General features: G+C 69.4%; 201 protein-coding genes, 1 tRNA gene and 6 pseudogenes (1 of these 208 only partly in view). 109 read left to right on the forward strand and 99 right to left on the reverse strand.

The genetic code is table 11. The annotated features are described in order from the left end of the window. Nucleotides 1-345 precede the first annotated feature (345 nt). Both ACWDEX_RS06895 and ACWDEX_RS06900 read right to left on the reverse strand, forming a co-directional pair. Entirely contained in the window at nt 346-1,713 is a 1,368-nt protein-coding gene (locus ACWDEX_RS06895) for an MFS transporter (RefSeq protein WP_450462159.1), read from the reverse strand. After that, the gene (locus ACWDEX_RS06900) at nt 1,710-2,288 is read right to left on the reverse strand and encodes a TetR/AcrR family transcriptional regulator (RefSeq protein WP_450462160.1); all 579 of its coding nucleotides are present in this window, start codon (nt 2,286-2,288) and stop codon (nt 1,710-1,712) included. The genes ACWDEX_RS06895 and ACWDEX_RS06900 overlap by 4 nt, the downstream gene beginning before the upstream one ends. 76 nt (nt 2,289-2,364) lie before the next feature. Here ACWDEX_RS06900 and ACWDEX_RS06905 point away from each other — a divergent pair, with 76 nt between their 5' ends. Beyond that, nucleotides 2,365-2,805 carry a PPOX class F420-dependent oxidoreductase gene (locus ACWDEX_RS06905; RefSeq protein WP_450462161.1) on the forward strand — a complete coding sequence of 147 codons (441 nt, stop codon included), beginning with the start codon at nt 2,365-2,367 and terminating at the stop codon, nt 2,803-2,805. A gap of 85 nt (nt 2,806-2,890) precedes the next feature. Here ACWDEX_RS06905 and ACWDEX_RS06910 read toward each other — a convergent pair whose 3' ends face one another. The 7 genes from ACWDEX_RS06910 to ACWDEX_RS06940 all read right to left on the reverse strand — a co-directional run bounded on the left by ACWDEX_RS06910 (nt 2,891) and on the right by ACWDEX_RS06940 (nt 9,326). Next, entirely contained in the window at nt 2,891-3,073 is a 183-nt protein-coding gene (locus ACWDEX_RS06910) for a hypothetical protein (protein WP_450462163.1), read from the reverse strand. Nucleotides 3,074-3,377: 304 nt separating this feature from the next. Continuing rightward, nucleotides 3,378-3,833 (reverse strand): tellurite resistance TerB family protein, encoded by a 456-nt coding sequence (locus ACWDEX_RS06915; RefSeq protein ID WP_450462164.1) that lies wholly within the window; start codon nt 3,831-3,833, stop codon nt 3,378-3,380. Nucleotides 3,834-3,999: 166 nt separating this feature from the next. Continuing rightward, nucleotides 4,000-4,881, reverse strand: a complete 882-nt coding sequence (gnd, locus tag ACWDEX_RS06920; protein WP_450462165.1) for a phosphogluconate dehydrogenase (NAD(+)-dependent, decarboxylating) — start codon at nt 4,879-4,881, stop codon at nt 4,000-4,002. 6 nt (nt 4,882-4,887) lie between these two features. Then, a complete protein-coding gene (gene pgi / locus ACWDEX_RS06925) occupies nt 4,888-6,534 on the reverse strand; it encodes a glucose-6-phosphate isomerase (RefSeq protein WP_450462166.1) in 1,647 nt (548 codons plus the stop codon). Next, nucleotides 6,527-7,462: a glucose-6-phosphate dehydrogenase assembly protein OpcA gene (gene opcA, locus ACWDEX_RS06930; RefSeq protein ID WP_450462167.1), complete on the reverse strand. Its 936-nt coding sequence runs from the start codon at nt 7,460-7,462 to the stop codon at nt 6,527-6,529. Before opcA ends, pgi begins: the two co-directional genes overlap by 8 nt. After that, complete coding sequence (gene zwf, locus ACWDEX_RS06935; protein WP_450462168.1) at nt 7,459-9,192, reverse strand: glucose-6-phosphate dehydrogenase; 1,734 nt, start codon at nt 9,190-9,192, stop codon at nt 7,459-7,461. The genes opcA and zwf overlap by 4 nt, the downstream gene beginning before the upstream one ends. Continuing rightward, a complete protein-coding gene (locus ACWDEX_RS06940) occupies nt 9,189-9,326 on the reverse strand; it encodes a hypothetical protein (protein ID WP_450462169.1) in 138 nt (45 codons plus the stop codon). The genes zwf and ACWDEX_RS06940 overlap by 4 nt, the downstream gene beginning before the upstream one ends. Nucleotides 9,327-9,747: 421 nt before the next feature. Between ACWDEX_RS06940 and ACWDEX_RS06945 the strand changes: the two genes are divergently transcribed. From ACWDEX_RS06945 to ACWDEX_RS06965, 5 genes are all read left to right on the forward strand, one after another. After that, on the forward strand, nt 9,748-10,440 hold the full coding sequence (locus ACWDEX_RS06945; RefSeq protein ID WP_450462171.1) for a DUF4232 domain-containing protein: 693 nt from the start codon (nt 9,748-9,750) through the stop codon (nt 10,438-10,440). Between the two features lie 120 nt (nt 10,441-10,560). After that, entirely contained in the window at nt 10,561-11,898 is a 1,338-nt protein-coding gene (locus ACWDEX_RS06950; RefSeq protein WP_450462172.1) for a 6-phospho-beta-glucosidase, read from the forward strand. Nucleotides 11,899-11,918: 20 nt separating this feature from the next. Beyond that, complete coding sequence (locus ACWDEX_RS06955) at nt 11,919-14,975, forward strand: alpha-mannosidase (RefSeq protein WP_450462173.1); 3,057 nt, start codon at nt 11,919-11,921, stop codon at nt 14,973-14,975. Between the two features lie 234 nt (nt 14,976-15,209). Next, a complete protein-coding gene (locus tag ACWDEX_RS06960; protein ID WP_450462174.1) occupies nt 15,210-16,118 on the forward strand; it encodes a metallophosphoesterase family protein in 909 nt (302 codons plus the stop codon). Next, on the forward strand, nt 16,063-16,746 hold the full coding sequence (locus tag ACWDEX_RS06965; protein WP_450462175.1) for a 4'-phosphopantetheinyl transferase family protein: 684 nt from the start codon (nt 16,063-16,065) through the stop codon (nt 16,744-16,746). Before ACWDEX_RS06960 ends, ACWDEX_RS06965 begins: the two co-directional genes overlap by 56 nt. Nucleotides 16,747-16,762: 16 nt before the next feature. On the opposite strand, the gene ACWDEX_RS06970 is transcribed toward ACWDEX_RS06965, so the two are convergent. The 5 genes from ACWDEX_RS06970 to ACWDEX_RS06990 form a co-directional block, all read right to left on the reverse strand. Beyond that, the gene (locus tag ACWDEX_RS06970; RefSeq protein ID WP_450462176.1) at nt 16,763-16,984 is read right to left on the reverse strand and encodes a hypothetical protein; all 222 of its coding nucleotides are present in this window, start codon (nt 16,982-16,984) and stop codon (nt 16,763-16,765) included. A gap of 299 nt (nt 16,985-17,283) precedes the next feature. After that, complete coding sequence (locus ACWDEX_RS06975) at nt 17,284-18,723, reverse strand: NAD(P)/FAD-dependent oxidoreductase (RefSeq protein WP_450462177.1); 1,440 nt, start codon at nt 18,721-18,723, stop codon at nt 17,284-17,286. A gap of 16 nt (nt 18,724-18,739) precedes the next feature. Continuing rightward, nucleotides 18,740-19,915 (reverse strand): MAB_1171c family putative transporter, encoded by a 1,176-nt coding sequence (locus ACWDEX_RS06980; RefSeq protein WP_450462178.1) that lies wholly within the window; start codon nt 19,913-19,915, stop codon nt 18,740-18,742. Nucleotides 19,916-19,933: 18 nt separating this feature from the next. Then, nucleotides 19,934-20,464: a toxin-antitoxin system, toxin component gene (locus tag ACWDEX_RS06985; protein ID WP_450462420.1), complete on the reverse strand. Its 531-nt coding sequence runs from the start codon at nt 20,462-20,464 to the stop codon at nt 19,934-19,936. A 33-nt stretch (nt 20,465-20,497) separates the two neighbouring features. After that, nucleotides 20,498-21,148, reverse strand: a complete 651-nt coding sequence (locus tag ACWDEX_RS06990) for a helix-turn-helix domain-containing protein (RefSeq protein ID WP_450462179.1) — start codon at nt 21,146-21,148, stop codon at nt 20,498-20,500. A gap of 221 nt (nt 21,149-21,369) precedes the next feature. On the opposite strand from ACWDEX_RS06990, the gene ACWDEX_RS06995 reads away from it, so the two are divergent. Beyond that, entirely contained in the window at nt 21,370-22,038 is a 669-nt protein-coding gene (locus ACWDEX_RS06995; protein ID WP_450462180.1) for an MmyB family transcriptional regulator, read from the forward strand. 153 nt (nt 22,039-22,191) lie between these two features. Here ACWDEX_RS06995 and ACWDEX_RS07000 read toward each other — a convergent pair whose 3' ends face one another. After that, nucleotides 22,192-22,929, reverse strand: coding sequence for a FadR/GntR family transcriptional regulator (locus ACWDEX_RS07000; RefSeq protein ID WP_450462181.1), 738 nt, complete (start codon nt 22,927-22,929; stop codon nt 22,192-22,194). A gap of 134 nt (nt 22,930-23,063) precedes the next feature. Here ACWDEX_RS07000 and ACWDEX_RS07005 point away from each other — a divergent pair, with 134 nt between their 5' ends. The 4 genes from ACWDEX_RS07005 to ACWDEX_RS07020 are packed head-to-tail and all read left to right on the forward strand — an operon-like array spanning nt 23,064 to nt 27,072. Beyond that, on the forward strand, nt 23,064-24,101 hold the full coding sequence (locus ACWDEX_RS07005) for an ABC transporter ATP-binding protein (RefSeq protein WP_450462182.1): 1,038 nt from the start codon (nt 23,064-23,066) through the stop codon (nt 24,099-24,101). Nucleotides 24,102-24,140: 39 nt separating this feature from the next. Continuing rightward, the gene (locus ACWDEX_RS07010; RefSeq protein ID WP_450462183.1) at nt 24,141-25,340 is read left to right on the forward strand and encodes an ABC transporter substrate-binding protein; all 1,200 of its coding nucleotides are present in this window, start codon (nt 24,141-24,143) and stop codon (nt 25,338-25,340) included. A gap of 10 nt (nt 25,341-25,350) precedes the next feature. Next, nucleotides 25,351-26,241, forward strand: coding sequence for an ABC transporter permease (locus ACWDEX_RS07015; RefSeq protein ID WP_450462185.1), 891 nt, complete (start codon nt 25,351-25,353; stop codon nt 26,239-26,241). Nucleotides 26,242-26,256: 15 nt separating this feature from the next. Next, on the forward strand, nt 26,257-27,072 hold the full coding sequence (locus ACWDEX_RS07020) for an ABC transporter permease (protein WP_450462186.1): 816 nt from the start codon (nt 26,257-26,259) through the stop codon (nt 27,070-27,072). Nucleotides 27,073-27,179: 107 nt separating this feature from the next. On the opposite strand, the gene ACWDEX_RS07025 is transcribed toward ACWDEX_RS07020, so the two are convergent. Further along, nucleotides 27,180-28,190 (reverse strand): DMT family transporter, encoded by a 1,011-nt coding sequence (locus ACWDEX_RS07025; RefSeq protein ID WP_450462187.1) that lies wholly within the window; start codon nt 28,188-28,190, stop codon nt 27,180-27,182. After that, nucleotides 28,187-29,068, reverse strand: a complete 882-nt coding sequence (locus ACWDEX_RS07030; RefSeq protein ID WP_450462188.1) for a phosphatase PAP2 family protein — start codon at nt 29,066-29,068, stop codon at nt 28,187-28,189. The genes ACWDEX_RS07025 and ACWDEX_RS07030 overlap by 4 nt, the downstream gene beginning before the upstream one ends. A 238-nt stretch (nt 29,069-29,306) precedes the next feature. Here ACWDEX_RS07030 and ACWDEX_RS07035 point away from each other — a divergent pair, with 238 nt between their 5' ends. From ACWDEX_RS07035 to ACWDEX_RS07050, 4 genes are all read left to right on the forward strand, one after another. After that, nucleotides 29,307-29,921 (forward strand): TetR/AcrR family transcriptional regulator, encoded by a 615-nt coding sequence (locus ACWDEX_RS07035; RefSeq protein ID WP_450462189.1) that lies wholly within the window; start codon nt 29,307-29,309, stop codon nt 29,919-29,921. A 415-nt stretch (nt 29,922-30,336) separates the two neighbouring features. Next, entirely contained in the window at nt 30,337-33,030 is a 2,694-nt protein-coding gene (locus ACWDEX_RS07040) for an ATP-binding protein (protein WP_450462190.1), read from the forward strand. A gap of 146 nt (nt 33,031-33,176) precedes the next feature. Further along, nucleotides 33,177-33,935: an IclR family transcriptional regulator gene (locus ACWDEX_RS07045; RefSeq protein ID WP_450462191.1), complete on the forward strand. Its 759-nt coding sequence runs from the start codon at nt 33,177-33,179 to the stop codon at nt 33,933-33,935. Between the two features lie 116 nt (nt 33,936-34,051). Beyond that, the gene (locus tag ACWDEX_RS07050) at nt 34,052-34,384 is read left to right on the forward strand and encodes a hypothetical protein (protein WP_450462193.1); all 333 of its coding nucleotides are present in this window, start codon (nt 34,052-34,054) and stop codon (nt 34,382-34,384) included. Between the two features lie 53 nt (nt 34,385-34,437). Here ACWDEX_RS07050 and ACWDEX_RS07055 read toward each other — a convergent pair whose 3' ends face one another. Then, a complete protein-coding gene (locus tag ACWDEX_RS07055) occupies nt 34,438-35,505 on the reverse strand; it encodes an ATP-dependent DNA ligase (protein WP_450462194.1) in 1,068 nt (355 codons plus the stop codon). Between the two features lie 75 nt (nt 35,506-35,580). Between ACWDEX_RS07055 and ligD the strand changes: the two genes are divergently transcribed. Continuing rightward, nucleotides 35,581-36,663, forward strand: a complete 1,083-nt coding sequence (gene ligD / locus ACWDEX_RS07060; protein ID WP_450462195.1) for a non-homologous end-joining DNA ligase — start codon at nt 35,581-35,583, stop codon at nt 36,661-36,663. Between the two features lie 234 nt (nt 36,664-36,897). Continuing rightward, nucleotides 36,898-37,950: a multicopper oxidase domain-containing protein gene (locus ACWDEX_RS07065; protein WP_450462197.1), complete on the forward strand. Its 1,053-nt coding sequence runs from the start codon at nt 36,898-36,900 to the stop codon at nt 37,948-37,950. Nucleotides 37,951-38,053: 103 nt separating this feature from the next. Here ACWDEX_RS07065 and ACWDEX_RS07070 read toward each other — a convergent pair whose 3' ends face one another. Beyond that, nucleotides 38,054-38,854 (reverse strand): VOC family protein, encoded by an 801-nt coding sequence (locus ACWDEX_RS07070; RefSeq protein WP_450462198.1) that lies wholly within the window; start codon nt 38,852-38,854, stop codon nt 38,054-38,056. Between the two features lie 261 nt (nt 38,855-39,115). On the opposite strand from ACWDEX_RS07070, the gene ACWDEX_RS07075 reads away from it, so the two are divergent. Next, nucleotides 39,116-39,367, forward strand: a complete 252-nt coding sequence (locus ACWDEX_RS07075) for a WhiB family transcriptional regulator (RefSeq protein WP_450462421.1) — start codon at nt 39,116-39,118, stop codon at nt 39,365-39,367. A gap of 254 nt (nt 39,368-39,621) precedes the next feature. Beyond that, the gene (locus ACWDEX_RS07080; protein ID WP_450462199.1) at nt 39,622-39,837 is read left to right on the forward strand and encodes a hypothetical protein; all 216 of its coding nucleotides are present in this window, start codon (nt 39,622-39,624) and stop codon (nt 39,835-39,837) included. 78 nt (nt 39,838-39,915) lie between these two features. Here ACWDEX_RS07080 and ACWDEX_RS07085 read toward each other — a convergent pair whose 3' ends face one another. From ACWDEX_RS07085 to ACWDEX_RS07095, 3 genes are all read right to left on the reverse strand, one after another. Next, nucleotides 39,916-40,890, reverse strand: a complete 975-nt coding sequence (locus ACWDEX_RS07085) for an acyl-ACP desaturase (protein ID WP_450462200.1) — start codon at nt 40,888-40,890, stop codon at nt 39,916-39,918. 165 nt (nt 40,891-41,055) lie between these two features. Beyond that, the gene (gene ddaH / locus ACWDEX_RS07090) at nt 41,056-41,832 is read right to left on the reverse strand and encodes a dimethylargininase (RefSeq protein ID WP_450462201.1); all 777 of its coding nucleotides are present in this window, start codon (nt 41,830-41,832) and stop codon (nt 41,056-41,058) included. 131 nt (nt 41,833-41,963) lie between these two features. Next, nucleotides 41,964-43,583, reverse strand: a complete 1,620-nt coding sequence (locus ACWDEX_RS07095; protein WP_450462202.1) for an ABC-F family ATP-binding cassette domain-containing protein — start codon at nt 43,581-43,583, stop codon at nt 41,964-41,966. A gap of 426 nt (nt 43,584-44,009) precedes the next feature. Between ACWDEX_RS07095 and ACWDEX_RS07100 the strand changes: the two genes are divergently transcribed. After that, the gene (locus ACWDEX_RS07100) at nt 44,010-44,843 is read left to right on the forward strand and encodes an isocitrate lyase/PEP mutase family protein (protein WP_450462203.1); all 834 of its coding nucleotides are present in this window, start codon (nt 44,010-44,012) and stop codon (nt 44,841-44,843) included. Nucleotides 44,844-44,882: 39 nt separating this feature from the next. Here the strand turns inward: ACWDEX_RS07100 and ACWDEX_RS07105 are convergent, their stop codons facing one another. Then, nucleotides 44,883-45,299 (reverse strand): SsgA family sporulation/cell division regulator, encoded by a 417-nt coding sequence (locus ACWDEX_RS07105; protein WP_450462422.1) that lies wholly within the window; start codon nt 45,297-45,299, stop codon nt 44,883-44,885. Between the two features lie 305 nt (nt 45,300-45,604). Here ACWDEX_RS07105 and ACWDEX_RS07110 point away from each other — a divergent pair, with 305 nt between their 5' ends. The 3 genes from ACWDEX_RS07110 (at nt 45,605) to ACWDEX_RS07120 (ending at nt 47,833) form a co-directional block, all read left to right on the forward strand. Beyond that, entirely contained in the window at nt 45,605-46,684 is a 1,080-nt protein-coding gene (locus ACWDEX_RS07110) for a WD40/YVTN/BNR-like repeat-containing protein (protein ID WP_450462423.1), read from the forward strand. A gap of 63 nt (nt 46,685-46,747) precedes the next feature. Beyond that, nucleotides 46,748-47,071, forward strand: a complete 324-nt coding sequence (locus ACWDEX_RS07115; RefSeq protein ID WP_450462204.1) for a plasmid stabilization protein — start codon at nt 46,748-46,750, stop codon at nt 47,069-47,071. 36 nt (nt 47,072-47,107) lie between these two features. Then, a complete protein-coding gene (locus ACWDEX_RS07120; RefSeq protein ID WP_450462205.1) occupies nt 47,108-47,833 on the forward strand; it encodes an endonuclease V in 726 nt (241 codons plus the stop codon). Here ACWDEX_RS07120 and ACWDEX_RS07125 read toward each other — a convergent pair. The 3 genes from ACWDEX_RS07125 to ACWDEX_RS07135 all read right to left on the reverse strand — a co-directional run bounded on the left by ACWDEX_RS07125 (nt 47,814) and on the right by ACWDEX_RS07135 (nt 51,651). Further along, complete coding sequence (locus ACWDEX_RS07125; protein WP_450462206.1) at nt 47,814-48,992, reverse strand: anhydro-N-acetylmuramic acid kinase; 1,179 nt, start codon at nt 48,990-48,992, stop codon at nt 47,814-47,816. The genes ACWDEX_RS07120 and ACWDEX_RS07125 overlap by 20 nt on opposite strands. Nucleotides 48,993-49,072: 80 nt before the next feature. Further along, a complete protein-coding gene (locus ACWDEX_RS07130) occupies nt 49,073-50,632 on the reverse strand; it encodes a sodium:solute symporter (protein WP_450462207.1) in 1,560 nt (519 codons plus the stop codon). Between the two features lie 53 nt (nt 50,633-50,685). After that, complete coding sequence (locus ACWDEX_RS07135; RefSeq protein ID WP_450462208.1) at nt 50,686-51,651, reverse strand: N-acetylglucosamine kinase; 966 nt, start codon at nt 51,649-51,651, stop codon at nt 50,686-50,688. 194 nt (nt 51,652-51,845) lie between these two features. Between ACWDEX_RS07135 and ACWDEX_RS07140 the strand changes: the two genes are divergently transcribed. The 5 genes from ACWDEX_RS07140 to ACWDEX_RS07160 all read left to right on the forward strand — a co-directional run bounded on the left by ACWDEX_RS07140 (nt 51,846) and on the right by ACWDEX_RS07160 (nt 57,743). Beyond that, nucleotides 51,846-52,793: a MurR/RpiR family transcriptional regulator gene (locus ACWDEX_RS07140; protein ID WP_450462209.1), complete on the forward strand. Its 948-nt coding sequence runs from the start codon at nt 51,846-51,848 to the stop codon at nt 52,791-52,793. A 221-nt stretch (nt 52,794-53,014) separates the two neighbouring features. Next, on the forward strand, nt 53,015-54,151 hold the full coding sequence (locus ACWDEX_RS07145) for a CaiB/BaiF CoA transferase family protein (RefSeq protein ID WP_450462210.1): 1,137 nt from the start codon (nt 53,015-53,017) through the stop codon (nt 54,149-54,151). Then, entirely contained in the window at nt 54,151-54,294 is a 144-nt protein-coding gene (locus ACWDEX_RS07150; protein WP_450462212.1) for a hypothetical protein, read from the forward strand. The genes ACWDEX_RS07145 and ACWDEX_RS07150 overlap by 1 nt, the downstream gene beginning before the upstream one ends. Before the next feature lie 21 nt (nt 54,295-54,315). Then, nucleotides 54,316-55,530, forward strand: coding sequence for an acetyl-CoA C-acetyltransferase (locus ACWDEX_RS07155; RefSeq protein ID WP_450462213.1), 1,215 nt, complete (start codon nt 54,316-54,318; stop codon nt 55,528-55,530). A gap of 32 nt (nt 55,531-55,562) precedes the next feature. Next, the gene (locus ACWDEX_RS07160) at nt 55,563-57,743 is read left to right on the forward strand and encodes a 3-hydroxyacyl-CoA dehydrogenase NAD-binding domain-containing protein (protein WP_450462214.1); all 2,181 of its coding nucleotides are present in this window, start codon (nt 55,563-55,565) and stop codon (nt 57,741-57,743) included. Nucleotides 57,744-57,855: 112 nt separating this feature from the next. Here ACWDEX_RS07160 and ACWDEX_RS07165 read toward each other — a convergent pair whose 3' ends face one another. Next, nucleotides 57,856-58,563, reverse strand: coding sequence for a MerR family transcriptional regulator (locus ACWDEX_RS07165; RefSeq protein WP_450462215.1), 708 nt, complete (start codon nt 58,561-58,563; stop codon nt 57,856-57,858). A gap of 272 nt (nt 58,564-58,835) precedes the next feature. Here ACWDEX_RS07165 and ACWDEX_RS07170 point away from each other — a divergent pair, with 272 nt between their 5' ends. Both ACWDEX_RS07170 and ACWDEX_RS07175 read left to right on the forward strand, forming a co-directional pair. Further along, nucleotides 58,836-60,302, forward strand: a complete 1,467-nt coding sequence (locus tag ACWDEX_RS07170) for an amino acid permease (RefSeq protein ID WP_450462217.1) — start codon at nt 58,836-58,838, stop codon at nt 60,300-60,302. Nucleotides 60,303-60,441: 139 nt separating this feature from the next. Beyond that, entirely contained in the window at nt 60,442-61,386 is a 945-nt protein-coding gene (locus tag ACWDEX_RS07175; protein ID WP_450462218.1) for a PfkB family carbohydrate kinase, read from the forward strand. 43 nt (nt 61,387-61,429) lie between these two features. On the opposite strand, the gene ACWDEX_RS07180 is transcribed toward ACWDEX_RS07175, so the two are convergent. Together ACWDEX_RS07180 and ACWDEX_RS07185 are read right to left on the reverse strand one after the other, a co-directional pair. Then, entirely contained in the window at nt 61,430-62,920 is a 1,491-nt protein-coding gene (locus ACWDEX_RS07180) for a M1 family metallopeptidase (protein WP_450462220.1), read from the reverse strand. Between the two features lie 235 nt (nt 62,921-63,155). Beyond that, the gene (locus ACWDEX_RS07185) at nt 63,156-64,118 is read right to left on the reverse strand and encodes an FAD-dependent oxidoreductase (RefSeq protein WP_450462222.1); all 963 of its coding nucleotides are present in this window, start codon (nt 64,116-64,118) and stop codon (nt 63,156-63,158) included. Nucleotides 64,119-64,183: 65 nt separating this feature from the next. On the opposite strand from ACWDEX_RS07185, the gene ACWDEX_RS07190 reads away from it, so the two are divergent. Beyond that, a complete protein-coding gene (locus ACWDEX_RS07190) occupies nt 64,184-65,203 on the forward strand; it encodes an oxidoreductase (protein ID WP_450462223.1) in 1,020 nt (339 codons plus the stop codon). A 52-nt stretch (nt 65,204-65,255) separates the two neighbouring features. Beyond that, on the forward strand, nt 65,256-66,896 hold the full coding sequence (locus ACWDEX_RS07195; protein ID WP_450462224.1) for an ABC-F family ATP-binding cassette domain-containing protein: 1,641 nt from the start codon (nt 65,256-65,258) through the stop codon (nt 66,894-66,896). Between the two features lie 78 nt (nt 66,897-66,974). On the opposite strand, the gene ACWDEX_RS07200 is transcribed toward ACWDEX_RS07195, so the two are convergent. Beyond that, entirely contained in the window at nt 66,975-69,365 is a 2,391-nt protein-coding gene (locus tag ACWDEX_RS07200; protein WP_450462225.1) for a Tex family protein, read from the reverse strand. Between the two features lie 275 nt (nt 69,366-69,640). Then, the gene (locus ACWDEX_RS07205; RefSeq protein WP_450462226.1) at nt 69,641-70,426 is read right to left on the reverse strand and encodes an enoyl-CoA hydratase/isomerase family protein; all 786 of its coding nucleotides are present in this window, start codon (nt 70,424-70,426) and stop codon (nt 69,641-69,643) included. A gap of 246 nt (nt 70,427-70,672) precedes the next feature. Here ACWDEX_RS07205 and ACWDEX_RS07210 point away from each other — a divergent pair, with 246 nt between their 5' ends. Beyond that, entirely contained in the window at nt 70,673-71,182 is a 510-nt protein-coding gene (locus ACWDEX_RS07210) for an ATP-binding protein (RefSeq protein WP_450462424.1), read from the forward strand. Nucleotides 71,183-71,218: 36 nt separating this feature from the next. On the opposite strand, the gene idi is transcribed toward ACWDEX_RS07210, so the two are convergent. Both idi and galE read right to left on the reverse strand, forming a co-directional pair. Further along, entirely contained in the window at nt 71,219-71,812 is a 594-nt protein-coding gene (idi, locus tag ACWDEX_RS07215) for an isopentenyl-diphosphate Delta-isomerase (RefSeq protein ID WP_450462227.1), read from the reverse strand. 232 nt (nt 71,813-72,044) lie between these two features. Next, a complete protein-coding gene (galE, locus tag ACWDEX_RS07220; RefSeq protein ID WP_450462228.1) occupies nt 72,045-73,025 on the reverse strand; it encodes a UDP-glucose 4-epimerase GalE in 981 nt (326 codons plus the stop codon). 389 nt (nt 73,026-73,414) lie between these two features. On the opposite strand from galE, the gene ACWDEX_RS07225 reads away from it, so the two are divergent. The 20 genes from ACWDEX_RS07225 to ACWDEX_RS07320 all read left to right on the forward strand — a co-directional run bounded on the left by ACWDEX_RS07225 (nt 73,415) and on the right by ACWDEX_RS07320 (nt 94,560). Next, nucleotides 73,415-75,250, forward strand: a complete 1,836-nt coding sequence (locus ACWDEX_RS07225) for a DUF5941 domain-containing protein (protein ID WP_450462425.1) — start codon at nt 73,415-73,417, stop codon at nt 75,248-75,250. Beyond that, nucleotides 75,247-75,999, forward strand: a complete 753-nt coding sequence (locus tag ACWDEX_RS07230) for a phosphocholine cytidylyltransferase family protein (protein WP_450462229.1) — start codon at nt 75,247-75,249, stop codon at nt 75,997-75,999. Before ACWDEX_RS07225 ends, ACWDEX_RS07230 begins: the two co-directional genes overlap by 4 nt. Then, entirely contained in the window at nt 75,987-77,051 is a 1,065-nt protein-coding gene (locus ACWDEX_RS07235; protein ID WP_450462230.1) for an iron-containing alcohol dehydrogenase family protein, read from the forward strand. Before ACWDEX_RS07230 ends, ACWDEX_RS07235 begins: the two co-directional genes overlap by 13 nt. Next, nucleotides 77,029-77,808 carry a CDP-alcohol phosphatidyltransferase family protein gene (locus ACWDEX_RS07240; protein WP_450462231.1) on the forward strand — a complete coding sequence of 260 codons (780 nt, stop codon included), beginning with the start codon at nt 77,029-77,031 and terminating at the stop codon, nt 77,806-77,808. The genes ACWDEX_RS07235 and ACWDEX_RS07240 overlap by 23 nt, the downstream gene beginning before the upstream one ends. Before the next feature lie 44 nt (nt 77,809-77,852). Next, nucleotides 77,853-78,698, forward strand: a complete 846-nt coding sequence (locus tag ACWDEX_RS07245) for a glycosyltransferase family 2 protein (protein ID WP_450462426.1) — start codon at nt 77,853-77,855, stop codon at nt 78,696-78,698. Nucleotides 78,699-78,804: 106 nt separating this feature from the next. Continuing rightward, nucleotides 78,805-79,734: an ABC transporter permease gene (locus ACWDEX_RS07250; protein ID WP_450462232.1), complete on the forward strand. Its 930-nt coding sequence runs from the start codon at nt 78,805-78,807 to the stop codon at nt 79,732-79,734. Then, nucleotides 79,727-80,515 (forward strand): ABC transporter ATP-binding protein, encoded by a 789-nt coding sequence (locus tag ACWDEX_RS07255; protein ID WP_450462233.1) that lies wholly within the window; start codon nt 79,727-79,729, stop codon nt 80,513-80,515. Before ACWDEX_RS07250 ends, ACWDEX_RS07255 begins: the two co-directional genes overlap by 8 nt. A 359-nt stretch (nt 80,516-80,874) precedes the next feature. Beyond that, entirely contained in the window at nt 80,875-81,777 is a 903-nt protein-coding gene (hpnC, locus tag ACWDEX_RS07260) for a squalene synthase HpnC (RefSeq protein WP_450462234.1), read from the forward strand. Then, nucleotides 81,774-82,724, forward strand: a complete 951-nt coding sequence (gene hpnD, locus ACWDEX_RS07265) for a presqualene diphosphate synthase HpnD (RefSeq protein ID WP_450462235.1) — start codon at nt 81,774-81,776, stop codon at nt 82,722-82,724. Before hpnC ends, hpnD begins: the two co-directional genes overlap by 4 nt. Beyond that, entirely contained in the window at nt 82,724-82,864 is a 141-nt protein-coding gene (locus tag ACWDEX_RS07270) for a DUF6380 family protein (protein ID WP_450462236.1), read from the forward strand. Before hpnD ends, ACWDEX_RS07270 begins: the two co-directional genes overlap by 1 nt. Then, nucleotides 82,861-84,306 carry a hydroxysqualene dehydroxylase HpnE gene (hpnE, locus tag ACWDEX_RS07275; RefSeq protein ID WP_450462237.1) on the forward strand — a complete coding sequence of 482 codons (1,446 nt, stop codon included), beginning with the start codon at nt 82,861-82,863 and terminating at the stop codon, nt 84,304-84,306. The genes ACWDEX_RS07270 and hpnE overlap by 4 nt, the downstream gene beginning before the upstream one ends. Beyond that, nucleotides 84,303-85,433, forward strand: coding sequence for a polyprenyl synthetase family protein (locus ACWDEX_RS07280; RefSeq protein ID WP_450462239.1), 1,131 nt, complete (start codon nt 84,303-84,305; stop codon nt 85,431-85,433). Before hpnE ends, ACWDEX_RS07280 begins: the two co-directional genes overlap by 4 nt. Nucleotides 85,434-85,574: 141 nt before the next feature. Further along, a complete protein-coding gene (gene shc, locus ACWDEX_RS07285; protein ID WP_450462240.1) occupies nt 85,575-87,575 on the forward strand; it encodes a squalene--hopene cyclase in 2,001 nt (666 codons plus the stop codon). A gap of 3 nt (nt 87,576-87,578) precedes the next feature. Continuing rightward, nucleotides 87,579-88,220: a phosphorylase family protein gene (locus tag ACWDEX_RS07290; RefSeq protein ID WP_450462241.1), complete on the forward strand. Its 642-nt coding sequence runs from the start codon at nt 87,579-87,581 to the stop codon at nt 88,218-88,220. Nucleotides 88,221-88,225: 5 nt separating this feature from the next. Next, a complete protein-coding gene (gene hpnH / locus ACWDEX_RS07295) occupies nt 88,226-89,251 on the forward strand; it encodes an adenosyl-hopene transferase HpnH (protein WP_450462243.1) in 1,026 nt (341 codons plus the stop codon). Nucleotides 89,252-89,255: 4 nt separating this feature from the next. After that, entirely contained in the window at nt 89,256-90,413 is a 1,158-nt protein-coding gene (gene ispG / locus ACWDEX_RS07300; RefSeq protein ID WP_450462244.1) for a flavodoxin-dependent (E)-4-hydroxy-3-methylbut-2-enyl-diphosphate synthase, read from the forward strand. Between the two features lie 27 nt (nt 90,414-90,440). After that, nucleotides 90,441-92,336 carry a 1-deoxy-D-xylulose-5-phosphate synthase gene (dxs, locus tag ACWDEX_RS07305; protein ID WP_450462245.1) on the forward strand — a complete coding sequence of 632 codons (1,896 nt, stop codon included), beginning with the start codon at nt 90,441-90,443 and terminating at the stop codon, nt 92,334-92,336. Beyond that, on the forward strand, nt 92,333-93,730 hold the full coding sequence (locus ACWDEX_RS07310; protein ID WP_450462246.1) for an aspartate aminotransferase family protein: 1,398 nt from the start codon (nt 92,333-92,335) through the stop codon (nt 93,728-93,730). The genes dxs and ACWDEX_RS07310 overlap by 4 nt, the downstream gene beginning before the upstream one ends. Before the next feature lie 78 nt (nt 93,731-93,808). Beyond that, nucleotides 93,809-94,420 (forward strand): helix-turn-helix domain-containing protein, encoded by a 612-nt coding sequence (locus tag ACWDEX_RS07315; protein WP_450462247.1) that lies wholly within the window; start codon nt 93,809-93,811, stop codon nt 94,418-94,420. Next, the gene (locus ACWDEX_RS07320; protein ID WP_450462249.1) at nt 94,417-94,560 is read left to right on the forward strand and encodes a DUF6126 family protein; all 144 of its coding nucleotides are present in this window, start codon (nt 94,417-94,419) and stop codon (nt 94,558-94,560) included. Before ACWDEX_RS07315 ends, ACWDEX_RS07320 begins: the two co-directional genes overlap by 4 nt. Before the next feature lie 42 nt (nt 94,561-94,602). On the opposite strand, the gene ACWDEX_RS07325 is transcribed toward ACWDEX_RS07320, so the two are convergent. Next, a complete protein-coding gene (locus ACWDEX_RS07325) occupies nt 94,603-95,400 on the reverse strand; it encodes a tyrosine-protein phosphatase (RefSeq protein ID WP_450462250.1) in 798 nt (265 codons plus the stop codon). A 373-nt stretch (nt 95,401-95,773) separates the two neighbouring features. Here ACWDEX_RS07325 and ACWDEX_RS07330 point away from each other — a divergent pair, with 373 nt between their 5' ends. Then, the gene (locus ACWDEX_RS07330; protein WP_450462427.1) at nt 95,774-96,559 is read left to right on the forward strand and encodes an SGNH/GDSL hydrolase family protein; all 786 of its coding nucleotides are present in this window, start codon (nt 95,774-95,776) and stop codon (nt 96,557-96,559) included. A 134-nt stretch (nt 96,560-96,693) separates the two neighbouring features. Here the strand turns inward: ACWDEX_RS07330 and ACWDEX_RS07335 are convergent, their stop codons facing one another. Together ACWDEX_RS07335 and ACWDEX_RS07340 are read right to left on the reverse strand one after the other, a co-directional pair. Next, nucleotides 96,694-97,305 (reverse strand): TetR/AcrR family transcriptional regulator, encoded by a 612-nt coding sequence (locus ACWDEX_RS07335; RefSeq protein ID WP_450462251.1) that lies wholly within the window; start codon nt 97,303-97,305, stop codon nt 96,694-96,696. 266 nt (nt 97,306-97,571) lie between these two features. Beyond that, nucleotides 97,572-98,156, reverse strand: a complete 585-nt coding sequence (locus ACWDEX_RS07340) for a carboxymuconolactone decarboxylase family protein (RefSeq protein ID WP_450462252.1) — start codon at nt 98,154-98,156, stop codon at nt 97,572-97,574. A 198-nt stretch (nt 98,157-98,354) separates the two neighbouring features. Here ACWDEX_RS07340 and ACWDEX_RS07345 point away from each other — a divergent pair, with 198 nt between their 5' ends. Then, nucleotides 98,355-99,539: an MBL fold metallo-hydrolase gene (locus ACWDEX_RS07345; protein ID WP_450462253.1), complete on the forward strand. Its 1,185-nt coding sequence runs from the start codon at nt 98,355-98,357 to the stop codon at nt 99,537-99,539. Nucleotides 99,540-99,762: 223 nt separating this feature from the next. On the opposite strand, the gene ACWDEX_RS07350 is transcribed toward ACWDEX_RS07345, so the two are convergent. From ACWDEX_RS07350 to ACWDEX_RS07370, 5 genes are all read right to left on the reverse strand, one after another. Beyond that, a complete protein-coding gene (locus tag ACWDEX_RS07350; protein ID WP_450462254.1) occupies nt 99,763-100,983 on the reverse strand; it encodes a metallophosphoesterase in 1,221 nt (406 codons plus the stop codon). Between the two features lie 441 nt (nt 100,984-101,424). After that, on the reverse strand, nt 101,425-102,699 hold the full coding sequence (locus ACWDEX_RS07355; RefSeq protein WP_450462255.1) for an MFS transporter: 1,275 nt from the start codon (nt 102,697-102,699) through the stop codon (nt 101,425-101,427). 81 nt (nt 102,700-102,780) lie between these two features. Further along, nucleotides 102,781-103,311: a carboxymuconolactone decarboxylase family protein gene (locus ACWDEX_RS07360; protein ID WP_450462257.1), complete on the reverse strand. Its 531-nt coding sequence runs from the start codon at nt 103,309-103,311 to the stop codon at nt 102,781-102,783. A gap of 16 nt (nt 103,312-103,327) precedes the next feature. Next, a complete protein-coding gene (locus ACWDEX_RS07365) occupies nt 103,328-104,170 on the reverse strand; it encodes a hypothetical protein (RefSeq protein ID WP_450462258.1) in 843 nt (280 codons plus the stop codon). Between the two features lie 646 nt (nt 104,171-104,816). Further along, the gene (locus ACWDEX_RS07370) at nt 104,817-105,644 is read right to left on the reverse strand and encodes a class I SAM-dependent methyltransferase (protein ID WP_450462259.1); all 828 of its coding nucleotides are present in this window, start codon (nt 105,642-105,644) and stop codon (nt 104,817-104,819) included. Between the two features lie 72 nt (nt 105,645-105,716). Between ACWDEX_RS07370 and ACWDEX_RS07375 the strand changes: the two genes are divergently transcribed. After that, a complete protein-coding gene (locus ACWDEX_RS07375) occupies nt 105,717-106,319 on the forward strand; it encodes a TetR/AcrR family transcriptional regulator (protein ID WP_450462260.1) in 603 nt (200 codons plus the stop codon). A gap of 143 nt (nt 106,320-106,462) precedes the next feature. On the opposite strand, the gene ACWDEX_RS07380 is transcribed toward ACWDEX_RS07375, so the two are convergent. After that, nucleotides 106,463-107,119, reverse strand: coding sequence for a hypothetical protein (locus ACWDEX_RS07380; protein ID WP_450462262.1), 657 nt, complete (start codon nt 107,117-107,119; stop codon nt 106,463-106,465). A gap of 351 nt (nt 107,120-107,470) precedes the next feature. Next, a pseudogene (locus ACWDEX_RS07385) lies at nt 107,471-108,655 on the reverse strand (SMI1/KNR4 family protein); the annotation flags it as partial. A 237-nt stretch (nt 108,656-108,892) separates the two neighbouring features. On the opposite strand from ACWDEX_RS07385, the gene ACWDEX_RS07390 reads away from it, so the two are divergent. Next, on the forward strand, nt 108,893-109,342 hold the full coding sequence (locus tag ACWDEX_RS07390; protein ID WP_450462264.1) for a hypothetical protein: 450 nt from the start codon (nt 108,893-108,895) through the stop codon (nt 109,340-109,342). Between the two features lie 816 nt (nt 109,343-110,158). On the opposite strand, the gene ACWDEX_RS07395 is transcribed toward ACWDEX_RS07390, so the two are convergent. Then, on the reverse strand, nt 110,159-111,355 hold the full coding sequence (locus tag ACWDEX_RS07395) for an MFS transporter (protein WP_450462265.1): 1,197 nt from the start codon (nt 111,353-111,355) through the stop codon (nt 110,159-110,161). Between the two features lie 47 nt (nt 111,356-111,402). On the opposite strand from ACWDEX_RS07395, the gene pdxR reads away from it, so the two are divergent. The 3 genes from pdxR (at nt 111,403) to ACWDEX_RS07410 (ending at nt 113,936) form a co-directional block, all read left to right on the forward strand. Continuing rightward, on the forward strand, nt 111,403-112,809 hold the full coding sequence (pdxR, locus tag ACWDEX_RS07400; RefSeq protein WP_450462266.1) for a MocR-like pyridoxine biosynthesis transcription factor PdxR: 1,407 nt from the start codon (nt 111,403-111,405) through the stop codon (nt 112,807-112,809). Between the two features lie 158 nt (nt 112,810-112,967). Next, nucleotides 112,968-113,342, forward strand: coding sequence for a hypothetical protein (locus ACWDEX_RS07405; RefSeq protein WP_450462267.1), 375 nt, complete (start codon nt 112,968-112,970; stop codon nt 113,340-113,342). A gap of 30 nt (nt 113,343-113,372) precedes the next feature. Then, entirely contained in the window at nt 113,373-113,936 is a 564-nt protein-coding gene (locus ACWDEX_RS07410) for a GNAT family N-acetyltransferase (protein ID WP_450462268.1), read from the forward strand. 107 nt (nt 113,937-114,043) lie between these two features. Here the strand turns inward: ACWDEX_RS07410 and ACWDEX_RS07415 are convergent, their stop codons facing one another. Then, nucleotides 114,044-114,535, reverse strand: a complete 492-nt coding sequence (locus tag ACWDEX_RS07415) for a cupin domain-containing protein (protein ID WP_450462269.1) — start codon at nt 114,533-114,535, stop codon at nt 114,044-114,046. A 365-nt stretch (nt 114,536-114,900) separates the two neighbouring features. Continuing rightward, entirely contained in the window at nt 114,901-115,491 is a 591-nt protein-coding gene (locus tag ACWDEX_RS07420) for a YdeI/OmpD-associated family protein (RefSeq protein WP_450462270.1), read from the reverse strand. 529 nt (nt 115,492-116,020) lie between these two features. On the opposite strand from ACWDEX_RS07420, the gene ACWDEX_RS07425 reads away from it, so the two are divergent. From ACWDEX_RS07425 to ACWDEX_RS07455, 7 genes are all read left to right on the forward strand, one after another. Further along, nucleotides 116,021-118,060, forward strand: a complete 2,040-nt coding sequence (locus tag ACWDEX_RS07425; protein ID WP_450462272.1) for an ATP-binding protein — start codon at nt 116,021-116,023, stop codon at nt 118,058-118,060. 62 nt (nt 118,061-118,122) lie between these two features. After that, nucleotides 118,123-118,563 carry a roadblock/LC7 domain-containing protein gene (locus tag ACWDEX_RS07430; protein WP_450462273.1) on the forward strand — a complete coding sequence of 147 codons (441 nt, stop codon included), beginning with the start codon at nt 118,123-118,125 and terminating at the stop codon, nt 118,561-118,563. A gap of 162 nt (nt 118,564-118,725) precedes the next feature. Continuing rightward, nucleotides 118,726-119,754 carry an L-threonine 3-dehydrogenase gene (gene tdh / locus ACWDEX_RS07435; protein ID WP_450462428.1) on the forward strand — a complete coding sequence of 343 codons (1,029 nt, stop codon included), beginning with the start codon at nt 118,726-118,728 and terminating at the stop codon, nt 119,752-119,754. 47 nt (nt 119,755-119,801) lie between these two features. Beyond that, entirely contained in the window at nt 119,802-120,995 is a 1,194-nt protein-coding gene (locus ACWDEX_RS07440) for a glycine C-acetyltransferase (protein ID WP_450462274.1), read from the forward strand. Between the two features lie 31 nt (nt 120,996-121,026). Then, nucleotides 121,027-121,932: a LysR family transcriptional regulator gene (locus tag ACWDEX_RS07445; protein WP_450462275.1), complete on the forward strand. Its 906-nt coding sequence runs from the start codon at nt 121,027-121,029 to the stop codon at nt 121,930-121,932. 261 nt (nt 121,933-122,193) lie between these two features. Next, nucleotides 122,194-122,553: an MmcQ/YjbR family DNA-binding protein gene (locus ACWDEX_RS07450; RefSeq protein WP_450462276.1), complete on the forward strand. Its 360-nt coding sequence runs from the start codon at nt 122,194-122,196 to the stop codon at nt 122,551-122,553. A gap of 142 nt (nt 122,554-122,695) precedes the next feature. Beyond that, a tRNA-Pro gene (locus tag ACWDEX_RS07455) sits at nt 122,696-122,769 on the forward strand. A gap of 32 nt (nt 122,770-122,801) precedes the next feature. On the opposite strand, the gene ACWDEX_RS07460 is transcribed toward ACWDEX_RS07455, so the two are convergent. The 3 genes from ACWDEX_RS07460 to ACWDEX_RS07470 form a co-directional block, all read right to left on the reverse strand. Continuing rightward, nucleotides 122,802-123,890 (reverse strand): tyrosine-type recombinase/integrase, encoded by a 1,089-nt coding sequence (locus ACWDEX_RS07460; protein WP_450462429.1) that lies wholly within the window; start codon nt 123,888-123,890, stop codon nt 122,802-122,804. A gap of 3 nt (nt 123,891-123,893) precedes the next feature. Continuing rightward, nucleotides 123,894-124,202 (reverse strand): hypothetical protein, encoded by a 309-nt coding sequence (locus tag ACWDEX_RS07465; RefSeq protein ID WP_450462278.1) that lies wholly within the window; start codon nt 124,200-124,202, stop codon nt 123,894-123,896. Between the two features lie 378 nt (nt 124,203-124,580). Then, nucleotides 124,581-125,225: a hypothetical protein gene (locus ACWDEX_RS07470; protein ID WP_450462279.1), complete on the reverse strand. Its 645-nt coding sequence runs from the start codon at nt 125,223-125,225 to the stop codon at nt 124,581-124,583. Between the two features lie 697 nt (nt 125,226-125,922). Between ACWDEX_RS07470 and ACWDEX_RS07475 the strand changes: the two genes are divergently transcribed. Then, nucleotides 125,923-126,975, forward strand: a complete 1,053-nt coding sequence (locus tag ACWDEX_RS07475) for a hypothetical protein (RefSeq protein WP_450462281.1) — start codon at nt 125,923-125,925, stop codon at nt 126,973-126,975. A 60-nt stretch (nt 126,976-127,035) separates the two neighbouring features. After that, a complete protein-coding gene (locus ACWDEX_RS07480; RefSeq protein WP_450462282.1) occupies nt 127,036-127,278 on the forward strand; it encodes a hypothetical protein in 243 nt (80 codons plus the stop codon). 40 nt (nt 127,279-127,318) lie between these two features. On the opposite strand, the gene ACWDEX_RS07485 is transcribed toward ACWDEX_RS07480, so the two are convergent. From ACWDEX_RS07485 to ACWDEX_RS07495, 3 genes are all read right to left on the reverse strand, one after another. Continuing rightward, the gene (locus ACWDEX_RS07485) at nt 127,319-128,782 is read right to left on the reverse strand and encodes an oxygenase MpaB family protein (RefSeq protein WP_450462283.1); all 1,464 of its coding nucleotides are present in this window, start codon (nt 128,780-128,782) and stop codon (nt 127,319-127,321) included. Further along, nucleotides 128,779-129,465: a polyprenyl diphosphate synthase gene (uppS, locus tag ACWDEX_RS07490; RefSeq protein ID WP_450462430.1), complete on the reverse strand. Its 687-nt coding sequence runs from the start codon at nt 129,463-129,465 to the stop codon at nt 128,779-128,781. Before uppS ends, ACWDEX_RS07485 begins: the two co-directional genes overlap by 4 nt. Before the next feature lie 1,069 nt (nt 129,466-130,534). After that, nucleotides 130,535-130,846: a hypothetical protein gene (locus tag ACWDEX_RS07495; RefSeq protein ID WP_450462284.1), complete on the reverse strand. Its 312-nt coding sequence runs from the start codon at nt 130,844-130,846 to the stop codon at nt 130,535-130,537. Nucleotides 130,847-131,560: 714 nt separating this feature from the next. Between ACWDEX_RS07495 and ACWDEX_RS07500 the strand changes: the two genes are divergently transcribed. Continuing rightward, nucleotides 131,561-133,162 (forward strand): peptide-N4-asparagine amidase, encoded by a 1,602-nt coding sequence (locus ACWDEX_RS07500; RefSeq protein WP_450462285.1) that lies wholly within the window; start codon nt 131,561-131,563, stop codon nt 133,160-133,162. Nucleotides 133,163-133,537: 375 nt separating this feature from the next. After that, on the forward strand, nt 133,538-134,509 hold the full coding sequence (locus tag ACWDEX_RS07505; RefSeq protein ID WP_450462286.1) for a LuxR C-terminal-related transcriptional regulator: 972 nt from the start codon (nt 133,538-133,540) through the stop codon (nt 134,507-134,509). A gap of 192 nt (nt 134,510-134,701) precedes the next feature. Here the strand turns inward: ACWDEX_RS07505 and ACWDEX_RS07510 are convergent, their stop codons facing one another. Then, a complete protein-coding gene (locus ACWDEX_RS07510) occupies nt 134,702-135,922 on the reverse strand; it encodes a hypothetical protein (protein ID WP_450462287.1) in 1,221 nt (406 codons plus the stop codon). 384 nt (nt 135,923-136,306) lie between these two features. Between ACWDEX_RS07510 and ACWDEX_RS07515 the strand changes: the two genes are divergently transcribed. Together ACWDEX_RS07515 and ACWDEX_RS07520 are read left to right on the forward strand one after the other, a co-directional pair. Beyond that, the gene (locus ACWDEX_RS07515) at nt 136,307-136,573 is read left to right on the forward strand and encodes a hypothetical protein (RefSeq protein WP_450462288.1); all 267 of its coding nucleotides are present in this window, start codon (nt 136,307-136,309) and stop codon (nt 136,571-136,573) included. Nucleotides 136,574-136,575: 2 nt separating this feature from the next. After that, a complete protein-coding gene (locus tag ACWDEX_RS07520; RefSeq protein WP_450462289.1) occupies nt 136,576-136,914 on the forward strand; it encodes a zinc-binding dehydrogenase in 339 nt (112 codons plus the stop codon). Here the strand turns inward: ACWDEX_RS07520 and ACWDEX_RS07525 are convergent. Further along, a complete protein-coding gene (locus tag ACWDEX_RS07525) occupies nt 136,869-137,306 on the reverse strand; it encodes a glycosyl hydrolase-related protein (RefSeq protein ID WP_450462290.1) in 438 nt (145 codons plus the stop codon). The genes ACWDEX_RS07520 and ACWDEX_RS07525 overlap by 46 nt on opposite strands. Continuing rightward, nucleotides 137,306-137,509, reverse strand: a pseudogene (locus ACWDEX_RS07530) (helix-turn-helix domain-containing protein); the annotation flags it as partial. The gene ACWDEX_RS07525 and the pseudogene ACWDEX_RS07530, both read right to left, overlap by 1 nt. Nucleotides 137,510-137,630: 121 nt before the next feature. Between ACWDEX_RS07530 and ACWDEX_RS07535 the strand changes: the two are divergent. Beyond that, nucleotides 137,631-138,965, forward strand: coding sequence for a S28 family serine protease (locus tag ACWDEX_RS07535; RefSeq protein WP_450462292.1), 1,335 nt, complete (start codon nt 137,631-137,633; stop codon nt 138,963-138,965). Nucleotides 138,966-139,227: 262 nt separating this feature from the next. On the opposite strand, the gene ACWDEX_RS07540 is transcribed toward ACWDEX_RS07535, so the two are convergent. Then, a complete protein-coding gene (locus ACWDEX_RS07540; protein ID WP_450462294.1) occupies nt 139,228-139,482 on the reverse strand; it encodes a hypothetical protein in 255 nt (84 codons plus the stop codon). Between the two features lie 7 nt (nt 139,483-139,489). Between ACWDEX_RS07540 and ACWDEX_RS07545 the strand changes: the two genes are divergently transcribed. Next, a complete protein-coding gene (locus tag ACWDEX_RS07545) occupies nt 139,490-139,810 on the forward strand; it encodes a hypothetical protein (protein ID WP_450462296.1) in 321 nt (106 codons plus the stop codon). Between the two features lie 2 nt (nt 139,811-139,812). On the opposite strand, the gene ACWDEX_RS07550 is transcribed toward ACWDEX_RS07545, so the two are convergent. Genes ACWDEX_RS07550 through ACWDEX_RS07560 form a run of 3 tightly spaced genes read right to left on the reverse strand, consistent with a single transcriptional unit; the run spans nt 139,813 to nt 143,249 of the window. Next, nucleotides 139,813-140,331 (reverse strand): hypothetical protein, encoded by a 519-nt coding sequence (locus ACWDEX_RS07550; RefSeq protein ID WP_450462297.1) that lies wholly within the window; start codon nt 140,329-140,331, stop codon nt 139,813-139,815. Between the two features lie 59 nt (nt 140,332-140,390). Further along, the gene (locus tag ACWDEX_RS07555; RefSeq protein WP_450462299.1) at nt 140,391-141,503 is read right to left on the reverse strand and encodes a LuxR C-terminal-related transcriptional regulator; all 1,113 of its coding nucleotides are present in this window, start codon (nt 141,501-141,503) and stop codon (nt 140,391-140,393) included. Between the two features lie 42 nt (nt 141,504-141,545). Continuing rightward, the gene (locus ACWDEX_RS07560) at nt 141,546-143,249 is read right to left on the reverse strand and encodes an amidohydrolase (RefSeq protein ID WP_450462300.1); all 1,704 of its coding nucleotides are present in this window, start codon (nt 143,247-143,249) and stop codon (nt 141,546-141,548) included. Between the two features lie 489 nt (nt 143,250-143,738). On the opposite strand from ACWDEX_RS07560, the gene ACWDEX_RS07565 reads away from it, so the two are divergent. Together ACWDEX_RS07565 and ACWDEX_RS07570 are read left to right on the forward strand one after the other, a co-directional pair. Then, nucleotides 143,739-145,214 carry an LVIVD repeat-containing protein gene (locus ACWDEX_RS07565; RefSeq protein WP_450462301.1) on the forward strand — a complete coding sequence of 492 codons (1,476 nt, stop codon included), beginning with the start codon at nt 143,739-143,741 and terminating at the stop codon, nt 145,212-145,214. A gap of 221 nt (nt 145,215-145,435) precedes the next feature. Next, the gene (locus ACWDEX_RS07570; protein ID WP_450462303.1) at nt 145,436-145,975 is read left to right on the forward strand and encodes a DUF305 domain-containing protein; all 540 of its coding nucleotides are present in this window, start codon (nt 145,436-145,438) and stop codon (nt 145,973-145,975) included. A 314-nt stretch (nt 145,976-146,289) separates the two neighbouring features. Here ACWDEX_RS07570 and ACWDEX_RS07575 read toward each other — a convergent pair whose 3' ends face one another. The 6 genes from ACWDEX_RS07575 to ACWDEX_RS07600 all read right to left on the reverse strand — a co-directional run bounded on the left by ACWDEX_RS07575 (nt 146,290) and on the right by ACWDEX_RS07600 (nt 154,672). Further along, nucleotides 146,290-147,834: an FMN-binding glutamate synthase family protein gene (locus ACWDEX_RS07575; protein WP_450462304.1), complete on the reverse strand. Its 1,545-nt coding sequence runs from the start codon at nt 147,832-147,834 to the stop codon at nt 146,290-146,292. Between the two features lie 474 nt (nt 147,835-148,308). Beyond that, on the reverse strand, nt 148,309-150,186 hold the full coding sequence (locus ACWDEX_RS07580) for a sugar-binding protein (protein WP_450462306.1): 1,878 nt from the start codon (nt 150,184-150,186) through the stop codon (nt 148,309-148,311). A gap of 194 nt (nt 150,187-150,380) precedes the next feature. Continuing rightward, nucleotides 150,381-151,205: a carbohydrate ABC transporter permease gene (locus tag ACWDEX_RS07585; protein WP_450462308.1), complete on the reverse strand. Its 825-nt coding sequence runs from the start codon at nt 151,203-151,205 to the stop codon at nt 150,381-150,383. Further along, nucleotides 151,202-152,104, reverse strand: a complete 903-nt coding sequence (locus ACWDEX_RS07590; protein WP_450462309.1) for a carbohydrate ABC transporter permease — start codon at nt 152,102-152,104, stop codon at nt 151,202-151,204. Before ACWDEX_RS07590 ends, ACWDEX_RS07585 begins: the two co-directional genes overlap by 4 nt. Next, nucleotides 152,101-153,528: an extracellular solute-binding protein gene (locus ACWDEX_RS07595; RefSeq protein WP_450462311.1), complete on the reverse strand. Its 1,428-nt coding sequence runs from the start codon at nt 153,526-153,528 to the stop codon at nt 152,101-152,103. The genes ACWDEX_RS07590 and ACWDEX_RS07595 overlap by 4 nt, the downstream gene beginning before the upstream one ends. Nucleotides 153,529-153,586: 58 nt before the next feature. After that, nucleotides 153,587-154,672: a carbohydrate kinase family protein gene (locus ACWDEX_RS07600; RefSeq protein ID WP_450462312.1), complete on the reverse strand. Its 1,086-nt coding sequence runs from the start codon at nt 154,670-154,672 to the stop codon at nt 153,587-153,589. 118 nt (nt 154,673-154,790) lie between these two features. Here ACWDEX_RS07600 and ACWDEX_RS07605 point away from each other — a divergent pair, with 118 nt between their 5' ends. From ACWDEX_RS07605 to ACWDEX_RS07615, 3 genes are all read left to right on the forward strand, one after another. Next, nucleotides 154,791-155,549 (forward strand): DeoR/GlpR family DNA-binding transcription regulator, encoded by a 759-nt coding sequence (locus tag ACWDEX_RS07605; RefSeq protein WP_450462314.1) that lies wholly within the window; start codon nt 154,791-154,793, stop codon nt 155,547-155,549. Continuing rightward, nucleotides 155,546-156,889, forward strand: coding sequence for a 6-phospho-beta-glucosidase (locus ACWDEX_RS07610; RefSeq protein WP_450462315.1), 1,344 nt, complete (start codon nt 155,546-155,548; stop codon nt 156,887-156,889). The genes ACWDEX_RS07605 and ACWDEX_RS07610 overlap by 4 nt, the downstream gene beginning before the upstream one ends. 152 nt (nt 156,890-157,041) lie before the next feature. Continuing rightward, nucleotides 157,042-157,932: a diacylglycerol kinase gene (locus tag ACWDEX_RS07615; protein ID WP_450462316.1), complete on the forward strand. Its 891-nt coding sequence runs from the start codon at nt 157,042-157,044 to the stop codon at nt 157,930-157,932. Between the two features lie 193 nt (nt 157,933-158,125). Here the strand turns inward: ACWDEX_RS07615 and ACWDEX_RS07620 are convergent, their stop codons facing one another. Continuing rightward, the gene (locus ACWDEX_RS07620) at nt 158,126-158,755 is read right to left on the reverse strand and encodes a helix-turn-helix domain-containing protein (protein ID WP_450462317.1); all 630 of its coding nucleotides are present in this window, start codon (nt 158,753-158,755) and stop codon (nt 158,126-158,128) included. 375 nt (nt 158,756-159,130) lie between these two features. Further along, a complete protein-coding gene (locus tag ACWDEX_RS07625) occupies nt 159,131-159,679 on the reverse strand; it encodes a DUF2087 domain-containing protein (RefSeq protein WP_450462318.1) in 549 nt (182 codons plus the stop codon). Between the two features lie 506 nt (nt 159,680-160,185). Between ACWDEX_RS07625 and ACWDEX_RS07630 the strand changes: the two genes are divergently transcribed. Next, nucleotides 160,186-161,706, forward strand: a complete 1,521-nt coding sequence (locus ACWDEX_RS07630) for an amino acid permease (RefSeq protein ID WP_450462320.1) — start codon at nt 160,186-160,188, stop codon at nt 161,704-161,706. Nucleotides 161,707-161,960: 254 nt separating this feature from the next. Here ACWDEX_RS07630 and ACWDEX_RS07635 read toward each other — a convergent pair. The 3 genes and pseudogenes from ACWDEX_RS07635 to ACWDEX_RS07645 all read right to left on the reverse strand — a co-directional run. Then, nucleotides 161,961-162,116 (reverse strand): annotated as a pseudogene (locus ACWDEX_RS07635) (ArsR family transcriptional regulator); the annotation flags it as partial. A gap of 214 nt (nt 162,117-162,330) precedes the next feature. After that, on the reverse strand, nt 162,331-163,929 hold the full coding sequence (locus ACWDEX_RS07640; RefSeq protein WP_450462322.1) for an amidase: 1,599 nt from the start codon (nt 163,927-163,929) through the stop codon (nt 162,331-162,333). A gap of 157 nt (nt 163,930-164,086) precedes the next feature. Further along, complete coding sequence (locus ACWDEX_RS07645; RefSeq protein WP_450462323.1) at nt 164,087-165,730, reverse strand: alpha/beta hydrolase; 1,644 nt, start codon at nt 165,728-165,730, stop codon at nt 164,087-164,089. Nucleotides 165,731-165,883: 153 nt separating this feature from the next. Here ACWDEX_RS07645 and ACWDEX_RS07650 point away from each other — a divergent pair, with 153 nt between their 5' ends. Further along, entirely contained in the window at nt 165,884-166,369 is a 486-nt protein-coding gene (locus ACWDEX_RS07650; RefSeq protein ID WP_450462324.1) for a MarR family winged helix-turn-helix transcriptional regulator, read from the forward strand. Nucleotides 166,370-166,624: 255 nt separating this feature from the next. Here ACWDEX_RS07650 and dacB read toward each other — a convergent pair whose 3' ends face one another. Then, on the reverse strand, nt 166,625-168,211 hold the full coding sequence (dacB, locus tag ACWDEX_RS07655; RefSeq protein ID WP_450462325.1) for a D-alanyl-D-alanine carboxypeptidase/D-alanyl-D-alanine endopeptidase: 1,587 nt from the start codon (nt 168,209-168,211) through the stop codon (nt 166,625-166,627). 142 nt (nt 168,212-168,353) lie between these two features. After that, nucleotides 168,354-168,989, reverse strand: a complete 636-nt coding sequence (locus tag ACWDEX_RS07660; protein ID WP_450462326.1) for a CatB-related O-acetyltransferase — start codon at nt 168,987-168,989, stop codon at nt 168,354-168,356. 587 nt (nt 168,990-169,576) lie between these two features. Between ACWDEX_RS07660 and ACWDEX_RS07665 the strand changes: the two genes are divergently transcribed. The 16 genes from ACWDEX_RS07665 (at nt 169,577) to ACWDEX_RS07740 (ending at nt 190,890) form a co-directional block, all read left to right on the forward strand. Beyond that, nucleotides 169,577-170,317 carry an SDR family oxidoreductase gene (locus ACWDEX_RS07665; RefSeq protein ID WP_450462328.1) on the forward strand — a complete coding sequence of 247 codons (741 nt, stop codon included), beginning with the start codon at nt 169,577-169,579 and terminating at the stop codon, nt 170,315-170,317. A 405-nt stretch (nt 170,318-170,722) separates the two neighbouring features. Further along, nucleotides 170,723-171,958: a substrate-binding domain-containing protein gene (locus tag ACWDEX_RS07670; RefSeq protein ID WP_450462330.1), complete on the forward strand. Its 1,236-nt coding sequence runs from the start codon at nt 170,723-170,725 to the stop codon at nt 171,956-171,958. A 4-nt stretch (nt 171,959-171,962) separates the two neighbouring features. Continuing rightward, nucleotides 171,963-172,775, forward strand: a complete 813-nt coding sequence (locus ACWDEX_RS07675) for an ABC transporter ATP-binding protein (RefSeq protein ID WP_450462332.1) — start codon at nt 171,963-171,965, stop codon at nt 172,773-172,775. Between the two features lie 5 nt (nt 172,776-172,780). Continuing rightward, nucleotides 172,781-173,599: an ABC transporter ATP-binding protein gene (locus ACWDEX_RS07680; RefSeq protein WP_450462333.1), complete on the forward strand. Its 819-nt coding sequence runs from the start codon at nt 172,781-172,783 to the stop codon at nt 173,597-173,599. After that, nucleotides 173,599-174,486, forward strand: a complete 888-nt coding sequence (locus tag ACWDEX_RS07685; protein ID WP_450462335.1) for a branched-chain amino acid ABC transporter permease — start codon at nt 173,599-173,601, stop codon at nt 174,484-174,486. The genes ACWDEX_RS07680 and ACWDEX_RS07685 overlap by 1 nt, the downstream gene beginning before the upstream one ends. After that, nucleotides 174,483-175,607: a branched-chain amino acid ABC transporter permease gene (locus ACWDEX_RS07690; protein ID WP_450462337.1), complete on the forward strand. Its 1,125-nt coding sequence runs from the start codon at nt 174,483-174,485 to the stop codon at nt 175,605-175,607. The genes ACWDEX_RS07685 and ACWDEX_RS07690 overlap by 4 nt, the downstream gene beginning before the upstream one ends. After that, nucleotides 175,604-176,551: an alpha/beta hydrolase gene (locus tag ACWDEX_RS07695; protein WP_450462338.1), complete on the forward strand. Its 948-nt coding sequence runs from the start codon at nt 175,604-175,606 to the stop codon at nt 176,549-176,551. The genes ACWDEX_RS07690 and ACWDEX_RS07695 overlap by 4 nt, the downstream gene beginning before the upstream one ends. 316 nt (nt 176,552-176,867) lie before the next feature. Further along, on the forward strand, nt 176,868-178,055 hold the full coding sequence (locus ACWDEX_RS07700) for an ATP-grasp domain-containing protein (RefSeq protein WP_450462340.1): 1,188 nt from the start codon (nt 176,868-176,870) through the stop codon (nt 178,053-178,055). Nucleotides 178,056-178,360: 305 nt separating this feature from the next. After that, complete coding sequence (locus ACWDEX_RS07705; protein WP_450462342.1) at nt 178,361-178,777, forward strand: hypothetical protein; 417 nt, start codon at nt 178,361-178,363, stop codon at nt 178,775-178,777. A gap of 261 nt (nt 178,778-179,038) precedes the next feature. Further along, the gene (locus tag ACWDEX_RS07710) at nt 179,039-181,783 is read left to right on the forward strand and encodes an alpha/beta fold hydrolase (protein ID WP_450462343.1); all 2,745 of its coding nucleotides are present in this window, start codon (nt 179,039-179,041) and stop codon (nt 181,781-181,783) included. A gap of 40 nt (nt 181,784-181,823) precedes the next feature. Further along, nucleotides 181,824-182,810 carry an NAD-dependent epimerase/dehydratase family protein gene (locus ACWDEX_RS07715; RefSeq protein WP_450462345.1) on the forward strand — a complete coding sequence of 329 codons (987 nt, stop codon included), beginning with the start codon at nt 181,824-181,826 and terminating at the stop codon, nt 182,808-182,810. Further along, nucleotides 182,803-184,812 carry a pyridoxal phosphate-dependent aminotransferase gene (locus ACWDEX_RS07720; RefSeq protein WP_450462346.1) on the forward strand — a complete coding sequence of 670 codons (2,010 nt, stop codon included), beginning with the start codon at nt 182,803-182,805 and terminating at the stop codon, nt 184,810-184,812. The genes ACWDEX_RS07715 and ACWDEX_RS07720 overlap by 8 nt, the downstream gene beginning before the upstream one ends. Further along, nucleotides 184,805-185,263, forward strand: coding sequence for a hypothetical protein (locus tag ACWDEX_RS07725; RefSeq protein WP_450462348.1), 459 nt, complete (start codon nt 184,805-184,807; stop codon nt 185,261-185,263). Before ACWDEX_RS07720 ends, ACWDEX_RS07725 begins: the two co-directional genes overlap by 8 nt. A 53-nt stretch (nt 185,264-185,316) precedes the next feature. After that, complete coding sequence (locus ACWDEX_RS07730) at nt 185,317-187,098, forward strand: carbamoyltransferase family protein (RefSeq protein WP_450462350.1); 1,782 nt, start codon at nt 185,317-185,319, stop codon at nt 187,096-187,098. A gap of 313 nt (nt 187,099-187,411) precedes the next feature. Beyond that, entirely contained in the window at nt 187,412-188,437 is a 1,026-nt protein-coding gene (gene hppD, locus ACWDEX_RS07735) for a 4-hydroxyphenylpyruvate dioxygenase (protein WP_450462352.1), read from the forward strand. Then, nucleotides 188,434-190,890 (forward strand): aminotransferase class I/II-fold pyridoxal phosphate-dependent enzyme, encoded by a 2,457-nt coding sequence (locus ACWDEX_RS07740; RefSeq protein ID WP_450462353.1) that lies wholly within the window; start codon nt 188,434-188,436, stop codon nt 190,888-190,890. The genes hppD and ACWDEX_RS07740 overlap by 4 nt, the downstream gene beginning before the upstream one ends. A 68-nt stretch (nt 190,891-190,958) precedes the next feature. On the opposite strand, the gene ACWDEX_RS07745 is transcribed toward ACWDEX_RS07740, so the two are convergent. Next, nucleotides 190,959-192,335, reverse strand: coding sequence for a cryptochrome/photolyase family protein (locus ACWDEX_RS07745; RefSeq protein WP_450462354.1), 1,377 nt, complete (start codon nt 192,333-192,335; stop codon nt 190,959-190,961). 4 nt (nt 192,336-192,339) lie between these two features. Beyond that, nucleotides 192,340-193,977 carry an SDR family oxidoreductase gene (locus ACWDEX_RS07750; RefSeq protein ID WP_450462355.1) on the reverse strand — a complete coding sequence of 546 codons (1,638 nt, stop codon included), beginning with the start codon at nt 193,975-193,977 and terminating at the stop codon, nt 192,340-192,342. Nucleotides 193,978-194,309: 332 nt separating this feature from the next. On the opposite strand from ACWDEX_RS07750, the gene ACWDEX_RS07755 reads away from it, so the two are divergent. Further along, complete coding sequence (locus tag ACWDEX_RS07755) at nt 194,310-195,596, forward strand: ATP-grasp domain-containing protein (protein WP_450462356.1); 1,287 nt, start codon at nt 194,310-194,312, stop codon at nt 195,594-195,596. Nucleotides 195,597-195,984: 388 nt separating this feature from the next. Beyond that, entirely contained in the window at nt 195,985-196,761 is a 777-nt protein-coding gene (locus ACWDEX_RS07760; RefSeq protein WP_450462357.1) for an MBL fold metallo-hydrolase, read from the forward strand. 815 nt (nt 196,762-197,576) lie between these two features. Here the strand turns inward: ACWDEX_RS07760 and ACWDEX_RS07765 are convergent. Next, nucleotides 197,577-198,008 carry a Sec-independent protein translocase subunit TatB gene (locus ACWDEX_RS07765; protein WP_450462358.1) on the reverse strand — a complete coding sequence of 144 codons (432 nt, stop codon included), beginning with the start codon at nt 198,006-198,008 and terminating at the stop codon, nt 197,577-197,579. 99 nt (nt 198,009-198,107) lie between these two features. Between ACWDEX_RS07765 and ACWDEX_RS07770 the strand changes: the two genes are divergently transcribed. After that, nucleotides 198,108-198,683, forward strand: a complete 576-nt coding sequence (locus tag ACWDEX_RS07770; protein WP_450462360.1) for a TerD family protein — start codon at nt 198,108-198,110, stop codon at nt 198,681-198,683. Between the two features lie 196 nt (nt 198,684-198,879). On the opposite strand, the gene ACWDEX_RS07775 is transcribed toward ACWDEX_RS07770, so the two are convergent. After that, complete coding sequence (locus tag ACWDEX_RS07775) at nt 198,880-199,164, reverse strand: metal-dependent hydrolase (RefSeq protein ID WP_450462362.1); 285 nt, start codon at nt 199,162-199,164, stop codon at nt 198,880-198,882. Between the two features lie 525 nt (nt 199,165-199,689). Next, nucleotides 199,690-200,478 carry a helix-turn-helix domain-containing protein gene (locus ACWDEX_RS07780; RefSeq protein WP_450462364.1) on the reverse strand — a complete coding sequence of 263 codons (789 nt, stop codon included), beginning with the start codon at nt 200,476-200,478 and terminating at the stop codon, nt 199,690-199,692. On the opposite strand from ACWDEX_RS07780, the pseudogene ACWDEX_RS07785 reads away from it, so the two are divergent. Beyond that, nucleotides 200,396-200,847: pseudogene (locus ACWDEX_RS07785) on the forward strand (MFS transporter); the annotation flags it as partial. The gene ACWDEX_RS07780 and the pseudogene ACWDEX_RS07785 overlap by 83 nt on opposite strands. A 135-nt stretch (nt 200,848-200,982) precedes the next feature. Here the strand turns inward: ACWDEX_RS07785 and ACWDEX_RS07790 are convergent. Continuing rightward, a complete protein-coding gene (locus ACWDEX_RS07790) occupies nt 200,983-202,437 on the reverse strand; it encodes an amidase (RefSeq protein ID WP_450462365.1) in 1,455 nt (484 codons plus the stop codon). A gap of 64 nt (nt 202,438-202,501) precedes the next feature. Between ACWDEX_RS07790 and ACWDEX_RS07795 the strand changes: the two genes are divergently transcribed. Then, a complete protein-coding gene (locus ACWDEX_RS07795; RefSeq protein ID WP_450462366.1) occupies nt 202,502-203,128 on the forward strand; it encodes a TetR/AcrR family transcriptional regulator in 627 nt (208 codons plus the stop codon). Nucleotides 203,129-203,240: 112 nt separating this feature from the next. Here the strand turns inward: ACWDEX_RS07795 and ACWDEX_RS07800 are convergent, their stop codons facing one another. Both ACWDEX_RS07800 and ACWDEX_RS07805 read right to left on the reverse strand, forming a co-directional pair. After that, nucleotides 203,241-203,936, reverse strand: a complete 696-nt coding sequence (locus tag ACWDEX_RS07800; RefSeq protein ID WP_450462367.1) for a DUF1963 domain-containing protein — start codon at nt 203,934-203,936, stop codon at nt 203,241-203,243. 454 nt (nt 203,937-204,390) lie between these two features. Next, entirely contained in the window at nt 204,391-205,425 is a 1,035-nt protein-coding gene (locus tag ACWDEX_RS07805; protein WP_450462433.1) for a hypothetical protein, read from the reverse strand. An 82-nt stretch (nt 205,426-205,507) separates the two neighbouring features. Here ACWDEX_RS07805 and ACWDEX_RS07810 point away from each other — a divergent pair, with 82 nt between their 5' ends. Next, complete coding sequence (locus ACWDEX_RS07810; protein ID WP_450462368.1) at nt 205,508-206,125, forward strand: TetR/AcrR family transcriptional regulator; 618 nt, start codon at nt 205,508-205,510, stop codon at nt 206,123-206,125. A 214-nt stretch (nt 206,126-206,339) separates the two neighbouring features. On the opposite strand, the gene ACWDEX_RS07815 is transcribed toward ACWDEX_RS07810, so the two are convergent. From ACWDEX_RS07815 to ACWDEX_RS07860, 10 genes and pseudogenes are all read right to left on the reverse strand, one after another. After that, nucleotides 206,340-206,828, reverse strand: a complete 489-nt coding sequence (locus ACWDEX_RS07815) for a DUF6083 domain-containing protein (protein ID WP_450462369.1) — start codon at nt 206,826-206,828, stop codon at nt 206,340-206,342. A gap of 316 nt (nt 206,829-207,144) precedes the next feature. Further along, nucleotides 207,145-209,700, reverse strand: coding sequence for an excinuclease ABC subunit UvrA (locus ACWDEX_RS07820; RefSeq protein WP_450462370.1), 2,556 nt, complete (start codon nt 209,698-209,700; stop codon nt 207,145-207,147). Beyond that, complete coding sequence (locus tag ACWDEX_RS07825; protein WP_450462371.1) at nt 209,697-210,227, reverse strand: pyridoxamine 5'-phosphate oxidase family protein; 531 nt, start codon at nt 210,225-210,227, stop codon at nt 209,697-209,699. Before ACWDEX_RS07825 ends, ACWDEX_RS07820 begins: the two co-directional genes overlap by 4 nt. Before the next feature lie 236 nt (nt 210,228-210,463). Then, nucleotides 210,464-211,003 carry a 2'-5' RNA ligase family protein gene (locus tag ACWDEX_RS07830; RefSeq protein ID WP_450462372.1) on the reverse strand — a complete coding sequence of 180 codons (540 nt, stop codon included), beginning with the start codon at nt 211,001-211,003 and terminating at the stop codon, nt 210,464-210,466. A 161-nt stretch (nt 211,004-211,164) separates the two neighbouring features. After that, on the reverse strand, nt 211,165-211,287 hold the full coding sequence (locus ACWDEX_RS07835; RefSeq protein WP_450462373.1) for a hypothetical protein: 123 nt from the start codon (nt 211,285-211,287) through the stop codon (nt 211,165-211,167). Nucleotides 211,288-211,617: 330 nt separating this feature from the next. Beyond that, on the reverse strand, nt 211,618-212,040 hold the full coding sequence (locus ACWDEX_RS07840; RefSeq protein ID WP_450462374.1) for a hypothetical protein: 423 nt from the start codon (nt 212,038-212,040) through the stop codon (nt 211,618-211,620). An 11-nt stretch (nt 212,041-212,051) separates the two neighbouring features. After that, nucleotides 212,052-212,468, reverse strand: a complete 417-nt coding sequence (locus tag ACWDEX_RS07845; protein ID WP_450462375.1) for a hypothetical protein — start codon at nt 212,466-212,468, stop codon at nt 212,052-212,054. Nucleotides 212,469-212,607: 139 nt separating this feature from the next. Continuing rightward, nucleotides 212,608-212,813, reverse strand: a pseudogene (locus tag ACWDEX_RS07850) (antibiotic acetyltransferase); the annotation flags it as partial. Between the two features lie 129 nt (nt 212,814-212,942). Then, a pseudogene (locus ACWDEX_RS07855) lies at nt 212,943-213,091 on the reverse strand (VOC family protein); the annotation flags it as partial. A 22-nt stretch (nt 213,092-213,113) separates the two neighbouring features. Next, on the reverse strand, nt 213,114-214,583 hold the full coding sequence (locus ACWDEX_RS07860) for an MFS transporter (RefSeq protein WP_450462376.1): 1,470 nt from the start codon (nt 214,581-214,583) through the stop codon (nt 213,114-213,116). Nucleotides 214,584-214,735: 152 nt separating this feature from the next. On the opposite strand from ACWDEX_RS07860, the gene ACWDEX_RS07865 reads away from it, so the two are divergent. Beyond that, nucleotides 214,736-215,302 (forward strand): TetR/AcrR family transcriptional regulator, encoded by a 567-nt coding sequence (locus tag ACWDEX_RS07865; RefSeq protein WP_450462377.1) that lies wholly within the window; start codon nt 214,736-214,738, stop codon nt 215,300-215,302. Between the two features lie 290 nt (nt 215,303-215,592). On the opposite strand, the gene ACWDEX_RS07870 is transcribed toward ACWDEX_RS07865, so the two are convergent. Further along, complete coding sequence (locus ACWDEX_RS07870) at nt 215,593-215,751, reverse strand: hypothetical protein (protein WP_450462378.1); 159 nt, start codon at nt 215,749-215,751, stop codon at nt 215,593-215,595. 400 nt (nt 215,752-216,151) lie between these two features. Beyond that, nucleotides 216,152-218,029, reverse strand: coding sequence for an amidohydrolase (locus tag ACWDEX_RS07875; protein ID WP_450462379.1), 1,878 nt, complete (start codon nt 218,027-218,029; stop codon nt 216,152-216,154). Between the two features lie 102 nt (nt 218,030-218,131). Between ACWDEX_RS07875 and ACWDEX_RS07880 the strand changes: the two genes are divergently transcribed. Next, nucleotides 218,132-219,139, forward strand: coding sequence for a LacI family DNA-binding transcriptional regulator (locus ACWDEX_RS07880; protein ID WP_450462380.1), 1,008 nt, complete (start codon nt 218,132-218,134; stop codon nt 219,137-219,139). A gap of 311 nt (nt 219,140-219,450) precedes the next feature. On the opposite strand, the gene ACWDEX_RS07885 is transcribed toward ACWDEX_RS07880, so the two are convergent. The 7 genes from ACWDEX_RS07885 to ACWDEX_RS07915 all read right to left on the reverse strand — a co-directional run bounded on the left by ACWDEX_RS07885 (nt 219,451) and on the right by ACWDEX_RS07915 (nt 226,176). Next, nucleotides 219,451-221,178, reverse strand: a complete 1,728-nt coding sequence (locus ACWDEX_RS07885; protein WP_450462381.1) for a TlrC/CarA/OleB/SrmB family ABC-F type ribosomal protection protein — start codon at nt 221,176-221,178, stop codon at nt 219,451-219,453. Between the two features lie 376 nt (nt 221,179-221,554). Then, nucleotides 221,555-222,559, reverse strand: a complete 1,005-nt coding sequence (locus ACWDEX_RS07890; RefSeq protein ID WP_450462382.1) for a MerR family transcriptional regulator — start codon at nt 222,557-222,559, stop codon at nt 221,555-221,557. Continuing rightward, nucleotides 222,546-223,235 carry a HEAT repeat domain-containing protein gene (locus tag ACWDEX_RS07895; protein WP_450462383.1) on the reverse strand — a complete coding sequence of 230 codons (690 nt, stop codon included), beginning with the start codon at nt 223,233-223,235 and terminating at the stop codon, nt 222,546-222,548. Before ACWDEX_RS07895 ends, ACWDEX_RS07890 begins: the two co-directional genes overlap by 14 nt. 174 nt (nt 223,236-223,409) lie before the next feature. Then, complete coding sequence (locus ACWDEX_RS07900) at nt 223,410-224,438, reverse strand: SDR family NAD(P)-dependent oxidoreductase (RefSeq protein ID WP_450462384.1); 1,029 nt, start codon at nt 224,436-224,438, stop codon at nt 223,410-223,412. Nucleotides 224,439-224,552: 114 nt separating this feature from the next. Further along, a complete protein-coding gene (locus ACWDEX_RS07905; protein ID WP_450462385.1) occupies nt 224,553-225,224 on the reverse strand; it encodes a UdgX family uracil-DNA binding protein in 672 nt (223 codons plus the stop codon). A gap of 62 nt (nt 225,225-225,286) precedes the next feature. Then, nucleotides 225,287-225,688 (reverse strand): ChaB family protein, encoded by a 402-nt coding sequence (locus tag ACWDEX_RS07910; protein ID WP_450462386.1) that lies wholly within the window; start codon nt 225,686-225,688, stop codon nt 225,287-225,289. A 293-nt stretch (nt 225,689-225,981) separates the two neighbouring features. Continuing rightward, the gene (locus tag ACWDEX_RS07915; protein ID WP_450462387.1) at nt 225,982-226,176 is read right to left on the reverse strand and encodes a DUF2795 domain-containing protein; all 195 of its coding nucleotides are present in this window, start codon (nt 226,174-226,176) and stop codon (nt 225,982-225,984) included. A 310-nt stretch (nt 226,177-226,486) separates the two neighbouring features. Between ACWDEX_RS07915 and ACWDEX_RS07920 the strand changes: the two genes are divergently transcribed. The 3 genes from ACWDEX_RS07920 to ACWDEX_RS07930 all read left to right on the forward strand — a co-directional run. Then, complete coding sequence (locus tag ACWDEX_RS07920; RefSeq protein ID WP_450462388.1) at nt 226,487-226,717, forward strand: DUF6480 family protein; 231 nt, start codon at nt 226,487-226,489, stop codon at nt 226,715-226,717. Between the two features lie 135 nt (nt 226,718-226,852). Then, the gene (locus ACWDEX_RS07925; RefSeq protein ID WP_450462389.1) at nt 226,853-228,973 is read left to right on the forward strand and encodes a catalase; all 2,121 of its coding nucleotides are present in this window, start codon (nt 226,853-226,855) and stop codon (nt 228,971-228,973) included. 309 nt (nt 228,974-229,282) lie between these two features. Beyond that, nucleotides 229,283-229,560, forward strand: partial view of an MFS transporter gene (locus ACWDEX_RS07930; protein ID WP_450462390.1) — the 5' portion only. The gene runs 1,066 nt beyond the window's last position; only the first 278 of its 1,344 coding nucleotides appear in the window; the start codon lies at nt 229,283-229,285; the stop codon falls past the right edge of the window.

Here is a 229,560-nt window from a genome sequence, read left to right on the forward strand (position 1 = left end):
CCCGAGCCGCCGCACTCAACCTCCGCCGACTGATCAACCTCGGACTCACCCGCGCAGGCAGCACCTGGACGATCAGCGCGGCCACCGCATAGACCGAGGGGCCGCCCGGCCTGCAGCCGGACAGCCCCTCAACAAGATCTTCATGAGTCTTCTAGGGCGTGTTTCGAAAGTCCCGTCGTCCGCCCGAAGGGCGGGTCCCGCGGCGTCTGGTGCGTGCGATCGCAAGGCGGAGGGTCGTCCTCGTACTGGGCGTACGCGGGCGATCCCGACAACGCGGCGTGGGGGTCCCCCCTGCTCGAAGAGCTTGGGGGAGTGCCGTGCCAGGCGGGACTTTCGAAACACGCCCTAGAAGGCCGATTGGTCCGCGGCAATGGCCCGGGGGCCGGGCCGGCCGGGCATCCGCAGGGCGAGCGGCACGCCGAGCAGGCACACGCAGGCGAGTACCGCGAGCGTGGGCCCGGACGCCACGTTCGTGCATGTCATCAGCGTGCCGGCGGCGGCCACGCCCACCGTGGGGCCGACGTTCAGCGCGGTCTGCTGCAGTCCGCCTGCCACCCCGGCCGATGCGACGGGCACCTCTCGGACGACGACGGCGGTCGCCGTCACCATCACCGTTCCGAAACCGGCACCCACCAGCAGGAATCCCATTCCCGCCCACACCTGGGAGGACCCCTGCCCGAGCCGGGACAGCACGAGAACACCCAGTGCGAGGAACACCGTTGCGGTCCCGGCCGTGCCGCGCGCACCATAGCGGCGTACAAGGACGGCCGACACGGGCGCGCCCAGCACCATCGCCACGGGCGCCGGCAGGGCCTGGAGCGCGGTCCGCAACGGGTCGAGGCCCAGCACGTCCTGAAGGACATAGCTGCTGACGAACAGCGTCCCCAGCATCGCCGCCGACACGGCCACCAGCAGTCCGAGCGCTGAACCGACGGCCGACCGGCCGAGCATGTCCGCCGGCAGCAACGGGCTCGTGGTGCGCCGTTCGTGCCGGACGAACAGGCAGCCGGCCACCGCCGCCCCGAGCAGCGCCGCCACCGGTGCCGTCGGTCGGCCGGAGTCCGCGACGGAGGTGAGCGCGTACACCAGGCACACCAGGCCCGCCGCGAGCAGACCGGCGCCCGGCAGGTCCAACGGCGGGCGCCCGGCCGGGGTGTGCTCCGGGCCGCGTACGACCACCATCAGTACGCTCATCACCAGCGCCGGTGCGACGTTGAGGAAGAAAACGGCGCGCCAGCCGAACGGGGTGACCAGAGCCCCGCCCACCAGGGGGCCGGCCGCGGCCGCCAACCCGATCGCGCTGGTGCGCAACGCGATCGGCATCGCCAGCCGCTCCGGTGGATACGCGGCCCGCAGCATGCCGAGCGTCGCCGGTTGCAGCAGGGCGCCGAAGACCCCTTGGACCACCCGCAGTCCGATCACCCAGCCGATGCCGGGAGCCAATCCGATCCCGGCGGAGGCCGCGCCGAAACCCGCCATGCCCAGGGCGAACACACGTCGATGGCCGTGACGGTCGCCGAGGCGGCCGGCGAAGACCAGCAGGCTCGCCACCGCGATGAGATAGCCGGTGCTCGTCCACTGCACCTCGGTCAGAGAGGCGTGCAGATCCCGTCGCAGGGCGGGCTGTGCGACAGTGAGCACCGTGCCGTCCAGAGCGACGATGACCGCGCCGACCACACTGCTTGCGAGCGTCAGCCCGCGGTGCGAGATCACCGGAGTTCCGGTCCGAGGTGTGCGTCCAGCGCGTTCCGCAGCAGGGGAGCGAAGTCGGATGCTCCGGTGGTGAGTTGGAGGCTCCCCCAGGTCCAGAGTTGGGCGAGTCCGTGCAGGTTCGCGAGGAGAGAGCCTGCGACAAGCCGCGCGTCGGCGTCCGGCCTGGCCCGGCCTACCAGGTCCACCAGCAGGGAGAACAACGGAAGGCTCGTATCCCGCAAACCCAAGTGGTCACTAGCCAGAAGGTCATGACGGAACATCAACTCATGCATGCCGCAGTGAGTGAGCGCGAAGTCCAGATAGGCGTGGCCCAGGGCACCGAGCTGGTCCCGGGGGCTCGCGGTGCCGTCTCCGACCGCGTCGGCCGCCCGCGACGCGAGGTCGGCGAAGCCGCGGCGTGCGATGGCCGACAGCAGCTCCAGGTGGGTGGGGAAGTAGCGACGGGGGGCGCCGTGCGAGACACCCGCTCGCCGGGCGATCTCCCGCAACGTCAATGCCTGCACACCCTCAGTGGTCACCAGGTCGACGCCGACGTCCACCAGCCGGGCGCGCAGCCCTGTCTCCGGATCAGTCATAGACACTGTCTACCAGTAGTGCGTAGACAGTGTCTACTAGGGAATACGCGGCCTCGTCAGATGAGTTGACGGGTGTATGACCGAGGACGCCACGCAGAACGCACTGCTCACACTGCTTGCCGAGAGCCACGGTGGGGTGCTCGTCACCCTCAAACGCGACGGCCGACCGCAACTGTCGAACGTCAGCCATGCCTATTACCCGGATGAGCGTGTCATCCGGGTCTCGGTCACGGACGACCGCGCGAAGACCCGCAATCTGCGCCGGGACCCACGGGCGTCGTACCACGTGACCAGCGCCGACCGGTGGGCCTACACGGTCGCCGAGGGCACGGCCGACCTCTCGCCCGTCGCGCAGGACCCGTACGACGAGACGGTCGAGGAACTCATTCGGCTCTATCGCGACGTATCAGGTGAGCACCCCGACTGGGACGACTACCGCGCCGCCATGGTCCGCGACCGGCGCCTGGTGCTGCGGCTTCCGGTGGAGCGGGTGTACGGCAATCCCACAAGGCCGTGAGCAGACTGGCGGGCCAGCCGCGGTCAACAATGAGGTAGGTGATCGATCGGACGGGTTCGGAGCCAGTACGAGCGGGCCGCGATGGTCAGCGCGACGCCGTAACCGGCGAAGCCGCCCCGCAGACCAGGGCCGCCAGTGCGCCCACCGCTACGACAGCCCAGTCGAGCGTGGCGTCCCCTTGGATGCTGCCGTCCTGGAACAGCGGTATCCCGCTCAGTGCGCATGCGAGGCCGAAGGCGCCGTAGACCGCCGCCCACAGCACTGACACCCAGCTGACCCAGCGCGGCCATCCCTGCCAACACACATGCCAGAAAGTCCCCAGCGTCCGTCCATCACCAGCCATACCCCGAACGTCGCATCGACCGCCGTGATGGGGCGTCAACCGCTCGGACGATCCGCCTCCCCCTGCCGGGTGAGTGATCTCCGGCAGCCTTCAAGGCCACGCGGGCGGCCCGATGATGCGTGGGCCGCCCGCGCGCGTGCGTTCGCAGGGCGTGGGAGTGGCGTACCGTCACCGCAGCGCGGCTGCCGCCTCCAGGCGAGCTGCGCCGATTCCGTGAGTCAGGTCGCCGTCAGAGGTCGAACTCGTGCGGCGGCAGGTTGAGCGCGAAGCACGCCTCGCGGACGACCGCCTGCTCGTCCTTGTCGAAGTCCCCGTCCGCGCCCCCGATGACGATGCCGATCTGGATGACGGCACGCGCCTCGGCGGGCTTCTTCTTCGCCTTGCCGATCTCCTGCAGCACGCTGACCTTGCCGAAGTCGAAGTCGGCGGCCAGCTTGTTCAGGTTGTCCTCGAAGCGGCGGCGCAGGTCGTCCGCCGGGAAGTTCTGCAACACCTCGTTGGTGGCGATGAGCTGGGCCACGCGCTGGCGTTCGGACGGATCCACGGTGCCGTCCGCTGCCGCCACGAGCGCGCACATGGCCATGCTCGCGTCGCGGAAGGCGCCGCTCTTCAGATCGTTCTTCTTCGCCTCGAGCTGGGTCTGCATCGTCGACGCGGATTCCTTGATGCGGTCCCACAGGGCCATGAGAACTCCCTACGTTGTCGAGGCGGGCCGCCCCGTTCGGCGGTCCGTCACCTCTCTCGTTTCTACAGCAACGTAGAGACAAACTTGCGAGACGGCACAAAAGTTCCGGCCGTGCGCCATTCCGTGATCACGCTCGGCCCGCGCTCAGGGGGACCGGCGCGGGTCCCTACTCCTTGGCCGACTCGACCGCGTGGCCGCCGAACTGGTTGCGCAGGGCGGCGATCATCTTCATCTGCGGGGAGTCGTCCTGCCGGGAGGTGAACCGGGCGAACAGCGACGCCGTGATGGCCGGCAGTGGCACGGCGTGGTCGATGGCCGCCTCGACGGTCCAGCGGCCCTCGCCGGAGTCCTGCGCATAGCCGCGCAGCTTGTCCAGGTGCTCGTCCTCGTCGAGGGCGTCGACCGCCAGGTCCAGCAGCCAGGAACGGATGACCGTGCCCTCCTGCCAGGAGCGGAAGACCTCGCGGACGTTCTCCACCGAGTCGACCTTCTCCAGCAGCTCCCAGCCCTCGGCGTAGGCCTGCATCATCGCGTACTCGATGCCGTTGTGGACCATCTTGGAGAAGTGCCCGGAACCGACCTTGCCGGCGTGGACGTAGCCGTACGGGCCCTCCGGCTTGAGCGCGTCGAAGATCGGCTGGAGCCGGTCGACATGCTCCTTGTCGCCGCCGACCATGAGGGCGTAGCCGTTCTCGAGGCCCCAGACGCCGCCGGAGACTCCGGCGTCGACGAAGCCGACGCCCTTCGCGCCCAACTCCCTGGCGTGCTTCTCGTCGTCGGTCCAGCGGGAGTTGCCGCCGTCGACCACGGTGTCACCGGGGGACAGCAGGTCGGCGAGTTCGTCGATGACGGACTGCGTCGGGGCGCCGGCCGGAACCATCACCCAGACCACACGCGGCCCTTCGAGCCTTTCGACCAGTTCGGTCAGGCCGCTGACGTCGGAGACGTCGGGATTGCGGTCGTAGCCGACGACGGTGTGGCCCGCGCGGCGGATCCGCTCGCGCATGTTGCCGCCCATCTTGCCAAGACCGATGAGTCCGATCTGCATGTCTGCTCACTTCCTCCTGAGCGTGCGGTACGCGGCCACGAGGGCTGCGGTGGAGGGGTCGAGACCGGGCACGTCCGTACCGTCGGTGAGGGCGGGTTCGACGCGCTTGGCGAGGACCTTGCCGAGTTCGACGCCCCACTGGTCGAAGGAGTCGATGTTCCAGATCGCGCCCTGGACGAACACCTTGTGCTCGTAGAGGGCGATGAGCTGGCCGAGGACCGAGGGGGTCAGCTCCTCGGCGAGGATGGTGGTGGTGGGGTGGTTGCCCTTGAAGGTGCGGTGGGGTACCTGCTCCTCCGGTACGCCCTCCGCACGCACCTCCGCGCTCGTCTTGCCGAAGGCGAGTGCCTGGCCCTGCGCGAACAGGTTGGCCATCAACAGGTCGTGCTGCGCCTTGAGTTCACCGCTGAGTTCATCGACCGGGTTGGCGAAGCCGATCAGGTCGGCCGGGATCAGCCTGGTCCCCTGGTGCAGCAACTGGTAGTAGGCGTGCTGGCCGTTGGTGCCGGGCGTGCCCCACACCACCGGGCCGGTCTGCCATTCGACCGGGCTTCCCGAGCGGTCCACAGACTTCCCGTTGGACTCCATGTCCAGCTGCTGCAGATAGGCGGTGAACCTGGACAGGTAGTGCGAGTAAGGCAGCACGGCATGCGACTGAGCGTCGAAGAAGTTGCCGTACCAGACCCCCAACAGTCCGAGGATCAGCGGTGCGTTGGACTCAGCGGGCGTGGTGCGGAAGTGCTCGTCGACGAGGCGGAAGCCGTCGAGCATCTCCTGGAACCGCTCGGGGCCGATCGCGATCATCAGTGACAGGCCGATGGCGGAGTCGAACGAGTACCGTCCGCCGACCCAGTCCCAGAACTCGAACATGTTGTCGGGGTCGATGCCGAACTCGGTGACCTTCGCGGCGTTGGTCGACAGGGCGACGAAGTGCCGTGCGACCGCCTTCTCGCTGTTCAGGCCCGCAAGGAGCCAGGAGCGGGCCGAGGTCGCGTTCGTGATGGTCTCGATCGTGGTGAACGTCTTGGAGGCGACGATGAACAACGTCTCCGCCGGGTCCAGATCGCGTGTGGCCTCGTGCAGGTCGGCGCCGTCCACATTGGAGACGAAACGGACCGTGAGATCGCGGTCGGTGAAGGCGCGCAGCGCCTCGTAGGCCATCGCCGGACCCAGGTCGGAGCCACCGATACCGATGTTGACGACATTGCGGATCCGCTCGCCGGTATGGCCGGTCCACTCGCCCGAGCGGACCCGGTTCGCGAAGGCGGCCATCTTGTCGAGCACCGCGTGGACCTTGGGCACCACGTTCTCGCCGTCGACCTCGATCACGGCATCGGCCGGAGCGCGCAGCGCGGTGTGCAGGACGGCTCGGTTCTCGGTGACGTTGATCCGCTCGCCGCGGAACATGGCGTCCCTGAGCCCGAACACATCGGCGGCGGTGGCGAGTTCCTGGAGCAGGGCGAGGGTTTCGTCGGTGATCAGATGCTTGGAGTAGTCGATGAGCAGGTCCCCGACCCGCGCCGTGTAGCGCTCGGCGCGCTCGGGATCCCGGTCGAACAGCTCACGCAGGTTCGGGTGCAGCAGTGTGCCCGCGCGGTGGTCCTCCAGGGCCGTCCATTCAGGGCGGTGGGTGAGGCTGGGGCGGTCAGACATGGCTGACGTTCTCCTTGAAGTCCGCGCCGCGCAGGGCGATGGCGTACATCTCGTCCGCGTCGAGGCGGCGTAGCTCCTCGGCGATCAGTTCGGAAGTGGGGCGCACCTTCAGCGCCATGGTGCGTGAGGGCTGGCCCGGCAGGGTGAGCATGGCCAGTGGGCCCTCGGGGCGGTCGATGACGATCTCACCCTGCCCGGTGCCCAGGCGGACGGCCGTGACGACCGGCCCGGCGGTGACGACCCGCTCGACGGGTACCCGGAGACGGGCCTCCAGCCAGCGGGCCAGCAACTCGGCGCTCGGATTGTCGACCTCGCTCTCGACAGCCGCCGAGGTCACCTTCGTACGGGCCTGGTCGAGCGCCGCGGCCAGCATCGACCGCCAGGGCGTCAGCCGGGTCCACGCCAGGTCGGTGTCGCCCGGCGCGTACGACGAGGCCCGGACATCCAGCGCGGCCAACGGGGTCTCGACGGCGTACAGGTCGGTGATCCGGCGCTGGGCGAGGGCGCCCAGCGGGTCCTTGGACGGGTTGTCCGGGGCGTCCGCCGGCCACCACACGACGACGGGCGCGTCCGGCAGCAGCAGCGGCAGGACCACCGAGTCGGCGTGGTCGGACACCTCGCCGTACAGCCGCAGCACGACCGTCTCGCCGGTACCCGCGTCCGCACCCAGGCGGACCTCGGCGTCAAGGTGTGGCCGTGTGCGGTCGCGCGAGGTGCGGGAGTGTCGCTTGATGACGACCAGGGTGCGCGAGGGGTGCTCGCGCGAAGCTTCCTCGGCCGCCTTGATCGAGTCGTACGCGTTCTCCTCGTCGGTCGCGATGACCATCGTCAGGACCATACCCACGGCTGGGGTGCCGAGGTCGTGGCGCCCCTGCACCAGTGCCTTGTTGATCTTGCTTGCCGTGGTGTCGGTCAGATCGATCTTCATGGCCTGCGCCAGCTCCGTCCGTCTCGTGCGAGCATCTCGTCGGCTTCCTTGGGACCCCAGGTGCCCGAGGGATACTGCGCGGGCTTGCCGTGGGCGGTCCAGTACTCCTCGATAGGGTCGAGGATCCTCCAGGACTCCTCCACCTCCTCGGTGCGGGGGAAGAGGTTGGCGTCGCCGAGTAGTACGTCCAGGATCAGCCGCTCGTACGCCTCCGGGCTGGACTCGGTGAACGACTCGCCGTAGGCGAAGTCCATCGTGACGTCCCGGAGCTCCATCGAGGTACCCGGCACCTTCGATCCGAAGCGGACTGTCATGCCCTCGTCGGGCTGCACCCGGATGACGATCGCGTTCTCGCCGAGTTCCTCGGTGGCGGTGGTGTCGAAGGGGGAGTGCGGGGCACGCTGGAAGACCACCGCGATCTCGGTGACCCGGCGGCCCAGGCGCTTGCCCGTGCGCAGGTAGAAGGGCACGCCCGCCCAGCGGCGGTTGTCGATCCCGAGCTTGATCGCGGCGAAGGTGTCCGTGGTGGACCCGGTGTCGATGCCCTCTTCCTGGAGGTAGCCGTCCACCCGCTCGCCGCCCTGCCAGCCGACCGCGTACTGTCCGCGCACGGTATGGCTGCCGAGGTCCTCCGGAAGCCTCACCGACTTGAGGACCTTCAGCTTCTCGGTGACCAGCGCCTCGGCGTCGAAGGCGATGGGCTCCTCCATGGCGGTGAGGGCCATCAGTTGGAGCAGATGGTTCTGGATGACGTCCCGGGCGGCGCCGATGCCGTCGTAGTAGCCGGCCCGGCCGCCGATGCCGATGTCCTCGGCCATAGTGATCTGCACGTGGTCGACATACGACCGGTTCCATATCGGCTCGTACATCTGGTTGGCGAAGCGGAGCGCCAGGATGTTCTGGACGGTCTCCTTGCCGAGGTAGTGGTCGATGCGGAACACCTGGTCGGGCTCGAACACGTCGTGCACGATGGCGTTCAGCTCGTGCGCGCTGGCCAAGTCGTGGCCGAACGGCTTCTCGATGACCGCGCGCCGCCACGAACCCTCGGGCGCGTCTGCCAGCCCGTGCCTCTTGAGCTGCCGCACGACCTTCGGGAAGAACTTCGGCGGTACGGAGAGATAGAAGGCGTAGTTGCCACTGGCGCCCCGGGAGACGTCCAACTCATCGACGGTGTCCCGCAGTTGTTCGAACGCTTCGTCGTCGTCGAAGGTGCCCGGAATGAACCGCATGCCCTCGGCGAGCTGCTGCCAGACCTCCTCACGGAAGGGCGTACGGGCGTGCTCGCGCACCGCGTCGTGCACCACCTGAGCGAAGTTCTGGTCCGCCCAGTCACGCCGGGCGAAGCCGATCAGGGAGAAGCCCGGCGGAAGCAGACCACGGTTGGCCAGGTCGTAGACCGCCGGCATCAGCTTCTTGCGGGACAGATCCCCGGTGACGCCGAAGATGACCAGGCCGGAGGGACCGGCGATACGGGGCAGACGACGGTCACGCGGGTCACGCAGGGGGTTGCTCCAAGCGGAGGCGAGGACCGACCCGTCGGCCTCTCCGACCACAGGAGCAGCGATCCGCCCGGCCTCCGGAGCCTTGGCCTTTCCGGCCGCGGGCGCCTCGGTCTCCGGGGTCACGGTCTCGGCCTCCGGAACCTCTGTCACCGGGGCCTCGGCCACAGCGGCTGCCCGAGCAGCCGCCTCCACCGCCGGACTCGTTGCTTCGGGAAACTTCCTGTTCATTCCCCCTCGACCTCCTTGTTCCTCAAGGGTGCCGTCATGGCCTTCGGCAGGCCCTGCGATGCCACTTCGAACGTGGCGATGCCCTCTTCGGGCAGGCGCTTCAGGGGTTCCGCGGCTGCGGTTGTTTCGGTCACTGTGATCATCTTCTTTCTTGCAGTCGGATCAACCGCGGAGGGCGGCCAGGGATTCCCTGGCGACGGCCACGCTCTCAGAGGTGAGGCCGATTCGGCGATACCGCCCGGGTACCCCCGCCCTCGGCCCCCAGGTACTCACGCGCGGCGGCCTCCGAGGCGGTAGCGACGATGATCACGTCCGGGTTCCGGTTTCCGCCGAGGCCCACCGGTGGTTGTGCGGCCCTCGTTGCTGTCACGCGCCCACACCTGACGGCCCTGCCCATGGACGCGTGTCCGAATCCACCGAAAGGTTCCCTCGGCGCGGGTGACATTGCGAACGGGAATTCCCCTCGCGCGCCGCAACTGCGCTCCATGATCTCGCGTGTACTTTCCATGGCGGGCTCATGAAACGGGATCCGCGCTCTCAACCAGGGGGAATCACATGCGTGTTCAGAAGTCCCGCAAGACGTCGGCCGTCGCCACGCTCGCACTCGTGGCGGGGCTCTCGCTCACCGCCTGCAACAGCAACGGCGACGGTGGTGGCAAGGGCGACGGGGCGAACTCAGCTCCGTCGGCCTCGGTTTCCTCCGATGGATCCGCCACGGGCGCGGGCAGTGGTTCGGCGGATGGAGGTTCGGGAGCGACAGCCACCACGCCGGGCAATTCCGCGAGCTCCAAGGCGAGTTCGGGGTCAGGCAGCACGCCCGGAGGACCCGGTGCCGGCGCGCGCTCCGCAGCGTCCTGCAAGACCGCGAACCTGACCTTCGCCAAGGGCTCCTCCCACGCCCAGGGCGACTACAGCCACATCGTCATCAGGCTCACCAACTCCGGCTCGGCCGCCTGTTTCCTGCGCGGCTTCCCGGGACTGGACCTCGTCGGCAAGGACGGCCGAGTGAGCGCCCGGCGCTCCGCCCACACCCCGAAGACCGTCACCCTCGCCCCGGGCCGGAGCGCGAACTTCGACCTGAGGGTGCCGCAGAACAAAACCGGCGGCAGCGGTGTGACCTTCACCAGCGCGGTGATCACCCCGCCCGACGAGACGCACGCGCACACCCTGCCACTGACCGTGAACCTTCCCGTTCAAGGGGACGGCGCCGGCAGCCAGGCCGTGGTCGTCGGTCCCGTCACCCGGTAGCCGCCAGGCCCCGAGAGCCTGGCCCCGTGGCGTCCGACGCTCCCGTGGACGCGGCGACCCGCCCGCCTCCTGCTTCCCGGAGGCGGGCGTCGCGGCGATCGTGGCGGGAAGGATACAAGCGTGAAGCTGACGATTCTGGGCGGCGGCGGATTCCGGGTACCGCTCGTGTACGGAGCGCTCCTCGGGGACCGCGCCGAGGGCCGTGTCACCCGTGTCGTCCTGCACGACCTGGACTCCGGGCGACTGTCCGCCGTGAGCCGGGTCCTGGCCGAGCAGGCGGCGGGCGTGCCCGACGCACCCGAGGTGACCGCCACGACCAACCTCGACGAGGCGCTGCGCGGCGCCGACTTCGTCTTCTCCGCGATCCGCGTCGGTGGTCTGCGGGGCCGGGCCGACGACGAACTGGTGGCCCTTGCGGAAGGCGTGCTCGGTCAGGAAACGGTCGGCGCGGGCGGCATCGCGTACGGCCTGCGCACGGTCCCGGTCGCCGTCGACATCGCCCGGCGCGTGGCCCGGCTCGCCCCCGACGCCTGGGTCATCAACTTCACCAATCCGGCGGGCCTTGTCACCGAGGCCATGTCCCGTCACCTCGGCGACCGCGTCATCGGCATCTGCGACTCCCCGGTCGGACTCGGCCGCCGTGTCGCCCGTGTGCTCGGCGCGAACCCGAACGAGGCGTGGATCGACTACGCCGGCCTCAACCACCTTGGCTGGTTGCGCGGCCTGCGCGTGGGCGGACGCGACGAACTCCCGCGTCTGCTCGCCGACCCGGAACTGCTGGGCTCCTTCGAGGAGGGCAGACTCTTCGGCGTCGAATGGCTGCAGTCCCTGGGCGCGATCCCCAACGAGTACCTGCACTACTACTACTTCAACCGGGAAGCCGTACGCGCCTACCAGAACGCGGAGAAGACCCGTGGCGCCTTCCTGCGCGACCAGCAGGAACGCTTCTACGAGGAGATGAAGCGTCCGGACACCGCCGCGCTGACGACCTGGGACCGCACCCGGTCCGAGCGCGAGGCCACATACATGGCCGAGAACCGGGAGACGGCCGGGGCAGGCGAGCGCGACGTCGACGATCTCTCCGGAGGTTACGAGAAGGTGGCCCTCGCTCTGATGCGCGCCATCGCCCGCGACGAGCGCACCACCCTGATCCTCAACGTGCGCAACCGCGGCACGTTGTCCGTGCTGGACCCGGATGCGGTCATCGAAGTCCCCTGTCTGGTGGACGCAGGCGGCGCGCACCCCGTCACCGTCGACCCGCTGCCCGGCCACGCCACCGGCCTGGTGTGCGCGGTCAAGGCGGTCGAGCGCGAGGTGCTGTCCGCGGCGGACTCCGGCTCCCGCACGACGGCGGTGAAGGCGTTCGCACTCCACCCGCTCGTCGACTCCGTCAACGTCGCCCGGCGGCTCGTCGACGGCTACACCGCCGTCCACCCCGGCCTCGGATACCTCAAGTAGCCAAGTCAGGAGGCCCACTCATGCACGACGAACGCCGCCGGATCGAGGAACGCGCCGCACGCGTCCACCACCAGCGCGTCAAGCCTGCGATCTACGCGGCCTCCGTCCCCTGCACGGTCGAGGCCTGGCAGGCACCGGGCGAGCCGGTGCCGTTCGCGGAGGCCGCCGCTGCGCCGTACGAGCCCTTCGCGATGGGCACCCCGTGGGGGCCGCCCTGGGGCACGACCTGGTTCCGGGTGCGCGGACAGGTCCCCGCCGAGTGGGCTGGAAGGCGTGTCGAGGCCGTCATCGACCTCGGCTTCGTGGGCGACTGGCCGGGCAACCAGGCGGAGGCCCTCGTCCACCTCACGGACGGGACACCCCTGAAAGCGGTCAACCCGCTCAACCAGTACGTGCCGATCGCCAACCCGGCGGCCGGCGGCGAGGAGATCCACTACCTCGTCGAGGCCGCATCCAATCCCGACATCCTCGCGGACGAGTTCGCGCGCCCGACCCCGCTCGGTGACCCGCTCACGGCCGGCGACAAGCCGCTCTACACCTTCCGGCGCGCTGACATCGCGATCCTCGACGAGCAGGTCTGGCATCTCGACCTGGACCTCCAGGTGCTGCGCGAACTGATGGTGGAACTCGACGAGCACGACCCGCGCCGTCACGAGATCACGTACGCCCTCGACCGGGCGCTCGACCTGCTGGACCTGGACGACGTCTCCGGCTCGGCGGCGGACGTGCGTGATGCGCTGGGGCCGACCCTGTCCAAGCCGGCGCACGCCAGCGCCCACACGATCTCCGGCGTCGGCCACGCGCACATCGACTCCGCCTGGCTCTGGCCGATCCGCGAGACCAAGCGCAAGACGTCCCGGACCTTCTCCAACGTCACCTCGCTCGCCGACGAGTACCAGGAGTTCGTCTTCGCCTGTTCCCAGGCCCAGCAGTACGAATGGGTGCGGGACACCTACCCGCGCGTGTGGGCCCGCATCCAGGAGTCGGTGAAGAAGGGCCAGTGGGCGCCGGTCGGCGGTATGTGGGTCGAGGCCGACGGCAACCTGCCCGGCGGCGAGGCGACCGCCCGGCAGCTCATCCACGGCAAGCGGTTCTTCATCGAGAACCTCGGCATCGAGACCAAAGGCGTGTGGCTGCCGGACTCCTTCGGCTACAACGCGGCCTATCCGCAGCTCGCCAAGCTCGCCGGAAACGAGTGGTTCCTGACCCAGAAGATCTCCTGGAACCAGACCAACACGTTCCCCCACCACACCTTCTGGTGGGAGGGCATCGACGGCACCCGCATCTTCACCCACTTCCCGCCGGTCGACACCTACAACGCCCGCTTCAGCGGCGAGGAGATGTCCCGCGCGGCGCGCAACCATCGGGACAAGGGCCGCGCCACACGATCCCTGGCGCCCTTCGGCCATGGCGACGGCGGCGGCGGCCCCACCCGCGAGATCATGGAACGCGCCCGGCGCCTGAAGGACCTGGAGGGTTCCGCGAAGGTCGTCGTCGAGCACCCCGACGCGTTCTTCAAGGCGGCCCGCGAGGAGTACCCGGACGCCCCGGTGTGGGTCGGTGAGCTTTACCTGGAGCTGCACCGTGCCACCTATACGACCCAGGCCCGCACGAAGCAGGGCAACCGCCGCTCGGAACACCGGCTCCGTGAAGCCGAGCTGTGGGCGACGACGGCCGCGGTGCACGCGCCCGGCTACTCCTATCCGTACGGGAAGCTCGACCGGCTGTGGAAGACGGTCCTGCTGCACCAGTTCCACGACATCCTGCCGGGGTCGTCGATCGCCTGGGTGCACCGGGAGGCGGAGGCCGAATACGCGCGTGTGGCGCTTGAGTTGGAGGAGCTGACGGCCGAGGCGGTCGGCGCGCTGGGCGCGGGCGGGACCCGGGTCTTCAACACGAGCCCGTACGACCGTGCCGAGGTGGTCCGTACGGCCGAGGGCGCGCCGGTGTACGTAGAGGTGCCCGCGAGCGGCAGCGCGCCCCTGGCCGCCGCCGAGCCCCCGCGGCCGGTGACCGTCACCGGCCGCGTCCTCGACAACGGGCTGGTCCGGGTGGAGGTGGACGAGGACGGCACACTCGCCTCCGTACGTGACCTGCGCGCCGACGGACGCGAAGTCCTCGCCGGCAAGGGCAACCTGCTGCGCCTGCACACCGACCTCCCGAACTACTGGGACGCCTGGGACATCGACAAGCACTACAGGAACCGCTACACGGACCTGCTGGACGCGGAGTCGGTCACGGTGACCGAACAGCACCCACTGGCCGCCGCGATCCGCGTGGAGCGGAGCTTCGGCAACGGGTCGAAGATCAGCCAGACGATCACCGTCCGTGCCGGTAGTCCCCGTATCGACATCGAGACCGACATCGACTGGCACGAGGCCGAGAAGATCCTCAAGGCCGGCTTCCCGGTGGACATCCGGGCACCCCACTCCTCCGCGGAGATCCAGTTCGGCCATGTCCAGCGACCCACCCACATCAACACCAGTTGGGAGGCCGCCCGCTTCGAGGTCTCCGGCCACCGCTGGGTGCACATCGGTGAACCCGGTTACGGCGTCGCGGTCATCAACGACTCCACATACGGCCACGACGTCTCCCGGACGGTGCGCGCAGACGGAGGGACGACGACCACGATCCGCCTCAGCCTGGTCCGCGCCCCGCGGATCCCGGACCCCGGCGCGGACCAGGGCAGGCACCACTTCACGTACTCCCTGCTCCCCGGCGCGAGTATCGAGGACGCCCTCGCGGAGGGCTACGCCCTCAACCTGCCGCTGCGTGTCGGGGACGCGGCGGGCGCGCCGGAACCGGTCGTCTCCGTGGACGGCGAGGGCGTGACCGTCGAGGCGGTGAAGCTCGCCGACGACGCATCGGGTGATGTCGTGGTGCGCTTGTACGAGTCCCGCGGCGGACGCGCCACCGGCACCCTGCGCACGGGCTTCCCGCTCGCGGGCGCCCATGTCACCGATCTGCTGGAGCGACCGCTCGAGGAGACCGTCACCGACGGCAACGCGGTGGCCGTCGCGCTGCGGCCCTTCCAGATCCTGACACTCCGTCTGCAGCGCGCGGACGCAGCCCGGTAGTGGGCGGGATTCGGGGGTGGCGAAGGCATACGTTCGGCGCCGCAACGTACCAGGTAGACGGCGCCCGTAACTTACGCGCCGGCACCTCTCCTGGCTCTCGCACTGTGTACGACCTGCGGCCGTTCCACGAACGCGGTGGCCGAACCAGAGGCAGGATCCTGGCGCGGGTCGCTCTTGTTTGTCGGCGGCCCGATGTGTTCTTGTTTCCCCATCCGGTTCTCGAAAGGGGCGACAGTGGAGTCGACGGACGGCCGTGGACAGCTGCTCGCCATCAGCGACCTGCACATCGGGTATCCCGAGAACCGCGCGCTCGTCGAGCGGATGCGGCCCACCTCCGAGGAGGACTGGCTCCTGGTCGCCGGTGACGTGGCGGAGACCGTAGCGGACATCCGCTGGGCCCTCGAACTGCTCGCCGACCGCTTCCGCAGAGTGATCTGGGCGCCCGGCAACCACGAGCTGTGGACCCACCACAAGGACACCGTCACCCTGCGCGGCGTCGAGCGGTACGAGCATCTGGTCGCCCTGTGCCGGGAGCTGGGCGTGACGACCCCCGAGGACCCCTACCCGGTATGGGAGGGGCCGGGCGGCCCGGTGGCCGTCGCACCGCTCTTCCTGCTCTACGACTACTCGTTCCTGCCGCAGGGCTGCACGACCAAGAAACAGGGCCTGGAGTACGCGCACGGCACCGGCATCGTGTGCACCGACGAGTTCCTGCTGCACCCCGACCCCTACCCGAGCCGTGAGGCGTGGTGCCGGGCCCGGGTCGCCGAGACCGAGCGCAGGCTCGAGGAGATCCCCGCCGATCTCTCCACGGTGCTGGTGAACCACTACCCGCTGGACCGGCACCCCACGGACATCCTGCGCTACCCCGAGTTCGCCATGTGGTGCGGCACCCGGTCGACCGCCGACTGGCACCGCCGCTTCCGGGTCGCCTGCATGGTTTACGGCCATCTGCACATTCCGCGGACCACCCATCACGAGGGCGTCCGCTTCGAAGAAGTGTCCGTGGGCTACCCCCGCGAATGGCGCCCGCGTCCGGAACCGCCCGGAAGGCTGCGCCTCATTCTGCCGTTGGAGGTTCAAGCAGGTGATCGAGGAGCTGCTCCCGAAGTCGGTCGTGGTCGTGGAGGCGCTCGGCGATGAAGCACTCGGCGACAGCAGCCCCCTCTTCCCCGAGGAAGCGGCGGTCGTTGCCCAGGCTGTCGAGAAGCGCCGCCGAGAGTTCACCGGCGTACGCGCGTGCGCGCGGCATGCGATGGAGAAGCTCGGCGTGCCGCCCCAGCCCGTGCTGCCCGGCCGACGCGGCGCACCGCGCTGGCCGGACGGGCTGGTCGGCAGCATGACGCACTGCGATGGCTACTGCGCCGCCGCGCTGGGCCGGGCGGACGAACTGGCCTCGCTCGGCATCGACGCGGAGCCCCACGACCGGTTGCCGGACGGCGTGCTGGACGCGGTGGCCCTGCCCGCCGAACAGGCCCGGCTGCGTGATCTCGCCCGCAGTCATCCGTCCGTCCACTGGGACCGGCTGCTGTTCAGCGCCAAGGAGTCCGTCTACAAGGCGTGGTTTCCCCTGACCGGGAAATGGCTCGACTTCCTGGAGGCGGACATCGAGATCGCCCCGGGCGCCGCCGCCGACGTGCCGGGCTCCTTCCGGGCGCGGCTCCTGGTGCCGGGCCCGGTGGTCGGCGGCCGCCGCGTCGAGGCCTTCGGCGGCCGCTGGACCGTACGGCGGGGGCTGGCCGTGACAGCCGTCGTCGTGCCTCACTCCTGACGGACGCCCGACGACCTCACGGACGCCACTTGGCGAGCAGCCGGAAGAACTCCTTGCCGGTGCCCGTGAGCCCCACCTCCGCAAGAGCCCGGTCCGCCTCGGCCAAGGCGGCGGTCGGGACGACGGGTGGTCGATGCGGGTCCGGCGCACTGTCGAAGGCTGCCCGCACAGTGTGCAGGAGGCGCAGGTAGGCCTGTACGGCGGCGCGTTGACGGTCGGTGAGTACGGCGGTCGGCATCGGTCGACTCTCCCCGGGTCGGCCGCGCGACGGGGTGCCGCGCGGCGGTACGTGCATTGCGAGCCCCGTACGCGGACAGCGCCGCGCACACTGTGGCACACCTCCAGCTTGCCGGTCCCCACTGACAATCTCGTTTCCCTGCCGCCGCGTTCGCCCTCTCGGCAGAGGCCCGATTCCCCCCCTGAAACCCCATGCCTTACTGGGGCCTGAGGGGGAGTGCGAGGGCATTTGGACGCCTCGTCGGCCGGACGTGGTGAGAGGTTGCGCGCTGTCGGGGCCTGGCCACCGGGTCAACGGCGTTACCGACGGGGCAGCCCCGTATCCCCGGCCACTCCGGTGACCGCCTCCCATTCGGCCTGGGTCAGCGGGGGTTCTTCCAGGCGCGCGCGGCGAGGGCCCCGTAGGACTGCCAGAACGACCGCCGGCCTTACCAGTTCGCTCAGTGGCTTCGACAGGGTGACCACGTCGAAGAACGCCCTGGCGACGAGCGGGCGGCCCGTGGCGGCCAGCATCAGGCGGTTGACGTAGGCGCCGAGAAGACGGTTCGCGATCCCTGGGGCCTTGCCGATCGCACCGGGGTAGTGGATGTCCGTACTGGTCGCGAACTCCCAGGCCGTCGCCACCGGACGGGCCACGGCCCGCTGAGCCCGCCGGGCCAGCCCCGGCTCCGTCAGCTTGTGCTCGGCCACGAGCCGGCCCAGCGCCAGCGCGCCCTGCGCGGCGACGGACAGCCCGTGCCCGTAGACCGGGTTGTATGTGGCCACCGAGTCGCCGATCGCCACGAACCCCTCGGGCCAGTCCTTGATCTTCTCGTAGAACCGGCGGCGGTTGACCGTGCTGCGCGTGACGACCGGATCGGACAGTGGCTCAGCGTGTGCGATCAGTTCGCCCACGACCGGATGCCGGACGCTGTTGCGCGCGAACGCCTCGAACTCCTCCGCAGTGGCGGGTGGTTCACCGCCCCGGGTACCCGACAGCGTCACCAGCCATCTCCCACCCTCGATCGGCTCGACGGTGGTGGTACGTCCCGGCACCGGCACCGTCGCGTCCGACTGCACGTTGACCAGCGGGAAGTCTTCTGTACCGGGCGGCGCCCGGAAGATCCGGCTGGAGTAGGTGAGCCCGGAGTCCACTTCCTCCAGCGGGGCCTCCGGCACACCCAGTGCCTTCAGCCAGACGGAGGCCCGCGAACCGCGCCCCGCGGCGTCGACGACCAGATCGGCCGCCAGTACGCGCTCCTGTCCGTCGTCCGTCCGCACGCGCACGCCCGTCACCCGCGACGCGTCGCCCTCCAGGGACAGCAGTTCGGTTTGCTGCAGCACGGTGAGGCGCTCGCTCTTGGTGACGCGTTCGCGCACTACCCAGTCGAGCAGATCACGGCTGCACGCGATCATGAATTGCATCTCGGGCCAGCGCCGGAACCAGCCCCGCGGCTGCATGGAAACGAGACTCGTCGGCAGCGGGATACGTCGGGCGCCCGCCGCAAGCCATGCGTCGGTGACGCCCGGCACCAGCTCCTCCATGGCGCGGACACCTCCGGACCAGATCACGTGCACGTGCCGAGCCTGCGGGAGCCCCTTGCGTCCCTCGGGGCCGTGCGGCAGGGTGTCCCGCTCGACGACAGTGACGTCGGCGTACGCGCTCAATGCCGCGGCGGCCAGCATGCCGGCCATGCCGCCGCCGATGACGACGGCCCGTCGGGGGGCTGCAGTTGAGAACGTGCTAGCGGGTTCGCTCATGGAAGTCGCTTCCTGGTCAGGTCCCGGCCGGCCCACGGGCGGCCGCGACGACGGGTGACTGACGCAGGGCGATCGACATCCGCACGAGGTCGCGTGGCCTCTCGGGGGATCCGGCCGGAGCGGTGTCCGCCCCCGCCGATGTGATCACTCTGCCCTCCGGGTCGGCGGCTTTCGCCCGTACTGCCACCGCAACCATCGCCGCGTCGGCCTCCGCCTGCGCCTGAGCGGGGTCGGAGCCCGCCGTCACGGCGGCGTCGTAGGCACGAGAGCGCACTGTGGAGTCGAAGTAGGGGTAAAGGCCGAGCATGCCGTCGTGGATGTCGGACTCCCGTTGTGTCACCTGCAGTTCGGCCGACGACCACCAGGAGATCCGCACCCTGTGGTGCGGGCGGGCGGACACCTGCTGCAGCTCCCGCCACAGCGGCCCGAGGAGGCGGAAGGTCGACCAGGTGTTCCAGCTGTCTCCTACACGCCGGCAGACCAGCGGGAGGCAGAAGCCGACAGCGCTGATCTGCGCTCCGGCGGAGGCCAGCACGGGCGCCGCGTCGCTGCTCAGATAGTCCAGGTCGTGTCCGTTCCAGCGGGCGACGACGGCACTCAACTTGGTCGTCAGATAAGCCAGGTTGAACAGGTAACCGACCACGATGATCAGCAGCCCGACCCGCAGCCAGCCGTGCACCTGAAGAGCCCAACGCCCACACATGATGTTCATCGCCACGCCCGCGACAGTGAGCGCGAGCAGGTACAGCACGATCATCTCGCGTACGAACGGCGTGTGGGCGTAGTACGTGTCGAAGTCCCGCAGCCGCTCCACCGGAGCGTCTCCCAGTACGAAAAGCGCGATCACCGTGATGATCACCACGCCGTACCCGATGACGATACGCCGGCTGAGGCGGCGGGTCGCGGCCGGCGGACCGCCGCGCCAGTTGATGACGAGTACCAGACAGGACGCACTGAACGCGCTGAGCAGGCAGTACACCAGGGGCGCCGAGACATTGGTGATGCCCGTGATGTCGTTGACCTTCGCGATCGTCGGTGGCGCCGCGAAGACGAAAACCAGCCCGGCCAGCACGATCAGCGCGCACACCGACCGCAGCAGTGGGTCGCGCCACGCGCGGATCATCGCGGGTGCCTTGACGGTCAGCGCCACACCCATCACGGCGGCTGGTACGTAGTAGGTGGAACCGTCCATGATATCGGTGCTCGTTCCTCAGCCCTGGGGTCCGCGATATCCCAGGGATGCCTCTATCCGGCCCGCCAGGTCGTCCCGCTTGACCGGCCCGCGCAGCGACGAACCAGCCAGCCAGGTACGGCACTTGCTGGCCAGCAGCAACCCGAAGCTCTCCGCCTCCTTCTCGTCGCAGAGGTCGAAGTGCGTACGGGCGGCGACCTTGTGCACGGTCGCCTGCAGATCGGCGGTGTCGCTCAGCAACCGCGCCGCGACGGCGGCTCCCTCCACATGGTGGCTGTGGTGCCCGGCGTTCAGGTGCCACAGTTCATGGCCGAGAATCACCAACTGGTGATCGGGTGCGGTGCGTTCCTCGATGACGACGAGGTCCTGGTCGGCCATGTCGAGCCAGAGACCGCTTGCCGTGCCGGGGGGGAAGGCGGCCGTGCGGAACCGGACGGGGCGGCCGCGGCGTCGGCTCATGCCGTCGCACAACGCGGCGTAGAGCTCGACCGGCTCCGTCGGTGCCGGGAGCGACAGCTCCGCGACCAACTCGCCGCACAGGCGGCGCATTTCCCTTCCGATGCCCACGGTTCTCCCCCCGGGTCAGGACTCGGGCCGCTTGACGCTCTCCAGAAGCATGTCCAGCCATTCCGCGACCTTGTCACGGTGCTGGTCGGTGGGCAGCTGGGCAGCCCGCCAGGCGATGCCGCGAACGCCGTGGTCCTGCAGCAGCCGCTCCAACGGGTCGTCGGTGGCCACGGCCGCCTCCCGCTCGGCGAGTTGCTGGAGGAGTTCCTGTTCGGAATGCTGGAGGACGTTCGTGAGGGCCTCGGGGTCCTCGGCCGTGAGGAACCCGGCATGCACTCCGAAGAAGCGCTGAATGGCGTCGCAGTGCTCCATGGTGGGGCGCCGGTCGCCATTGATGAGAGCACCTGCCTGCTGGCGCGACATGCCCGCGCCGTCGGCGATCTCCTGCTGGGTGTACTTGCGTCCGTTGGGCTTGAGCCGGGTGCGGCGCAGCAGGTCGAGCCGCTGCAGGAAGCGCTCCTGAAGATCAGGCTCCCCGGCGGGCACTCCACTCAGCAGCGTCTTCACCACCGGCTCCGGGACGCCGGATTCGACCGACAGGCGCGCGACGTCGAAGATCTCCGCATGCGGTATGCCCAGCCGGTCGGCGAGGACGGTGACACGGGCCACGACGGCTGGCAGCAGACCCGTCGCCGTGGCGCCCGGAACCTCGAAGCCATCCGTCACCGACAGGTCTCCTACGTCTCTCTCACATCGTTCTCATGGTCATCCGGAACCCCCCGGAGGTTAGCCGTTCCCTCGAACTCACATCCAGGTCTCGCCACAACTGTGGCGAGATTCAGCCGTCAACGGGCGTTAAATGCCACGATAGTTGACACGACTCGACCCGGGACAGCAGGATCGGGGCGCCGCGTGAAGGCCGCAAAGGCAAGAGGGGTGACCTCCCGATGGCGTATCAGGTAGGCGGGCAGCGGTCGCAGCCAAGGCCCCTCCCCGAGAGTGCGGAAGCACGGGCGTATCTGCGGGACTACGCCATGCTCCTCGAAGCCGCCCCCTTCCCGTCGCTCGTCTTCGACCACCGCTGGGACGTCGTCCTCGCCAACACCGCGTTCGAGACTCTCTTCGGCGGTGTCGCACCGCATCCGACGGCCATGCCGGGCGACAACTTCCTGCGGTTCGTGCTGTTCCACCCGGACGCGGGCACGATCCTGGGCGAGCACGAGTCGAACTGGTGTCTGCCGATGCTGGCACACTTCGCCGCGGCGGTGGAGCGGCACGGGCACGACCACGTGCTGCAGTCCATCCGCCGGGACATCGCTCAGGACCCCATCATGGAGGCCGCCTACCAGCACGGCCTGCCGCACTGGATTCGCATGGTCGGCCCGCACGCCGTGGAGCACGACGGGGCGGTACGTCCGCTGCTGCACCCCGACCCGCGCTGGGGTGGTGACTGCCGGGTGGTGGGGGAGACGCCCAAGACCCTCCAGGACATGGGCTACTCGCGACTGACGCTGGTTCTGAGGGAGGCACCCCGCCCGGCACCCGCCCCGCGCGGGTCGCGCCGCGCCCGGCGCGCAGCGAGCCACCTCAGCGTGGTACCCCTGTCACAGGAGTGACCCCCGGCGGAGCCCCGGATCCGTCGGCGTTCAGGTCGCCGACGGCACCGGGGCTCGTTCTGCGCCGTGAAGTCCGCTCTCCTGGTGAGTGAACCGGTCGGGTGCGCGGGACCGGCCGCGGTGGCCACGCACCCGTGCGTGTACGGGCGTTGGTCACAGCGCGAGCCGCAGCGCGATGAGCCGTGCCGTCGATTCCTCGACGCACCGCTCGACCAGTTCCCTGGCCCAGTCGTGGGCCCCGTCCTGTACCGCGCGAACGACCGAACGATGACGGCCGGCCACCTCCTCGCGATAGACGTCGTCCCCGAGGACGAGGCACAACAGCGCCCCGACCTCCGTCTGCAACGCCATCTGCTCCCGGGTGAGTCGGGCGGACTGCGCGGCCGCGGCCAGCTCCACGTGGAAACGGCCGTACACCCGACTGCGCGCCGCGGCGTCCTCGGCCGTTGCGAACTCGTCCATCGTTCGCCGTAGTTGATGGAGGTCGTCCGGTTCGGTGCGTTGGGCCGCGAGCCGGGCGGCGGCACCCGAGACGGCGGCCCAGTGGTCGACCAGGTCGCGCAACTCCTCCGTGCTCCAGCCTGCCAGCCGTGCCCTGAGCCGCTCCTCGGCCGGGTCTGCGGGCAGCGAGACGAAGCTGCCGCCGCCGCGCCCCCGCCGGGTGGTGACCAGACCCTGCTGTCGCAGTGCCACGAGAGCCTCTCGCAGGGTCACGGTCGACACGCCGAGCTGCCCCGCCAGTTCGCTCTCGCGGGGCAGTTGCTCCCCGTCGGCCAGGAGCCCGAGTTCTATGGCGTCGCTGAGCCGGCGGACCACTGTCTCCACGCGCGCCCGGGTGTCCACCGGAGTGAACACGACTCTCCGGGCCCCGAGTCCCGAGTTGTGCTTCACGGCCACCACCTTGTGCGTTGACTCAATCTTTACCTTCAGACAGACCCTCAACTTCGGGCTGAGACTTGAGGTTTGAACTATGACTTCATATCTTTTCGTTCCAACGTAAGAGTGCACCAGAAAGGTTCCCGTTCATGGAGGGAAGCGCGATCAGGCTGCAGGGACTGCGGAAGGCGTTCGGTAGTACCACCGCGGTGTCCGGGGTCGACCTGGAGATAGCCGACGGGGAGTTCTTCTCGATGCTCGGTCCGTCCGGCTCCGGCAAGACGACCGTCCTGCGCATGATCGCGGGCTTCGAGAGCCCCAGCTCCGGAACCATCGAGCTGGCCGGTCAGGAGGTCACCGGTCTCGCGCCCTTCGAGCGGGACGTGCACACCGTCTTCCAGGACTACGCCCTCTTCCCGCACATGACCGTCGAGCAGAACGTCGCCTACGGCCTCAAGATCCGCAAGATACCCAAGGCCGAGCGGCTCCAGCGGGCCCGCAAGGCGCTCGCTGACGTACGCCTCGAAGGCTTCGGCAAGCGGCGCCCGAGCCAGCTCTCCGGTGGCCAGCGGCAGCGGGTGGCACTGGCCCGAGCTCTCGTCGGCCGCCCCCGTCTGCTGTTGCTCGACGAGCCGCTCGGCGCCCTCGACCTCAAGCTGCGCGAGCAGATGCAGGTCGAACTCAAGGCGCTGCAACGCGAGGTCGGCATCACCTTCGTGTTCGTCACCCACGATCAGGAAGAGGCCCTGACGATGAGTGACCGCATCGCGGTCTTCAACAAGGGCCGCATCGAACAAGTCGGCACCCCCGCCGAGATCTACGAGCGCCCCGCCACCGCGTTCGTCGCCTCCTTCGTCGGTACCTCGAACCTGCTCGAGGGCGAGGCGGCGAAGCGGGTCGTCGGCAGCTCGGGCACGTTCAGCATCAGGCCCGAAAAGATCCGGGTCCTCAAGGAATCCGCTCTCGCGGACGAGCCGGAACACGCCACCGCCACCGGCACCGTCGCCGAAGTGGTCTACCTGGGAGACGCCACCCGATTCCTCGTGGACCTCGACGAGGGCGGCCGGCTCACCGCGCTCCAGCAGAATCTGGAGACCTCCTCCGAGGACGTCGCCGCCTATCGCGGCACCCGGGTGTGCCTCCAGTGGAACCGCCGCCACACCATCCAGGTCCCTGACGCCCGCTGACCCCCCCCACGCCAGTCCCTGTCACCTATGGAGTACTTCGTGCGCCTCACTCGTCCCCTCCAGGCCGCCGCCGCCGTCGCGGTGCTGTTCGCGGCCACCGCCTGCGGCTCGTCCGACTCGGGCGGCTCGTCCTCGTCCACGGGCCTCAACCCGCCCGATCTGAAGGCGCAGTCGAAGCTGGGCAAGACCGAGGGACAGGTCAACCTCATCGCCTGGGCCGGCTATGTCGAGGACGGCTCCAACGACCCCAAGGTCGACTGGGTCAGTGACTTCGAGAAGCAGACGGGCTGTCAGGTCCGCTCCAAGGTCGCGGCCAGCTCGGACGAGATGGTCAAGCTGATGAAGACCGGCGAGTACGACGCCGTCTCCGCCTCCGGCGACGCCTCCCTGCGCCTCATCGCCTCGGGTGACGCGGCCCCGGTCAACACCGACCTCGTACCCAACTACAAGGACGTGTTCAGCGACCTGAAGCTCCAGGCCTGGAACTCCGTCAAGGGCAAGGCCTACGGCATCCCGCACGGCCGCGGCGCCAACCTGCTCATGTACAACACCCAGAAGGTCAAGCCCGCGCCGACCTCCTGGTCCGCCGTCTTCGACGACGCGGCCAAGTACAAGGGCCACGTCACCGCGTACGACTCCCCCATCTACATCGCCGACGCGGCTCTCTACCTGAAGGCCACCAAGCCCGAGCTGAAGATCAAGGACCCCTACGCGCTCGACCAGAAGCAGTTCGACGCGGCGGTCGCCCTGCTGAAGAAGCAGAACCCGAACGTCGGTGAGTACTGGGGCGATTACCTCAAGGAGGTCTCCGCCTTCAAGAGCGGTGACTCCGTGGTCGGCACCACCTGGCAGGTCATCGCCAACCTTGCCGAGAGCGAGGGGGCCAAGGTCAAGTCCCTCGTCCCCAAGGAGGGTTCGACCGGTTGGTCCGACACCTGGATGGTGTCCGCGAAGGCCAAGCACCCCAACTGCGGCTACAAGTGGCTGGACTGGGTCATCTCGCCGAAGGTGAACGCCCAGATCGGCGAGTACTTCGGCGAGGCGCCGGCCAACTCCAAGGCTTGTGCCGAGACCAGCGACAAGAACTTCTGCACCACCTTCCACGCCGGCGACACGGCCTACTGGAAGAACATCGCCTTCTGGAACACGCCCATCGAGCAGTGCATCGACGGCCGTACCGACGTCAAGTGCGTGCCGTACGCCAAGTGGGTCCAGGCCTGGACCGAGATCAAGGGCTGAGGACACGACAATGACCGCCACCCAGCCTGCCGCCGGACGGACCCCCGTCCGGCGGCTCGCCGGGCTGCTGCACCGCCGCCGGCGGCTGCGGCTGTCCCTCCTGCTGACCGCCCCCCTGCTGTGGCTGGCCGTGCTCTACCTCGGCTCGCTGGCCGTGCTGTTCCTCTCGGCGTTCTGGACGACGAACTCCTTCACCTCCGAGGTGGTGAAGGTCTGGTCGACGGACAACTTCCACGCACTGCTGACGACACCCGTCTTCCACCAGGTGATCCTGCGCAGCATCGGCGTGGCCTTCGCGGTCACCGCCCTGTGCGCCGTGATCGCCTTCCCGCTGGCCTTCTTCACCGCGCGCGTCGCCCGGCCCCGGTGGCGTCCGCTGCTGGTGGTGGCGATCCTCACCCCGCTGTGGGCGAGCTACCTGGTCAAGGTCTACGCGTGGCGGCTGATCCTGTCCCAGGGCGGGCTCGCCGACTGGATGCTGAAGCCGTTCGGGCTGAGCGGACCGGGCTTCGGTCTCCCAGCGGCGATCATCACCCTCACCTACCTCTGGCTGCCGTACATGATCCTGCCGATCCACACGGCGCTGGAGCAGCTGCCCGCCAATCTCCTCGACGCTTCCGCGGACCTGGGGGCGCGGTCCGCCCGGACCTTCCGCTCGGTCGTGCTGCCGATGGTGCTGCCGTCCGTCGCCGCCGGCTCGGTCTTCACCTTCTCGCTCAGCCTCGGCGACTACATCACCGTGCAGATCGTCGGCGGCAAGACCCAGCTGATCGGCAACCTCGTCTACTCCAACATCGAACTGAACCTGCCGATGGCCGCCGCGCTGGGGACGGTTCCGGTGGTGGTCATCGTGTTGTACCTGCTGGCGATGCGCCGCACGGGCGCGCTCAGCAGCCTCTAGAAGAGGTCCCTCGTCATGCAACTGTCCCGCTCCGCGCGCATCGCGCTGCGCATCGCCGCCGGGATCGGCTTCGCGATCATCTACGTTCCGCTCGCGCTCGTCCTGGTCAACTCCTTCAACCCGGACCGCAGCGCGAGCTGGCCGCCGCCCGGGTGGACCTTCCACTGGTGGTCGACGGCCTGGGAGAACGCCGGGGCCCGCAACGCCGTCTGGGTCTCGCTGAAGGCGGGCCTGGGCGCCACGGCGATCGCGCTGCTGCTCGGCACACTGATCGCCTTCGCGGTGGCCCGGCACCGCTTCTTCGGCCGCAACGCCGTCTCCTTCGTGGTGGTCCTGCCGATCGCGCTGCCCGGTATCGTCACCGGCATCGCGCTCAACTCGGCGTTCGGCACGGTCCTCGAACCGCTCGGCGTCGGCCTCGGCCTGTTCACCGTGATCGTCGGACATGCCACCTTCTGCATCGTCGTCGTCTTCAACAACGTGGTCGCACGGTTGCGTCGCACCTCCGGCTCCTACGAGGAGGCGGCGATGGACCTGGGCGCCCACACCTTCCGGGCCTTCGTGGACGTCACGTTCCCGCTGGTGCGCTCGGCGCTGCTCGCGGGCGGCCTGCTCGCGTTCGCGCTCTCCTTCGACGAGGTCGTGGTGACCACCTTCACCGCCGGCCCAGGCGTCGAGACCCTGCCCATCTGGATCTTCAACAACATGACCCGCCCGCAGCAGGCCCCGATCGTGAACGTGGTGGCCGCGGTGCTCGTCCTCGCGTCGGTGATCCCGATCTACATCGCCCAGCGGCTGTCCGCGGACACGGCGACGGAGAGCAGGATCTAGTGCCGCGGCACTAGCACTCCGAAGCATTTCGGCCTGCGCGTGCCGGGGGAACGCAAGGGGGCCGACGCGTGCTCGCACACGTCGGCCCCCTTGCGTTCTCGCGAGTTCTAAAGCGCGGTGACGTGCTCCGACGGCGTCGGAGGCGTCGGCTGCTGAGGCAACAGCGACGGCCCGTGCGGGGCAGGGTGGGGCGCCAGCCCGAGCACCGTCACGACCGGGTGGCCACCGCCCGCCGTCGGCCCCGGCCGGCCAGGGTCGACCGCGGCCGCAAGAACCGGGCTCGGCGCCGGCCGCGACAGGGTCACCACCCCCCACGACGCCAGGCAGGCTCCGGCCGCCGCGAAAACCAGGCCTGCCGCGCCGCCCTGGAGGCGCTCGCCCAGCAGGGACAGCCCGATCATCGCCGCGGCGACAGGGTTCGCAAGGGTCACCACCGCGAGCGGGGCGCCCAGGCCGCCGCCCCGGTATGCCGCCTGCGACAGCAGCAGGCCACCCGCCGCGAACAGTGCCACCAGGAGTGCCACCACGACGACCTGCGCGCTGAGTATCGGCCCCGAGCGGTCCGTGGCCGCCACCGTCACCGTCTGCGTGAGAGCCGAGGCGACACCGGAGGCGAAACCGGAGGCGGTCGCGTGGCGCAGCCCGGGGCGGGCGCCCGTCGAACGGGGCCGAGACCGGGGAAAGGACAGCGCGCCGATCAGGACGGCGGTCGTACCGGCCACCGCCAGCGCCTCCGGAAGGCTCAGTACGTCCTCGGGCTCGGGTCCGGACGCCGTCACCAGTAGCGCGGCCAGACCGATCAGCGTGAGTGCCGTGCCCCGCCACTCGACCACGTCGACCCGGCGTCCGGCCGCTCGTGCCCCCAGCGGCACCGCGGCCACGAGAGTGAGCGCACCCAGCGGCTGGACCAGCATCAGCGGACCGAACTCGAGGGCAGCGACGTGCAACAGCGCGGCGGAGGCGTTCAGAACGACCGACCACCACCAGGCTCCGCGCGTCAGCAGCCGCAGCACCCCGGTGCCGGAGGTCCGGGCGAGCCGCTCCTGGGCCACGGCTGCCGCCGCGTACGCGACGGCGGAGAACAGGGACAGGACAACGGCGAGGATCGTTGCGCTCATGGGCTGACCCCAGCCAGGTGGGAGTCGTCGGCCGACACGGTCCCGCCCGCCGGTGTGCCCCGGGCGGCCGACATGGGCCCGTCGGCCGCCCGGGGCACACCGGCCCTGGGCGACGGCACGGTGAGCGGCGCCTCGGAGACCGCCCCGCTCGGTGCGGGCGCCGGTACACGGACCACCGCCAGCGCGATGCCGAGCAGGACGGCCGCCGCGATCGCGTCCAACCAGTAGTGGTTCGCCGTGCCGACGATCACCACCAGGGTCAGCAGCGGATGCAGCAGCCACAGCGGGCGCCAGCGGGACCGGGTCGCCGCGATCAGACCGATCGCGACCATCAGTGCCCAGCCGAAATGCAGCGAGGGCATAGCGGCGAACTGGTTCGCCATCGAGTCGGTCTCGGGCACGGCCCCGTACACCGTCGGCCCGTACACCTGCCCGGTGTCCACCAGGTGTGCCACGTCGAGCATCCGCGGCGGGGCGAGCGGGAACGCGAGGTGCAGCACCAGCGCGGCGCCGGTGACCAGGGCGAGGGCCCGGCGGGCCCACAGATAGTGGTCGGGCCGCCGCAGGTACAGCCAGACGAGGAAGGCCGCGGTGGCCGTGAAGTGGACGGCCACGTAGTAGATGTTCGCGGCGCGGACGAGGGGGTCGCCGTGCAGCAGTGCGGACTGCACGGCACCCTCGCCCGGCAGATGAAGGAAGCGCTCCCACTGCCAGACGTGGTGCGCGTTGACGTGGGCCTCGACACTGTGGCCGTTCGCCAGCCGCCGGCCGAACTTGTAGACGAGGAAGAGCCCCGCGACCAGCAGGAGCTCGCGCAGGAGAGGCGGCCGGCGTATCGCGGCTGCCTCGCCACTCTCTGGCCCGGTGCGGGATTCCATCCCCGCCCCCTTTGCTGACGTGTGTGGGGTGGTGCGTGGTGAGCCCAGGACAAGATCCACTCGACAGACGAACGGGTCCTGTCCAAGACTCATCGAAACGGAAGTGTACCGATACGCTTCCGTACCGGTACAGTAATGTATCGATACATGAGCGTATCGATACATGCGTGTGTCGATAGACTGAGGTGTCTACCGGCCGGATCACGACGGAGCCGGCTCACGACGGAGGAGCGAAGCCATGACGTCGCAGGTAGCGGACGCGCCGGAGACGGTTGCCGCTTCGCGCCGTTCCAAGCTCACCCCTGAGCGCGAGCAGGAGTTCTTCGACGCCGTGCTCGACCAGATCCGCGAACACGGCTATGACGCCGTCACCATGGAGGGCGTCGCCGCCAGCACGCGGTGCAGCAAGTCGACGCTGTACCGGCAGTGGAAGACGAAGCCCCAGTTCGTGGCCGCCGCCCTGAGGGCCAACCGGTGCGTGCGGATCGCGGGCGTCGACACCGGTTCGCTCGCCGGGGACCTGCGCGGCGCGGCTCAGGCGGTCGCGGCGTGGTCCGGCCGTGACACCAAGCTGCTCCAGGCCCTCGGCCATGCCGTGACGCAGGACGAGGAACTCGCGCAGGCGCTGCGCGAGGCACTCGTCGAGCCCGAGGTCAGGGCGCTCCAGGCGATCCTCCGCCGCGGAGTGGAGCGCGGGGAGGTGGCCGCCGATCATCCGGCATTGGAGTACGTCCCCGTGCAACTGCTCGGCGTGCTACGAGTCCGCCCGGTGCTGGAGGGGCGGTACGCGGACGAGGAGTACCTCGCGCGCTTCGTCGAGGCGGTGCTGCTTCCGGGACTGGGAGTGGCATGAGGCCCGGGCCGCCGTCCGCGGGATGACCGGACGGCGGCCTGCTTGCGCCCGCACCGTGGGGACGGGGGCGGCGCGCATCCCCGGCCGGGTGGGGTTCCTCTCAAGCAGAGGGGCACCCCACCCGGCCGCACTACGCCAGGGTCCGGGTGCCGACGGCTCGGATGTGCTATCCGTCGACGCCAACGGAAGACGCTCGGTATGCGGCATCCGTCACGAAGGACGAAAGCCGTCGAGTGCCAAGGCGGTTGACGATCGACGGCTGCCACCGGGCCCGGCCCTCGGCACCTCGCGTCGCCCTCGGACACCTCGCGTCACCCGTCTCGGCAACAGGTGTCCCGACCTGTCTCCACTGGAACCCGAGGACGGCTAGGCTCGTTGTCTGTACGTCGTTTGGGCGACCTGGGGAGGGAGCGGGATGACGGAGGCACGGCCCGACACGGTCGCCTCGGCTTCCCTGTGGGAACGTGACGCGGAACTCACCGCCGTCACCGAGGCGATCGACGCCCTGCGCGACGACTCCTCGCCTTCGGCGGCGGGAAGCCTGCTGATGTTCACCGGAGAGGCCGGCATCGGCAAGACCGCGCTCCTCGGCGAGACACGCCGCATCGCGGAGGAACGGGGCTGCACGGTCTGGTCGGCCCGCAGCGGCGAGACGGTCACCTCCGTCCCCTTCAATGTCGTACGACAACTCCTCCAGCCCGCGCTGCTCTCCCTGATGCCGGAGGAGGCGCGCGAATACCTGGGCGACTGGTACGACATCGCCGGCCCCGCCCTCGGGATAACGGAGCCCGGCGAGCGGCAGGCCGACCCGCAGAGCGTGTGCGAGGGTCTGGTCGTGGCCGTCTCACGGCTCGCCAAGCGGGAGTGGCCGCTGGTACTGCTCATCGACGACGCGCACTGGGCCGACCAGGAGACCCTGCGCTGGTTGGCCGCGTTCGTCGAGCGACTCGCCGACCTGCGCGTCCTCGTCGTGGTCGCCCTGCGCCCCGGTGATGTCGCCGACGAGAGCGCCCATCACCTCGACACGATCGCGGCGGCAGCGCTCCGCCCGGCCGGCGCCCTCAGGGCGTTCACTCCCGAGGCGACGGCCGGACTCACCCGCGCCACGGTCGGCGCGCATGCGGACGACCCGTTCTGCCGGGAGGTGTGGGCCGTCACCGGCGGCAACCCGTACGAGACCGTCGAACTCCTCGCCAAGGTGCAGGACAGCGAGTTCGAACCGGTCGAGGCCTCGGCCGCCGAACTACGCGCCCTGAACCGCTCCGCCCGTGGCAACGGCCTCGTCGCCCGGCTCGAAAGCCTCGGTATCGAGGCCACCCGGTTCGCCTGGGCCGCGGCCATCCTGGGCACCGGCATCACCGTGGACCTGGTGGCCCGCCTCGCCACCCTGCGCCACGAGGAGGCGGTCCGCTGCGCCGAACTGCTCAGCGTGGCACGCATCCTCACCGAGCCCACCCCGGCGAACCCCCATGTGGACGCCGGCGAGCTGGAGTTCGTGCACCCGCTGATCGCCAGCGCCGTCTACCGCTCGATCCCCGACGGGCTGCGCACCGCGATGCACGGCATCGCCGCGCAGGTGGTCACCGACTGCGGGCTCGGCGCCGCGGCCGCCTCCCGCCACCTTCTGGAAGTCCACCCGGACGACGACGAGGAACTCGTCGAGCAGATGCGCGAAGCCGCCCGTGAACACCTCGCCGTCGGTGCCCCCGAAGCGGCCCGCCGCTGCCTGGAGCGGGCCCTGCTGGAGCCCCCGCTGCCCGAGGTCCACCCGCATCTGCTCTACGAACTCGGCTGCGCCACGCTGCTGACCGCGCCGGCCACCACCATCGACTATTTCCAGGCGGCCCTCGCCATGCCGGGCCTCGACGGCGACGTCCGCGTCGACGCCGTCTACCGCCTCTCCCAGGCCCTGCTGCACAACAACCAGTTGGAGGAGGCCATCCGCACGGTCGACGCGGAGGCCGCCCGCCTCGAACCCGGACCCTCTCGCCTGCGCCTGCAGGCCGTGCACCACATGTGGGAGGGCGTGCACGCGGCCGGGGAGCACAGCCTGGCCCGCTCCCGGGAGCTGGCCCAACTCGCCCGCACCTGCACCGGGCGGGACAACTCCGAGCGCGCGCTGCTCATCCTGCGCGGCTTCGACGCGATGACCCACGGTGAGAACGCCGAGGAGGTCGCGGAACTGTGTGACCGTGCCCTCGTCAACGGCCGCCTCGCACCCGGACTCGGCTGGACCGACACCGAGTGGGGCATCGAACTGCTACTGATGCTGGGTAGTTCGTACGTCTACACGGACCGGCTCGACCGGGCCGAGAGCCTGTTCACGGAAGCCCTGGGCGTCTACGACTCGGCCGGCTGGGGTGGCGGCCACCTCGCCCTCGCGCACGCCTACGTCGGACTCGGACACCGCCGACGGGGTCGGCTCCGCGAGGCGGAGATGTCCCTGCGCGAATCACTGCGCCTCGCGGAGCGCGTCGGCCGCGGCCTGCCCCTGTACTGGTCCGCGACCTGCGGACTCGTCGACACCCTGCTCGCCCGCGGGCACGTCGAGGAGGCCTGGTCGATCGCTGAGCAGTATGGCTTCGCCCCGCCGTACCCGTCCACGATCGTGCTGCCCGACATCCGATGCGTCCGAGGACGGCTGCTTCTCGCCGTCGGCCGCACCGAGGAGGGCGTCAACGAACTGGAGGCCGCCGAGAAGGCGTCCGCCGGGCACGGCCACAACACGGTGCTGGCGCCCTGGGCGGGCGCCCTCGCCTGTGCGCTGGCCGCCGACGATCCCCGCCGCGCCGCCGAACTGGCCGCGACCGCCCGTCGCCAGGCCGAACTGTTCGGTACCGACACGGCGATCGGCGAGGCCCTGCGTATCGCCGCCGCTTTGGAGACCGGTCAGCGTGCCGTCTTGCTGTACGCGCAGGCGGTGAAATACCTGGAGGCCTCTCCGTGTGCCTACGAGCACGCGGCCGCCCTCGTCGAATACGGGATCGCCACGCGGTCGGCCGGAGAGCTCAAGCGAGGACTGACGTTGGCGCAGGTTTGCGGCGCGGACGGGCTGGCTGCTCGGGCTCGGGACGCACTGGGCACGACTGCTCCTTCCGGGTCACGCTGACCGTCGCATCGCAGTCGGTCGGCCGGCCGCCCCCTTGCCGTGACCGAGGCCCGAACCGGTCCGCCCAGCGGACCGGTTCGGAGTACCGTGCCGGTGCAGGAGCGTCAGCAGGGCCGCTGTACGGTCCGGAGCCGAGAGGAACAGTCATGGCGGCCGAGGCCGAACCCGCGGGGATCAGAACCGTCCAGCGGGCGATCGACATTCTGGGACTCTTCGACGAGTGCCGCCCAGCGCTGTCCATCCGCGACATCGTCTTGGCCTCGGGCCTGCCCAAGACCACGGTGCTGCGCCTGCTGGGGACGCTCCGGCTGAACGGACTGCTCTGGGTCGACGAACACGGCCGCTACATCGCGGGACCGGCCCTGCTGCGCTGGTCCCGGCTCGCCGAACAGGCCTGGCGGCTACCGCCCGCGGCTGGGGCGATCCTGCGCGACCTGGCCGCCGAGCACAAGGAGACGGTGCACCTGTACGTGCGCCGCGACATCCACCGTGTCTGCATCGCCCAGGAGGAGGGACCGCGGACGCTGCGGCAGGTCGTCCGGGTCGGCGATGAGCTGCCGCTGTGGGCGGGCGGTGTCGCCAAGGCGCTGCTGCTCGACGCTCCGGAGGCCCTGCTGCGCCGCGTCGCGGAAGCCTCGCCGTACGGGGCCGCTCATCTGGAGACGCTGCGCGCGTGGGCCGACCAGGCGCGGGTCCAGGAGTACGCCACGAGCCATGGTGAACGCGAGGAGGGGCTGTCGGCGGTGGCCGTGCCGGTGCGAGGGCGCGGCGGAGCGGTGGTGGCGGTCCTGTCCTTCGGCGGGCCCAGCACCCGGTTCACCGACGAGCGCGTACGACGCTTCGCGGACGGGCTGACCGCGGCGGCGAGGGAACTGGCGCGTGTGGGGCTGCCGTTCGAGCGGTGAGCTGACGCGACTGGTCCGTTCAGCGGACCAATCACCCCGTTGTGCGGATCGGCTGGCTAGACTCGACGTGCCCGCAGCGCTTCAGATGCGTACCCGGGAAGGAAGGCGGCACCATCGTGGACCGGACCCTCGTCACCCGTTCCCCGCATACCTCCGCCGACTGGTGGGTCACCGCCGATCAGGCACGCCATGCGGCGCAGGGCGGACTCACGGAGGCCGCCACGGCGCCGGACCTGCTGCGCACGCTCACCGAACTCGACCGCGCCCGCCGTGAGTCGGTGGTCGCGGTCGGCGCCGCCGTGGAGGCGCTGCTCGTGGGAGGCGTCGCCTGGGAGGCGATCGCGGCGGCGCTGGGTCTCGGCTCGGCCGAGGAGGCCCGTCAGGCGCTCGCCGCCGCCCGCCGGGACGCCGGCGCGGCGATCGAACGCAGGCTGGGCCGCCGGAAATAGGGCCCCTCCCCGGCGGCGGTCCGGGGCGCCGCGCGGCAGGGGCTCCCGAGTACTCACGGAGTGCCGAGGATCTCCCCGAGGTCGTAACGCACCGGTTCCTCCAGCTGTGTGTACGTACAACTCTCGGGAGTACGGTCCGGGCGCCAGCGGCGAAAGCGTGCCGTGTGCCGGAAACGCACCCCGTTCTCCATATGGTCGTACGCCACCTCCGCCACCCGTTCGGGCCGCAGCGGCACCCAGGACAGGTCCTTCTTTCCCGACCAGCGGCTGGGAGCGCCCGGCAACCGGGCCGTCTCGTGCGCCGCCTCCTGAGACCAGGCGGCCCACGGATGCCCGGAGACGTCCTCCATCCGCAGCGGCTCCAGCTCCCGCACCAGCTCGGCGCGCCGCTTCATCGGGAACGCGGCGCACACCCCGACATGCTGGAGCGTTCCCCGGTCGTCATAGAGCCCGAGCAACAGCGAGCCGACGACCGGTCCGCTCTTGTGGAAGCGGTAGCCCGCGACCACCACGTCCGCCGTGCGCTCGTGCTTCACCTTGAACATCACGCGCTCGTCCGGACGGTAGGGAAGTGAGAGCGGTTTGGCGATCACTCCGTCCAGGCCGGCGCCCTCGTACTGCTCGAACCATTGCTCGGCCACCGTGCGGTCCGTCGTCGCCGGCGCGAGATGGACGGGCGGTGTCACCGCGGACAGCGCCCTCTCCAGCAGCGCGCGCCGCTCGCTCAACGGGGTGTCGAGCAGCGCTGTGTCGGCCAGTGCCAGCAGATCGAACGCCACGAACGAGGCCGGGGTCCTCCGCGCGAGCGTCCGTACCCGCGAGTCCGCGGGATGGATTCGCTCCGTCAGGGCGTCGAAGTCGAGGTGCCCTTCCCGTGCGATCACGATCTCGCCGTCCAGCACGCACCGCTCGGGCAAGCGCTCCCGCAGCGCCTCCACCAACTCGGGGAAGTACCTGGTCAGTGACTTGCCCGTGCGGCTGCCCAGCTCGACCTCGGGGCCGTCGCGGAAGACGATCGCCCGGAAGCCGTCCCACTTCGCCTCGTACTGCATGTCCGGAGGGATCGTGGACACGGGCTTGGCGAGCATCGGCTTCACGGGCGGCATCACCGGCAGGTCCATGCCTTTGATTCTGTGGCCATGCGGTGTGATCCGCCCGGTGTGCGAGGTGTGTTTCCTACACCTACCGTGGCACACATGGGCGATGCGGTGGAGTTGGAGGCGGCGGGCAGGACGGTGCGGTTGTCCAACCCCGACAAGGTCTTCTTTCCGGAGCGCGGCTTCACCAAGCTCGACCTCGCGCGGTACTACCTCGCCGTCGGCCCCGGCATCCTGCGCGCCCTGCGCGACCGGCCCACCACCCTGGAGCGCTACCCGGACGGCGTGACCGGCGAGTCCTTCTTCCAGAAGCGGGCGCCCAAGAACATGCCCGCCTGGATTCCCACCGCCCACATCACCTTCCCGAGCGGTCGCAGCGCCGACGAGATGTGTCCCACCGAAGTCGCCGCCGTCGTGTGGGCCGCGCAGTACGGCACGCTCACCTTCCACCCGTGGCCGGTGCGCCGCGATGACGTCGACCGCCCGGACGAACTCCGCATCGACCTCGACCCGCAGCCGGGCACCGACTACGCCGACGCGGTGCACGCCGCCCATGAACTGCGCGCTGTACTGGACGAGTTCGGCGGGCTGCGCGGCTGGCCCAAGACCTCCGGCGGCCGGGGGCTGCACGTCTTCGTGCCCATCGAACCGCGCTGGACCTTCACCCAGGTGCGCCGTGCCGCGATCGCCGTCGGGCGAGAACTGGAGCGCCGGATGTCCGCGCGTGTGACCACGGCCTGGTGGAAGGAGGAGCGGGGCCGGAAGATCTTCGTCGACTACAACCAGACCGCCCGTGACCGCACCATCGCCTCCGCCTACTCCGTCCGCCCCAAGCCGCACGCCCCCGTATCCGCGCCCCTGCGCTGGGAGGAGGTCGCAGAGGCGGTGCCCGGCGACTTCGACCTGGCGACCATGCCTCGCCGGTACGCCGAAGTGGGGGACGTCCACGCGGACATGGACGACCACGCCTTCTCACTGGAGGCACTCCTCGAACTGGCCCGGCGCGACGAGCACGACCACGGCCTGGGCGACCTGCCGTATCCCCCGGAGTACCCCAAGATGCCGGGTGAACCGAAGCGGGTTCAGCCGAGCAGGGCACGGCGGGAGGCGAAGCCGGGGAACACCCCGAAGCCTGCGACCGTCGAGCGGCCGGCTGACCCGGACGGGCCCGCGACACCCTGATCCCCGCTCGTCAATGGCCGCGGCTCTCCCACGGGCTGACGGCCGACCTCCCCTGCCTTCTCACGGCGTCACCTCACCGCAGCGGCACTTCCATGCACGACACGCCGGTAGATGTGACTGAAATACAAAGATTTTGACGTATTGAACATAAAATCATGATTGTGCCGCTATCGTCCCAGCTGTTCGTCCTAGCGGCTCGTCTCCGTGAGTTCTGTACAGGATGGGGAGTCAGGCATGGACAGACGCAGCTTCAACCGGCGGATGCTGCTGGGCGGTGCCGCCGTCGCGACATCGATGTCCCTGACCACGGATGCCGTCGGTACCGACAGGTTGGTGAGGAGAGCGCCCGCCGGTGGCAAGGTCAGGCACATCACGCTCTACGCCGAGCATCTCGGTCACGGGCAGATGGGATACGGGTTCAAGAGGGGCAAGGCCACCATTCCCGGCCCCCTCATCGAGATCAACGAGGGCGACACACTGCACATCGAGTTCGTGAACACCACGGACGTCACGGCGAGTCTTCATGTGCACGGTCTGGACTACGAGATCACCAGTGACGGCACAAGCTTGAGCCGGAGCGCCGTGAGGCCCGGCGGCAGACACACCTACGTATGGCGCACGCACACCCCGGGTCACCGCAAGGACGGCACCTGGCGCGAGGGCAGCGCGGGCTACTGGCATTACCACGACCACGCCCTCGGCACGGAGCACGGCACGGGCGGTATCCGTAAGGGTCTGTACGGGCCGGTGATCGTTCGCCGCAAGGGCGACATCCTCCCCGACAGAACGCACACGATCGTGTTCAACAACATGAAGATCAACAATCGCAAGGGGCGCAACGCGCCCAACTTCGAGGCGATCGTCGGGGAGCGCGTCGAGTTTGTGATGATCACGCATGGCGACCACTTCCACACCTTCCACCTGCACGGTCACCGCTGGGCGGAGAACCGCACGGGGCTGCTCGCCGGTCCCGACGACCACAGCCGGGTCGTCGACAACAAGGTCGTGGGGCCGGGGGACGCCTTCGGGTTCCAGGTGATCGCGGGCGAGGAGGTCGGAGCGGGCGCGTGGATGTACCACTGCCATGTGCAGAAACACGCCGACCACGGGATGGCCGGGCTGTTCCTGGTGAAGAAGCGGGACGGGTCGATGCCCCGGTACGAGTCCCATTCGCACAGGCATTACGAGTCCGACCGCTCTGACGAATCGCACAGGCATGACGACTCGGACCGGTCTGGCGAATCGCACCGCCATCGCGAGGCGGACCCCTTTGACGAGTACGCGTGACGGGTCGGCGCGATTACGCGCGGGCCTCCCGTCGGAGCCGCGCACGGCCAGCTGTTCGGGGGGCCGCCTGTGTCCTCGGCACCTGCGCCGCCATCGACGGGCCTCAGCCCTCCTGCGGCTGCCGAGGTGCGCTCCTGAGCACCGCGAACCGTGCTCCCCAGGGGTCGACGAGCCTGGCGATACGGCCCACGCCCTCGATGTCCGCCGCCGGTGTCCCCACAGTGCCACCGAGTTCCTGTGTCCTGCTCACCGTGGCGTCCGCGTCCGTGACCGCGAAGTACGGAAGCCAGTGCGCGCCGGACTGCGCCTGCGTGGGATGGTCGGCCAGCGGGACGAGACCGCCGAACACGGCGTCTTCGCCGGCCCCCTCGGGGTTTACGCAGGTGTACGTGCCGCCGGGGAAGGGCACGCCCCCGGTCTCCCAGCCGAGCACCTGGCGGTAGAAGGCGGCGGCGCGGGCGATGTCCAGTGTGTACAGCTCGACCCAGCACAACGAGCCCGGTTCACCGGCCATGCCGAGGCCCTTGGTCCGTCCCGGCTGCCAGATACCGAAGGGCACACCCGCGTGGTCGGCGAGGACAGCCATGTGACCCTCACCCATGACGTCCATGGGCTGGAGGAGGACGCTGCCGCCCGCCCGCTCGGCCGCCTTCGCGGTGGCCTCGGCGTCGGAACTCTGGAAGTAGACGGTCCAGGAAGGCGGTCCCTGCTCCGGGGTGGCCTGCATACAGCCGGCGGTGGTCCTGCCCGAGAGCTGGAAGAAGCCGTAGCCTCCGGCGTCTGGTCCCGCCGACTGGAACTGCCAGCCGAAGATGTCGCGGTAGAAGGAGATGGCGCCGTCGACGTCGGAAGTGGCGACATCCAGCCAGTCAGGGGCGCCGTCGACATAGCGGGTGGTGAGCATGACTGCCCCCTTAGAGGAGTGCCTGCTCTGCCGAGTCTTCCACCTCCCACTGGCGATCGCCGCCGGACTCGTATGACGGGCCCTAGTGCTGTGACCGGGAGCCCCGCTTCGTCGGGTTTTCGCCGTCGTGTTTTTCTCCGCGCGCCGCCGTGCGCCGCGCCGCTGTGCCGGACATCATCGTGGGGCGTGGCCGAGGCTCACGGAGCACTCGTTGATTCCGCGTTGATCGAACGTTTGTCGCCGCGCGGCATGCTCTCGGTCATGTACAGCGAAGCGATCACTGCGTCCGACATCGCCTGGCAGAAGCAGGCGCTGTGTGCGCAGACGGGGGCCGATTTCTTCTTTCCCGAGCCGGGCAGTTCGGTGCGGGAGGCGAAGCGCATCTGCGGGCTGTGCGATATGCGCTCCGCGTGTCTCGAGTACGCGCTCATCCATGACGAACGGTTCGGCGTCTGGGGAGGGCTGTCCGAGAAAGAGCGCATGCACCTGCGGCGGGTGGATGAGAACAGGTGAGAACCGAGGAGGCGTCGGGGCCGTACGGTGCCGACGGGTAACCGTTGCCCGCTGGGGCGCGGGTCAAGTCCTCGGTTGTCGCGTGCCGTTGAGGCAGGAAGGGCAGTTGAACGCGGTGGGGCGGGTACGGCCCGCGCGTGTGCGGTACGGCCGGCGGTCCGGGTCCGGGGTGTTCCTGAAGGTTCCCGGGTCACGTCGTGGGCGCTGCCGGGCCTCCGGATGCGCGGTCAGGCACGGGGGACGATGCTGGAGACATGTCCGGACGGGCACCTGTAACCGTTCATCCGCCGTCGGGCACCGGCGGCCGACGAGTGACCGCGCGCGGGGAGAGTCTGGGGTTGGCGTTCTCCGACGAGGACGTGATCGAGTTCCTCGGCCGGGCCGGTCTGCCCGACGCCGAGGACGTCCTGGACGATCCGGCGTGGGTGAAGTGGCGCGGCGCGGACGCGCATCACTACGAGGCCGCATAGGAGACACGGCGCCGACGGGGCGGGCAAGGCTGCCGTGTCCGGGGAGGCGCACGGCAGCCGAGCCCGAGCCCGCTTGTGTCACACCTTGCCTCGTGCCGCCATTCGCGCCTTGCGGGCCGCCAGCTTCTCGTCGAACTTCGCGGCCTCCGCGTCCAACCCGGCCATGAACAGACCCATGTCCTCCTGCGCCTGGCGGCCATCGGGACCGAACCCGTCGATCTCCAGGACCTTCAGGAATCGGAGCACGGGCTGGAGCACGTCGTCGTGGTGGATCCGCAGGTTGTAGACCTCGCCGACCGCCATCTGCACGGCTGCCCGCTCGAAGCCGGGGATGCCGTGGCCGGGCATACGGAAGTTCACCACGACGTCCCGGACCGCCTGCATGGTCAGGTCGGGCGCGATCTCGAAGGCGGCCTTGAGCAGGTTCCGGTAGAAGACCATGTGCAGGTTCTCGTCCGTCGAGATGCGGGCCAGCATCCGGTCACAGACCGGGTCGCCTGACTGGTGGCCGGCGTTGCGGTGCGAGATGCGGGTGGCCAGTTCCTGGAAGGCTACGTAGGCGACCGTGTGCAGCATCGAGTGCCGGTTGTCCGACTCGAAGCCCTCACTCATGTGCGCCATGCGGAACTGTTCCAGCTTGTCGGGGTCGACCGCGCGCGAGGCGAGGAGATAGTCGCGCATGACGATGCCATGGCGGGCCTCCTCGGCGGTCCACCGGTGTACCCAGGTGCCCCAGGCGCCGTCACGGCCGAACAGCGCGGCGATCTCGTGGTGGTAGCTGGGGAGGTTGTCCTCCGTCAGCAGGTTCACGACCAGTGCGGTCCGGCCGATCTCGGTGACCTTGGACTGCTCCTTGTCCCAGGCCACGCCGTCCTCGAAGAAGCCGGGGAAGTTACGACCGTCGCCCCAGGGCACGTACTCGTGCGGCATCCAGTCCTTGGCGACCTTCAGATGCCGGTTCAACTCGGTCTCGACCACTTCCTCCAGCGCGTACAGCAGCCGTGCGTCGGTCCAGACGGAGGGGCTGCCGAGGTGGGGAGAGGTGATCGTCACGGGGAACTCCATGGGGACGCTGAACATCCGGCGGGCGGCGCCGGAACTTACGGGATCGTAGGCTACGAATCCGTAGGTTACGCATCCGTAGGTTAAGTATGCTGTAAAGAGTGCTGATCAGCGTGTGTCCGTCAGGGGCTGGACGGCCCCGGTAGCCGCCTGTGGTCAGGCGTACAACTCCCGCATCCGCACCGACAGGCATGTCACGCAGCCCTCGAGCTTCTCGAACTCGCTGATGTCCACGAGGACCGGTTCGTGCCCGAGGTCGGCCAGCAGCTCCGCCGTCCTCGGGGCGCTTGCCGCCATGAGCAGCTTGCCGCCGCCCAGCAGCACGACGTGCGAGCCGGATGCCTCCGGCACCGGAAGGAAGCACGGGAACAGCGACGGCTTGTCCACCAACGGCACATGGCCGATGACCGTGCCGTCGGGCAGCGCGGTGACCGCCGACTTCAGGTGCAGCACCCTGGTGACGGGGACGGAGATGACACGGGCGCCCAGCGGCTCGAAGACCGCCCGCAACTGCTGGACCGCGGCGGCGTTGGTGCGCCCGCCGCGGCCGACGTAGATCATGTCGTCGATCTTCAGGATGTCTCCGCCGTCGAGGGTGCCCGGCTCCCAGATCCAGTTCACCGAACAGCCGAGCCGGGCCACGGCCTCCTCGACGCCGGCGATTTCACCGCGCCGCGACGCGGCGCCCGGCCGGGTGATCAGCGCGACGTTCCGGTACATCACGACCGTGTCCTCGACGAACACCGAGTCGGGGCAGTCGTCGGCCGGGCCCACCTCGAACGTCTCCCAGCCGTGCGCGCGCAGGGCTTCCCCGTACGCCTCCCACTGCTCGCGCGCGAGGTCGACGTCGACCTTCTGCCGCTCGATGTGCGTCACCAGCCCCTCGGCGAGGCGCGGACCGGGGCGGCGGATGAGGGCCTTCTTGCTGGGCACGGGCGGAAACTCCGTCTCGGCTGATGGTGTCGCCGCCATCATGCAGGGCCGGGCCACGGGGGCAAAGCCCCGGGCCCGGCCCCAGGGCCTGGACGCCAGGTGTTCGTCGGCTCGCGTCGCCGACGGGACGGTTATCCGACGGCCTCCGGCGTCGTCTCCTTCAAGTCCCCGTCGAGCAGCAGCCAGCGGGTGATGCCGATCGACTCCAGGAACGGCAGGTCGTGGCTTGCCACGATCAACGCACCTTCGTAGGACTCCAGGGCCGTGGTGAGCTGCCGCACGCTCGACATGTCGAGGTTGTTCGTCGGCTCGTCGAGCATCAGCAGTTGCGGCGCGGGTTCGGCGAGCATCAACGCGGCCAGGGCGGCTCGGAAGCGCTCACCGCCCGAGAGGGTCCCGGTCGGCTGGTCGGCCCGTGCGCCACGGAACAGGAAGCGGGCCAGGCGCGCCCGGATCCGGTTGTTGGTGGCGCCCGGAGCGAACCGGGCCACGTTCTCCGCGACCGTCAACGCGTCGTCGAGAACGTCCAGCCGCTGAGGCAGGAAGCGCAGCGGCACATGTGCTGTCACCTCGCCCGACAGCGGCTCCAGTTCGCCCGCGATCGTACGCAGCAGTGTGGTCTTGCCGGCGCCGTTGCGTCCGATCAGCGCGATCCGCTCCGGACCGTGCAGATCGAGGCCGCCCTCCACACGTGCGCCGTACATCAATTCCAGGCCCCGCAGTGTCAGGACGGCCCGCCCCGGCGGCACCGCCGTATACGGCAGGTCGACGCGGATCTCGTCGTCGTCCCGTACCGCCAAGGCCGCCTCGTCGAGCCGTTCCCTGGCCTCGGTGAGCTTCTCCTCGTGCATGATGCGGTGCTTGCCCGCGGACTCCTGCGCCGCCCGCTTGCGTGCCCCCATCACGATCTTCGGTTCGCGCTTCTGCTCGAACATCTTCTGCCCGTACCGCTTACGGCGGGCCAACTTGACCTGAGCATCGACCAGTTCACGCTTCTGCTTGCGCAGGTCGGCCTCGGCGACGCGCACCATGCGCTCCGCCGCCTCCTGCTCGATGGCCAGCGCCTCCTCATAGGCCGAGAAGGTGCCGCCGAACCAGGTGACCTCCCCGGAGCGCAGATCCGCGATCTGGTCGACGAGGTCGAGCAGTTCACGGTCGTGGCTGACCACGACCATCACTCCTGACCATGCCTCGACCGCCGAGTACAGCCGCCTACGTGCGTACAGGTCGAGGTTGTTGGTGGGCTCGTCGAGCAGCAGCACGTCGGGGCGACGCAGCAGCAGCGCGGCCAGCCGCAGCAGGACGGACTCACCGCCGGAGATCTCACCGACAGTGCGGTCCAGCCCGATGTGGTCGAGGCCGAGTTCGCCGAGCGTCGCCTCGGCGCGCTCTTCCACGTCCCAGTCGTCGCCGACAGTCGTGAAGTGTTCCTCGGCCACATCGCCCGCCTCGATGGCGTGCAGCGCGGCGCGTGTCGCCGCGATACCGAGCACCTCGTCGACCCGTAGCGCGGTGTCGAGCGTGACGTTCTGCGGCAGGTAGCCGACCTCGCCGGCGATGCGCACCACACCGTCGGCCGGGGTGAGTTCACCGGCGATCAGTTTCAACAGGGTCGACTTTCCTGATCCGTTGACACCGACGAGCCCGGTCCTGCCGGAGGCGAACGCGATCTGGAGATCGTCGAAGACGGTGGTGCCGTCGGACCAGGAGAAGGACAGGGACGTACACGTGATTGAGGGGATGTGTGACATGCGGGCCTCGCGTTTGCTTGAAGTGGTTATGGCAACGCGTGTGAGACACCGCACGGGGCGACGGTCCGCGAACAGGAGGAAAGGCCCTGTACCGGAGGACGGCTCATTTGCCGAGGTCGCACGCGACGCACACAGTCGCGGACAGCGCTGTGTGACGCGGTGTCTCAAGACCTCAGACGAGCAACGTCCTTCTCCTATCGACGGCAACAGGACCGATGCACACCGTAGGAGGGGGCGCAAAGAGTGTCAACGCATTTACGCGGGGCGCGTCCGCGACGGCCTCCCCATCGCCCGCCCTGCCGACCGGACCGGCCGCGCCTGCCACACCGTGAGCGACGAGGCTCGTTGAGGGTGGGCAGCTCAGGCGCATGTATCTGTCGGATTTCTGCCAGCCACCGTCCCGCGTCGACTGGTTGGCTTACCCCCATGACCAACGACAACCTGCTGCGTGAGCAGGCCCTCGCCTTCCACGCCCTGCACACTCCGGGCCGGCCCCTCGTCCTTGCGAACGCCTGGGACGCGGCCAGTGCGCGGCTCGTCGAGGAGGCCGGTGCGGCGGCCGTGGCCACCACGAGCGCCGGGCTCGCCTGGGAGCTGGGCGCCGCCGACGGCGACCGGCTGTCGCGGGACGACGCCCTCGCGGCCCTCGCGCGGATCGCGCACGCGGTGGCCGTGCCCGTGAGCGCGGACATCGAGACCGGATACGCGGACGATCCCGCGGGCGTCGGTGACACGATCAGAGCGGTGCTCTCGGCGGGTGCCGTGGGCGTGAACATCGAGGACGGTCTGTACGGCGACGGTGCCCCGCTCCGTCCGATCGCCCAGCAGGCCGAGCGCATCGCCGCGGCGCGTCAGGCCGCCGACGCCGCCGGGGTGCCGCTGTTCCTCAACGCCCGCATCGACACATATCTGCGGGGTGCCGGAGATTTGACGGAGACCCTGGAGCGGGCCGCCGCCTACCTCACCGCCGGGGCGGACGGGATCTTCGTGCCCGGAACCGTCGACCCGGTGACCGTGAAGGCGCTCGCCGAAGGCATCCAAGGTCCGCTGAACGTGCTTGTCGGGCCCGGCGCGCCCACCGTCGCCGAACTGGCCGCCCTCGGAGTCGCCCGGGTCAGCGCCGGCTCCGGCATCGCGCAGGCCGTCCACGGCCTGGTCCGCCGCGCCGCGAGGGAGCTGCTGGACGCGGGTACGTACGACGCGCTGGCCGGTGGGCTCGATTATGGCGACCTCAACGGGATGCTGGGCAGCCGTCGTTAAACCCCACGTTCGTCGAGCAGCCGCTTGCGTGGGGCCTGTTCAGCATGCGTCCCGCATCAGCTCCGCGAGGTCGTGGTCCAGGTCCACCTGCAGATGCTCCAGGCCGACCGGCACCAGCTCCACGGTCCGCCGCAGGAAGCTCCGGATCTCGCCCGAGCGGATGTGCACCACGGCGATGCCCTCAGCGGCGTGGAACTCCAGGACGGTGCGGTCGTAGCCATACGGCCGCACCCGGACGTCGCCGTGGCCCTCCGGGCCCTCCATGCCCGCGGTCAGGAGGTCGCGGGAGAAGGTCCAGCACACATCCACGCCCTCCAGGGTGGCCGCGGCCGGAAACTTCATACGAACGGCGAACGGGTCACGCCGGTCGTAGTGGAGCATGGCCGGAATGCTCGGCATCCGCGGCGCGGCGGCGACGAGACGGGCCTCCACGGGCTGCTCGATGACGATGGACAACGCCTTGCTCCCTTGTGACGGCTGGACGGACTCCGGACGGATGAGGACAGGCATTTGAAGAGACGACGGAATGAGCCGTTCCGTGCCAATTACTTTCGAGTGACCTGGATCACCACTCGATGTGTGGGTTCTCGGGCCTCGATCTCATGCCGGCGAGGCGTTCCCGGTGACCGGCCGCTGTGTCCCCCGCGATCTCCGAAACACCCAGGAGAACCGGAGTGGACACCGGCCGGGGCGTGCGGTTTGCCGTCCGGACATCTGGACGGCACCGGGCGAGTGGGCTAGCTTCGCGCGCCATGACGAGCATGGGGAAGACGAGACGTACGGTACGGACGGTGGCCATGGGACTGTGCGCGGCAGTGCTCGCCGCGCTGGCGGCCGCGCCCGCGCAGGCACACGGGGCGCAGAAGCCGGCGCCGCACTGGCAACTCACGGACAGCGGCACGGACGCACGCTTCCGCGGTCTGTCCGCGATCAGCCGGGACACCGCCTGGCTGGCCGGCACAAAGGGCACCGTGCTGCGCACCACGGACGGCGGCGCGCACTGGCGGAACGTCTCCCCGCCGGGCGCCGCGGACCTGGAGTTCCGTGACATCGAGGCGTTCGACTCCCGGCAGGCGATCGTCCTGGCCATCGGCGAGGGCGAAGCCTCCCGGGTCTTCCGTACCGACGACGGGGGAGCGACCTGGACCGAGGCGTTCCGCAACACCGACGCCCAGGCTTTCTACGACTGCCTCACCTTTTTCGACCGTCGCCACGGCCTTGCCATGAGCGACCCGGTCGACGGGAAGTTCCGCCTTCTGTCCACCAGCGACGGCGGCCGTTCCTGGAAAACCCTGCCCAGCGCCGGAATGCCCGCCACGCAGGACGGCGAGGCCGCGTTCGCGGCGAGTGGCCAGTGCCTGGTCGCCTCGGGGCCGCACGACGCATGGATCGCGACGGGTGGCGGCGCGCACGCGCGCGTGCTGCACTCGGTCGACCGCGGACTGACGTGGACCGCCGCCGACATGCCGCTCCCGGCGGGCGACCCGGCGCGGGGCGTGTTCGGGCTCGCCTTCCGGGACCGCACGCACGGCCTGGCGGTCGGCGGCGACTACCGCGCGGACCAGCCGTCCCCGCGGTCGGCGGCGGTGACCGGGGACGGCGGCCGCACCTGGACCCCCGCCGCCGAGCCACCGCCCGCCTACCGATCCGGCGTCACCTGGCTCCCGCACAGCCGTACGGCCGCACTCGCCGTCGGCCCGACCGGCACCGACCTCACCACGGACGGTGGCCGCACCTGGAAGACCGTCGACACGGGCTCGTACGACACCGTGGACTGCGCACCGGATCGGGGCTGCTGGGCCTCCGGTGAGAAGGGGCGGGTGGCGCGGCTCGACTCCTGACGGTGATCCCGGCGAAATCGGGTACTCGTGGATGACCCGAACCCCGAAGGGAAGTGACCGGTCATGCCACGCGGCTCCAGCTCCAAGCGGGAGCGTCAGTACGAGCACATCAAGGAGAGCGCGCTCGACCGCGGGGAGAGCAAGGGACGCGCCGAGGAGATCGCGGCGCGGACTGTGAACAAGGAGCGTGCCCGCTCTGGTGAGTCGAAGACCGCGAGCCGCACGTCCACCCAGGACATGTCGTCCGGCAAGCGCGGCGGACAGCGCTCGGGCCACGGCTCCCAGGGGCCCACCTACGACCAGCTGTACGAGGAGGCCAAGCGGCGCAACATTCATGGCCGTTCGGACATGAACAAGAGCGAGCTGAAGCGCGCTCTGGGCAAGTGACGGCAGCCCGCGGGGATGCGTACGCTCGACACCACCATGACGACCGTACACATCCCCGCGGGCTGGCCCGCGACCGAAGAAGAGGCCCGTGCTGTGCAGGACGGACTGCGCGGCCGGGTCATCCTCGACGAGGCCGGTCCGCCGCCCGGGACCGGCCGGGTGACGGGGGTCGACGTCGCCTACGACGACGAGCGCGGCGTCGTCGCGGCGGCGGCCGTGGTCCTGGACGCGGCCACGCTCGCCGTGGTCGACGAGGCCACCGCCGTCGGCGAGGTCTCCTTCCCCTACGTCCCCGGGCTGCTCGCCTTCCGTGAGATCCCCACCGTGCTGGCCGCCCTGGACGCCCTCTCCCACGACCCCGGTCTGGTCGTCTGCGACGGCTACGGCCTCGCTCATCCGCGCCGCTTCGGGCTGGCGAGCCACCTCGGCGTCCTCACCGGGCTGCCCACGATCGGCGTTGCCAAGAACCCGTTCACCTTCACCTACGAGGAGCCGGGCGCCCCGCGGGGCAGCACGGCCGCGCTTCTGGCCGGCGCGGAAGAGGTCGGCCGGGCCGTGCGCACGCAGGCGGGCATCAAGCCGGTGTTCGTCTCCGTGGGCCACCGGGTCGGCCTCGACAACGCCTGCGCCCACGCTCTCGCGCTCGCCCCGAGGTACCGCATCCCCGAGTCCACGCGCCGCGCCGACGCCCTGTGCCGACGGGCCCTCAAGGAGGCCGTCGGTCGACCGGATGCGTCGGCGGTCAGCCGGTGGGGCCGCTGATCCGCAGCTGCCGCGGCGGGACGGCGGAGGGGTCCGGAAGGCGTAGCGGCGCCCCGCCCGGGGTGATGCTGCCCAGCAGTGAGGCATGCCGGGCCCCCGTGCACGAGGGGACCGTGGCGGGCAGGCCGTGCAGGGTCAGGAACCCCAGGACCGCGAACGCGAGCGCCTCCTTCGCGAGAGAGGGCAGGCCCAGACTGTCGCTGGGCAGCAGCCGTACGCCGGCCAGCTCTTCGCCGATCATCCGCATCAGCACCGGGTTGCGGGCGCCGCCGCCGGAGACGACGAGTTCGGTGACACCGTGGGCCCGGCAGGCGTCGGCGACCGTCACCGCTGTGAGTCGGGTCAACGTGGCCAGCACGTCGTCGGGTTCGGGGACCGGTTGCGCGGCGAGCGCGTCCTTCAGATACGCGAGGTGGAACAGTTCCTTGCCGGTGGTCTTCGGGGCGGGACGGCGGTAGTACGGCTCTTCCAGCAACCGGGCCAGCAGGCCGGGATGGACCCTGCCGCGGGCGGCACCGCGGCCGTCCTCGTCGTAGTCGCGGGCGCCCCGGGTGAAGTGCCGTACGGCGGCGTCGATCAACGCGTTGGCGGGGCCGGTGTCGAAGGCGACCGGGTCGGCGCCCGGGGCCACCACGGTCACATTGGCTATGCCGCCCAGGTTGAGGGCGGCGCTCACGCCCGGTCGGGCGCGCAGCAGCAGCGTGTCGACGATGCTCACCAGGGGAGCACCCTGGCCCCCCGCGGCGACGTCGCGGCTGCGCAGGTCGGAGACGACGGGGAGCCCGGTCGCCTCGGCGATCCAGGAGGGCTGCCCGAGCTGGAGGGTGCCACGGACCGCCGCGTCCTCGACCCAGTGGTGGACGGTCTGGCCGTGCGAGACCACCAGGTCGGCGGCGCCCGAACACAGCTCCCCGACGGCTCGTACGGCGGCTTCGGCGAAGGCCCGGCCGATGCCGGTGTCCAGGCGGCAGACGGCCTCGACGGTGGTGGTGGCGGGCGGCAGGACGGCTTCGATGCACCCGCGCAGCTCCTGGGGGTAGGGGAGACTGAGCGCACCGAGCGGACGCAGTACCAGGGCGTCGCCCTCAAGGGCCAGATCGGCCGCCGCGGCCTCGATGGCGTCGTAGGACGTGCCGGACATCAGGCCGATCACGCGCATGGTGCCTCCCTGGGGCGGTTCGTGTGGGTGCGGGGCGGCTCCTGCGCGAACAGCCTGAAGAGCCGCCCCCGGGGGTGTGTTCAGCCGGCCGGGGTGCTCGGGGTCTTCGCCGCATCGGCCGCGTTCGGCCCGGACAGGGCGGCGGAGGCCGGCGGGCGGTGGAAGAGGCTCATCACGCCGCCCACGACCAGGGTGAGGACGACGCCGATGGGCACCAGCCACTGCGCCGCGATGGCGGCGGGCACGGTGGCTCCCGCGACGACCGTGTCGATCTTGACGCCACGCACGATGTACGTCATCACCGCCACGGTCACCACGAAGGCGACCAGGGAGTCGACTTCGCCCGCCCGCTTGACCAGGCGGCCGAGCAGGAAGGCGCCGAGCAGGGCTCCGTAGGTGTAGCCGGCGATGGCCAAGCCGGTGAGGTAGACGTTGCTGGTGCTGGTACTGAAGGCACAGGCGAAGACTGCCATCAGCACGGCCCACACCAGGGTCATCACCCGTGCCAACTTCAGCATGGTCTCCTCGGAGGGCGTGCGGCGGAAGAAACTGCGGATCAGGTCCGAAACGGTGGAGTTGGCCATCGAGTTGAGCGCCGAGGACAGTGAGCCCATGGCCGCTCCCAGGATGCCGGCCACCAGCAGGCCCGAGATGCCGACGGGGAGGCTGTGCAGGATGAAGTGCGGGTAGAGGTCGTCGGAGCTCTTCAGACCGAGGTCGGTGAAGGACCGGCCGTTGTTGTAGGACCACAGCAGCGCGCCGACGAGGGAGAACGCCGCGAACTGGAGGGTGATGAACACACCCGAGCCGATCATCGCCTTCTGACTGTCGCGCAGGTCGCGGGTGGACAGGATGCGCTGGACGATGAGCTGGTCCGAGCCGTGGCTGGCCATGGCGAAGACAGCGCCGCCGAGGATCGCGGTGGGCAGCGCGAAGGTGCTGGTCAGGATGTGGCTGGGGGAGAAGTCGGTGTCGAACACCTGGAAGTGCCCGCTGTGCAGCGCCTCGCTGAAGCCGTGCGCGCCGACGTGGCCGGAGAGGACCGCGATCGCCAGGACGGCGCCGCCGAGGTACAGCAGCATCTGGACGGCGTCGGTCCAGATGACGGCCTTGATACCGCCGAGGTAGGTGTAGACGACGGTGATGGCGGTGAGCGCGATGATGATGGTCCGATAGTTGGTGTTGACGCCCAGTTCGTCCAGCAGCAGCTTGATCGGGATGGCGGAGGCGAACAGGCGTACGCCCTCCGCGAGCAGTCGGGTGCCCACGAAGGTGATCGAGGCCAGGCCCTGCAGCCGAAGCCCGAAGCGGTCCCCGAGGTACTCGTAGGCGCTGACGAAGCCGCCTCGCTTGTAGAGCGGGATGAGCACGGTGGCGACGATCACGCGTCCGATCACATAGCCCAGCGCGAGTTCGACGTTGCCGAAGGCCTGGGTGCCGTAGGCGCCGCCGGGGACGCTGATCACGGTGAGGACGCTGGTCTCCGTGGCCACGACCGAGAAGCACACCGTCCACCAGGGCATCCGGCCCTCACCGACGAAGTACTCCTTGGCCGTTCTCTGCCGCCCGGACAGGCGTAGGCCGATCCAGGCGATGACGATCAGGTAGGCGATGATCACTACGAGGTCGAGGTGGCGCACGGGTTGCTCCTGTGGGAAGGGCGTCGGCGGGGGGAGGGCGGACGGGCGGCTGATCAGGCCGACCGTGTGGGGTGCCGCAGGCGGGTGACGAACGGTTCGTGCGGGCCGCCGCTCCGCAGGGCCAGCAGCCGTGCCCCGTGGAGCGGATCGCCCTGTGGCGACCGCAGTTCCAGGACCTGGTCGGACGCGGTGAGCGCGGCGGTGAGCGGATCCAGCAGTGGGGCGCCGAGGTGGGTCAGGCCACCCGTGACGGCCACCGGGACCGGGCCGTCGCCGATCCGGCGGGCGGCGGCGAACACCGCTTCGGCCAGGGCGGTGGCGGCGGCGGCCATGATGCGGACGGCGGTCGGGTCTCCGCAGGCCGCGGCGCGGGAGACCGCAGGGGCGAAGGCGGCGGCGGACCGGGCGGGGTTCCCGCCCTGCGACACGGTGGCGGGCAGTCGTTCCAAGGCGCCGTACTGTTCGACAGCGGCGGTGCGCAGCGCTGTCTCGGCGCCTCGCCCGTCGTGGGCTCGAAGCGCCGCACGCAGTCCAGCCAGGCCGATCCAGGCGCCGCTGCCCTCGTCGCCCAGCCACGGCCCCCAGCCGTCCACGAGCGCGAAGGCGCCCTGGGCGGCCGCGACGGCCACGGCGCCGGTCCCGGCTGCGAGGACCACGCCCGCGTCGCCGCCCAGGGCTCCGGCGTGTGCCGTCACCGCATCGCTGGTGACCGCGACCTCCTCGGTGGGCATCGTGCCCAGCAGCCGCTGTGCCAGCTCGACGGCGGCATCCGGTGCGGCGGCCGCACCAGCGGCTCCCACACAGACGGTCCGCAGCCGCTCGACCGCGGCTTCCTCGAGCGCCGCTCGCGCGGCGTCGCGTACCGCCGACTCCGCCGCCAGGGCCCCTTCGGGAGATGCCAGTCCGGGTGTTCCCGGTACCTCGCGTAAGGAACGGGGCTTCTGGGAGTCCTCGGTCCAGACGGCGGCACGGCACCCTGTCTTGCCAAGATCCACAGCGAGCACTGCAGTCATGAGCATGCTCTCTTCTCGGGGAGGCGGAAGCGGGACATGTGAAACGGGAGAGCGGGCGTACTGGCGTGGTGCCGAGTATCAGAACAGCACGCTCCGCATGTCAATAAGTAACCGAGCCACGTTATTCATGGTTACTTTTTGACGCTCCGGCGCGTCCGCTGCTTACACTGCACCCGTCCCGTACGGCCCTGGAGGAGTACATGGCCCACACGACGGCATCCCCCGACTCGGCAGAGCCGATCCGCGAGTCGCCCCCGGTCGACCTCCTGGCGGGCATCCGCGGCGCGCTGCGGAACCTGGCGCCGGCCGAGCAGCGCGTGGCCGAGGCGGTGCTCGACGACCCCGCTCAGGCCGCCAGGCTCTCCATCAGCGCACTGGCCGGCCGTGCCCGGACGTCGGTGACCACCGTCATGCGGTTCTGCCGGGCCGTCGGGCTGGCCAACTACCCGCAACTGCGGCTGGCACTGGCGGGCGCCGCCGCGCGCGAGGATGCCCTGCGCGGCGACCGGGCCTGGACCAGCGGCGACATCAGCGCCACCGACTCGCTCCAGCAGGTCGTCGAGAAGATCATCTACAACGAGGCGCGCTCCCTGGAGGAGACCGGCGCCAAGCTCGACGTGGAGACCCTGGAGCGAGCGGTCGACGCGGTGGCCGGCGCCCGGCGCATCGACATCTTCGGCGTGGGCGCGAGCGGATTCGTCGGTCAGGATCTGCACCAGAAGCTGCACCGGATAGGCCGGATGGCGTTCATCTGGACCGACGTCCACGCCGCGCTCACCGCCTCCGCGTTGCTCGGTCCCGGCGACGTCGCCATCGGGATCTCCCACTCCGGCACCACGGCCGACACCATCGCGCCGCTTCAGGCCGCGGCCGAGCGTGGCGCGACGACGATCGCCCTGACGAACTTCGCACGCTCGCCGATCGCCGAGAGCGCCGACCTGCTGCTGACCACCTATGCGCTCGAGGCCCCCTACCGGGTCGGGGCCACCGCCAGCCGCATCGCCCAACTGGCGCTCATCGACTGCTTGTTCGTCGGTGTGGCCCAGCGTTCCTACGACGACTCCACCGAGGCGCTCAGCGGGACCTGGGGCGTGATTCACGAGGGCGGCACCCGTCGACTGCCCCCGGGGCCACCGACCGGTCACTGACAACCGCAGGCGTCGCCCGTCGCCTCCGCGGCCGAGGCGGCCTGTACCTTCGCCGTCTCGCCGTACCAGTGATCACCAGCCGAAACCCTTCCGGTGTGATATGTGATGGTTTGAGAGCTCGCATTCAGCTAAGCGCTTGCTCGCCGGGGTATTGTCCGGACTGCAACACGTTCTTAACATCACTGATGTCACATTGGTTGTGTCACAGAGTTGGGGGCTTGATGGCAGTGGCAGGGACACCCGGGCACGGCCCACTGGCGGGTGTGCGCGTCGTCGAACTGGCGGGCATCGGGCCCGGCCCGTTCGCCGGGATGCTTCTTGCCGACCTCGGCGCCGACGTGGTCCGCGTCGACCGGCCGGACGGCCCGGGGCTCGGGATCAACCCCGAGTGCGACATCACCAACCGCAACAAGCGTTCGGTGGTCGTCGACCTGAAGGCCGAGGACGGCCCGACCCGCGTCCTGGACCTGGTCGGACGCGCCGACATCCTCATCGAGGGCTACCGCCCGGGCGTGGCCGAACGCCTGGGCATCGGCCCGGGGAACTGCCACGCCCGCAACCCGAGGCTCGTCTACGGCCGTATGACCGGCTGGGGTCAGGAGGGCCCCCTCGCCCCGCGCGCCGGACACGACATCGCGTACATCGCGCTCACCGGAACGCTGGGCATGATCGGCGACCCCGACGCGCCGCCCACCGTCCCCGCCAACCTCGTCGGCGACTACGCCGGCGGAGCGCTCTACCTGGTCGTAGGCGTCCTCGCCGCCCTCCATCACGCACGCGCGACGGGCACCGGGCAGGTCGTGGACGCGGCCATCGTCGACGGTGCCACCCATCTGGCCTCGATGATCCACGGCATGCTCGCCGCCGGGAATTGGCAGGACCGCCGCGGCGCCAACCTCCTTGACGGCGGCTGCCCCTTCTACGGCACATACGAGACGGCCGACGGCCAGTACATGGCTGTGGGCGCTCTGGAACGACAGTTCTACGAGGAGTTCGTCAAGCTGCTGGGCATCGGAGACCACGCCCCGGCCCGCGAGGACGCCGCCCGCTGGGGCGAGCTGCGGGAGGCGGTCGCGGCCCGCTTCAAGACGCGCACCCGCGACGAGTGGACCCGCGTCTTCGAGGGTTCCGACGCGTGCGTGGCGCCCGTCCTGTCGCTGCGTGAGGCACCGGCGCACCCTCACCTCGCCGCCCGTGGCACCTTCATCGACCACGACGGCATCACCCAGCCGGCGCCCGCGCCCCGCTTCTCGCTCACCCCCACCTCGGTACGCGGCGGGCCGGCACTGCCGGGCGCCGACACCGCGGACGTGGCGCGGGACTGGGATGTACCCCGACTCCTCAAGGGCGGCGACTGATGCGGTTCTCGATCCCCCTCGACCACTTCGCGGGCCCGGAACACTCCGTCGCCAGGGCCTTCACCGACGGCCGCACGCAGACCATCCACGGCGGGAGCACCGAGATCACGGAAGAGATCACCGGTCGTTCCCCGCTCGGCTGACCCTCCCCGAAAGGCTTACCAGTGAGCACCGAAGCGTACGTGTACGACGCGATCCGCACCCCGCGCGGGCGCGGCAAGGCCAACGGCGCCCTGCACGGCACCAAGCCCATCGACCTGGTGGTCGGACTCATCCGCGAGGTGCGGCGACGGTTCCCGGACCTCGACCCGGCCGCGATCGACGACATCGTTCTCGGAGTCGTGGGCCCGGTCGGCGACCAGGGCTCCGACATCGCCCGTATCGCCGCGATCGCCGCCGGACTGCCGGACACGGTCGCCGGCGTCCAGGAGAACCGCTTCTGCGCGTCCGGCCTCGAGGCCGTCAACATGGCCGCGGCGAAGGTCCGCTCGGGCTGGGAGGACCTGGTGCTCGCGGGCGGCGTCGAGTCGATGTCGCGGGTGCCGATGGCCTCGGACGGGGGTGCCTGGTTCGCCGACCCGATGACCAACATGGCCACCAACTTCGTGCCCCAGGGCATCGGCGCCGACCTCATCGCCACGATCGAGGGCTTCTCCCGGCGGGACGTGGACGAGTACGCGGCACTCTCCCAGGAGCGCGCCGCGGCCGCCTGGAAGGAGAGCCGCTTCGAGAAGTCCGTGGTGCCCGTGAAGGACCGCAGCGGGCTCGTCGTCCTCGACCACGACGAGCACATGCGGCCCGGCACGACCGCCGACTCGCTCGCCAAGCTCAAGCCGTCCTTCGCGGACATCGGCGACCTGGGCGGTTTCGACGCGGTGGCGCTGCAGAAGTACCACTGGGTCGAGCAGATCGACCACGTCCACCACGCGGGCAACTCCTCCGGCATCGTCGACGGCGCGGCGCTCGTCGCGATCGGCTCCAAGGAAGTCGGCGAGCGCTACGGGCTGCGGCCGCGGGCTCGGATCGTCTCGGCGGCGGTGTCCGGCTCCGAGCCGACGATCATGCTGACCGGACCTGCGCCCGCCACGCGCAAGGCACTCGCCAAGGCGGGCCTGACGATCGACGACATCGACCTGATCGAGATCAACGAGGCGTTCGCCGCGGTCGTGCTGCGGTTCGTGAAGGACATGGGGACCACGCTGGACAAGGTCAACGTCAACGGCGGCGCCATCGCGCTGGGCCACCCGCTGGGCGCGACCGGCGCGATGATCCTCGGCACCCTGGTGGACGAACTGGAACGGCAGGACAAGCGGTACGGGCTGGCCACGCTGTGCGTGGGCGGCGGCATGGGCATCGCCACCGTCGTCGAGCGCGTCTGACCTTCCCCAACGGATCCTACGGAGCACCCCTGATGACAATCGAGTCCACCACCATCCGCTGGGAGCAGGACGACACCGGCATCGTCACGCTCGTCCTCGACGACCCCCACCAGTCCGCGAACACCATGAACCAGGCGTTCAAGGCGTCGATCGCGGCGATCGCCGAGCGTGCCGAGGCCGAGAAGGACTCCATTCGCGGCATCATCTACACCTCCGCCAAGAAGACCTTCTTCGCGGGCGGCGACCTCAAGGACATGCTGAAAGTCGGCCCGGAGAACGCCCAGCAGGCCTTCGAGACCGGTGTAGCGATCAAGAACTCCCTGCGCCGCATCGAAACCCTCGGCAAGCCGGTCGTCGCCGCCATCAACGGCGCGGCCCTGGGCGGCGGTTACGAGATCGCCCTCGCCTCCCACCACCGCGTCGCCCTGGATGCCCCGGGCTCCAAGATCGGCCTCCCCGAGGTCACCCTCGGTCTGCTCCCGGCGGGTGGCGGTGTCACCCGCACCGTACGCCTGATGGGCATCGCCGACGCCCTGCTGAAGGTGCTCCTCCAGGGCACCCAGTACTCGCCCCGGCGCGCTCTGGAGAACGGCCTGGTCCACGAGCTGGCCGACACCCGCGAGGAGATGCTGGCCAAGGCCCGCGCCTTCATCGACGCCAACCCCGAGTCCCAGCAGCCCTGGGACAAGCCGGGCTACCGCATCCCGGGCGGCACGCCTTCCAACCCGAAGTTCGCCGCCAACCTGCCCGCCTTCCCGGCCAACCTGAAGAAGCAGTTGAACGGCGCCCCCTACCCGGCCCCGCGCAACATCCTCGCGGCGGCCGTCGAGGGCTCCCAGGTCGACTTCGAGACCGCTCTGACCATCGAGGCGCGCTACTTCACCGAGCTGGTCACCGGGCAGACCGCGAAGAACATGATCCAGGCGTTCTTCTTCGACCTCCAGGCCGTCAACTCCGGCGCCAACCGCCCGCAGGGCGTCGAGCCCCGCAAGGTCCGCAAGGCCGCGGTCCTCGGCGCCGGGATGATGGGCGCGGGCATCGCCTACACGTGCGCACGCGCGGGCATCGAGGTCGTCCTCAAGGACGTCTCTGTGGAGGCGGCGGCCAAGGGCAAGGCCTACTCCGAGAAGCTGTGCGCCAAGGCGGTCGCCAAGGGGCGTACGACGCAGGAGAAGGCGGACGCGCTCCTCGCCCGTATCACCCCCACCGCCGAGGCCGCCGACCTCGCGGGCTGCGACGCCGTCATCGAGGCCGTCTTCGAGGACCCGGCGCTCAAGCACAAGGTGTTCCAGGAGATCGAGCACGTCGTCGAGCCCGACGCGCTGCTGTGCTCCAACACCTCGACGCTGCCGATCACCGCGCTCGCCGAGGGCGTGGAGCGGCAGGCCGACTTCATCGGGCTGCATTTCTTCTCGCCCGTCGACAAGATGCCGCTCGTCGAGATCATCAAGGGTGAGCGGACCGGCGACGAGGCACTGGCGCGCGCCTTCGACCTGGTCCGGCAGATCAACAAGACACCGATCGTGGTCAACGACTCCCGCGGCTTCTTCACCTCGCGCGTCATCGGCCACTTCATCTACGAAGGTGTCGCCATGGTCGGTGAGGGCATCGAGCCCGCTTCCGTCGAGCAGGCGGCGGCGCAGGCCGGCTACCCGGCGAAGGTGCTGTCCCTGATGGACGATCTGACGCTCACCCTGCCGCGCAAGATCCGCAACGAGACGAAGCGGGCGGTCGAGGAGGCGGGCGGCACCTGGACGTCGCACCCGGCCGAGGCCGTCATCGACCGCATGGTCGACGAGTTCGACCGAACCGGCCGCAGCGGCGGCGCCGGCTTCTACGAGTACGGCGAGGACGGCAAGCGCGGCCGACTGTGGCCGGGCCTGCGTGAGCACTTCACCAAGCCGGGCCACGAGGTCCCCTTCGAGGACATGCAGGAGCGCATGCTGTTCTCCGAGGCGCTGGACACCGTCCGGCTCCTGGAGGAGGGCGTGCTGACGTCCGTCGCCGACGCCAACATCGGCTCGATCTTCGGGATCGGCTTCCCCGGCTGGACCGGCGGTGTCCTGCAGTACATCAACGGCTACGAGGGCGGCCTTCCCGGCTTCGTGGCCCGCGCCCGCGAACTCGCCGAGCGGTACGGCGAGCGGTTCACGCCGCCCGCGCTGCTGGTGGAGAAGGCGCAGAAGGGGGAGCGGTTCACCGACGCGCGCTGATGCGGGACCGCGGATTCCCGCGGGGGCTCCAGGCCCTCGCGGGAACCAAGGGCTGTCCCGCAACCCCTGTAACGCGCGCCCGCCAGGGGATGCGGGACAGCCCTTGGCCGGGTCATCCGTCCTGTGCGGGCCGTGCGAGCCACTCCTGCAGTTCCTCCTTCAAGGAGCGCTGGAAGGTGGTGAGCAGGGCCTGAACCACCAGCGGGTGCATGTGCGCGGACAGGGACCTCACGGCCGTGGGCTCGCGCTCGGCCACCGCGTCGCGGAACAGCCGAGACAACTCGTGTGCCGCGGCCCGGGAGTGCTCGATCAGGACGGTGCGGGCGGCCAGGACCGTCTCGTGGGTCAGCGGGACGTCGATCAGCTCGACGCCGAGGCGCAGCAGCCCGGGGTCCATGCGGAAGGAGTCGCCCACCTGCTCGACGACCCCGAGGGCCGCCAGTCGCTGCAGCTCGTCATCGTCGAGCGTCCGTCCCGCGCGCCGCTCCAGCTCTTCCCGCGACACCTTCTCCACGGCGTCGGGAGCCCAGGAGGCCACCACGGCCCGCTGGACCGCCAAGTCGCGCGCGGTCAGGTCCGTGGGCAGCTGCCCCAGATACCGCTCGATCGCCGCCAGTGTCATGCCCTGACGCTGCAACTCGTCGATGAGCGCCAGCCGGGCCAGGTGCTGCGGCCCGTAGTGCCCCACCCGTCGCGGGCCGATCACGGGCGGTGGAAGCAGCCCCCTGGCGCTGTAGAAGCGGATGGTGCGGACCGTGACACCGGCACGCGCGGCCAGCTCGTCGACGGTGAGCGTCGGCTCCTCGGTCTCGGTCGTCATGTGCAGCAGTATCGCTGTCCCACCATTGCTGAGAAACCTCATCCGGCTCTTCCGTGGCAACACAGCGATCAGTCGATCGGTGCATAGGGACATTTGGCGAGCATGTGGAGAACATGTGAGAAGTCCCGCTATGTGATGTGCGTTATCGCGTGGAAAGCGGTCTCCGGGAAAGGGTGACCCATTGATTTGGGCCACCTCAGGGCGGCCGAACCGGAGCACATCAGGACACCCGCGCACATCTGTGCCGGGCGCACCAGAGAGTAGATCCACGCGTGAGCAACGACGCCGTGAACACGGCAGCGGCCGCATCCCGCAACGATGCGGCCCACACGCCCGCGGACGCGGGCGACGCCGGGTACAGCAAGGACCTCAAGGCCCGCCACATCAACATGATCGCGATCGGCGGGGCGATCGGCACCGGTCTCTTCCTCGGAGCCGGCGGTCGCCTGCACAACGCGGGCCCCGCCCTGGCGCTGGCCTACCTGGTCTGCGGCGTCTTCGCCTTCTTTGTCGTCCGCGCCCTGGGCGAGCTGGTCCTGTACCGGCCCTCGTCCGGGTCCTTCGTGTCGTACGCGCGCGAGTTCCTCGGCGAGAAGGGCGCCTATGTCGCCGGCTGGATGTACTTCCTCAACTGGTCGACGACCGGCATCGCCGACATCACCGCCATCGCGCTGTACACGCACTACTGGAGCATGTTCACCTCCGTCCCGCAGTGGGTGCTCGCCCTGATCGCCCTAGCGGTGGTCCTGGCCGTGAACCTGATCTCGGTGAAGATCTTCGGCGAGATGGAGTTCTGGTTCGCGATCGTCAAGGTCGCGACCCTGGTCGGCTTCATGCTGATCGGTATCTTCCTGCTGGCCACCCAGCACCCGGTGGGCGGCCACACTCCGGGCCTGAGCGTGATCGGCGACCACGGCGGCTTCTTCTCGCACGGGATCATGCCCGTGGTCATCGTGATGCAGGGCGTGATCTTCGCCTACGCGGCCCTGGAACTGGTCGGCGTCACCGCGGGCGAGACCGCCGAGCCGGAGAAGGTCGTCCCCCGCGCGGTGAACTCGATCATGTGGCGCGTGGGCCTGTTCTATGTCGGCTCGGTGGTCCTGCTCGCGCTGCTGCTGCCCGGCTCGGTCTACTCCGCGGGCGAGAGCCCCTTCGTCACTGTCCTGTCGAAGATCGGTGTGTCGGCGGCCGGCGACGTGATGAACCTGGTCGTGCTGACCGCCGCGATGTCCTCGCTGAACTCCGGCCTCTACTCCACCGGCCGCATCCTGCGCTCCATGGCCATGGCCGGCTCGGCGCCGAAGTTCACGGCGCGGATGAACCGCAGCCAGGTCCCCTACGGCGGCATCCTGCTCACCTGTGCGGTGTGCGTGCTCGGCGTCGGCCTGAACTACCTGGTGCCGAGCCAGGCCTTCGAGATCGTGCTGAACGTGGCCTCCCTCGGCATCATCAGCACCTGGGTGATCATCATGATCTGCCACCTGGTCTTCGTCCGCCGCGCCAAGGCGGGCCTGGTCACCCGGCCGTCCTTCCGGCTGCCCGGCAGCCCGGTCACGGAGATCGCGACCATCGCCTTCCTGATGGCCGTGCTCGGCCTGATGTGGAACGACCCCGAGATCGGCCGCAAGACGCTGCTGCTCCTGCCCGTGATCGCCGCACTGCTCGTCGGAGGCTGGTTCGCGCTTCGCCGCCGCATCTCCAAGGCCGAGGACCAGGAGTTGGCCGAGATCACGAAGTAGCGGTTCACGGGCCTGGTCGCCGGTGCGGTGTCAGGCGACCGGCACGGCGCCGGAGCCGCCGGCCAGGCAGCCGATCTTGGTGACTCCGCCCACATGCCGTGTATAGGGTGCGGCGGTACGACCAGTGGGAGGGGCAGCCGTGAGCCGACCGGGGGGAACAGTGGACAGGCACCGTGACACCGACGTACTCGTTCTTGGCGGGGCCGGCGTGGACACCATCGTCTATGTTCCGGAGCTGCCGCTCCCGTACGCCGACAGCTACATGATCGAGCCCGGTATCCGGACCAGAGCCGGGCAGACCGGCGACTTCGTGGCGCTCGGCCTGACCGCCCTGGGCCTGCGTACACACCACGTCGACATGATCGGCGACGACCCCGAGGGGGACCTGGTCCGCGCGCTGCACCGCGACCGGGGAATCGCGCTCACCGCGATTCCCCAGTCCGTCGGCACGAAGCGCGCGGTCAACCTCGTCAGCCCGGACGGGCGCCGGTTGTCCCTGTACGACGTGAGTCGCTCACACTCCGAGGACCGGTTCCCCGAAGCGACGCTCCGGTCACTGGCGGCTATCGGCGGCCATGCTCATGTCGCGATCACCCACCCGTGCGCCCACGCCCTGCCTGTGCTGCGCGAGGCCGGCGTGACCCTCTCCACGGACCTGCACGACTGGGACGGAGAGAACCCGTACCACGAGCCGTTCGCCTACACGGCCGACATCGTCTTCCTGTCCACGGCCCGCCTCACCGACCCCGAGCGGACCATGCGACGCATCGCGGAGCGGGGCCGGGCGGAAGTGGTCGTCGCCACGGCCGGTGCGCAGGGGGCGTATCTGCTGGCCAACGGCGAGCTGACCCGCGTACCGGCCGTGCCGCCGCCCGCACCGGTGGTGGACTCCAACGGCGCGGGCGACGCCTTCGCCGCCGCCTTCCTCTTCGGCCGACTGAGCGGCGAGCCCGCGTGGCGGTGCGCCCTGTACGGAGCGGTGGCCGGGGCGTACGCCTGCACGGTGCCCTCCACCCGGACGGACGCGCTGGGCCGGGACGCGCTACTGGCCCGCTCCGCCGAGCTGGAATCCGCCACGCGGTGAGGCGGCCCGGGGCACCGGCCCCGGGCCGCCTGCGGTCCGGGGCTCAGCCCCCGTGGACGTCGTTCGTCGCGGCGATCTGCTCCCAGGACTTCGGCTGCGCCACGGCCGAGGTCGTCGCGATGGACGCGCCGCGCGCCGCGGGCGCCGCCGGCTTCGACGGCTGGAACAACCAGGTGTCGAAGAGCGAGGCCAGCGGCTTGCCGGACACCTTCTCCGCGTACGCCCGGAAGTCCGCGACCGAGGCGTTGCCGTACGCGTGCTCCTTCGGCCAGCCCTTCAGGATGGCGAAGAACGCGTCGTCGCCGACCTCGTTGCGCAGCGCCTGGACGGCGAGTGCGCCGCGGTCGTAGACCGCGATGTCGAACTGGTCGTCCGGGCCCGGGTCACCGGGCCTGACCGTCCAGAACGCGTCGTCGGCAGGGTGCGCGGCGTACACGTGGTCCGCCAGCTCCTGCGTCGTGCCCTGGCCCTCGTGCTCCGACCACAGCCACTGCGCGTATCGCGCGAAGCCCTCGTTGATCCAGATGTCCTTCCAGCCCTTCAGCGACACGGAGTCGCCGTACCACTGGTGCGCCAGCTCATGCACGACGACCGAGGGGTTCGCGCCGTTCGCGAACTGCTTCGGGCTGTAGTAGACGCGGGTCTGCGTCTCCAGCGCGTAGCCGGTGGTCGTGTTGGGGACGTACCCGCCGACCGAGTTGAAGGGGTACCGCCCCAGGTAGCCGGTCAGCCAGTCGACGATCTCCCCGGTGCGTTCCAGGCTCGCCCGTGCGGCCGCGTCCTTGGCGCCGAGGTCCTTGCTGTAGGCGTTGATGATCGGAACGCCGTTCGACGTCTTCCCCGTGGTGATGTCGAACTTGCCGATCGCGAGCGTGGTGAGATAGGTCGCCTGCGGCTTGTTCTGCCGCCAGGTGTAGTTGGTCCAGCCAAGCTTCGAACTCGTCGGCTGGAGCGTGCCGTTGGAGATCGCCTGGGTGCCGTCCGGCACGGTGACCGAGACGTCGTACGTCGCCTTGTCGCTGGGGTGGTCGTTGCTCGGGAACCACCACCAGGCCGACTCGGGTTCGTCCGCGGCGATCGCGCCGTCCGGGGTGCGGTGCCAGGTGGTGAAGCCGTAGGCGCTCTTCGAGGACGGTACCCCGCTGTAGCGGACCACGACGGTGACCGGTGTGCCCTTGCGCAGCGGAGTCGCCGGCGTGATCTCAAGTTCGTGCTGACCGGAGGTGGCGAAGGCGGCCTTCGCGCCGTTCACCCGCACCTCGCTCACGTCCAGCAGGAAGTCCAGGTCGAAGCGCGACAAGTCCTCTGTGGTCTTGGCCCGGATGGTCGCCGTGCCCTCCAGTTCGTCCGTCGCGGGCTGGTACTTCAGCCTGAGGTCGTAGTGGGAGACGTCGTATCCGCCGTTGCCGTAGTTGGGGTAGTAGGGGTCGCCGATACCCGGAGCTCCGGGCTGGAAGCCGGCCGCCGATGCCGGGATCGTCAGCAACAGGGAGGCGGCCGCGAGTGCTCCCGGGGCGATGAGTCTGCGGTGCACGAGAACTCCAAGTCGTAGGCGCACGAAATCTGTTCGGGGACTATTCAGACCCAGTGACCCCAGACATGTCCATGGCACCAGCAGTCCCACGAGTGTCATCTGGCCGTCATGAGTCACTCCAGTGCACTTTCCGCCCAAAACTTCCCGTGCGCACCTCCTGACCGTCATTTGTCCCCCGGTACAAGGGAGTTGGGAGGCGGTAGTGACGCCGCGACCCCGGGCATCGGCCGCCGCCTCAGGCGGCCGGGCGCGCCAGCCCGGCCGCCTCGCGCGCGCACCCCCACGCCACGGTGATACCGGCGCCGCCGTGCCCGTAGTTGTGCACCAGCGTCCCACCCCTGGGGAGCACCTCACACTCCAGTCGTACGGCATCCCGGACCGGCCGTAGCCCAACCCGGTGGCCGAGGACCCGCGCCCCTGCGATCTCCGGTCGCACCGCCGCACACCGTGCCACGATCTCCTCGGCCGTGCTTGGATCGGGCGTCAGCGACCAGGCGTCCTCCTCGGCGGTGCCGCCCAGGACCAGCCCGCCGGGCTGCGGAAAGAAGTACGTGCCCGCTTCGGACGAGTGGTCCACCGAGGTCAGCCAGGTGGTGATCCCGGGGTTCTCCACCACGACGAGCTGCCCGCGCACCGGGCGCACCAGCGGATCGGGAACCAGCTCACGGGCGCCCAGGCCGGTGCAGTTGACCACGACGGGAGCCTCGGCGGCCGGCTCCGTCAGATCCGCGACCGTACGCTCCTCGACCCGACCGCCGGCCGACAGCAGCCGGCCGCGCAGCCATCGCAGATGGGTCGACATGTCGATGAGCGGAAGTCGCGCCCACAGCCCGTTCCCGGCGTACTCGGCGTCCGTCGCCGTCCGAAGGCCCTTGACCCGCGCGGCCCACGGCCCCAGCCCGTCCAGCCGCGTCTCGCCGTGCACACCCTCGGCCATGCGTACGCCCGTCTCCTCGGGCCGCGCCGCCAACTCCTCGTACACGCCGAGCGACTCGAGGGCCCACTCGCCCACGAGGGACTCGGGTTCGATCCGGTACGGCCACCACAGTGCGCCCGCGACCGCCGAGGTGGTCCGCTCGACGGGCTCGCGCGTCCACAACCGCACCCGTCGGCCGCTCTCCGCCAGGACGATCGCCGTCGTCAGCCCGATGACACCGCCGCCCACCACGATCACATCGTCGCTTCGATCTGTGTCCACGCGGGGACGCTAGCGAATGTGGCCTGCCGCGCTCACATCACTCTCGATGTGGGAATACTCACATCATGTCTGCCGAGTACGCGACCTTCGGCCTGGCACCGGCGATCCGTGCCGGTGGCGTCCTCACCAACGGTGACTACCAGGTGCACCGGGACTACGTGGACTTCATCGTCGACGGACGCCCTCTGTTGTTCCAGCTCTCCGACCTGGACGCCGTCTCCCCGCTCGCCTCCGACATACCGCCCGCCATCTTCACCGCACAGGTACGTGGCTTTCTGCTGGAGGCCGACGCCCCGCTCGAAGGCGGCCGTTACGTCATCTACGGCTGCCCGGAGTGCGAGGATCTGGCCTGTGGCGCCGTCACCGCGGTCATCGAAAGGGACGGCGACGACTTCGTGTGGCGCGACTTCGCCTGGCAGACGGAGGCGCGGGCGGATCTGGAGCTGAACGGGTACCACGGGATCGGGCCGTTCCGCTTCCGCGGCGACGCCTACCGCAGCGCCCTCACGGCCCTGCTCGGCGGCCGTTCGGCGACGCGGCGCCGGGTACTGCTGATCGGTTCCCGTGTCGCTGTCCTCGCCAGGCTCGCCGCCGCGCTGCGCACCATCGGCATCGGGGCGGAGATCGTGCACGACGCCACCGACGTACCCGCCGAGGAACTGCGTACCTACGGCGCGGTGGCCTTCGGCAGGGCGGTCGGCGAGCGGGAACGGGCCGCCGTACGGGAGTCGTTCGAGCGCGCCGGGGTCGAGGTGGCGTACGTCGACGGCCTCGCCCCGATCGTTCCTCTCCTCGTCGCCCAGATCGAGCATGCCCTGGATCGCAGCCCGGCCGGGCGCCGCCGCCTCACTCACCTGGCCGTGGCCGGCGGCGCGGCGGAGATGGAGGTCACCTCCAGTTGCCGCGTCCAGGTCACCATCTACCGTCAGGACCGCCTGCGCCGCGTCCACGTCCACGAGGTCTTCGACGATGTCCTGGAACCAGGCCGTCACCGCATCGTCCTCGACCCCCGGGCGACGAAGGGGGAGTCCTTCGTGGTGGCCCGGACGACCGGGAGCGCACTGGTGGCGGAGGTGGCGGACTGAGCGGGTGGCGGGCCCGGACGCTGTCAGTCGGGGCACTAGGATCGGCGCTCTGATGACTGCCACCCTTGTCGCCAAGAACCTTGCCGCCGGGCACGGCGACCGTTCGCTCTTCTCCGGACTCGACCTCGTCGTCGCGCCCGGGGACGTGATCGGGCTCGTCGGTGCCAACGGCGCCGGAAAGTCCACGCTGCTGCGGTTGCTCGCCGGACTGCTCGCCCCGGAGCAGGGCGAACTACGCCTGTCCCCGCCGACCGCGGCGGTCGGGCATCTGCCACAGGAGCAGGAGCGGCGGCCGGGCGAAACGGTCCGGGAGTTCCTGGCACGTCGCACGGGCGTGGCCGAGGCCCAGCGCGCCATGGACGAGGCCACCCAGGGGCTCGTCGACGGGGCGCCGGGTGCCGATGACGCGTACGCGGTGAGCCTGGAGCGCTGGCTCGGCCTCGGTGGCGCGGACCTCGACGAGCGTGCCGAGGACATCGCCGACTCCCTCGGGCTCGGCGTCGGCCTGGACCAGCCGATGACGTCCCTGTCCGGCGGCCAGGCGGCCCGCGCCGGGCTCGCCTCGCTGCTGCTGTCCCGCTACGACGTCTTCCTGCTCGACGAGCCGACGAACGACCTGGACCTGGACGGTCTGGAGCGGCTGGAGCGCTTCGTCGGCGGCCTGCGGGCCGGGACGGTCGTCGTAAGCCACGACCGTGAGTTCCTCACTCGCACGGTCACCAAGATTCTCGAACTCGACCTCGCGCAGAACCAGATCAACCTCTACGGCGGCGGATACGAGGCCTACCTGGAGGAACGCGAGAGGGACCGGCGGCACGCCCGGGAGGAGTACGAGGAGTACGCCGACAAGAAGTCGGCCCTCCAGGAGCGGGCCCAGACCCAGCGCGCCTGGATGGACAAGGGTGTGAAGAACGCGCGGCGCAAGGCCGGCAACGACAACGACAAGCTCGGCCGCAAGTTCCGCAGCGAGGCCAGCGAGAAGCAGGCCGCCAAGGCCCGCCAGACCCAGCGCATGATCGAGCGTCTGGAGGTCGTCGACGAGCCCCGCAAGGAGTGGGAGCTGCGTATGGAGATCGCGGCGGCTCCCCGCTCGGGCGCGGTCGTCGCGACCCTCACGGACGCCGAAGTACGGCGTCGCGACTTCACGCTCGGGCCCGTGTCACTGCAGATCGACTGGGCGGACCGGGTGGCGGTGACGGGAGCCAACGGTGCGGGCAAGTCGACGCTGCTCGGCGCGCTGCTGGGCCGTGTCCCCCTGGACGCGGGGCGTGCCACCCTGGGCTCGGGCGTGCTGATCGGTGAGGTGGATCAGGCTCGCAAACTGTTCCACGGGTCGGAGTCCCTGCTGGAGGCGTTCCACGCGGCGGTCCCGGAGACGGAGCCGGTCGAGGTGCGCACGCTGCTCGCCAAGTTCGGCCTGAAGGCGGACCACGTCCTGCGCCCGGCGGCGACCCTCTCGCCGGGCGAGCGCACGCGGGCCGCCCTGGCACTGCTCCAGGGCCGGGGCGTCAACCTCCTGGTCCTGGACGAGCCGACCAACCACCTGGACCTCCCGGCCATCGAGCAGCTCGAATCCGCCCTGGACTCCTACGAGGGCACACTGCTCCTGGTGACCCACGACCGCCGGATGCTCGACGCGGTACGGGTGAACCGCCGTCTGGAGGTGGCGGACGGCAAGGTGACGGAACGCTAGTGCCGAAGCACTAGCCGGCTGTCCGACGGACACAGGCCCGGACCCTCCTGCCACAGCGAGGGTCCGGGCCCGGGTGTCTCAGCGGCGGCCGTTCTTCGGGTCGAGCAGGCCCGCGCGGCGCAGCGCGTCGGCCATCGCGCTGTTGGCCGGGGCGGGCGCCTGGCGTGAGCCGCCGCCCTGACGGCCCTGCCGCTGCTGCGGGGGACGCCCGCCACGCTGCTGGCGTCCACCGCCGCCGCCCTGCTGGCGTCCACCGCCGTTCTGCTTGTCCTGCGGTGCGGCGTCGTCGTCCAGACGCAGCGTCAGCGAGATCCGCTTGCGCGGAATATCGACGTCCAGGACCTTCACCTTCACGATGTCGCCCGGCTTCACCACGTCTCGCGGGTCCTTGACGAACGTCCTGGACATCGCGGAGACGTGGACGAGTCCGTCCTGGTGGACGCCGACGTCGACGAAGGCACCGAAGGCGGCGACGTTCGTGACGACGCCCTCCAGGATCATCCCCGCGGACAGGTCGGAGATCTTCTCGACGCCCTCCTTGAAGGTGGCGGTCTTGAAGGCCGGGCGCGGGTCACGGCCGGGCTTCTCCAGCTCCTTCAGGATGTCGGTCACGGTCGGCAGACCGAACGTCTCGTTCACGAAGTCGGACGGCTTCAGCGAGCGCAGAGCCGACGTGTTGCCGATGAGGGAGGCCACCTCCTGGCCGGAGGTCTTCACCATGCGCCGGACTACGGGGTACGCCTCCGGGTGCACGCTGGACGCGTCCAGCGGATCGGTGCCACCCCTGATCCGCAGGAAGCCCGCGCACTGCTCGTAGGCCTTGGGCCCGAGACGCGCCACCTTCTTCAGTTCTGTGCGCGAGGTGAACGGGCCGTTGGCGTCACGGTGCTTCACGATGTTCTCCGCGAGCCCGGACGAGACGCCGGAGACCCGGGCGAGCAGCGGGGCCGACGCCGTGTTGACGTCCACGCCCACGCCGTTCACACAGTCCTCGACCACCGCGTCCAGCGAGCGCGACAGCTTCACCTCGGACAGGTCGTGCTGGTACTGGCCGACACCGATGGACTTCGGGTCGATCTTCACCAGTTCGGCCAGCGGGTCCTGGAGGCGGCGGGCGATGGAGACCGCGCCACGCAACGACACGTCCATGTCCGGCAGCTCCTGCGAGGCGAACGCGGAGGCCGAGTACACCGACGCGCCCGCCTCGGACACCATCACCTTGGTGAGCTTCAACTCCGGGTGCTTGTCGATCAGTTCACCGGCGAGCTTGTCGGTCTCGCGGGACGCCGTGCCGTTGCCGATCGCGATCAGTTCGACCGCGTGCTCCTTGGCGAGGCGCGCCAGCTTGGCGATGGCCTCGTCCCACTTGTTGGCCGGGACGTGCGGGTGGATGACGTCCGTCGCGACGACCTTGCCGGTCGCGTCGACCACGGCGACCTTCACGCCGGTACGGAACCCGGGGTCCAGGCCCAGTGTCGCGCGCGTGCCGGCCGGGGCGGCGAGCAGCAGATCGCGCAGGTTCGCCGCGAAGACGGCCACCGCCTCGTCCTCGGCGGCGGTGCGCAGCCTCAGGCGAAGGTCGATGCCGAGGTGCACGAGGATACGGGTGCGCCAGGCCCAGCGGACCGTGTCCGTCAGCCACTTGTCGGCGGGCCGGCCACGGTCGGCGATCCCGAAACGGTTCGCCACGATGCCCTCGTACGACGACGAAACCGAAGACGAGTCGGCGGGCTCCTCCGGCTCCAGGACGAGGTCGAGGACCTCCTCCTTCTCACCGCGCAGCATGGCGAGGATCCGGTGCGAGGGCAGTTCGGTGAAGGGCTCGGCGAAGTCGAAGTAGTCGGCGAACTTGGCGCCCGCCTCCTCCTTGCCCTCCCGCACCTTGGCGGCCAGGCGCCCGCGCACCCACATCCGCTCGCGCAGTTCGCCGATCAGGTCTGCGTCCTCGGAGAAACGCTCGGTGAGGATCGCCCGCGCGCCGTCCAGCGCGGCCTGCGCGTCGGCCACTCCCTTGTCGGCGTCGACGAAGGCGGCGGCCGCGGCGAGCGGCTCGACCGTCGCGTCGCCGAGCAGGCCCTCGGCCAGCGGTTCGAGACCCGCCTCGCGCGCGATCTGGGCCTTCGTCCGCCGCTTCGGCTTGAACGGCAGATAGACGTCCTCCAGGCGCGCCTTGGTCTCCGCGCCGCGGATCCGCGCCTCCAGCTCCTCGGTGAGCTTGCCCTGCTCACGCACGGACTCCAGGATCGCCGTACGCCGCTCCTCCAACTCCCGCAGATAGCGCAGCCGCTCCTCGATCGTGCGCAGTTGCACATCGTCGAGCATCTCGGTCGCTTCCTTGCGGTAGCGGGCGATGAAGGGCACCGTCGAACCGCCGTCGAGCAGCTCGACCGCGGCCCGCACCTGCCGCTCCCGTACGCCGAGCTCCTCGGCGATCCTGCCTTCGATGGACCCTACGAGGGGTGTGGTCACGATCCCGTACCGCCTTCTCCACTGAGGTTGCGCGGCAATTGTGGCAGGTGGCACCGACAACGGGGATTCAGGGCGTCATTCGGCCGCGTCACTCCTCGCCGATCCCGCCCCTCGGCGAAGACGTCGACCAGGAGCGCCCCTGGTCGGCAGCCCGCCCGCCGACTCCCTGAGCCGCGTCACATCAGGAGCGGCCAGGCGCACGGCAGGAATGTCGGGGTATGGGCGCGGCTCATGCGGATCGCGATCGTGCGGAGGCCGCAGCGGCCGCCGCTCCTTTACGGGCAAACGTTGTCTGATGCGGCGCGGGTGCCTGCCGGGGCACCAGTCCATGTGAACCGAGGCTGTCTGCGCTCCAGGAACGCGGCGACGCCCTCCGTGGTGTCGCCGCTGCCGCGTGCCTGCCCGGCCCAGTACGCGTCCCGGTCCGTCCGGCCGTTCGCGAACTCCTTGGCCGCGGCCTGGGTCAGCTGGGAGCGTGAGACGAGCAGGCGCGTGAACTCCGCCACCCGCTTGTCGAGTTCGTCCTCCGGTAGCACCTCGTCGAGCAGCCCCGTGCGCAGCGCCCGCTCGGCGTCGATCAACTCGCCCGAGAACAACAGGTACTTGGCCGTCCCGGGGCCCACCAGCGAGGTCAGCCGACGGGTGGCGGACCCCGGATAGACGATTCCCAGCTTGGCCGGCGTCACTCCGAACAGCGCGTCCTGGTCCGCGAATCGCAGATCGCAGGCCACCGCCAGCTGAGCGCCTCCGCCCACGCAGTGGCCGCGGACCGCCGCCAGCGTCGGCTTCGGGAACGCGGCGAGCGCCTCCTCGGCCCGTACGGCCAGTGTCTGTGCCTTCTCGGGTGACCCTCGCAGCGTGGAGATGTCGGCGCCCGCGCAGAACGTCCCACCTTCGCCGGTGAGCACCAGCACCCGTACGCCCGGATCTGCGGCCGACATCTCGAGCAGGGGCGGCAGCGCCTCCCACATGCCGGCCGTCATGGCGTTCCGCTTGGCCGGGTGGTGGATGACGACGCTCGCCACCCCGTCGGTGACGCTGTACAGCAGCTGCGGCTCCATGGGCCGGATGGTATCCGCACGCCCCGGGACGCACAGGGCGGGGCGGGCGGTGAAGCAGTACAACCCGAAGAGTTCCGAAGGCGAAGCAACGGGGAACAGGAGTGGTCACACGACCGACCAGGTCATGCACTGGCGGTCAGATGTCGTCGATACCTGCTGACTTGTGGTCAGTGTTTCGGCGCGGACCAGCGCGTTCCCAACACTCGACGTGTGGTGACAATCGAGCGCAAGGGTGGCGACCGGACGATGGAGAACCAAGGGCGAGGGTCCGGCCCGCGCCCTGAGAGTGGCGGGAACGTATCGCACGACGGCAGAGCGCCGGGACCGCTGCCGTACGAGGGTGTCTGGCGGTTCACCGCCGCTGCCGTGGACGCCTCGGTGCCCCAGGCGCGGCACGCCGTCCGTGATCTGCTGGGCCGCCAGGGAGTGCCCGCCTCGGAGGACACCGTGCAGGCCCTGCTGCTGATCGTCTCCGAGCTGGTCACCAATGCCGTCCGGCACGCGGCGCTGCTGTCGCCGATGCTTGCCGTGGAGGTCGCCGTCGGCACCGAGTGGGTACGGGTCGCCGTGGAGGACAGCCATCCCTACCGCCCCAGTGCCCTGGAGGCCGACCACGGCAGGACTGGTGGCCGCGGACTGCTCCTGGTCCGCGAGATCACCAGAGAGGCGGGCGGGATGTGCGACGTCGAGCACACCGCGAGCGGCGGCAAGGTGATGTGGGCCGCTCTGCCGCTCAAACCCGTATGGACCGTGTGAGTCCGTCCGGCCGTGTGGGCCGGACGGACCACTGGGTCACCAGCCCGCGGACGAGCCCGTCAGCTCCCTGATCGCCGGCCTGGCGGCGTCCAGGACCGTCATGAACCACGCCGAGAACGTGTCCTTCGCATGCCGCTCCGCCAGCTCCTGCGGGGTCACGAAGACCGTCGCGGCGACCTCATCGGGGTCCTGGCGCACAGGGGACTGCACCAACCCGACGAACAGGTGGTTGAACTCCTGCTCCACCAGGCCCGAGTCCGGGTCCGGGTGGTTGTAGCGGACCGTGCCCGCCTCGGCGAGCAGCGAGGGGGAGATCCCAAGCTCCTCGTACGTCCGCCGGGCAGCCGCCGCGAACGGGGCCTCGCCCGGGTAGGGGTGGCCGCAGCAGGTGTTGGACCACACACCGGGGGAGTGGTACTTACCCAGCGCCCTCTGCTGCAGCAGCAGGCGGCCGTGCTCGTCGAAGAGGAACACGGAGAACGCCCGGTGCAACTGCCCGGGCGCCTGATGGGCGGCGAGCTTCTCCGCGGTGCCGATCGTGGTGCCGTTCTCGTCGACGAGCTCCAGCAAGATGGTTTCGGTGGTGCCGTTCGACGCACGGTTCGTCGCAGTGGCAGGTGTGATCGGCATACCCATCCTTCGCATCGGTTCTTCAGCCCCAAGTCTGCCGTACGGATCGGGCGCCCTCGGCTTCGTGCCGACCCGCATGTCCCGTCCCGGCTGCCCGGACGGGATGTACCGCTCTCGCGGAACAGAGATCGAAAGCGGCCGACTACTTGATCTTGCCCGGTGCCTTGGAGAGGGAACCCCGCTCCCGTACTTTGATCAGGTGTTCTACCGGACGGGAGGGGGTCTGCTCCGGTCAGTCGCGGCGGGCCTGCGGGTGGTGCAGCAGCCAGCCCTGCCAGGCCGACTCCACCATCTCGCGCAGCCCGTACCGCGCGCTCCAGCCCAGCTCCCGCTCGGCCAGCGCGGCCGACGCGACCGCGCGCGGCGCGTCACCGGGCCTGCGGGGCCCGACGATCGGGGGTGTGGGGTCGCCGGTCACCTCTCCGATGAGCGTGACGAGTTCACGCACCGAGACGCCTTCGCCGCGGCCGATGTTCACGGTCAGATCGCCCGTCGCGCCCGCGGCCAGCCGCCGGGCCGCCGCGCGGTGCGCGTCGGCGAGGTCGGCGACGTGGATGTAGTCGCGGACACAGGTGCCGTCCGACGTCGGATAGTCGTCGCCGAAGATCCGCGGGGCCTCGCCCCGGGACAGCCGGTCGAAGACCATCGGTACGACGTTGAAGATCCCCGTGTCGGCCAGCTCCGGCTCGGCCGTGCCCGACACGTTGAAGTAGCGCAGACACACGGTCGCCATGCCGTGCGCCCGGCCCGCCGCCCGCACCAGCCACTCGCCCGCGAGCTTCGTCTCGCCGTACGGGCTCATCGGGACACACGGCGTCTCCTCCGTGATGGGATCCACGTCGGGGTTGCCGTAGACGGCCGCGGACGAGGAGAACAGGAACCGCTTGATGCCCGCCCCCGCGACCGCGTCCAGCAGCGTGGCGAGACCGCCCACGTTCTCCTGGTAGTAGCGCGTCGGCTGGGCCACGGACTCGCCGACCTGCTTGCGCGCGGCGAGGTGCACCACCCCCGTCACCGCGTGCTCGGCGAAGACCTTCTTCAACAGCTCGCCGTCCAGCGTGGAGCCCTGGATGAGCGGAATGCCCGCCGGGAGCCGTCCCTGCACGCCGGCCGAGAGGTCGTCCAGGACGAGCACGCGCTCGCCCTCGGCAGCCATCGCCCTTGCCACATGAGCCCCGATGTATCCGGCCCCGCCAGTGATCAACCATGTCATGGTCCCTCACCCTAGGCCCGCCCGGTGAACGACAGTCGGCGCCGGTGCGCTCCCGCGCAGCCGCTTCATGCCTCGACGTGGTCTCTCTCGGCTCTACATCCGCCCGTTTTCATGAGCTATGCCCTTCATATGCCAATGATCCTTGGGTGCAATGTCCTGTATGTGCCGCTTCGGGTTCACGGTTTGTGGCGCGCCCCTTCGATCCCCGATGATGATCGCGGCGGCGGCCCTGCGGACCGCGTCGAATCAGCCCATGAACGGTCGGTGAATATCGGCCTCCAGGCATCCGATAGCCTCTGCCGACATGCTGCCCGGCCCGTTTCCCGGGTGTTCGCACCACACATAAAGACCGGCGCCCGTGTGCGTCGGGCCTCAGGGAGTGAGTTCGTCTGTCGACCGCCATCCTCACCGGCCAGCCGGTCCCCGGATCGTCGCTCGAGGGCGATCTGCGGTCGCTCGGCTTCGACGTGCGGGTCGCCACCGACGCCGGTGACACCGAGACACTCCTCGCCGCGGTGCCGGCGAACCAGCGGGTCGCGATCGTCGACGCCCGTTTCGTGGGCCACCCGCACGCGCTGCGCCTCGGTCTCACCGACCCCCGCTTCCCGGCCGCCGCGCTGCCCGGCGCCGTCACCGTCCAGCCGACCGCACGCGAGGCACTCACGCGAGCCCTTGCCCGCGAGTACTCCGCCGCGGCGCAGGGGGCGTCGTCCCCCCAGACCTCGGCCCCGGGCGAGCAGGCAGGTGCCACCAGCCTCGCCGAGCGCATCACCGCGGCTCTCGACACCGACGGCGTCCCGGTCCACCGTCCCGACCTCGGCACGCTGGTCGCCACGGTCCCCACCGACCCCCAGGCCCGTAACGAGGCCCGCCAGGCGGTTGCCGCCGTCGACGACGAGGCCGTCCGCCTGCGCAGTGCGGTCAAGGCCCGCGACGGCTTCTTCACCACGCACTTCATCAGCCCGTACTCGCGCTACATCGCCCGTTGGTGCGCCCGCCGGGGTCTCACCCCCAACCAGGTCACCACCGCCTCGCTGGTCACCGCCCTGATCGCGGCGGGCAGCGCGGCCACCGGCACCCGCGCCGGTTTCGTGGCCGCGGGCATCCTCCTGATCCTCTCCTTCGTCCTTGACTGCACCGACGGCCAACTGGCCCGCTACTCGCTGCAGTACTCCACGCTCGGCGCCTGGCTCGACGCCACCTTCGACCGCGCCAAGGAGTACGCCTACTACGCCGGTCTCGCCCTCGGCGCGGCCCGCGGCGGCGACGACGTGTGGGCGCTGGCCCTCGGCGCGATGGTCCTGCAGACCTGCCGGCACGTCGTGGACTTCTCCTTCAACGAGGCGAACCACGACGCGACCGCGAGCACCAGCCCCACCGCCGCCCTCTCGGACCGCCTCGACAGCGTCGGCTGGACGGTCTGGGTGCGCCGGATGATCATCCTGCCGATCGGTGAGCGCTGGGCGATGATCGCTGTCCTGACGGCGGCCACGACCCCGCGCATCACCTTCTACGCGCTGCTCATCGGCTGCGCGTTCGCCGCGGCGTACACCACGGCGGGACGGGCACTGCGTTCGATCGCACGCAAGGCGAGGCGCACGGACCGCGCGGCGCATGCGCTGGCGGACCTGGCGGACAGCGGGCCGTTGGCCGAACTGCTGGCGCGCACCCTGCGGGGCCCGGTCCGTGTGACGGCACCCCTCAGTGCCGCTGTCGGCGGCGTCCTCGTCGTACTCTCCGCCTGGCTCTGGGGGGCAGGCTGGCAGGTCGTCCTGTGCGCGGGCGCGTACGTCCTCGCGTCGGCCGAGGCGGTCGAACGCCCCCTCAAGGGCGCCCTCGACTGGCTGATCCCCCCGTTCTTCCGCGCCGCCGAATACGGCACTGTCCTGATCCTGGCGGCCAAAGCGGGGGTGAACGGAGCGCTTCCGGCGGCGTTCGGGCTGGTGGCGGCAGTCGCCTACCATCACTACGACACGGTGTACCGCATCCGCGGCGACGCCGGTGCGCCGCCGTCCTGGCTGGTGCGCGCGATCGGGGGACACGAAGGCCGGACGTTGCTCGTCACGGTCCTGGCCGCGCTGCTCACGGCGGCTCTGTTCAAGCTCGCGCTCACGGTCCTCGCCGTCTGCGTGGCCCTGGTGGTGCTCGTCGAGAGCATCCGCTTCTGGGTGGCCGCCCACAAGGGTGGCGCGCCCGCCGTACACGATGAAGGAGAACCTGCATGATCGGCCTCGTGCTGGCGGCCGGCGCCGGACGGCGTCTGCGCCCTTACACCGACACCCTGCCCAAGGCTCTGGTGCCGGTGGGGCCCGAGGGCGAGGAGGACAGCATCACGGTCCTCGACCTGACCCTCGGTAACTTCGCCGAGGTGGGCCTGACCGAGGCCGCGATCATCGTCGGCTACCGCAAGGAGGCCGTGTATGAGCGCAAGGAAGCCCTGGAGCAGAAGTACGGCCTGAAGCTCACGCTCATCGACAACGACAAGGCCGAGGAGTGGAACAACGCCTACTCCTTGTGGTGCGGCCGTGACGCGCTCAAGGACGGTGTGATCCTCGCCAACGGCGACACGGTGCACCCGGTCTCCGTCGAGAAGACGCTGCTGGCCGCCCGCGGCGACGGCAAGAAGATCATCCTCGCCCTCGACACGGTGAAGCAGCTCGCCGACGAGGAGATGAAGGTCGTCGTGGACCCCGCCAAGGGCGTCCAGAAGATCACCAAGCTGATGGAGCCGTCCGAGGCGACCGGCGAGTACATCGGCGTCACGCTCATCGAGGGCGACGCGGCCGCGGAGCTGGCCGACGCGCTGAAGGCCACGTTCGAGCGGGACCCGCAGCTGTACTACGAGGACGGTTACCAGGAGCTGGTCAACCGCGGCTTCAAGATCGACGTGGCGCCGATCGGTGACGTCCCGTGGGTCGAGATCGACAACCACGACGACCTCGCCAAGGGTCGGGAGATCGCGTGCCGGTACTGACGAGGCTCATCCCCTCGCCGGTCGTCGTCGACATCCGGCCGGGAGCGCTCGACGATCTGGCGACGATCCTGTCCGACCAGCGCATCGCGCCCTCCGGCCGGTTGGCCTTCGCGATCAGCGGTGGTTCCGGCCGGGTGCTGCGCGAACGTTTCGCCTCGTCGTTCCCGCAGGCGGACTGGTTCGAGGACGCCGACGGGACCATTGACGGTGCGGTGAAGCTCGCCGAGTCGATCAAGAAGGCCGGTCGCTACGACGCGGTCATCGGTCTCGGCGGCGGCAAGATCATCGACTGCGCCAAGTACGCGGCCGCGCGTGTAGGCCTGCCGCTGGTCGCCGTGGCCACCAACCTCGCCAACGACGGCCTGTGCTCACCTGTCGCGACGCTCGACAACGACGCCGGCCGAGGCTCCTACGGCGTACCGAACCCGATCGGCATCGTCATCGACCTCGATGTGATCCGCGGGGCGCCGCCCAAGTTCGTACGCGCGGGCATCGGCGACGTGATCTGCAAGATCTCCGCCGTCGCCGACTGGGAGCTGTCCCATCGTGAGACCGGCGAGCAGATCGACGGTCTCGCCGCCGCGATGGCCCGGCAGGCCGCTGAGGCGGTACTGCGCCACCCCGGTGGCGTGGGCGACGACGCGTTCTTGACGACGCTGTCCGAGTCCCTGGTGCTGTGCGGCATCTCGATGTCCGTCGCCGGTGACAGCCGTCCGGCCTCGGGCGCCTGCCACGAGATCAGCCATGCCTTCGACCTGACCTTCCCCAAGCGCAGCGCGCTCCATGGTGAGCAGTGCGGCCTCGGCGGTGTGTTCGCGACCTTCCTCCGGGGCGACTACGAGACCGCAGGACGGATGGCCGACGTGCTGCGCCGCCACAGCCTCCCGGTCCTCCCGGAGGAGATCGGCTTCACCGTGAACGAGTTCGTCGAGGTCGTGGAGTTCGCCCCGCAGACCCGACCCGGCCGCTACACGATCCTCGAACACCTCGACCTGAAGACCAACCAGATCAAGGACGCATACGCCGACTATGTCAAGGCCATCGGTAGCTGAACTACGCCCCGTCGTTCACCCGGAAGGGGTGAAGGACCGGCGCAGCGGTGAGCACTGGGCAGGACGCCTCTACATGCGGGAGATCTCGCTGCGGGTGGACCGCTACCTGGTGAACACCAGGGTCACGCCCAACCAGCTGACCTACCTGATGACCGTCTTCGGCGTACTCGCCGCCCCGGCCCTGCTGGTGCCGGGCGTGGCGGGCGCCGTGCTCGGCGTGGTGATGGTCCAGCTCTATCTGCTCCTCGACTGCGTCGACGGCGAGCTCGCCCGCTGGAAGAAGCAGTACTCACTCGCCGGGGTGTACCTCGACCGGGTCGGCGCCTACCTCACCGACGCGGCGGTCCTGGTCGGTTTCGGCCTGCGCGCCGCCGACCTGTGGGGCTCCGGGCGGATCGACTGGCTGTGGGCCTTCCTCGGCACCCTCGCCGCCCTCGGCGCCATCCTGATCAAGGCTGAGACCGATCTCGTGGGCGTCGCCCGTCACCAGGGCGGGCTGCCCCCGGTCAAGGAGGCGGCTTCCGAGCCGCGCTCGTCCGGCATGGCACTGGCCCGCAAGGCCGCCGCCGCGCTGAAGTTCCACCGGCTGATCCTCGGGATCGAGGCATCCCTGCTGATCCTGGTCCTGGCGATCGTGGACCAGGTCCGGGGCGACCTGTTCTTCTCCCGGCTCGGCGTCGCGGTACTCGCCGGCATCGCCCTGCTGCAGACACTGCTCCACCTCGTGTCCGTCCTCGCCTCCAGCAGGCTGAAGTGAGCGGCCCCACCAAGGGCGCGAAGGTCGGAGCGGTCATCATCACGATGGGCAACCGCCCTGCCGAGCTTCGCGCCCTCCTGGATTCGGTGGCCCAGCAGGACGGCGATGCCGTCGAAGTCGTCGTGGTCGGCAACGGCTCGCCCGTCCCGGACGTCCCCGACGGCGTCCGCACGGTCGAACTGCCCGAGAACCTCGGCATTCCCGGCGGCCGCAATGTCGGTATCGAGGCCTTCGGCCCCGGCGGCACCGACGTCGACATCCTCCTGTTCCTGGACGACGACGGTCTGCTCGCCCGCCCCGACACCGCCGAGCTGTGCCGTGCGGCCTTCGCCGCCGACCCGCACCTCGGCATCATCAGCTTCCGCATCGCCGACCCCGACACCGGAGAGACCCAGCGGCGCCATGTGCCGCGGCTGCGCGCCTCCGACCCGATGCGGTCCTCCCGGGTCACCACCTTCCTCGGCGGCGCCAACGCCGTCCGTACGAAGGTCTTCGCCGAGGTCGGCGGTCTGCCGGGCGAGTTCTTCTACGCCCATGAGGAGACCGACCTGGCCTGGCGGGCACTGAACGCTGGCTGGCTGATCGACTACCGGTCGGACATGGTGCTGTACCACCCCACGACCGCCCCCTCGCGGCACGCGGTCTACCACCGCATGGTCGCCCGCAACCGGGTCTGGCTGGCCCGCCGTAACCTCCCCGCCCTCCTTGTCCCGGTCTACCTGGGCGTCTGGATGCTGCTCACGCTGCTGCGCCGCCCCTCGCGGGCCGCACTGAAGGCGTGGTTCGGCGGATTCCGGGAAGGCTGGGCGACCCCGTGCGGGACCCGGCGGCCCATGAAGTGGCGTACGGTATGGCGCCTGACCCGACTGGGCCGCCCTCCCGTCATCTGACAAGCTCTTTACTCGACAGCACGCGGACGGGAGCGGGACCCAGATTCCGGCTCTCGCCCACGCCCGAGCAGGCTGTGCATCCCGAAGACGGAAAGTTTTCCAACCTGTGAGTGAGACAACGCATGACGGCGGAGTCGCGGTGAGCGCCCGCCCGTCGCCCGATGAAGGACTGACCCCGACCGAGCTGGCCGCCAAGTACGGGCTCTCGGTCAGCGGCGCCCGGCCCGGGCTCGTCGACTACGTCCGCCAGCTGTGGGGCCGACGTCACTTCATCCTCGCCTTCTCCCAGGCGAAGCTCACCGCCCAGTACAGCCAGGCCAAGCTCGGCCAGCTGTGGCAGGTCGCCACCCCGCTGCTGAACACGCTGGTGTACTACCTGATCTTCGGCGTGATCATGCATGCCGGCCGGGGCATGGCGCTCAGTACGTACATCCCGTTCCTGGTGACCGGTGTCTTCGTCTTCACCTTCACCCAGAGCTCCGTCATGGCCGGCGTCCGCGCGATCTCCGGCAACCTGGGCCTGGTGCGCGCCCTGCACTTCCCGCGAGCCTCCCTGCCCATCTCGTTCGCGCTGCAGCAGCTCCAGCAACTGCTCTTCTCGATGATCGTGCTGTTTGTCGTGGCGATGGGGTTCGGCAGCTACCCGAGCATGTCCTGGCTGCTGATCGTCCCGGTTCTGGTGCTGCAGTTCTTCTTCAACACCGGCCTGGCGATGATCGTGGCGAGGCTGGGCGCCAAGACCCCGGACCTCGCCCAGCTGATGCCGTTCCTCCTGCGCACCTGGATGTACGCGTCCGGCGTCATGTTCTCCATCAACACCATGCTCCAGGGCCGGCCCGAGTGGGTCATGCGCGCGTTGCAGGTGAACCCCGCCGCCGTCTACATGGACCTCATGCGCTTCGCGCTCATCAAGGACTACGGCGCCTCGAACCTCCCGCCGCACGTCTGGGCCCTCGCGCTGTTCTGGGCCGTCGTCGTGTTCGCCGGCGGGTTCGTGTACTTCTGGAAGGCGGAGGAGCGGTACGGCCGTGGCTGAGCAGAACACCGGGGCACGGGTCCCCACCGTCATCGCGGACGAGCTGCACATCGTCTACCGCGTCAACGGCGCCAAGACCGGCAAGGGCAGCGCCACCGCAGCCCTCAGCCGGATCCTCAAGCGAGGATCCGACGACGCGGCGCGCGGCGTGCGCAAGGTGCACGCGGTCCGGGGCGTCTCCTTCGTCGCCTACCGCGGCGAGGCCATCGGTCTGATCGGCTCCAACGGTTCCGGGAAGTCCACGCTGCTGCGCGCCATCGCCGGACTGCTGCCGGCCGAGCGGGGCAAGGTCTACACCGACGGCCAGCCCTCTCTCCTGGGCGTCAACGCGGCCCTGATGAACGACCTGACCGGCGAGCGCAACGTCATCCTGGGCGGCCTCGCCATGGGCATGTCCCGAGAGCAGATAAAGGCCCGCTATCAGGAGATCGTCGACTTCTCCGGTATCAACGAGAAGGGCGACTTCATCACGCTGCCCATGCGCACCTACTCCTCCGGCATGGCGGCGCGGCTGCGGTTCTCCATCGCGGCGGCCAAGGACCACGACGTCCTCATGATCGACGAGGCGCTGGCCACCGGTGACCGCAAGTTCCAAAAGCGCTCCGAGAACCGCATCAAGGAATTGCGCAAGCAGGCCGGCACGGTGTTTCTGGTCAGCCACAACAACAAGTCGATTCGCGACACCTGCGACCGTGTCCTGTGGCTGGAACGCGGCGAGCTGCGCATGGACGGCCCGACCGAAGAGGTCCTGAAGGAGTACGAGAAGTTCACGGGCAAGTAGCCCCGACGCCCAGGGCCCCGCCGGAACGCTCCGGCGGGGCCCTGCGTCTGCAAGGGAAACGCCAACTCCGTTTGGTCTTGGGAATCTTGACGCCAATCGGTGTGTTGTTGTGATGTGCAGGACACCCCGCGGATGCTCATTGCGTTGTACAACGTAAGCTGTAACGGTCCTGATTCGCGGCAAGTGGGGCGATAATGCCCTGCACCCTCACACCTGCCGCACTGCGCGGACGGTCGGGCGGCGTGTCCGAAATAGGGTGTATTGGGTCAGCGGTGTAGAACGGGAGATGTGACGGCAATGGCTACGGAAAGTCTCCGGCTTCGCGAGGCATGTGCCGTCTCCGCGTCGGGTGGCGAGCGGTGACCGCAGCTGGGACGGCGCGCATCGGCGACCCTGAGCGCGACACCCTCGACAAAGCCGCGGACGAGAACTTCCCCGTGGCTCCGTTCTTTCTACCCAAGGTCTGGCGTGCGGATCTGATGGCCGTCTACGGCTTCGCGCGTCTCGTCGACGACATCGGCGACGGCGACCTCGCGCCCGGTGGCGCAGACGCCCGGCTCCTCGGTGTGTCGCCGCAGGAAACGGAGGACCGCCTCGCGCTTCTGGACGCCCTCGAGACGGACCTGCACAGGGTCTTCGAGTCGACGCCGCGGCATCCTCTTGTGGCCCGCCTACAGACCACCGTCCGGCGCGCCGGCCTCACTCCGGAGCCGTTCCTCGGTCTGATCGCCGCCAATCGTCAGGACCAGCTCGTCACGCGGTACGAGACCTACGACGACCTTCTCGCCTACTGCGAACTGTCCGCCAACCCGGTCGGACGCCTGGTTCTCGCTGTCACCGGCACGTCCACTCCCGAGCGCATCCGGCGCTCCGACGCCATCTGCACGGCACTGCAGATCGTGGAACACCTTCAGGATGTCGCCGAGGACCTCGGCCGTGACCGCATCTACCTCCCCGCCGAGGACATGAAGCGCTTTCATGTCCAGGAGGCGGACCTCGCCATGGACACGGCAGGCGCATCGGTGCGCGCACTGGTCGCGTACGAAGCGCAACGCGCCCGCGATCTCCTGAATGAAGGCGCCCCCCTCGTGGGTAGCGTCCACGGCAGGTTGAGGCTGCTGCTTGCGGGTTTCGTGGCGGGAGGAAGGGCGGCGATCCAGGCGATCACCGCCGCCGAATACGACGTACTTCCCGGCCCCCCCAAGCCCGGCAGGCTCCGGTTGCTGCGCGAGGTGGGCGTGACCCTGCGAGGAGAGGGGTGATCCGGACCGTGGAGTCGGAACAGCACGTGTCCCCGCCGGTACTCGCCGCGTACAGCTACTGCGAGGCCGTGACCGGGCAGCAGGCCCGTAACTTCGCCTATGGCATCAGACTCCTGCCGACGCCCAAGCGTCGCGCGATGTCTGCTCTGTACGCGTTCTCCCGACGGGTCGACGACATCGGTGACGGCGCGCTGGCGGCCGACGTCAAGAAGGTGCGGCTGGAGGAGACCCGGGCGCTGCTGGCCCGGATCCGTGACGGCAAGGTGGCCGAGGACGACACCGACCCGGTGGCGGTCGCCCTCACCCATGCCGCCTGGCACTTCCCGATCCCGCTCGACGGCCTCGACGAACTCATCGACGGCGTCCTCATGGACGTACGCGGCGAGACCTACGAGACCTGGGACGACCTGAAGGTCTACTGCCGCTGCGTGGCCGGGGCCATCGGGCGGCTCTCGCTCGGAGTGTTCGGCACGGAACCAGGGGCGCGCGGCGCCGAGCGCGGGCCCGAGTACGCGGACACTCTCGGGCTCGCGCTGCAGCTCACCAACATCCTCCGGGACGTTCGTGAGGACGCCGAGGGCGGCCGCGTCTACCTACCCGCCGACGACCTCGCCAAGTTCGGCTGCTCGGCCGGGTTCCGCGGGCCGACCCCGCCGGAGGGCTCCGACTTCGCAGGGCTTGTGCACTTCGAAGTGCGCCGTGCTCGTGCCCTCTTCGCCGAGGGCTACCGGCTGCTACCCCTCCTCGACCGGCGCAGCGGCGCCTGTGTCGCCGCTATGGCCGGCATCTACCGACGGCTGCTGGACCGCATCGAGCGCGCGCCGGAGGCCGTGCTGCGCGGTCGTGTCTCGCTGCCCGGCCGTGAGAAGGCGTTCGTCGCGGTGCGCGGACTCTCGGGCCTCGACGCCCGGAACGTGTCACGGCGGACCGTCAGGAGGCGTGTCTGATGGATAAGCCGGCCCCAGGCGATTTCATCCGCGAAAAGCGGCAGGCAACCCTCCGGTCCGGCGCGGCGTCCCTGACGGAGACGGCTCGCCGTGCATCGTTCAATCACCACGGCGGACCGGCAGGGGAGGGAGCACGATGAGCGACGGCACACGGCCCGAGGGCCAAGCCGCGGACACTGCGGACCGCCCGGAGAAGCCCTCTGCCCGCGGGACGTCCGCCGTGGTCGTGGGCGCCGGACTCGCCGGGACCACGGCTGCGCTCGCGCTTGCCGACGCCGGGGTGCGTGTCACTCTGCTGGAAGGGCGCCCGCGCCTTGGCGGTCTCGCGTTCTCCTTCCAGCGCGGGGACCTGACCGTGGACAACGGGCAGCACGTCTATCTGCGCTGCTGCACCGCGTACCGCTGGTTCCTCGACCGGATCGACGCCGCCGCGCTCGCACCCCTGCAGGATCGTCTCGACGTGCCCGTTCTCGACGCGAACGCCACGCCCGGACGACGGCTCGGCAGACTTCGGCGTGACGCGCTGCCCGTGCCCTTGCATCTTGGGCGCAGCCTCGCCACCTACCCCCATCTCTCGCTCGCCGAACGAGCCAAGGTCGGGCGTGCCGCGCTGGCGCTGCGAGGACTCGACCTCGCGGACCCCGCGCTCGACACGCAGAACTTCGGCGGCTGGCTCGCCGCGCACGGCCAGTCGGCACGTGCCGTCGAGGCACTGTGGGACCTGGTCGGGGTCGCCACTCTCAACGCGGTGGCCGCGGACGCTTCGCTCGGGCTCGCCGCGATGGTGTTCAAGACGGGTCTGCTGTCCGACCCGGGCGCGGCGGACATCGGCTGGGCCCACGTCCCGCTGGGCGAACTGCACGACCGGCTGGCACGCAAGGCGCTCGAGTCCGCGGGCGTCCGTGTCGAGGTCCGTACACGCGTCACCTCCATCTCCCCTCAGGGGAACGGGCGTTGGAGCGTTCAGGTTCCCGGTGAGCGCATCGAGACCGACACGGTGGTCCTCGCCGTCCCGCAGCGCGAGGCCCACGACCTGCTGCCCGCCGGCGCTCTCGACGCCCCCGAGCGGCTGCTCGAGATCGGCACAGCGCCGATCCTCAACGTCCATGTCGTCTACGACCGCAAGGTGCTGGGGCGGCCGTTCTTCGCCGCGCTCGGCTCCCCGGTGCAGTGGGTCTTCGACCGCACCGAGGCCTCCGGGCTGCGCGAGGGCCAGTACCTCGCGCTGTCACAGTCGACCGCGCAGGACGAGATCGACGAGCCCGTCGCCGTACTGCGCGACCGCTATCTACCGGAACTTCGACGGCTGTTGCCCGCGACCCGCGGCGCCGAGGTGAAGGACTTCTTCGTGACCCGGGAGCGTACGGCGACGTTCGCCCCCACCCCCGGCGTCGGGCGGCTGCGGCCCGGTGCCCGCACCAAGGCACCCGGCCTATACCTGGCCGGAGCGTGGACCGCCACCGGGTGGCCCGCGACCATGGAGAGTGCGGTCCGCAGCGGCGTCAGCGCGGCGAGCGCCGCACTGGACGCCCTGGGCCGGGCCGACGCCCGCCTCCCCGACCCTTTCGAGGAGGCGGCATGAGCGTCGACCCGCACGAGAGAGGCCCCCGCACTCCCGGTATCGCAACAAGAGGAGAGACTGTGCCCACTGTGCCCCCGGCCGAGATGGCTGCCGACGCGGTGGACGTGTCCGCGCTCCTGGAGCGCGGCCGGACCCTGGCCGCACCGGTGCTGCGGGCGGCCGTCGACCGCCTGGCACCGCCCATGGACACCGTCGCCGCCTACCACTTCGGCTGGATCGATGCCGAGGGCAACCCGGCGGAAGGCCATGGCGGCAAGGCCGTGCGCCCCGCGTTGGCGCTGCTCTCCGCCCAGGTCGCGGGCAAGGCCCCCGAGGTGGGCGTGCCCGGCGCGGTCGCGGTCGAGCTGGTGCACAACTTCTCCCTGCTGCACGACGACCTGATGGACGGCGACGAACAGCGCCGCCACCGCGACACCGTGTGGAAGGTGCATGGTCCGGCCCAGGCCATCCTCGTCGGTGACGCTCTGTTCGCTCTTGCCAACGAGGTCCTGCTGGAACTCGGCACCGTCGAGGCCGGGCGTGCCGCCCGGCGCCTGGCCACCGCCACCCGCGCCCTGATCGACGGCCAGGCGCAGGACATCTCCTATGAGCACCGCGACCGCGTCACCGTCGCGGAGTGCCTGGAGATGGAGGGCAACAAGACCGGCGCCCTGCTCGCCTGCGCGTCCTCCGTAGGCGCGGTCCTCGGTGGCGCGGACGACCGTACCGCCGACGCGCTGGAGAGGTACGGTCACCACCTCGGCCTCGCCTTCCAGGCCGTCGACGACCTCCTCGGTATCTGGGGCGACCCGGAGGCCACCGGGAAGCAGACCTGGAGCGATCTGCGTCAGCGCAAGAAGTCCCTGCCGGTCGTGGCCGCGCTTGCGGCGGGCGGACCCGCCTCCGAGCGGCTCGGCGAGATCCTCGCCGAGGACGCCAAGAGCACCGACTTCGAGAACTTCTCCGAGGAGGAGTTCGCCGCGCGCGCCGCGCTCATCGAGGAGGCGGGCGGCCGCGAATGGACCGCCCAGGAGGCACGCCGCCAGCACGCGATCGCCATCGAAGCCCTGGACTCGGTCCAGATGCCCCAGGAGGTGCGCGCGCAGTTCACGGCGCTCGCCGACTTCGTCGTCGTAAGGAAGAGATGATCACTATCGGTCGAATACACCTCGCTTAGTCGCCGACCGGTGCGCCCACGCTCTCGACTCCTCCCTCACTCTCACTGACGCGCACCGGTCGACGGCGGACCCACAGCAGCACGACTTGCACGACTGCAGGAAGGGGAAGCCATGACAGCGACGACCGACGGAAGCACCGGGGCCCTGTCGCCCCGCGCTGCCTCGGCCAGCGACACCAACGAACCCCTCCCGGAGGAGCCCGGGAGGGTTGGCACTCGAGAGGCCGCCGAGCTCGCCATGCGGCGCGCGACGGACTTCCTGCTCTCACGGCAGGACGCCCAGGGCTGGTGGAAGGGCACCCTCGAGACGAACGTCACGATGGATGCCGAGGACCTGCTGCTCCGTCAGTTCCTTGGAATCAGCGACGAGAAGACCACCGAAGCCGCCGCCCTGTTCATCCGCGGCGAGCAGCGTGACGACGGCACCTGGGCCACCTTCTACGGCGGACCCGGCGAACTGTCCTCCACCATCGAGGCCTACGTGGCGCTGCGCCTGGCCGGCGATGCGCCCGACGAGCCCCACATGGCGAAGGCGTCCGCGTGGGTCCGTGAGCAGGGCGGCATCGCTGCCTCCCGGGTGTTCACCCGAATCTGGCTCGCCCTGTTCGGCTGGTGGCGGTGGGAAGACCTGCCCGAAATGCCGCCGGAGATCATCTTCTTCCCCAAGTGGATGCCGCTGAACATCTACGACTTCGGATGCTGGGCGCGGCAGACCATCGTTCCGCTCACCATCGTTTGCGCGAAGCGCCCGGTGCGCCCCGCGCCCTTCCCGCTCGAAGAGCTGCACACCGACCCGAGCGACCCCAGGCCCGCCAAGGCGCTTGCCCCTGCGACCAGTTGGGATGGCGTCTTCCAGCGGCTCGACAAGGCGCTGCACCAGTTCCGCAAGGTCGCTCCGCGCGGGCTGCGCAGGGCTGCCGTCAACTCCGCCGCCCGCTGGATCATCGAGCGGCAGGAGAACGACGGCTGTTGGGGCGGGATCCAGCCGCCCGCAGTGTATTCGATCATCGCCCTGCACCTGCTCGGCTATGACCTCCAGCATCCCGTGATGCGCGAGGGTCTCGCCTCGCTCGACCGTTTCGCCGTATGGCGGGAGGACGGCGCGCGCATGATCGAGGCGTGCCAGTCCCCGGTGTGGGACACCTGCCTCGCGACCATCGCGCTTGCCGACGCGGGTGTCCCCGCCGACCATCCGCAGCTGGTGAAGGCCGCGGACTGGATGCTCGGCGAGGAGATCGTCCGACCGGGCGACTGGTCGGTGCGACGTCCCGGACTGCCGCCGGGTGGCTGGGCGTTCGAGTTCCACAACGACAACTACCCCGATATCGACGACACCGCCGAGGTCGTCCTCGCGCTGCGCCGCGTCAAGCACCCCGATGCGGAGCGGGTCGAGAAGGCGATCGGGCGCGGGGTGCGCTGGAACTTCGGTATGCAGTCGAAGAACGGCGCATGGGGCGCCTTCGACGTCGACAACACCAGCCGGTTCCCCAACCGGCTGCCGTTCTGTGACTTCGGCGAGGTCATCGACCCGCCGTCCGCAGACGTCACCGGTCACGTCGTGGAGATGCTCGCCATCGAGGGCCACTCCCACGACCCCCGCACCCGCCGCGGCGTCAAGTGGCTGCTGGCGGAACAGGAGCCCGACGGCTCGTGGTTCGGACGCTGGGGCGTCAACTACGTCTACGGCACCGGTTCGGTGGTGCCCGCACTGATCGCCGCGGGGATCCCCGGCGCGCACCCGGCGATCCGCCGTGCCGTCGCCTGGCTGGAGAGTGTCCAGAACGACGACGGCGGCTGGGGCGAGGACCTGCGCTCGTACCAGGAGGCGGGAAAGTGGAACGGTCGGGGCGCTTCCACGGCCTCGCAGACGGCGTGGGCGCTGCTCGCGCTGCTGGCGGCGGGGGAGAGCGACTCCAAGACCGTGGAACGTGCCGTCGAGTTCCTCGCCCAGACTCAGAAGGAGGACGGATCCTGGGACGAGCCGTACTTCACCGGCACCGGCTTCCCCTGGGACTTCTCCATCAACTACCACCTCTACCGGCAGGTCTTCCCGCTCACCGCGCTCGGTCGCTACGTCCACGGCGAGCCGTTTGCCGAGGTCAAGGGGAGCTGATCGATGAGCCAGAAGCCCGCCGCGGCCCAGCTGCTGATCGCCTGCGCGCTCGGCATCGAGCAGCTCGCTCTGCGCAGTGGTGGCCGGACGGGCGCCGATGGGCCCTTCACCGTACTTCGTACGGGTATGGGCCCTCGGTCGGCCGAACGCTCGGTCAGCCGGGCGCTCGCCGAGCCGGCCCTCGCCCGGGCGGCCGTACTCGCCACGGGCTTCTGCGCGGGGCTCGCTCCCGGGATGCACCCCGGCGACCTGGTGGTCGCCGAGGAGACCCGGGACCCGCGCGGCACCACCCCCTGCGTGGGCACCGACCTGCTGGTCAAGGAGCTCGTCCGTACCCTCCCGGGGCGCACCGTCCACACCGGGCCGCTGACCGGCTCGGACCATGTCGTCCGCGGCCAGGAGCGGTCGGAACTGCTTGCGACCGGTGCGATCGCGGTCGACATGGAATCCGCGGCCACGATCCACAGCGCCGTACGCGCGAGCGCGCGCCCGGTTGCGGCCGTCCGGGTGGTCGTGGACGCTCCTGAACATGAACTCGTCCGGATCGGCACGTTGCGCGGTGGAATATCAGCCTTCCGCGTTCTTCGTGCCGTCCTTCCCGCTTTCTTCGAATGGCACCGTACTTTGCTGCTCCCTCGGAGGTGAGCCAGATGGCCATGCCGTTGCGTCAGACCGTCAAGGTCGCTACATATCTGTTTGAACAAAAGCTCAGGAAGCGGGACAAGTTCGCGCTGCTGGTAGAGCTGGAACCACTCTTTGCCTGCAACCTCAAATGCGAGGGCTGCGGGAAGATCCAGCACCCGGCAGGCGTACTCAAGCAGCGCATGCCCGTCGCCCAGGCCGTGGGAGCGGTACTCGAGTCCGGCGCCCCGATGGTGTCCATCGCGGGTGGAGAGCCGTTGATGCATCCGCAGATCGACGAGATCGTGCGGCAGTTGGTGGCCAAGAAGAAGTTCGTCTTCCTGTGTACCAACGCGCTGCTGATGCGCAAGAAGATGGACAAGTTCAAGCCCTCCCCCTACTTCGCCTGGGCGGTGCACATCGACGGCCTGCGCGATCGGCATGACGCCTCGGTGGCCAAGGAGGGCACCTTCGACGAGGCGGTGGCGGCCATAAAGGAGGCCAAGCGGCGCGGTTTCCGGGTCACCACCAACTCGACCTTCTTCAACACGGACACCCCGCAGACCGTCGTGGAGGTGCTGAACTACCTCAACGACGACCTGAAGGTCGACGAGATGATGCTTTCGCCCGCCTACGCCTACGAGAAGGCCCCCGACCAGGAGCACTTCCTCGGTGTCCAGCAGACCCGCGAGTTGTTCAAGAAGGCCTTCTCGGGCGGCAACCGCAGGCGGTGGCGGCTCAACCAGAGCCCGCTCTTCCTGGACTTCCTGGAGGGCAAGGTCGACTTCCCGTGCACCGCGTGGGCGATCCCCAGCTACTCCCTCTTCGGCTGGCAGAAGCCGTGCTACCTGATGAGCGACGGGTACGTGGCCACGTACAGGCAACTGCTCGAGGAGACCGACTGGGACCAGTACGGCCGAGGCAAGGACCCCCGCTGCGCCAACTGCATGGCGCACTGCGGCTACGAACCGACCGCCGTGCTCGCCACCATGGGCTCGTTGAAGGAGTCCCTGAGGGCCGCACGCGAGACCATGACCAGCGGAAAGCAGCAGTGAAGCGATGAACGCCGTTCCCTTGGGAGTCCCCGAGGTGCCGGCCCGGCCGATAGCGCAGCGACGCGTGTCGCGGCAGATCGATGTCGGGCCGGTGGCGGTGGGGGGCGGGGCCCCGGTGTCGGTGCAGTCGATGACGACGACGCGTACGTCGGACATCGGCGCGACGCTTCAGCAGATCGCGGAGTTGACGGCGTCCGGCTGCCAGATCGTCCGGGTGGCCTGCCCGACGCAGGACGACGCCGACGCGCTCGCGACCATCGCCAGGAAGTCGCAGATCCCGGTGATCGCGGACATCCACTTCCAGCCGAAGTACGTTTTCGCGGCGATCGAGGCGGGCTGTGCCGCCGTCCGGGTGAACCCGGGCAACATCAAGCAGTTCGACGACAAGGTGAAGGAGATCGCGAAGGCCGCCAAGGACCACGGCACTCCGATCCGGATCGGGGTGAACGCGGGCTCGCTGGACAGGCGGCTGCTGCAGAAGTACGGCAGGGCGACCCCCGAGGCGCTGGTCGAGTCGGCCCTGTGGGAGGCGTCGCTCTTCGAGGAGCACGGCTTCCGGGACATCAAGATCTCGGTCAAGCACAACGACCCCGTCGTGATGATCGAGGCCTACCGTCAGCTCGCCGCGCAGTGCGACTACCCGCTCCATCTGGGCGTCACCGAGGCGGGGCCGGCCTTCCAGGGCACCATCAAGTCGGCCGTCGCCTTCGGTGCGCTGCTCTCCCAGGGCATCGGCGACACCATCCGCGTCTCCCTGTCCGCTCCTCCGGTCGAGGAGATCAAGGTCGGCACCCAGATCCTGGAGTCCCTGGGCCTACGGCAGCGGCGCCTGGAGATCGTCTCCTGCCCGTCCTGCGGGCGCGCCCAGGTCGACGTGTACAAGCTGGCCGAGGAGGTCACGGCGGGCCTGGAGGGCATGGAGGTGCCGCTGCGGGTCGCGGTCATGGGGTGTGTGGTCAACGGTCCCGGGGAGGCGCGGGAGGCGGATCTGGGGGTCGCCTCCGGCAACGGCAAGGGCCAGATCTTCGTCAAGGGCGAGGTCATCAAGACCGTGCCCGAGTCGAAGATCGTGGAGACGCTCATCGAGGAGGCGATGAAGATCGCCGAACAGATGGAGAAAGACGGAGCCGGGTCCGGAGAACCGGCCGTCACCGTGAGCTGAGCAGCACGGACCGAGAGGGGGCCGAGCGTGACGATTCTGGAGAACATCCGGGGGCCACACGACCTGAAGGCGCTTTCGGAGGCGGACCTTGTTCAACTGGCCGAGGATATCAGGGAGTTCCTGGTCCACGCGGTCGCCAGGACCGGTGGTCACCTGGGGCCCAATCTGGGGGTGGTGGAACTCTCCATCGCACTCCACCGGGTCTTCGAGTCACCGGTCGACCGCGTTCTGTGGGACACCGGCCACCAGAGCTATGTGCACAAGCTGCTGACAGGGCGTCAGGATTTCTCCAAGCTGCGCGGCAAGGGCGGCCTGTCCGGCTATCCGTCGCGTGAGGAGTCCGAGCACGACGTCATCGAGAACAGCCACGCCTCCACGGCGCTCGGCTGGGCCGACGGGCTCGCCAAGGCTCGCCAGGTGCAGGGGGAGAAGGGCCATGTCGTCGCGGTCATCGGGGACGGCGCGCTGACCGGAGGCATGGCCTGGGAGGCGCTCAACAACATCGCCGCCGCCAAGGACCGCCCGCTGATCGTCGTCGTCAACGACAACGAACGCTCGTACGCGCCGACCATCGGCGGCCTCGCCAACCACCTCGCCACGCTGCGCACGACGGACGGCTACGAGAAGGCCCTGGCCTGGGGCAAGGACCTGCTGCAACGCACGCCCGTCGTCGGCAACACCGTCTACGAGGCCCTGCACGGCGCGAAGAAGGGCTTCAAGGACGCGTTCGCTCCGCAGGGTCTTTTCGAGGATCTCGGCCTCAAGTACGTAGGGCCGATCGACGGACACGATCTGAGGGCCGTCGAGTCGGCGCTGCGCCGGGCGAAGCGCTTTCACGGCCCGGTGCTGATCCACTGCCTCACCGAGAAGGGCCGTGGCTACGAGCCCGCGCTCGCCCACACGGAGGACCACTTCCACACCGTCGGCGTGATGGACCCGCTCACCTGCGAACCTCTTGCGCCGACGGGCGGCCCCTCATGGACCTCGGTGTTCGGCGACGAGATCGTGGAGATCGGCGAGGAACGCGAGGACGTCGTGGCGATCACGGCGGCCATGCTGCACCCCGTGGGCCTGACCAAGTTCGCCGAGCGGTTCCCCGAGCGGGTGTGGGACGTCGGGATAGCGGAACAACACGCGGCGGTGTCCGCGGCCGGTCTCGCGACCGGCGGCCTGCACCCTGTCGTCGCCGTCTACGCGACCTTCCTCAACCGTGCCTTCGACCAGCTACTGATGGATGTCGCCCTGCACCGCTGCGGGGTCACGTTCGTCCTGGACCGGGCCGGCGTCACGGGCGTCGACGGACCGTCGCACAACGGCATGTGGGACATGTCGATCCTGCAGGTCGTGCCCGGCCTGAGGATCGCCGCGCCACGTGATGCCGACCAGCTGCGGGCGCAGTTACGGGAGGCGGTGGCGGTGGACGACGCTCCGACGATGATCCGGTTCCCGAAGGAGTCGGTGGGTCCGGCGATCCCGGCGGTGGACCGGGTGGGCGGCATGGACGTGCTGCACCGGGCCGACCGGCCGGAGGTGCTCCTGGTCGCTGTCGGCGTCATGGCACCCGTCTGTCTCCAGGCCGCCGAGCTGCTGGGGGCCCGCGGCATCCGCTGCACGGTCGTCGACCCGCGCTGGGTCAAGCCGGTCGACCCCGCGTTGCCGGGCCTGGCCGCCGAGCACCGGCTCGTGGCGGTCGTCGAGGACAACATCCGGTCCGCCGGTGTCGGCTCCGCGGTCGCGCTGGCGCTCGGCGACGCCGACGTCGACGTGCCCGTACGACGGTTGGGGATCCCGGAGCAGTTCCTCGCGCACGCCAAGCGCGGCGAGGTGCTGGCCGACATCGGCCTCACACCAGTCGAGGTCGCGGGGCGCATCAGTGCCTGCCTGGCTGCCAAGGATGAGCTCTCCAAGGAGAAACACGAATGACGACCCCTTCCGGGAACCAGGAGTTCGATCTCGGCGCGCTCCTGACCGAGCGCGGGGCCGAGCGCTACGAGCTGCACGCGAAGTACCTCAACCACCAGCTCCCGCGCATGCTCCACACCATCGGCTTCGACAAGGTCTACGAGCACGCCGAGGGCGCCCACTTCTGGGATGCGGACGGGGGCGACTACCTGGACATGCTCGCCGGGTTCGGGGTGATGGGCCTGGGCCGCCACCACCCCGTGGTCCGCAAGGCGCTGCACGACGTCCTGGACGCAGGGCTCGCCGACCTTACCCGCTTCGACTGCCAGCCGCTGCCCGGCCTGCTGGCGGAGAAGCTGCTGACCCACAGCCGGCACCTGGACCGGGTGTTCTTCGGTAACAGCGGGACGGAGGCGGTCGAGACGGCACTGAAGTTCGCCCGGTACGCCACGGGCAGGCCACGGATCCTGTACTGCGCCCACGCCTTCCACGGACTGACCACCGGGTCCCTCTCCGTGAACGGCGAGGCCGGCTTCCGTGACGGCTTCGCCCCGCTGCTGCCCGATACGGCGGTACCGCTCGGCGACCTCGACGCCCTGGCCCGGGAGCTGAAGAAGGGAGACGTGGCGGCCCTCATCGTCGAGCCCATCCAGGGCAAGGGCGTCCACGAGACCCCACCCGGCTATCTGGCCGCGGCCCAGGAGCTGCTGCACAAGCACAAGGCGCTGCTGATCGCGGACGAGGTGCAGACCGGACTCGGCCGCACCGGGGACTTCTACGCCTACCAGCACGAGAGTGGCGTCGAACCGGACCTGGTGTGCGTGGCGAAGGCGCTCTCCGGCGGTTATGTACCGGTCGGTGCCACCATCGGCAAGGAGTGGATCTTCAAGAAGGTCTACTCGTCCATGGACCGGGTGCTCGTGCACTCCGCGAGCTTCGGGTCCAACGCACAGGCGATGGCGGCCGGGCTCGCCGTGCTGTCCGTCATGGAGAACGAGCAGATCGTGGCGAACGCCTGTGCCGTCGGGGAACAGCTCAAATCCCGGCTTTCGGCGCTCATCGACAAGTACGAGATGCTCAGTGACGTACGTGGCCGGGGCCTGATGATCGGCATCGAGTTCGGCCGTCCCAGCTCGCTGAAGCTGCGCAGCCGGTGGACCGTGCTGCAGGCGGCCCGAAAAGGTCTGTTCGCGCAGATGGTCGTCGTCCCGCTGCTGCAGCGGCACCGGATCCTCACCCAGGTCTCCGGGGACCAGCTGGAGGTGATCAAGCTGATCCCGCCGCTGATCATCGACGAGCAGGACGTCGACCGCTTCGTGGAGGCCTTCACCGCGGTCATGGACGATGCGCACGGCGGCGGGCTGATGTGGGACTTCGGGAAGACGTTGATCAAGCAGGCGGTGGCGAACCGCTAGCGTGCCGTAGCACCGTTCACGCTTTGCCTGTCAGGCAAGAAATTTGCCTGACAGGCAAGTCTGCGGCTCAATAGAGGTATGAGCACTTCCGAGACCGGGTCGGCCGAGGACCTGCCTGCCGTCGCCCCCCAGCTGCGAGCGCTGCGTCGACGTGCCTCCCTCACTCTGGAGGCCGCGGCCCGCGCCGCCGGGCTCTCGCCCGCGCACCTGTCCCGGCTGGAGACCGGGCAGCGCCAGCCCTCGCTGCCGATGCTGCTCGCCCTCGCTCGTATCTACGGTACGACGGTCTCCGAACTGCTCGGCGAGGCAGTCGCCGACCGGGACGCGGTCGTCCGCGCCTCCGAGATGGAGCCCACCAGAGCAGGGGGCTGGACCTACTGGCAGGCCGGCGCATCGGGCCGCGGGATGCAGGCCCTGCGCGTCCACGTCCCGCACGGCACCCAGAACGACATCGTGCGTGTCCATCCTGGCGAGGAGTGGCTGTACGTCATCAAGGGGCGGTTGCGGCTGTGCCTCGGTGACAGTACGCATATCCTCGCCCCCGGTGACAGCGCGCACTTCGACTCGCTCACCCCTCACCGGCTCGCGGCCGTCGACCAAGACGGGGCCGAGCTGCTCTTCGTCCACACCCTGCTGCAGAGCCCGAACACCGCGCTCTGTATTGGTCCCACCCCTGGAGAAACACCATGACCGAGCACCCGGAGACCCGTTCCGACCGCGAGGAGAGGTTCCCCCGCACCCTCTGGATCCGGCTCATCATCTACATCGCCGTCGGTCACCTCTTCGCCGGCTTCATCTGGATGCTGTTCGAGCTGGGCGGCCAGAAGTAGGACACGAGACGGGAGCGGCACGATCCGACCGGCGAGAGCGGCTCAGTCCAGCAGCCGCTCGCGCAGCCGCTCCCGCAGCAACGGTGTGACCCCGAGCCCCCGCTCCAGATAGGTGTCGACGCCGCCCCAGGTCTGCTCCACGGTCTCGAACGCCGCCGCGAGGTATTCGGCGCGTGCGTCGAAGAGTGGGCTGAGCAGCTCCATCACCTCGGGGGAGTACGCCTCGGCCTGTGAGCCGTTGCGGTGCACCCTGTACCGGCGGTGCTTCGCGTTCGACTCCAGATAGTCGGCGACGATCGCCTCGCGCTCGACCCCGAGGGCCAGCAACGTCACCGCGATCGACAGGCCCGCGCGGTCCTTGCCCGCTGCGCAGTGCATCAGCGCAGGCACGCTGTCCTCGGCCAGTGCGCGCAGCACCTGGGAGTGCTCGGCCGTACGCTTGGTGACGATCGTGCGATACGCGACCACCATGCGGTTTGCGGCCTTGCCGTCGGCGAGCAGTGCGCGCAGCTGCTCCAGGTCGCCGTCCCGGACCATCTTCCAGAACTCGGCACCGTCGGCCGGGTCGGTCAGCGGAAGGCTGACGTTCCGTACGCCGGGCAGCTCGACGTCCGGCCCTTCCAGCTTCTTGTCCGCCGCGTTGCGGAAGTCGAAGATCGTGTGCAGGCCGAGGGTGGAGAGGAACACCGCATCCTCGCGCGTCGCATGCGCGAGGTGACCGCTGCGGAAAAGCACTCCATGGCGCACACGCCGTCCGTCCACGGTCGGCAGACCGCCCACATCCCGGAAGTTGCGCACTCCGGCCAGCTCGGGCTCGATCGACGGGACGTGCTGCGTCACGGGGGCTCCTCCCAACCGTCCGTCGGCGCTGCTCGTCGACGGGCCGCGCCTCGACGATACGACATGGTTCATCAGGCAACCATCCACCGGCCGAACACTGTCGGTCCGGTGCGTCCTCGGTACCCGTCCCGGACAGTCGTCCTCGCCCGCCTCCAGGCGTTGCACCACGCTGAGCCGGCCGCTCGGCCGTGGCTGGGCGGTCTCGACCCGAAGGCGGCGGATTCCTCGATCGGAGCCTTATTCCGGATCGACCCCAACATGGCGAGTGGTTTTTCTCACCACCCGTCAACCCCTTCCTACGGTCGCGTAGCTCACATCCGAAGGTGAATCATGGGGCGATGTGGCAGACGATTCGAAGAGTGACAACAGATCAGTGATCGGGTCGTACGTGGCGGTGGGGGACAGCTTCACCGAGGGCGTCGGCGACCCCGGCCCGGACGGGCAGTTCGTCGGCTGGGCCGACCGGTTCGCGGTGCTCCTCGCCGACCGGCGACCCGAGGGCGACTTCGCGTACACAAACCTCGCCGTGCGAGGCAAACTGCTCGACCAGATTGTCGAGGACCAGGTCCCGAAGGCCGTCGAACTCGCCCCCGACCTGGTCTCCTTGTGTGCGGGCGGCAATGACATCATCCGGCCCGGCACCGACCCCGACGACGTCGCCGAGCGGTTCGAGCGAGCCGTCGCCGACCTCACCTCCGCAGCCGGCACCGTCATGGTGACCACCGGCTTCGACACCCGCGGCGTGCCCGTGCTCAAGCATCTGCGTGGCAAGGTCGCCACCTACAACGGGCATGTCCGGGCGATCGCCGACCGGTACGGCTGCCCGGTCCTCGACCTGTGGTCGCTGAAGACCGTCCAGGACCGGCGCGCCTGGGACGACGACCGCCTTCACCTCTCGCCCGAGGGGCACACCCGGGTCGCCCTGCGGGCGGGCCAGGTGCTCGGCATCGAGGTGCCCGCCGACCCGGATCAGCCGTGGCCGCCGCTGCCGCCGCGCGGCACGCTGGAGGTACGGCGCGACGACATCCAGTGGGCACGCGAGTACCTGGTCCCCTGGATCGGGCGCCGGTTGCGCGGTGAGTCCTCCGGTGACCGCGTCGTGGCCAAGGGCTCTCTGTCGCCGGACGACATCAGGGAGCGGATCGCACAGGCGGTCTGAGCAGCCCGGCCACATCGGCTACGGCCCCGGGTCACCGGCTCGGTCCCTCCTCGCCAGGCGGGTACGCAGGACCTGCGTACCCGCCTGGCGCGTCCCGTTTGCGCACAGTGCCGTGCCGACCGGGGGAGCGGGAGTCACCCGGGCGGCGTGGGGCCCTTTGACGTCAACGCTGCGCGTTCCACGCCGAGTTCACGCGCGAGCGCCTCGTCGGCCCACTCCTGGGCACGCGCCCGTGACACCGTGCCCCCATAGGCCGTCATCTGCACGGCGAGCCCGTCGAGCAGCGCGGTCAGCCGCAGCGCGGTGGCCGCGGGGTCGGGGCAGCGGAACTCGCCCGCGGCCACGCCTTCCGCCACGATCTCGGTGATCGCGGCCTTCCACTGCCGGTCGAGGTCGCGGGCGACGTCCCGCACCGCGGGCTCACGCAGCGCCGCCGCCCAGCCCTCGATCCACAACCGCCAGCCCTTGGCCGGTCCACTGGGCGCGTACCAGCGCACGGCGGACCGCAGCCGACGCAGCGCCGAGGTACGCCGACCGAGCAGCTTGCGCAGATGCGCGAGATCGTCCTCAGCGGCGTACGAGAACGCTTCCGCGACCAGATTCTCCTTGGTCGAGAAGTGGTACAGCACCAGCGCGTTGCTCACCCCGAGCGCCGAGGCCACGTCGGCGATACGCACCGCCGCCACGCCCCGTGCCTCGATCTGTCCGACGGCGGCCCGCAGCAGCTCCTCCCGCCTCTGGGCCACACTCAACCGCACCCTCGTCACCCGACAACCCTATGTCACCCGGTATCACCCGAACCGCTCCACGGCAGTCGGTCGGCGACCGGCACGTGCGCGGCTGCCCCGGGACTGGTCCCGTCAGCCTCCGCGCGGTGCGGCGTCCGACCGGCCGACGCCCACATCGAGCACCTGGTCCGCCCGTCGGCCTGTCATGGAGCGAAGCCCCCAGGAAGGCGGCGAGGCGACCCCTCCGATCTGCGAGGGGGCCTCGACGCTCTCCGACGGGACCTCTACCGGACGGGGGCCCGTTCCGCCGTCTGTCGCGCGGTGCCTGGTGCGTCACAGGAGTCCTTGAAGCCCTGACTCGTCAGGCCCAGCGCCGAGTTGATGCGCGAGCGCAGGTTCTCCACCGCCACCATCGTGGTCAACTCGACGAAGGCGGGCTCGCCAAGTCGACCGACGAGCCGGGCGGCGAGGTCGTCGTCCACCTCGGGCGGTGTGGCAGTCATCGCCTCGGCGTACTCCATGACGTCCCGCTCCAGTTCCGTGTACACGTCGCTGTCCCGCCAACGCGGCACTTCGACCAACTTCTCGCGAGTGATGCCCTTTTCCCGGCTCACCCAGTAGCCGAAGTCCATACACCAGGAGCAGCCGATCGACGCTGCCGTCGCCATCTCGGCCAGCGCCTTCAGGCCCGGGTCGAGCTTGTTCCACTTCGTCAGTGACCGCTCGAGCCGCAAATCGGCCCGCAGTACACGGGGATGGTGGGCGAGCGCCTTGCCCGGGTCGAGGACCTTGCCGTACGTCCGTTTCGAATACCACTCCATGACACGGAAGAAGACGGTGCGGCGTGGGGTTAGGGAGATACGGGCCATGAGGCACCTCCAGTACGTCGTTCCGGGCGCTCCGTGATGGGCGCCCGCACGGTGATGACGTACCGACGTCCCTCGAATGTGACATCGGGCCCGCACGGGGTGGCGCACGCCGGGGCACCGCGCTGTGACGTGGACAACCCGGCACTGTCATAAGGGCCGACCATAATGAGGGGCCTGACCGACTCCACTGGAGGTGCCGTGACTGGTTCCCGTTCCCTGACCTCCGGGCTGCGTGCGTTGCGGCCTGCCGCCTTCGGTGCGGACCCGAGCGGGGAGCGTCTGGCGCGCATCCGCAGATCACCGCATTTCGCGGACGGCGCCTTTGTGAACCCGGAGGGCACCCGGACCCGCCCGTCGGGCGGGTCCGCGGTGGAACTGGCGAAAGTCTTCCTCCGCAAGGAGGCCCGCGCCCACCGTGCTCCGGCCGGCACCGTCCCGGTGCACCCGACGACCTACGCCGACCTGGCCAGGCCCCCGGCAAGCGGGCTACGGCTGACATGGATGGGGCACTCCAGCGTGCTCGCCGAGATCGACGGGCATCGGGTGCTCTTCGACCCGGTCTGGGGCGAACGCTGTTCCCCGTTGGAGTTCGTCGGCCCCAAGCGGCTGCACCCGGTGCCGCTACCGCTGGCCGCGCTCGGCCCCGTCGACGTCGTCGTCATCTCGCACGACCACTACGACCATCTCGACCTGCCCACCATCAAGGCGCTGGCCGACACCGACACCGTCTTCGCTGTACCGCTCGGCGTCGGTGCCCATCTGGAGCACTGGGGAGTCCCGGTGGACCGGCTGCGCGAGCTGGACTGGCACGAGTCGACGAAGGTCGGCGGCATCACCCTGACCGCCACGCCCGCCCGCCACTTCTGCGGCCGTGGCCTGCGCAACACCCAGCACACCCTCTGGGCGTCATGGTCTGTGACAGGTGACGAGCACCGCATCTACCACAGCGGTGACACCGGCTACTTCGAAGGCTTCAAGGAAATCGGCGCCGAGCACGGTCCGTTCGACGCCACGATGATCCAGATCGGGGCCTATTCCGAGTTCTGGCCGGATATTCATATGACGCCCGAGGAGGGCATGACCGCCCACCTCGATCTCCAAGGTGGCCTGTCGCACGGGGTGATGCTGCCGATCCACTGGGGTACTTTCAATCTCGCGCCGCATCCGTGGGCGGAGCCGGGGGAGTGGACGCTGGCTGCGGCCGAGGCGGTCGGGCAGGCGGTCGCTGTTCCCGTGCCGGGCCAACCCTTCGAGGTTGCAGGGGACTTGCCCACGAGCCCGTGGTGGCGGGATGTGTCTTTGCCACTGAGCCGTGAGTGGCCTGTTCCGGAGTTCAGTGCGGAGGCAGCTCGTGCGGACCTCGACCTCGTGGGCGAGGGCTGATCGTGGATGAGCTGAAGCGCGTGACGGGCGTCCTTGCAACCATGTCGGAAGTCGAGCGGGAGCATGTCCTGCGAGTTATCGACGGGCCGCCCGCGTGGGCAGACTCAGGAACGAGCGTCGGAGTTCCGGCGGTTGCCCTCCGCCAGCCGTAGGTGCGCGAGTGTGAGAGTGACTGAATGGCGCGTGGCGCGCTGACAGAGCGGATGTGTCGGCTCGCCCAGTGCTACGGCGAGGTGGGCAGCTGCGGGGAGCGGAGCACGAGCAGGGTGATCTCGCTGGGGGCGAAGACGCGGAACGGCGGGCCCCAGAAGCCGGTGCCGCGGCTGGTGTAGAGAAGGGTGCGGGTGCCGTGGTGGCTGAGGCCGGCGAGGGCGGGCTGGTCGATGCGGACCAGGTGGTGGAAGGGCCAGATCTGGCCGCCGTGGGTGTGGCCGGAGAGTTGGAGGTCGATGCCGTCGGCTGCTGCCCGGTCGACGAACTTGGGCTGGTGTGCCAGGAGCAGGACGGGTAGGTCGGGGTCGGCGCCGTTCAAGGCCCCGGCGAGGTGGGCGCGGTGGCCTGCCAGGCCGGAGGACTCGGCGGTGACATCGTCCACGCCGGCGACCACGAGGGTGTCGCCTCCGCGTTCGAGCAGCAGATGGCGGTTGCGCAGTGGCTCCCAGCCCAGCTCGCCCATCAGGTCGACCCAGCCCTGGGCCTCGCTGTAGTACTCGTGGTTGCCGGTGACGTACACACGAGCCCGGGTGGCCCGCACCGTACCGAGTGGGACGGCCTGGGCGCGGCGGCGTTCGGCCGTGCCGTCCGCGATGTCGCCGGTGTGGCAGACCAGGTCGGCCTCCAGAGAGTTCACCGTCTCACATACCCGCGCCGACCAGCGAGTGCGATCGAGCGGGCCGTAGTGGGTGTCGGTGATGAGGACGACGCGGATGCCGTCCAACCCCGCACCCAGCCGTGGGAGTTGCACGTCGAGTCGGCGTACGCGTGGCACGCGGCGGGCTTCGGCGTACCCCCAGGCGAGTAGTCCGGCGGTGATGCCGAGGACGGCCCAAGTGACGATTCGGGCCCGGTCCTGACTCTCGCCGACGTCAGCCACGGTCAGGGCGAGCCGCAAGAGGACGCCGAGCAGAACGGACCAGGTGAACAGAACCCAACTGGTGCCCAGCAGGGTGTCACCGACGATCGCCGCCCGGTCCTGCTGGCGCCGACCGTGGCCGCGCACCATCGCGAGCGGCATACCGACAAGGCCGAGAGCAAACAGGGCGGTGCCGACCAGCGTGACGGGCAGCGGCCAGTGCTGGCCGGTGTGGAGGAGCACCCAGCAGGGCACGGCCCACAGCAGGACGGGGGCGATCAGCGGGATGTAGCGCATCAGGCGGTGCAGTCGGCTCTGCCGCGGAGCTTGCGCTTCGCTGTCGGCGGGTCGGGTGTTGCTGGTGTCGGTCACGCTTCCCCTCTCTGGCCAGGCTGCCGTCTCGCGCACTGTATCCGGTCGTCCTCGGGCTGGCCGGACGGGCGTTCATGGGTGCCACGTGATACAGCCACCGCTCAAGGCCCATAAGGGACTTCGAGAGAATTCACCTTGAGGAGCCGAAGTCAGTGACGCACTGAGGCCACCTATCCGGAGACGTGGATTCCGCGGCCCGGTGGGGCATCCTCCGGCAGGAAGCGGAGGCCCCCGGTCCCGCGGCGCCCGGTCGGTGCTCCAAGTCGCCGTCGAGCAGGGTCTCGTCCTGCCGTTGGCCATTTCGCGTGTTCGTCTCGCACAAGAAGGCCGTGGCTGCCGCCCGCGTGGAGCGGGATGGCGGCCACGGCCTTCTCGGTGTGTCTGGCCGGCAGCGCGTGCGATGCACGATGCCAGGCAAATCAGAGTGCTGTACGCGCGGCTTCACGCGGCCTTCGTCAGAGTGGACCGGCCCTTGCTGGGCGCGTGCCGGGCGGGTGTTGCGGGTCTGGTCATGACTCCTCGTCCGTCGTGGCGCGGCCACAGGCGGAGGGCACCGATCGCTCCTGCCCCGGCAAGGACCGCGAGGACGGACCAGGCAAGGGTGAAGCCGGCGTTCGTGCCGAGCCATCCTGCGACGGGGTAGGTGATCAGCCAGGCCAGATGGGACAGAGAGAACTGGGCTGCGAATGCCTCGGGGATCGCGTTCCGTGCGACGGAGGCGCGCAGGACCTTGCCGGTCGGTGTGATGATCAGTGCCATGCCGATGCCGATCACGGTCCAGATGATCGCCGTGCCGGTCCATGTGGTGAGGCCGGCCGCGATGAGCGTCACCGCGGCGGTCGTGCCGCCTACGAGGACTCCGGCGCCGGTCATCATGACGGTGCGGGCAGTGATCCGGTCGAGAAGGCGGGGCAGTACGAGGGCGGCCAGGAGGGTTCCGGTGCCGGAGGCGGCGAGCGTCCAGGCGACGTCCGACTGTGAGCCGCCGAGCTCGTCACGGACGTAGTTGACGGTGGTGACGACGACGATCGACCCTGCCGCCGCAACCACGAGATTGAGCGCCATGATGCCGCGGAGCCGCGGCGTCCTGAGGAAGGTCCTGATCCCTGCTGCCGCCTTGTCCCATGCCTTGGTGTGGGTACTGGGGCGGGCGTCGGGGATGCGCGTCGACAGGACGAGCAGGGCGGAGATGAGGAATCCGGCGGAGGTGCCCAGGAACAGCCAGTTGAAGCTGATGAACGTCAGGGCGACGGCTGCCAGCACGGGGCTGAGCAGGCTCTCCATGGTGGAGGCGACCTGGGAGGCGGACAGGGCACGCGTGTAGTCGGACTCGCCGGTGACGATGTCGGGGATGACGGCCTGGAACGTCGGGGTGAACGCCGCGGAGGCGGCCTGGAGCAGGCCGATCAGGACGTAGATGTGCCAGACCTCGGTGACCAGCGGCAGTGCCAGGACCACCGCACCGCGGACCACGTCGAGGAGGACCAGGAAGGTTCTCCTGGGGAGGCGGTCGACGTACGCGGCAGCCAGCGGGGCTATGCCCACGTACATGACCATCTTGATGGTCAGTGCGGTGCCGAGGACCATGCCGGCGCGCGAGCCGGCGAGGTTGTAGGCGAGGAGTCCGAGGGCCACTGTGGTCAGCCCGGTACCGGACAGGGCGATGACCTGGGCACTGAACAGGTGACGGTAGTCGCGGATGGCGAACAGACGCATGGCGGGTTCCTTCCGTTTCCATGCGGCGGGGCACGGCCCCGGGGTGGAGGCCGTGTCCCGCGAGTACAGGCGGGGTTGTCTTTACGCACCGGTGTCGCTCCCCGGTGTGAGGCCGGCGAGCAGGTTGAAGGCGCCGGTGAGGATGTTGAGGGCGACGACGCCGACGACGTCGGCTATCGCCCGGTCGCTGTAGCCGTGCTCACGCAGCGCGATGACCTGTTCGTCGGTGATCGAGGTCGGCTCGCGATAGCTCTGGAGGGCGAGGGTGATGATCGCCGCGATCGCGGGATCGGCCGAGGTGCCCGCGTGGGCTCGCTCGATCTCTTCCTCGTCCACTCCCATGGCGCGGGCGGCACTGACATGCGCGTCGAGACACAGCCTGCATCCCTGCAGGACCTGGACGGCGATCGAGATCCGTTCGCTGATTTTGCGGTCGAGTTTGGCTCGTCCCATGGCCCGGCTGAGCTGGAGGTAGCCGCCGAGTACGGCCGGCGAGTGCGCCATCGTGGAGACCATGTCACCGATCTGGCCATGGCGGGAGACCAGGTCGGCGAGGAGGTCGCGCGAGGCGCCGACCGCCGTGTCGGGCGTGAGTCGGGTCAGGCGGGGCATGACGTTCCTTCCGCGGTCAGTGGTGGGCGTGGTCGCTGTGGTGGTGGCTCCCGTGGTCGGGGGCGGCGTGGGATGCCGCGTCCGAGAGGGGGGTGGTCGCGGTGGTCCGCACCGTGAACTCGGCTGTCCGGACGACGTCGTTGTGCTGGAAGTCCAGGTACAGGCGGTAGGTGCCGGCCGAGGGCGCGACCGCCATGAAGGCGATCTCGGGTCCCGGTGCGGTGGTGCCGTCACCGGGTTCGCCCTCCGGGTGGACGTGGAGGTAGCCCAGGTCGCCGACCCGCAGTGCCACCAGGTGTCCGTACGCGGCCAGGTAGGGCTGCAGGTCGGTGACGGGCCGGTCGTTCCGGCTGACGGTTAGGGTCAGTTCGCTCGCCTGGCCGGGCAGGAGTTCACCGTCGAGCGTGACGGTGTACTCGCCGATCTGTGCGATCCCGGCGGCCTCGGGGAGCGGCCGCGGGTCGTACGGCCCGGCGACCGCGACGTCGATCCCCAGCGTCATGGTCCCGTCGTGGCCGACCGGGTGGATGTCGGTGAAGAACCGCCAGTCCCCCGGTTCCAGGGTCAGTTCGACGCTCCAGGTGCCCTTCTCGTCCATCACCGGGTGCACGTGCTGGAACCCGGCCGTGTCGCGCCGGACGGCGATGAAGTGCAGTTCTTTCTCGTGCTCGGCTATGAACTCGGTCACCGCCTGCCCGTCGGGGCCGATCACCCGAAAGCTGACCGGCTGCACACCGGCGGCGAGGATCGTCGAGTCGAACTCGAGGGTGTACCCGTTCTCGGAAACCGACAGCCCACCAGGCTGGGCTCCGCCGTGGCCGCCGTGGTTGTTCTGGCCGTGGCCGGAGTGATTCCTCATGACATCTCCATAGGTGTGATGCGCCGCCTGACGTTGCCCGTTCAGGACGTCGATCGTAACCATATACCCCCCGGGGGTATTCCGGGGGCATTCCGGGAGCCCCGATGTTGAAATCTCGCGAGGGGGGCTTGTCGAGGTGCGCGAGTCGCCGTCGGCGTGGTGGCGGTACTGCGCTGCCAGCGGGTCCGTAGGGCGGTGAGGTCGGCCAGGGTGCGGCGGCTGCCGATGATCGGCTGATATCGGGTGTCGGCCGGGTCCTGGGCGTAGACGGTGATCCGTTTGGCGACGTCGAACCCACCGTCCAGCAGGGCGCGTTGAAGGATGCCTTCGCCCCAGCACTCGGGTGCCCGGCGGGTGTGGAGGTAGAAGGCGGTCAGCCCGGGAGATTGGGGGGTGCGCCGCATCGAGCACGGAGTGAGCCGGAATGATCGGCCCCGGAGCCCTGGCTCAGGCGCCAGGTAGCTGTCAGGAGGCTTTCGCGTCGTCACGGGGCCCAAAGGTCAGACCGGAGCCCACCCGCCAGCTACTGGGAAAGGCTCACGAATTCACAGGCCTCTGACCAGGACCGACACCGAGTTCACGGACATGTTCCGAGTCCGTGCGGTTGACTCGAGATCCTCGCCGAGCTACGTCCATTTCGGATGAGTCAGGAGGTGCCGGTGCGTACTGCGGTCGTGGCGAGGGTGGTGTAGCGCATCGTGAAGCGACCACCTAGCGAGTCGATGGCGGCCCCGACCGCGTCAAGGATGTCGGCTGTCTGGTCGGGGGAGAGTTGGGTGAGGCCGCCGGTGGTGGGGAGCAACTCCAGCCATTGGTCGCGCGTATAGGGTCGCTCCCAGTCGAATCGCCACTGTTCGGGGTCGTTGAAGCGCTCGGTCTGCCGGATCGCGTCGGCGAACTTCGCGTACCCCGCTTGGTACATGTCCAGCGGGCGTCGAGCCGGCTGATTGCCGAACGGCGAGTCCGGCGCCACCCGCCGGTAGGCGGCGGCGAACGGTTCGGCCACCTCGGCGGGCGGCTCGTACACGTGCCCGAAGATCGCCAGACGCCCGTACGGACGCAGTGCCCGGGCTGCCTTGACCGCGCCGGCGACCGGATCCACCCAATGCCAGGACTGGGCCGCGATCACCGCGTCGAACGTCCGGCCGGCCGGCTGCCAGGCTTCGAATGTCGCCACTTCGACCTGTAGGCCGTGGTCTCGCGCGAACTTGGCCATCCGCTCATCCGGCTCGACGCCGAGCACGGTGCAGCCGGCGGCCTGGAACTGGCGGGCTGCGATGCCGGTACCGCAGCCCACGTCGAGCACCTCTGTCCCAGGGCTCCCGGCGGCGATCCGCGCCACCAGTGCGTCGGGATAGCCGGGTCGGGCCTGGTCGTAGCGTTGCGCGTCCGTACCGAACGACTCGGCCATCCGCCGGGCCTTGTGCAGCTCGGCGCGGGAAGGTTCTGAGTGCTCTCGCGATAAGGTGGGCATGCGCCCACTTTAGTGGGCACATGCCCACTGGGCAATGAATGCCAGCAGGTTGACGCACGAGAGGATCTGTGAGTGCCGACTGGGGTGCACCTTCGTGACGCGCGACAGCAGTTGTTCGACGCCGCCGAACGCGTGCTGCTGCGGGACGGGCCGGACGCGCTGACCAGCCGGGCCGTCACCGAGGAGGCGGGCTGCGCCAAAGGCGTCCTGCACCGACACTTCAGCGACTTCGACGCCTTCCTCACCGACCTCGTGCTCGACCGAGCCGCGCAGCTCGAGGCGCAGGCGAGTGCGCTGCGCGAGTCCGCCGGCACCGGCACGGTGGCCGACAACCTCACCACCGCGCTGACCACCTTGTTCGGACCGGTTCCGGTGGCGATCATCCCGCTCGTCACCTTCCGGGACGAGCTGCGCGCACGGCTGCGACAGGCCACGCTCGGAGGCGGCATCGCGATCCTCGCCCAGGCTACGACCGCGATCTCCGCCTACCTGGCCGACGAGCGCGAACTGGGCCGCATCGCGGCCGACGCTGACATCGACTCGCTGGCTCTCTCCCTGGTCGGTGGCGGACATCTCCTGTTCGCAGGCCGCGACCCCGGTCCGCCGACCAAGGCAACCGTCAACAAGCTCGTGACAACGGTGCTCGCCGACGTTGTGCAACGGCGTCCACGCTGACGGTCTTTGCGGACGAGGGTCTCTGCGTCCTGGGGCGTCGAAGGCAAGGGTGGTGCGTACTCGCCCAGAGGTGGGAGAGCCTCGGATTCCCGGGCGTCAGAACCCCAGTCGACGTCGCGGGCGCCTCCGAGCCGGTGGCCCTGTCAGGTTTGCTGCCCGTCTGTGGAACCCATGGGGTAGTGCTCCCGGATCAAACGGTTCAGGCGTTCCCGGGCACTGTCCAGTTGGGCGGCTGTATCGGCTGCCTCCCGAATCAGGCAATCCAGGTGGGGAAGGAGAATACCTTCCTGAAGGGCTTTGTTGATTTCGTCTCGACGACTCAGCATCCAAGAGGCCCGGGCGTCCACCGCGCTCTCGAACTCATCGAGCAGATCGGCGCAGTAGAGGCGCATCAGGCCAAGCAGCGTGCGACGGGCCGCCTGACGACGCTTCGCGGGGCTCCAGCGCTGAGCCAGCGGAGCCGACGGGCGCATGATCTCCTCGATATCGCGCTGCGCCGCTTCGACGTATCCGGCCTTCAAGGGGATCTTGAGGAGCGGTACACGCACTGGTGTGCCGGCGTTGTTCGGTCCAGAGATGAGACGTGTGGCGCGGCTTGTGAGGTGGTGGGTTTCGAGGTGCTCAAGGGCCTCGCTGGTGTTGCTCGCGGCCTGGCACCATTCGTGCAGGATTTCGTGCAGCTCCATCAAGGCTTCGTGCATGTTCGGCCATGCCGGTGTGCCGTTGGCGCTGCCCGAGACTTTCTGCAGCAGGCTGCCGGCTGCCTTGGCGACGGCTGTCGCCTCAGGACCTACCGGCATTCGGGACCCCCGCCTGGTGCGCTCAAGTACCGTTACATTAAGCCAACTTCAGAGCGTGAGAGGGCGAATGGCTGAAGTCGAGCTGTGCCGATCAGGCTGCGTCGTAGTGGTGCGCGCGCCAGCCGCGCCACGTCACCCACACCGGGTCGTCGAGAGCGGTCTGGGCACCTCTGCCAACCTGCGCGCGCTGTTGCGCCGTGAGACGGGCATCACTCCATCGGCGTACAAACGACGGTTCGGGCCGAGGTGAACTGACGAGCAGGAGCGTCCACCCATGCCAGCCACCTGAATGATCACGCGACCGAGTCGGCTGAGTCGAACCCACGCTCACCATGCCTCGGTGCCTCACGTCTGCCCGCCCCTTGGCGTGGACAGCAACTCGCGGCCCCGCTCCGGGGTCAGCAGCGGCCCGAGCACCGGGTCGGCCAGCCATCCCAGCGGCGCCAGGTGGTCCGGTCCCAGCGGCTGCCACAGAGGCACGGCGTTCCTCAGCGTCCGCCATGCCCCGTCTGTGTCTCCCCTCCGCGCCAGCTCCCGCGCCCGCTCGACTGCCTCCCCGAACGGTCCGGTCGCCGTGTACTGGTAGGTGCCGTTCCTCACCTGATCCAGCGTCGCGTACGCAAGAGCCACCAAGTCGTCGTCGGCCCCGCGCAGATGGAACGTCAGCGTGGAATCGTCCCGGTACGAGTGCGCCGCGTGCTCGGCGACCAGCGGTGGCAGCAGCTCGGGCGCGTACCGCTGGTCCGTCACCAGTCCGTCGAAGTACACCATGTGGGTGTGTCCGAGCAGGCGGCGTATCTGGTCGCCCAGCCCGGCGGCCCGCGGTCTGCTGTACTCCTTGGCCTCGTCGAGCGCCTTCATGGCCCGTTCCCAGCCGCCGCGCAGCGCCTCCAGTCGGGCCTCCTCCACCTGGGCGTCCAGCTTTCGCGTCGTGTCGTTGACGAACGCCGGCTCCCCGTCGCCCTGGCGCGCCCGCAGGCTGTGGAACTCCCGGTACATGTCCCGCATGAACTCGAGGAAGTTCGCGTGACGCTCGGGTGGCGCGGCCCGCCAGCTCGCCCAGGTGTAGACGGCCCACTCGCCGTCCTCGTCCACGTCCTCGGGGTCCATGAGGACGTAGGTGTTGTCGGACTCCACGTCGAGCTGCAGCCCGCGCCGCCAGATGTCCGCCTCCCGCCACTCCTCGGGCCCGGCGTCCTCGTCCAGGTCCTCCTCGAACATGTCGGCGAGTCCCGACGAGTCGTTGTGCCAGCGTGCGTCCTCGGTCCCCGCCAGCAGCCACACGAACCCGCCCGCGTGCCGCCACCCGTCGCTGACCTGGAGGAACTCCCGGTACGACGGGGGTATCCGGCGGCCGAGACGCTCCTCCATGGCTGCGATCCGCTCTTCGGACGCGGGCGGGAACCCAAGCCACCGCGCCTGCTGGGCGGTCTCATCGTCCTCGTTCCGCGTCTCGTCGTCCGGCAGGGAATCTGCCCACTCCCCGCTCCACCGGAGCAGGAAGGACCGCCAGTCGAATGCCGTGGTGTCCGTCATGCACCCGATGCTGCCACCCACCACTGACAGCGCTCCGTTACCTTGCTGCCGCCAACGGGACCTTCTCTTACGCGACCGGCACGGCAGGCTGCGCCGACCTGTTTTGTCGACGGGCGGCCACGTCGGCAGAGCCAGGAACCCGCCTCGGCGTACCGGTCGTTGCCCTCCGCCGTGCAGGGGAGGTGGAGAGCGACTGGTAGAGCCGACCTCTCACATGCCTGTCATAGGGTTGCGGACATGTCATCGCAGTCGCAGTACGGGACTCAGGCCCCGTCGGCATCGCCCGCGCCCAAAGTGTCCCGCCGTCCGGGAGTCATCCCGGTTGCCACACTGGTGACGGGCCTCCTGGTCGGCGGGGGTGCCGTGGGTGCGGCGTGGGCTCTGAGCGATGACGGCCGGGCCACCACCGCGTCCGCCCCGGCGGACGACGCACGCGACGCATGCCGCGCCCTCCGTGGATTCGACGAGTCGAAGTACGCCGCGAAGGGGCCGGAGGGCGACATCGCGATGAACCGATTCGCCGCGGCTGGTGCGCTCTCCGCGTCGGCGGCCGCCGGTGACAAGCGGTACAAACCGCTCGCCGAAGCCATCCGGCGAGCGCAGGCGCTCCATGCGCAGACCTTCGACTTCGGCAAGAAAGTGAAGCAGGAACTCACAAAGGCACGGGAAACCTGCGACGACCTCTGAAGAGGACGTCAGGCATCAGCGGCCAGGGCCGGTCTGCTGAGGCGCACCGACCGGGGCGCCGGGTCGTACATGGCGGTGCGCTCCGTACTCGACCTGCTTGTGCGGTGGCGCGCTATCGATGGGCGGCACGGCCGCTGGGACTGCGGCGGCTTCACCACCGGAGTGATTTAACGATTCCAGGCGAGTGATGACGTGTTGTCAGTAATGACCTGCCGCCGAGACCCTTGATCCACTCATAGGGATACGTGCCCGTCTGGCTGATATGTCGGAAAGACAGGGGCGTTCAGGTACCTCGGTAACCATCACCCTGGAGGGCTCAATGAAGACACGGCGAGGCTGGAGGGGGGCAGGCCGATGGGTGGCAGTCACCGCAGCAGCGGCGGCACTGGCCGGAACGGCATCGGCGACCGCGACAGCTGACCAGACACGAGGCCGCCACTGGCACTACTCCTGCAGGATGCTGGACATCCTGCCCTCCGCAGTAGGAGGGCGCTTCGTCAGCGCGGTAGGACGAGACTGCAGGGCCTTCGACGGAGCGCCCCGAGAAGGGCGCATCTTCCGCGAGTTCCTCATCGAGAGCCGCTGGCGCGCCGTGCTCTGCGACCGGCGCCCACCCATGTCCCCGCCACGGTTCTACGGCATCGCGGAACTCCGGGAGGGGGTCGTAGGCCTGGCCTGTCGCCGCGTGAAGTAACCGATTGCTACGGAGCGGCGAGCGGAGCGTCACGGCAGCAGGGGCGTAGTCCGCTCGCCGGTCTTCACGCAGACCACGGCTGACGGCGATCCACCACCCCGCACCGCGGCCCGCCGCCCTGATCAGCGGTCACGCCACGCCGGGGCCAGGGCGACGAGCATCGCGGCGGCGGTGAGCGCGAAGGCGGCCGGGTAGCCGGTGAGGGCCGCCGCCGCGCCGAAGCCGACCGCGCCCAGGCCCATCCCGCCGTCATAGGCGAGATTCCACAGCGCGCTGACCGTCCCGTACCCGGACTCCGGCACCCGGGCGTACATCAGCGTCAGCGTCGCGTTCTGTGTCACCCCGAAGCCGGTCCCGAACAGCGCGACCCCGGCCAGCACCGCCACCGGGCTGCTTGTCACCGCCGTCACCAGCAGGCCGGCGGATGACGCCACCAGGCCGGGCAGCACCAGGCGGGCCGGGCCGTGACGGTCGCCGAGCCGTCCGGCGAACCAGCGGGCCACGGTGGCCGTCGCGGGCTGGGCGAAGAGCGCGGCCGCCACCAGCCCGGACATCGACGCGGGCACGGCGACCGGCAGGAACGTCACGATGATCCCAGCGCCCAGCGCGGTCGTCGCGAATACCGCGGTGGGGCGGACCAGGCCCCCGTTGCGCAGCCCCGCGACGACCCCGGCGTCCCGGCCCGCGGCCCGTTTCCGGCCGGGCAGCCCCGGCACCACCACGACCGCGGCCAGGGCCACCACCCCGCCGGCCACGCACACCGGGGTGAACCCCACGTGCGTGGCCAGCCACACGCCCAGCGGCAGGCCCACCAGGGACGGCACGCCCGACACGATCCCGGCCAGCGCCAGCCCCTCACCGCGCCGCTCGGCCGGGATCAGAGAGGCCGTCAGAGCGCCGCCGGCAACGACGGTGAGCGCGAAGCCCAGCCCGCGCAGCACGCACACCGCAGCGATCCACGCCATGCCGTGCCCGACAGTCAGCACCAGCGCGGGCGCACCGAGCAGGACCAGCCCCGCGGCCAGTGCCACCCGGTAGCCGTACCGCGCGACCAGGCGCGGGGTGACCAGTTCGCCGCCGACTGTGGCGAGCATCAACGCGCCCGTGGTCAGGCCGGCGTCGCCGCCGCTGCGCTGGGCGTACAGCGGCACCACCGACAGGAGCAGGAAGAAGCTCGCGGAGGCGCCGATCACCGTCAGGAAGCGCAGCAGCAACTGCCGTGTCAGCAGCGGCGGACGGGCAGACGCGGCAGGATTGTCCGGGAAGCGTGCGGTGCCCTCGGCCGCGGTGGCGTACGGGCAGTTGGGTGGCTTGGTCATGCCGTCGACGCTAGAGGTCGGCCGGCCCCCCGATAAGCTCCATTTCCATGCCGCTGGAGTGGTCCGGTCTGTCGCCGGAACTGTTGCTCAACCTGGACCGGGAGAGTGCGGAAGGGCTGCGCGCGCAACTGGAACGCCAGATCAGGGACGCCATCAGGGCCGGCCGTCTCGAGGTCGGCGAGCGGTTGCCGTCCTCCCGCGAACTCGCCCGCTGGATCGGGGTGTCCCGCGGCCTGGTCCAGGACTGCTACGCCCAGTTGCAGGCCGAGGGTTACCTCGCCACCCGGGTCGGCGCGGCCACCACCGTCGCGGCCCGCGCCTGCCCGCCGCCCGCGCCGACACCCGCACCGACACCCGCGCCGCGGCTCATCGTCGATTTCCGGTCCGGTGTCCCCGACCTCGGATCCTTCCCGCTGGCCGACTGGCTGTGGGCGATGCGCGAGGCCGGCCACGCCCTGCCGAGCGGTGCACTCGACTACGGCGAGCCGTGTGGTGCGTCCGCGCTGCGCGAGGTGGTCGCCGGATACCAGCGGCGGGTGCGGGCCGCCGCCGCCGACCCCGAGCGGACCGTCATCTGCTCCGGTTACGCCCAGGGCTTGACCCTGGTTCTGCGCGCGCTGGCCGCCCACGGCGTTCGCACCCTCGCCTACGAGGACCCGGGCGCGCCCCGAGCGACCTCCCTGGCCGCCGCGCACGCCGGGATGACCGCCGTGCCGGTGCCCGTCGACGAGGACGGCATCGACGTCCGGGCGCTGGAGGCGACCCGTGCCCGGGCGGTCCTCGTCACGCCGGCGCACCAGTGGCCGACCGGAGTCGTCATGGCCGCCGAGCGGCGGCGCGCGCTGATCGCCTGGGCGCAGCGCCGTGACGCCTTCGTCATCGAGGACGACTACGACGCCGAGTTCCGCTACGACCGTGAGCCGGTCGGCTCACTGCAGGGCCTCGCCGCCGACCGCGTCGTGGCCATCGGCACCGTGAGCAAGTCCCTCGCGCCCGCACTCCGGTTGGGCTGGCTGCTGTGCCCGCCGGCCCTGGTCGAGTCCGTCGTCGCGTTCAAGGCGTCGGACGACCGCGGGTCACCCACCCTGGACCAGGTCGCGCTCGCCCGGCTGATCGCGTCCGGGCGCTACGACCGTCACCTGCGGCGCATGCGGACGGTGTACGCGGCCCGGCGCGCCACCCTGGTAGAGGCCCTCGCGGCGCATGCCCCCGGCGTACGGCTCACCGGCCTCGCCGCCGGCTTCCACGCCGTGGCCCACCTCGGCGCGGGCTGCGACGAGGAGCAGGTCGTGGCCGCGGCCCGCGCTCGGCGGATCGGCCTGTACGGGATGGCGGCCAACCGCTCGGCGCCGGACGGTACTGGCGGGGCTCGGCTCGTGTTGGGCTTCGGCAATGTGAGCGAGCGCGCTGTCGCGGAGGGCATTGCCGCTGTGGGCGACCTGCTGGACGGCTGAAGTCGACAACTCGCGCGGAATCAATTTCTGGACTTCGAAGAGGTTCTGCGGGACGTCACCGTGTTCTCGCGGACCGCCGGTGGTCAGCTTGCTGTGGCACCCTGCCGCGTGACCTTGCCGTCGGGCCTGGCCTCTTCCGTATGACGCTCCCGCGGCGAATGGGCCGCGCGCCGCTCGGCGGCCGCTTCGGCGCTGAGGTCCTGGAGCTGCTCGCCCGCCTCGATGGCCGCATGCGTCGGACTGGGTGTCCAACCACCCGCGACGTCACCGACGACTGGTCACCGATCTACGACCGCACCGACCTGAACGGTTTCTACGTGGCCATGGGCACGAGCGGCAACCAGTTCAAGAACGCCCCCCTGGCCGGGCGGTTCCTCGCCACCTTGGTGGACCGCATCGAAGCCGGCCACGACCATGACCGCGATCCGCTGCGATACGCCGGTGAACACACCGGCAATGTCATCAACCTGGCGGCGTTCTCCCGTAAACGCCACGTGGCCGAGGGCGCCGGCTCCCGGACCGTCATGGGTTGACGTCGCTGGTTCCGACCCTCCGCTCGACGAATGGGCGATCAGCTGGGCGCAGGGTCTCTGTGCGAAGATCGCGAGGTGAACGCTCTACGCTTCCGTCTCGCCGTCGGCGCCGACCTTCTTGCTGTCGTCCGTCTGCGCGACGACGCTGCCCGTTGGATGCTTGCCCAGGGCGTCACAGGTCAGTGGCGGCCTGGTGAGCTGGGCGTGGATCACTTCCGCCGGATCATGGAGGACGGGGAGGTGTGGCTCGCCGAGGCTGCCGATCGTGTGGCCGGGGCCTGGGAGTTGTGGTGGGAGGACGAGGAGGCCTGGGGGCCGCAACCGCCGACGGCGGGTTATGTGCACCGGTTGATGGTGGACCACGACAGCGTCCCGCCCGGGGCGGGGCGGCAGCTTCTGCGAGTCGCGGAGCGCCGCGTGGCCGAGGCGGGCCGACCGTTGGTGCGTCTGGACTGCCTGGCCGACAACGCACCCCTGAACGCGTACTACCTCAACGCCGGCTATCAGGTTGTCGGACGTAAGGAGGGCAAGCCGCAGCCGGGCGGTACGCCCAAGTCGTTCACGCTCCTCGAAAAGTGCGTGGTCAGCCTCTGACAGCGCGGTTTCCGGCGGCCGCACGCGGGCCTCGGCGCGGCGGCGACTTCGGACCGGTCCTGGCGCGAAGCCCGGACCGCCCGAGTCCTTGAACGTCACCTCTCTGCTCAGACCATGTACTGGTCGTGGCGGTGGAAGAGGTCGGTCCACTCCTCATCGCTGAGTTGCCGTCCGCCCGCCACGATCTCCGCCAGTTCCTCGAAGTAGGCCTCGCGCGGGGCTCCGGGGGCGAACAGCACCAGCGTCGAGGCGGGCCCCTCAGGGTTGTTGAAGGCGTGGATCCCGCCCGGCGGGACGAACAGGAAGTCTCCTGGTGTGGCGTTGACCCAGCGGTCGCCGTCGTAGAGTCCGACGGTGCCGGACAGGACGAAGAACGACTCCGACATCGTCCTGTGGAAGTGCGCGCTCGGGCCGCTGCCGGGCTCCTCTCCCATGTCCCATCGGTAGAGTCCGTACTGCCCGCCGGTGGATTGACCGGTGGCCAGGTAGTGCACCCGCGAGCGGCTGCCGATCTCCAGGTCAGGCGGGGAGTTGCCCTTCCACAAGCTGGCGCTGACCTCGCCCTTGTCCCCGTGGAAGAGTTCCTTCGGGTATGACATGCCGGTCTCCTTGTCGTTCGCTCCTACTGGCTGCCGGGCCGCGTGCGCGTGACGCCGTTCCCGCCATGGTGATGAGAGCCCGCCTTCAAGCGGGTGGTGAACCCGTCAGGGCCGCCGCGGGGAAACCGGTGACCTTGAAGGTGAGATGGCAGTTCTGTCGTGGCGTGGTCGTGGTGAAGTGAGAGACGGCTGGTCGTCCGCATCCAGGAACGTATCGCACAGGTGCTCGTCGCGCTGCCGATTGTGGGTGTGGAGGCTCTTGGTCCGGATCGAGCGCCGAGCGCTGCGGCGCGACGGGTCTCGCCGTCCGGTTGCGCGCCGCCCTCGGGCTCCTTGAACTGGTGGTGGTCGTGGGACCGAGTCGCTCAGCGGTGGATCTTCTTCTGTTCGGCGAGCATCCCCACGAACTTCTCGATCCGGGCGGCTCGGGTCTCCGGCTTCTTCGCGTCCTGGATGCGGTAGAGGATCGCGTACCGGTTGCGGCTGTCGAGCGTGGCGAAGAAGTCGCGGGCCTTGGGATCACGGTCCAGGGCTGCCTGAAGATCCTCCGGTACCGACGCGGTGCTCTGACTGTCGTACGCGGCATCCCAACGACCGTCCGCCTTGGCCTGCTCCACCTCGCGCAGGCCGGCGGCGTGCATGAGTCCCCGCTCGATGAGTTGTGTGGCCTTCTGCCGGTTCACCTTCGACCATTTGCTGCCCGGCCGCCGCGGAGTGAAGCGCTGGAGCCAGTACTGCCCGTCCAGCTTCTTCTTCTGCCCGTCGATCCAGCCGTAACGCAGCGCCGATTCCAGCGCATCGGCGTAGCCGACGCCGGCCAGACCGGAGTCCTTCTTGGCGATCTTCAGCCAGACGCCCGCGGACGAGGCGTGGTTCTCGTCCAGCCACACCGCCCACGCCTCCTGTGTGGCGAAGGCGACGACCGGATTCTCCGGATTCCCAGATCCCTGAGGCATGAGCCTCATCCAAAACCACGACACTGCCGCGGTCAACGGCGGCCGGGACCGCTCCGTCCGAGCCGTGGTGGCATGAGGTGGCGATCGACGCGGAGGCGGCCGACCCCGCGCTCGAGGCGCCGTCGACACGCCGGGGAGTCAGAAGGGCCGCTGAAGGCATGGCAGGCCGACTTCGGTGCGGCTCAAGAACGACGTCAACGGCCAGAGGCCGTAGAGCTTCTCGCGCCTCGCCTTGCGTATATGACCACCTTTGGCCAGTTCTGGTTGGTTCAGGGGTGAATGGGAGCGCATCTGTGACGGGGGTATCGGTCTGCCGTACGACGCCTCCTACCAGAGCGGGACGCTCACCAGGGGAATTGTCAACGACCCACCGCACCCGCTCGGTTGACGACTACTCTGAGTGCCTGTCAGTCGACGCAGAGTCGGATTGCTCGGCTCTCTCGACCGGCGCCGCGATGGCGCATGCCCCGGAGTCGCGCAGACCTGCGGGAGCTCCCACGCACCCGACGCACCCAGTACAAGGACACCGATGTCTCACCTTCGCGCACCGGCCGCACGCGCAGACCGCCATGAGGGCGGGCGGCACGGGCGGCGGGTCGCCCACACCCTCCCCTCGCTGCCCGAGACGCGCATAAAGCCCCGACTGCTGCGCCTGGCGATCCTGCCGCCCCTCGCGGTGGCCCTCAGTGGCTGCGCCACCGTGCTGTACACCGTCCGTTCCACCGGCGTACGCCCCGCCCCCACGCTGTGGGCCGTGCTCGCGGGCATCCTCGGGGTGACCTTGGTGGGCGTCGCGATCGCCGCTCTGGCCGCAGGCCGCGCCGCCCGGGCCGTGGCCGAACGCCTCGACGCGCTGCGCGGCGCCAGTGCCCGCGGCGAGGCCGAACTACGCACCCTCGTGGAGACGCTCCGCCACGGGGAGGCGCCGCCCGTACGCAAGCCGCGCGGCAAACCCGCCGCGGACGCCGACGACTTCGAACTGCTCGCCGCCGAGCTGTCCCGCGCCCACGACGGCGCTGTCGCCGCCGTTGTCCAGGCCGCGCAGCTCTCCAGCCAGACGGGCAACGAACAGAAGCTGGAGGTCTTCGCCAACCTCGCGCGGCGCCTTCAGTCGCTCGTACACCAGGAGATCTCGATACTCGACAAGCTGGAGCACGAGATCGAGGACCCCGAGTTGCTCGAGGGCCTCTTCCACGTCGACCACCTGGCCACCCGCATCCGGCGCCACGCCGAGAACCTCGCCGTGCTCGGCGGCGCCGCCCCGCGCCGCCGGTGGAGCGACCCCGTCCCCATGACCGAGGTGCTGCGCTCCGCGATCGCCGAAATCGAGCAGTACGCGCGGGTCGATCTGGTGCCGCCGATCGAGGGCACCCTGCGCGGGCACGCCGTCACCGACGTCATTCACCTGCTGGCCGAACTCGTCGAGAACGCCACGGTGTTCTCCGCGCCGCACACCCAGGTGCTGCTGCGCGCGAGCCTCGTCACCTCCGGGCTCGCCATCGAGGTCGAGGACCGCGGGCCCGGCCTGCCGTCCGACGAACAGAACAGGATGAACGCACTGCTCGCCGCCCCCGATCAGATCAACGACGCCGAGCTGCTGGCGGACGGCCGCATCGGACTGTTCGTGGTCTCCCAGCTCGCCCGGCGGCATGACATCCACGTCCGGCTGCAGACCAACATCTACGGCGGGATCCAGGCAGTACTCGTCGTGCCGCAGGGCCTGCTCGGGGCCGCAGCACTCGGCACGTCCGGGTCCATGACTCCGGTAGCGCCACAGGGCAGGACGGCCGAGGGAACGGGGCCGCTCGGGGCGCCGGTCGCGACGGGTGTTCAGGGGACGGAGGCCACCGACGCCCACGCCGTGACCCGGCCGTCGGAAGGCCCCTCGCCCGTACACCTTTCGCCGTCCGCGTCCGAACACCCCGATCCCAAGCCGCTCGAACCCCAGCCCACCGGTTCGTGGCAGTCGCCGCGTGAGCACATCCCGGCCGCTCGCCATCGGTCCCCGCTGCCGCTGCGCGACACCGACGGCCTACGGTCCGGCGCCATCGAGACGCCGCCCGCCGTCCACGCCGACGACGAACCGGTCACCGTGCGGAACGCGATCGGGCCGCCGCTGCCGCCGAGCGGCACCGTGCCCGACCCCTCGGGCAAGCCCCGGCTGCCCCGGCGCCGCGCCCATGAGTACATCGCACCCCAGCTCCGGGACGGCTCCGCACCGCTCCTCCGTCAGGAAACCGATCAGTACGTCGGCCATGACGCCGATCAGTACATCGGCCATGATCCTGGCCTGATGGCCGCCTTCCAGCGGGGCTTCGGCCTCGCGGAGGCGCGGCAGCAGCCGGAGCCCGGCCCCACCGGGGTGGGCACCCACACGGAACCCGCCGCCCCGGCCCCCGGCGCCCCCGTCGACGACCGGCGCCCCGGCGCGGCGCTCCCCGACGACGCACCGGCGCCCCTCCTCGGCCTCCCGCCCGGAGACTCGGCGCACAGGGTCGAAGCGCGCGCCCGGCACACGTACGACCACGACCTGACCGCCAGGCACGACGGGGGCGCGTCGGCCGGATGACCACCCCGACCCCCACCCCGCCCACTGCCGCAGACCCGCGTACCCCAAGGAGTCGATCCACCATGGCGAGCGAAGCGCCGACCGCCCATGTTTCCGAGCTGGACTGGCTGATGAGCGGGCTCGTACAGCGCGTACCGCACACCACGAGCGCGGTCCTGCTGTCCTGCGACGGGCTCGTGGAGTCCGTCCACGGACTCGACCACGACAGCGCCGACCACATGGCGGCCCTTGCCTCCGGTCTCTACTCCCTCGGCCGCAGCGCGGGCGTCCACTTCGCCGACGGCGGCGACGTACGGCAGGTCGTCGTCGAACTCGACTCGGCGCTGCTGTTCGTCACCAAGGCCGGCTCCGGCACCTGCCTCGCCGTCCTCGCCAGCCGCGAGGCCGACGCGGCGGTCCTCGGCTACGAGATGGCGATGCTCGTCAAGAGCGTGCGGCCGTATCTGGTGACCGTGCCCCGCCGACCCGCCGCCCAGAGTGTGGAAGGTGCGGGCGCTCGGTGAGCCTTGCCAGGCGTGAAGGAAAGCTGCGGCCGAGCTTAAGAAAACCTCGATGGACCGGAAGGTCCGTCGTACGGCAGATTTCTACAAGATCTCATCCCTCTCCCCGGCGCGGGCTCCTTCGGTATGCCCTCGTCCGGGGTCGTACTCCCAGGAGCCGTGGCGTTGAAGGCGCTGGTCAAGCAGAAGGCGGAGCCCGGCCTGTGGCTCACGGACGTTCCGGAGCCGCAGATCGGCCCCGGTGACGTACTGATCAAGGTCCTCAGGACCGGGATCTGCGGCACCGACCTGCACATCCGGTCCTGGGACGGCTGGGCGCAGCAGGCCATCACGACCCCCCTGGTGGTCGGGCACGAGTTCGTCGGCGAGGTCGTCGCGACCGGCAGGGACGTCACGGACGTCAAGGCGGGCGACCGGGTCAGTGGCGAGGGACACCTGGTGTGCGGGAAGTGCCGCAATTGCCTGGCCGGGCGGCGCCATCTGTGCCGGGCGACGGTCGGCCTGGGCGTCGGCCGTGACGGCGCGTTCGCCGAGTACGTGGCGCTGCCCGCCACCAACGTGTGGGTGCACCGCGTCCCCGTCGACCTCGATGTCGCCGCGATCTTCGACCCGTTCGGCAACGCCGTGCACACCGCCCTGTCCTTCCCGCTGGTGGGGGAGGACGTACTGATCACCGGCGCGGGCCCGATCGGACTGATGGCCGCCGCCGTGGCCCGGCACGCAGGCGCCCGGAACGTCGTCATCACCGACGTCAGCGAGGAACGCCTGGAACTCGCGCGCAAGATCGGGGTGAGCCTGGCGCTGAACGTGTCCGACACCACGATCGCCGACGGCCAGCGGGCGCTCGGACTGCGCGAGGGCTTCGACATCGGCCTGGAGATGTCCGGCCGCCCCGAGGCGATGCGCGACATGATCGCGAACATGACGCACGGCGGCCGGATCGCCATGCTCGGACTGCCGGCCCAGGAGTTCCCCGTCGACTGGGCCCGGATCGTCACCTCCATGCTCACGATCAAGGGCATCTACGGCCGCGAGATGTTCGAGACGTGGTACGCGATGTCGGTCCTGCTGGAGGGCGGCCTGGACCTCGCTCCCGTGATCACCGGCCGCTACGACTACCGCGACTTCGAGACGGCGTTCGAGGACGCGGCGAGCGGCCGGGGCGGCAAGGTCATCCTCGACTGGAGCGCGTGAGCGTTTTCCGACCTCCCTGACCCGCACACCTTTCTAGGAGCCCCTTCATGTTCGACTCCGTGCGCGACGACCTCCGTGCCACCCTCGACGAGATCCGCGCCGCCGGCCTGCACAAGCCCGAGCGCGTGATCGACACCCCGCAGTCCGCGACCGTGAACGTCACCGCCGGCGGCCGTCCCGGCGAGGTGCTCAACTTCTGCGCCAACAACTACCTCGGCCTCGCCGACCACCCCGAGGTGATCGCCGCCGCCCACGCGGCTCTGGACCGCTGGGGCTACGGCATGGCATCCGTGCGCTTCATCTGCGGCACACAGGAGGTGCACAAGGAACTGGAGGCCCGGCTGGCCGCGTTCCTCGGCCAGGAGGACACGATCCTGTACTCCTCCTGCTTCGACGCCAACGGCGGTGTCTTCGAGACCCTCCTCGGCCCCGAGGACGCGGTGATCTCCGATGCCCTCAACCACGCCTCGATCATCGACGGCATCCGCCTGTCCAAGGCTCGCCGCTTCCGCTACGCCAACCGTGATCTCGACGATCTGGAGCGTCAGTTGAAGGAGGCCGCAGGCGCGCGTCGCAAGCTGATCGTCACGGACGGCGTCTTCTCCATGGACGGCTACGTCGCCCCACTGAGCGAGATCTGTGACCTGGCCGACCGCTACGGCGCCATGGTCATGGTCGATGACTCGCACGCCGTCGGCTTCGTCGGCCCCGGCGGCCGTGGCACCCCCGAACTGCACGGCGTCATGGACCGCGTCGACATCATCACCGGCACCCTCGGCAAGGCGCTCGGTGGCGCGTCCGGCGGTTATGTCGCCGCCCGTGCCGAGATCGTCGCCCTGCTGCGCCAGCGCTCGCGGCCGTACCTCTTCTCGAACACCCTCGCCCCGGTGATCGCGGCGGCCTCGCTCAAGGTGATCGATCTGCTGGAGTCGGCGGGTGACCTGCGCGAGAAGCTGGCCTCGAACACCGCGCTCTTCCGTCGCCGTATGACCGACGAGGGCTTCGACATTCTGCCCGGCGACCATGCCATTGCCCCGGTCATGATCGGTGACGCGGCGAAGGCCGGACGCATGGCCGAGCTGCTGCTGGAGCGCGGCGTGTACGTGGTCGGCTTCTCCTATCCGGTGGTGCCGCAGGGCCAGGCCCGCATCCGGGTCCAGCTCTCCGCCGCGCACTCCACCGAGGAGGTGAACCGCGCGGTCGACGCGTTCGTCGCGGCCCGCGCCGAGCTGGACGCCTGACCAGCCCGGACGTATTGCGATAATCGTCCGCATGATCGAAGCGCGGCGGCTCCACATCCTGCGTGCGGTGGCCGACCACCGCACGGTGACGGCGGCTGCCGCCGCGCTCTATCTGACCCCCTCAGCCGTCTCCCAGCAGCTCACCGCGCTGGAACAGGAGACCGGCCACCGGCTCGTCGAGCGCGGCGCCAAGGGGGTACGGCTGACCCCGGCCGGTGAGATCCTGCTGGGCCACACCCATGCCGTCCTCGCTCAACTGGAGCGCGCCGAGGCCGAGCTGGCCGCGTACAGCGCGGGCTCGGCGGGCACGGTGACGCTCGCCTCGTTCGCCACCGGCATTGGCCTGGTCGTCGCGCCGGCTCTGGCCCGGCTGGCGCGCAGCGCACCCGGCATCCGGATACGTGTCCAGGACGCGGAGGGCGACGCGAGCCTGCCGATGGTCCTCGACCGGCAAGTCGACGTCGCGGTCGCCGTCGAGTACCGCGGCGCGCCCGATGCCGACGACCCCCGGCTCACGCACATCCCCTTGTACGCCGAGCCCTTCGACGCGGTCGTCCCGGTCACTCACCGGCTCGCCGACGTGGACGAGGTCCCGCTCGCCGAACTGGCCAAGGACCCGTGGATCGGCCCGTACCCCGGCAACCCGTGCCATGACGTGGTCGTCCTGGCCTGCGAACACGCCGGATTCCAGCCCCGTCTCGAACACTCTTCCGATGATTTCCGCGCCGTCGTCGCGCTCGCTTCGGCCGACGCGGGCGTGGCCCTGGTGCCCCGCTCGGCCCTGCGCGGCATGGATCTCAGCGGGGTGGTCGTCCGCCCTGTCGACGGGGTCGCTCCCACACGCCGGGTCTTCGCGGCCGTACGCCGCGGCGCGGAGGGGCATCCGCTGATCCGGCCCGTGCTGGAGGCGCTGACAAAGGCCGCGACGGCGAACTGAGAGCACCACATCAGGGGGCTCGACAGGACACTGAAGTGACTGCGCAGGACGTGGATCGCCGGGTCACAGCGGGTGACTGTCTGTGGCTTGGGGGGTGGAGGGCCGAAGCGGTTCCGGTGCCCGGGTCCCGACGTCGTGCGGTAGGCACTGGTGGGGGCGCTGCCGTGACCGCGATCGTCAGGCGGGAAGGGCCCCTCAGGGCTCCTGGCTGTCCCCCTGGCCGACCGCCGGATGTCAGTGACGTTGGCTACTGTGCCAGACATGCCGGATGCCGAAGACGTACGCCGTATCGCCCTCTCCCTGCCCGACACGACGGAGAAGGTCGCCTGGAGCATGCCCACGTTCCGGGTTGCGGGGAAGATGTTCGCCACGCTGCCCGAGGACGAGACGTCCATGGCGGTGCGCTGCCCCAAGGAGGAGCGGAACGAACTGGTCCTGGCCGAGCCCGGGAAGTTCTGGATCGCCGGCCACGAGGCACAGTTCGCCTGGATCCGGGTTCGCCTCGCCGCCCTGGAGGACGAGGGCGAACTGCGGGACGTCCTGGCCGACTCCTGGCGGCAGGCAGCCCCGCCCGGGCTCCTCGACCACCATCCCGAACTGGGCCTCCCGGCCGGAGGCTGACCTGCGCACCCGCACGGCACCCGCGGCCCCTCCGAAACGCTGCCGACGAAGGGCACACACAACCGGTGCGCGACCAAGGTCCCGAGTGCGGTATTGTTTCTGTGCACGTTCGGCCAGGGGAAACCCCAGGTCAGACAGGCATCGGGACGTGGCGCAGCTTGGTAGCGCACTTGACTGGGGGTCAAGGGGTCGCAGGTTCAAATCCTGTCGTCCCGACTGTGCGGAAACGCAGGTCGGAGGCCGTTCTCTCATCCATGGGAGGGCGGCCTTTCGTGCGTCCGGATGCGTGGTGGTCGCAGTGTGGTCGCACGCCTGAGCCGAGGCTGGTTCGCCGTGGTGTTGGTGGCGGATGGTGTGGGGGAGCGGAGCTGGTGGAGGGCTTCGCGGAGGCGGTGGATGTGGTCGCGCGGTGGTCGCAGCCATGCCGGTCGGGGCGGGCGGTCAGCGGCTCGCGCGGCCGTGGTGAGGGTGTGGTCGATGGTATCGACGGCTTGGCGGGCTGCCTGCCGGGTGAGGTGGCTGTAGAGGTTCGCGGTGGTCGACAGGGTGGAGTGCCGCAGCGTCTTGGACACCACGGTCAGCGGGACGCCCGCGGTAATGGTGATCGTGGCGGCGAGGTGGCGCAGGTCGTGGACCGTGACCCTGGGGACGCCGGCCTCCTCGGACAGCCGGCGGAGCCGGTCGAGCACCACATGCGGCCCGAGCGGGCGGCCGTCGGGTCGGCAGAAGACCAGCCCCGCGAACGGGTCGTTGGGGTCGCCGCGGGGTCGGGGTGCCGAGCGTGCTCGGCGGCGGAGTGCGGTGGCGACGCGGGGTGAGATGGCGACCCAGCCTCTGCTCGACCGGGTCTTCGGCATGGTGATGACCAGGCGGTTGTTGTCGACAGCGGAGAGAGTGCAGCGCACGTAGAGCACGCCCTGGTCGAGGTGGACGTCGTCCCAGTGCAGGCCGAGGGCTTCGCCCTTGCGCATGCCCGTGCCGATGAGGACCTCGAACAGATCGGCCATCTCCGGATCGGCCTGGTGGCAGTAAGCAAGGAAGCGGGCCGCCTCCTGCGCAGTCCATATCCGTCGCTCCGGCGACGGCGGTCGGCGCAGGACCGGGGGAGAGGCGGGATTGTGGGGGAGGTGGTGCTGGCGGACGGCGTCGCCGAGGGCGCTGGAGAGGGTGGCCAGGCACCTGTACAGGGTGGTCCGGCCGCGGCCGGCACTGAGCTGGCTGGTGACGAAGGTCGAGATATGCCGGTGGGCGAGCTGGTCGAGCTTGAGGGTGCCGAACGCGGGGACGAGGTCGTTGCGGACGTAGTCGCGGTACCGGGCCATCGTCGTCGGCTTCAGTACCTATGCTTTCGCCGCCAGCCACGCGTCCAGGTAGGCGGCGACGGTCTGGTTCGGGTCCGCGTCGAACCCGCCGGCCTCACCCTCGAGGAACCGCCGCAGTGCCTCTTCGGCCGCATCCTGACTGGCGAGACCACCCCGGCGCACCGTCGACCTGCGGCGATCCGGGGCGGGGACATCGACGGCGAAACCCCAGGTCCCGTGGGTGCTGTCGGCGAGCAGGTGAGGGCAGTGGGCACCTACCTGGTGACACTGGGTGTCTCTGCAACCACAGCGACGGTAGATGCGGCCGCGGCCGGCGCTGGTACGCATGGCGATCGCCTCCACAAGGCGGGAAAGGTCCGACACCCTGATCCTGCGACCACACGCGACCACCACGCCCGTCAGAGCGGCCGTGACCAGCGGATTTCCCTTGTCTGGGCGCCAAGGGCCCCGGAGACGCTCAGCAGATTCTTGGTCTGCTGGCGGTACAGCAGCTGCACCCATGCTGACCAGCGAAAACGGGAGTTGGAGGGGATCCTTGGCGTGGGCTGTTTCGGAAATGGCCCGGATCTTGGTGTGCTGGCGCCGGTTCGGGTCATGCTGCGGCTGCAGGGTGTTGTCCCGGCCGCTCAGGACTGACCTCTCCTGGGACCGACGACCGGGACGGTGAGGTCTCCAGGGCCCGTCGGTGTCGGTCGGGAGACCAGCTCAGAGGTCCCTCAGCCAGGGCTGCGTCGGTGAACCGTCCGGATCCAGGCCGTGCGGCCACCGTGCAAGGGCTTTCAGCGACTTGGCTTCGCCCGTGTCGGCGGCTGCCCGGAAGAGGGCCTCAGCTCGATTGTGGTTCCCCGCTTCCTCCCACAGTTCCCCAAGGAGGACCATAGCGTCTGGGTCTCCGTCGCTGGCCGCCTCGTGGGCGAGGATTTCGGCGCTTTCGCGGTCTCCAGCCTGTGCTCGCATCTGGGCCAGGCTGGCCAAGAGCATGCTGTACCCGGCGTCGGAGACTTTACGGGCGAAGGCATCAGCGCCCTCACGGTTCCCAGATCGCTCCCGCTGCAGCCCCAGGCGAGGCAGCGCGAAGACGTTTCCGGCGCCAGCCGCTCTGAAGGCGAGGGTCTCGGCCTCTTCGTGATCGCCTGCGTCTTCCCGTATCTGAGCCAGCAGGGCCAGGGCGAACGGGTCGTTGGCATCGGCGGCTTCGTGTGCGAGAAGTTCGGCTCCCTTGTGGTCCCCAGCATCATGCCGGATCTCCGCAAGGAGGTGCAGGGCTGAAGCATGCTCGGCGCCAGCCGCTCTGAAGGCGAGGGCTTCGGCTCCTTCACGGTCTCCAGCCCCTTCCTGCAGCTCCAGCAAGAGGTGTAGGGCTTCAGAGCTACCTGCGTTGGCTGTTCTGAGGGCGAGAGTCTCGGCTCCTTCGTGGTCACCAGCGTCCTCTCTCAGCTCCGCTCTCCCGCACCTGTCTTCGTGACGAACGGGTGGGATTGGCGGTTCGCATGGCGAGTTGTGAGGCGACTTCCCTCGGCTGCGGCGGCATGAAGGGGCGGCGTCCGGCGACCGCCTCACGAAGACCTGCGGCGTCGATGGGTCTGAACCGTGCGGTGGAACGGATGCGGCTGGTGGCCCTGCCCCGGCTATGTCCACCAGTCGCGCCCCGGCAAACGGTCTTCCCGCCCGAAGGACGAGGTGCTTCTCGGCTTCGAGGACTTCACCGTCCGGCTGCTGTCCTGGACGCTCTGGTGGAACATCGAACACCGTCCCGCGCCGTTGCGGGGTAGGACCCCGCGTCAGGCGTGCCGGGCGGCTGAGAGGGGCGTGTCCAACCTGCTGACGGGTCGTTGGGCACGGTATCCGGGGAAGCCTGTAGCTCGCCGGGTCCAGCAGTGGGCGAGTCGGCTCCCTGCCCGGCTCGCCGGTAGAGCAGGGCCGACACGCGGAGACGTCTGCGTGACGAGCAGCGGTGCGCCGTCCGGGCCTCGCCTTTGACGTAGGGAGAAGACGGAAAGTGAGCACGCGTAGAAGATTCTTCCGCGCCGCCACCGCAGTCGGTGCCATGGCGCTTCTCGGCAGCACTGAGGCCGCATCCGCAGACGAGAGCAAGCCGGGACCGGACTCGGCAGCCCTGGAACTCCAGGCCCGCAACGCGATCTTCGCCGTCGATACCGGCACGCAGCAGCATTACGACGCGCTCCGGGCCGAGTTGATCAAGCAGCTCAGCCCGGTCATCGTCGTTCAGAATGACGACCGGGGTGGCTTGTACACTCTCGTCCACAACGGAGAGCAGGAGTCGTTGCACCCTGTCTCTGAGATCTTCGAGCTGGCCAAATCGATCGCCCACGCTCCGCTGGGAATCTACTCGATCATCGCGCCGTACCTGAGCCGCCAGATCCCGAACCTTCCCAGCTCCGCCCGTCTCGAACAGCACGACGTGGACATGGTGGCGTTCAACGGGCCCGGAACGAAAGACTGGGTCAGCCCACTTCAGGCATTCGGCACCACCCTGACCACCGCCCGACAGCACCTCGGCAACGCGCACTTGCCGCAGGAGCTGGAAGCGTCGAGCACGCAGATCCTCGACATCACGCTCAAGTTCATCAACGAGTCCGTGCAGCGCGGTTCCTTCGACATGAAGTCGTTCGAAAACTTCACGGCCAGCTTGAACGATGCTATCGGTACCAACTTGAGGTACGCGGCCCAGGCGCAGATCGACGGCGTGGAAGACCTCATGAAGCGGTGGCGGGGCAAGGTCGGAAGGGAGGACTGGACTGGCCTGTACATCGTCGTTCTGTCGATCTGGACGACGTCCGCCCTGAACCAGAACTCGATTATCGTCAAGCAGTTCATGGACCCCGCGAAGGCGGACTCGCACCTGATCGACCTGCCGACGGCCCAACTGCCCGCCGACCCGGTCTTCGTCGCCCTCGACAACTTGGCCCGGATCGTGCAGGACAACGTCGCGGCGGAGATGGTGTTCCCCGCTGACCGGAAGCTGGCGGACGCGCTGAAGGGGCCCGAGGATTTGCTGGCGCAGGAGATCCTTCACCAGCTCGCCTGCCCCTACCAGAGCAAGACCGCGACGAAGAAGGCCATAGGCGCAGCTCCCTAGAGAGGGCCCGACCACGTCGGCCTGAACGCCGGTCACAGACAGCATGCCGACTGCTTCCTCGTGAGAAGGGTCCTCAGCCCGCATTTCCCCGACCCGCAGCCCCCGCTGCGGGCCTCTATGTCGGAGTACACCTACCGCACGATCTGGGGGTACTACCTCCAGGGCGCGACACCCACGCAGACCTGGCACAACCTCCTCGATGACCACGTCGACTGGATCCCCCTGACCACCGTCACGACGCTCTTCATCCGTTTCTCTAAAGATGACGACGCGGCCGAACTCAACGAACGGGGAGTGTCATGATGATTCATGAAACTTCCCCGCCAACCCATGCACGAACTCGTTAGGCGTCACCGAGGAGGGGGTCGTACGGGGTGTCCGTGCGGCGGCCCGCCATGAAAGAGAGGAAGTCGCCCACGAAGGCGCTCCGGCCGTAGGCGCCGTTGGTGGCGGTGAGGTCGCGGTGGAAGGCGGTGCGGAAGAGGGTTCGGTACTCGTCTGCGTCGATGCTCCCGTTGCCGTCCTTGTCGGTGGCGTCGAAGAGGACCTCGGCAACGCGGATGAGCGCGGGTCCGGCGAGGGAGGGGACGGCGGTGGCGTACTCCTCGGCGCTGACGCGGCCGTCGCCGTCCGTGTCGAGGGCGGCCTGGAGCTCGCGCCACCAGGCGGCGAAGGCGTCGTAGAGCCGGGCCTCCTCGGGTTCGTCCAGGTCGAGGCGGGTGGAGAGTTCGCGTGCCATGGCGGCGAGGTCAGGCCAGTCGAGGTGGCCGTCGCCGGTCTGGTCCAGCACTCGGCGGAAGAACTCCTCCGCCGAGCGTCGGTTCTCTTCTGTGCCCGCCGAAGGTGCCGGGTCCGGGTTGGTGTCGCCGCTCAGTGGTGTGAGGAGGCGGAGCAGGGCCGATGCCTGCTTCATGCGGGCGCGCAGGGCGGTTACGGTGCGGGCGCGGGGGTCGTCGCTGTCGGGCGAGAGTGAGAGGGCTTCGATGATGCTTTCGGCGTTGATCCAGCCCTCGGGCAGGAATCGGGCGAGCCCGGCGGCGAGGTAGGCGCCCTGCATGAGGGTTGGGGCGCCGGGCATCTCGGGCAGGCCGGCCCGGCGCCGGTAGGGCTCGGGGAGCGAGGCGACGGTGATCACGCCGAGGAGCGGACCGGCGACAGCGCGGCCGGCCGCCCACAGTGCCGGCGCGCCGTCGAGCAGCGCAGGGGCGGGCAGGTGGTCGAAGAGCCGGTAGAGGATGACGCGGGCCGCCTCGGTGTTCTCCAGCTCGTTTTCGACGACCCGGTCGAAGTATCGCCAGAAGTCGTTCAGGTCCTCGGGGAGTTCTGCGGCGTCGCCGTCGAGCGCGGCGAGGAACGCGCGGTACTCGGCGTACATCCGCTCCATCGTGTCCTGGTCGAGCGGCTGGCCGCTCAGCCGGCACATGGTGACGGCGCTCTCGAAGAGGGTGGCGACCACCCAGGCGCGGGTCGCGCGGTCCATCGCGTCGTAGGCGCGGCCACGGGAGTCGGAGCCGCTGATGCGGGCGTGCAGCCGGTTGAGTCGGGCGGCCTCCCGTTCGCGTACCGCTGGGTCGGTGCCGAACATGCGCCGCATGCTGAGGAAGGTGTTGCGCAGTCGGCGCCAGGGGTGGGCGACGAAGGTGGAGTTGTCAACGAGGGCGGCGCCGATCTGCGGGTGAGCGGCCTCCAGTACGGTGGCGCGGATCACGGCCAGGGCCCAGCGCGGGTCGTCGAAGAAGGCGCTGAACTGCGATTTCGGGCCGAACAGGGATGCCTCGTCGGCCGTTCCCGTGGTTTCGGTGGTCATGATGGGTCTCCGTTCGTCCGGGCGGCCACGCCGCCGAAGCGGCGGTCGCGGCGACGGTAGGTGTGCAGGCAGGCGAGGAAGTCGGGAGCCCGGAAGTCCGGCCAGAGCACCTCGGGGAAGACCCACTCGGCGTAGGCGACTTGCCAGAGCATGAAGTTGGAGATGCGCTGCTCGCCGGAGGTGCGGATGACCAGATCCACATCGGGGGTGTCAGGGAAAGGCAGGTGGTCCGCGAAGAGCCGCTCGGTCACCTCGTCGGCGGGCGTCCCGCTGCGGATCAGCGACCTTGCGGCCTCGACGATGTCCCGGCGCCCGCCGTGGTCGAAGGCGACGGTCAGCGTCATCCCCCGGTTGTCGGCGGTCAGCGCCGCCAAGTCGTCGAAGTCCTGGGCCAGTTCACGAGGGATGCGCGGGTCGGCGACCCCGAGGAAACGGCAGCGGATGCCGCGCGCGAGCAGCAGCGGCGCATGCTTGCGCACAATCCGGCGCACCAGACGCATCAGGAATTCGACCTCGGTGCCAGGGCGGTTCCAGTTCTCGGTGGAGAAGGCGTACAGGCTGAGCCACTCCACACCAGCGGCCCGGGCCGCCTCGATGACGTCGATGACGGCGGTCTCCGCGGCCCGGTGACCCGCCGTACGGGGAAGCGAACGCCGCTGCGCCCAACGGCCGTTGCCGTCCATCACGCATGCCACGTGCCGCGGCCCCGCACGCGCCGCCCTCTCGTCCCGCCGCTGCCCGCCGGGTCCGCCACCGCGCTGTCGCCCGACCGACCGGTCCTCCGTCACCGCGCGTGCGCGCGGGACTCCGTAGTCCGTCACGCCCGGCCCCGCCCGTCCTGAGCGGCACGACCGGCCGTACCGCGCTCGGTCACGCCCACCCTGCCTCGCCGCTCCCACCTCGCCCACGCCCCACCGGCGCGTTCCCTCCCGGGAGTCTGACAGCGCGAAAGGGCCCTGATCGGCCGAACGAGTGGCCGTCACCCTTGACTCGTACGTTCGAATCCGTCCGAGTGCTAAAGCGACGAACTCGCGCACAGGTCCTTTCAAGCAGAGCTTCTTGGGGCGCGACCTCTGCGCCCGGATGACGAACCGGCTCGCTGGCTGGCCGAGATCCTGCCGCGATCGGAGCCCGCTCCGTCCGCCATCCCGGGAATCTGCGGTTCTGCGGACCGTCAATGTGTGTTGCCAATGGAGCAGTGACGGTATCCGAGTGAGCGACTCCGCAGGCGCTCGAACGCACCACAACGCGGCCCGCGGGATACTGAGTTGGCCGAGATCCGGGTCGTCTCGAACCGTTCGAGTGGGTGTTGCCTGTTCCGCCTCTGTCCAGGACGCTCGCCCGGTACGGTCGTCGTGTCCGTCGTACGGAAGTGAAGCGGGCCATGGAACTGGCCCAAAGGGCCTTGGGGATCGACTCCTTCCGTGATGAGCACCTGCAGCAGGTGGACTGGGTGACGTGGTCCGTGTTCGTCTACGACCCCGAGGAGGCCGCGCCGGAAGACGTGGCCGACCTCACCGAAGCCCGGGTCTCCCGAACCTTCCGAACTACAAACTCGACACGCTGCTGGCGCACTTCGGCATCCCGCAACCGCCGGACCGGCACCGGGCCTTGGTCGACATCGAGGTCACCGCGAAGGTCTTCCTCCAGCTCATCAGCGCCGCCGACGAAGACCCTCGGCTCGGCGGCTCTGGGCGGAGCGGATACGGCCGGGCCGACCGCTGTCTTTGAAGTCGCGGCCGGGAACGGCACCTACGGTGTCCCGAGTTCGGGGTCAAGGCCCTGCCTCTGGTGCGCTGCTGCGTATGTCTGTGCGGTGTGCTTCGGCCAGACCTGGAGCCGGTAGTGCTCTGTGATCGGCTCGTTCTCGTCCTGCGCATCGTCGGGGTTGATGTCCCGGCCTCGGGCGTGCAGCGGGAGTCGGTACTCGCAGGGTCCTGCGTGGGCGAGGTTGGTCTCATACGGTTCTTGCGGGTCTTCGCCGGTATTGCCCATGAGGGCGCTGTAGCGGAAGTCGCCGGCGGGCGTGGCGAGGTCGGCTTCTTCGACCTCGTCCCATGGCACGGTAGAAGGAGCAGTGGTGCAGCAGTGATTCCTGGCAATGGCAGGACACCATCCGCGAGCTCAGACGCAAGGCCGCCAGGTCTCTCGCCGTGACAGGCCCTGGCGAGCCAGCCTCTTGACCCGGCGGTCCTGGACGCGCGCGTCACGGACTTGCCCCGTGGGGACCAGTTGGGGACCAGACGGTGTCCGCGCACCTGAATGGCACGCACGGCACTGCACGCTGTGCACCCTGATTTCTAGCCGTATGTGCAGACAAAAGGGATAACCCCTACTCCTGGGGGTCAAGGGGTCGCAGGTTCAAATCCTGTCGTCCCGACAGAGATGTCGGAAATTTCCGCAGGTCAGGGGCTCGCTTTGGAGAGCCCCTGATGCGTTGGTGGGAGCGGGCTGGGAGCCCTCTTCCGCTCCCCGTGCTCCCATCGCTCCCAGCCGTGATCGCCGGCGTCAATTGATGTTGACCGGCTGTCGCCCGATCTGGTCGAGGTGCCCGTGCTCCCATGGCGGCGGGCCTGCTGCTCCCGGCTTTTACTGGTCAAGGGGTCGGCTTGATACGGAGCGGTTGCCCGACCGGCCGCTCGTGCGTGCCGGACAGGCGCACCCTACGTGGCTGCCCTTGGTCGTGTGGCCAGATTTTCCGCACGAGCGCACAGATCACGCCAAGATCAAATATTCGAACCTGGCGCACTTGTTCGTCCCGCGCTTCACTCCTGACTCATGAAACGACAGATCATGTCCATGCTCGCGGGACTGTTGTTGGCCGCCGGATCGGCGCTCGGCGCGAGCCCGGCAGCCGCGGCCGAGACGGTTCCCGTGGAGTTCGGCACCGACTGGCACGACCCGCTGACCGCAGCGCCGGCCATCGAAAAGCCCGACACCCGATCCTGCGAAGTCACCATCGCCAAGGCACAGTTCCGCGATTTCACGCCGTACAGGGGAAGCTACGCCCCGCCCAAGGAGTGCGGAGACCGCTGGAGCAAGGTGGTGCTGCGCCTCGACGGAAAGGTGAAGGGCCGTCAGTACGACCGGCTCGGCTACCTCCGTATGGGCGGCGTCGAGGTGTTCCGTACGTCCACGCCCGAGCCCTCCGTCGACGGGATCACCTGGTCGGTGGAGAAGGACGTCACCCACTACAGCGACACACTGCGCCGCGAGCAGCCCGTCGATATGCTCATCGGCAATGTCGTCAACGAGACATACACCGGCGTCATCGACGTCAAGGTCACGCTGACCTTCTATGCCGCGAAGGGTAGTACGAAGGCCCCCGAGACGCCCGACAAGGTGCTCCCGCTGGAAGGTGCCACGCTGACCACGCCGCGTAACTCCGAGCGCATCGTCGCCGAGGTGTACGCCACCGGATCCGGCGGCGGCTGCGAGGAGTTCTGGTATCTGACCGTGCCGGACGCCGCGCCCTACTCGTGCCAGGCGGACAAGGGTCCGTACCGCGAGGTGCAGGTCAAGGTCGACGGCCAACTCGCGGGGATCGCGACGCCGTTCCCGAACGTGTGGACCGGCGGCTGGTCCAACCCCTTCCTGTGGTACGTCGTTCCGGCGCCGCGTGCCTTCGATGTGAAGCCGATCGAGTACGACCTGACGCCGTTCGCCGGCATCCTCAACGACGGACGCGAGCACCGCGTGGAGGTGTCGGTCGCGGGCCTGCCCGACGGGCAGAGCGGCTGGAGCACGCCCACGAACGTCCTCGTCTGGCAGGACGAGGGCAGCGAACACGTCACCGGGGCGCTCACGAAGCACGATCAGACTGATCTTTCCAACTCGACGATGATCACGCCCGGTTCACTGAATCGGCTCGACACCAAGGGTGGCCACCGGCTCACCGTCGCCGGCTATGTGAACACCTCACACGGGCGAGTCGAGACCACCGTCTCGCGCACCCTCGCCAATACCTCAGCCCACCACTGGACGGAGGACGAGAACACCGACGGGCTCACGTCACGCTGGGACGACGACGAGACGGTGACCGTGGACGGCCGCGGCCCAGCGCGGGTCGCGCACACCCATCGCCTCTACACCATGGACGGCGAGACCACGATCGGCACGGACAACCGACTGCGCACCGTCCTCACGCTCGGGGACCGCGCGGACACCTCGGTCGTACGCGCCGGCAAGCGCATCTCCTGGTCGCGGCTCGACGACACGTACACCGGCGACGCCGCCTGGACGCTGGATGTCCCGCGTGACCAGCGCCATGCCGTCGGCACGTCGAGCGAGCGCTACCGGCTGGACGGGTCGGAGGGCTGCTACGGCCGCACACTGCGGACCGAGCAGGGCACTCTGACGGAGGACCGTACGGGCTGCTGAGCCCACGCGGGGCCCGGCTGTGCGTGCCGGGCCCCGCGCTGCCCGACCACCGGGCCTACCAGCAGATCATGGCGGTGTTCGCCCAGACCGACACCCCGTTGCGGGCGCGGGCCGTGTGTGAGGCGATGGATCTGGAGAAGAATCCTGATCGAGACCGAGCGGGGGTTGTTCACCCGAGGGCACCGCCATCCCGAGGACCGCCTCGAGCGCGGCCCAGTCCACGGCTGCCGCCGCTGTCGCGTTCCGGCTTTCGGCTCGTCCGCCACATGGTCATGTGATGATAGGCTTATGCCTCCAGCAGATGGACAGTCCCCGTGGGAAAGGGGTCGGTGACGGGTGCCGTGGGGCGCTTCTGGTGGGGAGTGACATATCCACATGCACCCACTGCAGGATCTCGGTCTCTCCATGACCGCTGAGGCTGCCTACCTTGCGCTCGTGGAGCACGGTCCACTGACCCGGGTCAAGCTCGCCGGCCGGCTGGCGCGGGCCGGATCGCCTGCCGAAGGGCTGCACCACGCGGTCGATGAGCTCGCCGCTATCGGCTTGGTGTCCCGCACGGATGACAGGCTGACCGCCCAGCCCCCTCGCGCGGTGCTGGAAGCCATAGCCGAGCGGCGCGCACGAGAGGCCCGGATCGCCCACGAGAGTGCGACGTTCCTCTCGCGTTTCTGGCGCGATCACACCTCGGGATCGAGCTACATAGAGGTGGTCGACACCTCCCACAGCCCTGACAAGATCCAGCAACGGGTCCACAACGAGGCCGTGGCAGAGGTGTGCGCGCTGTCGATCGGGCCGGTGGGCGGGGGTGAGCGTGTGCGGGAGGTCGACACCGAAGCGTTGGACGCCCTGGACCGCGGGATCGCCTACCGGGTGGTGTACAGCGTCGACATCCTTCAGGAGCCCAAGGCCTTGGAGGCGGCGCACGAGTGTGTCGACCGCGGGGAGCAGGCACGGGTCTCTCCTGACCTCGGCATGAATCTCCTGCTCTGTGACGACCGTTTGGCCGTGTTGTCCGTCGTCGCGCCGAATCGCGCGGGACACCACAGCGTCGTCGTCCAGCCGTCGGGTCTCCTGGATGGGCTGATCAGTGTCTTCGAGTCATACTGGCGGACCGCCGTTCCGCTTCCTCGGGCCGGCGAGCCCACCGAGGGCTCGGCCCGTCCGACGAACGAGACGCGACAGCTCCTGGGCTACCTCAGCGCCGGGCTCACCGATGAGTCGATCGCCCGTGAGCTTGGGGTGAGTGAACGGACCGTCACCCGACGCATTGCCCGTCTGCAGGAGGCACTCGGTACCCAGACCCGGTTCCAGCTCGGTGTCCAGGCCAGCCGTCAAGGCTGGCTTTGAACCGTCCACCGTCTCCCGGGTCGGAGACCGCAGTCTTGCCCGCATACCTGGCCGCCTACTCCTTCTGCGCACTTGTGTCGGCGCCCTCGCCCACACGTGACGGGCGTGTGGGGCGGGCCGGTGCGGATCCGGCCCACCCCACACGGATCTTCGGTCGCTCGAAGGAGCGCTTCCTGCGGTCGAACTACGGGGTCAGCCGGCGTCCGGCTTGACCAGGTCGGAAAGCTTGGCCTCAAACTTTTCGGCGAACTTGAGTGACGGCAGGATGTGGCCCTGGTTCGCCGCGTCGTTGGCCACACTCGCCGCCCAACTGGAGGCGGCGAGCCTCTGGTTGGGCGTGCCGTGGTGGCCCGGGTTGTCGAAGCCGCAGTCGCCGACCTCGTAGAACGACTGCTCAGAGCTCAGAAGCCGCTTGGTGTTCAGCGCCTCACCGCGGGCGTGGGTCAGGTAGTACGTCCCGAACGCGTCGGCCATGAGCTCGGTACGGCGGGTGGCCTCAGCCCAGGTCAGATCGCTCTCGAACAGATCCTTCTCGTACTGCACGTGGTGGCCGAACTCGTGGGCCTCGATCGCCTGCGGCGCGACGTCGCCCAGACCCACAGCCGTCATGCCCTGCAGGATGCCATCACCCATGATGATTTTGTCGGGGATACCTGTCGGTGCCGACTCGCGCTTCTCGGTGTAGGCGAAGGCGTTGAAGGAGAAGATCGGGTTGGCACCGCCCTTCAGGATCGGTTCCGAGTCGATGATCTCAATGAACATGTCGGCCAGGTCGAGCTGGGACTCCGGCGTCCCGCCGTACAGCGCGGAGAGCGTGCGGGCAACCCGCTCGCGGCTGGAGAAGACATCGGCCCCGTGCAGGGGTACCAGCTGAATGTCCGCCGAGTCGATGTCCCAGAAGCGCTTGAGGTTCTTCATCTCGGCGGTGAGCTTCTGGGTGTACTGACCGTTGATGCCGAACTTGTTGGACGATGACTCCGTGCCGAAGATCAGTGCGTCGTAGGTCGGAAGGTTGAAGCCATCGAAGATGGAGAGCATGAAGATGGCGAAGGGGTCCTCAGCGCCGTTGAGGAGAGAGCGGGTCCAGGTTTTGAGCTCGGTCGACGGGCACTGGTAGTCGTCGGCATTGATCACGCTGTCGCGCAGCTCACTCCACGGCGAGTCGTCAATGCCGTACTTCGCGGCAGCTGCCTCGACACGGGACTGCCAGTCAGCGGGCAGCTTCGCCAGGATCTTCTCTGCGAGGGCCTTGGTCCGCGGGGGCATCGTGGAGGTGTCGATGATCGACTGGAGCGACTGGCTGGAGACGGTCGTGGCTCCAGTCGTGTCAGCGGCGTGCGCGGGGAGCGCCACCCCGACGGCACAGGTCGCGGCGATCGCCAGGCTGACCGCCATGGAGAGGGTCTTCTTCACAGGAACTCCTTTTCGAAGGTGCCCGCAAGGGTGAGCAGGCGCGCCCAGTGTGTAAGCCCGGTGACCTTGTGGTGAATGCTTTCTGACTGTCCGAAACTGGCATTGTCGGGAACCAGCCAACCCGCACTCGGCGATGCGCGCCGGAAGGGTTCGGGCGGGAATCTTGCCTGCGATGATGTTGTTTGCGCAGGTCAGGTGCGTGGGGTTCGGTCGGGCTCGGGTGGTGTCGTGGGGGTCGGGGGAGCGGGTCGGCTCCCCGATGGCTAGTGCCCCGGCAGGCAACGTTTGCCCGTAAAGGAGCGGCGTCCGGTGCGTCCTCGGCGTGCCGGCCGGAAGCCCTCGTACTGGATGTACTTGGGGTTTCGGCCGGTGCGGCGAGAGGGCGTGACGTTCGCCGAGGCCGCCGTGGCCACCGACTCGATCGCCACCGCCTACCACGCGGTGCGCACCATGGGTGAGGCCCGCCCCGGCCAGGTCGTCGGCATCGTGGGCCTGGGCGGGCTCGGCTTGATGGGTGTCGCAGCAGCTTCGGTATGCGGCTCCACCGTGTACGGCGTGGACGTCAACACCGCCACCTTCGACATGGCGCGCGAACAGGGCGCCCGGGACTGCTTCACCTCCATCGGCGACCTGGTCCCGCACCCGACCTGATCGTGGACTTCGCCGGGGTCGGCACTACCACCTCCGAGGCCGCCGCCGCACTTCGCCCAGGCGGCCGGATCGTCCAGGTGGGCCTCGGCCGCCAGGAGACCACGGTGCGCAACGACGACCTGATCAACCGAATGATCCAGCTGCATGGCTCGCTCGGCTCGGAGCCTGACGAGGTGCGCCAGGTGCTGGACTTCATTGCAGCGGGACGAATCCGCCCGATCCTGGAAGAGGTCCCCTTCGACACCCTCTCGGACTCGCTGGAGCGGCTGCACCACGGCGGCGTGGTCGGGCGCCTCTACACCCGCCCCGCAGCCTGCCCTGGGGTGGGGATTCCTTCGTGACGGCGCCCCGGTGAATGTCCGGCCTGGGGCGTCAGCCGGAGGATCAGGACCTGGAACGGGCGCAGCGTCAGCCGCACGTGGCGGGCGCCCGACCGCACCGCATCCGTGTTCTCGTACCCTTCCGACGCACGTCTCAGCAAGTCGGTCACCACCACCGACTCCAGCGGGAAACCGGTGGTCAGCAGTGCCTGTGCGCGTCCACCGTAGGCTTCGTAGAGGCGTAGGACGACATCTCCCGACTGGTCGTCGGCGAGCTTGACCGCCTCGATGACGACCGCCTCGTTGTCCGTGGCGACCAGTGGTGCGACCTCCGTCGAACCGGGGACGGCTCGTTCCGGCAGGTTGAAGTGGTAGTCCTCGCGCACGGCGTCGGCGGTGTCGGCTCCGACCACGAAGTCACGAACTCGCCGAACGGCGTCGGCCGCACTCCGTGCCGCCCCCGTGTGAACACCTCTCCACCCAAGAGCACCTCGATTCGCCGGAGTTGGGTGCTGAGGGCGGGCTGCGACACGCCCAGCGCCGCTGCGGCCCGGGTGACGCTGCCGTGCCCGGCGATGGCGCTGAGCGCCCGGAGGTGTCGTATTTCGAGTTGCACGGGTGAACCCTAACTTTCCATAACCGCTTGGTGTTATGACGGTTTGGGATTACTCAGGGGATACGTCGTGGGGCAAGGTCAGCCGGACTCCCCACGCTGCCCACAGATATCGGAGGCCAGAGTGCGCACACGCACCATCCCGACCCTGCTGCTGTCCGCCGCCCTCACCGCGGGCGTCCTCGCCACGACCGTGGCCCCCGCCACCGCCGCGGACAGGGCCGTCACCGCCGAGTCGTCCTTCGCGGACCAGCTGCGCGCGATACCCGGCGTGACCGTCACCGGCGTCACCGGCAAGGACGGCTACCAGCTCTACTCGCTCACCATCACGCAGCCGATCGACCACGGCAAGCCCGAACTCGGCACCTTCGAGCAGCGCTTCACCCTCTGGCACAAGTCCGTCACCAAGCCGGTCGTCTTCTACACCGGTGGCTACAGCCTCTCCAGCTCCACCCGTGAGCCCACCTCCATCCTCGACGCCAACCAGCTCAGTGTCGAGCACCGCTTCTTCGGCCCCTCCCGCCCGGCCGACGTCGACTGGTCGAAGATGACCGTCTGGCAGGAGGCGAGCGACGAGCACGCCATCGTCGAGGCGATCCGCCCGCTGTACGACAAGAGCTCCAAGTGGCTCGGCACCGGTGGCAGTAAGGGCGGCATGACGCAGACGTACCACCGCCGCTACTACCCCACGGACCTCGACGCGGTCATCGCCTACGTCGCTCCCAACGAAGCCAACAACCATGACGACAAAGGCTACGAACGGTTTTTCGAGACCGTCGGTACCAAGGAGTGCCGTGCCGCGCTGAACGCGGTCCAGCGCGCGATGCTCGAACGCCGCGACACCCTGCTGCCCAAGTTCGAAGCGACGGCGAAGGAGAAGGGCTACACCTTCACCGACACCCTCGGCACCACCGATCGTGCCTATGAGTTCGCCGTCCTGGACCAGGTCTGGAACTTCTGGCAGTCCGGCACCGCCGCCGACTGCCCGACCGTCCCGAACGCCGAGACCGTGTCCGACGACGACCTCTACACCTGGTCGCTCGGCCACGGCCTGTCCGTCTACGAAGACAGCTCACTCGGCGCCAACGGCTCCGGCCCCTACTACCGGCAGGCCGCCGCTCAACTGGGCTGGGCCGACCTTAAGTTCAAGCACCTCAAGGGCGTCCGTCATTACCCGGACATCTACCAGCCCAACTCGGTGCTGCCCGCCGACATGCGCACCACCTACAACGGCAAGGCCATCTCCGACGTCGACAAGTGGGTGCGGAGCGACTCCGAGCGCATGATGTTCGTCTACGGGCAGAACGACCCGTGGAGCGCCGAGCAGTTCGAGCCGAGCTCCCACGACTCGTACAAGTATGTTGTTTCCGGTTCCAACCACGGCGCCCGTATCTCCGCTCTGCCCGCCGACCAGCGGGATGAGGCCATCGCCACCATCAACCGCTGGGCCGGACAGTGAGAGTTCGCCCGATGGGCGGCTGACATCCGTTCTCGCGGCCCGCAGGACCGGCGGGCCGCGAGTTCGTAGCCGACGGCGCGCATCCACAGGCCCTCGGTCCGGTAGGTGCGGGCCTGGTCGAAGCCGCCGGCCCAGCCGCCGTGCACGACCACGGGGCAAGGGGCTGACCGGGTCCGGGGCCGCCGCGGAGGTCAGGCGTCGGCCGGGGGCTCACGGTTGACCTGCTGGCGGCCCTATACGGCTCTACGCGCTCCTGACCGGCCTACTTGGAGACGAGGTTGCGCCAGAAGTTCCGAAGGCTCTCGTCCCCGCCGAACAAGGAGCTGAAGATCGTCGAGTCCGCCAGCAGTAGATCGCCGGCGTGGTCACCGCCGGGAGGCATCCACAGGAACATGTTGAACTCGGTGTTGCCGGGCTCGGTGAACGGATGCGGCCGAGACAGGTCGATCGGCTGCCTGGCCGGCACATGGACGGCCTCCGGCGCGTCGGTCGTCACGTCGTAGTGCGGCAGGTGCATGTGGAAGTTGAACCTCCCGACCGAGGAACGCCCGCAGGGCCTCCATCTCACCGGGCTGCGCCTTCTGGCCAGTGACCATGTGGTCCAGCCCGAACACGAACATGACGTCCGTGTCGCCGAGCACCCGCTCGTCGAGCGGGGTGTGGAAACCAGCCTGGTCGATGCGCTGACAGACCGATACGGGATGCCCTGTGACCTCCTCGACGAAGTCCTGGAACGGCACCCAGGCCCAGAAGAACAGCTCCAGTGCCCGCATCTGGTCGAACATCTTCGACAGGGCGCTATTGATCCGCAGAGCGAGCTGATCACCGGTTCCGCACCGCGATGACGTCAGTGCGTCAGCGCGACCTTGAGCACCACGATGATCAGGCCGAGCGCCAGGTTGACCGCCCCGACGGTCACGACCATGCGGCCGGTGGCCCCCGCGTGCACGGCGGCGGCCGTGGACCAGCCGACATGACCGGCCAGCGCTACGCCCAGGGCCAGCCACGACGCCCCTCTCGGACCGATGCCCAGCAGGGGTGTGACGGCGACTGCCACGGCTGGTGGGACGGCCGCCTTGACGATGGGCCACTCGGTCGCGCACACCCGCCGGATCTCTTTGCCGTTCACCGGCACGTACATGATCCGCTCGCCGAACAGGTGGGCGAAGACGTGGGTCGCCCAGAACACCACCGCGGTGCCGAGCAGCAGGAGAACGAGTTGCAGCCGCGGAAAGGTACCGGTCGAGGCCCCGACCACCACCGAGGCGGCGAGCAGTGAGCCGTACACGGCGCCGGTGTAGTCCCGCTGGGGTGCGGTGTCCCCGTGCGGCTCAGGCGGATCCGGTACGGGAGGACGAGACTCCATGTCTACAGTGTGGTCACCCCTGCGAGACCTCGCACGGCCATAGGCCGTCCGGCGTCCGGCTACCGCCCGCGTGGAAGGGGCATCCGAGGCACGGTGATCTCGGCGTGTCTGCGAGACCGAGACCTTGCCGAGATCGCCGAGCGGTTCCCCACCCCTGGTTTCTCCCCGGAAGCGGCAGGTGGCGGGGCCTTCGGCTCCAGTCCCCAGGCGGTGGCGCGGCTCGCGGCCGCCACCCGGTTGGGGACGTCCAGCTTGGCGAGGATGTGCTCGACGTGCGTGGCGACGGTGCGTACGCTCACGAAGAGTCGTTCGGCCATCTCCCGGTTGGTGAGCCCGGTGGTGAGCTCGGCGAGGACGTCCAGTTCACGCGGAGAGAGCCCGCCCGGGGGCGCCACGCAACGGCACACGGCAAGCGTCGCGGCGCCCCGGCGGGCGAGCCGCAGTTCGAGCACTCGCTGCCCGTGGGGCACCAGGATCGTGGCGGGCAGGGTCCGCCGCACGGACGCACGCCGTACGACGTCGCCCAGCGGCACGGCGTCACCGAGCCAGGCCGGGACGCAACCGCTGAGGGGCAGAGGGGCCGCCCGCGGCGGGTCGGGCACGGCCAGCGTCCACGCGTCGGCCAAGGAGTCCGTCGGCAGGCCGACGGAGCCTGCCGGCACGAGGACGTCGACGGCCGCTGCCAGGCAGTCGTCGAGCAGAGCCAGGACATGGTCGGTGGGCCGGAGTTGCTGCCGCCGCCGCTTCATGCTGAGGTTCAGCACGCCCACATAGCGGCCGTCCGGGGAGAACAGGCACTGGGTCACGCCGTCCTCGAACCCGGACGGTTCGAGGACATCGCGGATCGTGGTGGAGGCGGACCGCAGGTCCTCCGGCACATCATGCAGCCACAGCAGCCCACCGGGGCGGCGCACCAGGGCGAACAGCGGGTCCTCGTGCAGCCCGTTGCTCAGGTGCTCCCTCGCCCGCTCCGGGTAGCTGTTCGCCAGGCTGACGTGGCGGCGGTGCGCGGGATCCCACCAGGACAGGGACGCGTGATCACAGTCGACCACCTCGGACAGCGCCGCGAGCACCGCGTGGGCGCTTCCGGCCTCGTACGTACCCCTTACCGCGGCATCGCGGACCTGCAGCGCCGCCTCCAGGACTGTTTCCATCGAAGCTGCTGCCTCCATCCGCGTAGCATCGACTGCGGCGCGGCCCCCGTCAACGCCTGTTCAGCCGGTGAGGAGGTCGTGCACGATCTCACCGCCGAGCACAGTCAGCGTCACCGGCAGATCCGGGATGTCGTGCGGATCGGCGCTCAGCAGGTCGCCGCCCAGCACGCACAGGTCGGCGACCTTGCCGGCCTCCAGCGTGCCCTTCCAGTCGTCCGCGAAATCCTGCCATGCGCCGTTGGCCGTGTAGGTGCGTACGGCCTCGGCGAGGGTGATGCGCTGATCGGGGCCGCTGACCCGGCCACTGGCCTTCGACTCGCGCAGCAGCATGGTGGCGATGCCCTGCCGCCAGTCAGGGAGCGTGACGGGCGCGTCAGAACTGCTCGCCACCGTGACTCCCGCGTCGATGGCGTCCCGGTAGGGCCACTCGTATGCGGCCCGCTCCGGGCCGACGAGTTCCTCCTCCAGGTCGGCGATCGTCCACTTGATGGTGGGGTTCATGTTGGCCCCGAACCCGTGCTCGGCCAACCGCTTCATGCTGCGGGGCGTGAGGAAGTCGCCATGGATGACGTAGTGCCGGGCGTCGGGACGAGGATGCGCGTCGGCGGCGGCCTCGAAGGCGTCGACGATGGTGTCGATGCCCCGGTCCCCGGTCACATGGACGCCGACCTGGTAACCGGCGGCGTGCGCGTGCCGCACCATCTCGCGGACCTCGGCGACGCGCTCGTCGTCGGTTTCGCCGCCCACGCACAGGGCGCCGCAGCCGCCGCCGAGATACGCCTCGTGCATCCACGCCGTCTTGTTCGGCGGGATGCCGTCGGCGAAGATCTTCACGCCTATGACGTTCAGCCGACGCGGGTCCTCGCTCGCGGACGCGTGCATCCCGTCCAGAGCGCGGGCGAACTCCGCCCCCGTGCCGGACATGCCGACCGGCAGGAGCAGCACGCTGACCCGGGCGGTGAGTTCGCCGTCGGTCAGCAGCTGCCGGTAGACGTCGAGGGTCTCCCCGGCCAGCGCACCGCCCATGATCTGCTCACCGCCAGGGCCGAGGCCCGGCTCGGTGTAACTGGTGATGCCGAGAGCGCGCAGCTTCGCCAGCGTCGAGCGGATCGCCGTGGCCCGGGCCTCACGGGTGAGCGGGGGCAGCACCCGCTGGACACACACCTGGGCACCTTCCTGCAACAGCCCGGTGGGCTCTCCGGACGCGTCCGTGACGATGACCCCGCCAGGGGGCGTCGCGGTTGCCCGGTCCACCCCCGCGCGCGTGAGCGCGGCGGAGTTCACCCAGCAGGCGTGCCCGGAGAAGTCCTGCAGAAGGACCGGGTGATGCGGGCTGACGGCGTCGAGGTCGTGGCGGGTCGGTAGCCGCGAGGGGTCGGCCACGCATTCGGCGAGATAGCCGAGGTCCCAGCCGATGCCCGTGATCCACTGACCGGGTGGGGTGTGCTCGGCGGCCTGCCGAACCGCTTCTGTGACGTCCGCGATCGACCCCACGGCGGGGTGGCCGAGGTCGAGCGCCAGCGGGGGAGAGCCGGCGCCGAAGGCACAGCCGTGCAGGTGGGAGTCGTTGATGCCGGGCAGCAGCGTGCCGCCCTTCAGATCGATGACCCGGGTGTCCGGACCCGTCAGGGCGTCGATCTCGTCGCGTCCGCCGACGGCTGTGATGGTGTCCCCGGTGACCGCGAGCGCGGAGGCAATGGTGGAGCCGGCATCCACGGTCAGCACGGAGCCGTTGACGAAGACCAGGTTGGCGAAGGCGGGCAAGGCAACTCCCGGACAGGACTCGGTTGGATGACGGGACGCCCGGGGGCGCACCCGGGGTGGGAGCGACTCTGCGATGTCACCCCGGTGCCGCGCATCGGTCATTCGACCGATGTGTCGGTATGACAGCCAGGGCTGATCCCGTGCAGGCCGACAACAGCATGAACGAGGGCTGGGCTACTGGGGCAGCGACCTGCGGGTTTGGCTCGTGAGAGTCAGCGTTGCCGGCGGCGTCGGAGTTGGGGGCGGTGCCCAGGGAGCTGTGGGAGCTTGCCCTGTTCCTGAAAGCGCATGGGGTCACGCGCGGAGTGCAAGTTCGAGCAAGGTGCGGGCGAGGGTGTGCAATTGGTACGCCAAGAGCGCCTTCGCGATGCTCATTACGTCGCGGTCGCCTCGGTGGGCTGCGTGCTCGTGAAGGCCGGTGACAGCTTCAGGGGGTGCCGTATGCCTCGCAGGACGCGATGGCCGCTGCAGCTTCGCTCAAATCCTGTCATGATCATGACTAGATATGATCATGACAAGGCTTCTATATTGCGTGGGTCCGTAACGCCCCTCGTGGCAGGAGGCCCTGCGTTGCAAGGATCGACACTCGCGCGAAGAACGCGCCGCGCACTCAAGGCGGCCGTAGTCGCGGGCGTACTCATCTTCACGTCGTTCGGGATGGTCGGCCCGTCCACCGCCCAAGACGGTGACCTCGGCGTCGACGAGATATCACACAGTGCGAACATCAAACACCTGGCGAACGTCCCGAGGCAGGGTCCGCTCGCCAATGCCACCCACAGCGACCTGGCGTTCTACGGCAACTACGCCATTCAGGGCACCTACGCCGGGTTCACGATCTACAACATCCAGAACCCCACGAAGCCGGAGACCGTCTCCCAGATGGCGTGCAACGGCGGCCAGGGCGACCCCACCGTCTCCGAGGACGGGAAACTGCTGTTCGTGTCGGTCGACACTCCGCAGTCGAATCCGTCCTGTGCGAGCACGAACTCCAATGCGGCCAACCCGAACGCCTGGGAAGGCATCCGCATCTTCGACATCAGCGACAAGCAGAACCCCAAGTACGTGAAGTCGGTGCGGACCGACTGCGGTTCCCACACGCACACGTACGTTCCCGCTGACGGCTCAGACACGGCCTACCTCTACATCTCCTCGTACGGCCCGTCCCCGGCGTTCCCGCACTGCCAGCCTCCGCACGACAAGATCTCGATCGTGAAGGTACCCCTGGACGACCCGGACTCCGCGTCCGTGGTCGCCACGCCCGTACTCTTCCCCGACGGTGGCGCAGGCGCCACCGCGGGCTGTCACGACATCACCGTCTTCCCGGAGAAGCATCTGGCTGCCGGCGCCTGCATGGGCGAGGGTGCTCTGATCGACATCTCGGATCCCACCGAGCCGTACGTGATCACCAGCGCCACCGACGCGAACTTCGCCTTCTGGCACTCGGCGACGTTCACCAACGACGGGAACCGCGTGGTGTTCACCGATGAACTCGGGGGCGGCAGCGCGCCGACCTGCAACGAGCAGATCGGGCCGCACCGCGGTGCCGACGCCATTTACGACATCAAGGGCGAGGGCGACAACCGCAAGCTGGTGTTCCGCAGCTACTTCAAGATTCCGCGCATGCAGCAGCAGACGGAGAACTGCGTGGCCCACAACGGCTCGCTGATCCCGGCCAAGCACCGCGACATGATGGTGCAGGCCTGGTACCAGGGCGGCGTGTCGGTCATCGACTTCACCGACCCCGACCACCCGAAGGAGATCGGCTACTTCGACCGCGGCCCGCTGTCCAAAGAGACCTTGCAGCTCGGCGGCTCCTGGTCGGCGTACTGGTACAACGGTCGCATCTACTCCAGTGACATCACCAAGGGCCTTGACGTGCTCCAGCTCACCGGAGCGCCGTCCAGCGCCAACCGGGTCCAGCTGGACTTCATGAACCCGCAGACCCAGTACACCTACAAGCCCTGATTCCGCCCATGGCCCCGGCGGGCGGCAGGTCCGCCGCGGCCGCACACACATGCAGCAACCCACGAGTTCAGCCCGCCGCGTGCGTTGCTCCCAGGACGCCGCGTGGCGAGGCAGAAGGGAACAGGCGCACAGTGAGGTACCGCAGAGTTGCAAGTGCGCTGCTGACAGCCGCATGCCTGCTCGGCGTCGCAACCGTGTCCGCCAGCGCGGAGGCTGGGCACATGCCCCGGGCCGCGGCGGCTGGCCCCGCCCCGGCGTCGACGAATCCGCAGGTCGAGTCGAACAACGCCGATGCGGACTTCGTCGCCATGATGATTCCGCATCACCAGCAGGCGCTCATCCTGAGCCGGCTGGCCCCGTCGAGGTCCAATGACAGAGATCTGCGTGCGCTCGCCGACCGGATCGACGTCGAGCAGGGCCTTGAGATCTACATGATGCAGTCGTGGCAAGGGTGGAACGGCCTCGAGAAGACGGATCCCCAGCAGGCCTACGAGGAGATGCTGCAGGATCCGATGATGGTCGAGAAGATGGGGATGGCCACCCCCGAGGAGCTGGACCAGTTGAGCGCGGCGACTGGCAACGCCTTCGACGTGCAGTTCCTGCGGCTGATGATCAAGCATCACAACGGTGCGATCGACATGCTGACGGAGGTGCTCACCAACGGAACAGACGAGACCATACAGACGTGGGCGACCGACATGCTGGCCACTCAGTACGCCCAGGTCCAGATGATGCAGCGGATGCTGGACGACAGGACGTAGCCGTCCTGAGCCACTCCGTGCGCCGTCGGGCGTCGCGGGCCTGCCGACCGGCCCGGACGCCCGTCAGCCGTATCCGGGTCCCGGCGCGCGACCGCCTGATCCCGAAGGCCCGGGTACGGCTCCGGCGCACACCCGCGTGCCCCTCCGCGCCGTCTTGTTCGCGTCAGCGCCCCGGAAGCCGGCAGCGCCAAGAAGCTGGTCCCTGGACCAGATCGCCGCCGGCGGGTCGATCGCCAAAGCGCCCGGAGGTGGAGAAGCCGGCGGACGCTCATCGGTCGACTGAGGCAGTGAGCGCGGTGCTCGCTGTCGGCGCGTCAGACGGCCGGCTTCTGCACGGAGGTCGGCTTGGTGGTGAGCAGTGTGGTGATCTCATCGGCGAGGTGCGGGCCGAGCTCGCCCCAGCCGTCCTTGTAGCCGTAGACGCTGGCCAGAGTGCGGGCTTCGTAATCGCCGTTCATGATCTCGATGTCGGTGGCGGTGATGAGTGCCGGGTGGGGGACACCGACGGCCGCAGAGACCTTCATCAGCTCCTTGCGCAGGGTGCGCAGGTAGACAGCGGCCCGGGTGGCCTTCGAGGTCGGATCGAGGCCGCGGGCCAGCCGCGGGTTCTGGGTGGCGATGCCGGTGGGGCACTTATCGGTGTGGCACTTCTGCGACTGGATGCAGCCGATCGACAGCATCGCCTCACGAGCCACGTTGATCATGTCGGCACCCAGAGCAAAGGCGACCGCGGCGTTCTCGGGCAGGCCGAGCTTGCCGGAGGCGATGAAGGTCAGGTCGTCGGTCAGCCCCAGCTCGGCGAAGGTGCCGTAGACCCGGGAGAAGCCCATGCGGAAGGGCAGTGACACCGAGTCACTGAAGATCAGCGGCGCCGCCCCGGTGCCGCCCTCGCCACCGTCGATGGTCACGAAGTCGACACCACGGTCACCACGCGCCATCAGCGTCGCCAGCTCCTGCCAGAAGCCCATCTCTCCCACCGCGCTCTTGATCCCGACCGGCAGACCGGTCTCGGTGGCGAGCAGTTCGACGAAGTCGAGCATCGAGTCGACGTCGCTGAACGCGGTGTGCCGCGACGGGGAGGCGCAGTCCTTGCCAAGCGGGATGCCGCGGATCTCGGCGATCTCCGGGGTCACCTTCGCACCCGGCAGCATCCCGCCCAGCCCAGGCTTGGCGCCCTGCGAGAGCTTGATCTCTATCGCCTTGACCGGAGCGCCGGCGACCACATCCTTGAGCTTGTCGAGGCTGAAGGTGCCGTCCTCGTTGCGGCAGCCGAAGTACGACGTTCCGATCTGGAGGACGAGGTCACCACCGTTGCGGTGGTACGGCGAGAGGCCGCCCTCGCCCGTGTTCTGCATCGTGCCGGCCAGCGCCGCACCCTTGTTGAGCGCCGTGATCGCCGCGCCGGAGAGCGATCCGAAGCTCATCGCCGAGATGTTCACCACACTCGCCGGCCGGAACGCCTTGGCGCGCCCGCGCGGCCCGCCCAGCACCTTGGCCGAGGGCAGTGGGGCCTGCGGATCGTGAGCGTCGGGCAGCGCGTCGGCGAACGTGCGCTGCTTCAGGTAGGCGTGCCCCTGCATGTGCTCAACATCGTTGTCGGTGCCGAACCCGAAGTAGTTGTTCTCCCCCTTCGCCGACGCGTAGATCCAGGTGCGCTGGTCACGACTGAACGGACGCTCCTCGTCGTTGGAGGTCACGATGTACTGCCGCAACTCCGGGCCGATCATCTCCAGCAGGTACCGGGCGTGCCCGATCACCGGGAAGTTCCGGAGCAATGCGTGCTTCTTCTGGACAAGGTCACGGGCGGCCACCAGCGCCAATGCTGTTGCGGTGGCCGCGGCGATGCTCCGGGCGCGCATGAACGGTCCTCTCCTCGATGCTCGACTCCATCGCTGTGCGGTGGACGTCGTCGTGTCGTGTCGGGCGTTGGGCGGCGGACACGACCAAGCGGGCGTCAGCGTCCGCCGGGGAACGCGCAATGATATTAGAGGCCCGCGAGGAGAGGCGGCGGTTTCCAGGGGCCGTCGCAACACGTGGTCGTGTTGGGCAGGCCGCGAGCATCATGCAGGCGCTCGACTGAGGTTTCCCAGCCGAGCGTTTTGCGTGGTCGGCCGTTGAGTTCGGCGGCGACGGCGTCCAGGTGCTCGCGAGTGTGGGCCGCCGTCTTCGAGGTGCCGTGACACCGGGATGGCATCAACGACCGGCCGGAACTGGATCCGTTCGCTTAGGGCCTTCCGGCCGTCGTCCCCGGGGCCGTGCGCTCGGGCAGAGCCCCAGGGGCTGAGGGGTGTCATCGGGACGCAGGGCCTCCCTGGAGTGGGCGGGGGGCGACGTCACCCACGTCGGTCACCGCCACCGGTGCGCGGGCCGACCGCCAGCGGAATCCCGGTACGGCGCGACTGTGCCACCGATGTCGGCGAGTCCTCGCTGCGCGCCGCATCCGCGGGGATGACCGGCTCGGCCGGTGTGCTGGGCCGCCCCGCAGGCGGGGTGTACCCCTCAAGCCGCGCCGTGCCCCACACATACGGATCTGCCTGGGCGCTGCCGTAAGGCGACCAAGCCAGCCGGGTCTGGCCGGTCTTGTCGTCGGTGTCGGAGTCGTAGACCATCACGTTGAGGGCGAACGCCTCCGGGTCGGCAGCCGCCGGCAGCTCGCCCAGTGGGATCTTCGCCTCCAGCGTGTAGCCGGCATACGGTTCGGTGACCGTGGTGGCGACGGCCATGCCGGGCGCGGTGTCCTTCGCGGGGCCTTGGTGGTTGTCGGCGTCGCGCTCCGCCACCGGCCCCCCGCCGTTCGCCGAGAACGGGAAGATGCCCGTCTTGAAGGTGACAGAGGTGTCGTCGGCCGTGCCACGCGGGTCGATGGCGATCTCCACCGAGTCGGTCCGCCAGTGCCGCTTGAGGTCGCCCTCGCCCAGCGCCGCGCCCGCCAGGTCGTCGGTGACCTTGACGAGTACGTACAGGTCATCGCCGTGCCGCGCGAGCTTCGCCGTCCCCGAAATGTCGTCCGGGCCGACCTGCTGGCCCTGCCAGTACACCAGGGGCAGTTCGGGGCCCGGGTACTCGCCCTCCCGCTCCACTCCGTCCAGTACGGGAGCGGTGGCCACCTCGGGGATGACGGTGGACGGGGCGGCCGGGTAGCGGGGCTGCGCGTTGTTGGCCAGCCAGGGCAGGCCGACGCGCTCCGCCCAGGCGGCGAACTCCGCGAATATCGGCCGCAGTCCGGACTGCGGCCGCACTTCGGACTTCACGGCCTCGCCGTGTTCGGCCAGCACCGTGAACCAGTCGGAACCCAGCTTCTCGGGGTCCGTCGGCACCTGGGACGGATTGGAGGCCCACCCCTGGGTGGCGTACGTGCGGGAGGCGTCCGCCTCGACCTGGGCCCAGCTCACCCCGTGCTCGCTCGACCGGGTGCCGGAGAAGACGCCGAAGACCGGAAGTCCGGTATTGGGATCGGTGCGGCGCTGCTTGGGCGCGTCCGGGCCGAGGAGGCTGCGGAAACCGTAGTTCTGGGTCAGCAGCAGCCGGGGTCGCCAGGGGCGGAAGTGCTCGCGGGTGATCTGTGTGGGGAACGCGCGGGGGTCACCGGCCATAAAGAACGCCTCGATGGCCAGCCGTGCGGCGAGTTGGTGCCCGCCGTGCTGGTTGAACGGGCGCGGGTCCATGGTGACCACCGTGTCAGGGGTGGTGGCGCGGATCAGACGGACGACGCGCTCCAGGGTGTCACGCTCGTCCCAGATCCCGGCGGTCAGCGGCGCCGAGAGGGTGTACCAGAAATCGGCCTTGTCCAGGTAGTAGATGTTGTCGATCCCGGCGTACGCGGTGGCCTTTCGCTCCTCGCCCTCCCGGATCAGCCCGAGCCCCGGCCCCTCGTCGAGACCGACCGCGTTCCCGCCGCCCTCGCCGCGAGTGATGGTCAGGACGCCGGTGCTGACCCCGTACTGCTCCCGCCACTGCCCGAACGTGGAGAGGTTGCCGGCCTCGTCGTCGGGGTGGGCGCCGACGAACAACACGTCGCTGTGGGCCGGGTCGTGACGCCCTCGTCCGCTGCGCTGCGGCTGCGGAGTGCTCCAGCCGTCGGCCCAGGCCGCGGGCGCGGACACGCCCAGCGCCGCACCGACGAGGCCCGAGGCCAGAGCGATGGCGACGGTGCGCCGACTCGGTCCCGCGGCGCCGACTGTACTGCCTTGCTCCTGAGTTGAATTCGCCACCGTGCGCCTCCATTTGTTCGTGACTTCTTGACGGACGACACTTGCGGGCGGCACTGCGTCGCCCTCGTTACTTCTTCACCGCGCCGGATCATCCCTCGATGAAGCGGTGCTGGAGCGGCACCGCGTCCAGCACTCGCAGTGTTGGACGCGGTGGGTGTATCGGCGCGAGGCACGCCGTCGGTGTGCGGCGGGATCTACTCCTTCACCGCGCCCGTCAATATGCCTTCGATGAAGCGGCGTTGCAGTGCCACGTACACGACCACCACCGGCAGCGCGATCAGCACCGACGCCGCCGCCAGCAGTGACGTCTCTGCCGTGTGCTGGCCCTGGAAGAAGGCCAGGCCCAGCGGGACCGTGCGCAGGGACTCGTTGCTGATCATCACCAGGGCCATGAGGAACTCGTTCCACGTCCACATGAAGGTGATGACGATCATGGTCGTGATGGCGGGCCGGCCCATCGGCACCAGGATCCGCCACAGCGTGGTCCAGGTGGAGGCGCCGTCCATCCGCGCCGCCTCGATGACGGAGCGGGCGCTGCCGCGGAAGTAGGCGCGCAGCCAGAAGACGCCGAAGGCCAGCGACTGGGCGATCTGCGGCAGGATCAGCGCCCAGTACGTGTCCGTCAGCTCCACGTACCGCAGGTCGAAGTAGAGCGGGACGACCAGCGCCTCCTGGGGCAGTGTCAGGCCGATGACGAACAGGTAGAACAGCACCGTCGAGCCGGGGAAGCGCATCACTCCGAAGGCGTAGCCGGCCAGGATCGCCAGCACCGCCGTCACCACCACCACGACCGAGGCCACCAGCAGTGAATTACCCATATATGTAGCGAAATGTCCGCGTGTCCAGGCGTCCGCGAAGTTGCCCCAGTGCAGCCCGCCCTCAGGCAGCGAGAAGCCGGTACCCAGCGCGCCCTGGCGACCGAAGGCGGTGGAGAGGATGCCGATCACCGGCGTCAGCGAGATGATCGCGAAGAGCGTCAGGATCGCGTACGTGGCGCCACGTTCGGTGCGCGAGATCATGACCGCCGCCCTTCGACGAGCCGGGAGACCGTGACGGTCAGCGCGAAGATCAGGACGGTGAGGGCCACGCCGACGGCGGCCGCCGAGCCGATCTGGTTGGTCTCGAAGGCCCGGTGGTAGACCTCGTACGCCGGCACCGACGTGGAGTTGCCCGGCCCGCCGCTGGTGGTGATGTAGATCAGGTCGAAGTTGCGGAGGCCCGCCACGATGGTGAGGGTGAGCGCCACCGCTGTCTCCGCCCGCAGGCCGGGCAGCGTGATGCTGAAGAACTCACGTATCGCGCCCGCGCCGTCGATCCGCGCCGCCTCGTACAGCTCGCGCGGGATGCGCTGCGCGCCGGCGAGGAAGAGCACCATGCACAGGCCGGTCTCCACCCAGGTGCCGACGGCGCCGACCGCGGGCAGCGCCCAGTTGTAGTCGCCCAGCCAGGCCCGGGTCAGGGAGCCGAGACCGACGGCCTTCAGGGTGTGGTTGAGCAGGCCGTCGGGGGCGAGGATGGAGCGCCAGGCGACACATACCACGACCATGGCGAGGACCTGCGGCAGGAACAGCACGGTGCGGAAGAAGGCCATGCCCTTCACCCGGATCCGCGACATCACGGCCGCCAGCAGCAGGCCGATGGCCACCGGCAGGGCGGCGTAGAACAGCAGCAGGACGAGCGCGTGGACGAACGGCGCGCGCAGGCTCGGATCCGTGAAGAGGTCCGTGTAGTTGCCGAACCCGGCCCAGGTGGCCCGTGTCAGCCCGTCCCAGTGCAGCAGCGACAGCCACACCGACTGGCCGAAGGGGTACAGCAGGAACGCACCGTACAGGGCGAGTGCCGGCAGCACGTAAAGGTAGCCGATGGCGCGCGGTTCGCCGGGGGCGCGGCGGCGGTAGCGGTCTCGGAGGGCGGTCACTTCGACCCCGCCGAACTGTCGCGCTGCTTCTTCATGAAGCCGCCGTAGTCCTTCTGCAGGGACGCCGCGAACTTGTCGGGGTCGCTGTTGCCGGCGATGAGGTCCTGCAGCGCCTTGGACGTGGTGTCGTAGAAGCTCGGCGTGGCGTAGTCGAGGTACGGCACCAGGCCGTCGCCCGCGGTCAGCCGCCGCCAGCCGGCGATCATCTGCCCCTCACTGCTCTCCGGGTCGATCCTGGCCGCGGCCCGCCCGGGCAGTGCAGGCAGCACGCCGTGCTCGCTCATGACGTCGGACGCGTGCGTGTTCGTGATGAAGTCGAGGTAGGCGGCGGCGACTTCGGGGTGACGGGACCGCGATGTGATCGACCAGGCGAGCCCCTGGCCGCCGGTGGTCATCGGGGTGGCGTCGGCCTGGGCGGGCGGCGGCGGGATGAGGCCCAGCTTGCCGTCCATCGGCTTCTTCAGGTCGGCCTGCAGCCAGGTGCCGGTGATCAGATACGCGCCGTCGCCGCCAGTGAACTTCTTGGCGGCGTCGTCGTAACCGAGCCCGTTGGCGCTCTTGGGTAGGTAGCCCTTCTTGACCCAGTCGGACAGGGTGGCCGCCGCTTCCTTGGTGTAGGCGTTGTCGAAGCCCTGGCCGCGGCCGAGGACCGTGTCACGTGCCTGCGCCCCGCCGAGCTGGTCCTGGAGCACGCCGAAGGTGTGGATCGCGGGGTACTTGTCGAGGTTGCCGAACTGGATCGGCAGCTCGCCCTTCTGCTTCAGCGTGCCAAGGCTCGCGGTGAAGTCCGCCCAGGTCCTCGGCGGCTTCACGCCGGCTTTCGCCAGGACCTCCTTGTTGTAGTAGATGCCGACGAACTCACCGGTCTGGGATATCCCGTAGAGCCGGCCGGTGCCGAAGCGGTGGCCGTCGGTCGAGACCCGGTTGAGGTTGAGCAGCGTGGTGGGGTAGCGGGTGTTCCAGTCGTAGATGCCCGCGTACGTGTCCAGCGGGGCGAGCAGCCCGGCCTGGACGAAGGACACCATGTCCGGGTAGCCCTGGTTCGCCTGGACCACGTCCGGCGGGTTGTTGCCGGATATCGCGAGCTTCAGGGTGGTCTTGAGGTCGGAGAAGCTCCGCGAGACCCGCTTGATGCGGACGTTCGGGTACTTCTTCTCGAACTCCTTGTTGAGCTGCTCGATCTCGCCGTTCGTGCCGCCGCGGGTCTCCTGGTCCCACACGGTGAGCGTGACGTTGCCGGCGCGCGCCGGATCCGGTACGGCCGTGCTCCCGACCCCGGCTGCCCCGCCGGCCTGCGACCCGTCGGTGCCCGGCACGCACCCGGTGGCCAGCAGGGCAAGACCGGCGACGAGGGTGACCGGCAGCATGTTCCGCCTGGCACGTCGTGTGCCGGTACGCGGCACCCTCGCGCGAACTCCTCGCATTCCCACTCCTCGTCTCAACGGGATCTCACTGGACGTCTCCGGGGACGCCTCATCGCGCTCAGTCGCCCCGGAAGCCGATGGTCGGCACCGCGCGCAGCCGCGGCCCTGGGACCTGTCCCGCGGGGACGAACTCGTCCAGGAAGGCGTAGCGCCGGGCCAGTTCGTCGGAGCCGTGCAGTCGGCGCACCGTCTGCCACCAGGCGGCAACCTCCGGCCAGCCCGGCGCGGCCAGCGAGCCGCCGAAGTGCTCCACGGACAGGGCGGCGGTCAGGTTGGCGAACGCGAGCCGGTCGGCCAGCGGCCATCCGGCGAGCGTCCCCGTCATGAAGCCCGCGACGAAGACGTCGCCCGCGCCCGTCGGGTCCATGGCCTGCACCGGCACCCCGGGCACCTCCGCCGTCTCGCCGGTGACCGAGTCGATGGCGACCGCGCCCTCGGGGCCCATGGTCACGACCGCGATCGGTACCAGCTCGGCCAGCGCGCGCACCGCCTCCTGCGGGGAGTCGGTACGCGTGTAGTTCTGGGCCTCGGTGGCGTTGGGCAGGAAGACGTGGCAGTGACCGAGATCACGCAGTGCCGCCGGGTCCCAGCGTCCGCTGTCGTCCCAGCCCACATCGGCGAAGATCTTGCTGCCCTGCCGTTCCGCCTCGCGCAGCCAGTCGTCCTGCCGACCCGGCTCGAGTGTGGCCACGCAGGCCCGTGTGCGCGGCGGGCCGCAGAGGCACGGCGGGGGAGCGGGGTGCTCGTGCGTCACCATCGTGCGCTCGCCCTCGTACGCCATCGATACCGTCACCGGCGAGTGCCAGCCGGCCACCCGGCGCGAGTGACTGAGGTCGACCCCCTCGCTGCCGGAGAGGCTGTCCCAGCAGTAATCGCCGTACAGGTCGGTGCCGAAGGCGGACGCGAGCGTGGTGCGCAGCCCGAGGCGGGCCAGGGCCGTGGCCATGTTCGCGATGCCGCCGGGGCTCAGCCCCATACCGCGGGCCCAGTTCTCGGTGCCGCGTACGGGGGCGTGGTCCAGGCCCGTGAAGATGATGTCCAGGAACACGGTCCCGGTCAGGTACACGTCGTACTCGGGGTCGCCGGGGAGGCGTACGTCTGCCAGCGGGTCGAAGGACTTCGCGACCGTCGAAGGAGTGCTCACCGGCGCGCCCTTCCTGATCGGAGCTGCATGTTGACCGACACCTTGCACCGAGAGTCGTGTACATGCAAGAGGTTGATCAGACTCGTGCACAGTCGCTCAACTGCAGTACATTGCAAGCATGTTGCGAGAGGCGCGGCACCGCAGGCTGCTGACCATCCTGGGCGAGGAAGGCGTGCTCCCGGTCCGGGAGATCGCCAAGAAGCTCGGTGTGAGCGAGGCCACGGCCCGCCGTGACCTGACCGAGCTCGACGACGCCGGCCGACTCACCCGCGTCTACGGCGGGGCGGTGGCCGCGCGCACGGACGACGAGCGGCCCTTCGCCGAAGTGGCCGTGGACGACCTGCCGGCCAAGACCGCGATAGCCGCACGGGCGGCCGAGCTGGTCAAGGACGGCGACACACTCCTGCTGGACATCGGCACCACCACGCACCAGCTCGCCAAGTTGCTGCGCGGCCGCCCCGTCACCGTCGTCACCAGCAACCTCGCGGTGTACGAGGAGCTGCGCGACGACCCCGAGGTGCGGCTGATCCTGCTCGGCGGGGAGGTGCGCCGTAACTATCTCTCCCTGGTGGGCTTCCTCACCGAGTCCAATCTGCGTGAGCTGTATGTCGGCCGGCTCTTCCTCGGCGCGAGCGGCGTGTCGCCCAGCGGTGGCGTGTTGGACGACACGCACGTGGAGGTGCCTGTGAAGCGCGCCATGATCGCCGCCGCACGGCAGGTCGTGCTGCTCGCGAGCGTCGGCAAGTTCCCCGGCGAGACCGGTCTCGCCCTTGTCTGCGGGCCGCCGGACATCGACATCCTGATCACCAACGACACATCGGACCCAGTCACGCTCGCGGCATTCCGCGAGGCCGGGACGGAGGTAATCACCGTATGAGGCTGACTCTGCTGGGCGGCGGCGGGTTCCGGGTACCGCTCGTGTACCGCGCGCTGCTGACGGACGACGGCGACGCGGCGGGCCGGTGCACCGAGCTGGTGCTGTACGACACCGACCGGCGGCGCCTCGACGCGATCGCGGCGGTGCTGGCCGGGCAGGCCGCACAGCTCACCGGGCCGGGGACGGGCCGCCCGCCCGGCCCGGCCCTACGCACCACGACGGACCTCGACGACGCCCTACGCGGCGCGGACTTCGTCTTCTCCGCGATCCGCGTCGGAGGCCTGCAGGGCCGCAGTCGCGACGAGCGCGCCGCCCTGGGCGAGGGCGTCCTCGGCCAGGAGACCGTCGGCGCGGGCGGCGTGCTCTACGGCCTGCGCACCGTGCCGGAGGCGGTGCGGATCGCCGAGCGGGTCGCGGCCGTCGCGCCCCACGCCTGGGTCATCAACTTCACCAACCCTGCGGGCATGGTCACCGAGGCCATGCAGCGCGTCCTCGGCGACCGCGTCATCGGCATCTGCGACTCGCCGGTCGGGCTGTGCCGGCGCGCCGCCCGCGCGGTGGGCGCCGACCCCGACCGCGCGGGCTACGACTACGTCGGGCTCAACCACCTCGGCTGGCTGCGCCGGGTCACCGTCGACGGTCACGACCGGCTGCCCGAACTGCTCGCCGACGCCGCCGCGCTGGAGTCCTTCGAGGAGGGCAGGCTCTTCGGCGCCAACTGGCTGCGGACGTTGGGCGCGCTGCCCAACGAGTACCTGCACTACTACTACTTCAACCGCGAGGCGGTCGCCGCACTGCGTCAGGCGCCGGCCACCCGTGGGGAGTTCCTGCGCGACCAGCAGGATGTTTTCTACGCTCAGGCGGCCGCCGAGCCCGCCGGTGCGCTGGAGGCGTGGGAGCGTACGCGCCAGGAGCGCGAGGCGACGTACATGGCCGAGAGCCGGGAGAGCACGGGCGGCTGGCAGCGCGACGCCTGCGACCTCGAGGGGGGCGGCTACGACCGCGTCGCGCTGGCCCTGATGCGGGCCATCGCCCGCAACGAGCGCACGACGCTCATCCTCAACGTCCGCAACCGCACCGCAGTCCCGGGCCTGGACCCGGAGGCGGTCGTGGAGGTGCCCTGCCTGGTGGACGCCGCCGGTGCCACCCCACTCGCCACCGGCGCCGTGGCGCCCGACCAGCTCGGGCTCATGCTGAGCGTCAAGGCGGTGGAGCGGGCCGTGATCGAGGCGGCGGCGAGCGGTGAACGGGCTCCCGCGCTGCGGGCTCTGGCGCTGCATCCGCTGGTCGACTCGGTGTCCACAGCCGATCGCATCCTGCAGACCGCATACCCGGCGTAGCACGTTGGAAGCCACTCGGCGGGCGACATGCGAGGTCATCGAGCCACCGAATCCGGGTGGCCGCCGTGTGGCGACCACGGGCCCGCGGGGGCGGGCCAACGGTTATGACGGCGTGACCCAGACATGACCAAGCTGCTCGTAGAGTCGCTCTCGTGACCAACAAGATCACCCTCTTGCTCAACCCCGCCGCAGGCCAGGGCCGCGGCTCCAAGGCGGCCCAGCTGGCGGCTTCCGCATTGCGGGAAGCCGGATTCGCCGTCCGCAAAGTCGTCGGGGAGAACGCCGAGGAGGCGCTCGCACTTGCGCGTACCACCGTGGACGAGGGCACCGGCGCTCTGATCGCTGTCGGTGGCGACGGCACGGCCAACCTTGCCATCCAGGCCGTTGCGGGTACCCGCACCCCACTCGGCCTGGTCGCCGTCGGCACCGGTAACGACTTCGCCCGCGCCCTCGGCCAGCCCATAGGCGACGCGGGCGCCGCGGGCCGCCTCATCGCCACGGCTCTCAAGGCCGGCCGGGTGCGCGACATCGACCTCGGAAAAGTCGGAGGCCACTGGTTCGGCACGGTCCTCGCCTCCGGCTTCGACTCCCGTGTCAATGACCGGGGCAACCGCATGCGATGGCCGACCGGCCGCTTCAAGTACGACCTCGCGATGGTGGCCGAACTTGCCACCTTCCGGCCCTTCCCCTACCGGATCGTTCTCGACGACGGCGTCGTCCACGAGGTCGAAGCGACCCTCGTGGCCATCGGAAACGGGTCGTCGTACGGCGGCGGCATGCGCATCTGCCCTGGTGCCGACCTCACCGACGGCCTGTTCGATGTCACTGTGGTCGGCGATCTCAGACGTACCACGCTGGTGCGGGTGTTCCCGCGCGTGTATCGCGGAACCCATGTCGGGCATCCCAAGGTCACCGTTCACCGCTCGGCAACGGTGGAGATCGCCGCAGAAGGCATCCGGGGGTACGCCGACGGGGAACCGCTGCGGCCGCTTCCACTGACCGCCCGCTGTGTGCCGGGGGCCCTTCGCGTCATCGGTCCGTGAACTGTTTGTTCCACGCGACCTCGCAGTCGGGACCAACGAGGAGGCCCGGTTCTCGTATTGCTACGACCAGACGGACATCTGACGCCCTGTCAGGGCTTACGCCGCCGAGGTTCTTCCCATCACCGACGAACTCCTCGCCCGGCTCTCCCCGCTCCGGTACGACCACGGGTGTGAGACCGGTGAGCTCGCATGTTCAGGTGTCGCGCATTCGCGGCCGAACCCAGGTGGGCCGCATCATCGCCGACGGCGAGGGCGGCCGCATGGTCACACTCGGCTTCTGGCCGACGGCTGCTCGGGTCAGTCCAGCAGTCCACAGTCCAAGTTCGGAGGCGGAGCGGATGGCCATCCACACCTCGGTGAAGGCCCCGGTGCTGGTGAGGTCGCGGCCGGTGAGCGTACTGAAGCGGCGCAGCCGGTAGGCGAGCGTGTTGGGGTGGATGTGCAGGGCCGCGGCGGCGGCGTCGGTGCGCCGGTCGCGTTCCATGCAGGTGCGCACCGACAGCAGGAGTTGCGCATCGTGGGTGTCGTCGTAGCGGAGTGCTTCGCCCACCTTCTTCGCCTCGGGGCCGGTGACCCTGCCGTCTTCCGCGCGGAACACCACTCGGGCCGTCGCACCGTCGGCCTTCAGTTCCGGGAAACGTTCGTTCAGCAGGTCGTACGCCTGCTGCGCCTCCGTACCAGGCATCGAGAAGTCGTTGGGGGGCGCGGCGGGAGCCCTCCCGGCGAGCACCCCCGTCCCCAGGAGCAGTACCACCCACAGCAACACGACCAGCCAGCGCCTCCGGAAGGAGAACCGGCCCAGCCTGGAAAGGAATGAGGCCACAGCAGGGGATCCAAGTCAGGTCGAGGCTCGTCGGAAGGTTGACGAGCACGCCGTCAGTACGGCACCGACGCTGTCAGCCCTCCCTGACCACACCCGGAGAGATTCTGGGAGCTTCCTGAGAACTCCGACCGCCGCCGTGCGGCCGAATCGCAATCAAGCGGACATGTGGCCCGAACGTCGTACCGTGATTCACAGGGAGCTCTGCGATGGTGGAACGAATTCAGTGGTGAGTGCAGCTCGCGGATTGGTCGAGGCTGTCACCGCACTTCATGGAAAATCCGGGCTACCGCCTGATGGCGCCAGCCCGGATCACACCAAGATTTTCATCAGTGGTCTTCTGGAATCCGCCCCGGATGCGGGGCCTTCCGCCGGTCTTCAGTCGGCACTGCTCACCAGGGCGGCGATCCGGTAGCGTCCGGACTCACGGGCCAGGAGTCCGTCGTCGATGAGGGTGCGCCGCAGTGAGACGGCGTCCAGTGTGCCGCCCTCGCACCACGGTTGCAGGCGGTCGGTCACCGTCCGCTCGTCGTACTCGTCGCCGGCTGCGAAGGTGCTCTCGGCGATGTGCCCGAGTATCGCGCGGCGGGCGTCGTGGTCCTGCTCTGGCAGGTTCACCAGGACGCCGCTGCGGATGTGGCCGCGCAGCCGCGGGTCGGGCTGGTCGTTCGCCGTCTCTTCCGCCACTCGTCGGGCGGCGGTATTTGCGGCGGCGGCGAGGGCGTCGTCGTCCAGCGCCACCGAGCCGCGCCCCTGGACGAGCAGTCCGGCGCGGACGAGCCGTCCGATGGCCGGGGCGGCGTCCCGTGCGCCGAGCCCCGAGACGGTGAGGACCTCGGAGGAGGTCGACGCGCCCAGGGCAACCGCCGAGAACACCCGGCGCAGTACCGGATCGGCGAGCTGGATGGCGAGCTGTTCGGGTGTCATGAGGGGGAGCGCATCCTTTCCAAAGCCTGCCGGCCCGTGCGCCCGGCACGGGCCGATTCCCATCCGGGGTGCAGCGGCCCTTCCGCCTGACCTTGATCTTGAACAGGTCGTGTTCGCCCGCCTGGGCGATTCAGGGACGCGCGCTGTTCGTCCGTGAGCGCGGCGAACTTGCCGTGTGTGACGACCTGGTAGGTCGTACCGCTCATAACTGTACTTCTCCAGGCGTTGGTTCGGTCATCGGCACTCATTTCAGGGGCGCGTGCGAGGGAATTGATCGTGCATCGGTCGATGACAGGACAGCAGATCAGCCCGGCAGTCGAGTACGCGGTCCGTGCCACCCTCCAGGCGGGTGCGCGCGTCCGTCCTGCGCACCCTTGAACGCCTCGAACGTTGGCCCGGTCGAGCCGGTGTGTCGCGGCCGTAGAGGTTTGAGATCAGGCCATTGACAGCCGGTATGGCGTACGCCACTTTGTTCGCCGTCGTCCCTCGTCGATGAGGAGTCGCGGATGGCTGCGCACGAAGAAGTCCAGCCAGAGGTAGAGCTGGACGCGGATGCTGCCCGTCTCGCGGAGATGGGCTACAAGCAGGAACTTCATCGCGGTATGACCGCGTTCTCGAATTTTGCCGTGTCGTTCTCGATCATTTCGATCCTGGCGGGCTGCATCACGTCGTACGGGATCGCGCTGAAGTCGGGTGGTCCGTCGACCATCGTGCTCGGCTGGGCGGTGGTCGGTGTCTTCGTGACGTGTGTGGCGCTGGCCATGGCCGAGGTGTGTTCGCGCTACCCCACCGCGGGTGGTCTCTACTTCTGGGCCGGTGAGCTTGCCAGGAAGAACAAGCGTGCCTGGGCCTGGTTCGTGGGCTGGTTCAACTTCATGGGCGAGATCGGCGTGACTGCCGCGATCGATTTCGGGTGCGCCACGACCTGGATGGCGTTCATGAACCTTGTCTGGGGAACCGAAGTCACTGTCGGTCGTACTTACCTGCTGTTCCTCGCGATCATTCTTGTGCACGCGCTTCTCAACACGTTCGGCGTGAAGCTCGTCGCGTTCCTGTCGAACGTCTCTGCCTGGTGGCACGTGGCGGGTGTCCTGGTCATCGTTGCCGTGCTGTGGGCGCTGCCCGAGCACCACCAGTCCGCCGGGTGGACGCTGACGGGCTGGCACAACGCCACCGGCTGGACCTCCGGCCTCTACGTCTTCCTCATGGGTCTGCTGATGGCGCAGTACACCTACACCGGGTACGACGCGTCGGCCCATGTGGCGGAGGAGACCAGGGGAGCGGCCCGCAGCGCGCCGCGCGGGATTGTGATGAGCGTGGTGATCTCGGTCATCGGCGGTTTCATCCTGCTCTTCTCCATCACCGCATCGATTCAGGACAGGAGTTCCGCGGGGCTGGACAAGCTGGCTGCTTCGAGTACCGGGCTGCCGCCGGCGCAGGTCTTCCTGGACTCGCTGAACAGTCCGGGCACCGCGAAGTTCCTGCTGTTCATTGTGTGTGCCGCGCAGTTCTTCTGCGGTATGGCGTCGGTGACCGCCAACTCCCGGATGAGCTATGCGTTCTCGCGCGACAACGCCCTTCCAGGGTCGAGGATCTGGGCGAAGGTCAACCCGCGTACCGGGACGCCCACGAACTCGATCTGGCTCTGCGTGACGCTCTCGGCGATCCTGACGCTGCCCGCGCTGTTCAACACCACGGCATACCTGGCGGTGACCTCGATCGCGGTGATCGGCCTTTACATCGCCTATGTCACGCCGGTATTGCTGCGTCGTCTGCGCGGCGACGAGTTCGTTCCGGGGCCGTGGCACCTGGGCAAGTGGAGCAGCCTGGTCGGCTGGGTCGCGGTCGTGTGGGTGGTAATCATCTGTGTGCTGTTCGTGCTGCCGCCGACCCGGCCGGTCAACGTCGACAGCTTCAACTATGCGCCGATCGCGGTGGCCGTGGTCGCTCTGTTCGCGCTGGTGTCGTGGTATGCGGGCGGCCGCAAGCACTTCATGACCAACCGTGACAACCTGGAGGACATCTGAAAGCCAGGCCCGGGTGTGCAGCACCCGCCCAGTACTCGGGTTGGCCGGCTTCCACTGCCGGCGGCCGATCCGGCGAGCCGGCAAGCGTCGTCGTAGCGGCCGCGGCTCAGGCAACGTCAGCCTCACCACGTCGGACCTGGTCTTGGACGCCATCCACCTTCCGAACGAGGTCCCATGGTCTCGCTTTGGTCGGCTGGACTCCGGTCGGCGGCAGAAGGGATGTGCGCTTGTCGCCAGGCGTCGGCGGCCGGGCGTCAGGCCTGCGGGGTCCAGGCCGCTGCCAGGTCGAGAAGACCGGGGAATCGGGCGTTGAGGTCGTCGACGGGTGCGTGGCTGCGGCGTTCGAGCCCGTACTGACGCCGCCGCGTGACCCCGGCCTCGCGCAGCGCCTTGAAGTGGTGCGTGAGTGACCACCCGGCGCCAGGTCACGGACCCGGCCTGACGGGCCGCGGCAGACGGCACGCTCCCGGGGGGTGGTGCACCGCTGGACGGCGGTGGTGCACCACCCCTGGGAGCGTGCTCGCACGGCCAGGCTCGTGCGTGCGCGCGACCTGCGGCTGCCGAATACTTGATCCGAGCAGGTCAGGCGACGTGCCGGTACCCGTGGACCACGCTTGCGCCGCCCTACCGGCTGGTGGCGGGCAGGTACCGCGGTGCACGCCAGGCATCCAGCCGCTGCTCGACCGCCGCCCCCAGCGACAGCAGCTCGGCGTCTTGGTGGTCGCCGGCCATCAGGAGCAGGCCGACCGGCAACTCGCCGACGAACCCGGCGGGCACGGACAGCGAGGGGTACCCGGCGACGGCAGCCGGGGTGGAGGACGGGATCACGTCGTTGTCGCCCCGCGCACAGTCTGTCGTCCAGGCGGGCGGGTTCGTCGGGGAGGCGATGGCGTCCAGGTCATGGGCGGCCATGGTCTCGTCGATGGACCGCCGGGACAGGTTTTTCAACTCGGCGCGCATGGCCCGGTAGCGCGGGTCCGTGGTCGACGGCGCGGCCAATGCCTGCTCGAACAGTTCCTGGCCGGCGAAGCAGGCCCGTTCGGCCGGGTGGGTGCGGTTGAACTCGATCAGCTCGGCGAGGTCGCGAGGCCCGTTGCGGGAGGACAGGTAGACGTCGATGTCCCGGTGGAACTCGCTCAGCAGGGCCGGGAACTCGAGTTCGGCGAGCCTGTCCTGGTACGGCGGTGTCACCTCGACGATCTGGGCCCCGGCGGCACGCAGCCGTGCCGCGGTCCGGGCCATCAGGGCGTCCACGTCGACGCCGAGCGAGGGCAGCCGCCACAGGCCGATCCGCTTGCCGCGCAGGCTGCCGGGGCGCGTGACCGCCTCAGCGAGGCCGAAGGCATCGTCGGCGCCCGCGGCGTCGTGACCGCTGAGCACCGAGAGGGTGATCGCGGTGTCGATGACGTTGCGTGCCATGGGGCCGGCCGTGTCCTGCTCGGCGGAGATCGGCACCACGCCGGACTGGCTGACCAGTCCGAGGCTGGGCTTGTGGCCGACGACCCCGTTCATCCCAGCCGGACACACGATGGAGCCGTCCGTCTCGGTGCCGATCGCCACCTGCGCCAACGACGCGGCGAGCGCGGCGGCCGAACCGGAGGAAGATCCGCACGGATTCCGATCCAGGACGTACGGGTTGCTTGTCTGCCCGCCCACCGCCGACCAGCCCGACGTCGGCTTCTCCGCGCGGAAGTTTGCCCATTCGGACATGTTGGTCTTGCCGAGGATCACCGCGCCTGCCGCGCGCAGCCTTCCGACCAGCTCCGCGTCCGTGTCAGGCGGGCTTCCGGCCAGCGCCAGCGACCCGGCCGTCGTCGGCATGTCGTGGGTGTTCACATTGTCCTTCAGCAGGACGGGGATGCCATCGAGCGGGCTGCGGACCTTTCCGAGGTGATGCCTGACATCGCTGGCAGCCGCCTGGCGTAGGGCTGTCGGGTTGGTGCGCAGCACCGCGTGGATCTTCGGGTCGATGGCCTTGATCCGCCGGAGGTACGACAGCGTCAGCTCCGACGAGGTCAGGGACCCGCGCTTCATGTGCGCCTGTAACTCGGGGATCGTCACCGTCTCCAGGTCCACTCCGCGCAGGAGCGTCGACTCAGTGGGGGACGAGGAACCGCCGGCACCGGAGTCGGCGGCCACCGCACGCTGCTCCGGCACACCCGCTGCCAGCAGGGGTGCCACGGCCAGAGCCGCGGTCAGTACCGCAAAGCTTCTCTTCTTCATGGGGGACAGCCCACTGCAGGAGGACCGCTGGGTGCAAGGGGCGTGCCCGGCCGACCGGCCGGACAGGCACGACTGGTGCTCGTCGGTGAGCCGGGCGCGGTGACCGGCCGTTCGACCGTCACCGCGCCCGCGTGTCACTTCCCGTTGATTGACCCTGTCAGGCCGCCGGGGCCGGGAACGGGTCGAGGTCCGGCTTGAGTACCTGGCCGGGCTTCGGAACGGCCTGGTCCACCAGGTAGGAGGTCACCAGCCCGTTGAGGGCCTTGCTCCGGCCGACCGCGCAGTGCTCGATCATGTCGACCGTGACCAGCACGGAGTTGCCGAGCTCCCGCTGCATGTTCTTGGCGAACGTGTACTGGGTGGCCGGGTCGAAGGTGTTACCGATGACCATGACCGGGTTGGCGGTCCGCTTGTTCCACGGGCCGGAGTACTTCTCGGCAGTACGTGCCGGCGACGGCCAGGTCGCGCACGCGGGCGCGTCGAAGGCCTGGTACCGGCCGAAGGTGGGGGCTTCGATCTCCCAGGCGCGGGCCAGGTTCGCGAACACCTTGGGGTTCGTCGGGTATGGCTTGTCCTGGCAGTTGACGCCGGAGTAGGAGTCGTCCGAGGTGTACGGGGAGTCGGCGGGCGCCTCCCGAAGTGCTGCCGGGGCGACCTTGGTCAGCCGGTCAGCCTCGTCCGTGGGCACCGTCCCGGCCACGGCGCCGAAGCCCGGCCGCGGGTTGATCACCTGGTCCAGGGCCTGCAACGAGCGGGCCAGCGGCGCCAGCTGAGCCTGCGCGTACAGGGCGCTGGCGACCTGGCTGGTGAAGCTGCTCAGAGTGACCTGCGAACCGCTCGGCAGGGTCACCGGGCTGGTGCGGAGGTGGTCGCGGATCGCGTCGAATCTGGCGCGGGTGTCGCCCTCGGCGAACGCGCAGCGCGGCGCACCGGCGGCCTTGCAGCGCTTGAGGAACTCGTCCAGAGAGAGCTCGAAGCCGCCCGCGGCGCGTTGCCGGTCGTACTCCAGGCCGTTGTGCAGGCGCAGGTTCGGGTCGACGTTGCCGTCGATGACGAGGGCGCGCACCTTGTCCGGGTACATGTTGGCGTAGGTGGCGCCGATCAACGTGCCGTAGGAGAAACCGGCGAAGTTCAGCTGTGCGTCACCGACGGCCTGACGCATCCGGTCGAGGTCGCGCACCACGTTGATGGTGGACATGTGTTTGATGAGCGGACCCGCGTTACGGGCGCACGCGTCGGTGTAGTCCTTGGTGGCTGTGAGCGTGCTGTCCACCTCCGCCGGTGTGACGGGCACGCCGGTCATCCGGTCGAAGACCGCGTCGGCGTCCTCCTGGGTCTTGAAGCACTGCAGCGGGTTGCTGCGGGCCACGCCTCGGGGGTCGAAGCCGATCAGGTCGAAGTGCTCCATGACGCGGGGCTCGAACCGGGTCGTGGTGGCCCACAGGTAACCACTGCCGCCAGGGCCGCCGGGGTTGAGGAACAGCGACCCGATGCGCTTGGCCGGGTCGCCGGCCCGCCGCCGCATCATGGCGATGCCGATCTTCTCCCCGGACGGGTTCGCGTAGTCCAGGGGTACTGGGTAGACAGCGCAGTCATAGATCTTCGGGTCGGGCTTGGACGGGTCCGGGTTGCAGGGCTTCCAGGCCACCGGGTCGACCTGCTGATCGGCTGTGGCCGAGGCGGTTGCGGGGGTCGTTGTTCCGGCGGGTTCCGCCGGCGCAGCCGACGCCGTGACGGTGACGCCGGAAACGAGGGCGAGGGCGCTGGCGAGCGCTGCCGTCAGAGTCGATATGCGGGACAAAGAGCCTCCTTCGGTTGTCAAACCCGGTCAGAATGACAGCAGTTGCAGGCGTGGTAAAGATCGTGCGCAAGATGTCGGTGGGTTGAAACGCAAGCGGGATGACGCCTGGTTCGGCTCCACCCACTTGCTACGAGGGCGGTCGTGGTGTCGGAGATGGGACGTACGTCATCCGAGCCCCAGGGTGGCCCGGACGGGCAGCGTGAGGCGTCGGAGGAGGTGGCCGCGGCTCTTGCCGTGGTGGGGAACTGGATGTTCTCCACCACGGCGCGGCGCCGGATCATGGCGGCCTCCGCGCTCGAACTGCCCTTGGGTGACTACACGTTGCTCGCTCAGATCTCCCAGCACGCACCGGTGCGTCTGTCGGTCCTGGCGGAGTTGATGGCGGTCGACAAGTCCACGCTCACGCCGCCCGCCAAGCGACTGGAAACCCGAGGCTTCATCGTCCGTGAGCCCGACCCGGCGGACGCCTGTGCCCAGTTGGTCAGCGTCAGCCGGGCGGGAAAGCTCGCCGTCCGCAGGCTCTGGAAGGCACGCGCCGACACGGTGGCCGAGCTCATGGAGGACTGGGACACCGCTGAGATCGAGCGTCTGGCCGAGCGTCTGGCCGCGTTCGCTGAGGCGATCAAGAAGAAGGGTTGAAGAACCGTGCACCGCCACACATAGGAGCTCAACGAGCCGCTGATGGCATTAACTTGCCCCACATTGCGCCGAAACCGCTCCTGACAGGTGGCCTTCTTTTCGCTGGACCGGACAAGGGACAGGCCGAGACCTTGATGCTCGCGCCGCACCGGCTCCGGTCCAGCCTCGGTCACACAGAGCCACGCCCAACGCGTGACGCGCCTGGTGTGCTTCGCGGGAGCCCGCTGCCACTGCTGAAACCGGTCTCCGGCGTCCTCAGCACTGCGCCTGCTTGCGCCACGAGCACTCCAGGTCCCCGTTGCCCTCCGTGCTCCGGTCGGCCTTCGGCCGCACTGTCACCGCCCGGTTCTCGTCGGACGAGGCGAGGGCGACCACGATGGCGTCCTCGATGCTCTTGACCGAGGCGACGAGATAGTTGTTGAGGACAACGCTGTAGACGAGTTCGCGCCCGCCCGCGTCGGTGACGTATCCCGACAGGGCCGACGCGCCCGTCAACGACCCGGTCTTGCCACGCGCGTTGAGCGCGGCCGGTGTGCCGCACAGACGTGAGCGCAACGTACCGCCGACGAAGCGGTCCGGGGCACAGGCCACCGGGAGGGCCCGGTACCAGTCGGCGTACCAGGGCTCGGTGCGCACCGACAGGAGCAGCTTGGCGAGCTGGTCCGCTGGGACGCTGTCCATCCGGGACAGCCCGGAACCGTCGACCTGGCGCAGCTTGCCGGGGTCCACGCCGACGCGCTTCAGGTAGCCGCGGATGGCGGCGAGGCCGGCATCCCAGGTGCCGCGCCCGGAGGCCTCGTATCCGATCGCCTTGGTCAGCGCCTCGGCGTGCATGTTGTTGGACAGCTTCAGGAACGGGATCAGCAGCTCCTTGAGGGGCATGGACCCGTGCGTGGCGAGCCGGTGCGCGCCCTTCGGGGTCGCCTCGCCGAGCCGGGTCGTCCCGGTGACGCGCACGCCGTGCGCGACCAGCGCGTCGCGGAAGACGTCCGCGGCGTAGCCGGTGGGCTCCCAGACGCTGACCCACTCCTTGGCACCGGCGCCGCCGACAGGCAGGGTGCCGCTGACAGTGACGGTGTTGGTGCCGTGCTGCCGCTCGACGGTGAGGTCGCTCGGGCCACCCCGGTCGACGGTGGTCGCGCGCACGTCGAGGTCGACGTAGTGATTGGCCGGGGTGACGGTGATGCGCGGCCGGTCGCCGGGCTTGTCCCCCGGCTCCGCCTGCACGATGACCGTGCCGGTGTCGTAGTCGGTGTCGGGGGCGACGCTCAGCGCGGAGGTCTGCGCCGAGTAGTACGAGGATTCATCGTCGGATGCCCAGGAGCGGCCGAGCCGTTGGTCGTCGAAGCGGGTGTCGTCCGCGACCAGGCGCCCGGTGACGCGCCGCACCCCCGAGTCGGCGAGGGCGGCGGCGAGCCGGTCGTAGTCCTCGGCGAGCAGGGTCGGATCGCCGGTGCCGCGCAGATACAGGTCGCCGTCGAGCACGGAGCCGTGCCGTGCACCGGTCGACAGGACGTCGGTGCTGAAGCGGTGGTCGGGGCCGAGCAGTGCCATGGCCGCGGCCGAGGTGAGCAACTTGGTGTTGGAGGCGGGCATGAGCCGCCCGCTCGGCAGATGCTGGTAAAGGACCGCGCCGGTCTTCGCGTCGGCGACGACGACGCTCGCGGTGCCGCCGTCCATGCGGGAGTCGCCGAGGATCGTGTCGATGGCCTCCGGCAGCCCGGTCCGGTCACCGTCCGCCCCCGCGGGCGAACTCCAGCTGAACGTCGCCACGGCCACGGCGGCGATTGCGGGCCAGATCCAGTGGCGCATACGGGTGGTGCGTCTCACGGGTCTACTCATGCCACAGGAGCATCCCGGATCCCGACCGACGGCAAAAGACCCTCTCGCCGATCCGCACCTTCGCTGACCGCGCCGGAGCCGCCCGCGCAGCCAGGCTGAAGGCTGCTCAAGCCCGCTGAGCGGTCAGCGGATGGTTTCCGCGTCAGCCCTGGGTCAGGACTCCTGTCGTTTGGCGGCCGGTTGTCGGAATCGAGGCGTCCCATTCCTGCGACGCCTCCTCAAGGGCGTCGATGCTGGATCCGCAGATGACCGGCCGCAGAGCGTTGAACTTCTCCTCGCTCCACTGGTAGATCGCCAGCGCCAAGAGCCTGTCGATGACCTCTGGGGTGAAGCGTTTACGGACTTCCTTGGCCGGAGAGCCGGCCACCACGGTATAGGGCGGCACATCATGTGTGACCACACTTTGAGCAGCGATGACGGCACCCTCACCGAGTGTCACGCCAGGCATGATCATGGCCCGCATGCCGATCCAGACGCCGTCCTCGACCACCGTGTCACCCCTTCCCTGGTATGCCCTGGCACGAACGTCACGGAAGGGGTAGAGACTGAACCAGTCGGCGCGATGGATGTGGTTGCCGCCCATGAGGAGCACGGCTTCGCCTCCGATGCACACGTAGTCCCCGATGTGCAGTTGGTCAATGGGCCAGGCGGGTTCCCAACGCGTTCGGCTGTATTCGTCTCCGTGGAGGTAGCGCACCACGGACTGCTCGAAGTCGCCGGACCAGGCGTGGCTGTAGTAGCTGTGGGTGCCTCGCACGTGGATGTTGGGGTTGGTCACGACTTCATGAAGGTACTGCGGCCTCGACCAATGACGTTCATTCGACATGTTCGTTTACTCTCGACTAGTAGCGGACGGAGTTTCTCCTCGGTGGGTAGGGCTACCAATGGCCCGTGCGGCTGCTGTCAACGCCCAGGCGCAGGTGAGGAATATCCACATCCCGCACAGACACGCGCGCCTCTCCTTCCTTTTCACTCCAAAGGAGCGGCTGAACGGGCAGTTGGCCGAAGCGTCGTGGGCTACGGTCGCTGACGTTTCCACTGCCACCGGACGCCCCACACAGTTCCCTTGGAGGGGCCGGATGTGTATCGACCGGCCGCACCTTGCGTGGTCCGGATGGAGTCATCAATTTGGCGCTCATTGCCCTCTGCTGCCAGAGTCGGTATGCGGCCTGCAGCGATGAAATCGAGGAGGAGGGGGCTGTCATCCACCTGTATGTCTTCGATATACGCAAGAAGGCCTGGACGCGTTTCACCGGATAGTGCGCGCTACTTTCACCGAATTCGTTTTTTGCTGTGATCCAGGTGAATCCGATATTCAAACCGCCACTCAATGAACTCATGCAGCGTCGAGGGAGAAAAGAGATCATGAGTCCACATCCTTCCCCTCGGGTCGGCCTGGTGACCGGCGGGTCCGGCGGCATCGGCCGCGCGGTCGTCAGGAGGCTGGCCAAGGACGGCATGGCTGTCGCCGTGCACTACGTCAGCAACAAGGACCAGGCCTTCCGCTTGGTCGACGAGATAACCTCGGGCGGCGGCCGGGCGATAGCCGTTGGCGGCGACGTCGCCGACGAGTATGCGATGGCCGGCGCATTTGACGCCGTCGAAGCCACCTTCGGCGGCATCGACGTCACGGTGCACGCCGCCGGCATCATGCGGCCCGGCCAGATTGCGACCCTGGACCTGAGTGACCTCGACCAGATCCATCGCACGAACATCCGCGGCACGTTCGTCGTCGACCAGCAGGCAGCCCGACGGCTCCGTGCCGGCGGGGCGATCGTCAACTTCTCCAGCTCGCTGACCCGCACCCAGTTCCCCGCCTATGGCGCGTACGCGGCGAGCAAGGCGGCCGTCGAGGCCATCACCCTGGTCCTCGCTCGCGAACTGCGTGGCAAGGACATCACCGTCAACGTCGTCGCCCCCGGCCCCGTGGCCACCTCGCTGTTTCTCGATGGCAAGAAGGAGGGGGTCGCTGACAACCTCGCCAAGGCGGTGCCACTCGAACGTCTGGGGCGTCCCGAGGACATCGCCGAGGCGGTTGCCTTCCTCGCGGGACCGGCCCGCTGGGTCAACGGCCAGGTCCTGTTCAGCAACGGCGGTCTTGCCTGAACAGGGTTTGGGCTGATGCATGACGGCCCGTCAGTTCGCCCTTGACGAGACAGGTCCTCCACGACCTGTCCCCCTGGTTCTCCCTGTCCCTGCCGCTCTCTCGTCGGCCCGCTATCACCAGTTGCCGACGCGGTCGGGTGTATCGGCCGAGACCTAGCTCGCCGAGGCGGAGGCCAGACGGTTCTCACGCTTTCGACGCCGATCGTCATCGACCATGTGTGTCAGTGCCATGACTGGCCGTCGAGGAACGGTGGTTGACCACATGTCATACGTGGTGTGGCGCTCCTATGGTTCCGGCAACCCACTACCGCGATTCCGCCACCGCGTGTACGGGGCGCCGTTCTCATTCAGAAGGCGGCTTCCAGCGGTGGCGGGCGGGCGACACACCGTCAGGAGCCGGTCATCATGCGTCCCAGCGTCACGGACACCGTCAGAAGCAGAACCGTCCGCGCACTCACCCTGATCGCCATCGGGGCCCTGGTCACGGGCTGCTCCGCGGCGGGCACCGCCGGCACGGCGTCCTCCGGCTCCGGCAGCAAGGCCTCCGCTCCCGTGAAGGTGGGCCTTGTCTACTCCCGCAGCGGGCTGCTCGCCGCCTACGGCAAACAGTACGAGGAGGGCTTCAAGGCGGGCCTGGCCTACGCCACGCATGGGACGAACAAGGCCGGCGGCCACCCGATCGAGGTCACCGAGCAGGACGACGCCGGCGACCCGGCGAAGGCCGTCGCCGCGACCAAGACCCTCGTCGGCAAGGGTTACAAGATCATCCTGGGCACCACGGACTCCGGTGTGGCACTGCAGATGGCACCGCTGGCCGCACAGAACAGAGTGCTGTACGTCGCCGGCCCCGCCGCCACCGACGCGGTCACCGGCGTCAACGGCTACACCTTCCGCTCCGGACGGCAGTCCTACCAGGACATCCTCGCCGCCGGCACGCTCCTTGGCGACGCCAAGGGCAAGAAGGTCACCGTGCTAGCCCAGAACTCCGCGTTCGGGCAGGCCAACGTGGCCGCGGTGAAAGCCGTGCTGGGCAAGAAGGGCGCGAAGGTCGACTCCGTGCTGGCCCCGCCGAGCGCCACCGATCTCACACCCTTCGCCCGCCAGACCAGGGCCGCCAAGCCGGACCTCGTGTTCGTCGCGTGGGCCGGCGCCACCGCCCCCGCCCTGTGGACCGCCCTGGACCAGCAGGGTGTACTGGACGCCAGCAAGGTCGTCACCGGACTGGCCGGCACCGCCTCGTACCCGACCTTCGGCAAGGCGGGCTCCAAGGTCTCCTTCCTCGCGCACTACTTCCCGGGCGCCGGCGGCGACAACCCGGCGGAGAAGGCGATGCTCGACGGCATCAACCACGATGGCGGCACCCCCGACCTGTTCAGCCCCGACGGCTTCACCGCCGCACAGATGATCGTGCACGCGATCGAAGCCGGCAGCGCGACCGACACCGACGGCATGGTCAAGGCGCTGGAGGGCTGGAGCTTCGACGGGCCCAAGGGCAAGGAGCAGATCCGCGCCGAGGACCACGCCCTGCTGCAGCCGATGTTCACGGCCAGGCTGAAGGGGACCGGCAGCGCCGCCGAGCCCGAGCTGATCAACAGCATCCCGATGGCTGCGGTCGCACCCCCGGTGAAGGCGGCGGGCTGACAACATGACCTCCTCGGACACGACGCGACCGAGCGCCGTGGGGGGCCCAGGCGTCGAGGAGCCCGGCACCTCCCCGACCCCTGTCCTCCGGCTGCGTGACGTCGGCTGGACGGTCGGCGGCGCGACCATCGTCGACTCCGTTTCCTTCGACGTCCACGAAGGCGAGTTCCTGGCCTTCATCGGCCCCAACGGCGCAGGCAAGACATCCCTGTTCAACCTGGTCAGCGGGATCACCCGGGCCTCCCGGGGCACGATCGAACTCGACGGCGCCGACGTCACCGCTGAGGCCGCCCACGCACGGGCCCGGCGCGCGCTCGGGCGCACCTTCCAGACCTCCAGCCTGTGGCCGGGCATGACGGTCGCCGACCACGTGCGGCTGGCTGCCCAGGCTGCCGGGGGCGGCTCGTACCGGGTCTGGCGCCGTGCCGACACCTACCCGGAGCAAGTCGCCCGGGTACTGGCACGCACCGAACTCGCTCACCGCGCCGGGACCTGCGCCGACTCTCTCTCGCACGGAGAGAAACGCAAGCTCGAACTCGCGGTTCTGCTCGTCGGCGAGCCCCGGCTGATGCTGCTGGACGAGCCGATGGCAGGTGTGAGCGCCGAGGAAGTGCCCGCACTGACCGAGCTCATCCGCTCGCTGCACCGCGAAGAAGGCCGCACTGTGCTCATGGTCGAGCACCACATGGACGTGCTCCTGGGCCTGGCCGACCGGCTCGCCGTGATGCACCACGGCACGCTGCTGGCCCTGGACACCCCACAGGCCGTCATGGCCGACGCCACTGTTCAGCAGGCCTACCTGGGGGAGGAGCTGTGACCTCCATGCCCGCACCCCTGCTGAGAGTGAGTGATCTGAAGGTCGTCATCGGCGGCCGGCATATCCTGCACGGCGTCGACCTGGAAGTCGCCGCTTCCGGCACCACCGCCCTGCTCGGCCGCAACGGTGCCGGCAAGACCACCACCGTGCGCGGCATCCTCGGCCTCGTCCCACGCACCGGCAGCGTGCTGCTGGGTGGCGAGGAGACGGTACGCCTGGCCACCCACGCCCTGGTCCGCCGCGGCGTCGGCTATGCCCCCGAGGACCGGGGTGTCTTCGGCGCCCTCACCGTGGCCGAGAACCTCCGGCTGGCCGAACGGCCCGGCGCCGGCGAACCGGCGTACGACCTGGTGTACGAACTGTTCCCGGAGCTCAGACAGCGCGCCCGGCAGGCCGCCGCCACCCTGTCCGGCGGTCAGCAGCAGATGGTCGCCATCGCCCGCACCCTGCTCAACGGCAACCGGCTGATCATCGCCGACGAGCCGACCAAGGGCCTGGCACCCAAGGTCGTCACCGAGGTCGCCCAGGTGCTGGAGCGTGCCGCGGAGGCGGTGCCCATCCTGCTGGTGGAGCAGAACCTCGCCGTGGTGCGCCGCCTCGCCCAGCACTGCGCCGTACTCGCCGACGGCCGCACCGCGCACCAGGGCCCCGCCGCCGAGCTGCTCGCCGACGCCGACGCGGCCCGCCGGCTGCTCGGCGTCGGGCGGGCGCGCCATGGGGGCACCGGCACCCCGTCCACCGACACACCTGCCGGTACATCCCCTGGCACACCCGCCCGCACCGCGGCGCACCCCGCCGCCCCGACCGCGGAGGCAGACGCCTGATGTCCACTGTCGTTCTGCTCACCCTCACCGGGCTCGGCCTGGGCGCGCTGTACTTCCTGGTCGCCTCCGGTCTCTCCCTGATCTTCGGGCTGATGGACGTGCTCAACTTCGCGCACGGCGCCCTGATGTCCATCGGCGCGTACGCCACCTGGTGGGCCGCCTCCGGTCACCTGCCCGCCGCCGGATCCGGCGGCGCCGGCTTCGCCCTCGCGGTTGTCTTCGGCACGGCGGTGGGCACAGCCGCCGCAGTGCTGCTCGAACTCGCCGTCATCCGCCCGCTCTACACGCGCCCGCGCGAGCAGATCCTCGCCACCGTCGGCGTGGGCCTGGCCGTCCCGGCGTTGTTGTCCGCGATGTGGGGCTCCGACGCCCGGCCCTTTCCCGGACCCGAGGCGCTGTCCGGAACCTTCGGGCTGCTGGGCGCCGAGGTGCCGCTCAACCGGCTGGTGCTGATTGCCGCCGCGGTGGTGGTGCTCGCCGCACTCCACCTGTTCCTCGGCCGCACCCGGCACGGTCTGGTCGTCCGTGCGGGCGTCGAGGACCGGGCCATGGTCACCGCGCTCGGCACCGACGTGCGCAAGGCCTTCACCCTGGTCTTCGCCATCGGCGGGGCGGCAGCAGCCCTCGGCGGTGCGATCGGCGGCCTCTACTTCGGCTCGGTCGACCCGGCACAGGGCACCTCGCTGCTCATCTTCGCCTTCGTGGTCGTCGTGATGGGCGGCATGGGCTCGCTCACCGGCGCCGCGCTGGCCTCGGTCGCCGTGGGCCTCGTCCAGCAGTTCGCCAACTACTACACCACCGCCGGGCTCGGCGACCTCGCCGTCGTCGTTCTGCTCGCCGCCCTGCTGCTGGTCCGGCCGCGTGGGCTCACCGGGAGACTCGCATGACCACCGCCACACAGCCGCGCGGCCAGGCCCGCACGGCGGACCACCCCCTCGCCGGGCAACTGCGCCGCGCCGCCCGCTGGTGGCCGGCCCTGCTGCTGGTGGTGCTCTTCACAGCCCCCTACAGCACGCTGCCCCTGCCAGGCCTGCTCGACGGCCCGATCGGCAGCCCCGGCAACCTCCAACTGCTCGCCCTGTGCCTGGTCTTCGGGGCCCTGGCCACCGGCTACGACCTGCTGCTCGGCCGCACCGGCCTGCTGTCCTTCGGCCATGCGCTCTACTTCGCCGCAGGCACTTACGTCACCAACACCATCATGCTGGAGGCGGGCCTGCCGTTCGCCGTCTCCGCGCTGCTCGGCCTGCTCTTCGGCGCCGCGCTGTCCGCCCTGCTGGGCGCGGTCAGCCTGCGCGTGAGCGGCATCGGGTTCTCCATGGTCACCCTCGCCTTCGCGCAGGCCGGGTCGATCCTCGTGCAGCGCGACCCGGGTGGTCTCACCGGCGGCGAGGAAGGCAGGGCCGCCCCCGCCGACAAGCTGCCCGCCTCGCTGGTCGGCATCGAGCACACCGCCAACCTGTACTGGCTCGCCCTGGTCTACCTCGTCGTGGTGGTGTTCGCCGTCCAGTGGGCGGTCCGCTCACCCACCGGCCGGGTCTGGGAGGGCATCAAGGAGAACGAACGCCGCGTGGAGGTGCTGGGGCTGCGGCCGTACGGCTTCAAACTGGCCGCCTTCGTACTGGCCGGTGGCCTGGCCGCGCTCGGAGGCATCGTCTACCTCCTGCTGACCGGCGGCGCTACCCCGCAGACCACCACCTCCGACTTCACCCTGTCCCTTCTGGTGATGGTGGTACTCGGCGGCTCCGGCACCCGCTGGGGCCCCATGCTCGGCGGCGTCCTCTACACCTGGGCCGACCACCGGCTCGGCGACCTGGCCGACTCCGGCGCGGTCGCCGGTCTGCCCGCCGTGGTGCGGGTGCCGCTCTCCCAGCCACTGTTCCTGCTCGGAGCGCTGTTCGTCGCGGTGATATACCTGCTGCCCGGCGGCGTCGTACGGCTGCCTGCGCGGCTGCGCGCCGCTCGCGCCTCCCGCGTCGCCACCGACCACAAGGAGGTCCCCCAGCCATGAGTCACACTCCGTACGAGAACCTGACGGAGCGCCAGAAGACGGCTGTGCCTGCGCCCGAGGAGCTTCTGGTGCCGGTGGCCGGCGGGAAGCTGGCCGCACTGCGCTGGCCGGGCGCCGATCCGGGCGCGCCCGTGGTGCTGGCGTTGCACGGCATCACCGCCAACGGCCTGACCTGGGCCCGGGTCGCCCACCACCTGGCCGGCCGGGTCACGCTGGTGGCGCCCGACCTACGCGGCCGGGCCCGCAGCGGGCATCTTCCCGGCCCCTACGGCATCGCGGTGCACGCCGACGACATGGCCACGGTGGTGGGCGCGTTGGACCTCGGGCGGGTGGTGCTGGCCGGCCACTCCATGGGCGCCTTCACCGCGGCCCTGACCGCGGTGCGCCACCCGGAACTGCTCTCCGGCCTGCTGCTGGTGGACGGTGCAGTGGCCTTCCCCGCCCCGACTCACCTGGACCCCGACGAGCTCCTTACCGCCGTGATCGGCCCAGCCATGCGGCGGCTGTCGATGACGTTCCCGGACCGGCAGGCCTACCGCGCGTTCTGGCAGCAGCACCCGGCCTTCGCCCACACCTGGTCGCCGTGGGTGGACGCCTACATCCAGCGTGACCTGGTGGGGGAGGAGCCCGAGTTGCGATCGTCCTGCCGGATCGAGGCGGTCCGTTCCGACGGTGTCGACCTGCTCGGCGAGGAGGTGTCGGACGCCGTCCGCGACCTGCCCCGTCCGGCCGTGCTGCTGTGGGCGGAACGCGGTCTGATGAACGAGCCGCAGGGCCTGTACGACGAGCAGCGGCTCGCCTCCGCCGGCCTCGACCCCGAACTGGTCCGTACGCGGCTCGTACCCGGTACCAACCACTACTCGATCGTCGTCGGCGACGATGGCGCCCGCGAAGTGGCACGGCACCTGCTGGCCGCGGCAGGCGTGGCGGAGACCGAAGGCTGAGGGCTCCGCCTGCTGCCGCGGCCGGCGCGGCGATCGACGGGACCCATGGGGGGATGTGGAACTGGACGAAGACGGGGAAGGTGTTGCGGAACTGGTTACACCGTTCATTTGACAGACGGTTCCGGTGTGCCAAGCACGGCCCGAGGAATCTGAGCTTCCTGTGTGAATATTCATGATTCTCCTGTGATTCATATCACAGGGAGTGATCGACTGGGTCTGTGCAATGATTCACCGGTGCCGGAAAAGAACCGGCTGTGCCACGACGAAATCGCAATAACTTCTCCCACTCGGCAAGTCGTAACACTGGAGACGGCGCATGCCCACGATGGTGGTTATTGGATATCGGGATGATCTTGACGAGGCGCTACGGCGTCGGGATGTGGATCCCTTCTACATCGTTCCGGCTCCGATCACCTCCCCGCAGAAGGTTGCATTTCGCTGTGTCGCCGACATGGAGAACGTCCAGGAAGTTCTCCGCTCGGTGCTCTCCGCTCAGGCGGGCGATCTGGCAGGCGTGCTCAGTGTCCATGAGATGGGTGTATTCCCGGCGGCTTGTCTGCGTGGGCAATTGAACCTTCCGGGGAACGCGGATTCACGGAAGGTCCTCGCCTTCCGGGACAAGTACCTCCAGAAGAGTCTGCTGCCGCCGGAGGTGCGGCGCGCGCGGTGCCGGTATCTGCCCGTGGGCACGCCCTACGAGGAGCCGGCCGCCGAGCTGGGCACACCTTTCGTCGTCAAGCCGGCCACGGGGGCGGGCGCCCTGCGTACCAGCGTCGTCCGCTCACCCGAGGAGTACGCCCGGGCGCTTGAGCCGTTCTCCGGGCGCTCGGACGTCGAGGTCGTCGCCGAGTCGTTCGTCGACGCGCCCGAGGTCTACCTTGACGGTGTCTGGCAGCACGGCGAGCTCCAGTGGTCGTCCCTGAGCAGCAATCACATCTCCCCGCTCAGTGCGGTGCAGGGTGGCGTCCTGGCCGCGCATGTGCTCGACCGACAACGATGTCCGGACCTCTTCGAACAGGCGGAGGCCATGGCCCGCCAGGTGCTCGCCACCCTGGAGGCGCCTGACTGCGTCTTCCATACGGAGGCGTTCCGTCAGCCTGACGGGCTGACGTTCGGCGAATGCGCCGTCCGGCTGCCGGGAGCCCTGTCGCCCCGGGTCAACCAACTGACCTACGGCGTCGACCTCCTCGACATCGAGATCGCACTCGCCCTCGGGGAGGCGCCCGAGCTGCCGTACGGCCACCGTTCACCGGACCGCTTCCACGGTTATCTGCTCCTGCGTCACCCGCGCGACGGCACGCTGACGCAGGAGGACTTCGAGCGTGTCTTCTCTTTCGACGAGCTGTGCTACCCCTCCGGTCCCGACGTGCTGGTCGGTCCTTACGGCAGCGTCGGTCACGCCGTCGTGTCCGACGTGGACGAGCTGAGGCTCGGGCACACGATCGACGAGATCGCACGTTTCAACGAGACAGGTGGCGTCCGAGGCGGTTTGTCGCTCACATGACGGCGGCTCGGCCGGATCCGAGCCCAGGCGCGGCGCACCGTACGCCCATGCCCTACGGGTCGTCGGCTTCTGCAAGTACATGGCGTCGCAACCCTGACCGCCTCGGCGAATATCTCCCCGCGCGCAGAAACAGCGGTTCGCGAAGCGAGTAATTGCAAAACCCTCATTGCGGTCCATATCGCACGATCCGCGGCCATGTGGCTGTGTAATGACGCATTGGATGCCAAGGGTTGGTCCCGCCACTCATCGCAACGTAACACGACAGTAATTCGTCATTTCGGCAGTGGTGACTCTGGAGACGGCGCATGCCCACGATAGTCGTTGTCGGATACCAGGAAGATCCTGATCAAGCCCTGCGGCGCCGGGGCCTGGAACCCTTTTACATCGTGTCGGCATCCCCGCACTCACAGGACAGGAAGAACTATCGCCGCGTCGCGGGCGTGGAGAACGCGCTGGAAGACTTCCGGGTGGTGCTCTCCGCCGGTCTCAGCGAGCCGGCCGGTGTCACCAGCGTTCATGACTTCGGAGTCTTCACGGCGGACTATTTGCGTCGGCAGTTGAGCCTTCCCGGAAACTCCGATTCCCAGGGAGTCCTCTTCTTCCGGGACAAGTGCCTGCAGAAGAGCCGGCTCCCGCCCCGGCGAGGGCAGGCCCACATCCCAGCGCCGCAGCGACTCCCACCGGCACATTGTCCGCACACGGACCGCCACCCGCCGACCTGAACCGGTCGCGACCGTGTGCCGCGCACCACCCGCGGCGGCCACCGCCCCGCGCGGACTCACCAGGCCTCACCGCTCGCGGACACCACCCACCCCGCCGACCTGAACCGGTCGCGACCGTGTGCCGCGCACCACCCGCGGCGGCCACCGCCCCGCGCGAACTCACCAGGCCTCACCGCTCGCGGACACCACCCACCCCTCCGCCAGTACGTGCGCGCTGATCCACCCAGTTCAGTCCCACCTAGATCGGGGGTCTTCACTGTCATGTCGGACATACGTCACGCCACAAGCGTCACGACGCTGCCGCATCTGCTCGAACGCGCCGCACAGGACACCACGCGCGGCGTCACCTTCGTCGACGGTCCCTTCGTCTCCTACGCCGAGTTGCGCGAAGGCGCCCTGAGGATCGCCCAGGGCCTGCGCAACTGGGGCACCGCACCGGGGGACCGCGTCCTGGTCGCGGCCGGCGATCCCGAGAGCTTCTTCCGCGCCTTCTGGGGCTGCCTGCACGCGGGCGCCGTGCCCTGCCCGATCGCCCCGCCCGCCGATCCCTCCCGCCTGCGCCCGCAGTTGGAGCACCTGCGCGGCCTCCTCGGCGACCCGCTGGTCGTCGTACCGAAGGCACACGACGATCTGCCCGACGTCGGGCTGACCACGGTGACCGTGGAGGAGCTGGACGCCGCCCCGGCCGAGCTCGAGCACACCCACGCGGCCGCCCCGGACGACCTCGCCCTGCTGATGCTCACCTCCGGGTCGACCGGGTCGAGCAAGGCGGTCCGGCTCACCCACGCCAACCTTCTCGCGGCACAGGCCGGGAAGTCCGGGGCACTGGACCTGGGGCCCGGCGACACCATGATGAACTGGATCTCCGCCGACCACATCGCGGCCATCGAGGCACACCTGCTGCCGATGCGCAACGGCGCGAACCAGGTCATCGCCACCCCGGCCACCGTGCTGGCCGAACCGCTCGAACTGCTCAAGCTACTGACGGCCCATCAGGTACGGGTGACGTTCACCCCCAACTTCCTCTTCGGCCAGATCAACCAGGCCCTCGCGCGGACGGCCGGGACCGTGTCCGGCATCGATCTCTCGCGGATCCGGTACATCATCTCCGGCGGTGAGGCGACCGTGACCGCCACCGTGCGATCGTTCCTGGACGCCCTGGCCCCCTACGGACTGCGCTCCGACGTGGTGGTGCCCGCGTTCGGGATGACCGAGACCTGCGCGGGCAGTGTGTTCAACCGCGAGTTCACCGACCGCGACCTCGGCGAGGAGTTCCCGCCGCTGGGCCACCCGGTCGAGGGGCTGCGCATCAGGATCGCCGACGGCACCGGCGCCGTGCTCTCCTCGAGCGACCGTCCCGCCTCGGCGGTGTCCGGTGAGGTGCAGCTACGCGGAACCATGGTGACCGGCGGGTACTTCGGCAACCCGGATGCCACCGCCGAGGCATTCACCGACGACGGCTGGTTCCGCACCGGCGACCTGGGTCGGCTCGACGCCGACGGGCGGCTGACCCTCATCGGCCGCACCAAGGACTCCATCATCGTCAACGGGGTCAACTACTACAGCCACGACCTGGAAGCGGTCCTCGACGAACTCGACGGCGTCCGGCGCGGACAGGTCACCGCCTTCCCGATCCGACCCGAGGGCGCCGACTCCGAACAGCTCGCCGTCGCCTTCGTGCCGGCCGGCGACCCAGCCGACGAGACGACCCTCTACCGCACGCTCGTCGCGGTACGCAGCTCCACGGTGATGCACTGGGGATTCCGTCCCCAGCTCATCCTGCCCATCGCCGAGACGCAGATCCCGCGCGGCAACCTCGGCAAGGTCCAGCGGTCCCGGCTGCGCACGGCCGTCGAGTCCGGCGCGCTGGACGCGGCGGCCCGGCGCGCCCAGGAGGTGACCAGCCGTTTCCTCGGCGGCCACGTGGAGCCGGCGGACGAGGCGGAGACAACCCTGGCCCGGGTGTTCGCCGAGGTGCTGAACGTCGAGCGGGTCCCGGTCACCGCGAGCTTCTTCGACCTGGGCGGCACCTCGCTCGACGTCCTACGACTCAAACTCCGCGTCCAGACCGCCTTCGGCCTCGACGACCTCCCCATGGCGACGCTCCTGCAGGCCCCGAGCGTGCGGGCGCTGGCGGTCCGCCTGGCCTCGGCGGGCGAGGGCGGCGACGCCGCCTACGACCCGCTCGTGCCGCTCCAGGTCACCGGTGAGGGGACCCCGCTGTTCTGCGTCCACCCGGGCCTCGGCGAGGTACTGGTCTTCGTCAACCTCGCCAAGTACTTCACCGGGGAGCGGCCGTTCTACGCGCTGCGGGCCCGGGGCTTCGGGCAGGGGGAGTCGCACTTCGCCTCCTTCGACGAGATGGTCGGCGCGTATGTCGCGGCGATCCGCCGGACCCGCCCGAGCGGCCCGTACGCCGTGGCGGGCTACTCCTACGGCGGAGCCGTGGCGTTCGAGATCGCCAAGCGTCTGGAGGCCGACGGCGAAAGGGTCGACTTCGTCGGCATCTTCAACCTTCCCCCGCACATCTCCGGCCGGATGAACGAGATCACCTTCACCGACGGCGCCATCAACCTGGCACTGTTCCTCGAACTCATCAACCCCGCCGACATCCCCGAACTGACCACTTCCCTGCGTTCGTTGCCCGAGGCGGACCAGCTCGCCCACCTCGTCGAACACGCCCCGCCCAGGCGGCTGACCGAACTCGACCTGAACGTCGAACGGTTCGGCGCCTGGGTGCACCTGGCGCAGAGCATGGTGCACCTGGGACGCGACTACGAGCCGTCCGGCACGGTCGAACGGGTCCGGGTCTTCTACTGCACCCCGCTCAAGGGAACCAAGCAGGAGTGGCTGGATGGTCAGCTGCGCGACTGGGACGAGTTCACCCGCGAGACGAACAGCTACATCGAGGTGGACGGGGAGCACTACACGCTGATGAGCCCCCAGCACGTCCAGAGTTTCCAGGCGACCCTGCGCGGAGAACTGACCCGCGCGCTGGACCGATGACCTGCCGGGCCACCTCCGAAACGATCGGGAGCGACTGACCATGCAAGGCAAGAAGATTCTCGTCACCGGCGCCACCGGACAGGTCGCGCGACCCGTGGCCGAGTCGCTCGCCGCCGACAACGAGGTGTGGTGCCTCGGCCGGTTCGGCGATGCCGAGGCCCGCAAGGCGCTGGAGACCGCCGGCGCCCGTACCGTCGTCTGGGACATGGCCACCGACGAACTCGACGGGCTGCCGGAGGACTTCACCCATGTGCTGCACTCGGCGGTCCACCGGGGCGACGGACGCGACTTCGAGGACACCGCCCGCGTCAACGCGGTGAGTACCGCGCGCCTGATGACGCACTGTGCCGACGCCGAGGCCTTCCTCTACGTGTCCTCCGGAGTCGTCTACAACCGGGCCGACGCGACCCACCGCTACCGGGAGAGTGACCCGCTCGGCGGCGCGGCCCCCTGGCTGCCCACGTACCCCGTCGCCAAGATCACGGCCGAGGGTGTGGCTCGCGGCCTCGCCGAGACTCTGCGACTGCCGACGGTCATCGCCCGGCTGAACATCGCCTACGGCCCGTTCGGGCACGGCGGCGTGCCGATGATCCTCTTCGAGCAGCTCCGTAGCGGCCGGGCCTGCGCGGTGCCGCGCGAGGGCCAGAACTACTGCAACCTGCTCCACACCGATGACGTCGTCCGTCAGGTGCCGCTGCTGTGGGCGGCCGCCCGCACGCCCGCTCAGGTGGTGAACTGGGGTGGAGACGAAGAGGTCGGCATGACCGACCTCATCGAGTACATGTCCGCTCTCACCGGCGTCCCGGCCCGGCTCGACCGCGAGTCACCCAGCCGCGAGACGGCGATCTTCGACCACCGCGTCCGCCGCGACCTCATCGGCGACTGCACCGTCGACTGGCGGCCGGGCATCGCTCGCACACTGGCCGAAATGTTCGAGGAATACCGCGACCGCATCGAGGCACACCTCGCCGCCGACGAGGGCGAGATGTCCGGTGACGTTGAGGGAGTGGAGGGCGGCGATGCGTAGGGAATCGGATGTCATCGAGCTGCGGCGCGTACTGTGCGCCGCGCTGGAGTCCGGCCGACCGGTCGACGCGCCGGGCCGAATCGGTCTGGACCACGAGCGGTTCACGTGGGCCGGCGCGTCCGACCCGCAGCGCCCCACCTTGATCGGGGGAGTCCCCCAGGGCCCGAGCAGCCCCGCTCCCAGCTTGCTTGCGGTGGATGAACTCCTCGGGCAGGCAAAGGAGTTGGGGCTGGAACAGATTGTCGTCCCATACGTGCGCCGCACCGACGACACCGGGCCGCTGCGCGCGGCCGGGTTCGTCGCCGCCGCCGCGGGAAGCGAGGGGCTCGTACGGCTGCCCGGCGAGGTGGCCGACGTGCTGCGCGGCCGGGTCGGCGAGCAGCGGCTCGGCGAACTGCGCGCGCACCACGACGAGTACCAGGAGCTGAGCTGGGAGCTGATCCGGCTTGGCGACCTGCCTCGGCAGCCCGCGGTGCGCGAGGCGTTCGCCGCCCTTCATCAACAAGAGGGCGGGCGCGGCGCGCTCTGGAGCACCGAGGCGCTCGACGCCCTGGCCCAGGGGACCCTGGCGGACCGCACCGACCTGTTCGTACGCCGGCGTGGCCTCGACGTCGTACAGGCCGGGCTCCTGGTCCGCTCGCACAACGGGCGCGGGATCTACGTCCTCACCCAGGCCCTGGCCCCGGACGCTCCGGCCGCGCGGCAGGCCCTGTACGAGGCGTCCCTGTACGAGCTGTATCTGCACGCCAGGCGCACCGGCCTGGAGTGGGTCCACCTGGGGCCCGGCGACGCCGAGCGGGCGCGGGCCCTGGGCGCCGACCAGTTCGTCCCCCTCGACCACTGGCTGCTCGCCCCCGGCGTGGACGCCGAGCCTGAAAAGCCCACGGAAGTCGAGGTGTCGGCCTTCGCCACCGAACCGGTCGCCTCGGTACCGGTCCCGGGCCCGGCACGCTTCCGCGGCCGGCCCAAGTTCGACCTGCTCGACCTCTCCGGCAACACCAACCCTTTCCTCGGGGCGGACGGACGGTACCCCGAACTCAACACGGCCGAGTTGGCCCGTACGTATCTGACGACCGTCGGACGGCTGCCCGGACACGAGGGCCTCGGTGAACTCGGCGCCGAGTACGCCCTGTTCACCAGCGGGGCTGTCGACGCCGTCATGTTGCTCCTTGCCGCGCTGGCCTCCCCGGGCGAGGCGGTCTGCGTCACCCCTCCGACCTTCGAGCTGTACGCGCACTTCGCCCGCGTGCTGCGGCTGCCCGTCATCGAGGCGCCGCTGCTCGGCGACGACCTGGCGCGGCTGGACGTCGAACGGATCCTGGCGGCCGACCCGCGCGTGACGTTCCTGTGCGACCCCAACAATCCGGTCGGCACCAGGCTCGACCCGGAGCAGGTGCTCGAACTGGTCACCCGCAGCCAGGGCCTGGTCGTGATCGACGAGGCGTATGTGGAGTTCAGCGCGGGGCCCTCGTACGCCCCGCTCATCGCCCGGCACGACAACCTCATCGTGCTCAGGACCCTCTCCAAGGCGTGGGGGCTGGCCGGAGCCCGCTGCGGTGTCGCTCTGGCACAGCCGGGGCTCGTCGACGCCCTGCGCCGGATTCAGGTGCCCTTCGGGTTCACCAACGCCTCGCAGTGGGCGGTACGTGACCGGCTCACCGACTCCGCGCGGGTACTGGACAGCGTCCGGCGCATCCTGTCGGAGCGGGACCGGATGGCCCGTGCGCTCGCCCAGCACCCGGCCGTGGAGCGGGTGTTCCCCTCCGAGGCCAACTTCCTGCTGGTTCGCACGCACGAGCACGAACGCGTCATGGAGCAGCTACGCGGCGCCGGCATCATGGTTGCCGACATGGCCCGGCTGGTCCCCGACACCTGCCGTGTCTCCATCGCCGACGAGTGGGCCGGCGACATTCTGCTCGACGCCTTGTCCCGTGTGTGTGAATCGCCGGCCGACCGTCGCGCCACCAGCGCCCCGACACCGAAAGGACCGGCCCGTGGGTAACCGCCCTCAGACCGACCACCACCCGGTGGCCGACCGCCCGCTGACCAGCGAGATCGTCGCCGAGAACTACGACCGCTGGAGTCCGCCGCTGCACGCGGACTTCGCCGCCAACGAGCACAACGGCCGCGTCGGCGGCACCCTGCTGGTCGACACCGAAAGCCTGCGCGTCTGGGAGACGCGTCTCGAGCCGGGCGAGCGCCTTCCCGTCCACCGCCATGTCCTCGACTACCACTGGATAGCCCTCACCGACGGTCGCGCCCGCCAGCACATGAGCGACGGCACCAGTCGGGAGATCTCCTACGCGCGCGGGCAGACGAAGTACTTCACCGTCGCCGACGGCGGACATCACCTGCATGACCTGAAGAACATCGGCGACGAGGTGCTGTCCTTCCTTACCGTCGAGTCCAAGGACGGCCCGAACGAGCCGATCGACCTTCCTCAGGACTCGTGACGGTGGCCGTGGGGCCGGGCCGCAACCATCTTCGTCAGGGAGGCTGAACCACCGTGATCGTGCTCGGATACAACGGATTCACCAGGGGCGCCGATATCTTCGGGCGCCTGTTCGGGGCGACCGGCGTCGCTCGCAACCTGCTCGTGGGCCACGACGCGTCGGCGGCCCTCGTGGTCGACGGCGAACTGGTCGCCGCCGTCGAGGAGGAACGGCTCAGCCGCGTCAAGAAGACCTCCGACTTCCCCGCCCACGCGATCCAGTGGTGCCTGGACTTCGCCGGCGTTCCCCTCGACCAGGTGGACTTGGTCGCCTTCCCGTGGCGCTTCTCGCCCGAGGTCGCCGACGAGATGATCGCCCAGATCGCCTCGGGCGGTCAGTCGCCCGCCGAGAAGTTCGACGTCCTGCGGCGCACCGGCGAGTTCTACACCGACATGGTCAGCCGTGAGGCGATCCACGACGACTTCGTCCAGCGCACCGGCCATGAACTCGACCCCAACAAGCTGGTCCTGGTGCCCCATCACCTGGCCCATCTGACGTGCGGCGCCTATCTGGCCGGGGGCGGGGACGCGGCGTTCCTGGTGAGCGACGGACGGGCCGAGACCCTGTCCTCGGTGATGGGCGAAGTGCGCGACGGCGTGGTGCGCGTCTTCGACGACAGCACCATCCCGATGACCAGTTCGCTCGGCGTGGCCTACGGACGGATCACCCGCTACCTCGGCTTCGTGCCCAACAACGACGAGTACAAGGTGATGGGCCTGGCCGCCTACGGTCCGGCGCCGCGTCGCAACCCCCTGCTGGAGCGCTGCGTACGGCTCCACGAGAACGGCACGTACACCCTTTCCATCCCCGCGGACGTGACGGCGTACTACGCGCTGTTCGACGACCTGTTCGACGGAGACAGCGAGAAGCGCGAGGAGTTCGACTTCCGGGTGAAGGTCGCCGCCATGGCCCAGCACATGGTGGAGGCCATCACCGCGCACCAGGTGCGGGCGCTGACGGCCGCCTCCGGTCTGGACACACTCCTCTTCGAGGGCGGTCTCGCATTGAACTGCGTGGCCAACACCAAGATGCTGGAACGCTCGTCGTTCACCGACATGGAGGTCAGCTTCGGCGCGAGCGACCCGGGAGTCGCCATCGGCGCGGCCGTGTACACGGCCGGACTTAGAAACCGTCCCGCCGACGCCGCCACCACGCCCTACCTCGGGCCCTCCTACGACGAGCCGCACATCCTCGAGGCACTGGAGGAGTACGCCGACCGTGTCGAGTGGCAGGAGGAGGCCGACATCGAGGCGGTCACCGAGCACACGGCGCGGCTTCTGTCCGAGAAGAACGTTGTGGCCTGGTTCCAGGGGCGCACCGAGTACGGGCCCCGCGCTCTGGGTAACCGCAGCATCCTTGCCAACCCGGCCTTCCCCGAGATCAAGGACATCATCAACATCCGGGTCAAGCACCGCGAGCCCTTCCGCCCCTTCGCCCCGGTCGTCCTCGAGTCCGAAGCGCCCCGGGTGTTCGACCTGGGTAAGAAGACGTCATCGCCGTACATGACGTTCGTCTTCCCGGTCCGTGAGGAGTACCGCGAGCGGATACCGGGAGCCTGCCACGTCGACGGCACCGCGCGCGTGCAGACCGTCGACGACCGCCAGAACCCGCTCCTGGCCCGCCTTCTGCGCGCTTTCACGGACCGGACCGGCGTGCCCTGCCTCCTCAACACGTCTTTCAACGTGGCCGGTGAGCCCATCGTCTGCTCGCCGCGCGACGCTCTGGAGTGCCTCCTCGCCACGGAGATCGACCACCTGGTCATCGACCGCTTCGTGATCACCAAGAAGTCCGGCTGACCCCAGCGCCCCCGTTCGGCGGCGAGCCGGGCGGATGCGAGGCCTACGGCGGCCGGCACACCCACCGCCCGGCCCCGCCCGCGCTCGCCGCAGACACGGAACCACCACCCGCCACGTCCTGCGACTGTCCCTCCGGGTCGCCCAGAGCAACTCCCGCACCAGATCAAGCGGACCGACGAGTTGATGACCTGGTGCAAGGAGTTGATGACCGGCTGCAAGGACCCGGAATCAAGGCCGGACACCTGTACGGCCAGCAGGAGTGGCGCCGGTAACCGATCGACATCCCGCCATCGGTCCTTCAGGAGGTACTCCTATGTCGGTGCACGACATAGCGCACGTCGAGCTCTACACCAAAGACGCACCTTCCGCCGTCGACCACTTCGTCACCGGGATGGGCTTCCGCCGCATCGCGGACGTCGCGCAGCCCGACCGGAGTTCCGTCCTGCTTCGGCAGGGCGGGACACAGGTGATCGTCACCTCGGGAAGGGGAACCTGGAAGTTCCTCGACCAGCACGGCGACGGAATCGCCGACATCGCGCTGACCTGTGACGACGTGGCGGAGACCCGCTCCGCGGCGCTGGCGGCCGGTGCCAAGCCGCTCGACGCCGAGTACGACCACCCGGTCGTGTCCGGCTTCGGCGACGTCACCCACACCCTGCTACCGCTCCGCGCCGACGCCGCGGAGCCCGCCCTGCCCCTGGGCCGCCGCTGGGTGGCCGCGCCCCAGCCACCAGCCGGACCCAGGGGCCGGATCCGGTTACTCGACCATGTCGCCGTCTGCGTCGAGGGCGCCCGGCTGACCGAGTACGCCGACTACTACCGGGACGCCTTCGGTATGGACCGCTACTCCTGCGAGTACGTCGCCGTCGGTGAGCAGGCGATGGACTCGATCGTCGTCCGCAGCGCCTCCGGAGGCGTCACCTTCACCCTTGTCGCCCCCGACCCGACGAAGAGCCCCGGGCAGCTCGACGCGTTCCTCGATCGCAACAGCGGTCCCGGCGTCCAGCACCTGGCCTTCCTGGTCGACGAGATCATCCCCGCGGTACGCGAATTCCGGGACCGCGGCGTTGAGTTCCTCGCCACCCCCGGCACGTACTACGACATGCTCGCCGAGCGGTTCACCGAAATGCGCGAGCAGATCGCCGAGCTGCGCGCCGGCCAGATCCTCGCCGACCGCGACGAGTGGGGCTACCTGCTGCAGCTCTTCAGCCGCTCGCCCTACGAGCGCAACACCCTCTTCTACGAGCTCATCCAGCGCCAGGGTTCCCGGGGGTTCGGCAGCGCCAACATCCGCGCCCTGTACGAGGCCGTGGAACGCGACCGCCTGGCCGCCGGATGACCGGCGTGGACGACCCGCGCGCCCCGCGGGGCCTGCACACCCTGGCCGACTACGCGGCCCGGGCCCATGGTGCACTGCCTCCCGCCACCTGGGACTTCCTGGAAGGCGGCGCGGGGGAGGAGCGGACACTGGCGGCCAACACCGACGCCTTCGACCGTGCGCGGCTCCTTCCGCGCGTGCTGTCGGGCGTGGGCCGGCCCGACACCGCGACCCGGATCCTGGGGCGGACCTGGGCTGCGCCGCTCGCCGTCGCCCCGCTCGCATACCACACCCTGGCCCACCCGTCAGGAGAAGTCGCCACCGCACGGGCCGCCGGCCGCGCCGGACTGCCGTTCGTGGTGAGCACCTTCGCCGGACGCACCTTCGAGGACATAGCCGAGGCGGCGGACGCCCCGCTCTGGCTCCAGGTGTACTGCTTCCGCGACCGGGCCCTGACGCGTGACCTCGTCGAGCGTGCCGAGCGGTCCGGATTCGAGGCGCTGGTCCTCACGGCGGACGCGCCCCGGCTCGGCCGGCGGCTGCGCGACCTGCGCAACGGCTTCCGGTTGCCCGAGGGCGTCACGCCCGCCAACCTCACCGGAGACGGGTTCGACTCGCCGGCGGACCACGCGCGCACCGCCTTCGATGACACCCTTGACTGGTCGGTCATCGCCTGGCTGCGCTCCATCAGCTCCCTCCCGGTGCTCGTCAAGGGAGTGCTCACCGCGGCCGATGCGCGCCGCGCCCTCGAGGCCGGGGCCGACGCCATCGTCGTGTCCAACCACGGCGGCCGCCAACTGGACGGAGCCCCGGCCACCCTGGACGTCCTGCCGGAGATCGCGGCGGCTGTGGCGGGGGGCTGCCCGGTCCTCCTCGACGGCGGTGTCCGCCGGGGCCGTGACGTACTGTCCGCGCTGGCGCTCGGTGCCGACGCGGTGCTCATCGGGCGGCCCGTGCTGCACGGGCTGGCGGTGGGCCAAGAGGACGGCGTCGGGCAGGTGCTGGACATGGTTGTCGAGGAACTGGCTGAGGCGATGACCTTCACCGGCACCGCCACGGTCGGTGAGGCGGGGCCCCACTTGCTGGCCGCCCCGACGGACTCCCACCGGCCCGCGCCCCACCCGACGGGCGCCGCCCACGCCGCCCTTCCGCCGCCCGCACCCGTCCGGAGCGGATCCGACGGCTTCGCCCTGAACAAGGAGGAACTGCACGGCAGTGTCCGTGACCCGGTGTTGGACACCATGACCTTCCTCAACGAGATCACGCACCGCTACCCCGACGCGATCTCCTTCGCACCCGGCCGCCCCTACGACGGATTCTTCGAGGCCGAGCACGTCTTCGAGTACCTGCGCCGCTATCTGGACCATCTGGAGGCGGGCGGGGCGTCACCCGAGCAGATCCGCTCCGCGCTCTTCCAGTACGGCCCCACGAGCGGGCAGATCCGCGAACTGATCGCCGACTCGCTACGCAAGGACGAGGGCATCGACGTGACGCCCGAGTCGGTCGTGGTCACCGTCGGCTGTCAGGAGGCGATGCTCCTGGCGGTGCGGGCACTGGTGGCGGGGCCCGAGGATGCCCTACTGGTCTCCAGCCCCTGCTACGTCGGGATCACCGGCGCGGCTCGGCTGCTGGACGTCGAGGTGACCGCGGTCGAGGAGGGCCGCGACGGCTTCGACTGCGCGGCCCTGGAGGCGGCGATCCTCGACGAGCGGGCACGCGGCCGACGCCCGCGCGCCTTTTACGTGATCCCCGACCACTCCAACCCCTCCGGCACCACCATGCCGCTGAGCACCCGTCGGGAACTGCTGGACCTGGCGGACCGCCACGACATGCTGATCCTGGAGGACACGCCGTACCGGATGGTCAGCCCCGGAACCCAGTTGCCGACCCTGAAGTCCCTGGACCGACGCCGCCGGGTCGTGCACCTGGGCTCCTACTCCAAGACGCTCTTCCCCGGCGCACGCGTGGGCTTCGTGATCGCGGACCAGACCGTCACGGACGCCCGGGGGCGCACCGGGCTGCTGGCGGACGAACTCACCAAGATCAAGAGCATGGTGACGGTGAACACGTCGCCGGTCAGTCAGGCGGTCGCCGCCGGCATGCTCCTCGCCGCCGATGGCCGGACCTCGCGCCTCAACACCCGGACCGCGGCCCACTACGGCGAGGCCATGCGGTTGACCCTCCAGGAACTCGACCGCTGTTTTCCGGAAAGCGACCGGGCCGCGTCGGGCATCCGATGGAACGAGCCGAGCGGTGGCTTCTTCCTCGCCGTCGACGTCCCGTTCCGCGCCGACGATTCCGCGCTGATCCGCTCGGCCGAGGAATTCGGGGTCATCTGGACACCAATGTCGTACTTCTATCCGCAGGGCGGCGGCGACTTCAGCCTGCGGCTGTCGGTCAGCTACCTTACGCCTCGTCAAATCATCGACGGCATCGAACGGCTGGCACGCTTCGTCAAGGCCCAGACGGGATAAACCGGAATCTCACTGCCCGCCGGGCCTCCTCCACGGCTCGGCGGGCAACACGTCCTAGTGCCGCTTCTTCAGTGGTGCCGGTCGCGGGCGCGCCGGAAGCGGTCCAGACCGTCCGGCAGCGCGATGACCGGGTCGGGGTAGTCGAGCGCGGCTCGGTCCGGGGCGGGCAGTTTCCACGGCTCGTGGAGGGCGGGGGCCGTCAGGCCGGCGAGTTCGGGCACCCAGCGCCGCACGTAGCCGCCGTCGGGGTCGTATCGCTTGGCCTGGGTGACGGGGTTCAGGACCCGGTTCGGGCGGGTGTCGGTGCCGGTGCCGGCCACCCACTGCCAGTTCAGCTGGTTGTTGGCCACGTCCCCGTCGACCAGCCAGTGCAGGAAGTGGGCGGCCCCGATGCGCCAGTCGACGTACAGCGTCTTGGTCAGGAAGCTCGCGGTCAGCAGTCTGGCGCGGTTGTGCATCCAGCCCTCGTGCCGGAGCTGGCGCATAGCGGCGTCGATCACGGGATATCCGGTGCGGCCCTGCCGCCAGGCCTCGATGTCGGCTCGTGCGGTGTCCTCGGTGCGCCAGTGGTCGTTTCTGGTCCGGTAGTCGGCGTGGGCGGCCTCCGGCCGGGCGGCGAGGACCTGGTGGTGGAAATCGCGCCAGGCGAGCTGCCGTACGAAGGCGTCCGCGCCCGGACCCCCGTGGCTGCGGGCGCGGTGCAGCAGCTCCACGGGGGACAAGGTGCCGAAGTGCAGATGGCAGGAGAGCCGGGAGGTGCTGTCGGCGGCCAGGTCGTCGCGTGTGTCGGCGTAGGTGTCCAGACCGCGGCGCCAGTAGGCGACCACCTGCTTGCGACCCTCGGTCTCCCCGCCGGTCGGCAGCCCGGGAGAGACACCGGAGACATCGCTGCGCGCGGGCAGCGGCTCACCGCCGACATGGTCGGGTACGCGGATCCGGCGCGGGGCGGCGGCAACGGGCCGCAGCGGGTGCTGCGCCCACCGTCGGTAGTACGGCGTGAAGACCGCGAAATGGTCCGAGGCAGCCGGAGTCACCGTTCCCGGGGGTACTGCAACGGTGACGGAGTCATGCACGAACAGGCGGCGCCCCACTGCTTCCAGGGCCCGGCGCAGCCGATCCTCGCGGCGCGCGGCGAACAGGCTGTACCCGGCCGACATGTGCACCTCTTCGGCGTCCGCCTCGGCCACCGCGCGGCACACCTCCTCGACCAGGCCGCCCGAGCGCACGACGAGCCGGCCGCCCCGCTGACGCAACGCCGCGTCGAGATCGGCCAGGCAGTCGGCCAGGAAAGCCCGCCGGTTGGGTACGGCGAATCCGGCAGCCTCCACTGCACGGTCCAGCACGAAGACCGGGACGACGGCATCGGCGGCTTCCAGCGCCGCGCACAGCGGCGGATGGTCGTGCAGACGCAGGTCGGAGGTGAGCAGGACGACCGAGACGCGCATGGGTTCAGCTTCTCTCCGGGGGTCGGCGCATGGTCGTGCGGGTGGCGGTGTCCTCCGGCGGAACCGCACGTTCGGATGTGCTGTCGTCCTGGGCGGACGCCGAGCCGGGCCTCGCGGTGCGCTCCTTTTGCGTGCGGGCGGCGGCGCGCACGATGTTGCGGGCCATGCCACCGAAGACGACCGCGTGGAAGGGGGAGACGCTCCACCAGTAGACGTGGCCCAGCAGGCCGCGGGGATGGAACAGCGCCCGTTGCCGATAGCGCACCGGCGCTTTCTGGTTGTCGTCCACCCGCATCTCCAGCCAGGCCGGCCCTGGCAGGCGCATCTCGGCACGCAGCCGCAGCAGCCGACCCCGTTCGATCTCCTCCACCCGCCAGAAATCCAGGGAGTCGCCGACCCTCAGGCGCCGCGCGTCGCGGCGTCCCCGGCGCAGGCCGACCCCGCCGATCAGGCGGTCCAGCCAGCCGCGCACAGCCCAGGCCAGAGGGAAGGAGTACCAGCCGTTCTCACCGCCGATGCCCTCGATCACCTCCCACAGGGCGTCCGGGGCCACGTCCGCCTCACGTACCCGCTCGTCGGTGTACAGACTGCCGCCGGCCCAGTCCGGATCCGTGGGCAGCGGGTCACTGGGCGCACCCGGCAGTGAGGCCGACGACCAGCGGGTCATGACCTCGGCGTCCCGGACGCGGCGCAGCGCGACGGTGACCGCGTGGTCGAAACCGAGGGGATGGCCGCTCGGGCTCGGCAGGTACCGTTCGATGTCGTTCTCCTGGCACACCACCTCATGCCGCAGCGACTCCGTCAGGGGACGGGCGATCTGCCGCGGGACGGGCGTCACCAGTCCGACCCAGTAGCTCGACAGCCTCGGCGTGAGAACGGGCACGGGCAGGATGAGTCGGGGCGGCAGCCCCGCGACCGCGGCATAGCGACGCATCATCTGCACATACGTCAGCACCTCCGGGCCGCCGATGTCGAAGGTGCGGTTCACCTCGGGTGGCAGGGTGGCGCAGCCCACGAGGGTGCGCAGCACGTCGCGGACCGCGATCGGCTGGATGCGGGTGTGCACCCAGCGAGGAGTGACCATCACGGGCAGCCGCTCGGTGAGATAGCGCAGCATCTCGAAGCTCGCGGAGCCGGAGCCGATGACGACGGCGGCCCGCAGGACCGCGGTCGGCACACCGGAGCCGAGCAGGATGCGGCCGACCTCGGCCCGGGAGCGCAGATGCGGGGAGAGTTTCTCCTCGGCGACGGCGGCGGGTGCGAGTCCGCCCAGGTAGACGATTCGGCGGACCCCGGCCCGGTGTGCCTGCTCGCCGAAGACCCGGGCCGCCTTGCGGTCGGTTTCCTCGAACCCGCGGCCCGCGCCCAGGGCGTGCACCAGGTAGTAGGCCACGTCGACGCCGTCCATCGCCCGTGCGACCGACTGGGCGTCGGTGACGTCCCCGGAGACGGTCTCCACTCGATCGGCCCAGGGGTGGTCGCGCAGCTTGCCGGGCGTGCGGGCCAGGCAGCGCACCCGGTGTCCGGCGTCCAACAGTTCGGGGACCAACCGGCCGCCGATGTAGCCGCTGGCTCCGGTCACCAGACAGGTGAGGGCAGGATCGGCCGCGGGTCTCTCGGTCGGTGTTCTCCGGTCGTTCATGGTCCGACGTCACCTGTCCCTTCGTCACGTGGTCGGCCGTCCACGATCTCCGCCTGGAAGAGGCCGGATGCCGTTCGGTTGGGTGTTCCTGCTGTGGCGAGGCCATGAAGGCGGGGCAGCCTGAACGGCTCGTGGACGAAGTCCCGGTCGGCCACTGGTCCTGCATCTGACCGGTGGTTAACCGGCTGCCCCTGGCAGTCACTTGCCGTGTTTGCCGGTAATGGTGGAATTCATGGGCAGGGTCGCTGTCCGTGATTTCACACCCGCATCACCATGCTGTGATTTATGTCACCACACCAGGGTAAATGATCACGTCTACGTGTGTCCACATCGTGGGCTTCCTGTGGAAAGATGCCAGCGTGCCGTCCTCGGCCGAGGTAAAAGAGTTCATCCGGTCCATCGATCGTCTGAAATCAAATGCGGGGGCGAGAATGTCGAGAATGATCGTCATCGGATATCGAGGCGACCTCGACCAGGCGCTGCGGCGTCGAGGCTTGAATCCTTTCTATGTGGTCCAGGCTCCCAGGGGTGCACCGGACGACCGGGAATCTTGCTGGGTCACCGATTTCGAAAATGCCCAGGAAGTGCTGCGTGCTGTGCTCGCCCGGGGGGTCGACGACGTGGTCGGTGTCCTTTCCGTCCATGAAATGGGAGTGTTCACCGCAGCCTATCTACGGCAGCAGTTGAACCTTCCTGGGAATGCGGATTCACGCACCGTTCTGACCTTCCGTGACAAGTACCTCCAGAAGAGCGGACTTCCTCCCGAGGTCCGGCGAGCGCGTTGCCGGTATGTGCCGAGGGGCACCTCCTACCAGGAACTTGTCGACGATCTGGGAAAGGTTTTCGTAGTCAAGCCGGCGGCCGGGGCCGGCGCCCAGCGCACGAACATCATCCGTTCCGTCGAGGAGTACGAACGAGCCCTCTCGTTCTTCTCGGGGACGTCGGACGTGGAGATCGTCGCCGAGTCGTTCATCGACGCGCCGGAGGTCCACATCGACGGCATTTGGAGAGATGGTGAGCTCCAGTGGTCGTCGATGGGCCGCTACCCCGAAGCGCCGGTCGATGCCGCGAAGGGCGGGACCATGGCCACGTGGGTGCTGGACAGAAGGCTCCACGCGGGGCTGTATCAGCAGGCCGAGACGATCGCCCACCAGGTCCTCGGGAGCCTTGGCGCTCCCGACTGTGTCTTCCACTTGGAAATTTTCGAGGAAGAAACGGCCCTCACGTTCGGCGAGTGCGCCATTCGGATTCCCGGTGGGCTTACCCCGCAGGTCCATGAATTGACGTACGGTGTCGATCTGTTCGACGCCGAGATCAGCCTGGCGCTCGGTGAGCCGCCGACCCGGATGGGGCGCGAGGGAGCGCCCGACCGTTTCTATGGATGCATCCTCCTGCGGCGCCCCGACAGCGGACACCTGACCCAGGAGGATTTCGAGCGTGCCTTCCAGTTCGACGAGATCCACTACGACTCGTCCCCCGACGCACCGACCGGCCCCTACGGCCTTATCGGTCATGCGATCGTGTCCGCCCCGGACGAACCCGAACTGGAGAAGAAAGTTCGCGACATCATCCGATTCAGCTTGACCGGCGCAGCACCAAGAGCGGTGTCGCGCTCGTAGGAGGCCCTCGCCGGCTGTCCGCGGACACGTTCACCGAACGTTCAGCCTTCAGGGAAAGCGTGGCACACCCCTGCACGCTTTCCCTTTCCCCTCGACCGGAGGTCCTCTTTTCATACCGGAAATACGTCGCGTCGCGAAGCTTCCCAAGCTACTTGAAAGGGCGGCGCTTGACACGTCCAGCGGTGTAACCTCCGCCGGCCGTGCGTTCCCTTCCTGCGCGGAATTGCGGGAGACCGCCGCCTGTATTGCTCAGAGAATTTACCTGTACCAAGCCGGGCGAGGTGCAACTGCGCGGCACGGTGGTCACCAACGAATACTCCGGTGCGCCAGCCCCAGATCATGGAAATGCCTGCCCACGACCACGGAGTGGCCGCTAGTGTCCTTTGACATGCAACTGACCGTTCTCGGCGGCTGCGGGGCGTGGCCCACCGCAGTCCAGCCATGCAGTGGCTACCTCGTCGAGTACGCGGGCTTCCGCCTGCTCATCGACCCCGGATACGCAACGCTGCCAAGACTGCTTGACCACATCACCGTCGATGCCGTGGACGCCGTGTTGATCAGCCACGGGCACCCCGACCACTGCGCCGACCTCAACCCTCTCCTGCGTGCCCGAGGACTGAGTGACACGCCACCGCCGGCACTGCCGGTATATGCACCCCGCGGAGCGGTCGATGCCGTTCTCGCGCTCGACAAACCGAGCATGCTCGCCGAGGCGTACCGGCTTTACGAGTTCCACCCCGGCGACCGGTTCGACATAGGCCCATTCAGAACCGACACGTGGCTCTTGCCGCACTTCGTGCCCAACGCCGGCATCCGACTGACCACGCCGGAAGCCGTGCTCGCCTACACCGGCGACACGGGGCCGAGCCCCGACATCCTGCGCCTGGCCCAGGGGGCTGACCTGCTGTTGTCGGAAGCCACGTACGTCCACGAGGTACCGATCGCCGACGCTCTGTATCTGCTGACCGCACGACTGGCCGGGCAGTACGCGAGCCGATCAGGTGCTGCCAGGCTCATGCTCACCCATCTGTGGCCAGGGACAGACCCGAAGGCCGCACACGAATCCGCCGCAGAAGCCTTCCGGCAGCCCATCGACATCGCCACTCCCGGGTTCATCACCAACCTTGCTGGTGGAAGCGGGCATGCGGTCCCCATCACCCCATGACGTGGTTTTCGACTCGATCCTGCGGAGGCCGCTCTCCAGGTCAGCCGTTGGCAACGCCCCTGCAGACGCGTCCAGTTCAACTATGTCGACGAGCTGGCGATGCCGGCTGGCCGAGCTTCGGTGCGACGATGCCTGGCCTGGGACTCTCCCTGACCACCGGCCATCGGCTGCCGACAGCCAGCCGATGGGGGACCAGCGGGGCGGCGAAGCCGACCCGGCAGTCCGTGGACACGGGACCCACTGCGACTGTGCGGCCATGTTGTGGTGATGGGCCGTCATATATGCGTATCGAACACTGATGCCACCTCTGGAGGAGAGGGATTCCATAGAGGCCGAGGCGGCCCAGCAGCAGCTTGCACGAGACGCGATGCGGCCCGCCGACCGGAGGTTGGCGGGCCGTCACAAGAAAGGAGTTGACTACTCCTCTTCTTCCTCTTCCTCTTCCCACATGGGAACCTCCCTGGTCAGGCACGGACAGACACACCGTCAGAAGGCGGTGACTGTGTACGAATCCTGCACCATCAGTGTGTTGCACGGTTCGCACAGCGTCTGTCATAGCCACCCGCATCCTCTGGTACACCACAGTGCACTCTGGTTCACCCCAGCGGCTTAGGCATGCGCAGTCGATCGGACGGGTGTGCCGTGCTGTCCATGTGTTCGAGGTCTTGGTGTCTGGAGCGCTTCGGCGACGTCCTGCCCCGCTCCACGTCCAGATATCGACCTTCGCTGACGGCCGGGGCGCTCAACCGCACTGTTCAGAGATTGCCCCGGTCTCTCTGCGGTCGCAAGCCGGGCTCCTGCTCCCGTGAGACGCCTCAGGTGGCATCGGGGTCGAACGCCGGGCCTGCTGCCCGCTCTGGCTGCGCGGTCTTCGTCAGGGATACGCGCGCCGTATCGTGCGTGCCTGCCCGGGTCGCGTCGGCTGTTTCCCGTACGGCATCCGCGACCTCCGCCAGCTCCGCTCTCGGGTCGAGTGCGGAGCGGATCTCGTCCAGCCCGAAGTCGTCGCCGTTCAGGACGTGCTTACGCACGAATGTCTTGGGGTGCAGGTCCTCGAACTCGAAGTTCTCGAACTCCGGCCCCAATTCGGCGCGGACCTCCTCTTCGGCGCTCTTGGACATCTCCCGCACCTTGCGCAGGAAGACGGTCACGTTCTGGATCACCTCCGGCAGCTTGTCCGGGCCGAAGAGAAGGACTACGAGGATGGCCAGCGTGAGGAGTTCCATGGGGCCTACGTCGGAGAACATGCCGATACTTTAGAGGTTGCGCAAGCGTGTAACCAGCGAGGTATGGTCGACGCTGAAACCGCTGATCGGACAGACAGCCCACCATCGGGAGGATGAGCCGTGGGAGTTTCCCTGGGTAAGGGCGGCAATGTGTCGCTGAGCAAGCAGGCGCCGGGGTTGAGTGCCGTGGTGGTCGGACTGGGCTGGGATGTGCGCACGACCACAGGCGTGGACTATGACCTGGACGCCTCCGCCCTGCTCTGCGACGCCTCGGGGAAGGTGGTCTCCGACGAGCACTTCGTCTTCTACAACAACCTCAAGAGCCCCGATGGATCGGTGGAGCACACCGGGGACAACCTGACGGGTGAGGGCGAGGGCGACGACGAGTCGATCAAGGTGAATCTGGCCGCCGTACCGGCTGAGATCGCCAAGATCGTGTTCCCGGTCTCCATCCACGAGGCTGAAGTGCGCGGCCAGAGTTTCGGCCAGGTGCGCAATGCGTTCATCCGTGTGGTGAACCAGGCGAACGGCCAGGAGATCGCCCGCTACGACCTGTCAGAGGACGCTTCGACCGAGACCGCGATGGTCTTCGGCGAGCTCTACCAGTACGCCGGTGAATGGAAGTTCCGTGCGGTGGGGCAGGGCTACGCCTCTGGTCTGCGAGGCATCGCGCTGGACTTCGGTGTGAACGTCTGAGCGGCACCGCGGCCCGACCAGGCCCGCAGGCTACGGCGATGAGGGTCAGGTCGTACTCGGCCTTGCGGTTCGCTGTCTCGTGGCTATGGCCAGACGGCTTCCGCGGGCGGGCTCCTCGGCGGTCACCGCGCTGTACGAGGAGCCCGAGCCGTGCTTCCGCCACTGACTGACGCGGCCCGAAGGGCTTCGGCCGTCGTCAGTGGAGGGGATTCGGTGCCAGGACTGTCAGCCACAGCAGCGTAATGGTCCCGGCACCCATCAACGGTGTGAGTATTTCGGTCTCCAGCTTGTTGCCGCTGCTTTTGATCAGCACGATCTCGTATCGGGTCTTGTGCGGCCACAGCCAGGGCGCGCCCTGCCTGGCGATCGAGTCGCCGAGCAGGTGGGCCAGGCAGCCCAGGCCGATCGCGTAGGGGAGCCAGTCGGGCGCGGAGGGAATGAACTTGGCGATGGCCGCGGTACCGGGTCCGGCCAGTGCCACGATGGTGCCCCACGCATGGAAGTCGTGCCCCGGTGGGCAGAGATTGATCTCCGGTGGGCACCGTCATGCCACACACTCCCTGTTCTTCGTCGCCCTGATGACCGCGGGCAGCTGGGCGGCATCGCCTACCTGGGCAGGCCGTTCACCCTCGGCAGGAGCTTCTTTCTGCTGGCACTGGCCGTACGCGCCCATTCCTGCCGCCGACGCTGCTGCACATGCATCTGGCGCCCCAGGGCCTGAACGAAAGCGAGAGCGCGCGCATCCATGCGATAGAGCGAGGACGCGCGGAGCGCAAGACGCGTGAGGAAAGGCCCGCCGCTAGGCGCGGCGCAGTCTCATGAAGTGGATTGGCGCTTGGCAGAACTGCATGCCGCCACATTAACACCGTTGGCATCCGCATCCGTTGAGGTGTCCTGAGCGCTCCGCTGCTCCCGCGGGGCGCGTCACCCACGGGGCCGCAGGTCGAAGCGCCAAAGCCTGCCAGGTGCAGCGTCTGATGGGGGTTGTTCCTGGCCGCCCCGGTCGTCATGTCGCGGCGCCCGGTCCGCGAAAGGTGGAGCGGTAGGCGCTGGGCGAGGTGCCCAGTACGGCCTGGAAGTGCTGGCGGAGGTTGGCGGCTGTGCCGAGCCCGGCCCGTTCGGCCACCTTTTCCACCGGCAGGTCCGACTCCTCCAGCAGCTCTCGAGCGCGTTCGACGCGTTGCTGGAGCAGCCAGTTCATCGGGGTGGTGCCGGCTTCCTCACGGAAGCGTCGGTTGAAGTGCCCTACGCTCATGGCCTCCTGGGCCGCCATCTGGCCCAGGGTGATGGGTTCGTGCAGCCTCTGAAGTGCCCAGCCACGTGCGGCGGCGGTGGAGGGTGACGACGGTTCCGGTACCGGGCGGCGGACGTACTGCACCTGCCCACCATCCCTGTGCGGCACGACGACGGTGCGGCGAGCGACGTCGTTGGCGACGGCCATGCCGAAGTCGCGCCGGATCATGTGGAGACACAGGTCGATCCCGGAAGCGCACCCGGCCGACGTCAGGACATCCCCACTGTCGGTGTACAACACATCCGGGTCGAGTTCGACTTGCGGGAACAGCGTCGCGAACTGCTCAGCGAACCGCCAGTGCGTGGTCGCGACCTGCCCGTCCAGCAGACCGGCGGAGGCGAGGACGAAGGCGCCCGTGCAGATCGAGGCCACGCGCGTACCGCGGCGGACACGGGCAAACGCGTCGGCAAGCGGCGCTATGCACGCGACCGCCGCAGCGTCTTTACTGTCCCTGGTCGGTGTCTTCTCGTCCTTGGGCGCGGTCGCCTCGGGCTGGCTCACCGACCGACTCGACCCGCGCCGTCAGCTCGCCGTCTGCTTCACCGTCCGCGCAGTCACGCTCCTCGCGCTGCCGCTGGTCCTTGCCTCGACAACAAGCCCGTCCTTGATCGCCTTCGCGGTCGTCTACGGCCTCGTCGATGTGGCGACAGTTCCCCCCGGTCATCGCGCTCAGTCAGCGGCGCCTATGGGGATGACGGCCCCATCGTCTTCGGGTGGGCCTATGCCGCTCACCAACTCGGTGCCGGTGCCTCGGCGTTCCTCGGCGCCCCTGCCCGCGATCTGTTCGGCGCCCACGACGTGGTGTGGGTCAGCCTGAGCGTGACCTGCCTTGCGGCCGCTCTCCTGGCCATGACCATCCGAAAGACCTGACGGAGTTCTACACGTCGAACGGGAAATCCGGCGCCATGCGAAGCCACGCCGAGTCGGGCCGGACGGGCTGTCGGCCCGCCAGGCTTCGAATGAGCGATGACGCCTGTGTCTGCCCGTGTGATGGCGACGTCGGCATCATGCGCCGGTGGCCGGACCGCCCGCGTGGCCGCCGTCGGCCGCGAACGTCCGGAGGCAGGGCCAGGTCGTCTGCTCCTCCAGGGCGAACGCCACCTCCAGGAGCGTGCGTTCGTCCCCGTGGGCGGCGGAGAGGTGGACGCCGATGGGGACGCCCTCGCGGGCCACGGCCATGGGCAGCGAGATCGCCGGTGCGCCGGTGATGTTGTTCAGAGGGGTGAAGGCCACATAGCGCTGCAGCCGGTCCATGAGCTCGTCGAACGGGACGGCCGGGTCGAGGTGACCCAGGGGTGGGGTCACATGCGCCAGTACAGGAGACAGGATGAGCTCGTGGCGCTCGAACGCCTCCGTGTAGATCCTGGTCGTGCGGCGCAGCCGCCGCAGGGCGCCGGGGACTCGCGCCCATCCGCCCTGGGTGAACTGGCGGCGCAGCCCCGACGTGAGCCCGTCGAGCCGGGTGGCGTCGAAAGAACGGTCGAAGGCGAACTTGCCCAGCCCTCCGATCATGGCGGCCAACAGTGCCCAGTAGGTGACGAAGTCCGTACCGAAGTCGGTGGCGGCCGGGATCGGGATCGGCTCGACGATATGACCCTGTTCCTCCAGGAGACGGGCTGTGTGCTCGACGGCGGCCCGGGTCTCCTCGTCCGTGACCGTGTCGGTGACGGACTCGAGTACCAGACCGACACGCAGGCGTCTGCGGGCCGGTCCCTGCACCAGACCGATGGGGGCGAGTCGCGGATTGCGCCAGTGGTCCTCTGCGGCGGCGAGATAGGCGGCGGTGTCGCGGACCGTGCGGGTCAGGACGCCCTCGGAGATGATGTTGATCGGCATCGCCCGGCCCATCTCACCGTCGATGTGCCGGCCGCGGCTGGGCTTGAGGCCGATCAGCCCGGCGGCCGCGGCGGGGATGCGGATGGAACCTCCGCCGTCGTTGGCATGGGCTATCGGGAGTGCGCCGGCGGCGACCAGCGCCGCGGCCCCGCCGGAGGACGCGCCGACGGAACGGGCGGTGTCCCAGGGGTTGCAGACGGGCGGTGCGCTGTGGAACTCGCTGGACGCGTTGAGGCCGAACTCCGGCATGCGACTCTTGCCCAGCACGGTCAGCCCGGTGCCGAGGAACTGCTCGGCGTAGCGGCCGTTTCGGGAGGCGGGCCGGGCCCGGTAGGCGTCGGTCCCGTGGTTGGTCGGCATGCCGGCGACGTCGGTGTTGTCCTTGACGAGCGTCGGTACGCCATAGAGGAGGGCCTCGGGCGTCGAGGACCGTCGTGGGGCGTCGTAGGCCGTGAACGCGACCGCGTTCAGGGACGGGTCCACGCGCTCGATCCTGGCCACCGCCGCGGCCTCGACCTCCTTCGCGCTGAGTTCGCCGCTGCGGATGAGGGACGCGAGCGCGACGGCATCGTGGTCGGCGAGGGCGTCGTCGGTGAACGCGTGAACGCGAGTGGGCCGGCTCATGGCGTCACCGTAGGGGGCCCCGGACCAGAAGTCTAGAAGACCTTGCAGACTTTAGGATTGCGCCATGAAGCGACGTCATGGAGCCAGTGCCCAGCAGCGACGGGCGGCGCTGCTGCAGGCTGCCGTCGATGTGACCGCTGAGAAGGGCGTGGCCGGGGTCACTCACCGCGCGGTGACGGAGAAGGCGGGGCTGCCGCTGGCGACCGTCGGCTACTTCTTCGACTCGATCAATGACCTTGCCGTCGAGGCGCTGCGCAGCCGGGTCGCCGAGGACGCGGTGAGGATGAACGACCTCTCCGCAAGTCTCAAGCAGCAGGGCAGCAGCCCCGGCGAGATCGCCGAGGCGTTCGCCGCCGCCGCGACGGCCCCCTGGACCGAGGCCATGGCCTTCTTCGAGGCGCTGCTGCACGCGGCGCGCGCTCCCGAGTTCCGGCAGGTCGTCGTCGAGGCGCTCGAAGTCGGCCGTTCCGTCGTCGCCGGAGCCACCGCCGCCGCGGGTGCCGACGACGCCGATACCGGGGCCTTCCTCGCCCTGATCCACGGCTACCTGCTGCACAGCCTGGCCGCCCCGGAACTGGTGGACCCGGACGCCCTGCTGCGCGGCATCCGGGCGCTGTTCATCGGCGGGCTCCTCGAGGCCGGGCACGTCGAGCTCGCGCTCGAACTGGCCGGCCGGTCGGCCGGGAACTGAACGCTACGCTGGCAACTCGGCCGCCTGTAGCGCTGCCACCCCACGAACCGACCACCGGTCAGTGCCGATTTGGCCGCGGCGCGTGAAGAGCAGGTGTGCCGGCACCCGGAAGTCACGAGCAGTCGAACCAGTGCCCGATGGGGCGCTCAGGGCAGGTACGGCACTCGAAGATGTAGACGCCTCCGGCGTCACCGAGGCACAGTCCGGCGGGATTGTGGGCGTCGTCCTTCCATCGCCGGCCGCTCGGTTCGTTCTCGTCGGCTCGGTCCTCCTCGGGAAGCCACGTGCGCCAGGACTCACCATCGAATTCCCAACTGGACACGCTCAGAAGGTGCTCCATCCGCTTGCCGCACCCTTCACAGTCGGGCCATACCGGTTCCTGAGTCCAGCTCGGATAGCCACCCAGCTTGATCCCTGGGGCCTCCGCGAGGTGGTAGGAGTACCGCAGCCCGGTTTCGGTGAGCAGTGCGTCGAAGCGGCCTCTGAGCGCGTCGTAGACCTTGTCCGGCAGGTCCCAGCTCGGGAACTCGGTCACTTGCTCGGGGTGAACCACACAGGGAGCCGGGTACCAATCCTCGGACAGCCCAGCCGCCGGTCCCGGGGTTGGCAGTACGTCGCCGACGGCACCGGCGTCCCGCCAGTAGACCTGGGGCAAGGGATAACAGAACTCGCCGTGGCCGTAAGGGCACCACAAGACCTGGAGCAGGTCCGTGCCTTCGGGAAAGGGCACGCCGGGCGCGTCGACACGATGGACCTGGACGATGGGAACCAGGGGCACAGGGGGCTCCAGCCGACTCGCAGTGCCCATGCCGTAGTGCTCTTCCCGGCACACCGGCCACGCCTCCCCGGCAGGCCACAGCAAAGGACCTCCAACAGAACTGTCCTTGCAGGTCGGAGAACCGGGACGCGGATGCAGGCGGACGGACTGACGGCGGAAGGGGAGCAACTCAGGAAACAGGCTCTCCACGTCCACCGGATGATTGGGAGTGTGACGGGACATGCAGAGGACTCTAGAACTCACATATGACAGTTGGGCCGCCTGGGGCATGACGGCTGGGCACGGCCGGGCCCCGTCACCACTTCCGCGTTGCCATGGTGCTCTCAAAGCTCGGTTCTGGCACAGACCTTGGGGAGCGGTCGCGGAGTGTCACCTCGGTGTTCGGTTGTGAGGTGCTGGGTCGTGTGAGACCGCCTACGCCTGGCCGCCCGACCGTCAGGAATGAAACAACCCAACTACATTGGGTCAGTCGTTGTTACAACGGCTAGACGCGGAAGATGTGCACCACATGAGGGGTGTCCGCCAGGGTGTGCGGGGCCAGGGCGTGGTACGCCCAGACGTGGACCCAGGCGTTGCCCGTGCGCAGGGTGAGGACCGCCTTCATCATGCCTGGGGCGAAATAGGTGAGAAGCAGGAAGGCCCCCGACAGCAGCGAGTCTTCGAGTGAGCCGAACCGCGTCCAGGCGTCCCACAGATGGAAGGCGGCGTAGGCAAGGCCGCCCGCGACCACGGTGGCGGCAGTCGAGCCGGTGAGCTTGAGCACGCGGGGAAGCAGGATCGCGTAGATGAAGATCATGGCAGGGAGCACCGCACCGGCGAGGTAGAGCGTGAAGGTGAGTGGCAGGCCCACGAGCACCTGACGGCCACCCAGTTCGAAGGTCTCGGGTTCGAGTACCAGAAACTGCACCACCGACTCGACGACCAGCACGACGGCGACCAGGACGGTGTCGGCCCGGCGGTCGGCTGAGTGCAGGCAGAGTTGCTCGGCGGTATAGCGACGGCGGAAGTACAGCAGAGGTACGAGGGCGTACACGATCACGTTGTAGAGCGCCCAGGTGACGGCCTCGGCGGGGGTGACGTGTTCATGGGTGCCGTAGAGCGTGCCGGCGAGGTGGAAGCCGAAGGGGTGCCAGCCGAGAGAGCGGGCGAGGACGTATCCGAAGGCGAGTCCGGCCGCGCCGTAGGCCAGCAGCAGGAGTGACTCGCGCAGCGCCTGGGCGCGGTCGGGAGTTCGGGCGGCGAGGTCGAGCCGGGGCCGTCGGCGAGTGAGCAGACCGACAAGAGCGATCAGCAGCAGAACCTCGCCGAGACCGACGTTGGCTTCCAGGAGGTGGTCCGCGGTCTTCTGCCCGGTGCTGGATGCCCAGGTGAAGGGCAATCGGTCTCCCGCAACGGCGACAACGAGCGCGTTGACGGCCAGCCAACCGAGGGCGGCTGCCCATAGGGCCCGTGAGCGCAGCAAGGGTTTGTGGTGGGCCGAGTCGGATTCAGGAGCGGTGTTGTGGCGGGTGAGCTGCATGGGAGCCTCCGCGATTTATTTAGCACGACCGTGCTATGAAGCGTTGGAGTCGAATGTAGCACGACTGTGCTATAAAAGGCCCATGCCCAAGGTGGTCGATCCCCGGATCCGTCGCAGAGAACTGGCCGAAGCGGTATGGCGGGTGGTCCGGCGTGACGGCTTGGAGCACGCCTCGGTCCGCAACGTGGCCCGGGAGGCCAGACTCTCGATGGGCTCACTGAGGCACTACTTCGCAAGCCAGTCCGAGCTGATGACCTTCGCGCTGCGGATGGTCATCGACGGGATCGAGCAGCGGATCGCTGCAGTGCCCTCGGACAGTGACCCGCGGCGGCGTGCCGAGCGTGTACTCGCGGAACTGCTACCGCTGGACGACCAGCGGCGAGCGGAGAACGAGGTGTGGCTGGCCTTCACCGCCCGCGCCATGACGGACACCGAGCTGCGGGCCCTGCGCGACGAGGGGTACGACATGCTCCGCGCGGGCTGCCGAGGTCTCGTGGCCGACCTCATCGGTCCCGGCCGCGACCCGGAACACGAGGCCGCCCGGCTGCACGCCCTGCTGGACGGGCTCGCCGTGCACGCCGCCATGCGCCCGGACATCGACACCCCCGACGCGCTGCGCGCCGTCATCGCCGATCACCTGGCCGAGCTGCGAACTCCACGGACCACTGACGCGCCTTCGGATGAGGCTCTGCGTCCATGACAGCTGCCCTGTTGGCATGCTGCGACCCTCTGCGACCTCGTCGTACCGGTCGTGCACCCGGTCCGAGAAGCGACCGCAGTCCGGACACTTCGCCCCGGCCGACCGACCTCTCGCCTCCACCTCGACCGTGCCGAACAAGGCGGTCACCGCATCGACATCCACCAGTGGGGCCGCGCCGCCACAGGAGGTTCGTAAAGCGCAACGGCCGGACTGGTCAGCCAACGTCGGGCAGTTCCTCGGGACGGCTCGCCTCGTCCTTCTGCCGTACGAGGCGCTTGTTGTCGTCGCGGACCTCGGTCAGCCACTGCCAGGGCCGGATCTCATCCAGGGAGAGGCCAGGGCATGCCAGTTGGTGCGGAATCCGGCATGTCGCGCCGGGCGGGGGTTCGTCGAGGCCGCCGTTCCAGGCGATGTCGTTGCCGTCGATGTGCCAGCGATGCCCACCGGGTACGAGGTGCGCGGGCATGGGAGGCATGGGCTCGAGGAGAACATGCTGCCCGGTGTAGGTGAGGCGGCGCTCCCCGGTGAGCCCGCAGTTCGGGCAGTCGGGCGGGTCCGGTGGTTCGGGACCGGTGGCGCCGTCGATTGCTGCCTGGGCGCGGTCGGTGTTCTCCCACGGCGCGGGCGTGCCGGCGGGCGGTTGCCGGGATCCGTCCGGTCCAGGGCTGGGTAGCGGGATGATGCTGTCTTGGTGGTCCCCCATGCGTTCAGGGTCTGTTGCCGGTGCGGGGGCGGGTAGGGCGCGATCCGGGCGCCACAGCGGGGATCGGCGGTGCCGGACGGCGCGTGTGGCGGCTCATGTGGCGTACGGAAGCCCAGTTACCGCTGCGGACGGTGGCCGGGCAGATGGTGGTGCTGTTCTTCAGCAGAGGTGATGCTGCGGCCCGGCGTCATTCTCGCCGGGCGCGGCGGCTCGGGCTTGCCCCGGTCCCGGGGCAAGCCATGCGTGGCCCGTGGCGAACGGACAGCCGCCGCGGACCACGCATGCGAGCCTGCCGGTCGCGTCGGCACGCCGTACGTCAGCGCCGTGCGTCCTGCGAGGCGTCCAGGAGCGGCAGGCCGGCCGCATACCGGCGGAGGTACCCGGCGGTGGGAGTGTCCGCGCCGGCGACGGTGTCGGGGGTGCCCTGCGCGACCACTGCGCCTCCGTTGGGGCCGGCTCCCGGTCCGAGATCGATCACCCAGTCCGCGGACGCGGCAACGGGGATGTCGTGATCGGCCACGACGACGGTGTTGCCGGAGTCGAGCAGCATGTCGAGCGCGTCGACGACCCGCTGGACGTCGGACGGGTGCAGGCCCGAGACGGGTTCATCGAGGACGACGAGGCCGGCCTTGCGGCTCGCCGCGCCGCGCTGGATCGCGGACGCGAGTTTGAGGCGCTGGGCCTCGCCGCCGGATAGCTCGGTGGCGCTCTGGCCGAGTCGGAGGTAGCCGAGCCCGACCCGGTCGAGCGCAGCGAGGGTCTCCGCGAGCTGCCGAGGTTCGGTGAAGACCTCCCCGGCCTCGGCGACGGTCAGGTCCAGCACCTGGTCGACGGACAGTCCCAGGTAGGTGACCTCCAGGGCCTCGGGCCCGTAGCGTCGGCCGTCGCACGTGTCGCACACCACCCACGTGTCGGGGAGGAAGTGCATGTCGACGAGCCTGCGGCCGTAGCCGGTGCAGGTCTCGCAGCGGCCGCCGGTGGTGTTGAAGCTGAACCAGGAGGCGTCGACGCCGCGCGCGCGTGCCGTATCGGTGGCGGCGAACAGTTTGCGGACGATGTCGAACGCCTTGCTGTACGTGGCCGGATTGGACCGCGGCGTGCGCCCGACGGGTTCCTGGTCGACGACGGCGACCCAGCCGAATCCGTCGAGTCCGGTCACCTCGCGCACGGTGTCGGCAGCCGTGCCTTTGAGGGCGGCCGCCGCGCCCGCGGCGAGTGCGCCCAGGACGCTGCTCTTGCCGCTGCCGCTGACCCCGGTCAGGCAGGTGAGCCGCCCGGCCGGAAGGCGCAGCAGCTCCGCGGCCGCGTTGTGGGCGCGCAGGCCGTGCAGTTCCACCCAGTCGGCGTCATCGCGGACCGGGCGGAGGGTACGGCGCAGCCGCGGCCCGTTGCCGGCCAGGTAGCGGCCAGTGACCGAGGCGGGGTCGGCGGCGACCAGAGCGGGTGAGCCAGAGACCAGGACCTCGCCGCCGAGGCGGCCCGCGCCGGGTCCCATGTCAACGATCCAGTCGGCGCGGGCGATCAGTTCCGGGTCGTGTTCGACGAGGAGGACGGTGTTGCCGGCTTCGCGCAACTCCAGTGCGATGTCGAGAAGGTGCTTCTTGTCCGCCGGGTGCAGCCCGGCGCCGGGTTCGTCCAGGACGAAGATGACGTCGCTCAGTTCGGTGCCGAGCTGAGCGACGAGCCGGGTGCGTTGCAACTCGCCGCCGGACAGTGTGGCGGCGCTGCGGGACAGCTGCAGGTGGGCCAGGCCGAGCCGGTCCAGGAGGCGGAGCCGGCGTCCGAGATCCTGTAGCAGGGGATCGCCGACGGTGCGCTGCCGGGTGTCGAGGGAGTCGGCGACGTGCCCGGCCCAGGCGCGGACCTCGCGTACATCCACATCCAGCAGATCGGGGTAGGTCAGGCCGCCGAGACGTACGGACCGGGCGACCCGATCGAATCCGCTGCCGTGGCAGGTGCCGCAGGCCTGCTTGCGCATGTACGGCAGGTAGCGCTGCTTGGCAGCGGCCGTCTGGGCGTTGGCGAACACCCGTTCCACCTCGGCAAGCGCGCCGCGCAGCGGTTGGCTGGAGGTGTAGGTCATACGAGCCGTCTCGTTCTTGTTCGGGATGTCGACGGTGGCCTCGACCGCCTCGTCGCCGGTGCCGTGCAGGACGTCGTGCTGGAACGCCGCGGGCAGCGACTGCCAGGGCCGGCTGAGGTCCACGCCGCGTCTGGCGGCGAGTGCGGGGACGAACATGTGCTCTCCGGACCGCCATTTGGCGTACCAGGGAGAGGCGCCTTCGAAGAGGGGGAGGTCCGGGCGGGTGATGATGAGGTCTTCCTGGGCCTGCCAGCGTCCGCCGGCGCCGTGGCAGTCCGGACAGCTGCCTTCGGGGGAGTGGCGGTCGAAGTGCGCGGTGGTCAGGGGATCGGCGCCGGTGTCCGCGGCTGGGTCCTTGTCCGTGTCCGGGCCGATCCGCGGGAGGCGCGAGTAGAGCAGGCCGAGGTGCCCGTCGATCCCTGTGATGGTGGCGACAGTGGAGCGGGGGTTGCGGTTCAGGCGGCGCTGGTCGACCGCTAGTGTGGCGCCGAGGCCGAGGATGCGGTCGACCTTGGGGCGGTTGCGCTGGGTGATGTACTGGCGTACGAACGGCGAAAGGCCCTCCAGATACCGTAGTTGGGCCTCGCTGTGCAGGGTGTCGATGGCGAGCGAGGTTTTGCCGCTGCCGCTGACGCCGGTAAAGGCGACGAGTCGGCCTTTGGGGATACTGACGGACACGTCGCGCAGGTTGTTGGTGCGGGCGCCCACGACGTCGATGGTGTCGCGCGTCCTGCCGGCTCCGGCAGTGTGGGGGGCCGGCATGCGCGTGTCCGATACGGGCAGGGTCACGCCTCGTCCGCCTTCCCGGCGAGCTTGGCGAGGTCGGGGGCGAACCCGGCCATCCACTGCGGGTGCAGCCGGTAGAAGACCACGTTGTCCCAGTCGAAGGCGTCGTCGCCGTAGAAGTCTTGGAAGTACGCGAGCAGGTCCGGCCAGTCGGCGGCCGGCTTGCCGCGTTGGGGGTTGAGGGCCTCCGCGGTGCCGTGTGTGAACACGCCCAGGTCCTCCCCGCGCATGTGCGCGGCGCTGACGGCGGGCCGGGCGGTGAGGTGCCGGGCTTTGGCGGCGCCGCGCGCGGTGCCGAAGTGCCACTTTCCGTGCAGGAAGTGCCCGTCCACGCCGCTGATCCGCGGCTCGCCCTTCGCCGTCACGGTGGACAGCGCGAGCGTGCACACGCCGGTGAGCACGCGAGTGAGCTGCTCGGCGGTGAGCGTGCGCTCGGCGTTGATGATCGACCGCAGGTGCGCAGTGGAGCGGGCGAGCGAGGCGTCGAGGAGGGCTTGGAGCCGGTGGAGATCGTCGGGTGTTTCGCGCATGAGGGTCCTTGTCTGTCCGTCGTCCCGGCCCGCGCCACCACGACACTGACCGGCGCCCCCACTGTCTCCACAAATCTCGACATCCTCTGTCGTATTTCCTCGGTCTGGAGCTGGCGCACGACGTCGGCGATGTCCAGGGAACCCGAGCCCGCACCGAGCAGGTCGAAGCCGGCTGACTGACGTCTCCGTACTGGCCAGCGGCCCGTTGCGGCGGACCAGCCACGCTCACGGCCCGTTCATTCAAGGAGTGCGAACGACGCCCGCTCTTGCCATTTGGCGCCGTCATGCGCCATGAGGTCAACTGACGAGGCCCGGGACGTGAAGGGGAGATTGCTGAGCAGCTCCGCCTCAATCTCATCCAAGACTGCATCGTCCTGACCGTCGGCGACGGTCAGGTGGGGCACGATCTCGGTGAACTGGCCACCATAGGGAGGGGCTTCGGGCCACCGGTCAGCGATCACCTCAGTGAGCCGCCGCAACTGCGTGTCTGACTCCGGAGCGAGATACAGCACCCCCGGAAACCGCCCACAGCTCTCAAACCGCAGGTCAAAGGCGTGATGCCTGCCGAGCACGTCAGTAAGAGCCGAGCAGACACGCGCACCTAATCGCCTCTCGTCGAGGAACGGGAACAGCACCGTGATGTGCGCTGGTACTCCCGCTCGAGCTGACGGATCGAACCGCTCACGCCATGCGCGGACGGCTGGCTCCGCCTCCGGGATCCTGACGATGAGTCCCGTCTGGCCTGCCTGAAACCTGCTGGTGCTGTCGTCTGACATGACACCGCATGGTGCCATCTCAGAGGCAGACGACAGCAGTCATTATGCGTCCGTGATCACGAGCGATCGCCGCAGACAGAGCGCCTGGAGCTGATCGGCCGACTTCTCACCGACCCGAGCCTGCCTCTGCGAGCCAGGGTCGCGGGGAGCATCGTCCTGCTCTACGCCGAGCCGCTCAGCCGCGTCGTCGCCTCACGCTGGATGACATCACCCCAGCCGAACAGCAGACCCTTCTCCGGCTCGGCGAGCTGCCGTCCTCCGTTCCCGAACCGCTCGCGGAACACCTGTTCCGCTGGATCGACAGCCGGGACAACATGAACACCGCGACCAACCACGCCTGCCGATGGCTGTTTCCCGGCCGGCGGCCCGGTCAGCCGCTGCGTCCCTTCGCGTTTTTCCAAGTTGCCCGACGATCTCGGTGTCCTCCCAAACCTGCCAGCTGCACCGCAGTAGTCCGAAAGCAGGCTCTGGAACACCCGCCTCCGTCGGGCAGCGGGGCCCGACCGCGTCCCGGTCCTGGCAGAACTTCCACCGCACTCCCTGCCCAGGTAACGTGCGGAAACGGCGGTGCCCCGCCTGCTTACCTCAGGCGGGGCACCGTCACATTTGGGTGATCACTGCCCGGTGTCGTCGTCGGGTGCGGAGATACCGCGCGGCTGGACGTCGCCGGGGTCCTTGCCGGGCGATGCGGGAATCCAGGTCTCGGGCGGGTTGTCGGCAAGCAGACGGACCCGGTTGCCGAACTCGTCAGGCAGGTAAACGGTGAGTCCTTCGCCGGGGACGTGCGTCACGTGGGCCCACGCCTCTCCGTGCTCGGGGGTGACGTCGACGACGGCGTTGCTGGTGATCCACACTTGGCCTTCGGCTGACTTGCCGATGCTGGCCGGGGTGCGGCCGATGTATCCCATCGGGTTGCGTACGACGATCACGAATCCGGCGTTGCCCGCGTGGTTGGCGACGTCTTGCACGGTCATGAGTTCCGACCGGTACCGAGGCATGGGCCCCAGCTCGGGCTTCTTCTTCCGCCAGAACGGCATGAGAGGCGTCCTCACTTCTCTACGTTGCCGATGGCAGCCTCAAACACGGGGATCAGGTCGGGGTTGATCTCGTAGCCCTCGACCTTGCCGAAGCCGGGACCTACGCCCGTCACCGGCTGCTTCATCGCCTCGGGCCAGCGCCTGAGCGTCTTGCCGCGCTGGAGGATGCGGCTGAGCGGAGCGCTGTGGCCGCGCAGGCTGTCGTCGGGCTTGTCCCGGAGGGCGTCGGCGGGAACGTGACCCCCGCGCCGAACGGCTTCCTTGACGATGCGTCGGGCTCGGGCGGGGAGCATTCGGTAGTACTGGGTGGCGCGCTCCTCGGTCCAGGAGGTGTCGGCCTCGACGTCCTGGGCGTGTTCGGCGAGGAGGGCGAGGAGCTTCGTCTGGAACTCGGGTGTGGGTTCGTCCACGGTCAGAGTGATCCGCATGCGGTCTCCCGTTATGACTGACGAGAATGAACCTGATTCTAACGAAGACGGTAGCGCGGCCGCGCCCGTCCCGTCACTGGTTTATTCGCGTTAGATCCACGGGAGTTGGGGCATGCTGCGCCAAAGGGCTGTCCTTCCTGGTTCCCGAGGCGATCGCGCAATACTTGCCGATGACGAGGCGCTCCGCCCGTAGGCGTAGAGGACGTTGCGGTGATCGAAGTCCGTGATGCCGTCCGGGGCGTCGTAATACGTGTGCTCGCCCACGGCGATGTTCGGCGACGGGACCAGCGGCTTGAGGAACACCACGCGTTCGTGAGCGGGCAGCGGGCAGCGGGTAGCGGGCAGCGGGCAGCGGGTGCACGGTGGACGGGTCGGGGGACAGGCCGGGGCCCTTTGCGTGGTTGCGGGATGTCGCACACGGCCCTGGCGGGGCGTCGCCGGGCCAGGGTCGGATCACCCTGGCCCGGTGGGGCTTCAGAGGTTCTCGGGGCTGGGCGGGGTGACCCACTCGATGAACTGGACGATCACGCCGCTGGGGTCGGTGACCTGAAAGTAGCGTTCGCCCCAGGGCTCCTCGGCAGCGACATGGTGATGTCGACGCCCTCGGCGCGCAGCCGCTTCTCCCGGCCAAGGCGGTTGTTGTTGTCAACGGCCGCTCACGGATGCCTCGTTCGAGGTGGTGATCGCACCTGGATCGATGGAACGTTGCGGTGCCGCGGAGCCTTCCGCGGGCTTGGACCTCGCCAGCCACAGACCGGTGAACACGGCGGTGGCCAATGTGATGGCGCCAGCCGCGACGAAGGCGCTGTTGATGCCGGTCTCGAAGGAGGCGCCGCCGGATTGCCGAGTGCGGACGATGGCTCCGAGTACCGCCACGCCGAGCACCGCGCCGATCTGCCGGGTGGTGCTGCTGATGCCAGAGGCGAGGCCGCCTTCCTGCGGGCTGACCGCTTGGATGGCGGCTCCCGTCAGTGGGGACATGGTCAGGGCGAAGCCGATGCCGACGACTCCCAGCCGCCACCACACGTTCCCGTAACCGGTGTCGGCGTGCACCATACCCAGCGCCAGCAGTCCCAGGCCGGCCAGGGCCAGGCCGGTGGTGACCACGATTCGGAAGCCGTACCGGGCGGCGAGCCGGCCCGCGTACGGGCTGACGATCACCATGGCGAGTGAGGCGGGGAGGGTCTGCAGGCCGGCACGCAGGATCGAGCTGCCCTGTACGTACACGAAGAACTGGGAGAAGAAGAACGACGAGCCCATGAGCGCGAACCCCACCACGATCATGGCGGTGTTGGACACGGTGAACAGCCGCTGCCGGAACAACCGCAGCGGCAGCATCGGAGTGGACCGACGCGCTTCGACAGCGACGAAGGCGGCGAGGAGGATCGCCGCGGCGGTGAAGCTGCCCAGGATGACCGATGAGGTCCAGCCGCGGGCGCCACCCTCGATCAGCCCGTAGGTCAGTGCCCCCACCGCCAGAACGGACAGCACCGTGCCCGGGATGTCGATCGCGGGGGCGCTCGGATTGCGGGACTCGCCGAGGTGGCGCAGGCCGACCAGCAGCAGGACCACGCCGATGGGCAGATTGACCAGGAAGATGGCGGGCCAGCCAAAGGCATCTGTCAGCACGCCGCCGGCCACGGGGCCTGCGGCCAGACCGATTCCGCTGAATCCGGCCCACAGCCCGATCGCCTTGATTCGTTCTTGCGGCACGGGGTAGGCGGCGGCGAGCAGGGCGAGCGAGGCGGGGCTCAGCGCCGCGGCCCCGATGCCCTGCAGCACCCGGCCGGCGACCAGCCAGCCGAGCGAGGGCGCGAGGCTGCACAGCACCGACGCGGCGGTGAACACCACCACGCCGGTCAGGTACACCCGCTTGCGGCCGAACCGATCGGCGAAGATACCGCCGGACAGCAGCAGCATGGCGACCAGCAGTACATACGCGTCGACGATCCATTGCAGACCGGTCAACTGAGTGTGCAGCCGGTGCTGCATATCGGGCAGCGCCGCTCCAACAACCGTGTTGTCGAGCAGGACCATGAACTGGCCCAGGCAGGTCACCGTGAGCAGTGCGGCCCGGTTCGATCGACTGCCTACCACCGCATGCGATGCAGCCATGGGGATTCCTCTCAATCGTCAGTTGCGCCCGGCCACGGTTGACGCGGGTGGCGAAACACCTGAGCGCCCTAAAGCAGTCAGCGACTGCGTTAGGTGACTGTAAGGAGGGCAGCCTCACAAACGCAAGTCACGACTGCGTTAAGGTGGGATGCATGAACGAACGACAGCGAGCCCGGCGGCCCGGCGGGCGCAGCGCCCGCGTCGGCGCACAGGTACACCAGGCCGTCACCGACCTGATCAGCGAGCGCGGCTACGGCAACTTCACCGTCGGCGATGTCGCAGCCCGCGCGGGCGTAGCCGACAGCAGCATCTACCGCCGGTGGGGCAGCCTGGAAACCCTGCTCACCGACGTGGCGCTCACCCGCCTCAACACGCGGTCGCCGATGCCCGACACCGGGAGCCTGGCCGGCGACCTGCGCACGTACGCGGCCCAAGTGGCCCGCGAGATCACCGGACCCGACGGCCCGGCGGTGCTGCACCTGGCCGTCGCCCTGTCCAGCCACGGCCAGCAGGGCCTGCAGGCTCGTGACGACCTGCGCGCCGAACGCACCCGGCAACTGCAGTCCATGCTCGACCGCGCCCGCGAACGTGGCGAGCCCGCACCCGACGCGTTCGACGTGCTGGACCACATCCTGGCCCCGATGTATATCCGCGTCCTGTTCGGCATGGGCCCACTCACCCCGGACTACATCGACGGGCTGGTCGACCGATTGCTGTGACCTCAAACCGGTTCCCGTGATCAGCCCCTGGACGCGGTGCCAGGGCTCCGCGAGGTGCCCGCCGACACGCGCCCGGCCGGCCCAGGCATCCGGCCCGTGGCTGGCTCACGCGGCCTGGCTGACTCCGTCGTCGCCGCCGTCGCTCTGCGGCGCAGCGGGGCGTCGGAGACACCTCCCAGATGCGAAGACCTCTTCCGCTGGGCAGCCGAGGCTGACCGGGCGCAGGAGCCGCGATCCGCCCCTTGCCTACCCCGGCTGACACCGGCGGGGTAGGCAGACGGGCTTGGTGTTCAGGCGCTGCGTGGTGCGTGGTCGAAGAACCGGTTGTCGGTGTCGACGGGACGCCAGAGGGCAAGCGGCAGCAGCCGCGGACTTTCGGAGAAGCGAGCCTGCTCCAGCAGATGGCATCTCGGCGGCAGGCTCGGTTCCCGGTCACTGGCCCGTGACACCCGTAGCCGGACCGTCAACCTACGTTCGCCCCGGGGCGAACAGGCGGTCGGACCCTAGCGCCGTCCGCGCAATCCCTACTGCGGCTGCGTTCACCAGGGACGCACACTGCGCCGGCGCCACCGACCAGTCCGGCAGCGCAGTCAATCCATCGCTGGCCACACTCCGGAACCGCCGCCGCGCCTGCCTGAATAGCGGAGAGCAGGCGATGCCCGTAATGGCCGTGGCGCTCCGCTCGCTGCTCCTGGTCGGCTACTTCACGCGGCGACAGCCCAGACCTACGTCACTCCTGATCCGCCTTGGAGTATTCGGTGAAGTGGGGCGGTGCTGACGGCCCGCCCCCCCTGCGACGACATCCCTAGGTCGGCTGGGGCGGTGCCGTCATCGTCGAGTTCTGACCCTCTACGATCGATCGCCGCCGTGGCCGCAGATCCGGTGACGTCCGCCGTGCACTGCCGCGTACCCTGACGGGCGGGGCGCGGCGGCGGCCCGATCGAGTCGCGCGATCGCGGCCCGGCCCGCCGATGAGTGTGCATCGTGAACGACCCGGCCGCCCACCAGGGTCAGCTTTACACGGGTGTCACTGATGTCCTCTATCGGGCATTCTGTAATATCACGGTCAAGCACGATCAGATCTGCAGCCAGGCCCGGCCGGACCGTTCCCGTAAGCCGATCCATGCGGAGCTGCCATGCCGTTCCGTGTGTGTGCATCCGTAGCGCCGATGTACGGCTCAACCCCTCCAACTCCCGGTAGAGCGGCCCCTCGCCCTCCGCGCCTGTGCGGTCGATCGCCGTACGGATCTGGTTCCACACCTGCAGCGGGTCCACCGGCCAGTCCGAGCCGCCCGAGAGTCGGGCTCCGTGCCTCTCCAAGGAGCGGGCAGGGTACATCCAGCGGTGACGTTTCGGCCCGATGTACGGCAGGAGGGCGTCCATTGTCCACACGTCCTGTTCCGCCCACTGGAGCTGCATGCAGGCCACCACATCCAGCGCGGCGAACCTCCCCAGATCAGCCGGATCCACCAACTGCAGGTGGGCGATGGTGTTCCGGGCATCGCGCAGCCCGGTCGTGCGCCGGGCGTACGCGTACCCGTCGAGCGCCGTACGCACCGCTCGGTCACCGAGCCCGTGCGCATGCATCTGCCAGCCGGCCCGGTTGAAGACCGAGGTCAGCCGCCCATAATCTCGCCCGGAGACATAGAGCTCACCCCGGTTGTCCGTCGGATGGCCGGAACCGTCCAAATAGGGCGCCAGGAGCGCCGCCGTTTGCGCCGGGTATTCGATCACCCCGTCCAGGAACACCTTGGCCGTCCCGAACCGCAGCCCAGGTACGTGGCGAAAAGAGCGCTGCAGCCCGCGTGCATACTCAAGCGCCGCAGCCGGGTCCTTCGCCAGGTCGGCATCGATCCTGATCGCGGGAACGATCCGCTGCGGCAACGCTTTTGCTTCCGTCAAGGTTTGATAGGTCGACAGTTCATTGCGTCCGACCATCGCGTCCATCATCGTGGTCACGCCGGAGGCCGCCGCCTGGGCAAGGACCCGGGAGCAGGCGGCGACCAGATCTGCCTCACTTGGCTCCGGGATGTGGCGAGTCACCAGTGGCTGGGCGTCGTCCTTGAGTACCCCGCTGGGCCGCCCGTCCGGTCCCTTCACGATCTTCCCGCCCACCGGATCGGGGGTCGCCGCGGTGATGCCGGCGATCTCCAGAGCACGGGCGTTGACCCAGATGTTGTGGCCGTCGCCCCCGAGGAGGGCGATCGGGCGGCGCGTCGGGAGGGCATCGAGCAGGGAGTGATGGGGGAGGCTGCCCTGCGGAAGGAGCCCGATCGGGTTCCAGTCCGAGACCACCAGCCAACCGTCGGGCTCCTGGTCGGCCGTGTCCTTGAGGAAACCGGTGAGGATCTCCTGGAGTTCCTCGGCCGTCGTCTCGGCGCCCTCCAAAGAGGGGCGAAGCGCGCGGTCGCCGGCGGAGAGTGGGTGTACATGACCGTCGTGGATGCCGCTCATCACGGTCGCCCCGCGCGCGTCGACGATCTCGGTGTTGCGTCCGATGAGACGGCGCAGGTCGCGGCTTCGGCCGACGGCGAGGATCCGGCCATCGTGTCCGACCGCCACTGCCTCGCAAGGTCGGCCGCCGGGGAGCCCGGTGAACACCCGTGCGTTATGAACGACCAAGGCTGCGGCACTGCGATGCGCGGCCGCTGCGGGGCCGGCCGCCGCACCCAACAGTCCGGCGGCCCCCGCGGCAAGCACGGTCCGCCGGACGAGCGAAGAAGTCATGACCACTCCAAAGGCTGTGCTGTATTGGCTGTGGCCGGACCCTCTTTGATTAACGCCGTAACCAGAACCCGTCCGCGACGACGGAATTCGTACGATGACGTCATGCCTGGGCCCACCCTCGCCGACATCGCTCGCGCCGCGGAAGTCTCCACCGCCACCGTCTCGCATGCCCTCAACGGCACTGGCCGGCTCACCGACTCCACACGCCGCCGGGTCCGCGAAGTGGCCACCACACTCGGCTACGGCTCCCAGCGGACTCCACGGACAGCGAACACCCTGGGCGTGGCCGTCACCACCTACGGCGGATCGGCCTGGAACTTCCTCGAAGTCCCCTACTTCGCCCGGCTGCTCACCACCGCCACCGCCACCGCGCACGCCCACGGCTACGCCCTGACGATCCTCCCCACCGCCTATGGAGCCGAGACGCCTTGGCACACTCTCACCGTCGACGGCATGCTGCTCCTCGACAGCCCCACCGACGACCCGGTACTACGTGCGCTGCGCGCCCGCGGCATCCCGCTCGTCTTCGACGGCCGCCCCATCGATCCGCGGCCCGGGGACGTCTGGGTCGACAACGACCACACCGCCACCACCCGCGAGGTCCTCGCTCACCTGGCCGCCTCGGGCGCCCGGCAGATCGCCCTGCAGGCCGGGTACGGTGACGAGCACTACACCCAGGCCGTCACCCGCGCGTACGAGCAGTGGTGCCACGAGCACGGCCGCACGCCCCAGGTTTTGGCCTTCGACCCGTACGACACGTCGGGCCACAGCTTCGACGCGGTCTTCACCGCCCGCGCCTGCGACGCTGTCTACACGGTCTATGACCCCGGCGGCCACCAGGTCCTGGCCGCAGCGGCCCGCCACGGTATACGGATCCCCGACGACCTCCGTCTCGTCTGTGTCAGCGAGGACCCGGCCTACGCCGAGACCGATCCGCCAGTGAGCACCGTGACCCTCAACCCCTCGACGATTGCCAAGACCGCGGTGACGGCCCTGGTCTCGCGGCTGTTGTCCACCGCCCCGCCGCCACCCCCTGGCGCTCTGACGGTCCCAGCAGTACTCCGCCCTCGCCGCTCCTCACACCGCCAGGCCCCGCCCAGCTCGATGTGACACTGCACGATCACGGGCGAGTGCGGGCGTGTCCGGGTTCTCCGGCCCGGGGGATCAATCGAATCGTGGTCGGCGCAAGATTGATCATGGTTCGGTGGTGGCCCCGAGGGCGTCGACACGGTTCGCGTACGCTACCCGCAACTCGGAGCGCGCCTGGCGCGCCATCGCAGTCGGTGGCGGGGGCGATGCCGGAGGGACGGCGGTGCCGTACGACACCGCCGCTCCCTTCACGTACGAGCCTCCGGGCCTCCCCCCTGATCACCAGGGAATCGCCTCATCGGGCGGCACGGCGGAACGATCTGTCCGTCGGGTCAGTCGCGGACAGCGCCGTTCTCGAGGCGCACCGTGCGTCCGCTGAACCGTCGTTCGAGCATGCGGTCGTGGGAGACGACGACCAGTGCTCCCGCGTAGTGCGACAGGGCCTCTTCGAGGTCCTCCACCAGCGCTGGTGACAGATGGTTCGTCGGTTCGTCGAGCACCAGCAGATCGACGGGGTCGTGCAGGAGACGGGCCAGGGCGAGCCGCCGGCGCTGGCCGACGGACAGCCTGCCGACCGGGGTGGCCAGATCCGAGGGCCGGAAGAGCCCCAGACCGAGGAGCGCCCCGCGGTGTCGCTCGAGATCGCCGGGCAGGCCCTCGCCGAACGCGTCCAGGAGGCTGAGTTCCGGCGCGGTGACCGGTGTCTCCTGTGGCAGCCAGCCGGTGCGCGCCGGACGCGTGCTCGTGCCCCGGTCCGGTTCCAGATCGCCGACCAGCACCCGCAGCAGGGTGCTCTTGCCCGCTCCGTTGGAGCCGGTGATCAGCACGCGCTCCATTGGGCGTACCTCGAAGTCCGGCACACGGAGTCGTTCCGCCACCTCGACCTGGTTCAGCCCGGCGACAACCGAGGTGGCTGTGGAGTCGCCGCCCACGATCCGAGGAGTGAAGCGCATCGGCTTCGGTGGGCGGGGGACCGGGTTCTCCTCCAGCCTGCGCAGCCGCTCTTTGGCGTTGCGCACGCGGGCTGAGATCTGCTTCTCCACACTGCGCTGATGACGGCCGTTCGTCCGGTCGGTATTGCTCCGTGGCCCGGCGGCCAGGTTGTCTGCCGCGGCGCGTACCAGTTCGCGTTGGCGGGCCAGATCCTCCTTCCACTCCTGGTGCTGCTGCTCCCAGCGCAGCCGCAGGGCCGCCTTGGCCTTCAAGTAGCCGGTGTAGCCGCCGCTGTGGCGGTGGACCGTGTGCCGCTCGGCGTCCACGTCCCACAGGGCCGTGGCCACCCGCTCCAGGAAGACGCGGTCGTGGGAGACGACCAGGATGGTGCCACGGTGGGAACGCAGGTGTTCCTCGAGCCATTCCAGCGCGGCCCGGTCCAGGTGGTTGGTGGGCTCGTCGAGCAGCATCAGCTGCGGTGCGGCGGCGAGCACACAGGCCAGCCCGAGCCGGGCCTGCTCGCCGCCGGACAGGCTGGTCAGCCGCCGGGTGGTGTCCACGGAGGCCAGGCCCAGACCGTGCAGGGCGGCCTGCACCCGGGCGTCGGCCGCGTAGCCGTCCCGGGCCTCGAACGCTTCCGTGAGATCGCCGTACTCGGCCAGCAGGTCAGCGAGTTCGTCGCCGTCCGCCTCGGCCATGGCAGCCTCGCAGCGGCGCAGTTCGTGCTCCAGCGTGCGCAACTCGGCGAGGGCGTGGTCGATGGCGTCCTGCACCGTGCCGTCCGGCGCAAGTTCGAGGGTCTGCGGAAGGTAGCCGGTACCGCCGGGCGCGCGCACCAGCACCCGGCCCGCGTCGGGCTTGTCCAGTCCGGCGAGCAGGCGCAGCAGGGTGGACTTGCCGGAGCCGTTCTCTCCGATGATGCCGATGCGTTCGCCCAGGGTCACGGACTGGTGCACCCCGTCCAGTAGACGGCGGGTGCCGCGGGCGTGCTGGATGTCGTCCAGTACTACCTGGAAACCGCTCGGCGACGGAGTGCTCGGTTCCGGTCGGCGTTCCTCGATGAGCGAGGTGCCGGTGTTCGAAGGGGACGAGTGAAGAAGGCCGTTCGTAGAAGAGGAGTTGCGCATGGATTCGCACGCCGTTTCATCCGAGGTCCGAAAGAGTCGACCGAGGGGGAGTACTGCTCGAACGGGGGCCGGAGGCAGGCATGACCGCATGGCGCAAGACAGGAGATTGTCGTGAATGCCAGTGCGGGGCTTGAACGGCGGAAGAACGGACCGCTGGAGAAGCGGCACTCGCCGTGCCTGTGGCGCCCGGAGCTGGAACTGCCCGGGGGACGGCGTCAGATGTAGTAGAAGCCTGCGGCGGCGAAAGAGATATTCACGGCATGAGATCTTAGCAGAGTGCTGTCGGGTGGACGAGGTGATATGTGGGAGGACTCCAGCCAAGTGACGTTCGTCCAGCGGCAGTTGGCGCTGATGCCGTCAGCGCTTCAAAGAGCCGTTATCGTGCGCTGCGGATCTTGAGAACGTATGCCGCAGTAAGTGCGACGGCACGGTCTTCGTCATGTGACAGATCAGCAAGGGCACGTGACGTGGTGATTCCCGGGATCTCCGCGAGCGCCTGTGTCAGCCGTCGACGTGCAGGCGCCTCAACGGTGCCGCGGGCGAGGCGGTCAACGAGCCTGGTGGCTATCTGATCCGCCAACGCGGGATCACTCGCCAGTACGCTCAGCGCGTCGGCCGCGTCGACCTCGTTCGTCTCCTCGACGACCATATCGATGAGCGTCGGAACCGCGTCGGCTACTCCACGTGTGCCAAGCGCCAGAGCTGCACACCTGCGGACCACGATGTCGGGATTCGTGATCGCGTCCTGCAGCAGTGCTGTCGCCTCACTGTTCGGAATCTCCGCGATGGACTGGACGGCACGTTTCCGTACCTCGGCCACTGGTGAGCCGAGGCCCTCCGCCAACAGTGCCACACCACCGTCGTCCGACTGCGCCAAAGCCCACCGAAGGGCTCCGGCGACGATCGGGTCCGTCTCGCTCAGCGCTGCCTCGACCAGAGCTTCCACCGGCACCGGAACCGCCTCGACCGAGGACAAGGCCGCGCGCTGGCGCTTCCCGGCGCTCTCCGACTTCAACGCCTTGAGGAGTGAGACGGTCTGGAGGACGTCCTCCCAGCCGGTGGGCTCAGCGGCACCGATCCGACAGAGTCGCGTGAGCAGCTCCGTCTCGCCTGCGATACGTTCTCGCGTCTGGCGGATGAGGTCGTCGACAAGCTCTGAGGGCGTGAAGCCGGGTTCATCGAGCGCACGACTGACTTCACGCAGCGACAGCCCCAACGACCGCAGGCTCTCGATATGGAAGATGCGCCGGACGTCCTCGCTGGAGTACTCGCGATAGCCGGCATCGGTACGACCCGTTGGCCGCACCAGGCCGAGCGATTCGTAATGCCTGAGCATGCGGGCACTGACCCCGGACCGTCGTGCCACATCACCGATCAACACCGCCTGTCACTCCTTCCTGGCCGGTCGTGCCGAGGGCTACGACACGCTTCGCCTCCTCGATCGCGAACTCGAAACCGGCATCCGGATCGCGCAACAGCCGTTCCGTGGCGATCGCGTGCTCGCGAACGCGAGGGTCGAGATCCATCATCGCAGCGCGCAGAGTCGGCGTAATCACCTCACCGAGTGCGACCAGCGCCCGGCTGAGGCTCAGCTGCGTCTCACGCTCGCCGCGCCCGAACTGCGTCGACAACGTCGTCGCCAGCTCGGGTTCTTCGCCTTCGGGCACGAGTACGACCGCCGCCCGCCAGGCGCTCCGCGCCACCTCGTCTTCAGCGTCGGACAGAAGCGCCTTTGTGATTGCCGGCCACGCTTGACGGTCCCCGATCTTGGACAGCGTGTGCAACGCCTGGCTTCGTGCCTGCGCACACTCGGAGCGGACCTCATCCAGCAGCTTGGGCACCGTCATTGACGCCGAGTGGCGGGTGAGTGCCCACGTAAGCATTTCGCGCACGTGGAATTCGGGTTCGATCGCGCATCGTTCGATGAGCTTGCCGACGAACCGCCGGTCAGGGTCCGTGCCGGCCGCCAGCGCTGCGCGCAGCCGCACTGACGAGAGGCCGTCCTCAAGCCCCTTGAGAACTCGAAGCGTGTTCGTGTCCTGTTCCAGCATGGTCATCGGGACCACCTCCTTGACACAGTGAAGACCTTGTCACTGTGTCAAGGTCAAGCGGGCCCTCCCACTGGGTCGGCAGCCGAGGATGCCGCGGAGGCATTGCGGGAACGGTCACCACCCGGTCCGCCCGCCAGACCAACGTCCGCGGGCGGCAGAGCCGGTCGGGCCGGTCGGCCCTCAGGTCCCGGTCGACAGGTTCCGGTGGACGGGTGGCCGCCGACTCCGGGATCCGCCGAGATTCGCCGGGATCGGCTCGTTGTTGCGCCGGGCGGCACGGTTGGCGAGCGAAGTCACCCGGTTGACGAGTCGCGAGTCAAGGCGTTCGCACGCGTCGACTCCCGAGAGGCCGGGTACCGGCCCGCTTCCTTCGTCGGCCGACGGCAGTAGCCGGTCGACGAGGGAGAGGATCCGGCCGGTGGTGGCAGGAGCCAACCCGTGCAATCGTATGGCGGCCTTCGCGGCCGGAGTCAGGACGACTTCGGGACGGCCGCGTTCGGCGGCTCGCACGACCGCTCGAGCCGCGCGCTCCGCGTTCATGGACAGTAGAGGCATGCCCGCACCGGTAGCGAACCACGCGTACTCCCGCTCGGCCTTCCCACCGAACCGCGCGGCGAAGTGGGAACCAGTGCGCATCAGCCCCGGGAGCACAGTGGTGACCCTGATACCGGCGGGGGCCAGCTCCGCTCGCAGGCCCTCACTGAATCCGGTGGCCGCGAACTTCGCCGCCGCATAAGGCAGCAGATGCGGGACGGCGATGCGACCTCCGAGGGAGGTGATGTTGACGATCCGGCCGGTCCCGCGCGACCGCATCCCCGGCAGCACGGCGAGGGCCATCCTCAGCTGCGCGAAGAACATCACCTCCATGGCCTCGCGGAAGTCCTGCTCGGTCATCGTCTCGATCGGCCCGACCTGGATGTTCCCCGCGTTGTTGACGAGGACGTCGACGCGGCCGTAGGACTCCTGGGCAGCGGCGACCAAACGGTCGGGCGCCGTGCTGTCGGTGAGGTCGGCCACCATCGAGTGCACCTGGCCGCCCATGGCACGTAGTTCTTCCTCGGCTCGATGCAGTTCGTCGGCGTCCCGGGCGCAGATGAGCAGTCGGCATCCCCGTCCGACCAACTCGCGGGCGATGAGCAGCCCAAGTCCTCGCGACCCGCCTGTGACCAGTGCGGAGAGCCCGTTCAGTGGGCTTTTCACGGTGCCCATTCTTCCGCTCCCTTCGCTTGTGTACGACCGTGTTGCACGCGTGACGGAGGGGAGGTGAGACGGCGCCAGGACTCCTCGCAACTGCTCTGCCCGTCTGCCGTCTCTCCGTCCCCGTCAGCTCAACAGTCGTGCGGCCACCGTCAGGTCCGACACCAGCCCGGCGTACAGCTCCGCCCGGTCCGCGTCGTCGGCCCGCAGGATGGCGGACGGATGGATGGTGGCCACCAGCGTTCCTTCGCCCGAGTCACCGTCGAGCGACGGCATCGGCTGGGGCACCCCACGCTCCTTGGACACACGGAACGAGGAACCGAGCAGCGCTTTGCCCGCGGTAGCGCCCAACGCGACCACCACATCGGGCTCGACGAGTCGTAGCTCCGCGGCGAGCCAGGGTCGGCACGCGGTCATCTCGCGCAGGCTCGGCGGCTTGTGGATACGACGTTTGCCGCGGGGCGAGACCTCGAACTTGAAGTGTTTGACGGCATTGGTGACATACGTTTCGGTGGGGTCGATCCCTGCCTCGTCGATCGCCCGCATCAGCACGCCGCCCGCCGGGCCGACGAACGGCTGTCCTCTGCGATCCTCCTGGTCGCCCGGTTGCTCGCCGATGAGCATCACGCGGGCCGATGCGTCGCCCGAGCTGAACACCGTCTGCGTGGCCCTCTGGTACAGCGGACAGCCGCGGCAGCCCGCCGCTGCCTCGCGCAGCGTGCGAAGATCCGCGTCCTCGGGGACATACGGGCCGGCGTCGTAGTCCTCGGGCCCGTGAGAGCGCTTTGGATGTGCCACGTTCGTCTCCGCATGAGTGCGTCAGAGCCTGACCGGGCGGGTACGCGGAAGGGGCCGGTCACCTAGTCACGGGCCTTGCGGGTGCGGGACCGGTTCTCCTTGCGGATGGCTTCCAGAAGCCCGGCCTTGTCCATCCTTGAGCGACCGCTGATGTCAAGCCGTTTGGCCGTGTCGTACAGGTGCTGCTTCGAGGCCTGCTCGTCGACTCCTTCTCCGCTGCGCCCACCCACCTGCCGTGGGCGTGCCGACTGCGGGTCGGAGGGGCCGCGACGCCCCTTCTCCTTGCGCTCCCAGTGGTCGCCTGTTTTCTCGTAGGAGTGCTTGAGTGCGCCGTAGGCGACGCGGTGGGCCCGTTCGCCCTCGCCGTACTGCTCCACCGCGGAGTCGTGGGCCTTGATCCATGTGCGCTGCGCAGCCTTGGGCGAGCGTTGCAGCGTCGACGGGAGTTCTTCGCGTCCCGGCACAGCACTCACCTCCTCGTCGTCGGCTGAGGTCCGGGTGCCCGTGTTTCCGTGACGGAAACGGACACATGGCGTCGTCGGCGTCCGAACTCGGTGTGCGCCGCTTCGGTCGCGCCTCAGCCGACGTAGCGGCGGGCGCGGGAGGACTTCTGTGGTGCCTCCAGCAGGCGTGTGATCATGGTGATGCGGTCCTCAGCCACATCGATCGCCCCGCTGTGGTCGTCCGGGGTTTCGTCCGTCCCTCTGGGCGGGCGAGCTGCGCCCGCCCGCCCTTTCTCACGACATCACGTCGGTGGTCACTCCTCACCGAAGACGGCCTTGCTCACCTCGGCCGGGTTCTCGTAGGTCTTTTTCCGCAGGTGGGAGAGTTCTTCTGTGATCTCCTTGGAAGCGTGGTTGCGTTTGGCGCACTCCACCAGCGATTCGCGGTCGGTCGGGTAGTCGGTTCCCGAGAGGGCCTTCTGCAGATCGACAGGGCTCACGCGTGCCATGCCTACCTCCCGATGTCGTCGAAGATCGTCACAGCTTCCGACAGTTCTGGGGTACCCCCGGCGGGGCAGACCAGTCGCCGTATCTCCCTTGATTTCCTGACTGCTGTCCTTGTTTCCCGGTTGCGCGGGGCCGCGCGCCGGAGGGCTCCCGGTAATTCCCTGATTCTCTTCCGGGCGCGTCCGGGTGTGTGGATCCGGTTCGCACGGGTACGCGGCAAAAGGACCTGGAGAACGCTCTCATCTCGGATTCGCCCCCAGGCGCGGTAAGGAGGCCCAGGGGACGTGACTTCCGGCGGATGAGGAGGACATGATGGCCGGAACCCATGAAGAACTGCCGGACGAAGGTCTCTCCGTTCCGGAGGACACCCGGATGGCTGCCGGTGCCACACCGCCCGCCGAGTCACACTTTTCCGAACTCGGCCCTCCGCAGGAAGCCCCGCGGAGGGGCTGGCGCCCGACACCCATGACACCGGTCCTGGTGGTGTTCGTCCTCGTCCTGCTTCTGGTGGTGGCGCTGGCGATCTGGAAGGCCGTGGGGTGAGGACGCGTACCGGCCGTAGAGGAAGGGGTGAGCCAACGCCTGCTTCCTGATGGCGTCTTCGACGGCGGTGACGTCGGTGTCCCGCGTCGTGCGCTACCACGACAGCTCTTCGCTCGCCGACATGAAGGAGCCAGCATGACTTCGGAAGCCTCGAGTTCCCAGCCGCGGAACCACGACGACAAGGACCGGCAACTCGACAGCTTCCGCGCGGCACCTGAGTCCGACGCCCTTACCACGGACCAGGGAGTGCGGGTCGACGACACGGACAACGCATTGCGCGCCGGTGAGCGCGGCCCAACGCTGCTGGAGGACTTCCACAACAGGGAGAAGCTCACTCACTTCGACCACGAGCGTATTCCGGAGCGAGTCGTGCACGCCCGTGGCTCCGGGGCGTACGGCCACTTCGAGCCGTACGAGTCGCTGGCCGAGTACACATGTGCGGACTTCCTCCAGGAGCCGGGGCGTAGGACTCCGGTGTTCGTGCGCTTCTCCACCGTTCAGGGCCCGCGCGGCTCGGCGGACACCGTGCGGGATGTGCGTGGCTTCGCGACGAAGTTCTACACGCGCGAGGGCAACTACGACCTGGTGGGCAACAACTTCCCGGTGTTCTTCATCCAGGACGCCATCAAGTTCCCGGACTTCGTGCACGCGGTGAAGATGGAACCGCGCAACGAGATGCCCACCGGTGCCTCCGCGCACGACACCTTCTGGGACTTCTGCTCGCTGCAACCGGAGTCCACCCACATGCTGATGTGGTTGATGTCCGACCGGGCCATCCCGCGCAGCTTCCGGATGATGCAGGGATTCGGTGTACACACCTTCCGGCTGGTCAACGCCGCTGGTCGCGGGACGCTCGTCAAGTTCCACTGGAAGCCGCTGCTCGGTGTCAACTCGCTGGTGTGGGACGAGGCGCAGATCGCGGCCGGCCGGGACCCCGACTTCAACCGCCGGGACCTGTGGGACGCGATCGAGTCGGGCAACTACCCGGAGTACGAACTGGGTGTGCAGTTGGTGGCCGAGGAGGACGAGCACGCCTTCGACTTCGATCTCCTGGACGCCACCAAGATCATCCCCGAGGAGCAGGTGCCGGTGCGGCCCATAGGGCGCATGGTGCTCGACCGCAATCCGCAGAACTTCTTCGCCGAGACCGAACAGGTCGCCTTCCACACCGCCAACGTCGTTCCCGGCATCGACTTCACCAACGACCCGCTGCTCCAGGGGCGCAACTTCTCCTACCTGGACACCCAGTTGATCCGGTTGGGCGGCCCCAACTTCTCCCAACTGCCGGTCAACAGGCCCGTCGCCGACGTCAACACCAACCATCGTGACGGCTACGGCCAGCAGGTCATACAGCCCGGGGACAGCTACTTCCCGAACTCGCTGAGCGGTGGCTGTCCGGCGCACGCGGGGGCGGGCGAACTGAGCGGTGTCTTCCGGCACTACCAGGAGCAGGTGGCGGGCGAGAAGATCCGGGTGCGCAGCGAGAGCTTCAAGGACCACTACAGCCAGGCCACGTTGTTCTGGAACAGCATGTCCGACTGGGAGAAGGCACACATCGTCGAGGCGTTCCGGTTCGAACTGGGCAAGGTCGTCTCCGGTGAGGTGCGCGAGCGCATGGTGGCGAACCTGGCCCAGGTGCACGGCGATCTGTCCAGCGCTGTGGCGGCGGGCCTGGGACTGCCGGCCCCGCAACCGGCATCCGCCATCCCGACCTCAGCGTCGCCGGCGCTGAGCCAGGAGAACCTCGCCGGCGACGGTGGCATCAAGACGCGCAAGGTCGCCGTGCTGGCGGCGGACGGCACCGATGTGGAGTACGTCGAAGCGGTGCGCGGCAAGCTGACCGAAGCGGGAGCCGTGGTCGAGGTCCTGGCGGCCAACGAGGGCAGCGTGCACGGCGACGACCGTGCGGTGCTGGACGTGGACCGAGCCCTACCGACGATGGGGTCCGTGCTGTACGACGCTCTGCTGGTACCCGGGGGCAAGCAGGCCGTGCAGACCCTGTTGGCCGACCCCGCCGCGGTGCGGTTCGTGGAGGAGAGCTACCGCCACGGCAAGGCGCTCGCGGTCCAGAACGAAGGCGAACAACTGCTGGTCGCCGCCAGGGTGCCGCCCGAGGTGATGAGTTCTTCCGGGGCCGAGCAGGGTGTGGTCAGCGGTGACAGCGCCGAGGAGGTCGCCGACGCCTTCGTCTCCGCGATCGGACGGCACCGCTTCATGCGGCGTCCAGGTCTGATCAATCCGGGAGCCGTCGACTGAGCGGAGCGCGACCAGTCCGCCGCTTCGTCCGTCCATGTGACGGCAGACACATCAAGGGGGACAGCCGGTCGGCCGCGTGCCGACCGGTTTCTCGCTGCGTGTGAGCAACCGCACTTCCCCTGCCAAGCCCCTTTGTTCGACGGGAGATTGGAGCGGTCCGCGCACTGCCGACGCGCAGTGCGCTCTTCCGGTGCCCGGCAGGCGTCTGTGAGACTTCCGGCAGACCCCTGCCGCTCTCACCGCCGAGAGCCGCGCGAACGCCTCACCGACGTGCCGCCGCGTCAATAGCGCCGACCGGGATACCGCCTAGTGCCAGCCGTTGAACCCAGCTCTGTCCAGCCGACCACAGACCTCCCCGAAGACAGAAAGTCCGCGGTCGACCGCCCGGAACGTTCACCCTGGCGCTGCCTGCGCAGTCGCAGCATGCGCTGGTGGTCCACGGCGAACCTGTTCTCCAACCTCGGCACCTGGATGCAGCTGACCGTCCAGAACCTCCTGGTGCTGCACCTGACCGGTTCGGCCGCGATGACCGGACTTTCGCTGTCCGTCCAAGCGGCCCCCGGCCTGCTGGTGGGACCGCTCGGGGG

The sequence above is a fragment of the Streptomyces sp. NPDC001020 genome (assembly GCF_053599115.1).

Bases quoted from the DNA above. Each gene is read 5' to 3' on its own strand.
- ACWDEX_RS06900 (WP_450462160.1), bottom strand. From the start codon at position 2,288: ATGACTGATCCGGAGACAGGGCTGCGCGCCCGGCTGGTGGACGTCGGC.
- ACWDEX_RS06905 (WP_450462161.1), top strand. From the start codon at position 2,365: ATGACCGAGGACGCCACGCAGAACGCACTGCTCACACTGCTTGCCGAG.
- ACWDEX_RS06915 (WP_450462164.1), bottom strand. From the start codon at position 3,833: ATGGCCCTGTGGGACCGCATCAAGGAATCCGCGTCGACGATGCAGACC.
- gnd (WP_450462165.1), bottom strand. From the start codon at position 4,881: ATGCAGATCGGACTCATCGGTCTTGGCAAGATGGGCGGCAACATGCGC.
- pgi (WP_450462166.1), bottom strand. From the start codon at position 6,534: ATGTCTGACCGCCCCAGCCTCACCCACCGCCCTGAATGGACGGCCCTG.
- opcA (WP_450462167.1), bottom strand. From the start codon at position 7,462: ATGAAGATCGATCTGACCGACACCACGGCAAGCAAGATCAACAAGGCA.
- zwf (WP_450462168.1), bottom strand. From the start codon at position 9,192: ATGAACAGGAAGTTTCCCGAAGCAACGAGTCCGGCGGTGGAGGCGGCT.
- ACWDEX_RS06945 (WP_450462171.1), top strand. From the start codon at position 9,748: ATGCGTGTTCAGAAGTCCCGCAAGACGTCGGCCGTCGCCACGCTCGCA.
- ACWDEX_RS06955 (WP_450462173.1), top strand. From the start codon at position 11,919: ATGCACGACGAACGCCGCCGGATCGAGGAACGCGCCGCACGCGTCCAC.
- ACWDEX_RS06970 (WP_450462176.1), bottom strand. From the start codon at position 16,984: ATGCCGACCGCCGTACTCACCGACCGTCAACGCGCCGCCGTACAGGCC.
- ACWDEX_RS06975 (WP_450462177.1), bottom strand. From the start codon at position 18,723: ATGAGCGAACCCGCTAGCACGTTCTCAACTGCAGCCCCCCGACGGGCC.
- ACWDEX_RS06980 (WP_450462178.1), bottom strand. From the start codon at position 19,915: ATGGACGGTTCCACCTACTACGTACCAGCCGCCGTGATGGGTGTGGCG.
- ACWDEX_RS06985 (WP_450462420.1), bottom strand. From the start codon at position 20,464: ATGCGCCGCCTGTGCGGCGAGTTGGTCGCGGAGCTGTCGCTCCCGGCA.
- ACWDEX_RS06995 (WP_450462180.1), top strand. From the start codon at position 21,370: ATGGCGTATCAGGTAGGCGGGCAGCGGTCGCAGCCAAGGCCCCTCCCC.
- ACWDEX_RS07005 (WP_450462182.1), top strand. From the start codon at position 23,064: ATGGAGGGAAGCGCGATCAGGCTGCAGGGACTGCGGAAGGCGTTCGGT.
- ACWDEX_RS07015 (WP_450462185.1), top strand. From the start codon at position 25,351: ATGACCGCCACCCAGCCTGCCGCCGGACGGACCCCCGTCCGGCGGCTC.
- ACWDEX_RS07020 (WP_450462186.1), top strand. From the start codon at position 26,257: ATGCAACTGTCCCGCTCCGCGCGCATCGCGCTGCGCATCGCCGCCGGG.
- ACWDEX_RS07025 (WP_450462187.1), bottom strand. From the start codon at position 28,190: ATGAGCGCAACGATCCTCGCCGTTGTCCTGTCCCTGTTCTCCGCCGTC.
- ACWDEX_RS07030 (WP_450462188.1), bottom strand. From the start codon at position 29,068: ATGGAATCCCGCACCGGGCCAGAGAGTGGCGAGGCAGCCGCGATACGC.
- ACWDEX_RS07035 (WP_450462189.1), top strand. From the start codon at position 29,307: ATGACGTCGCAGGTAGCGGACGCGCCGGAGACGGTTGCCGCTTCGCGC.
- ACWDEX_RS07040 (WP_450462190.1), top strand. From the start codon at position 30,337: ATGACGGAGGCACGGCCCGACACGGTCGCCTCGGCTTCCCTGTGGGAA.
- ACWDEX_RS07045 (WP_450462191.1), top strand. From the start codon at position 33,177: ATGGCGGCCGAGGCCGAACCCGCGGGGATCAGAACCGTCCAGCGGGCG.
- ACWDEX_RS07055 (WP_450462194.1), bottom strand. From the start codon at position 35,505: ATGGACCTGCCGGTGATGCCGCCCGTGAAGCCGATGCTCGCCAAGCCC.
- ligD (WP_450462195.1), top strand. From the start codon at position 35,581: ATGGGCGATGCGGTGGAGTTGGAGGCGGCGGGCAGGACGGTGCGGTTG.
- ACWDEX_RS07065 (WP_450462197.1), top strand. From the start codon at position 36,898: ATGGACAGACGCAGCTTCAACCGGCGGATGCTGCTGGGCGGTGCCGCC.
- ACWDEX_RS07070 (WP_450462198.1), bottom strand. From the start codon at position 38,854: ATGCTCACCACCCGCTATGTCGACGGCGCCCCTGACTGGCTGGATGTC.
- ACWDEX_RS07075 (WP_450462421.1), top strand. From the start codon at position 39,116: ATGTACAGCGAAGCGATCACTGCGTCCGACATCGCCTGGCAGAAGCAG.
- ACWDEX_RS07080 (WP_450462199.1), top strand. From the start codon at position 39,622: ATGTCCGGACGGGCACCTGTAACCGTTCATCCGCCGTCGGGCACCGGC.
- ACWDEX_RS07095 (WP_450462202.1), bottom strand. From the start codon at position 43,583: ATGTCACACATCCCCTCAATCACGTGTACGTCCCTGTCCTTCTCCTGG.
- ACWDEX_RS07100 (WP_450462203.1), top strand. From the start codon at position 44,010: ATGACCAACGACAACCTGCTGCGTGAGCAGGCCCTCGCCTTCCACGCC.
- ACWDEX_RS07110 (WP_450462423.1), top strand. From the start codon at position 45,605: ATGGGGAAGACGAGACGTACGGTACGGACGGTGGCCATGGGACTGTGC.
- ACWDEX_RS07115 (WP_450462204.1), top strand. From the start codon at position 46,748: ATGCCACGCGGCTCCAGCTCCAAGCGGGAGCGTCAGTACGAGCACATC.
- ACWDEX_RS07120 (WP_450462205.1), top strand. From the start codon at position 47,108: ATGACGACCGTACACATCCCCGCGGGCTGGCCCGCGACCGAAGAAGAG.
- ACWDEX_RS07125 (WP_450462206.1), bottom strand. From the start codon at position 48,992: ATGCGCGTGATCGGCCTGATGTCCGGCACGTCCTACGACGCCATCGAG.
- ACWDEX_RS07135 (WP_450462208.1), bottom strand. From the start codon at position 51,651: ATGCTCATGACTGCAGTGCTCGCTGTGGATCTTGGCAAGACAGGGTGC.
- ACWDEX_RS07140 (WP_450462209.1), top strand. From the start codon at position 51,846: ATGGCCCACACGACGGCATCCCCCGACTCGGCAGAGCCGATCCGCGAG.
- ACWDEX_RS07145 (WP_450462210.1), top strand. From the start codon at position 53,015: ATGGCAGTGGCAGGGACACCCGGGCACGGCCCACTGGCGGGTGTGCGC.
- ACWDEX_RS07150 (WP_450462212.1), top strand. From the start codon at position 54,151: ATGCGGTTCTCGATCCCCCTCGACCACTTCGCGGGCCCGGAACACTCC.
- ACWDEX_RS07160 (WP_450462214.1), top strand. From the start codon at position 55,563: ATGACAATCGAGTCCACCACCATCCGCTGGGAGCAGGACGACACCGGC.
- ACWDEX_RS07165 (WP_450462215.1), bottom strand. From the start codon at position 58,563: ATGACGACCGAGACCGAGGAGCCGACGCTCACCGTCGACGAGCTGGCC.
- ACWDEX_RS07190 (WP_450462223.1), top strand. From the start codon at position 64,184: ATGTCTGCCGAGTACGCGACCTTCGGCCTGGCACCGGCGATCCGTGCC.
- ACWDEX_RS07195 (WP_450462224.1), top strand. From the start codon at position 65,256: ATGACTGCCACCCTTGTCGCCAAGAACCTTGCCGCCGGGCACGGCGAC.
- ACWDEX_RS07205 (WP_450462226.1), bottom strand. From the start codon at position 70,426: ATGGAGCCGCAGCTGCTGTACAGCGTCACCGACGGGGTGGCGAGCGTC.
- ACWDEX_RS07210 (WP_450462424.1), top strand. From the start codon at position 70,673: ATGGAGAACCAAGGGCGAGGGTCCGGCCCGCGCCCTGAGAGTGGCGGG.
- idi (WP_450462227.1), bottom strand. From the start codon at position 71,812: ATGCCGATCACACCTGCCACTGCGACGAACCGTGCGTCGAACGGCACC.
- galE (WP_450462228.1), bottom strand. From the start codon at position 73,025: ATGACATGGTTGATCACTGGCGGGGCCGGATACATCGGGGCTCATGTG.
- ACWDEX_RS07230 (WP_450462229.1), top strand. From the start codon at position 75,247: ATGATCGGCCTCGTGCTGGCGGCCGGCGCCGGACGGCGTCTGCGCCCT.
- ACWDEX_RS07240 (WP_450462231.1), top strand. From the start codon at position 77,029: ATGTCAAGGCCATCGGTAGCTGAACTACGCCCCGTCGTTCACCCGGAA.
- ACWDEX_RS07245 (WP_450462426.1), top strand. From the start codon at position 77,853: ATGGGCAACCGCCCTGCCGAGCTTCGCGCCCTCCTGGATTCGGTGGCC.
- ACWDEX_RS07270 (WP_450462236.1), top strand. From the start codon at position 82,724: ATGGATAAGCCGGCCCCAGGCGATTTCATCCGCGAAAAGCGGCAGGCA.
- hpnE (WP_450462237.1), top strand. From the start codon at position 82,861: ATGAGCGACGGCACACGGCCCGAGGGCCAAGCCGCGGACACTGCGGAC.
- ACWDEX_RS07280 (WP_450462239.1), top strand. From the start codon at position 84,303: ATGAGCGTCGACCCGCACGAGAGAGGCCCCCGCACTCCCGGTATCGCA.
- shc (WP_450462240.1), top strand. From the start codon at position 85,575: ATGACAGCGACGACCGACGGAAGCACCGGGGCCCTGTCGCCCCGCGCT.
- ACWDEX_RS07290 (WP_450462241.1), top strand. From the start codon at position 87,579: ATGAGCCAGAAGCCCGCCGCGGCCCAGCTGCTGATCGCCTGCGCGCTC.
- hpnH (WP_450462243.1), top strand. From the start codon at position 88,226: ATGGCCATGCCGTTGCGTCAGACCGTCAAGGTCGCTACATATCTGTTT.
- ispG (WP_450462244.1), top strand. From the start codon at position 89,256: ATGAACGCCGTTCCCTTGGGAGTCCCCGAGGTGCCGGCCCGGCCGATA.
- ACWDEX_RS07310 (WP_450462246.1), top strand. From the start codon at position 92,333: ATGACGACCCCTTCCGGGAACCAGGAGTTCGATCTCGGCGCGCTCCTG.
- ACWDEX_RS07315 (WP_450462247.1), top strand. From the start codon at position 93,809: ATGAGCACTTCCGAGACCGGGTCGGCCGAGGACCTGCCTGCCGTCGCC.
- ACWDEX_RS07320 (WP_450462249.1), top strand. From the start codon at position 94,417: ATGACCGAGCACCCGGAGACCCGTTCCGACCGCGAGGAGAGGTTCCCC.
- ACWDEX_RS07340 (WP_450462252.1), bottom strand. From the start codon at position 98,156: ATGGCCCGTATCTCCCTAACCCCACGCCGCACCGTCTTCTTCCGTGTC.
- ACWDEX_RS07355 (WP_450462255.1), bottom strand. From the start codon at position 102,699: ATGCGTCTGTTCGCCATCCGCGACTACCGTCACCTGTTCAGTGCCCAG.
- ACWDEX_RS07360 (WP_450462257.1), bottom strand. From the start codon at position 103,311: ATGCCCCGCCTGACCCGACTCACGCCCGACACGGCGGTCGGCGCCTCG.
- ACWDEX_RS07365 (WP_450462258.1), bottom strand. From the start codon at position 104,170: ATGAGGAATCACTCCGGCCACGGCCAGAACAACCACGGCGGCCACGGC.
- ACWDEX_RS07370 (WP_450462259.1), bottom strand. From the start codon at position 105,644: ATGCCCACCTTATCGCGAGAGCACTCAGAACCTTCCCGCGCCGAGCTG.
- ACWDEX_RS07380 (WP_450462262.1), bottom strand. From the start codon at position 107,119: ATGCCGGTAGGTCCTGAGGCGACAGCCGTCGCCAAGGCAGCCGGCAGC.
- ACWDEX_RS07390 (WP_450462264.1), top strand. From the start codon at position 108,893: ATGTCATCGCAGTCGCAGTACGGGACTCAGGCCCCGTCGGCATCGCCC.
- ACWDEX_RS07395 (WP_450462265.1), bottom strand. From the start codon at position 111,355: ATGACCAAGCCACCCAACTGCCCGTACGCCACCGCGGCCGAGGGCACC.
- pdxR (WP_450462266.1), top strand. From the start codon at position 111,403: ATGCCGCTGGAGTGGTCCGGTCTGTCGCCGGAACTGTTGCTCAACCTG.
- ACWDEX_RS07405 (WP_450462267.1), top strand. From the start codon at position 112,968: ATGGGCCGCGCGCCGCTCGGCGGCCGCTTCGGCGCTGAGGTCCTGGAG.
- ACWDEX_RS07410 (WP_450462268.1), top strand. From the start codon at position 113,373: ATGGGCGATCAGCTGGGCGCAGGGTCTCTGTGCGAAGATCGCGAGGTG.
- ACWDEX_RS07415 (WP_450462269.1), bottom strand. From the start codon at position 114,535: ATGTCATACCCGAAGGAACTCTTCCACGGGGACAAGGGCGAGGTCAGC.
- ACWDEX_RS07420 (WP_450462270.1), bottom strand. From the start codon at position 115,491: ATGCCTCAGGGATCTGGGAATCCGGAGAATCCGGTCGTCGCCTTCGCC.
- ACWDEX_RS07425 (WP_450462272.1), top strand. From the start codon at position 116,021: ATGTCTCACCTTCGCGCACCGGCCGCACGCGCAGACCGCCATGAGGGC.
- ACWDEX_RS07430 (WP_450462273.1), top strand. From the start codon at position 118,123: ATGGCGAGCGAAGCGCCGACCGCCCATGTTTCCGAGCTGGACTGGCTG.
- ACWDEX_RS07440 (WP_450462274.1), top strand. From the start codon at position 119,802: ATGTTCGACTCCGTGCGCGACGACCTCCGTGCCACCCTCGACGAGATC.
- ACWDEX_RS07445 (WP_450462275.1), top strand. From the start codon at position 121,027: ATGATCGAAGCGCGGCGGCTCCACATCCTGCGTGCGGTGGCCGACCAC.
- ACWDEX_RS07450 (WP_450462276.1), top strand. From the start codon at position 122,194: ATGCCGGATGCCGAAGACGTACGCCGTATCGCCCTCTCCCTGCCCGAC.
- ACWDEX_RS07465 (WP_450462278.1), bottom strand. From the start codon at position 124,202: ATGCGTACCAGCGCCGGCCGCGGCCGCATCTACCGTCGCTGTGGTTGC.
- ACWDEX_RS07475 (WP_450462281.1), top strand. From the start codon at position 125,923: ATGGCGCTTCTCGGCAGCACTGAGGCCGCATCCGCAGACGAGAGCAAG.
- ACWDEX_RS07485 (WP_450462283.1), bottom strand. From the start codon at position 128,782: ATGACCACCGAAACCACGGGAACGGCCGACGAGGCATCCCTGTTCGGC.
- uppS (WP_450462430.1), bottom strand. From the start codon at position 129,465: ATGGACGGCAACGGCCGTTGGGCGCAGCGGCGTTCGCTTCCCCGTACG.
- ACWDEX_RS07500 (WP_450462285.1), top strand. From the start codon at position 131,561: ATGAAACGACAGATCATGTCCATGCTCGCGGGACTGTTGTTGGCCGCC.
- ACWDEX_RS07505 (WP_450462286.1), top strand. From the start codon at position 133,538: ATGCACCCACTGCAGGATCTCGGTCTCTCCATGACCGCTGAGGCTGCC.
- ACWDEX_RS07540 (WP_450462294.1), bottom strand. From the start codon at position 139,482: ATGCACCTGCCGCACTACGACGTGACGACCGACGCGCCGGAGGCCGTC.
- ACWDEX_RS07550 (WP_450462297.1), bottom strand. From the start codon at position 140,331: ATGGAGTCTCGTCCTCCCGTACCGGATCCGCCTGAGCCGCACGGGGAC.
- ACWDEX_RS07555 (WP_450462299.1), bottom strand. From the start codon at position 141,503: ATGGAGGCAGCAGCTTCGATGGAAACAGTCCTGGAGGCGGCGCTGCAG.
- ACWDEX_RS07565 (WP_450462301.1), top strand. From the start codon at position 143,739: ATGATCATGACTAGATATGATCATGACAAGGCTTCTATATTGCGTGGG.
- ACWDEX_RS07570 (WP_450462303.1), top strand. From the start codon at position 145,436: ATGCCCCGGGCCGCGGCGGCTGGCCCCGCCCCGGCGTCGACGAATCCG.
- ACWDEX_RS07575 (WP_450462304.1), bottom strand. From the start codon at position 147,834: ATGCGCGCCCGGAGCATCGCCGCGGCCACCGCAACAGCATTGGCGCTG.
- ACWDEX_RS07585 (WP_450462308.1), bottom strand. From the start codon at position 151,205: ATGATCTCGCGCACCGAACGTGGCGCCACGTACGCGATCCTGACGCTC.
- ACWDEX_RS07595 (WP_450462311.1), bottom strand. From the start codon at position 153,528: ATGCGAGGAGTTCGCGCGAGGGTGCCGCGTACCGGCACACGACGTGCC.
- ACWDEX_RS07605 (WP_450462314.1), top strand. From the start codon at position 154,791: ATGTTGCGAGAGGCGCGGCACCGCAGGCTGCTGACCATCCTGGGCGAG.
- ACWDEX_RS07610 (WP_450462315.1), top strand. From the start codon at position 155,546: ATGAGGCTGACTCTGCTGGGCGGCGGCGGGTTCCGGGTACCGCTCGTG.
- ACWDEX_RS07625 (WP_450462318.1), bottom strand. From the start codon at position 159,679: ATGACACCCGAACAGCTCGCCATCCAGCTCGCCGATCCGGTACTGCGC.
- ACWDEX_RS07630 (WP_450462320.1), top strand. From the start codon at position 160,186: ATGGCTGCGCACGAAGAAGTCCAGCCAGAGGTAGAGCTGGACGCGGAT.
- ACWDEX_RS07640 (WP_450462322.1), bottom strand. From the start codon at position 163,929: ATGAAGAAGAGAAGCTTTGCGGTACTGACCGCGGCTCTGGCCGTGGCA.
- ACWDEX_RS07650 (WP_450462324.1), top strand. From the start codon at position 165,884: ATGGGACGTACGTCATCCGAGCCCCAGGGTGGCCCGGACGGGCAGCGT.
- dacB (WP_450462325.1), bottom strand. From the start codon at position 168,211: ATGAGTAGACCCGTGAGACGCACCACCCGTATGCGCCACTGGATCTGG.
- ACWDEX_RS07665 (WP_450462328.1), top strand. From the start codon at position 169,577: ATGAGTCCACATCCTTCCCCTCGGGTCGGCCTGGTGACCGGCGGGTCC.
- ACWDEX_RS07670 (WP_450462330.1), top strand. From the start codon at position 170,723: ATGCGTCCCAGCGTCACGGACACCGTCAGAAGCAGAACCGTCCGCGCA.
- ACWDEX_RS07675 (WP_450462332.1), top strand. From the start codon at position 171,963: ATGACCTCCTCGGACACGACGCGACCGAGCGCCGTGGGGGGCCCAGGC.
- ACWDEX_RS07680 (WP_450462333.1), top strand. From the start codon at position 172,781: ATGCCCGCACCCCTGCTGAGAGTGAGTGATCTGAAGGTCGTCATCGGC.
- ACWDEX_RS07685 (WP_450462335.1), top strand. From the start codon at position 173,599: ATGTCCACTGTCGTTCTGCTCACCCTCACCGGGCTCGGCCTGGGCGCG.
- ACWDEX_RS07690 (WP_450462337.1), top strand. From the start codon at position 174,483: ATGACCACCGCCACACAGCCGCGCGGCCAGGCCCGCACGGCGGACCAC.
- ACWDEX_RS07695 (WP_450462338.1), top strand. From the start codon at position 175,604: ATGAGTCACACTCCGTACGAGAACCTGACGGAGCGCCAGAAGACGGCT.
- ACWDEX_RS07700 (WP_450462340.1), top strand. From the start codon at position 176,868: ATGCCCACGATGGTGGTTATTGGATATCGGGATGATCTTGACGAGGCG.
- ACWDEX_RS07705 (WP_450462342.1), top strand. From the start codon at position 178,361: ATGCCCACGATAGTCGTTGTCGGATACCAGGAAGATCCTGATCAAGCC.
- ACWDEX_RS07710 (WP_450462343.1), top strand. From the start codon at position 179,039: ATGTCGGACATACGTCACGCCACAAGCGTCACGACGCTGCCGCATCTG.
- ACWDEX_RS07715 (WP_450462345.1), top strand. From the start codon at position 181,824: ATGCAAGGCAAGAAGATTCTCGTCACCGGCGCCACCGGACAGGTCGCG.
- ACWDEX_RS07720 (WP_450462346.1), top strand. From the start codon at position 182,803: ATGCGTAGGGAATCGGATGTCATCGAGCTGCGGCGCGTACTGTGCGCC.
- hppD (WP_450462352.1), top strand. From the start codon at position 187,412: ATGTCGGTGCACGACATAGCGCACGTCGAGCTCTACACCAAAGACGCA.
- ACWDEX_RS07740 (WP_450462353.1), top strand. From the start codon at position 188,434: ATGACCGGCGTGGACGACCCGCGCGCCCCGCGGGGCCTGCACACCCTG.
- ACWDEX_RS07745 (WP_450462354.1), bottom strand. From the start codon at position 192,335: ATGCGCGTCTCGGTCGTCCTGCTCACCTCCGACCTGCGTCTGCACGAC.
- ACWDEX_RS07750 (WP_450462355.1), bottom strand. From the start codon at position 193,977: ATGAACGACCGGAGAACACCGACCGAGAGACCCGCGGCCGATCCTGCC.
- ACWDEX_RS07760 (WP_450462357.1), top strand. From the start codon at position 195,985: ATGCAACTGACCGTTCTCGGCGGCTGCGGGGCGTGGCCCACCGCAGTC.
- ACWDEX_RS07765 (WP_450462358.1), bottom strand. From the start codon at position 198,008: ATGTTCTCCGACGTAGGCCCCATGGAACTCCTCACGCTGGCCATCCTC.
- ACWDEX_RS07790 (WP_450462365.1), bottom strand. From the start codon at position 202,437: ATGAGCCGGCCCACTCGCGTTCACGCGTTCACCGACGACGCCCTCGCC.
- ACWDEX_RS07795 (WP_450462366.1), top strand. From the start codon at position 202,502: ATGAAGCGACGTCATGGAGCCAGTGCCCAGCAGCGACGGGCGGCGCTG.
- ACWDEX_RS07800 (WP_450462367.1), bottom strand. From the start codon at position 203,936: ATGGGCACTGCGAGTCGGCTGGAGCCCCCTGTGCCCCTGGTTCCCATC.
- ACWDEX_RS07805 (WP_450462433.1), bottom strand. From the start codon at position 205,425: ATGCAGCTCACCCGCCACAACACCGCTCCTGAATCCGACTCGGCCCAC.
- ACWDEX_RS07810 (WP_450462368.1), top strand. From the start codon at position 205,508: ATGCCCAAGGTGGTCGATCCCCGGATCCGTCGCAGAGAACTGGCCGAA.
- ACWDEX_RS07815 (WP_450462369.1), bottom strand. From the start codon at position 206,828: ATGGGGGACCACCAAGACAGCATCATCCCGCTACCCAGCCCTGGACCG.
- ACWDEX_RS07825 (WP_450462371.1), bottom strand. From the start codon at position 210,227: ATGCGCGAAACACCCGACGATCTCCACCGGCTCCAAGCCCTCCTCGAC.
- ACWDEX_RS07830 (WP_450462372.1), bottom strand. From the start codon at position 211,003: ATGTCAGACGACAGCACCAGCAGGTTTCAGGCAGGCCAGACGGGACTC.
- ACWDEX_RS07840 (WP_450462374.1), bottom strand. From the start codon at position 212,040: ATGCCGTTCTGGCGGAAGAAGAAGCCCGAGCTGGGGCCCATGCCTCGG.
- ACWDEX_RS07845 (WP_450462375.1), bottom strand. From the start codon at position 212,468: ATGCGGATCACTCTGACCGTGGACGAACCCACACCCGAGTTCCAGACG.
- ACWDEX_RS07860 (WP_450462376.1), bottom strand. From the start codon at position 214,583: ATGGCTGCATCGCATGCGGTGGTAGGCAGTCGATCGAACCGGGCCGCA.
- ACWDEX_RS07865 (WP_450462377.1), top strand. From the start codon at position 214,736: ATGAACGAACGACAGCGAGCCCGGCGGCCCGGCGGGCGCAGCGCCCGC.
- ACWDEX_RS07875 (WP_450462379.1), bottom strand. From the start codon at position 218,029: ATGACTTCTTCGCTCGTCCGGCGGACCGTGCTTGCCGCGGGGGCCGCC.
- ACWDEX_RS07880 (WP_450462380.1), top strand. From the start codon at position 218,132: ATGCCTGGGCCCACCCTCGCCGACATCGCTCGCGCCGCGGAAGTCTCC.
- ACWDEX_RS07885 (WP_450462381.1), bottom strand. From the start codon at position 221,178: ATGCGCAACTCCTCTTCTACGAACGGCCTTCTTCACTCGTCCCCTTCG.
- ACWDEX_RS07895 (WP_450462383.1), bottom strand. From the start codon at position 223,235: ATGACCATGCTGGAACAGGACACGAACACGCTTCGAGTTCTCAAGGGG.
- ACWDEX_RS07900 (WP_450462384.1), bottom strand. From the start codon at position 224,438: ATGGGCACCGTGAAAAGCCCACTGAACGGGCTCTCCGCACTGGTCACA.
- ACWDEX_RS07915 (WP_450462387.1), bottom strand. From the start codon at position 226,176: ATGGCACGCGTGAGCCCTGTCGATCTGCAGAAGGCCCTCTCGGGAACC.
- ACWDEX_RS07920 (WP_450462388.1), top strand. From the start codon at position 226,487: ATGGCCGGAACCCATGAAGAACTGCCGGACGAAGGTCTCTCCGTTCCG.
- ACWDEX_RS07925 (WP_450462389.1), top strand. From the start codon at position 226,853: ATGACTTCGGAAGCCTCGAGTTCCCAGCCGCGGAACCACGACGACAAG.